This is a genomic window from Actinoplanes sp. NPDC023714 (assembly GCF_040639855.1).
Taxonomy (GTDB): Bacteria; Actinomycetota; Actinomycetes; order Mycobacteriales; family Micromonosporaceae; genus Actinoplanes.
Genome location: NZ_JBFAAR010000001.1, coordinates 1,216,367 through 1,442,768 on the forward strand (window position 1 = coordinate 1,216,367; position 226,402 = coordinate 1,442,768).

At 71.7% G+C, this 226,402-nt stretch carries 201 protein-coding genes and 3 pseudogenes (2 of these 204 cut by a window edge); 100 read left to right on the forward strand and 104 right to left on the reverse strand.

Translation table 11 applies throughout. The features are described 5' to 3' along the window. Positions 1-986, forward strand: the 3' portion of a protein-coding gene (locus tag AB0G10_RS05760; protein ID WP_360917017.1) for a GH1 family beta-glucosidase. The gene continues 382 nt to the left of window position 1, outside the view; the window shows 986 of its 1,368 coding nt (coding positions 383-1,368); its start codon lies beyond the left edge, outside the window; it ends in the stop codon at positions 984-986. A 70-nt stretch (positions 987-1,056) separates the two neighbouring features. On the opposite strand, the gene AB0G10_RS05765 is transcribed toward AB0G10_RS05760, so the two are convergent. Beyond that, entirely contained in the window at positions 1,057-4,107 is a 3,051-nt protein-coding gene (locus AB0G10_RS05765; protein ID WP_360917020.1) for a glycoside hydrolase family 9 protein, read from the reverse strand. 217 nt (positions 4,108-4,324) lie between these two features. Between AB0G10_RS05765 and AB0G10_RS05770 the strand changes: the two genes are divergently transcribed. The 3 genes from AB0G10_RS05770 to AB0G10_RS05780 all read left to right on the forward strand — a co-directional run bounded on the left by AB0G10_RS05770 (position 4,325) and on the right by AB0G10_RS05780 (position 8,748). Continuing rightward, positions 4,325-4,657 carry a DoxX family protein gene (locus AB0G10_RS05770; RefSeq protein WP_360917023.1) on the forward strand — a complete coding sequence of 111 codons (333 nt, stop codon included), beginning with the start codon at positions 4,325-4,327 and terminating at the stop codon, positions 4,655-4,657. A 2-nt stretch (positions 4,658-4,659) separates the two neighbouring features. After that, positions 4,660-5,559, forward strand: coding sequence for an RNA polymerase sigma factor SigJ (gene sigJ, locus AB0G10_RS05775; RefSeq protein WP_360917026.1), 900 nt, complete (start codon positions 4,660-4,662; stop codon positions 5,557-5,559). A gap of 174 nt (positions 5,560-5,733) precedes the next feature. Further along, complete coding sequence (locus AB0G10_RS05780) at positions 5,734-8,748, forward strand: BTAD domain-containing putative transcriptional regulator (protein WP_360917029.1); 3,015 nt, start codon at positions 5,734-5,736, stop codon at positions 8,746-8,748. 661 nt (positions 8,749-9,409) lie between these two features. Here the strand turns inward: AB0G10_RS05780 and AB0G10_RS05785 are convergent. Together AB0G10_RS05785 and AB0G10_RS05790 are read right to left on the reverse strand one after the other, a co-directional pair. Further along, entirely contained in the window at positions 9,410-9,889 is a 480-nt protein-coding gene (locus AB0G10_RS05785; RefSeq protein ID WP_360917032.1) for a hypothetical protein, read from the reverse strand. Continuing rightward, positions 9,886-13,494 carry a TIR domain-containing protein gene (locus AB0G10_RS05790; RefSeq protein ID WP_360917035.1) on the reverse strand — a complete coding sequence of 1,203 codons (3,609 nt, stop codon included), beginning with the start codon at positions 13,492-13,494 and terminating at the stop codon, positions 9,886-9,888. Before AB0G10_RS05790 ends, AB0G10_RS05785 begins: the two co-directional genes overlap by 4 nt. Before the next feature lie 180 nt (positions 13,495-13,674). Here AB0G10_RS05790 and AB0G10_RS05795 point away from each other — a divergent pair, with 180 nt between their 5' ends. Continuing rightward, entirely contained in the window at positions 13,675-16,359 is a 2,685-nt protein-coding gene (locus tag AB0G10_RS05795) for a carbohydrate binding domain-containing protein (protein ID WP_360917037.1), read from the forward strand. A gap of 58 nt (positions 16,360-16,417) precedes the next feature. On the opposite strand, the gene AB0G10_RS05800 is transcribed toward AB0G10_RS05795, so the two are convergent. The 3 genes from AB0G10_RS05800 to AB0G10_RS05810 form a co-directional block, all read right to left on the reverse strand. Beyond that, positions 16,418-17,425, reverse strand: a complete 1,008-nt coding sequence (locus tag AB0G10_RS05800; protein WP_360917040.1) for a DUF916 domain-containing protein — start codon at positions 17,423-17,425, stop codon at positions 16,418-16,420. Positions 17,426-17,484: 59 nt separating this feature from the next. Continuing rightward, positions 17,485-19,434, reverse strand: coding sequence for an FN3 domain-containing metallophosphoesterase family protein (locus AB0G10_RS05805; protein ID WP_360917043.1), 1,950 nt, complete (start codon positions 19,432-19,434; stop codon positions 17,485-17,487). Positions 19,435-19,554: 120 nt separating this feature from the next. After that, a complete protein-coding gene (locus AB0G10_RS05810; protein WP_360917046.1) occupies positions 19,555-20,727 on the reverse strand; it encodes a HupE/UreJ family protein in 1,173 nt (390 codons plus the stop codon). A gap of 114 nt (positions 20,728-20,841) precedes the next feature. On the opposite strand from AB0G10_RS05810, the gene AB0G10_RS05815 reads away from it, so the two are divergent. The 3 genes from AB0G10_RS05815 (at position 20,842) to AB0G10_RS05825 (ending at position 22,515) form a co-directional block, all read left to right on the forward strand. Then, positions 20,842-21,495: a hypothetical protein gene (locus AB0G10_RS05815; protein WP_360917049.1), complete on the forward strand. Its 654-nt coding sequence runs from the start codon at positions 20,842-20,844 to the stop codon at positions 21,493-21,495. A gap of 103 nt (positions 21,496-21,598) precedes the next feature. After that, positions 21,599-22,096: a flavin reductase family protein gene (locus AB0G10_RS05820; protein ID WP_360917052.1), complete on the forward strand. Its 498-nt coding sequence runs from the start codon at positions 21,599-21,601 to the stop codon at positions 22,094-22,096. 77 nt (positions 22,097-22,173) lie between these two features. After that, positions 22,174-22,515, forward strand: a complete 342-nt coding sequence (locus AB0G10_RS05825; RefSeq protein ID WP_360917969.1) for a hypothetical protein — start codon at positions 22,174-22,176, stop codon at positions 22,513-22,515. Positions 22,516-22,546: 31 nt separating this feature from the next. On the opposite strand, the gene AB0G10_RS05830 is transcribed toward AB0G10_RS05825, so the two are convergent. Further along, on the reverse strand, positions 22,547-23,206 hold the full coding sequence (locus AB0G10_RS05830) for a TetR family transcriptional regulator (RefSeq protein WP_360917055.1): 660 nt from the start codon (positions 23,204-23,206) through the stop codon (positions 22,547-22,549). 76 nt (positions 23,207-23,282) lie between these two features. Between AB0G10_RS05830 and AB0G10_RS05835 the strand changes: the two genes are divergently transcribed. After that, positions 23,283-24,716: a DHA2 family efflux MFS transporter permease subunit gene (locus AB0G10_RS05835; protein WP_360917058.1), complete on the forward strand. Its 1,434-nt coding sequence runs from the start codon at positions 23,283-23,285 to the stop codon at positions 24,714-24,716. 30 nt (positions 24,717-24,746) lie between these two features. On the opposite strand, the gene AB0G10_RS05840 is transcribed toward AB0G10_RS05835, so the two are convergent. Next, positions 24,747-25,514 carry a nicotinamide mononucleotide transporter family protein gene (locus tag AB0G10_RS05840; RefSeq protein ID WP_360917061.1) on the reverse strand — a complete coding sequence of 256 codons (768 nt, stop codon included), beginning with the start codon at positions 25,512-25,514 and terminating at the stop codon, positions 24,747-24,749. A gap of 21 nt (positions 25,515-25,535) precedes the next feature. Here AB0G10_RS05840 and AB0G10_RS05845 point away from each other — a divergent pair, with 21 nt between their 5' ends. The 4 genes from AB0G10_RS05845 to AB0G10_RS05860 are packed head-to-tail and all read left to right on the forward strand — an operon-like array spanning position 25,536 to position 33,169. Beyond that, positions 25,536-26,528, forward strand: coding sequence for a magnesium transporter CorA family protein (locus AB0G10_RS05845; RefSeq protein ID WP_360917064.1), 993 nt, complete (start codon positions 25,536-25,538; stop codon positions 26,526-26,528). Positions 26,529-26,571: 43 nt separating this feature from the next. Next, positions 26,572-29,541, forward strand: a complete 2,970-nt coding sequence (locus AB0G10_RS05850) for an FtsX-like permease family protein (protein WP_360917067.1) — start codon at positions 26,572-26,574, stop codon at positions 29,539-29,541. Then, positions 29,538-32,522 (forward strand): FtsX-like permease family protein, encoded by a 2,985-nt coding sequence (locus AB0G10_RS05855; protein WP_360917070.1) that lies wholly within the window; start codon positions 29,538-29,540, stop codon positions 32,520-32,522. Before AB0G10_RS05850 ends, AB0G10_RS05855 begins: the two co-directional genes overlap by 4 nt. Next, entirely contained in the window at positions 32,519-33,169 is a 651-nt protein-coding gene (locus AB0G10_RS05860) for an ATP-binding cassette domain-containing protein (protein ID WP_360917073.1), read from the forward strand. Before AB0G10_RS05855 ends, AB0G10_RS05860 begins: the two co-directional genes overlap by 4 nt. Here the strand turns inward: AB0G10_RS05860 and AB0G10_RS05865 are convergent. Next, a complete protein-coding gene (locus AB0G10_RS05865; protein WP_360917079.1) occupies positions 33,153-34,001 on the reverse strand; it encodes an ATP-binding cassette domain-containing protein in 849 nt (282 codons plus the stop codon). The genes AB0G10_RS05860 and AB0G10_RS05865 overlap by 17 nt on opposite strands. A gap of 139 nt (positions 34,002-34,140) precedes the next feature. Between AB0G10_RS05865 and AB0G10_RS05870 the strand changes: the two genes are divergently transcribed. The 3 genes from AB0G10_RS05870 (at position 34,141) to AB0G10_RS05880 (ending at position 38,959) form a co-directional block, all read left to right on the forward strand. Next, positions 34,141-35,079: a ribose-phosphate pyrophosphokinase gene (locus AB0G10_RS05870; protein ID WP_360917082.1), complete on the forward strand. Its 939-nt coding sequence runs from the start codon at positions 34,141-34,143 to the stop codon at positions 35,077-35,079. A gap of 61 nt (positions 35,080-35,140) precedes the next feature. Beyond that, entirely contained in the window at positions 35,141-37,180 is a 2,040-nt protein-coding gene (locus AB0G10_RS05875; protein ID WP_360917085.1) for a response regulator, read from the forward strand. A gap of 93 nt (positions 37,181-37,273) precedes the next feature. Then, positions 37,274-38,959, forward strand: coding sequence for a serine/threonine-protein kinase (locus AB0G10_RS05880; RefSeq protein WP_360917088.1), 1,686 nt, complete (start codon positions 37,274-37,276; stop codon positions 38,957-38,959). Positions 38,960-38,992: 33 nt separating this feature from the next. Here the strand turns inward: AB0G10_RS05880 and AB0G10_RS05885 are convergent, their stop codons facing one another. Beyond that, positions 38,993-39,274: a PLDc N-terminal domain-containing protein gene (locus AB0G10_RS05885; protein ID WP_360917092.1), complete on the reverse strand. Its 282-nt coding sequence runs from the start codon at positions 39,272-39,274 to the stop codon at positions 38,993-38,995. Positions 39,275-39,376: 102 nt separating this feature from the next. Further along, positions 39,377-40,156, reverse strand: coding sequence for an SGNH/GDSL hydrolase family protein (locus tag AB0G10_RS05890; RefSeq protein WP_360917095.1), 780 nt, complete (start codon positions 40,154-40,156; stop codon positions 39,377-39,379). A gap of 241 nt (positions 40,157-40,397) precedes the next feature. On the opposite strand from AB0G10_RS05890, the gene AB0G10_RS05895 reads away from it, so the two are divergent. Continuing rightward, positions 40,398-40,772 carry a hypothetical protein gene (locus AB0G10_RS05895; RefSeq protein ID WP_360917098.1) on the forward strand — a complete coding sequence of 125 codons (375 nt, stop codon included), beginning with the start codon at positions 40,398-40,400 and terminating at the stop codon, positions 40,770-40,772. Between the two features lie 455 nt (positions 40,773-41,227). Here the strand turns inward: AB0G10_RS05895 and AB0G10_RS05900 are convergent, their stop codons facing one another. After that, a complete protein-coding gene (locus AB0G10_RS05900) occupies positions 41,228-42,238 on the reverse strand; it encodes a LacI family DNA-binding transcriptional regulator (protein ID WP_360917101.1) in 1,011 nt (336 codons plus the stop codon). 133 nt (positions 42,239-42,371) lie between these two features. Between AB0G10_RS05900 and AB0G10_RS05905 the strand changes: the two genes are divergently transcribed. The 7 genes from AB0G10_RS05905 to AB0G10_RS05935 all read left to right on the forward strand — a co-directional run bounded on the left by AB0G10_RS05905 (position 42,372) and on the right by AB0G10_RS05935 (position 50,187). After that, a complete protein-coding gene (locus AB0G10_RS05905) occupies positions 42,372-44,339 on the forward strand; it encodes a beta-galactosidase (protein ID WP_360917104.1) in 1,968 nt (655 codons plus the stop codon). Next, entirely contained in the window at positions 44,332-45,201 is an 870-nt protein-coding gene (locus tag AB0G10_RS05910; RefSeq protein WP_360917107.1) for a sugar ABC transporter permease, read from the forward strand. Before AB0G10_RS05905 ends, AB0G10_RS05910 begins: the two co-directional genes overlap by 8 nt. After that, the gene (locus AB0G10_RS05915) at positions 45,198-46,022 is read left to right on the forward strand and encodes a carbohydrate ABC transporter permease (RefSeq protein ID WP_360917110.1); all 825 of its coding nucleotides are present in this window, start codon (positions 45,198-45,200) and stop codon (positions 46,020-46,022) included. The genes AB0G10_RS05910 and AB0G10_RS05915 overlap by 4 nt, the downstream gene beginning before the upstream one ends. 83 nt (positions 46,023-46,105) lie before the next feature. After that, the gene (locus AB0G10_RS05920) at positions 46,106-47,386 is read left to right on the forward strand and encodes an extracellular solute-binding protein (protein WP_360917113.1); all 1,281 of its coding nucleotides are present in this window, start codon (positions 46,106-46,108) and stop codon (positions 47,384-47,386) included. Next, entirely contained in the window at positions 47,383-49,461 is a 2,079-nt protein-coding gene (locus AB0G10_RS05925) for an alpha-galactosidase (protein ID WP_360917115.1), read from the forward strand. Before AB0G10_RS05920 ends, AB0G10_RS05925 begins: the two co-directional genes overlap by 4 nt. A gap of 19 nt (positions 49,462-49,480) precedes the next feature. Then, complete coding sequence (locus tag AB0G10_RS05930) at positions 49,481-49,876, forward strand: type II toxin-antitoxin system RelE/ParE family toxin (protein ID WP_360917118.1); 396 nt, start codon at positions 49,481-49,483, stop codon at positions 49,874-49,876. Continuing rightward, the gene (locus AB0G10_RS05935) at positions 49,873-50,187 is read left to right on the forward strand and encodes a helix-turn-helix transcriptional regulator (protein ID WP_360917121.1); all 315 of its coding nucleotides are present in this window, start codon (positions 49,873-49,875) and stop codon (positions 50,185-50,187) included. Before AB0G10_RS05930 ends, AB0G10_RS05935 begins: the two co-directional genes overlap by 4 nt. Before the next feature lie 72 nt (positions 50,188-50,259). Here AB0G10_RS05935 and AB0G10_RS05940 read toward each other — a convergent pair whose 3' ends face one another. The 7 genes from AB0G10_RS05940 to AB0G10_RS05970 all read right to left on the reverse strand — a co-directional run bounded on the left by AB0G10_RS05940 (position 50,260) and on the right by AB0G10_RS05970 (position 54,771). Next, complete coding sequence (locus AB0G10_RS05940; RefSeq protein WP_360917970.1) at positions 50,260-50,508, reverse strand: DUF6510 family protein; 249 nt, start codon at positions 50,506-50,508, stop codon at positions 50,260-50,262. A 22-nt stretch (positions 50,509-50,530) separates the two neighbouring features. Continuing rightward, positions 50,531-50,884, reverse strand: a complete 354-nt coding sequence (locus AB0G10_RS05945) for a hypothetical protein (RefSeq protein ID WP_360917124.1) — start codon at positions 50,882-50,884, stop codon at positions 50,531-50,533. Next, complete coding sequence (locus AB0G10_RS05950) at positions 50,881-51,342, reverse strand: hypothetical protein (RefSeq protein WP_360917127.1); 462 nt, start codon at positions 51,340-51,342, stop codon at positions 50,881-50,883. Before AB0G10_RS05950 ends, AB0G10_RS05945 begins: the two co-directional genes overlap by 4 nt. 41 nt (positions 51,343-51,383) lie before the next feature. Then, positions 51,384-51,647, reverse strand: a complete 264-nt coding sequence (locus AB0G10_RS05955) for a DUF6510 family protein (protein WP_360917130.1) — start codon at positions 51,645-51,647, stop codon at positions 51,384-51,386. Positions 51,648-51,762: 115 nt separating this feature from the next. Beyond that, a complete protein-coding gene (locus AB0G10_RS05960) occupies positions 51,763-52,488 on the reverse strand; it encodes a ferredoxin reductase (protein ID WP_360917133.1) in 726 nt (241 codons plus the stop codon). 9 nt (positions 52,489-52,497) lie between these two features. Beyond that, positions 52,498-53,097 carry a sulfite oxidase-like oxidoreductase gene (locus tag AB0G10_RS05965; RefSeq protein WP_360917136.1) on the reverse strand — a complete coding sequence of 200 codons (600 nt, stop codon included), beginning with the start codon at positions 53,095-53,097 and terminating at the stop codon, positions 52,498-52,500. 36 nt (positions 53,098-53,133) lie between these two features. Further along, a complete protein-coding gene (locus AB0G10_RS05970) occupies positions 53,134-54,771 on the reverse strand; it encodes a S8 family peptidase (protein WP_360917139.1) in 1,638 nt (545 codons plus the stop codon). Positions 54,772-54,895: 124 nt separating this feature from the next. On the opposite strand from AB0G10_RS05970, the gene AB0G10_RS05975 reads away from it, so the two are divergent. From AB0G10_RS05975 to AB0G10_RS05985, 3 genes are all read left to right on the forward strand, one after another. Next, the gene (locus tag AB0G10_RS05975) at positions 54,896-55,330 is read left to right on the forward strand and encodes a nitroreductase family deazaflavin-dependent oxidoreductase (RefSeq protein WP_360917142.1); all 435 of its coding nucleotides are present in this window, start codon (positions 54,896-54,898) and stop codon (positions 55,328-55,330) included. Positions 55,331-55,418: 88 nt separating this feature from the next. After that, positions 55,419-55,937, forward strand: coding sequence for a SigE family RNA polymerase sigma factor (locus AB0G10_RS05980; protein WP_360917145.1), 519 nt, complete (start codon positions 55,419-55,421; stop codon positions 55,935-55,937). Continuing rightward, a complete protein-coding gene (locus AB0G10_RS05985; RefSeq protein WP_360917149.1) occupies positions 55,934-57,130 on the forward strand; it encodes a hypothetical protein in 1,197 nt (398 codons plus the stop codon). Before AB0G10_RS05980 ends, AB0G10_RS05985 begins: the two co-directional genes overlap by 4 nt. Before the next feature lie 140 nt (positions 57,131-57,270). On the opposite strand, the gene AB0G10_RS05990 is transcribed toward AB0G10_RS05985, so the two are convergent. The 5 genes from AB0G10_RS05990 to AB0G10_RS06010 form a co-directional block, all read right to left on the reverse strand. Then, positions 57,271-57,564 (reverse strand): DUF1540 domain-containing protein, encoded by a 294-nt coding sequence (locus tag AB0G10_RS05990; RefSeq protein ID WP_360426075.1) that lies wholly within the window; start codon positions 57,562-57,564, stop codon positions 57,271-57,273. A gap of 174 nt (positions 57,565-57,738) precedes the next feature. Beyond that, complete coding sequence (locus tag AB0G10_RS05995; protein ID WP_360917152.1) at positions 57,739-58,941, reverse strand: adenylosuccinate synthetase; 1,203 nt, start codon at positions 58,939-58,941, stop codon at positions 57,739-57,741. 74 nt (positions 58,942-59,015) lie between these two features. Then, positions 59,016-59,975 carry a hypothetical protein gene (locus AB0G10_RS06000; RefSeq protein WP_360917155.1) on the reverse strand — a complete coding sequence of 320 codons (960 nt, stop codon included), beginning with the start codon at positions 59,973-59,975 and terminating at the stop codon, positions 59,016-59,018. Between the two features lie 11 nt (positions 59,976-59,986). Beyond that, positions 59,987-60,901, reverse strand: a complete 915-nt coding sequence (locus AB0G10_RS06005) for a molecular chaperone DnaJ (RefSeq protein ID WP_360917158.1) — start codon at positions 60,899-60,901, stop codon at positions 59,987-59,989. Continuing rightward, complete coding sequence (locus tag AB0G10_RS06010; protein WP_360917161.1) at positions 60,898-61,650, reverse strand: NUDIX domain-containing protein; 753 nt, start codon at positions 61,648-61,650, stop codon at positions 60,898-60,900. The genes AB0G10_RS06005 and AB0G10_RS06010 overlap by 4 nt, the downstream gene beginning before the upstream one ends. Positions 61,651-62,021: 371 nt before the next feature. Between AB0G10_RS06010 and AB0G10_RS06015 the strand changes: the two genes are divergently transcribed. Then, on the forward strand, positions 62,022-64,523 hold the full coding sequence (locus AB0G10_RS06015) for an IPT/TIG domain-containing protein (RefSeq protein WP_360917164.1): 2,502 nt from the start codon (positions 62,022-62,024) through the stop codon (positions 64,521-64,523). Between the two features lie 83 nt (positions 64,524-64,606). On the opposite strand, the gene AB0G10_RS06020 is transcribed toward AB0G10_RS06015, so the two are convergent. Further along, entirely contained in the window at positions 64,607-65,368 is a 762-nt protein-coding gene (locus tag AB0G10_RS06020; protein WP_360917167.1) for a hypothetical protein, read from the reverse strand. Positions 65,369-65,569: 201 nt separating this feature from the next. Between AB0G10_RS06020 and AB0G10_RS06025 the strand changes: the two genes are divergently transcribed. After that, the gene (locus tag AB0G10_RS06025) at positions 65,570-67,699 is read left to right on the forward strand and encodes a S8 family peptidase (protein WP_360917170.1); all 2,130 of its coding nucleotides are present in this window, start codon (positions 65,570-65,572) and stop codon (positions 67,697-67,699) included. Positions 67,700-67,789: 90 nt separating this feature from the next. Here AB0G10_RS06025 and AB0G10_RS06030 read toward each other — a convergent pair whose 3' ends face one another. Beyond that, on the reverse strand, positions 67,790-68,521 hold the full coding sequence (locus AB0G10_RS06030) for a hypothetical protein (RefSeq protein ID WP_360917173.1): 732 nt from the start codon (positions 68,519-68,521) through the stop codon (positions 67,790-67,792). 298 nt (positions 68,522-68,819) lie between these two features. On the opposite strand from AB0G10_RS06030, the gene AB0G10_RS06035 reads away from it, so the two are divergent. Next, the gene (locus AB0G10_RS06035; RefSeq protein ID WP_360917175.1) at positions 68,820-69,059 is read left to right on the forward strand and encodes a hypothetical protein; all 240 of its coding nucleotides are present in this window, start codon (positions 68,820-68,822) and stop codon (positions 69,057-69,059) included. Positions 69,060-69,421: 362 nt separating this feature from the next. Here the strand turns inward: AB0G10_RS06035 and AB0G10_RS06040 are convergent, their stop codons facing one another. The 5 genes from AB0G10_RS06040 to AB0G10_RS06060 are packed head-to-tail and all read right to left on the reverse strand — an operon-like array spanning position 69,422 to position 77,581. Next, positions 69,422-70,300, reverse strand: a complete 879-nt coding sequence (locus AB0G10_RS06040; RefSeq protein ID WP_360917178.1) for a class I SAM-dependent methyltransferase — start codon at positions 70,298-70,300, stop codon at positions 69,422-69,424. A 14-nt stretch (positions 70,301-70,314) separates the two neighbouring features. Then, positions 70,315-71,463, reverse strand: a complete 1,149-nt coding sequence (locus AB0G10_RS06045) for a VWA domain-containing protein (protein WP_360917181.1) — start codon at positions 71,461-71,463, stop codon at positions 70,315-70,317. Positions 71,464-71,509: 46 nt separating this feature from the next. Further along, a complete protein-coding gene (locus AB0G10_RS06050; protein ID WP_360917184.1) occupies positions 71,510-73,672 on the reverse strand; it encodes a DUF5682 family protein in 2,163 nt (720 codons plus the stop codon). Further along, positions 73,665-74,726: an AAA family ATPase gene (locus tag AB0G10_RS06055; protein ID WP_360917187.1), complete on the reverse strand. Its 1,062-nt coding sequence runs from the start codon at positions 74,724-74,726 to the stop codon at positions 73,665-73,667. The genes AB0G10_RS06050 and AB0G10_RS06055 overlap by 8 nt, the downstream gene beginning before the upstream one ends. Further along, entirely contained in the window at positions 74,723-77,581 is a 2,859-nt protein-coding gene (locus AB0G10_RS06060) for an SWIM zinc finger family protein (protein ID WP_360917190.1), read from the reverse strand. The genes AB0G10_RS06055 and AB0G10_RS06060 overlap by 4 nt, the downstream gene beginning before the upstream one ends. 52 nt (positions 77,582-77,633) lie before the next feature. Between AB0G10_RS06060 and AB0G10_RS06065 the strand changes: the two genes are divergently transcribed. Next, positions 77,634-78,278, forward strand: coding sequence for an NAD(P)H-binding protein (locus AB0G10_RS06065; RefSeq protein ID WP_360917193.1), 645 nt, complete (start codon positions 77,634-77,636; stop codon positions 78,276-78,278). 28 nt (positions 78,279-78,306) lie between these two features. Further along, positions 78,307-78,864: a Uma2 family endonuclease gene (locus AB0G10_RS06070; RefSeq protein WP_360917196.1), complete on the forward strand. Its 558-nt coding sequence runs from the start codon at positions 78,307-78,309 to the stop codon at positions 78,862-78,864. A gap of 7 nt (positions 78,865-78,871) precedes the next feature. Here AB0G10_RS06070 and AB0G10_RS06075 read toward each other — a convergent pair whose 3' ends face one another. Continuing rightward, positions 78,872-79,831, reverse strand: a complete 960-nt coding sequence (locus AB0G10_RS06075; RefSeq protein WP_360917199.1) for a glutathione S-transferase C-terminal domain-containing protein — start codon at positions 79,829-79,831, stop codon at positions 78,872-78,874. 190 nt (positions 79,832-80,021) lie between these two features. Between AB0G10_RS06075 and AB0G10_RS06080 the strand changes: the two genes are divergently transcribed. Genes AB0G10_RS06080 through AB0G10_RS06090 form a run of 3 tightly spaced genes read left to right on the forward strand, consistent with a single transcriptional unit; the run spans position 80,022 to position 82,621 of the window. Beyond that, positions 80,022-80,717, forward strand: coding sequence for a response regulator transcription factor (locus AB0G10_RS06080; RefSeq protein WP_360917202.1), 696 nt, complete (start codon positions 80,022-80,024; stop codon positions 80,715-80,717). Further along, positions 80,710-82,065, forward strand: a complete 1,356-nt coding sequence (locus AB0G10_RS06085; RefSeq protein WP_360917205.1) for a histidine kinase dimerization/phospho-acceptor domain-containing protein — start codon at positions 80,710-80,712, stop codon at positions 82,063-82,065. The genes AB0G10_RS06080 and AB0G10_RS06085 overlap by 8 nt, the downstream gene beginning before the upstream one ends. A gap of 34 nt (positions 82,066-82,099) precedes the next feature. Beyond that, positions 82,100-82,621 (forward strand): hypothetical protein, encoded by a 522-nt coding sequence (locus tag AB0G10_RS06090; protein WP_360917207.1) that lies wholly within the window; start codon positions 82,100-82,102, stop codon positions 82,619-82,621. Between the two features lie 82 nt (positions 82,622-82,703). Here AB0G10_RS06090 and AB0G10_RS06095 read toward each other — a convergent pair whose 3' ends face one another. Next, positions 82,704-83,474: a DUF5995 family protein gene (locus tag AB0G10_RS06095; protein ID WP_360917210.1), complete on the reverse strand. Its 771-nt coding sequence runs from the start codon at positions 83,472-83,474 to the stop codon at positions 82,704-82,706. 176 nt (positions 83,475-83,650) lie between these two features. Then, positions 83,651-86,470 carry an AAA family ATPase gene (locus AB0G10_RS06100; RefSeq protein WP_360917213.1) on the reverse strand — a complete coding sequence of 940 codons (2,820 nt, stop codon included), beginning with the start codon at positions 86,468-86,470 and terminating at the stop codon, positions 83,651-83,653. 177 nt (positions 86,471-86,647) lie between these two features. Here AB0G10_RS06100 and AB0G10_RS06105 point away from each other — a divergent pair, with 177 nt between their 5' ends. From AB0G10_RS06105 to AB0G10_RS06115, 3 genes are all read left to right on the forward strand, one after another. Continuing rightward, complete coding sequence (locus AB0G10_RS06105) at positions 86,648-87,256, forward strand: adenylate/guanylate cyclase domain-containing protein (protein WP_360917216.1); 609 nt, start codon at positions 86,648-86,650, stop codon at positions 87,254-87,256. A 116-nt stretch (positions 87,257-87,372) separates the two neighbouring features. Then, positions 87,373-89,430 (forward strand): DNA topoisomerase IV subunit B, encoded by a 2,058-nt coding sequence (locus AB0G10_RS06110; RefSeq protein ID WP_360917219.1) that lies wholly within the window; start codon positions 87,373-87,375, stop codon positions 89,428-89,430. 13 nt (positions 89,431-89,443) lie between these two features. After that, a complete protein-coding gene (locus tag AB0G10_RS06115; RefSeq protein WP_360917221.1) occupies positions 89,444-91,963 on the forward strand; it encodes a DNA topoisomerase IV subunit A in 2,520 nt (839 codons plus the stop codon). Between the two features lie 118 nt (positions 91,964-92,081). Here AB0G10_RS06115 and AB0G10_RS06120 read toward each other — a convergent pair whose 3' ends face one another. From AB0G10_RS06120 to AB0G10_RS06170, 11 genes are all read right to left on the reverse strand, one after another. Beyond that, positions 92,082-93,062: an aldo/keto reductase gene (locus tag AB0G10_RS06120; protein ID WP_360917224.1), complete on the reverse strand. Its 981-nt coding sequence runs from the start codon at positions 93,060-93,062 to the stop codon at positions 92,082-92,084. A 141-nt stretch (positions 93,063-93,203) separates the two neighbouring features. After that, the gene (locus tag AB0G10_RS06125) at positions 93,204-93,404 is read right to left on the reverse strand and encodes a hypothetical protein (protein WP_360917227.1); all 201 of its coding nucleotides are present in this window, start codon (positions 93,402-93,404) and stop codon (positions 93,204-93,206) included. Positions 93,405-93,449: 45 nt separating this feature from the next. Further along, a complete protein-coding gene (locus tag AB0G10_RS06130; protein WP_360917230.1) occupies positions 93,450-94,277 on the reverse strand; it encodes a class I SAM-dependent methyltransferase in 828 nt (275 codons plus the stop codon). After that, positions 94,274-95,590, reverse strand: coding sequence for a GH1 family beta-glucosidase (locus tag AB0G10_RS06135; RefSeq protein ID WP_360917233.1), 1,317 nt, complete (start codon positions 95,588-95,590; stop codon positions 94,274-94,276). Before AB0G10_RS06135 ends, AB0G10_RS06130 begins: the two co-directional genes overlap by 4 nt. 58 nt (positions 95,591-95,648) lie before the next feature. Continuing rightward, positions 95,649-96,644 (reverse strand): ABC transporter ATP-binding protein, encoded by a 996-nt coding sequence (locus tag AB0G10_RS06140; protein WP_360917236.1) that lies wholly within the window; start codon positions 96,642-96,644, stop codon positions 95,649-95,651. Continuing rightward, positions 96,641-97,708: an ABC transporter permease gene (locus tag AB0G10_RS06145; RefSeq protein WP_360917239.1), complete on the reverse strand. Its 1,068-nt coding sequence runs from the start codon at positions 97,706-97,708 to the stop codon at positions 96,641-96,643. The genes AB0G10_RS06140 and AB0G10_RS06145 overlap by 4 nt, the downstream gene beginning before the upstream one ends. Positions 97,709-97,711: 3 nt before the next feature. Continuing rightward, positions 97,712-98,692, reverse strand: a complete 981-nt coding sequence (locus AB0G10_RS06150) for an ABC transporter permease (RefSeq protein ID WP_360917242.1) — start codon at positions 98,690-98,692, stop codon at positions 97,712-97,714. After that, a complete protein-coding gene (locus AB0G10_RS06155; RefSeq protein ID WP_360917245.1) occupies positions 98,689-99,735 on the reverse strand; it encodes an ABC transporter ATP-binding protein in 1,047 nt (348 codons plus the stop codon). The genes AB0G10_RS06150 and AB0G10_RS06155 overlap by 4 nt, the downstream gene beginning before the upstream one ends. Positions 99,736-99,798: 63 nt before the next feature. Then, complete coding sequence (locus tag AB0G10_RS06160; protein WP_360917248.1) at positions 99,799-101,487, reverse strand: ABC transporter substrate-binding protein; 1,689 nt, start codon at positions 101,485-101,487, stop codon at positions 99,799-99,801. A gap of 100 nt (positions 101,488-101,587) precedes the next feature. Next, on the reverse strand, positions 101,588-102,592 hold the full coding sequence (locus AB0G10_RS06165; protein ID WP_360917251.1) for a LacI family DNA-binding transcriptional regulator: 1,005 nt from the start codon (positions 102,590-102,592) through the stop codon (positions 101,588-101,590). A gap of 141 nt (positions 102,593-102,733) precedes the next feature. Further along, positions 102,734-103,579 (reverse strand): NAD-dependent protein deacetylase, encoded by an 846-nt coding sequence (locus AB0G10_RS06170; RefSeq protein ID WP_360917254.1) that lies wholly within the window; start codon positions 103,577-103,579, stop codon positions 102,734-102,736. A 137-nt stretch (positions 103,580-103,716) separates the two neighbouring features. Between AB0G10_RS06170 and AB0G10_RS06175 the strand changes: the two genes are divergently transcribed. Beyond that, a complete protein-coding gene (locus tag AB0G10_RS06175; protein ID WP_360917257.1) occupies positions 103,717-104,418 on the forward strand; it encodes a hypothetical protein in 702 nt (233 codons plus the stop codon). Positions 104,419-104,565: 147 nt separating this feature from the next. Continuing rightward, complete coding sequence (locus AB0G10_RS06180; protein WP_360917971.1) at positions 104,566-105,564, forward strand: phosphatase domain-containing protein; 999 nt, start codon at positions 104,566-104,568, stop codon at positions 105,562-105,564. A gap of 10 nt (positions 105,565-105,574) precedes the next feature. Here the strand turns inward: AB0G10_RS06180 and AB0G10_RS06185 are convergent, their stop codons facing one another. Beyond that, positions 105,575-105,745, reverse strand: a complete 171-nt coding sequence (locus tag AB0G10_RS06185; protein ID WP_360917260.1) for a hypothetical protein — start codon at positions 105,743-105,745, stop codon at positions 105,575-105,577. Positions 105,746-105,762: 17 nt separating this feature from the next. Between AB0G10_RS06185 and AB0G10_RS06190 the strand changes: the two genes are divergently transcribed. Then, positions 105,763-106,419 carry a hypothetical protein gene (locus AB0G10_RS06190; protein ID WP_360917263.1) on the forward strand — a complete coding sequence of 219 codons (657 nt, stop codon included), beginning with the start codon at positions 105,763-105,765 and terminating at the stop codon, positions 106,417-106,419. Between the two features lie 498 nt (positions 106,420-106,917). On the opposite strand, the gene AB0G10_RS06195 is transcribed toward AB0G10_RS06190, so the two are convergent. Continuing rightward, the gene (locus AB0G10_RS06195; RefSeq protein ID WP_360917266.1) at positions 106,918-108,555 is read right to left on the reverse strand and encodes a DEAD/DEAH box helicase; all 1,638 of its coding nucleotides are present in this window, start codon (positions 108,553-108,555) and stop codon (positions 106,918-106,920) included. A 247-nt stretch (positions 108,556-108,802) separates the two neighbouring features. Here AB0G10_RS06195 and AB0G10_RS06200 point away from each other — a divergent pair, with 247 nt between their 5' ends. Further along, positions 108,803-109,660 carry a sigma-70 family RNA polymerase sigma factor gene (locus AB0G10_RS06200; RefSeq protein WP_360917269.1) on the forward strand — a complete coding sequence of 286 codons (858 nt, stop codon included), beginning with the start codon at positions 108,803-108,805 and terminating at the stop codon, positions 109,658-109,660. An 80-nt stretch (positions 109,661-109,740) separates the two neighbouring features. Here the strand turns inward: AB0G10_RS06200 and AB0G10_RS06205 are convergent, their stop codons facing one another. After that, positions 109,741-110,256, reverse strand: coding sequence for a hypothetical protein (locus AB0G10_RS06205; RefSeq protein WP_360917272.1), 516 nt, complete (start codon positions 110,254-110,256; stop codon positions 109,741-109,743). 164 nt (positions 110,257-110,420) lie between these two features. On the opposite strand from AB0G10_RS06205, the gene AB0G10_RS06210 reads away from it, so the two are divergent. Continuing rightward, the gene (locus AB0G10_RS06210; RefSeq protein WP_360917275.1) at positions 110,421-112,751 is read left to right on the forward strand and encodes an AAA family ATPase; all 2,331 of its coding nucleotides are present in this window, start codon (positions 110,421-110,423) and stop codon (positions 112,749-112,751) included. Between the two features lie 377 nt (positions 112,752-113,128). On the opposite strand, the gene AB0G10_RS06215 is transcribed toward AB0G10_RS06210, so the two are convergent. Further along, positions 113,129-113,629, reverse strand: coding sequence for a DUF456 domain-containing protein (locus tag AB0G10_RS06215; RefSeq protein ID WP_360917278.1), 501 nt, complete (start codon positions 113,627-113,629; stop codon positions 113,129-113,131). A gap of 191 nt (positions 113,630-113,820) precedes the next feature. Here AB0G10_RS06215 and AB0G10_RS06220 point away from each other — a divergent pair, with 191 nt between their 5' ends. Then, positions 113,821-114,735 carry a FliA/WhiG family RNA polymerase sigma factor gene (locus AB0G10_RS06220; protein ID WP_360917281.1) on the forward strand — a complete coding sequence of 305 codons (915 nt, stop codon included), beginning with the start codon at positions 113,821-113,823 and terminating at the stop codon, positions 114,733-114,735. A gap of 77 nt (positions 114,736-114,812) precedes the next feature. On the opposite strand, the gene AB0G10_RS06225 is transcribed toward AB0G10_RS06220, so the two are convergent. Both AB0G10_RS06225 and AB0G10_RS06230 read right to left on the reverse strand, forming a co-directional pair. Further along, entirely contained in the window at positions 114,813-116,042 is a 1,230-nt protein-coding gene (locus AB0G10_RS06225; protein WP_360917285.1) for a serine hydrolase, read from the reverse strand. Next, entirely contained in the window at positions 116,033-116,464 is a 432-nt protein-coding gene (locus tag AB0G10_RS06230) for a hypothetical protein (protein WP_360917288.1), read from the reverse strand. The genes AB0G10_RS06225 and AB0G10_RS06230 overlap by 10 nt, the downstream gene beginning before the upstream one ends. A 189-nt stretch (positions 116,465-116,653) precedes the next feature. On the opposite strand from AB0G10_RS06230, the gene AB0G10_RS06235 reads away from it, so the two are divergent. Further along, positions 116,654-117,004 carry an Lsr2 family protein gene (locus AB0G10_RS06235; RefSeq protein ID WP_360917291.1) on the forward strand — a complete coding sequence of 117 codons (351 nt, stop codon included), beginning with the start codon at positions 116,654-116,656 and terminating at the stop codon, positions 117,002-117,004. Between the two features lie 135 nt (positions 117,005-117,139). On the opposite strand, the gene AB0G10_RS06240 is transcribed toward AB0G10_RS06235, so the two are convergent. From AB0G10_RS06240 to AB0G10_RS06255, 4 genes are all read right to left on the reverse strand, one after another. After that, the gene (locus tag AB0G10_RS06240) at positions 117,140-118,012 is read right to left on the reverse strand and encodes an LLM class flavin-dependent oxidoreductase (RefSeq protein WP_360917294.1); all 873 of its coding nucleotides are present in this window, start codon (positions 118,010-118,012) and stop codon (positions 117,140-117,142) included. A gap of 10 nt (positions 118,013-118,022) precedes the next feature. After that, on the reverse strand, positions 118,023-118,484 hold the full coding sequence (locus tag AB0G10_RS06245) for a MarR family transcriptional regulator (protein WP_360917297.1): 462 nt from the start codon (positions 118,482-118,484) through the stop codon (positions 118,023-118,025). Between the two features lie 75 nt (positions 118,485-118,559). Next, entirely contained in the window at positions 118,560-119,675 is a 1,116-nt protein-coding gene (locus AB0G10_RS06250) for a PP2C family protein-serine/threonine phosphatase (RefSeq protein ID WP_360917972.1), read from the reverse strand. Positions 119,676-119,839: 164 nt separating this feature from the next. Next, on the reverse strand, positions 119,840-120,238 hold the full coding sequence (locus tag AB0G10_RS06255; RefSeq protein ID WP_360917300.1) for an ATP-binding protein: 399 nt from the start codon (positions 120,236-120,238) through the stop codon (positions 119,840-119,842). Between the two features lie 131 nt (positions 120,239-120,369). On the opposite strand from AB0G10_RS06255, the gene AB0G10_RS06260 reads away from it, so the two are divergent. Further along, entirely contained in the window at positions 120,370-122,235 is a 1,866-nt protein-coding gene (locus AB0G10_RS06260) for a sigma-70 family RNA polymerase sigma factor (RefSeq protein ID WP_360917303.1), read from the forward strand. 9 nt (positions 122,236-122,244) lie between these two features. After that, positions 122,245-123,243, forward strand: a complete 999-nt coding sequence (gene fgd / locus AB0G10_RS06265) for a glucose-6-phosphate dehydrogenase (coenzyme-F420) (RefSeq protein ID WP_360917306.1) — start codon at positions 122,245-122,247, stop codon at positions 123,241-123,243. Between the two features lie 254 nt (positions 123,244-123,497). Here the strand turns inward: fgd and AB0G10_RS06270 are convergent, their stop codons facing one another. Then, entirely contained in the window at positions 123,498-124,694 is a 1,197-nt protein-coding gene (locus tag AB0G10_RS06270) for a hypothetical protein (RefSeq protein ID WP_360917309.1), read from the reverse strand. A gap of 181 nt (positions 124,695-124,875) precedes the next feature. On the opposite strand from AB0G10_RS06270, the gene AB0G10_RS06275 reads away from it, so the two are divergent. From AB0G10_RS06275 to AB0G10_RS06290, 4 genes are all read left to right on the forward strand, one after another. Then, on the forward strand, positions 124,876-125,562 hold the full coding sequence (locus AB0G10_RS06275) for an HAD family phosphatase (RefSeq protein ID WP_360917312.1): 687 nt from the start codon (positions 124,876-124,878) through the stop codon (positions 125,560-125,562). A 66-nt stretch (positions 125,563-125,628) separates the two neighbouring features. Next, on the forward strand, positions 125,629-127,290 hold the full coding sequence (locus AB0G10_RS06280) for a sodium:solute symporter family protein (RefSeq protein WP_360917973.1): 1,662 nt from the start codon (positions 125,629-125,631) through the stop codon (positions 127,288-127,290). Positions 127,291-127,298: 8 nt separating this feature from the next. Further along, complete coding sequence (locus tag AB0G10_RS06285; protein ID WP_360917315.1) at positions 127,299-127,529, forward strand: hypothetical protein; 231 nt, start codon at positions 127,299-127,301, stop codon at positions 127,527-127,529. Between the two features lie 89 nt (positions 127,530-127,618). Then, complete coding sequence (locus AB0G10_RS06290; protein ID WP_360917318.1) at positions 127,619-127,867, forward strand: hypothetical protein; 249 nt, start codon at positions 127,619-127,621, stop codon at positions 127,865-127,867. A gap of 3 nt (positions 127,868-127,870) precedes the next feature. On the opposite strand, the gene AB0G10_RS06295 is transcribed toward AB0G10_RS06290, so the two are convergent. Then, positions 127,871-128,971, reverse strand: a complete 1,101-nt coding sequence (locus AB0G10_RS06295; RefSeq protein ID WP_360917321.1) for a PQQ-dependent sugar dehydrogenase — start codon at positions 128,969-128,971, stop codon at positions 127,871-127,873. Between the two features lie 175 nt (positions 128,972-129,146). On the opposite strand from AB0G10_RS06295, the gene AB0G10_RS06300 reads away from it, so the two are divergent. Further along, complete coding sequence (locus tag AB0G10_RS06300; protein WP_360917324.1) at positions 129,147-130,577, forward strand: alpha/beta hydrolase; 1,431 nt, start codon at positions 129,147-129,149, stop codon at positions 130,575-130,577. Between the two features lie 82 nt (positions 130,578-130,659). Beyond that, entirely contained in the window at positions 130,660-132,450 is a 1,791-nt protein-coding gene (ggt, locus tag AB0G10_RS06305) for a gamma-glutamyltransferase (protein WP_360917327.1), read from the forward strand. Between the two features lie 121 nt (positions 132,451-132,571). On the opposite strand, the gene AB0G10_RS06310 is transcribed toward ggt, so the two are convergent. Next, a complete protein-coding gene (locus AB0G10_RS06310; protein WP_360917330.1) occupies positions 132,572-132,910 on the reverse strand; it encodes a hypothetical protein in 339 nt (112 codons plus the stop codon). Between the two features lie 393 nt (positions 132,911-133,303). On the opposite strand from AB0G10_RS06310, the gene AB0G10_RS06315 reads away from it, so the two are divergent. Continuing rightward, complete coding sequence (locus AB0G10_RS06315; RefSeq protein WP_360917333.1) at positions 133,304-133,489, forward strand: hypothetical protein; 186 nt, start codon at positions 133,304-133,306, stop codon at positions 133,487-133,489. A 9-nt stretch (positions 133,490-133,498) separates the two neighbouring features. On the opposite strand, the gene AB0G10_RS06320 is transcribed toward AB0G10_RS06315, so the two are convergent. From AB0G10_RS06320 to AB0G10_RS06345, 6 genes are all read right to left on the reverse strand, one after another. After that, positions 133,499-135,487 carry an ATP-binding protein gene (locus AB0G10_RS06320; protein ID WP_360917336.1) on the reverse strand — a complete coding sequence of 663 codons (1,989 nt, stop codon included), beginning with the start codon at positions 135,485-135,487 and terminating at the stop codon, positions 133,499-133,501. A 380-nt stretch (positions 135,488-135,867) separates the two neighbouring features. Then, on the reverse strand, positions 135,868-136,536 hold the full coding sequence (gene trmB, locus AB0G10_RS06325) for a tRNA (guanosine(46)-N7)-methyltransferase TrmB (RefSeq protein ID WP_360917340.1): 669 nt from the start codon (positions 136,534-136,536) through the stop codon (positions 135,868-135,870). A gap of 22 nt (positions 136,537-136,558) precedes the next feature. Further along, positions 136,559-137,560 (reverse strand): hypothetical protein, encoded by a 1,002-nt coding sequence (locus AB0G10_RS06330; protein WP_360917343.1) that lies wholly within the window; start codon positions 137,558-137,560, stop codon positions 136,559-136,561. A 250-nt stretch (positions 137,561-137,810) separates the two neighbouring features. After that, a complete protein-coding gene (locus AB0G10_RS06335) occupies positions 137,811-138,764 on the reverse strand; it encodes an EamA family transporter (protein WP_360917346.1) in 954 nt (317 codons plus the stop codon). 647 nt (positions 138,765-139,411) lie between these two features. After that, positions 139,412-140,080: a hypothetical protein gene (locus AB0G10_RS06340; RefSeq protein ID WP_360917974.1), complete on the reverse strand. Its 669-nt coding sequence runs from the start codon at positions 140,078-140,080 to the stop codon at positions 139,412-139,414. Positions 140,081-140,247: 167 nt separating this feature from the next. After that, a complete protein-coding gene (locus AB0G10_RS06345) occupies positions 140,248-141,150 on the reverse strand; it encodes a PAC2 family protein (RefSeq protein WP_360917349.1) in 903 nt (300 codons plus the stop codon). A 197-nt stretch (positions 141,151-141,347) separates the two neighbouring features. On the opposite strand from AB0G10_RS06345, the gene AB0G10_RS06350 reads away from it, so the two are divergent. From AB0G10_RS06350 to AB0G10_RS06365, 4 genes are read left to right on the forward strand one after another with little or no spacing between them, the layout of a single operon-like run. Further along, positions 141,348-141,953, forward strand: a complete 606-nt coding sequence (locus AB0G10_RS06350; protein WP_360917975.1) for an EcsC family protein — start codon at positions 141,348-141,350, stop codon at positions 141,951-141,953. A gap of 32 nt (positions 141,954-141,985) precedes the next feature. Further along, positions 141,986-142,564, forward strand: coding sequence for a fibronectin type III domain-containing protein (locus tag AB0G10_RS06355; protein ID WP_360917352.1), 579 nt, complete (start codon positions 141,986-141,988; stop codon positions 142,562-142,564). A 34-nt stretch (positions 142,565-142,598) separates the two neighbouring features. Then, positions 142,599-144,173, forward strand: a complete 1,575-nt coding sequence (locus tag AB0G10_RS06360) for a Na+/H+ antiporter (RefSeq protein WP_360917355.1) — start codon at positions 142,599-142,601, stop codon at positions 144,171-144,173. Then, positions 144,170-144,433 carry a UBP-type zinc finger domain-containing protein gene (locus AB0G10_RS06365; protein WP_360917358.1) on the forward strand — a complete coding sequence of 88 codons (264 nt, stop codon included), beginning with the start codon at positions 144,170-144,172 and terminating at the stop codon, positions 144,431-144,433. Before AB0G10_RS06360 ends, AB0G10_RS06365 begins: the two co-directional genes overlap by 4 nt. A 1-nt stretch (position 144,434) precedes the next feature. On the opposite strand, the gene AB0G10_RS06370 is transcribed toward AB0G10_RS06365, so the two are convergent. Further along, positions 144,435-145,913 (reverse strand): cation:proton antiporter, encoded by a 1,479-nt coding sequence (locus tag AB0G10_RS06370; protein WP_360917361.1) that lies wholly within the window; start codon positions 145,911-145,913, stop codon positions 144,435-144,437. A gap of 7 nt (positions 145,914-145,920) precedes the next feature. Beyond that, the gene (locus AB0G10_RS06375; protein ID WP_360917363.1) at positions 145,921-146,148 is read right to left on the reverse strand and encodes a potassium transporter TrkA; all 228 of its coding nucleotides are present in this window, start codon (positions 146,146-146,148) and stop codon (positions 145,921-145,923) included. 40 nt (positions 146,149-146,188) lie between these two features. Here AB0G10_RS06375 and AB0G10_RS06380 point away from each other — a divergent pair, with 40 nt between their 5' ends. Continuing rightward, the gene (locus AB0G10_RS06380; protein WP_360917366.1) at positions 146,189-147,100 is read left to right on the forward strand and encodes a ketopantoate reductase family protein; all 912 of its coding nucleotides are present in this window, start codon (positions 146,189-146,191) and stop codon (positions 147,098-147,100) included. 4 nt (positions 147,101-147,104) lie between these two features. Here the strand turns inward: AB0G10_RS06380 and AB0G10_RS06385 are convergent, their stop codons facing one another. Further along, positions 147,105-148,331 (reverse strand): glycosyltransferase family 4 protein, encoded by a 1,227-nt coding sequence (locus tag AB0G10_RS06385; protein ID WP_360917369.1) that lies wholly within the window; start codon positions 148,329-148,331, stop codon positions 147,105-147,107. Further along, positions 148,328-150,166, reverse strand: a complete 1,839-nt coding sequence (locus AB0G10_RS06390; protein ID WP_360917371.1) for a glycogen debranching enzyme N-terminal domain-containing protein — start codon at positions 150,164-150,166, stop codon at positions 148,328-148,330. Before AB0G10_RS06390 ends, AB0G10_RS06385 begins: the two co-directional genes overlap by 4 nt. A 205-nt stretch (positions 150,167-150,371) precedes the next feature. Between AB0G10_RS06390 and glgX the strand changes: the two genes are divergently transcribed. The 8 genes from glgX (at position 150,372) to AB0G10_RS06430 (ending at position 162,065) form a co-directional block, all read left to right on the forward strand. Continuing rightward, positions 150,372-152,483 (forward strand): glycogen debranching protein GlgX, encoded by a 2,112-nt coding sequence (gene glgX / locus AB0G10_RS06395; RefSeq protein ID WP_360917374.1) that lies wholly within the window; start codon positions 150,372-150,374, stop codon positions 152,481-152,483. Further along, positions 152,483-154,756, forward strand: a complete 2,274-nt coding sequence (gene treY, locus AB0G10_RS06400) for a malto-oligosyltrehalose synthase (protein ID WP_360917377.1) — start codon at positions 152,483-152,485, stop codon at positions 154,754-154,756. The genes glgX and treY overlap by 1 nt, the downstream gene beginning before the upstream one ends. Then, complete coding sequence (treZ, locus tag AB0G10_RS06405) at positions 154,753-156,474, forward strand: malto-oligosyltrehalose trehalohydrolase (RefSeq protein ID WP_360917380.1); 1,722 nt, start codon at positions 154,753-154,755, stop codon at positions 156,472-156,474. The genes treY and treZ overlap by 4 nt, the downstream gene beginning before the upstream one ends. Beyond that, positions 156,471-156,692 carry a membrane protein insertion efficiency factor YidD gene (gene yidD, locus AB0G10_RS06410; protein ID WP_360917383.1) on the forward strand — a complete coding sequence of 74 codons (222 nt, stop codon included), beginning with the start codon at positions 156,471-156,473 and terminating at the stop codon, positions 156,690-156,692. Before treZ ends, yidD begins: the two co-directional genes overlap by 4 nt. A 24-nt stretch (positions 156,693-156,716) precedes the next feature. Continuing rightward, positions 156,717-157,859: a transporter substrate-binding domain-containing protein gene (locus tag AB0G10_RS06415; protein ID WP_360917386.1), complete on the forward strand. Its 1,143-nt coding sequence runs from the start codon at positions 156,717-156,719 to the stop codon at positions 157,857-157,859. Next, complete coding sequence (locus tag AB0G10_RS06420) at positions 157,856-158,896, forward strand: hypothetical protein (RefSeq protein WP_360917389.1); 1,041 nt, start codon at positions 157,856-157,858, stop codon at positions 158,894-158,896. The genes AB0G10_RS06415 and AB0G10_RS06420 overlap by 4 nt, the downstream gene beginning before the upstream one ends. An 81-nt stretch (positions 158,897-158,977) precedes the next feature. Next, positions 158,978-159,700, forward strand: coding sequence for a protein phosphatase 2C domain-containing protein (locus AB0G10_RS06425; protein WP_360917392.1), 723 nt, complete (start codon positions 158,978-158,980; stop codon positions 159,698-159,700). Between the two features lie 70 nt (positions 159,701-159,770). Then, positions 159,771-162,065, forward strand: a complete 2,295-nt coding sequence (locus tag AB0G10_RS06430) for an EAL domain-containing protein (protein ID WP_360917395.1) — start codon at positions 159,771-159,773, stop codon at positions 162,063-162,065. Between the two features lie 19 nt (positions 162,066-162,084). On the opposite strand, the gene hrpB is transcribed toward AB0G10_RS06430, so the two are convergent. Beyond that, the gene (gene hrpB, locus AB0G10_RS06435) at positions 162,085-164,625 is read right to left on the reverse strand and encodes an ATP-dependent helicase HrpB (protein ID WP_360917976.1); all 2,541 of its coding nucleotides are present in this window, start codon (positions 164,623-164,625) and stop codon (positions 162,085-162,087) included. A 112-nt stretch (positions 164,626-164,737) separates the two neighbouring features. Between hrpB and uraD the strand changes: the two genes are divergently transcribed. The 6 genes and pseudogenes from uraD to AB0G10_RS06465 all read left to right on the forward strand — a co-directional run bounded on the left by uraD (position 164,738) and on the right by AB0G10_RS06465 (position 170,527). Further along, positions 164,738-165,229 (forward strand): 2-oxo-4-hydroxy-4-carboxy-5-ureidoimidazoline decarboxylase, encoded by a 492-nt coding sequence (uraD, locus tag AB0G10_RS06440; protein ID WP_360917398.1) that lies wholly within the window; start codon positions 164,738-164,740, stop codon positions 165,227-165,229. Continuing rightward, complete coding sequence (uraH, locus tag AB0G10_RS06445; protein WP_360917401.1) at positions 165,219-165,578, forward strand: hydroxyisourate hydrolase; 360 nt, start codon at positions 165,219-165,221, stop codon at positions 165,576-165,578. Before uraD ends, uraH begins: the two co-directional genes overlap by 11 nt. Before the next feature lie 13 nt (positions 165,579-165,591). Further along, complete coding sequence (gene pucL, locus AB0G10_RS06450; RefSeq protein ID WP_360917977.1) at positions 165,592-166,443, forward strand: factor-independent urate hydroxylase; 852 nt, start codon at positions 165,592-165,594, stop codon at positions 166,441-166,443. Further along, positions 166,440-167,783, forward strand: a complete 1,344-nt coding sequence (locus tag AB0G10_RS06455) for an 8-oxoguanine deaminase (protein ID WP_360917404.1) — start codon at positions 166,440-166,442, stop codon at positions 167,781-167,783. Before pucL ends, AB0G10_RS06455 begins: the two co-directional genes overlap by 4 nt. Before the next feature lie 47 nt (positions 167,784-167,830). Beyond that, positions 167,831-169,381 (forward strand): annotated as a pseudogene (gene aceB / locus AB0G10_RS06460) (malate synthase A); the annotation flags it as partial. A gap of 39 nt (positions 169,382-169,420) precedes the next feature. Then, on the forward strand, positions 169,421-170,527 hold the full coding sequence (locus AB0G10_RS06465) for an aldolase/citrate lyase family protein (RefSeq protein WP_360917407.1): 1,107 nt from the start codon (positions 169,421-169,423) through the stop codon (positions 170,525-170,527). Positions 170,528-170,777: 250 nt separating this feature from the next. Here the strand turns inward: AB0G10_RS06465 and AB0G10_RS06470 are convergent, their stop codons facing one another. Continuing rightward, entirely contained in the window at positions 170,778-171,473 is a 696-nt protein-coding gene (locus AB0G10_RS06470; protein ID WP_360917410.1) for a hypothetical protein, read from the reverse strand. A 363-nt stretch (positions 171,474-171,836) separates the two neighbouring features. Beyond that, positions 171,837-172,262, reverse strand: coding sequence for a glutaredoxin domain-containing protein (locus tag AB0G10_RS06475; protein ID WP_360917413.1), 426 nt, complete (start codon positions 172,260-172,262; stop codon positions 171,837-171,839). A gap of 68 nt (positions 172,263-172,330) precedes the next feature. Between AB0G10_RS06475 and allB the strand changes: the two genes are divergently transcribed. The 5 genes from allB to AB0G10_RS06500 are packed head-to-tail and all read left to right on the forward strand — an operon-like array spanning position 172,331 to position 177,486. Continuing rightward, entirely contained in the window at positions 172,331-173,650 is a 1,320-nt protein-coding gene (allB, locus tag AB0G10_RS06480; protein ID WP_360917416.1) for an allantoinase AllB, read from the forward strand. Next, positions 173,650-174,633 carry an allantoicase gene (gene alc / locus AB0G10_RS06485; protein ID WP_360917419.1) on the forward strand — a complete coding sequence of 328 codons (984 nt, stop codon included), beginning with the start codon at positions 173,650-173,652 and terminating at the stop codon, positions 174,631-174,633. Before allB ends, alc begins: the two co-directional genes overlap by 1 nt. 43 nt (positions 174,634-174,676) lie before the next feature. Continuing rightward, a complete protein-coding gene (locus tag AB0G10_RS06490; protein WP_360917422.1) occupies positions 174,677-175,798 on the forward strand; it encodes a phosphotransferase in 1,122 nt (373 codons plus the stop codon). 17 nt (positions 175,799-175,815) lie between these two features. Continuing rightward, positions 175,816-176,880: a methyltransferase domain-containing protein gene (locus AB0G10_RS06495; protein WP_360917425.1), complete on the forward strand. Its 1,065-nt coding sequence runs from the start codon at positions 175,816-175,818 to the stop codon at positions 176,878-176,880. 9 nt (positions 176,881-176,889) lie between these two features. After that, positions 176,890-177,486 (forward strand): GNAT family N-acetyltransferase, encoded by a 597-nt coding sequence (locus tag AB0G10_RS06500; RefSeq protein ID WP_360917428.1) that lies wholly within the window; start codon positions 176,890-176,892, stop codon positions 177,484-177,486. Positions 177,487-177,568: 82 nt separating this feature from the next. On the opposite strand, the gene AB0G10_RS06505 is transcribed toward AB0G10_RS06500, so the two are convergent. Then, positions 177,569-179,146 carry a phospholipase D-like domain-containing protein gene (locus tag AB0G10_RS06505; RefSeq protein WP_360917978.1) on the reverse strand — a complete coding sequence of 526 codons (1,578 nt, stop codon included), beginning with the start codon at positions 179,144-179,146 and terminating at the stop codon, positions 177,569-177,571. Positions 179,147-179,245: 99 nt separating this feature from the next. Here AB0G10_RS06505 and AB0G10_RS06510 point away from each other — a divergent pair, with 99 nt between their 5' ends. Continuing rightward, positions 179,246-179,374 (forward strand): hypothetical protein, encoded by a 129-nt coding sequence (locus tag AB0G10_RS06510; protein ID WP_360917430.1) that lies wholly within the window; start codon positions 179,246-179,248, stop codon positions 179,372-179,374. 15 nt (positions 179,375-179,389) lie between these two features. Here the strand turns inward: AB0G10_RS06510 and AB0G10_RS06515 are convergent, their stop codons facing one another. Both AB0G10_RS06515 and AB0G10_RS06520 read right to left on the reverse strand, forming a co-directional pair. Then, complete coding sequence (locus tag AB0G10_RS06515; RefSeq protein WP_360917432.1) at positions 179,390-180,337, reverse strand: pirin family protein; 948 nt, start codon at positions 180,335-180,337, stop codon at positions 179,390-179,392. Between the two features lie 3 nt (positions 180,338-180,340). Beyond that, a complete protein-coding gene (locus AB0G10_RS06520) occupies positions 180,341-180,781 on the reverse strand; it encodes a MarR family transcriptional regulator (RefSeq protein ID WP_360917434.1) in 441 nt (146 codons plus the stop codon). A gap of 113 nt (positions 180,782-180,894) precedes the next feature. Here AB0G10_RS06520 and AB0G10_RS06525 point away from each other — a divergent pair, with 113 nt between their 5' ends. Next, positions 180,895-181,359 carry a GNAT family N-acetyltransferase gene (locus tag AB0G10_RS06525; RefSeq protein ID WP_360917436.1) on the forward strand — a complete coding sequence of 155 codons (465 nt, stop codon included), beginning with the start codon at positions 180,895-180,897 and terminating at the stop codon, positions 181,357-181,359. A 470-nt stretch (positions 181,360-181,829) separates the two neighbouring features. Here the strand turns inward: AB0G10_RS06525 and AB0G10_RS06530 are convergent. From AB0G10_RS06530 to AB0G10_RS06565, 8 genes and pseudogenes are all read right to left on the reverse strand, one after another. Continuing rightward, a pseudogene (locus AB0G10_RS06530) lies at positions 181,830-182,189 on the reverse strand (Clp protease N-terminal domain-containing protein); the annotation flags it as partial. A gap of 60 nt (positions 182,190-182,249) precedes the next feature. Beyond that, positions 182,250-182,441 (reverse strand): annotated as a pseudogene (locus AB0G10_RS06535) (Clp protease N-terminal domain-containing protein); the annotation flags it as partial. Beyond that, positions 182,442-182,678 carry a helix-turn-helix domain-containing protein gene (locus tag AB0G10_RS06540; RefSeq protein ID WP_111649511.1) on the reverse strand — a complete coding sequence of 79 codons (237 nt, stop codon included), beginning with the start codon at positions 182,676-182,678 and terminating at the stop codon, positions 182,442-182,444. 100 nt (positions 182,679-182,778) lie between these two features. Next, positions 182,779-182,973, reverse strand: a complete 195-nt coding sequence (locus AB0G10_RS06545) for a DUF3072 domain-containing protein (protein ID WP_360917438.1) — start codon at positions 182,971-182,973, stop codon at positions 182,779-182,781. A gap of 55 nt (positions 182,974-183,028) precedes the next feature. Next, positions 183,029-183,745: a VOC family protein gene (locus AB0G10_RS06550; RefSeq protein ID WP_360917440.1), complete on the reverse strand. Its 717-nt coding sequence runs from the start codon at positions 183,743-183,745 to the stop codon at positions 183,029-183,031. A 144-nt stretch (positions 183,746-183,889) separates the two neighbouring features. After that, entirely contained in the window at positions 183,890-185,134 is a 1,245-nt protein-coding gene (locus AB0G10_RS06555) for a cation:proton antiporter (protein ID WP_360917443.1), read from the reverse strand. Beyond that, on the reverse strand, positions 185,134-185,799 hold the full coding sequence (locus tag AB0G10_RS06560) for an HAD family hydrolase (RefSeq protein WP_360917446.1): 666 nt from the start codon (positions 185,797-185,799) through the stop codon (positions 185,134-185,136). Before AB0G10_RS06560 ends, AB0G10_RS06555 begins: the two co-directional genes overlap by 1 nt. Next, positions 185,796-187,955 (reverse strand): SpoIIE family protein phosphatase, encoded by a 2,160-nt coding sequence (locus AB0G10_RS06565; protein ID WP_360917449.1) that lies wholly within the window; start codon positions 187,953-187,955, stop codon positions 185,796-185,798. The genes AB0G10_RS06560 and AB0G10_RS06565 overlap by 4 nt, the downstream gene beginning before the upstream one ends. A 174-nt stretch (positions 187,956-188,129) precedes the next feature. Between AB0G10_RS06565 and AB0G10_RS06570 the strand changes: the two genes are divergently transcribed. After that, complete coding sequence (locus AB0G10_RS06570) at positions 188,130-189,611, forward strand: hypothetical protein (protein WP_360917452.1); 1,482 nt, start codon at positions 188,130-188,132, stop codon at positions 189,609-189,611. 159 nt (positions 189,612-189,770) lie between these two features. On the opposite strand, the gene AB0G10_RS06575 is transcribed toward AB0G10_RS06570, so the two are convergent. After that, on the reverse strand, positions 189,771-190,127 hold the full coding sequence (locus tag AB0G10_RS06575) for a DUF6401 family natural product biosynthesis protein (protein WP_360917455.1): 357 nt from the start codon (positions 190,125-190,127) through the stop codon (positions 189,771-189,773). A gap of 104 nt (positions 190,128-190,231) precedes the next feature. Here AB0G10_RS06575 and AB0G10_RS06580 point away from each other — a divergent pair, with 104 nt between their 5' ends. Then, complete coding sequence (locus AB0G10_RS06580) at positions 190,232-190,681, forward strand: hypothetical protein (protein ID WP_360917458.1); 450 nt, start codon at positions 190,232-190,234, stop codon at positions 190,679-190,681. Here the strand turns inward: AB0G10_RS06580 and AB0G10_RS06585 are convergent. Continuing rightward, positions 190,669-190,830, reverse strand: coding sequence for a hypothetical protein (locus AB0G10_RS06585; protein ID WP_360917461.1), 162 nt, complete (start codon positions 190,828-190,830; stop codon positions 190,669-190,671). The two genes, AB0G10_RS06580 and AB0G10_RS06585, sit on opposite strands and share 13 nt — an antisense overlap. Positions 190,831-191,035: 205 nt before the next feature. Between AB0G10_RS06585 and AB0G10_RS06590 the strand changes: the two genes are divergently transcribed. After that, complete coding sequence (locus tag AB0G10_RS06590) at positions 191,036-191,749, forward strand: hypothetical protein (protein ID WP_360917464.1); 714 nt, start codon at positions 191,036-191,038, stop codon at positions 191,747-191,749. Positions 191,750-191,753: 4 nt separating this feature from the next. Here AB0G10_RS06590 and AB0G10_RS06595 read toward each other — a convergent pair whose 3' ends face one another. Continuing rightward, the gene (locus AB0G10_RS06595; protein ID WP_360917467.1) at positions 191,754-191,939 is read right to left on the reverse strand and encodes a hypothetical protein; all 186 of its coding nucleotides are present in this window, start codon (positions 191,937-191,939) and stop codon (positions 191,754-191,756) included. A gap of 78 nt (positions 191,940-192,017) precedes the next feature. After that, entirely contained in the window at positions 192,018-192,482 is a 465-nt protein-coding gene (locus AB0G10_RS06600) for an SRPBCC family protein (protein ID WP_360917470.1), read from the reverse strand. Between the two features lie 94 nt (positions 192,483-192,576). On the opposite strand from AB0G10_RS06600, the gene AB0G10_RS06605 reads away from it, so the two are divergent. Then, positions 192,577-194,172, forward strand: coding sequence for an NAD(P)/FAD-dependent oxidoreductase (locus tag AB0G10_RS06605; protein WP_360917473.1), 1,596 nt, complete (start codon positions 192,577-192,579; stop codon positions 194,170-194,172). Positions 194,173-194,178: 6 nt separating this feature from the next. Here the strand turns inward: AB0G10_RS06605 and AB0G10_RS06610 are convergent, their stop codons facing one another. Then, the gene (locus AB0G10_RS06610) at positions 194,179-194,367 is read right to left on the reverse strand and encodes a hypothetical protein (RefSeq protein WP_360917476.1); all 189 of its coding nucleotides are present in this window, start codon (positions 194,365-194,367) and stop codon (positions 194,179-194,181) included. Between the two features lie 392 nt (positions 194,368-194,759). Between AB0G10_RS06610 and AB0G10_RS06615 the strand changes: the two genes are divergently transcribed. Both AB0G10_RS06615 and AB0G10_RS06620 read left to right on the forward strand, forming a co-directional pair. After that, complete coding sequence (locus AB0G10_RS06615; RefSeq protein ID WP_360917478.1) at positions 194,760-194,906, forward strand: hypothetical protein; 147 nt, start codon at positions 194,760-194,762, stop codon at positions 194,904-194,906. A 21-nt stretch (positions 194,907-194,927) separates the two neighbouring features. Further along, complete coding sequence (locus tag AB0G10_RS06620; RefSeq protein WP_360917481.1) at positions 194,928-195,824, forward strand: helix-turn-helix transcriptional regulator; 897 nt, start codon at positions 194,928-194,930, stop codon at positions 195,822-195,824. Position 195,825: 1 nt separating this feature from the next. On the opposite strand, the gene AB0G10_RS06625 is transcribed toward AB0G10_RS06620, so the two are convergent. Then, positions 195,826-196,257, reverse strand: a complete 432-nt coding sequence (locus AB0G10_RS06625; protein ID WP_360917484.1) for an SRPBCC family protein — start codon at positions 196,255-196,257, stop codon at positions 195,826-195,828. 157 nt (positions 196,258-196,414) lie between these two features. On the opposite strand from AB0G10_RS06625, the gene AB0G10_RS06630 reads away from it, so the two are divergent. From AB0G10_RS06630 to AB0G10_RS06655, 6 genes are all read left to right on the forward strand, one after another. Then, positions 196,415-197,611: a glycosyltransferase gene (locus AB0G10_RS06630; protein ID WP_360917487.1), complete on the forward strand. Its 1,197-nt coding sequence runs from the start codon at positions 196,415-196,417 to the stop codon at positions 197,609-197,611. Between the two features lie 82 nt (positions 197,612-197,693). After that, the gene (locus tag AB0G10_RS06635; protein WP_360917490.1) at positions 197,694-198,608 is read left to right on the forward strand and encodes an ABC transporter ATP-binding protein; all 915 of its coding nucleotides are present in this window, start codon (positions 197,694-197,696) and stop codon (positions 198,606-198,608) included. Further along, complete coding sequence (locus AB0G10_RS06640; RefSeq protein WP_360917492.1) at positions 198,605-199,345, forward strand: ABC transporter permease; 741 nt, start codon at positions 198,605-198,607, stop codon at positions 199,343-199,345. Before AB0G10_RS06635 ends, AB0G10_RS06640 begins: the two co-directional genes overlap by 4 nt. A 6-nt stretch (positions 199,346-199,351) precedes the next feature. After that, on the forward strand, positions 199,352-200,623 hold the full coding sequence (locus AB0G10_RS06645; RefSeq protein ID WP_360917495.1) for a sensor histidine kinase: 1,272 nt from the start codon (positions 199,352-199,354) through the stop codon (positions 200,621-200,623). Further along, positions 200,620-201,249, forward strand: coding sequence for a response regulator transcription factor (locus AB0G10_RS06650; protein WP_360917498.1), 630 nt, complete (start codon positions 200,620-200,622; stop codon positions 201,247-201,249). The genes AB0G10_RS06645 and AB0G10_RS06650 overlap by 4 nt, the downstream gene beginning before the upstream one ends. 39 nt (positions 201,250-201,288) lie before the next feature. Continuing rightward, on the forward strand, positions 201,289-201,870 hold the full coding sequence (locus AB0G10_RS06655) for a hypothetical protein (protein WP_360917501.1): 582 nt from the start codon (positions 201,289-201,291) through the stop codon (positions 201,868-201,870). Here AB0G10_RS06655 and AB0G10_RS06660 read toward each other — a convergent pair. Together AB0G10_RS06660 and AB0G10_RS06665 are read right to left on the reverse strand one after the other, a co-directional pair. After that, positions 201,858-202,256: a VOC family protein gene (locus AB0G10_RS06660; protein ID WP_360917504.1), complete on the reverse strand. Its 399-nt coding sequence runs from the start codon at positions 202,254-202,256 to the stop codon at positions 201,858-201,860. The two genes, AB0G10_RS06655 and AB0G10_RS06660, sit on opposite strands and share 13 nt — an antisense overlap. Beyond that, a complete protein-coding gene (locus AB0G10_RS06665) occupies positions 202,219-203,094 on the reverse strand; it encodes a helix-turn-helix domain-containing protein (protein WP_360917507.1) in 876 nt (291 codons plus the stop codon). Before AB0G10_RS06665 ends, AB0G10_RS06660 begins: the two co-directional genes overlap by 38 nt. 29 nt (positions 203,095-203,123) lie before the next feature. Between AB0G10_RS06665 and AB0G10_RS06670 the strand changes: the two genes are divergently transcribed. After that, on the forward strand, positions 203,124-204,320 hold the full coding sequence (locus AB0G10_RS06670; protein ID WP_360917510.1) for an FAD-dependent monooxygenase: 1,197 nt from the start codon (positions 203,124-203,126) through the stop codon (positions 204,318-204,320). Between the two features lie 332 nt (positions 204,321-204,652). Here AB0G10_RS06670 and AB0G10_RS06675 read toward each other — a convergent pair whose 3' ends face one another. The 3 genes from AB0G10_RS06675 to AB0G10_RS06685 are packed head-to-tail and all read right to left on the reverse strand — an operon-like array spanning position 204,653 to position 208,406. After that, positions 204,653-205,156: a hypothetical protein gene (locus AB0G10_RS06675; RefSeq protein ID WP_360917513.1), complete on the reverse strand. Its 504-nt coding sequence runs from the start codon at positions 205,154-205,156 to the stop codon at positions 204,653-204,655. Positions 205,157-205,198: 42 nt separating this feature from the next. Continuing rightward, on the reverse strand, positions 205,199-205,864 hold the full coding sequence (locus AB0G10_RS06680; RefSeq protein ID WP_360917516.1) for an MBL fold metallo-hydrolase: 666 nt from the start codon (positions 205,862-205,864) through the stop codon (positions 205,199-205,201). Beyond that, the gene (locus tag AB0G10_RS06685; protein ID WP_360917519.1) at positions 205,857-208,406 is read right to left on the reverse strand and encodes an AAA family ATPase; all 2,550 of its coding nucleotides are present in this window, start codon (positions 208,404-208,406) and stop codon (positions 205,857-205,859) included. The genes AB0G10_RS06680 and AB0G10_RS06685 overlap by 8 nt, the downstream gene beginning before the upstream one ends. A gap of 76 nt (positions 208,407-208,482) precedes the next feature. Between AB0G10_RS06685 and AB0G10_RS06690 the strand changes: the two genes are divergently transcribed. Then, on the forward strand, positions 208,483-209,523 hold the full coding sequence (locus tag AB0G10_RS06690; protein ID WP_360917522.1) for a class I SAM-dependent methyltransferase: 1,041 nt from the start codon (positions 208,483-208,485) through the stop codon (positions 209,521-209,523). Between the two features lie 159 nt (positions 209,524-209,682). Here the strand turns inward: AB0G10_RS06690 and AB0G10_RS06695 are convergent, their stop codons facing one another. The 7 genes from AB0G10_RS06695 to AB0G10_RS06725 are packed head-to-tail and all read right to left on the reverse strand — an operon-like array spanning position 209,683 to position 217,269. Then, positions 209,683-211,752, reverse strand: coding sequence for a PQQ-dependent sugar dehydrogenase (locus tag AB0G10_RS06695; RefSeq protein WP_360917525.1), 2,070 nt, complete (start codon positions 211,750-211,752; stop codon positions 209,683-209,685). 3 nt (positions 211,753-211,755) lie between these two features. After that, a complete protein-coding gene (locus AB0G10_RS06700; protein ID WP_360917528.1) occupies positions 211,756-212,700 on the reverse strand; it encodes a LamG-like jellyroll fold domain-containing protein in 945 nt (314 codons plus the stop codon). Positions 212,701-212,710: 10 nt separating this feature from the next. Next, a complete protein-coding gene (locus AB0G10_RS06705; protein WP_360917530.1) occupies positions 212,711-213,460 on the reverse strand; it encodes an ABC transporter ATP-binding protein in 750 nt (249 codons plus the stop codon). Then, positions 213,450-214,184 carry an ABC transporter ATP-binding protein gene (locus tag AB0G10_RS06710; RefSeq protein ID WP_360917533.1) on the reverse strand — a complete coding sequence of 245 codons (735 nt, stop codon included), beginning with the start codon at positions 214,182-214,184 and terminating at the stop codon, positions 213,450-213,452. The genes AB0G10_RS06705 and AB0G10_RS06710 overlap by 11 nt, the downstream gene beginning before the upstream one ends. Continuing rightward, positions 214,181-215,218, reverse strand: a complete 1,038-nt coding sequence (locus AB0G10_RS06715; protein WP_360917536.1) for a branched-chain amino acid ABC transporter permease — start codon at positions 215,216-215,218, stop codon at positions 214,181-214,183. Before AB0G10_RS06715 ends, AB0G10_RS06710 begins: the two co-directional genes overlap by 4 nt. Next, positions 215,202-216,089 carry a branched-chain amino acid ABC transporter permease gene (locus AB0G10_RS06720; protein ID WP_360917539.1) on the reverse strand — a complete coding sequence of 296 codons (888 nt, stop codon included), beginning with the start codon at positions 216,087-216,089 and terminating at the stop codon, positions 215,202-215,204. Before AB0G10_RS06720 ends, AB0G10_RS06715 begins: the two co-directional genes overlap by 17 nt. A gap of 7 nt (positions 216,090-216,096) precedes the next feature. Then, positions 216,097-217,269 carry an amino acid ABC transporter substrate-binding protein gene (locus AB0G10_RS06725; RefSeq protein ID WP_360917542.1) on the reverse strand — a complete coding sequence of 391 codons (1,173 nt, stop codon included), beginning with the start codon at positions 217,267-217,269 and terminating at the stop codon, positions 216,097-216,099. A 154-nt stretch (positions 217,270-217,423) separates the two neighbouring features. Here AB0G10_RS06725 and AB0G10_RS06730 point away from each other — a divergent pair, with 154 nt between their 5' ends. Continuing rightward, positions 217,424-218,479 carry a LacI family DNA-binding transcriptional regulator gene (locus AB0G10_RS06730; protein WP_360917545.1) on the forward strand — a complete coding sequence of 352 codons (1,056 nt, stop codon included), beginning with the start codon at positions 217,424-217,426 and terminating at the stop codon, positions 218,477-218,479. A gap of 451 nt (positions 218,480-218,930) precedes the next feature. Here the strand turns inward: AB0G10_RS06730 and AB0G10_RS06735 are convergent, their stop codons facing one another. From AB0G10_RS06735 to AB0G10_RS06745, 3 genes are read right to left on the reverse strand one after another with little or no spacing between them, the layout of a single operon-like run. Beyond that, complete coding sequence (locus AB0G10_RS06735; RefSeq protein WP_360917548.1) at positions 218,931-220,568, reverse strand: RecQ family ATP-dependent DNA helicase; 1,638 nt, start codon at positions 220,566-220,568, stop codon at positions 218,931-218,933. Further along, a complete protein-coding gene (locus AB0G10_RS06740) occupies positions 220,565-221,515 on the reverse strand; it encodes a TIGR03557 family F420-dependent LLM class oxidoreductase (protein ID WP_360917551.1) in 951 nt (316 codons plus the stop codon). Before AB0G10_RS06740 ends, AB0G10_RS06735 begins: the two co-directional genes overlap by 4 nt. 16 nt (positions 221,516-221,531) lie before the next feature. Continuing rightward, on the reverse strand, positions 221,532-221,660 hold the full coding sequence (locus tag AB0G10_RS06745) for a hypothetical protein (RefSeq protein ID WP_360844976.1): 129 nt from the start codon (positions 221,658-221,660) through the stop codon (positions 221,532-221,534). 138 nt (positions 221,661-221,798) lie between these two features. On the opposite strand from AB0G10_RS06745, the gene AB0G10_RS06750 reads away from it, so the two are divergent. Continuing rightward, the gene (locus AB0G10_RS06750) at positions 221,799-223,385 is read left to right on the forward strand and encodes a glycoside hydrolase family 3 N-terminal domain-containing protein (protein WP_360917554.1); all 1,587 of its coding nucleotides are present in this window, start codon (positions 221,799-221,801) and stop codon (positions 223,383-223,385) included. On the opposite strand, the gene AB0G10_RS06755 is transcribed toward AB0G10_RS06750, so the two are convergent. Further along, on the reverse strand, positions 223,386-223,673 hold the full coding sequence (locus AB0G10_RS06755; protein WP_360917557.1) for a GNAT family N-acetyltransferase: 288 nt from the start codon (positions 223,671-223,673) through the stop codon (positions 223,386-223,388). A gap of 53 nt (positions 223,674-223,726) precedes the next feature. On the opposite strand from AB0G10_RS06755, the gene AB0G10_RS06760 reads away from it, so the two are divergent. The 4 genes from AB0G10_RS06760 to AB0G10_RS06775 all read left to right on the forward strand — a co-directional run. Then, positions 223,727-224,047 carry a hypothetical protein gene (locus AB0G10_RS06760; protein ID WP_360917560.1) on the forward strand — a complete coding sequence of 107 codons (321 nt, stop codon included), beginning with the start codon at positions 223,727-223,729 and terminating at the stop codon, positions 224,045-224,047. A 61-nt stretch (positions 224,048-224,108) separates the two neighbouring features. Beyond that, positions 224,109-224,930, forward strand: a complete 822-nt coding sequence (locus AB0G10_RS06765; RefSeq protein ID WP_360917563.1) for a DUF1206 domain-containing protein — start codon at positions 224,109-224,111, stop codon at positions 224,928-224,930. A gap of 122 nt (positions 224,931-225,052) precedes the next feature. Further along, entirely contained in the window at positions 225,053-226,234 is a 1,182-nt protein-coding gene (locus tag AB0G10_RS06770; protein ID WP_360917566.1) for a mechanosensitive ion channel domain-containing protein, read from the forward strand. Between the two features lie 108 nt (positions 226,235-226,342). Then, on the forward strand, positions 226,343-226,402 hold the beginning of the coding sequence (locus AB0G10_RS06775; RefSeq protein WP_360917569.1) for a phage holin family protein. 375 nt of this gene lie beyond the right edge of the window; only the first 60 of its 435 coding nucleotides appear in the window; the start codon lies at positions 226,343-226,345; its stop codon lies off the right edge, out of view.

Genomic DNA, 226,402 nt, shown 5'->3' on the forward strand with positions numbered 1-226,402 from the left:
CGCAGGCGCTCGAGGACCGGGGTGGGTGGCGGGTGCGGGACACGGCGGAGCGCTTCGCCGAGTACGCAGCCGTGGCCGCCGGACGGCTCGGTGACCGGGTGCGTGACTGGATCACGCTCAACGAGCCGTACTGCTCGTCGATCGTCGGCTACGCCGAGGGCCGGCACGCCCCGGGCGCGACCGAGGGCCACGGCGCACTCGCGGCCGCGCACCACCTGCTGGTCGGGCACGGGCTGGCGGTCGCTGCGGTCCGGGCCGCCTGCCCGGGCGCCCGGGTGGGCATCACGCTCAACCTGTCCCCGGCCGTGCCGGCGACCGGCACCGAGGCGGACCGGGAAGCCGCGCGGCGAATGGACCTGCTGGTCAACCGGCAGTTCACCGATCCGGTGCTGGGTGGCACCTACCCGGAGGGGTTCGACCGGCTCTACGCCGGGGTGAGCGACCTGTCGTTCCGGCGTGCCGGCGATCTCGAGCTCATCGGCGCCCCGCTGGACTTCCTCGGCGTGAACTACTACTACCGGATCCACGCCGCCGCGGCCCCGTACGAGCAGGCCGACCCGGGGCTGCGCACCGCCTGTGACATCGGTGTACGGTCCGTGCCGCGCGAGGGGGTGCCGGTCACCGACCTCGGCTGGCCGATCGAGCCGCGGGGCCTGACCGACACGCTGACCGGTCTGGCCGGCCGTTTCCCGGGCCTGCCCCCGATCTACGTCACCGAGAACGGCGTCGCCGAGGTGCGGGAGGATCTTGGCGCGGACCCGGACCGCATCCGTTTCATCGCCACGCACGTGACCGCCGCCGCCGAGGCCGGGGTGGACCTGCGCGGCTACTTCTACTGGTCCCTCATCGACAACTTCGAGTGGGCCCGGGGGTACGGTCCCCGCTTCGGCCTGGCGCACGTGGACTATCCGACCGGGAACCGCACACCACGCGCCAGCTACCACTGGCTGCGGGACCAGCTGGCCCGGCAGCGGGCCACCATGTGACGACGCGGGCGTCCCGGATGCCGGCCCGGTCGTGAGCAACCGGGCCGGCATCGGTTGACGACGGCCGCTGTCAGGACAGTGCGCAGGCCGTCCCGTTGAGGGTGACCAGCTCCGGCGCCGGGTTCGGGCCGCCCGGCGTGGTGGCGTTGAAGCCGAAGTACACCGTCGCCCCGGGCTGGATGCGCCGGTTCGTGGCGGTGTTCCGGGCCGTCACCGTGGCACCGGACTGTGCGGCGTCGGCCGACCACGCCTCGCGGAGGCGCTGGCCGCCGAGGAAGGCGAAGCGCACCGCCCAGCCGTCGACGGTCGTGGTGCCGGTGTTGGTGACCGCCAGTTGCGCGGTGAACCCGGTCCGGTCCGCCCAGTCGCCGTAGTTGCTGTAGACGGCCCGGCAGGAGACGGCCGGGGCCGGCGCACCCTTCTCCTGGTCGGCCAGGAACGACGCGACCCAGGCCAGGGCGGAGTTCCAGTTGATGGCGACCTCGTTGGTCGCGTACGACTCGATGTCGTCGACGTAGCAGAACATCGGCTTGCACCCGGTGAGCAGATCCTTCGCGAACGGGTCGTCCAGGCCGGCGTTCGCGCCACCGGCCAGCGATCCGGCCGGCGGATGCGGCAGCCGGGCGTCCTTCTGGTGGGCGAAGATCCGGCTGTGCTGGTTCTGCGACGCCTTCTCGCCCCAGCCGGTGACGTACGACTGGTTCAGCGCGTTGCGGCCGAAGATGTAGTCGACGCCCTGCACCGCTCCGTCGCGGTACTTCGCCGTGCCGGTCAGGTCGAACGCGGTCGCCAGCACCTGGACGTTGTTCAGGATGTTGCTGTTGGCGCCCCAGAAGTAGCTGCCCGCGTCGCCCGGCATCGGCAGCCCGTACGCCTGGGCCCGCAGGGTGGTGAGGTAGCCGTCCGCGGCGGTCACCACCGACTGGCGGATCCGCTGCCGGTCGGCGGCCGGCAGCGCGCTGGGCACCGTGGCCAGGTCGAGCCGGCCCAGCGCCGCGGTGCTGCCCCAGCCGAAGCCGGTGGCGGCGAAGACGTCGCCGGTGTGGTGCCGGGACGCGGTGACGTCGGCCAGGAACGCGGCCTCGCCGGTGGTCAGGTAGAGCTCGGCGGCGGCCCAGTAGAACTCGTCGGAGACGTCGTCGTCGCCGTACCCGCCACCGCCGCCGCCCAGGTCCTGCGCCGGTTTCGCGGGGTTGGCCTTCGCCGCGGCGTACGCGGTGCGGGCGGCGGTGAGGCAGCGGGCCGCGAACGCCGCGTCGTACGGCGCGAACAGCCGCGCGCACTGGGCCGCGGTGGCCGCCAGGTTCAGCGTGGCCGCCGTCGACGGCGGGTGGAGCTCGCGCTGCTCGGGGTCGTCCTGGGGCTGCATCGGGATGCCGGTCCAGTTGGCGTCGTGCATCTTGTGGTGGGCCATCCCGGCGAACGGCCGGCCGGCCGGCACCTGCATGCGCATCAGGAACTCGAGCTCCCAGCGGGCCTCGTCGAGGATGTCGGGCACCTGGTTGCCCCGCTCGGGCACCCGCAGCGTGCTGTCGGCGAGCCCGGCGCCGTGTGCGGCGGTGACCGCGGTCTTGGTGCGCTCGAAGGTGCTCATCAGCTGCTGCACGGCGATGCCGCCGTTGACCACGTACTTGCCGTGGTCGCCGGCGTCGTACCAGCCGCCGCGCACGTCCAGCCGGTAGTCGCAGGAGCCGGCCCGGCAGGGCACGTCGGTGTCGCCCTTGTTCGGGGCGACGCCCAGGTGGCCGGCCGGTCGGGCGTACCGGTCGCCGACCAGGTCGCCGTCGATCGCGATGCCGCTGCGCTGAATGTAGAAGAACTGCAGGGCGTCCGAGCGCAGCTGCCGGTAGACGGCACCGGAGATGTCGAACGGGTGGCTGGTCTGCCCGTCGGCGACGAGCGTGTAGCCGGTTCCCGCCGTGGTGTAGGCGGAGAAGTCGATGGTGTGCACGTTCTGGCCCGACGCGGCGTCCACTCCGCGCGGCGTGGTGCGGCCCGACGCGGCCACGTCACCTGCGGCGTTCTCGAGCCGCCAGTCCAGTGCCGCGGTGGCCTCGGTGACCAGAGTCGCGTTCTTCGGTCCGCCCGGCAGGTAGCCCACCTGGTTGACCCGGACCCGGGGCCCGGTCTCCGGCACGTACGGCGGTTCCGCCTCGCCGCCGATCAGCGACACGTTGTCCAGGCACAGCCGGTACTCCGTGGTCGCGCCGCCGACCTGGAAGGCGACCTGGCCCGCGGTGGTGTCCTCGGGAGCGGTGAACGTGTACTCCAGGTGCTGCCGGGTCGGGGTCAGCGCGACGTCGCGGCTCAGATATGACGTGTACGGCTCGGCGCCGAGCTGGACGGCTGCCCGTACGGTGGCACCCGGGGTGGCCGTGGCGTCGAACGACAGCGTGTACGACGATCCGGCCGTCAAGGTCACGTTGTTCTGCCCGATGCCGGCATCCCAGGGATTCGGCAGCCCGGCGGGCACGGTGGCGCACAGCTGTCCGTCGTCGACCCCGGTCGCCGTGGTGCCGTAGGAGTACCAGCCCGCGGTGCCGTCGGCGAAGTCGCCGTTCTCCAGTTGCTCCTGGCCGGCCGGCGGGGCGGCGGCGTCACTGGTCAGCGAGACGTCGTCCAGGCAGAAGCGGAACGCGTCGGCGCTGCCGCCGAGCTGGAACGTCAGCGTGCCGTTGGACGAGTCCAGGTCGGCATTGAAGGCGTACACGAAGGTCTGCGCCTCGGTGGTCAGCGCAACCGTCCGGGACAGCGCCGTGGTGTACGGCGCCTCGTTGAGCTGCACGTTGGCCCGGACGCTCACCGGAACACTGGCCCGGGCGCGGAAGCTCAGCTCGTAGGCGGCGCCGTCGACCAGCGGGATGTCGTTGTGGCCGAGGCTGACGTCCCAGGCGTTGGTGGTGCCGCCGGCGACCTCGGCGCAGAGCTCTCCGCCGGCCGCGGACAGCGGCGCGTTGTCGGTGGACCACCAGCCGGTCGTCCCCGTCGTGAAGTCGCCGTTGGGGATGTGCTGCGTCGGTTCCGCCGCGGCTGGTTGTGCCGTCAAGGACGTCAGCAGCAGCGTGGCCGCCGCAGCGCTCGCGGCCAGCACGGTGAGCCGCCCGCGTGGGGATGAAGTCACGGAGATTCCTTCCAAACGTCGCAGAACGGGGGACGGGCAGCTGGGAGCGCTCCCACAACGCTCATCGTCACCGCTGGGCGGGGGTGAGTCAATCGACCCGCGTGGATTGCTGTGCAGAAGGCCGTGAGCGCGGGCCGTGACGGCCGTCACTGCGCTTCACGTCCGGAATGGCAGCCTCGTCTGAGGGTCGTCATCCGGAAACGTGGAGGGATCGCCCATGTACGTCGTCGTCACCGTCGTTGCCGCGCTGTGGGTCGGGTTCTCGGCCGTGTCCGTGTTCCTCGGCGCCAGGTGGGTCGTCGAGCCGCTGGCCGCCTACGGTGTGCCGCGGTCCTGGTGGGTGTGGCTGGGGACGGCCAAGGCGCTGGGCGCGGCGGGGCTGCTGGCCGGTCTCCTCGTACCCATGATCGGGGTCGTGGCCGGGATCGGTCTGATCCTGTATTTCCTCGGTGCTGTGATCACTGTGCTGCGGGCCCGCGCGTGGGGGCATGTGGTGTTCCCGCTGCTCTACCTGACGCCCGTGGCCGTCGTGCTGAGCCTGGGGGCCTGACCGTGGACGACGGCCGGGAGTTCGAGGCGCGGCGGGGCCTGCTGTTCTCGGTGGCCTATCGGATCCTCGGATCGGCCGCCGACGCCGAGGACACCGTGCAGGACGCCTGGCTGCGCTGGTCGGCCGCGGACCGGTCGGAGGTCGCCGAGCCGGAGGCCTACCTGATCCGGATCGTGTCGAACCTGGCCCTCGACCGGCTGCGGTCGGCCCGGGCGCGCCGGGAGACCTACATCGGACCTTGGCTGCCCGAGCCGATCTTGACAGAGAGCGACGCCGACTCCGTGTCGATGGCTCTCCTGGTCGTGCTCGAGTCGCTGACCCCGCTCGAGCGCGCGGTCTTCGTCCTCAAGGAGGTCTTCGGTTTCGCTCACGCCGAGATCGGTGACGCCGTCGGAAGATCAGAGGCAACGGTACGGCAGGCAGCGCTGCGCGCCCGGGAACACGTGCGGGCCCGGCGTCCCCGGTTCCCCGCCGATCGGCGCCGGCAGCGGGCGGTCACCGAGCGCTTCCTCGCCGCGGCGACCGGGGGTGACCTCAGCACGCTGATGGAACTGCTCGCGCCGGACGTGACGGTGTGGACCGACGGCGGTGGCAAGGTCCGCCAGGCGACCCGCCCGGTCGCCGGCGCGGCCCGGGTGGCGGCCTGGTTCGCGACCCTCGGCGACCAGCCCTACCAGGGTGTCGCGCTCGCCGACATGACGGTGGAGTTCGCCGAGCTCAACGGCGGGCCGGCGATCGTCTTCCGGGGCGCCGGGCGGGTGATCGGCACGATGAGCCTCGACCTCGGCGAGGACGGCCGGATCGTCGCGATCCACAACGTGGCCAACCCGGACAAGCTGCGGGCGGTGAGCGCCGGGACGGTCTTCCCGATCTCGCAGGGCAGGTCACCCGCGCCGTGGTAGCACTGTGGCGTCCCGATTCCCCCGTAACGCTGCCGCGTAAACCGGGCGAGAGCGACCTGCCCCCTGCGATGACGTCAATGCTCGCCTTCGGACCTTGTACGAAGCATGGGAGACTCGTAACGGTCCTTGTGGATTTCTTGAATCCGCTGGTGGCGACGATGCGACGGAGGTCAGTTGGCGGCGGAGTTCGGTGTGCTCGGCGCGGTGGAGGCCCGGATCGGGGGCCGGCCCGCCGATCTCGGGCATGCCCGGCAGCGGTCGGTGCTGAGTGTCCTGCTGGTGGAGGCGGGCCGTCCGGTCACCGTGGACCAGCTGGTCGACCGGGTCTGGGGCGAGCAGGTTCCGCAGCGGGCCACCGGCGCGCTCTACAGCTATCTGTCCCGGCTGCGGCGTGCCGTCGCCGGCGCGGACGGGGTGGAGATCCGGCGGGAGCCGGGCGGCTACGCGCTCACCGCGGATTCGCAGACGGTCGACCTGCACCGCTTCCGGCGGCTGGTGACGCAGGCGCGCGCGGCCGGCGCCGACCGGGTGGCCGCCGGCCTGCTGGAGCAGGCGCTGGAGCTGTGGCGGGGGGAGCCGTTCGCCGGACTGGACACGGCCTGGCTCGGTGCGGTCCGCCGTACCCTGCTCGGTGAGCGGCTCGCCGCCGAGCTCGACCGCAACGACGTGCTGCTCCGGCTGGGCCGGCACGGCGAGCTGCTGCCGGCGCTGTCCGCGGCCGCCGAGGAGCATCCACTGGACGAGCGGCTGGCCGGTCAGGCGATGCTGGCGCTCTACCGGTGCGGCCGGCAGGCCGACGCCGACGAGCGGTACCGGCGGATCCGGCGCCGGCTCGCCGACGAGCTGGGCAGCGATCCGGGGGCGGCGCTGCGGCGGCTGCACGAGCGGATCCTGGCCGCCGACCCGGCCTTGAATCCGCAGGCAGAGGTGCCTGTGCCGGTCCTCGACGAGGCCGTGGAGGAGCCGGCCGACGGCCGGGTCGTCCCGGCGCAGCTGCCGGCCGACGTGCGCGCGTTCACCGGGCGCACCGGGGAGCTCGCCGCGCTGGACCGCCTCCTCGCGCCGCCCGGCCCCGGCGAGCCGCCGCTGACCGTCGCGCTGCTCTCCGGTACGGCCGGGGTCGGCAAGTCCGCGCTGGCCGTGCGCTGGGCGCACCACGTCCGGCAGCAGTTCCCCGACGGCCAGCTCTACGTGAACCTGCGTGGCTACGACGCCGAGCAGCCGGTCGCCGTGGCGGATGCGCTCGCCGGATTCCTGACCGCTCTGGGGGTACGAGGACCGGAGATCCCGCCGGGCACCGACGAACGCGCCGGCCGGTACCGGTCCGAGCTCACCGGCCGGCGGATGCTGATCCTGCTGGACAACGCGTCCTCGGTGGACCAGGTGCGCCCGCTGCTGCCCGGCACCGGCTCCTGCCTCGTGCTGATCACCAGCCGGGACTCGCTGCCCGGCATGGTGGCGGTGCACGGCGCCGAGCGGGTCAACCTCGACCTGCTGCCGCCGCCGGACGCGATCGGGCTGCTCCGCAAGCTGATCGGCGACCGGGTGGACCGGGAGCCGGCCGCCGCCGGGCAGCTCGCGGCGGCCTGTGCCCGGCTGCCGCTGGCCCTGCGGATCGCCGCCGAGCTGGCCGCCGAACGCGCCGACGTGCCGCTCGCCGACCTCGTCGCCGAGCTGGGCGACCACCAGATGCGGCTCGACCTGCTGGACGCGGGCGGCGACCCCCGGGCCGAGGTCCGGGCGGTCTTCTCCTGGTCGTATCAGAACCTCCCGGACGGCGCGGCCCGCACCTTCCGCCTGCTCGGCCTGCACCCGGGCGAGACCGCCCACGTCGACGCCGTGGCCGCGCTGATCGGTTCCTCCCCGGCCGGCGCGGATCTGGGGGAGGCCCGGCGGCTGCTCGGGGTGCTGACCCGGGCGAGCCTGGTCCAGGCCGGTCCGGGCGGCCGGTACGGGATGCACGACCTGCTCCGCGCGTACGCCGCCGAGCTGGCCGCCGACCACGACCCCGAGCCGGCGCGGCGGGACGCCCTGACCCGGCTGTTCGACCACTACCTCACCGGCTCGGAGGCGGCGATGGCGACGCTGTACGGCGGCGCCGCGGGGGACGCCGGCGCGGCGCGGGCCTGGATCGAGGCGGAGCGGGCCAACCTCGCGGCGGTCGGCACGTACGGCGCCGCGCACGGCTGGCACCGGCACACCATCGCGCTGGCCGAGACGCTGTTCCGGCACCTCGACGCGGCCGGCCCGGTCGGCGAGGCCGCGACCGTCACCGCCGCGGCGGTGTCCGCGGCCCGCGCCCTCGGCGACCGCGACGCGGAGGCGCGGGCCCTCTCCGACCTGGGCCGGCTGCACCGCCGGCAGGGCCGGTTGCACGAGGCCGCCACGACCTACCGGCGGGCGCTGGCCCTCTACGCCGACCTCGGCGACCGCGCGGCCGAGGCCCTGGTGCTGCGCAACCTCGGCAGCGTCGACTGGCGGCTGGGCGACTACCGGCAGGCGGCCGGCCACTACCGGCAGGCGTGGGCCCTGCATCGCGACCTGTCCGACGACGCCGGTCAGGCCGACGCCCTGGTCCGCCTCGGCCTGGTGGACGCCCGCCTCGGCGACGAACCGCAGGCGGCGCAACGTTTCGCGGCGGCCCTGGACCTGTACGCCGCCCTCGGCGACCACTTCAGCGAGGCGTACGTGATGTCCCTGCTGGCCCGTACCGGCGACGCCGACCCGGACCGCGCCGCCGACCACCTCGAGCGGAGCCTCGCCACGGTCCGGAGCAGCGGCGACCGCACGGCCGAGGCCTACGCGCTCACCGACCTGGCCGGCGTCCAGACCCGCCGCGGCCGGCTCACCGAGGCGGCCGTCCACCTGCGCCGCGCGCTCGTCCTGCTGCGGCGCATCGGCGACCGGGCCAGCGAGGCCGAGGCCCTCAACGACCTGGGCCAGGCGCTGCGGGCGGCAGGCGACGCGGCCGGGGCGCGGAGCCAGCACGGCCAGGCGCTCACCCTGGCCGAGGAGATCGGCGATCGGTACGAGCAGGCCCGCGCCCACGACGGCCTCGCCCTCGCCTGGCAGGACACCGGCGACCGCCGCCGCTCCGGCCAGCACCGGGACCAGGCCCGCCACCTCTTCGCCGACCTGGAGGTGCCGGCCCCGGCCGCCGACCTCCCACCAGCCCCCACCCGCCGCTAACCAAGCCCCGCCGCAGTCCCCACCCCACCCGCCCACCCACCCACTCGCTCCCGCCCCGCCCTGCCCTGCCCTGCCCTGCCTTGCCCTGCGCGGATCTTGGACGCGTGACCACCGGAATCGGTGGTCGATCCTCCAAGATCTCGGAGAGCCGCCGACCTTGAACGATGTCCCACCGCCGCTGCCGCGATCTTGGACGATCGCCCGCCGCTCGGCGGATCTTGAACGCGTGACAACCGCATTCGGTGGTCGATCGTCCAAGATCTTGGAAAGCTGCCGATCTTGGACGATCGCTTGCCGCGGCTGCCGCGATCTTGGACGGTTGGTCACCCTCGGGCAGATCTTGAACGCGTGACCGCCGGAATGGGTGGTCGATCGTCCAAGATCTCGGAGAGCTGCCGATCTTGGACGATTGCTCGCCGCGGCTGCCGCGATCTTGGACGGTTGGTCACCCTCGGGCAGATCTTGAACGCGTGACCGCCGGAATGGGTGGTTAATCGTTCAAGATCCGGGGGTTGGGGGCGGTGCGGGAGCCGGGAGCTGGGGGCTGGGAGCGCTGCGGGAGTGGGGAGCGGTGTGGGAGCCGGGAGTTGGGGGCGTTGTGCGGGAGGCGTGGGGCTTTGAGGGGGGCGGGAACTGGTTGGGTGGCGGGAACTGGTCGTGGTCAGTCGCGGGTTGCGCCCGCCAGCCAGAGGACGGTCACCGGGCGGTTTCTGGCCCGGGCGTAGGCGACCACGTCGGCGGTTCCGCCCAGGCCGCGCGACGGCAGGCCGTCCCAGACCGCGAACAGGTGGTCGCAGCGGTCCACCAGGATCTGGCCAGCCTCCAGGAAACCCTGCTCGCAGGGGTCGCCGTAGGGGAGGGTGACCACCGAGGAGGCCGCCCGCACGTACGACTCGAAGCGCTCGCGGCCGCCCTCGGCCACCAGCGACGCCCCGTAGTCGGCGCAGGGCAGCACCGCTTCGAGGGCGCCGCCGGCCGCGAGCACGCAGGCGGCGAACAGCTGGTCGGCGCCGTCGGCGAGGCTGGACACCCCGACCAGGCCGGCGGCCGGGGGCAGCACCCGCCGCCAGTGCGCGACCACGTGCTCGGCGACCTCCGAGGGGAGGGACCGGTGGCCGGTGACGCCGAATCGCAGGCTCAACAGGTGGCCCGGTACGGAAGTTCCGGAACGTACCGGGCCCACTCCTCGGCGGTGAGCCCGCGGCCGCTGACCGCGCAGGCGTTCCCGGCCGGGTCGGCGGCGAGATCCGGCGGCACGGTGATGTCCCAGAGCGTGACGTTCTTCGTGGGCAGGCCGTAGGTGCCGCCGGCCGCGAGGGTGCGCCCGTCGGGGCTGAGGTCAGTGCTGAAGCTCTGCATGTCCGGGCTCTTGATCATCCCGTACCTGATGGGGGTGCTCATGTCGGCGACATCCCAGAGGATCATGGCGTTGTCCAGGCCGGCGGTCGTCAGGGTACGCCCGTCCGGGCTGAACGACGCCCACAGGGCATAGCCGCTGTGCCCGGTCAGGTTGGCGATCTGGCGCGCCTGGTACGGATCGGACACGTCCCAGATCTTGATGGTCCCGTTGTCGGTGGTGGCGGCGGCCAGGGTGCGCCCGTCGGCGGTGAACTCCAGCGAGTTCGCGTGGTAGTTCGAGTAGTCCGACATCGGGATCGAGGTGTACCGCACCGGCGCCGCGCGGTCGGTCACGTCCCACAGCGACACGTTCGAGCCCTCGCCGACGGCCATGGTCCGCCCGTCCGGCGAGAACGCGATCGACGACATCATGTCGCGCAGGCCGAGCTCGGTGAGCTTGACCGGCTTCGACCGGTCGGTGAGGTCCCACAGCGACGTCTTCCCGGTGGAGTGGCCGATCGCCAGGGTGCGCGCGTCGGCGCTGAGGGCCATCGCCCACACCGGCTCGCCCGGGTCGGTGAAGGTGGACAGCGGCACCGGCTCGGCCGGCCGGGCCATGTCGAGCAGGGTCACCGTCCGGTCCGCGCCGAGGACCACGAGGGTACGGCCGTCGTCGCTGAGCCCCATCCCGTCGATGATCCCGGTGTGCAGCTTCAGGCCGTCCCGCCGGACCGGGTTCGCCGGGTCGGCCAGGTCCCACAGCACGCCGGTGCCGGCCTTGCCGCCGGCGATCAGCCAGCTGTTGTCCGGCGCGAAGGCGAGCCCGAGGACCCGGCCGGGGAACGGGCCGGGCATCGTCGCGATCGGCGACCTCGTGTACCGGCCCCGGCTGTACCAGAGGGTCGCGGTCCGGCGGTCGCCGGCCGTGGTCAGCGTCCGCGAGTCCGGGCTGAAGGCCATCGCCCGGACCGGGCCGCCGCGGGTGGCGAGCGAGGCGATCTGGGCCAGGAACGTCGGCCACTCGTTGTGGTAGTCGAAGCTCCAGATCGAGGTGAGGCCGTCCGAGTCGCCCCAGGCCAGCATGTCCCCGTCCGGGCTGAAGGCGAGCGTGCTCAGCGAGGTGCCGCCCTTCGCGACCCGCATGGACGCGCCCTGCTGCGGGTCGGCCGGATCGGTCAGATCCCAGAGGTAGAGGTAGCCGGAGGGGCCCATGGCGGCCACGATCGGAAGCTCCGGGTGGAACGCGATCTCGGCGTCCACCACCTTGTCGCCCCAGCCGACGTCGACGGTGGACCGCTGTACCGGCGCCGACCGGTCGGTCAGGTCCCAGACGGTGACGGCGTCGCCGCTGGCCAGCGCGGTCTTCCCGTCCGGGCCGAAGAGCAGCGGGTACGCCTTCGGCACCGTGGACAGCACCGCCGGTTCCGCGCCGGCGACGTCCCAGAGCACGGTGTCCCGGGCGGTGGTGCCGGTGGCGACGGTCCGCCCGTCCGGGCTGAACGTCACGGACGTGATCCCGGCGGGGGCGGTCAGCGTGGCCGTGCGGACCGGGTGGGCGGGGTCGGTGACGTTCCACAGCGCGGCGACCGGGCTTCCGTCGTACACGGCAAGGGTCTTCCCGTCCCGGGAGGCCGTGAGGGAAGCGGGCTCGCCGGGCGGAAGCTGGGCGAGCCGGACCGGATCGGCCGGGTCGGACGTGTCCCAGAGCGACACCGTCCCGCCGTCGCCCGTGGTGGCGAGCGCCTGCCCGGCCAGGGCCGCGACCTCGTCCACGTCAGCGAGCGAACCGGCGTAGCTGGTCGACATGGCGAGGTGGCTGAGCTGCTCGCGGGTCTGCGGGTCGTCGTGCACGCTCTGCGCCGCGACGCCCAGCATGAGTGCCTTCCTCGGGTCGCCGCCGATCATGGCGCGTGCCCGGTCCATCAGCCGGAGGTTGACCGCGACGCGCTGCTGCAGCTCGGCGGCCTGGCGCTGGCGCTCGGCCTCCTCGGCCGCCTTCCGGGCCAGCTCCTCCTGCCGCTTGCGCTCCGCCTCGGCCTGGCGGGCCAGCTCCCGGTGCTGCTCGGCGATCCGCTCCTGCTCCCGGGCCCGGGCGGTCGCCTGGTTCGCCAGCTCCTCCTGCCGCCGGGCGTTCGCCGCCTGCCGGTCGGCCTCGGCCTTCTGCTGCTCGGCCGCCGCCTTCTGCCGTTCCGCCTCCGCCTTCTGCTGCTCGGCCGCCGCTTTCTGCCGCTCGGCCTCCGCCTTCTGCCGCTCGGCCTCCGCGGACGCCTTCTCCGCTTCCTCCTGTGCCTTGACCGCCTCCGCCACGGCCGCGGTGGCCTCCGCCAGGGCTTTCACGGCCTCCGCTTCGGCGGCCGAAGCCTCCGCGGAAGCCGCCGCGGCCGCGTCCCGGTAGCGGCGAGCGTTCTTCTTCGCCGCCTCGGCGTCGTCCCGGTAGCGCGCCGCGTCGTCCTGCTCCCGCTTCGCCTCGGCGGAGGCCTCCTCGGCCAGCGCCTGCTGGAGCTCCGCCTCGTCGGCGGCGCTCCGGGCCAGGCCCTGCTGCCGCGCGGCCTCGGCCGTGGCGTCCTCGGCGAGCGCCTGCTTCTCCCGGGCGAGCCGCTCCTGCCGGCCGGTCTCGGCCGTCGCCACCTGGGCCCGGGCCTCCTGCTCGCGGGCGTTCCGCTGCTGGCGGTGCGACTCCGCGGTGGCGCGCTCGGCGGTGTCCCGCTGCTCCGACGCGAGCCGCTGCTGGAGCTGCGCCTCGGAGGCCGCGACCTCGGCCCGCTCGGCGTTGCGGACCGCCACGGCGCCGGTCACCGACGCGACCACGGTCAGGATCACCAGCATCGCCGCGGCGACGGCCGAGAGCCGGCGCGCCCGCCGGTGCTGCCGGACGTCCTCGCCCTCGAGCTCGTCCTTGCTCACCCCGTGCATCGGGGCGGCGAGCTGCGCGATCGAGTCGCGGAATCGGATGTGCTGGAGGCTCAGGTGCAGGTCGTCGCGAGCCCACCGCAGGTCCAGGTAGAGCGGCTCCTCGGCGAACACCCCGCGCAGCGCGTCCGGCACCGACGTGGAGTCGGGGGTGAAGTCCCGGGCGTCCGGGTCCCACTGCCACTCGCCGTCGGTCACCACCGGCAGGATCCGGTCCGGCGACTTGGTGGCGAGCCAGTGCTCGATCTCCCGGTTCACCCAGGGTGAGCCGGCCGCCTCGGGGGAGGCGAGCAGCACGAAGTGCTTCGAGCCGTCCATCGCCTCCTGGATCGAGGTCCACAGCTTGGGCGTCACCGCCAGGCCGGTCTGGTCCCGGAAGATCCAGAGCGCCCGGCGCCGGTGCCACGGCTTCGCCAGCCGGTGCAGTCCTCGCTGGACAGCGGGCGCGAGCCGGCCGTCGGCGGCGTGGCTGTAGGAGATGAATCCATCGAACTGCATGACTTTCCCAGCGGTCGGCGTGATCGGCGGGGACAGATTCTCGCACGGATCGGCGGGCGTCTTTTTCCGGTGACCGAGCAAGCACTTCCAAAGAGTGCAAGAAGTTGCTAGCTTGCGTTCCAATGTGAACGCACGATTACGCCCGTCCCTCCCCTGAAACACGACGACGGAGGCTCCGCCGTGCCCGAAAAAAACCGAAAAATCCCCAAATTTCTCAGCATCTTCGCCGCAATCCCCGTACTACTAGCTCTCTTTCCGCCTCTGGCAGCTCTTGCAGCCAACTCGCTGACCGTCTACTACCAGCCACCGGCCTCATGGACCGCCGTCAACATCCACTATGCGCCCACCGGCGGATCCTGGACGACGGCACCGGGCGTCGCCATGACGGCCGGCGGCTGTGCCGGCTGGTTCAAGAAGGAGATCGACCTCGGTAGCGCGGCCGGGGCGCGGCTCACCTTCAACAACGGCTCCGGCACCTGGGACAACAACGCCGGCAACGACTACCCGGTGGGGACCGGCGTCGTGTCGATCGCCGGTGGCACGGTCGGCTCGGCGGTGCCCTGCGGCACCACGAACACCGCGTCGATCTACTACCGGACGAGCTGGGCCGCCACCCACCTGCACTGGGCCCCGGCCGGCGGCGCCTGGACGACCGCGCCCGGCGTCGCCATGAACGAGCCGGCCTGTGCCGGATGGGCGCTGAAGACGGTCAGCCTGGGCAGCGCGAGCGCGTTGCAGGCGACGTTCAACAACGGCTCCGGGACCTGGGACAACAACTCGGGGAACAATTACCGGGTCGGCGCGGGCGTGACGACGGTGAGCGGGGGAGTGGTGACCGGCAACGCGCCATCACCGTGCACCACTTCTTCGCCGTCGCCCAGCCCTTCGGTCTCGGCCGGCCCGACCCCGACCCCGCCGACCACCACGACGCCTCCCACGACCGGGGAGATGCTCGGCGGCGACCCCCGCAAGGACAGCATCTACTTCGTGCTGACCGCCCGCTTTTACGACGGCGACAGCGCCAACAACCGGGGCGGCAACCAGCACGTCAAGTCCGGCAACGCCGCGAACGGCGATCCGATGTTCCGGGGCGACTTCAAGGGCCTGGTCGACAAGCTCGACTACATCAAGGCGCTCGGCTTCTCCGCCCTCTGGATCACACCGGTCGTGCTGAACCGGTCGGATTACGACTACCACGGCTACCACGGCTGGGACTTCTACGAGGTGGACCCGCGGCTCGAGTCGGACGGCGCCTCCTATCAGGACCTCATCGACTCGGCGCACGCCAAGGGCCTGAAGATCTACCAGGACGTGGTCTTCAACCACAGCTCCCGGTGGGGCGCGAAGGGCCTGTTCGTCCCGACCGTCTACGGCGTCCGGGACAGCCAGTGGAGCTGGTACTACAGCGAGAAGGTGGCGGGCAAGGAATACGACCCGCTGGAAGACAGCGCCTACAACGGCGACCTGTGGAGCAGCACCGCGCCGGCCGGCAACACCTGCCCGAACTACGGCACGCCGACCGGTGGGAAGAGCGCCGAAGGCTACACGGTCTATAACTGCCAGTGGCCGTCACCGACCGCCAAGATGTTCCCGGCCGACAAGTTCCACCAGTGCTGGATCGGCAACTGGGAGGGCGAGGACGCGCGATCCTGCTGGCTGCACGAGGACCTCGCGGACTTCAACACCGAGAACGCGACGGTGCAGGACTACCTGCTCGGGGCGTACAAGAAGTACATCGACATGGGTGTCGACGGTTTCCGGGTCGACACCGCCGTACACATCCCGCGTGTCACCTGGAACCGGAAGTTCCTGCCGGCGCTGCAGGCGCATCTCACCGCGAAGTACGGCGCCGCGAAGGCGGCGGACTTCTACATCTTCGGTGAGGTCGCCGCGTTCGTGAACGACAAGTGGAACCGCGGCTCGGTCAACCACTCGGCGCAGTTCTACACCTGGAAGGAGCGGAAGGAGTACTCCGCGGACGACGTGAAGGCGGCCCTCGAGCAGTTCGACTACGAGAACAACCAGGGTACGGGGAATCAGCCGACCAGCACGAACGCGTTCCTGTCGGGCAACACGTACCACGCGCCGGACCACAGCCGGTTCTCCGGCATGAACATCATCGACATGCGGATGCACATGAACTTCGGTGATGCGTCGAACGCGTTCTCCAACGGCAAGGACTCCGACGACTCGGTGAACGACGCCACCTACAACACGGTCTACGTCGACTCGCACGACTACGGCCCGAACAAGTCGTCGGTCCGGTACGCCGGCGGCACCGACGCCTGGGCCGAGAACATGTCGCTCATGTGGACGTTCCGCGGCATCCCGACGCTCTACTACGGCTCGGAGATCGAGTTCAAGGCCGGCCAGAAGATCGACTGCGGCCCGACCTGCCCGCTCGAGACGACCGGCCGGGCCTACTACGGCTCGCACCTGGCCGGCACCGTCACGGCGAGCGACTTCGGCACTGTCGCCTCGGCCAGCGGAACCGTCGCCACGACGCTGTCCCAGCCGCTGGTCAAGCACCTGCAGCGGCTCAACCGGATCCGCCGCGCGGTGCCGGCTCTGCAGATGGGCCAGTACTCGACCGAGGGGGTCAGCGGCGGCATGGCCTACAAGCGCCGGTACACCGCGGGCGGCGTCGACAGCTTCGCGCTCATCACGGTGTCCGGCGGAGCGACCTTCTCCGGCATCCCGAACGGCACCTACGTCGACGCGGTCACCGGCGACACCCGGACCGTCTCGAACGGATCGCTCACGATCAGCCTCAACCAGAAGGGCAACCTGCGCGTCTACGTGCTCTCGCAGCCGGGCAATCCCGCGCCCGGCAAGGTCGGCACGGACACCGCCTACCTGAAGTAGCCCGCCTTTCCCCGATCTTGATGATTCCCGCGGGTCATCAAGATCGGGGAGAGCTCTCTCAGACCTTGGCGCGGAGCGCCTCCTCGACGGCCTCACGCACCCGCTCGTCCTCGCGCTGCCTGCGCTTGGCGCGCCGCTTCCGGCTCACCACCACGATTGAGATCAAGAGCCCGATGAGTACGAGGGCCAGCAGCGTCAACGGCCACGGGAGCGCCCACACCCGGGCGGTGGCGGTCACCGGGTCGAGCGAGGTGGTCGAGCCGGACGCGTCGGTGAGCAGTGGCGTGAGGGTGGCGGTGGCGGCCAGGAGCACGGCCGGCGGGACGTTCCGGATCGGCACGGTGACCGCCCACGATTCGCCGGGCAGCAGCTCCGGCGGCGAGTCGACGGTCCCGGCGTCGGTGCGCAGCCGGCCGAACGGGCCGGCGATCGACACCTCCTGGCGGGCCGACTCGACGGCGTTGCCGGTGTTCCGGATCGTGTAGGTCACCGTGGCGTCGCCGGTGGCGAGCGAGCCCCGGTAGGAGACGTCGAGGTCCTCGATGGCGAGGGCGGGCACCAGATCGCCGCCGACCCGCAGCTTGATCTTCACGCCGAGGCGGCGCTCGACGTTCACCGACTCCTGCGCGGAGGTGCCGGTCAGCGAGGTGACGATGCCGCCGACGTAGTCGCCGGGCGTCGCGTTCGCCGGTACCTCCACGGCGAACGGCACCTGCGCCTCCCTACCGGCCGGGATGGTGACCTCCGGCGAGCCGGCCCGGACCCACGCGCCGATCGCGACCGACTTCTTGTCCCCGGTGAGCAGGTCCAGCCGGCCCTCGCCGGTCGTGTACCCGTCGGCGGCGTACACCTTCAGCGTGAGCGGCGCCGTGCCGTGGTTCGCCACGACGAGCGCGTCCTGTGCCGAGGTGCCCGGGTTGACGGCGTAGGTGTAGCTCGGCCGGTCGGCGCCATAGCTGTTCGACGCGGTCCGGACCGTCCAGCTGACGTCACCGCCGGCGGCGAGGGCGGGCGTACCCGGGACGAGGGCCGCGAGGACGGCCGTCAGGGCGAGTGCGATGCGCATCGGAAATCCTTAGAAGAAGGCCCGGGGAAGGCGGCGAAGCCGCCCTCCCCGGGAGCCGATCAGCTGCTCAGCGCAGTGATCGTGAGGGTGGTGCGGTAGTTGCCCTTCGCGACGTCGGCCGGGATCTTCAGGTCCAGGTCCGCGCCGAGGCGGGCGGTGCCACGGGGGTGGCCCTGCTCCGCCGAGCCGAGGCCCCGCGAGATCGAGAGGCCCTTGCCGCCGGTGCCGAAGCCCGAGTCGACCCCCGCGCCGGCCTTGGCGCCCGCGCCGGCGTCCGCGACGTACGGGTACCAGCCCAGGTACGAGCCGGAGAACGACTTGTCGGCGTCCTTGAAATCGCCCACGCTGGCCGAGAGCGACCACGGCGAGAGCGAGCGGCGGGAGTCCGACACCTTGATCGGGTTGATCTTGCCGGCGGCGGCGAAGTAGTCGCCGTCCTTCTCGGTCGCGGTGCCGAGGTCGACCAGGCCGTTGTAGCCGTCGATCGTCCAGCCGAACTCGCCCGGCTTCGCGTTCGGGACGTTGACCTGGATGTCCTGGTTGTCGCCGTGGTACGGGTGAACCGTCACCCTGTCCACGACCGAGCCGACGCCCTGGGTCTCGGCGGAGTTGGAGCAGGAGCTGCCCAGCTCGACCGAGGCGTTCGGGGCGGCGCAGGTGCCGGAGCGGATGTTCTCGACGACGAGCTTGTCGCTGCGCACGCCGACCTTGACGTAGGAGCGGACGTGCTCCTGGTTCTGCACCGAGCTGTACCAGTACTCGTTCGGCTTCAGCGGGTCCGGCCCGTTGGTGCCGCTCGCGTCCGGCTTGGTGATGTCGTAGTACTTCGAGCCGGAGGCCGAGTTGGCGGTCACGTAGAGCACGCCGCCGGGGCCGGCGAACACGTCCTCGGCGCCGGGCTTCTCGGCCGCGTTCGCCTTCTCGCCGTTCTTGATCAGGTAGCTGCGGGCGTAGACGTGGTCGTGGCCCTGCAGCACCAGGTCGACGCCGAGGTCCGAGAAGGTCTTCGGGAAGTCGTTCCGGCGGACCTTCGCGTCCGAGTCCTTGGCGTGCGCGGCGGCCGAGTAGATCGAGTGGTGGTAGACCAGGACGGTCCACTTCGCCTCGCCACCGTGCTGCTTCACCACGTCGGTCACGTACCGGACGTGGGCCGCGTCGCCGCCGCCACCCTGCGAGGTGGCGTAGCTGTTGCTGTTCAGGTCGATGAACAGGGTGTCCTTGTAGATGTACCAGTAGTCGCCGCCGGACGTGTTCGACGTCGGGTTGCCGTTCGAGTAGTACGCGGCCGACCGGTCGGTGTTCGGCGTGTACAGGTGCTGCTCGTACGCCTTGCCGCCGACGTCGTGGTTGCCGATGGTGGCGGCCCACGGGTACTGGCGCAGCTTGTCGGAGGCCAGGAAGGCGCTCCACTGCGCCTCGGTGTTGGCCGTCTCGACCTGGTCGCCGCCGGAGACCAGGATCTCCGCGTCCGGGTTGGCCTTCAGCGACACGTCGAGGGTGTCGACCCAGCCGGCCTGGTCCTTGGCGAGGTTGCCGGACGCGCCGATCTGCGGGTCACCGTAGAACAGGAAGTCGTAGTCGCCCTCGAAGTCCCGGGTCTTGAAGGCGTACGCGGCCGACCAGCCGTCCGCCGCGGAGCCCACCCGGTACGAGTACGCGGTGTTCTCCTCGAGCCCGGTGATCGTGGCGTGCCGGTTGTAGCCGCCGCTCGTGGCGATGTTGGCGGCGCCGGTCGCGGCGAAGGTCACGGCGGTCGCCGGGAACTCGCCGTTCACCAGGTCGGCGGTGGCCGCGACCTGGACCTGCTGGGCGGTGTCGGCCGAGGAGTACCAGTTCACGATCCGCTGGGTCTCGTTGGCGCCGACGCCGAGGACGATGCTGCTCAGTGAGACCGGGTCGGCGGCGAAGGCCGGGCCGGCCAGTCCGCTGCCGAGGGCCACGGCCACTCCGAGGACCGCGGCCGTGGCGCCGGCGGCGGCACGGTTGCGGCGGGACAGATGGGTTCTCATCGGTGTCCGTTCCTTGCTTGATGAGAGAGAAACGCTTCCCAGTGGGAAAGAACAGGAAGCGCGGATCAAGCTCGTCCTGCCTCGTGAATCACCGGTTAACAAGATCAAGATCGCGGGTGCTCAGGAGCCGAAGATCCGCTGGAAGAACCAGATGAGCCCCATCACAGCGACCCCGGCGCAGAGCAGGCCGGTCACCCAGTGACCGGTTTTCGCCGACTTGCGCCGCAGCAGCGCGAGGGCCGGGAAGACCAGCAGGACGAGCCCGATCTGCACCGACTCGATGCCGGCGTTGAAGACCAGCAGCGACCAGAGCAGCGTCCAGGACCAGGCCTCGTCGATGCCGAGCGCGCCGGCGAAGCCGAGGCCGTGCACCAGGCCGAAGAGGAAGACCACGGCGAGCCGTCCCCAGCCGGCGCCGGCGCCCGGCTCCGAGGGCCGGCGGAGCTGGACCAGATGCCATCCGGCCACCACCGCGATCGACAGCGCGATGATCGGCTCGACGATCGCGGCCGGCACCGCGACCAGGCCGAGCGCGGCCAGCACGAACGTGACCGAGTGCGCGACCGTGAACGCGGTCGCGGCCAGCACGATCTCGCGCAGCCGCCGGGAGCCGGCGATCAGCGCCAGCAGGAACAGGATGTGGTCGATGCCGAAGAGCAGGTGCTCGGCGCCGAGCACGAAGAACTCGCCGAACCGCTGCTGCCAGGTCTGCGCCGTGGAGAACACCGGGTTGCCGGAGTCGAGCGCGGCGCTGCCGTCCCGGCCGTCGATCTCGTAGGTCACGATCGTCTTCGTGTCCCGCACGTACGTCTCGGCGTCCGGGAAGAGGCCGCTGCGGATCTCGTGCTCGCCGTCGCGCGCGGCGCACCGCCAATCGAGGACGAGGGTCGTGTACGGGACGCCTTCCCTCGTACCCATGGTGAACGGCCCGGTGGCCGACGGCGCGCAAGCCTCCCCGCCCGCCGCGACCGAGAAACGCTCGGTGACGTAACCGACCGCCGCGTCGGCGTGCGCGTTCAGCGCCGCCGCCTGCCCGTCCGCGTCACCGGCCTCGAAGGCCGCGTTGCCCTCCTGGAAGAGCCCGTCGTCGTGGCGGTAGTCGGCCGCCGAGACGACGAACAGGTCGTATTCGAGCTCGAGCGCGGTCCGGACGTGGCCGCTGTCGTCGCCCGCCCGCACGTCGGCGTAGACGGTCGAGTTGAACCCGTGGGCGAGGGCGGGGGTCGCTGCGCTCGTCAGAGCGGCGAGGGTGAAACCGAGAATCGCGAGGATACGGCGTAGATGGAGTGGCACGGCGGGACACGCTGCACCCGTCGGGTTAACAAGATCAAGATAGTTGGCGAACCGATGACGACAAGATGATCTCGGCAGCTCATTCCCGGTGTGCCGGCGTGTATCAAAGGAGCCGTGTTCCGCCCGCTTGCCGCTCTCCTCGCCGCTTCCCTGCTCCTCGCCGGCTGCTCCGGCGCCGACGACTGGTCCGGTGAGAGGCCCGCTCCGATCCCGATCGGCGCCCTCGGCGCCGGCTTCGTCGACCCGTCCGCGCCGCCCGCCCCCGAGGCGACGATCACGCCGAGCCCCGGCTCCTGGGACGGCGTGCATCCGCCCGAGGGATACCGCGTGGTGCTGCTCACCGTGGGCTCGGACGCGCCGACCCGGGCCGTCGTGACGGCCGTCGAGGAGTGGGCCGAGGCCGAGGAGGTGTCGCTGCGCACCGTCACGGCCGACCCGGCGAAACCGGTCGACGCCATCGTCGAGGCCATGAACCTGAAGCCGGACGTCGTGGTCAGCGCCGGCGACGGTCTCGTCGACCCGCTCGCCCTGGTCACCCCGAACCACCTCGACCAGCAGTTCCTCGTGGTCGGCGCGGAGCTCGCCGAGCCGACCGGCAACGTCACGGCGGTCGAGTGGGCCGGCGCCGGCTACCGCGGCGAGGGCCTCGGATCGTCGACCAGCTACGACCCGGCGTCGTTCACGGCCGAGCGCTGCGCCCGGGCCATCCGCGCCGGCGCCGCGGCCGTCCTGCACCGGGTCGTCGGGATCGTCCTGCTGATCGGCTGACGCGCCGGGGTCACCGTGAGGTACATCCCTGTACCGCCCGCCGGGTTTTGCGGGGAAAGGTCACCCCGCTTAGCCTCGAGTCAGCGGAACAGGAGCACCCCTCATGACCATGCGCTCGGCGCTCGAACCACACCGGCTGCGGCGGGTCTTCGGGTCCTTCCCGACCGGTGTGACGGCCGTCGCCGCCCTGATCGACGGGGTGCCCGCCGGTCTGGCCGCCAACTCGTTCGTCTCGGTCTCGCTCGACCCGCCGATGGTCTCGGTCTGCGTGGCGCACACCTCGACGACCTGGCCGGTGCTGCGCCGGGCCGCGCGGCTCGGGGTCAGCGTGCTGGGCGTGCACCAGGAGGACGCCGGCCGGCAGCTGAGCGCCCGCAGCGGCGACCGCTTCGCCGCCCTGGACTGGCGGGCCGGCGACGACGGCGCGGTCTTCCTGGACGGTTCGAGCGCCTGGCTGGACTGCAGCATCGAGCAGGAGATCCCGGCCGGCGACCACGACATCGTGCTGCTGCGCGTGCACGACCTGGACGCCGACCCGGCCGTGGCGCCGCTGGTGTTCCACGGCAGCAGGTACCGCCGCCTGCACCCGCACGCCGACTGAGGCGGTTCTCTATATTGATCCGCGTGAGATTCACTCCGCGGACCGCCGCCGGCTGGACGATCGCCGTCTTCGGCGCGATGGCCGCCCTGTTCGGCCTGGTCGGCGTCTTCTCGCCGGAGACGGTGCTGGCCGCCGCCGGCTTCGACGCCGCCCCGCCGAACTCCACCCGCGTCTTCGCCACCGCCTCGTCCGTGGCGTCGCTCAACATGGGCGTCTACTACCTGGTCGCCGCGGCCACCGAGTGGCGCCCGTTCTTCCGCTTCACGGTCCCGTTCCGGCTGCTCACCTTCACCGTCTTCAGCCTGCTGGTGCTGATGGAGGTGGCGCCCGGAGCATTCCTCGGGGTCGCTCTCTGGGAGGGCGCCGGCGCGGTGGCGACCGGCCTGGCCCTCGCCTACGACGCCCGCCGCCGCAGCTGACCGCCCGGCCGGGGCCGGCCGGCCGCCGGGTTCAGCGGGCGGCGGCCATCGCCTCGACGCCGGCGATGACCAGGTCGACGCAGAAGGCGTAGTAGTGGTCGAGGTCGGGCTCGGCGGTGAACGACGCCGCGTACTCGATCATCTTGGGGTATTTGTCGGCCGGTAGCAGGGACATCTCGAGCTGCTTCTTCCGCCGCCACTCGGCCGTCTGCGCGTCCGGCGTGCCCGGCGGGCATCCCGGCTGGCCGGAGACCAGGCCCATCGCCGAGTTCAGCAGGTGCATGGCGATCCAGTAGCCCTCCTCGACGGTGAAACCCGCGTCGGTGAGCAGGGCCAGCGTGTCGTTGGTGGCCCGGGTGAAGCTCTCCGCCCGGGTCTTGTCGACGGCGTGCAGCAGGACGGGCAGCGACGGGTGCGCGCGCATCACGTTCACGACGGTCTCGAAGACGACGCGGAGCCGTTTCTGCCACGGATCCCCGGCGTCGGGGTCGGCGCGGACGTCGGACAGTACGTGGTCGACGACGCCGAGCAGCAGCTCGTCCTTGTTCTTGAAGTGCCAGTACAGCGCCATCGGCGTGACGCTCAGCTCCTTGGCGAGCCGGCGGATCGTGACCGCCTCCAGGCCCTCCTCGTCGGCGAGGCGCAGCGCCCGCTCGGCCACCGCCGCCTTGGTCAGTCGATCACCCGTCACTTGACAACTGTACAACGTACGAGTCTCATGTACGAGGTACATGTACGTTGTACATGGACGCCGTATAGGGGGAGCGATGAATCGACGTTGGTGGGCGCTCGTAGCGGTGGCGCTCGGAACCTTCATGACGTATCTGGACAACAACGTCGTCAACGTGGCGTTGCCGAGCATCCAGCGGGATCTCGGGCTGAGCATCGCCGGGCTGGAGTGGATCACCAGCTCGTACATCCTGGTCTTCGCCGGCCTGCTGCTGGCCGGCGGCCGCATCGCGGACGTGCTCGGCACCCGCCTCGCGTTCCTGGCCGGCCTCGGGATCTTCACGGTCGCCTCGGTCGCGGCCGGCCTCGCCGACTCGCAGGGGTTGCTGATCGGCGCCCGGGCGGTGCAGGGCGTCGGCGCCGCGCTGCTCGCGCCGGCCTCGCTCGCGCTGCTCCAGCAGCTGTTCCCGGACCCGAAGGAGCGCGGCACCGCGATCGGCGTCTGGGGTGGCGTCGGCGCGCTCGCGCTGGCGGTCGGCCCGTTCACCGGCGGCGTGCTGAGCGAGCACGTCTCATGGGGCTGGATCTTCCTGATCAACCTGCCGATCGGCGTGGCGACGCTGCTGCTCACGCTCGTCAGCGTGCCGGCCTCACATGATCAGAAGCGGACGAGCGGAGTGCTGAGCGCCCTGCGCCGGCTGGACCCGGCCGGCCTGGTCACGTCGTCACTCGCGCTCTTCGCCCTGACGTACGCATTGATCGAAGGCGATGCGGAGGGCTGGACCTCCCCGCTCATCCTCGGGTCGTTCGGGGTCGCCGCCGCGGCGGCGATCGCCTTCCTCGTGGTGCAGAGCAGGAACCCCGACTCGATGGTCGAGCTCGCCTTCTTCCGCTCCCGGATGTTCACCGGCGGGCTGCTGGCGATGGGCCTGTGGGCGTTCGGCGTGTTCGGCATCTACTTCTACATGGCCATCTACCTGCAGAACGTGCTCGGCTTCTCGCCCACCGGCGCCGGCGCCGCGTTCGTCCCGATGGCGATCATCACGGCCGTCGGGGCGGTTCTCGCGCCGCGGTTCGAGGCGCGCTTCGGCGTGGCCCGGGTGACCGCTTTCGGTCTGGCGGTGATGGCCGCCGCGATCGCCGGCATCGCACAGTACGGCGAGGGCACCACCTACGGCGACCTGCTGCCCTGGTTCGCGCTCTACGGCGTCGGCGGCGGCCTGCTGATCCCGCTCAGCACCGTCGTGGTGGACGCGCTGCCGGCCGGGCGCGCCGGGATCGCTTCCGGCATGCTCAACGTCTCGCGCGAGGTGTTCGGCCTGCTCGGCGTCACGGTGCTCGGCGCCATCCTGACCAACCGGGCGAACGCCGCCGAGGGCGCGGAGCTGCACCGGTTCCTGGAGGGCTACCGGTTCTCCCTCGTCGTCGCGGCGGCTCTGGTCGCGGTCGGCGTGCCGGTGAGCCTGTGGATGCTGCGCCGCGGCCGGAGGGTGGCCCCGGCGGAGGAGCCGCGCGTGCTCGAGACCGTTTAGCCGTGCCGGTCCTCTCTCGATCTTGTGGATTCACGCAGGAGCGTGGCTGCGGGGTTCCACAAGATCGGGAGAGCCGGGGGAGCCGGGGGAGCCGGGGGAGCCGGGGGAGCCCGGAGAGCTGGGAGAGCCGGTGCGGGAGATCCGGAGCCAGACGAAGAAGCCCCAGATCACGAAGGCCGCGTAGACGCCGTAGAGGACCGCCGACGGGTAGTAGCCGAAGTGGATCAGCTCGGGGACGCCGACCAGGTCGACGGCGATCCAGCAGAGCCAGAACTCGACCCAGCCGCGGGCCATCGCGTACGTCGCGAGCATCGAGCCCACGAAGATCCACGAGTCGGCGAGGTAGTACCACCAGGGGACCGGGAAGCCGGCGCCGATCTCGCGGAACACCAGGAAGCAGACGCCCACGGCGGCGAGCGCGAGCGGGATGAAGATCATCCGTTGCCGGTGGCCGGCCCAGCGCGGGGTGACCGCGGCGCCGTGGTCGCGGCGCCGGTTGCGCTGCCAGGCGCACCAGCCGTAGACGCTCGTGGCGAGGAAGAAGACCTGCCGGGCGGCCTGGCCGTAGAGCGGGGTGCCCTGGTCGTTGCCGACCGCCTGGCCCAGGAAGACGGTGAGGAGCAGCAGGTTGCCGACGATGCCGACCGGCCACGCCCAGGCGTTGCGGCGCAGCCCGAACAGCGCCGAGCCGAGGCCGAAGGCGTTGCCGACGATCTCACGCCAGTAGATGGCCTGGTCGGCGGTCACCTGCCACTTGGCGTGGTAGAACGTGCTCAAGAGGTCATCGATCCAGGCCACAGCTGATCCTACTGTGGTGCGGTGAGCGAGACACCCACCCGAACCCGGCTCTATGCGCACGGTCACGTCGTCGCGGCCGGCTTCCCGGCCGCCGAGACCGCGGCCCGGCTCCGCGAGGACCCGGACGCGGTCGCCTGGATCGACATGCTCGACCCGGACCAGGCCGACCTGGAGGCGCTGGCCGGCGACTTCCGCCTGCACCCGCTCGCCGTCGAGGACGCGTTGCACGAGCACGAGCGCCCCAAGCTCGACCACTACGAGCATCACCTGTTCATGAACGTCTACGGCGTCCGCCTGGACATCGCCGGGACCGACGTGCGGGCGCGGAAGACCGAGATCAGCGCGTTCGTCACCGACCGCGCGCTGATCACCGTGCACAAGTCGCCCGGCGACCTGGACCGGCTGGTCGAGCGCTGGGACGCCGACCCCGACCTGGCCGCGGCCGGCGGCCTCGACTTCCTGGTCTACGGCCTGCTCGACACGGTCGTGGACAGTCAGCAGGCGGCGGTGCAGACCCTCGACGAGGCGATGGACCGCGCCGAGGACGGCCTGCTCGAGGAGGGTGGCGCGCCGCGTCCGGTCCGGCTCTTCGGATTCGCGCTGCGCAAGGCGCTCTCCGCGCTGCGCCGGGCGGTCGCCCCGATGCCCGACGTGGTGCGCCGGGCCGCCGGGGCGGAGATCGGGCGGGCCGGCGACAAGCTGCATCCCTACTACCGGGACGTCGAGGACCACGCCCAGCAGACCGCCGAGCTGATCGAGCACTCGCTGACCCGGATCAACGAGCTGCTCGACGCCGACCTGGCCGAGCAGAGCAACGTGCTCAACGAGGTCACCCGCAAGCTCGCCGCCTGGGCCGCGATCATCGCGGTGCCGACCGCGCTGACCGGCTACTTCGGTCAGAACGTGCCCTATCCCGGGTACGAGCGGTGGTGGGGCTTCCTGGTGAGCACCGCCCTCATCGTGATCTCGGCGGCCGGCCTCTGGGTCTTCCTGAGAAAACGCGGGTGGCTCTAGGTATGTGAGCTGTGTAACGTCCCCGGCGAAGCGGGGGTGTTCGATGTTCATGCTCGTCATCGGCGCGGTCCGGGCCCGGACCGCTCAGGCGTTGACGATTCTGCTGCTCGCCGCCCTGGCGACGGCCGTGGCGGTGGCCGGCCCGTGGTACGCGTTCGCCGCCGCGGGCCGCGCCGCCGAGGCCGACCTGGGCGCGGCGCGGCCCGCCGAGCGGATCGTCTCGGTGCGGGCCGGCGCCGACACCCAGGGCCTCGCCGAGGAGGCGTTCACCCGCTTCGCCTCCGACGTGCGGGGCCGGCTGCCGGCCGAGTTCGGTGAACCGGTCGTGGGGCTCACCGTCCCGCTCAGCATCCGGGAGGGCTCGGCGTCCACGGCCATGGCGGTCGCGCACCGGGAGGAGTTCTGCGCGAACGTACGCCTCGACGGCCCGTGCCCGGAGCGCCGGGGCGAGGCGGCGATCAGCCAGGAGGCGGCGCAGCGGCTCGGGGTGAAGGCCGGTGACCGGATCTCGCTGACCAGCTCGGTCACGAACCGGCCGCTGGTCCTGCGGGTGGTCGCGCTCTACGCGGTGACCGGCCTCTCCGGGTCGTACTGGGCCGGCGAGATGTTCCAGACCCGGACCGGCATCGACCCGGCGTTCACCGTGCTGGAGACGTTCGAGGAGCGTCCGCTGTGGAACGCCTCGATGGTGTACGACGTGGACCTGCCGGCCGGGCTGCTCCGCGGCGACGGCGGCTACGACCTGGCCGGGGTGCTCACGGCCCTGGACACCCGGCTCACCGCCTCCCGGTTCCGGATGCAGACGAGCGTGCGGCCGCTGCTCGAGACCGTCGCCCGGGACCGGGCCACGATCCTGAGCGGGGTTCGGTCGGCCGGGGTGCAGACGCTGATCCTCACCTGGTTCGCGGTGGGCCTGGCCGGCTGGTACACGCTGCGCGACCGCCGCAACGACACGGCCCTCATGAAGCTGCGCGGCGTCGGCCGGTTCCGGATGCTGCGGCTCGCCTGGGGCCAGCACCTGGTGCCGCTGCTGGCCGGGGCGGTGGTCGGCGTGCCGGCCGGATACCTGCTGGCCCGGCTGCTGGCCGGGCCGGTCCCGGTGCTCCCGGACCGGGAGACCGCGTTGAGCCAGAGTGTCGTGGCGGTGTCCGCCGTCGTGCTCGGCAGCCTCGCCGTGCTGGCCGCGGTCGAGGCCGCGATGCTGGGCCGGCCGGTCGCGGCCCTGCTGCGGAGCGCCGCGCCGGGCCGGGGCGACTGGCGTGCCGCGCTGGCCGACCTGGTCCTGCTCGCGATCGCCGGAGCGGCCGTCTACCAGGCCCGCAGCGGCGGACCGGCGGAAGGGCTGGCCGTGGTCGCGCCGGCGCTGGTGGCCCTCGCGCTCGGCCTGCTCCTGGCCCGGGTGCTGCGGCGGGTGGCCGGCCGGGCCGGTGCCGTGGCGCTGCGTACCGGCCGCCTGCGGCTCGGCCTGGCCGGTCTCCAGTTCTCCCGGGCGCCCGGCGCCGACCGCGTGTTCGCGCTGGTCGTGGTCGCGGTGGCGCTCTTCGTGACGGCGGCCGGCGGCTGGCAGGCCGACCGGGTGGCCCGCGCCGAGCGCAGCGCCGCCGAGCTCGGCGCGACCCGGGTGCTCACCGTCGACGCGCTCAACCGGACCGCGCTGCTGCACGCGGTGCGCACCGCCGACCCGGGCGGCCGGGAGGCGATGGCCGTGGTCCGCAACCGCAACGACGACGACCTGGAAATCCTCGAGGTGGACAGCGACCGGCTCGCCGCGGTGGCGCTGTGGCGCCCGGAGTACGGCACGCCGTCCCCGGTGCGGCCGCCCGGCGCGGCATCGGTGATCACGGCGGACCGGGTGACCGCCGAGGTCCGGCGCGACGGCCCGGCGCCGGTCCGGCTCGGCCTGCTGCTCCAGCACGAGGCGACCGGTGAGCTGGTCACCGCGGCGTTCGGCGTACTCGGCGCGGGCGAGAAGACCGTGTCCGCCGCGGTGCCGGCCTGCGCCACCGCGCCGGGCTGCCGGATCGTGCGGTGGGAGCTCACCACTCCGCCGGACAGCACCGGCCGGACCAAGGCGCCGCCGCGCGGCTCGGCCGTGACCGTCCGGGCGCTGGCCCCGGTGGACGCCGCGATCCTCGGCGACGTGTCCCGGTGGCGGCCCGGCACCGACGGCGCGAACCTCAACATCGCCACGGCCGGCGGCGCTCTGCGGATCTCCGCCGACGAGAACACCACCGGGCTGAAGCTGGCCGGCACGGCCGTCTACGCGGCCGACACCCCGACGCCGCTGCCGGTCGTGCTGGCCGGCCCGGCGCCGGACCCGTGGCGCTACAACGACCGGCTGCTCAAGTCCTACGGGCCGGCCGTGCCGGTGCGGATCGCCGCGGTCGTGCCCGGCCTGCCGGCGGTCGGCCAGGACGGCGTGCTCGCCGACCTGGACACGATGCGCCGGCTGGCCGCCGAGACCGACGCGGGCGGCGAGTTCCAGGTGTGGCTCACCGCCGGCGCCCGGCCGGATCTGGTCGCCGACCTGACCGCGGCCGGCCTCACCGTCGTCGGCGACCAGACGGTGACCGGCCGCTCGGCCTGGCTCGGCTCCCAGGGCCCGGCCGCCGTGGTCCGGTTCGCGCTGCTCAACGCCGTGGCCGTGCTGCTGCTCGCGGCCGCCGTGGTCGCGGTGGCGGCCACCGTGGACAACCGGGCGCTCGGCGCGCAGCTCACCGCGCTGCGGGCGCAGGGCCTCCCGGTGCGCACCGCCGTCTCGACCGCGTACGCCGGCACGGCCGCGCTGCTCGTGGCCGGGCTCGGCACCGGGCTGCTCGCCGCGGTCCTGGCCGTCCCGCTGACCGGTAGCTCGCTGCCGCCGTTCGCGGACGGCTGGCGGGTGCTGGCGCCGCCCGACCCGCTGACCCCGGCCGTGCTCACGGCCGCCACCGGGATGGCGCTGGCCGTGCTCGGCCTGACCGGCCTCCTCGCGGTCGCCCCGCTGATGCGGAAGCTGGTGCGCGCCCGATGATCTCCGTGGTCCTCGCGATGATCTGGTCCCGCCGCGGCCAGGCCGTCACCCTCGCCCTGCTGGCGATGCTCGCTGTCGCCTCGGCCGTGGCCGCGCCGGCCTACCTGCTCGCGGTGGAGCGGGCGGTGGCGCAGGGACAGGTCGAGACGGCCGACATCGACGAACTGCGGCTCCAGATGCGGGCCGTCAACGACGCCGCGACCGCTGCACAAAGCGGCGAGGTCGTCGACATCGGATCGGCGGGCGCCGCGCTCAAGGCCATGACCGGGTTCTCCTACGTCTACTCGGAGGAGATGCCGGCGGTCGGCATCGAGCCGACCGACCTGTACGCCTCGCGGCTCGTCTTCCGCCAGGACGTCTGCGACCACCTGGTGCTGGTGGCCGGGCGGTGCGTCGCGGGCGAGGGCGACGTGCTGCTCGGCGCGGAGAGCGCGGATCGGCTGGAGCTGCGGCCCGGCGACGCGATCGAGCTGGCGGCCGCCCAGATCAACGGCGACACCAAGCCGGCGACCTGGAAGGCGGGCGCCGAGCCCAAGACGTTCACGGTCGCCGGCACGTACGAGGTGCCGGACCGCGCGGACATCTACTGGGGAACGCACGGCTACTTCATCAGCGGCCCCTTCATCGGCCCGGGCGAGCCGGTGTTCACCACGAAGACCACGCTCGCCGCGATGCAGCGGACCACCTCGGTCGAGGCGATCGACGGCATCGCCGAGCCGGGCACGCTCGACATCGACCGGCTCGACCGGGTCCGCGCCGACCTGGCCGGGCTGGAGAGCGTCACCGACGCGGTCTCCGGCCTCAGCCTGGACACCGGCATCCCGCGGCTGTTCGACCGGATCGAGAGCGGGCGGGCCGAGGCGCGGCTGCTCGTCCCGGTGCTGACCGTCCCGCTCGTGCTGCTGGCCTGCTTCAGCATCTACCTGACCGTGGGACACGGCGCCGAGGGCCGCCGCGACGAGATCGCCGTGGTGGCGCTGCGCGGCGCCCGGTGGTGGACCCGCTGGTGGCTGGCGACCGGCGAGAGCATGGCGGCGGTGCTGGCCGGCGCGGTGGCCGGCTGCGTGGCCGGGCAGCTGCTGGTGAACGCGGTGGCCGCCACCGTCTTCCCGGGCGCCGGGTCGGCGGCCACCCTCGCCTCGCTGCGCTACGCCCCGGCGGCCACCATGGTCGCCCTGGCCGCGGCCCTGCTGGCCCAGCGCGGGCCGCTGCTGAGCCCGGTCTCGGCGCTGCTCCAGCGCACCGGGCGGGGCAGGCGGCCGATCCCGGTGATCGAGGCGATCGTGCTGGTCCTGGCCGTGGTCGCGGGCGTGCAGCTCTACCTCTCCGACGGTTCGCTGGACGGCCTCGGCACGGTCGCGCCCGCCCTGATCATGCTGGCCCTCGCCCTGCTCGCGGCGCGTGCCGTGCTCCCGCTGGTCAGCCGGTACGCCGGCGGCGCCCTGAACCGGGGGCGGCTCGGGGCCGGCCTGGCCGGGCTCCAGCTGTCCCGCCGGCCCGGCGCCGGCCGGCTGTTCGCGCTGCTCGCGGCCGCCGCGGCGGTGGCCGGGTACGCCACCTGCGCGGTGGACACGGCGGCGCAGGGCCGGGAGGTGGAGGCACGGCTCGGCACCGGCGCCGACCGGGTGCTCACGGTCCAGGCCGTGCCCCGGCGCCGGCTGCTCGACGCGGTGCGCGCGGCCGACCCGGACGGGCGGTTCGCGATGGCCGTGGCGGAGCTGCCGAGCGGCGGAAGCGCCGGCGTACCCGGGCTGGCTCTTGATTCTGAACGTCTCGCGGCGGTGGCGTCGTGGACCGGGGACGGGCCCGGCCCGGCGGAGGTGGCGGCGAGGCTGCGGGCCGATGTGCCGGAGCGGCCGTCCTTCCGGAGCTCGGAGATCGTGGCCGGCGTGACGCTCACCGGCCTCGCTCCGGACCGGCGGCTGCGGCTCGGCATCGCGGTGTCCTCGCGGGAGGGGCTCGGCGAGACGGTCGTCGAGATCGGGGTGCTGAAGAACGGCGCGCACACCTACCGGCAGCCGTTGTCGCTCTGCGCGAAGGGCTGCTGGGTCAACGGCATCGGGGTGTCCGGGCTGGGTAAGGCGACCGAGACGACCGGCACCGTGGAGATCACCGGCCTGAGCGGCATTCCGCTCGGCGGGAGCTGGTGGGCGTCCCAGAACGCCCGGGTCTCCGCGGCGGACTCCCTGGTCATCGAGGCCGCCGTGCGCGCCGCGCCGTCCGGGACCGCCTGGGTCCGGCCGCCCGCGACACCCCGGCCGCTGCCGCTGGCCCGGGCCGGTGGCGGGCCGCCCGGCGCGGTGATGACCAGCCTCGGCGGTGACCCGGTGCCGATCGTCCCGGTCGCCGATCTGCCGGTCGTGCCGCGGGCCGGGCGCAACGCCGTGCTGGTCGACCTGGAACTCGCCGACCGTCTTGCGGTGGACGGCTACGCGGCCCAGGCGCCGCAGGTGTGGCTCGGCCCGGCCGCCCCCGCCGACGTGCTGCAGCGCCTGGGCGACCAGGGGCTCGTGGTGACCGGTGACACCGGCGCGGCGCAGGTCCGGGAGCGGCTGGACCGGCAGGGGCCGGCGCTGGCGCTGACCTTCCACATCCTGGCCGCCGTGCTCGCCACGCTGCTCGGGGCGGGCGCGCTGGTGCTGACCATCGTGGTGGACCGGGACCGGCGGGCCGGCGACCTGTCCGCGCTGCGGGCCCAGGGCCTGCCGTCCCGGGTGGCCGGCCGGGCGACGTTCTGGACCTATCCGGTGCTGGTCGGGTTCGCCGTGCTGGTGGGCCTGCTGGTCGGCGCCGGGGCGTGGTGGCTGACCGGCTGGGCGCTGCCGCTGGCCGGGCTCACCCCGCCGGACCTGCCGATGCCGGCGGCGCCACGGCCCGGGGTGCTGCTCGCGGTGGCCGGGGCGGTGCTGCTGGTGAACGTCGTGGTGGCCCTGATCGGCGGCCGTGACCTGCGGAGAAGAACGGAGAAGGGGCTCTCATGACGACGTTGACCGTGGAGGCGGCGGACTTCGGGTACGGCGGCGGCAGTCCCGTGCTGACCGCTGTGACCGTGACGGCCCACCCCGGTGAGCTGCTCGCCGTCACCGGGACCTCCGGCGCCGGCAAGACCACCCTGCTCAGCGCCATGGCCGGGATGCTCGCCCCGCGAACCGGCACGGTGGCCGCCGACGGGACGCCGCTCGGCGACCGGGACCGGGCCGTCGCCCGGGGCGTCGTGCTGATCCCGCAGGAGAACGGCCTCGCCGCGATCCTCACGGCCGCCGAAAACATCGCGGTCGCGGTGATCGCGACCGGCGGCTCCCCGGCCGACGCCCGGCGGCGCACCGCCGAGTCCCTGGAGGCGCTCGGGCTCTCCGGCCAGGCGAACCAGCTCATCGACGAGCTCTCCGGCGGCCAGCAGCAGCGCACCGCGATCGCCCGCGGGCTGGCGCTGCGCGGCGAGGTGCTGCTCGCCGACGAGGTGACCAGCGAGCTGGACGCGGCGAACCGGCAGAAGGTGATCGAGCTGCTCCGGGCCGAGGCGGCCCGCGGGGCGGCGGTGGTGCTGGCGACCCACGACCCGGAGACGGCGGCGGCCTGCGACCGCGAGCTGCACCTGGCCGACGGGTCCGCTACCTGGGTTCGCTGAGCTCCGTGCCGCCGGGCACCAGGGTGACCTCGCCGTCGACGCTCTGCACCGTGAACAGCGTCCCGGGCGGGTAGGAGCCGAGCACGTCCGGCGGCAGTTGCACGGTCCCGTCCCCGGCGACTACCGCGAAGTCCTGCCCGTCCCGGCCCTCCGCGCCGACCCGGCCGTCCCGGATCGTCACGGCCCGGCCGAGCCGCGCGCCCACCTCGTTGTCGTGGGTGACCACCACGATCGTGGTGTGCCGCTCCTGATTCACCGTTTCGAGGGCGTCCAGCACCTCGTCGCGGCCGGCCGTGTCGAGCCGGCTGGTCGGCTCGTCGACGAGCAGCAGCCCCGGACCGGCCGCGACGCCGACCGCGAGGGCGGCCCGCTGACGTCCGCCCGGGGTCAGGTCGGCGAGCCGGCGGCGGCCCTGGCCGGGAAGCCCGACCAGGTCGAGGATGCGGTCGGGGTCGTCGAGCTGGATGCCCCGGGTGTGCGCGGCCCGCCGCTGGGCGAGCCAGATGTTGCGGTGCAGCGACGCGTACGGAAGAAGGTTCCGCGCCGCGCCCTGGAGCACCACCCCGATCTCGGTGCCGCGCAGCCGGGAGACCTCGCCGTCGGAGAGCTTGCCCATGTCGTAGGTGCCGATGTTGATCCGCCCGGCGGAGGGGCGCATCAGCCCGGCGAGCAGCGCGATCAGCGTCGACTTGCCCGACCCGGACGGCCCGACCAGCGCGAGCGTCTCGCCCGGGGCGATGGAGAGATCGACACCGGCGAGCGCGACCACGTCGCCGGCCTCGGCACGATAGATGTGCACCACCCGGCGGCAGGCCACGGCCAGTCCGTTCATGTCGCCCAAACTAATCGGCGTCCGCCACTGTGAGCAATCTTCAACCTGGCATCGGGCCCGAGGCCGCCGGGCCGTCGTCCGGCGCCGGCGCGCGAGGCCCTCGCCACGTTGAAGAAGGCTCAGTGAATAGGGTGTCCCCGTGCGCGACATCGCCGTCTTCACCGGATCCGCTCATCCCGAACTGGCCGCCGAGATCTGTTACCACCTCGGGGTGCCGCTCATGCCGACCCGGATCTCCCGGTTCGCCAACGACTGCATCGAGGTGCAGCTCCAGGGCAACTGCCGGGAACGGGACGTGTTCCTGATCCAGCCGCTCTCCCCGCCGACCCAGGAGCACCTCGCGGAGCTCCTCTTCATGATCGACGCTGCCCGCGGCGCGTCGGCCGGCCGGATCACCGTGGTCCTGCCGCACTACGCCTACGCCCGGAGTGACAAGAAGGACGAGCCCCGCATCTCGATCGGCGGCCGGCTCGTGGCCGACCTGCTCACCACGGCCGGCGCCGACCGGGTGCTGGCCATGACCCTGCACTCGCCGCAGGTGCACGGCTTCTTCAAGATCCCCGTCGACCACCTGCACGCGCTGCGCGAGCTGGCGAACCACTTCCGCCGTTACAACCTGGACAACGCCGTCGTGGTCTCGCCGGACCTCGGCAACGCCAAGGAGGCGGCCGCGTTCGCCCGGATGCTCGGCATCGAGGTGGCGGCCGGCGCGAAGCAGCGGTACGCCGACGACAAGGTGGTGATCAGCTCGGTGATCGGCGAGGTCGCCGACCGGGACGTCATCGTGCTGGACGACGAGATCGCGAAGGGCAGCACGGTCTTCGAGCTGCTGGCCCGGCTCCGCGAGCGCAACGTCCGCAGCGTACGGGTGGCCTGCACGCACGGGCTCTTCGCGGCGAACGCGGTGCAGCGGCTCTCCGAGGAGAAGGAGATCGAGGAGATCGTCTGCACCAACACGGTGCCGATCCCGGAGGCGAACCGCACCGACAAGCTGACGATCCTGTCGGTGGCGCCGGCCCTGGCCGAGGCGATGCGCCGCATCCACAACGGCGAATCGGTGAGTGCGCTTTTCGGCTGAGAATTCACTGAATCGGCCGCGCGACCGAGGTCTAACGCGAATCATGACCCACATGGGTGTCATGGCTTACCCCCTCCGGTACGCGCTCGCCGACCTCGCCCTGGCTCTCAGCCGAGCCGGGGCCGACCCGGCAGAGGTCAGTTCCACGGCCGCCCGCGCCGCCGCCGACATGATCGGTGACGGCGCGGGCGTCCAACTGCTCCGCGACGACGGCCGGTACGAGGAGATCTCGTACCACCACCTCGACGACGAGCGCTCCGGCCCGCTGGCCCGCGCCCTGGACCGGGCCGGTGACACGCCGGACGACGAGTACTCCACCACCCTGGCGGCGAGCCGGCGCCCGATCGTGCTGGCCGGCGAGAACGCGGCGGCGCTCGGGAACCCCGAGGACGGCATCACCGCGGCGATCCTCTGCCCGGTGATCGTGGACAACACCTACGCGGGTTTCCTGATCCTGACCCGGCACACGGCCGACGCCCTCTATTCGACGCCCGAGGTGGAGCTGGCCCGGGACATCGCCGGCGAGGTCTCGCTGGCGGTCTCGGCGGCCCGGGCGCAGGAGCGGCTGCGCGCCGCCGAGGAGCGGTACCACCGGGTCCTCGAGACGATCCCGGAGGGCGTGCTCCAGCTCGACCCGGACGGCGTGGCGACGTACGCGAACGAGCCGATCGGCGTGGTCCTCGGCATGCCCCGCGCCGAGCTGATCGGCGTCTCGCTGCGCGGCTTCCTCGACAACGTCGGGCAGAAGGAGCTGGACCGCCGGATCGCCGAGTGCAAGACCGGCCGGTCCACGGTCGGCGCCACCCGGCTCATGCGGGCCGACGGCTCCCGCCGAAGCGTACGGATCAGCATGATGCCGGTCCGCGACGACCACGGCGAGTTCGCCGGCGTGCTCTGCATGATCACCGACACGACCGACCACATCGACGCCCGCGGCCTCAAGCGCCAGCTCGACCACCTGCGCCGGCTGGACAGCCTCGGCCAGCTGATCGGCGGCCTGTCGCACGACTTCAACAACCTGATGACAGTGGTGGCCGGCTCGGCCGACATGATCCTGACCGGGACCGAGGAGGACTCGCCGGCGCACCAGCTCGCGAAGGACATCCTGGACGCCGTCGCGACCGGCCGGACCCTCACCCACCAGCTGCTCGCGTTCGGCCGCAGCGAGGGCAACCGTCCCGAGGTCATCCCGATCCCGGACCTGCTCACCGACGTGCAGTCGCTGTTCAGCCGTACCCTCGGCGAGCGGATCGGCCTGGACCTGACGTTCGGCCCGGACGTCTGGCCGGTCAAGGCCGAGCGCGGCCCGCTGGAGCAGGCGCTGGTGAACCTGGCCGCGAACGCCCGGGACGCCATGCTGCACGGCGGCATGGTCCGGGTCACCGCCACCAACGAGGTGGTCGAGCCGGGTCAGCTGGCCGCCGAGAACGGCCCGGCCGGCAAGGTGGTGCACCTGGTGGTCACCGACACCGGCACCGGCATGGAGGAGGAGGTCCGCAGGCGGGCCCTCGAGCCGTTCTTCACGACCCGGCCGACCGCGGCCGGCCTGGGACTGGCGACCACGGCGGGCATCGTGACGAACCTCGGTGGCCACATCGAGCTGGAGTCGCAGCCGCGGATGGGCACGACCGTGCACCTCTATCTGCCCGCCGCCGAGGAGCGCAAGCAGCCGGAGGGCGAGGGGCGGACCAAGCAGGCGGTGATCGGCCGGGTCCTGATCGTCGAGGACCAGCCGGACGTGGCCCAGCTCGTGCAGCGGCTCATCGCGCCGGCCGGGTACGAGATCGCGGTCGCCACCGACGCGCTCATGGCGGTCACCCAGGTGGCGTCCGGGGCGCGGCCGGACCTGCTGATCACCGACGTGGTGATGCCGACGATGACCGGTCCGGAGCTGGCGAGCGCGCTGCGCACGCACCAGCCCGACCTGCCGGTGCTCTACATGTCCGGCTACTCGGCCGCCTCGCTCGGGCCGCAGCTGCACCTCGACGACAACAGCATGCTGCTGGAGAAGCCGTTCACGCGGTCGACGCTGCTCGGCGCGATCCGGTCGCTCTGTGGACCGCAACCCATCCGGCAGAACGAGGCCCCGCCGCCGCAGTGACGGAATTCCGCCCACACGGGTGCCGGAGCTTGCAAGATTCGGAGGGCAAATCGCATCATTCCGGGGCATTGCCGTCGTCGGAAGGACCCCGGAGTGACGAACGACCCCGGAGAGGATCCCACGGGCAGCAGCTCCGATGTGCCACTGGCCGGGCGGTGTGTCGGCAAATCGTACGTTCTGGTCAAACCGATCGGGCAGGGCGCCACCGGAACGGTGTGGCGCGGCGAGGACCGCTCCACCGGCGAACCGGTCGCGATCAAGCTGCTGCACGACAGCCTGCTGCGGCAGCCGCGGCTGGTCACCCGGTTCGTCCAGGAGCGGACGATCCTGCAGATGCTGCGGCACCGCCACGTCGTACGGGTCCGTGACCTGTTCAGCGTGGGGGAGACCCTCGGCCTCGTGATGGACCTGGTGGCCGGCGGCAACCTCCGCGACCACCTGCACCGGCGCGGGACCGTGCCGCCCGCCGAGGCGGTCCGGCTCGCCGGGCAGGTGGCGTCCGCGCTCGCCGAGGCGCACAGCCTCGGGATCATCCACCGTGATCTGAAGCCGGACAACATCCTGCTGCGGGACGAGGACGACAAGCTGGAGACGCGGCTCACCGACTTCGGCATCGCCCGGATCCTGAACCTGCCGAGCATGACCACGCCGAACGCGGTCGTCGGCACGCCGCACTACATGGCGCCCGAGGCGTTCCACGGCGTCACACCGAGCCCGGCCACCGACGTCTACGCGCTCGGGGTGCTGCTCTACGAGCTGGTCAGCGGGCATCCGCCGTACCGCAGCGACTCGATACCCGAGCTCATGCGCCTGCACGCCGAGGGCCAGCCGGAGCGCCGCCCGGGCATACCCGACCCGCTCTGGCGGATCATCACGATGTGCCTGGCCGGCAAGCCGCGGAACCGCCCGAGCGCCGCCGACCTCGTCACCGACCTCTCCTTCCTCGCCCGCAACCTGCACGACGCGCCGGCGCTGTCCCGGCCCGGCGCCCCGCCCGAGGACGACTCCCTCGAATTCCACCCGGTGCCCGTGCCGCGCCGCCCGCCGTTCCGGAACAACGCCGCGCCGGCGAACCGCTGGTCCCGGCACGGGGCGTTCGTGGTCGCCGTCGTGGTGGCCGGGACCATGCTCGCGTCGGGCGCCGCGACGACGGCGTGGCACATGAGCCGTTCCGGGGACGCGCCCGCGATGGTCGTCGCCCCCTCGGCGCAGGTCCCTGTCGCTTCGGCGGCGCCCTCCCGCACACCGGTGGCCCGCAAGATCACTGCCCGGCCTTCGCCGCCGGTCAAGGCCGCGAGGGGCGTCGCGCACGCCGAGGCCAAGCCCAAGGCGAGGGTACGGTCCTCCGCACCGTCCCCACGACCGTCCCCGCCCCGGGGCGGGGCGCTGATCCCGTTGCCGGAGGGGAAGGCGCAGGGCCGCTGGCAGTGCTCGCCCCGGCTCGTGTTCGACCTGCGGACGCGTACCCCGCTCGGGCCGCGGCCCTGCCACCAGCTCGGCAGCGACATCCAGTTCCAGGCCGCGCTGACCGCCCCGGCCGGCGGTCGCGGGCGGATCGAGGTGGCGCTCCGGGACACCCGCACCGGCCGTACCGTGGCCGGCCCGCGTACCTGCGACGACCTGTCGTTCGGCCGCCGCTCGACGACGCAGGAGTGCGGTCCGCTGGTGGCCGAGCCGCGCCGGGGCCGCCGGTACGCCGTGGTGATGACGTTCCGCTACGTCCGCGGCGACGGCCGGACCGCGACGAGCACGACGACGGGCCGCCCCTTCAGCTGGTGACGCCTGGTCAGGGGTTGCGGATCGACTCGGCTCTCAGAGGTTGCGGATCGACTCGGCCAGCCGCTTCACGAACTCGGGGTCGTCCTCGGGGCCGACCGGCCCGGCCTGAAGCACGTGGACGTCCCGGGGCGAGGTGGCCTTGCCGGCCCGGAACCAGGCGACCGCGCCGGCGACCGGGCAGAGCAGGATCAGCACGACCCAGGCGCCGCGCGGGAACGACCGCAGCCGTCCCCGGCCGGTCAGCAGGCAGTCGATCAGAGCGACCACGCTGAGCGCGACGACGACGAGGAAGAGCAGCGTGTTCAGGCGGGCCATGGAGCAGAATCCTGGCAACCTCCGGAGGCCGTGACGGTCCCCGGAGGTTGTCCGTGGGTAGCAGTGGCTCAGTCGGCGCCTTGGTTCAGTCGGCGCCTTGGTTCAGGAGGCGCTTCCGGTGAATGCGGGCAGGTATCCGTACGCATAGCCGTTGGTGTTGGGGTGATAGCTGTTCTGCGGCGGGATCACGGTGAGCCCGTTCAGGTAGGGCCGCGACGAGCAGGCGCCGTGCCCGGTGAACTCGTCACGCACCTCGGAGTAGACGAACCCGGCCGCCTCGGCCCGACTCTTGATCATTTCATCGAGGGCGACCGCGCCGCTGTTGATCGACCGGCGCTTGGCGAGGCTCATCTCGCAGATCACCGTCGAGGTGTCGAAGATCAATGGGTACGACAGGACGACCACGCGCGCGCCCGGCGCCTTGGCCTTGATCGCGTTGTACGCCGCGTCCAGCTTTCCGGGCAGGGTGTTCGCGACGTACGTCTTGCCCGACGCCACCTTCGCGGCGCACGCCGAGTCGCTCGAGGTGAGACAGGTGATGACGGTCGGCGCGAAGCCGGCGTCGTTGCCGCCGATCGTGATGCTGATCAGGTCGGCGCCGCTTTTCATGGCCGGGACCTGGGTCTTCACGATGTCGTCGGTGACGGCGCCGCCGCACGCCAGGAACTGGAAGGACGTCGGCGAGTTCTGCGCGGCCCACTTGGCCGCGTAGCTGTTGTTGCTGCGCAGGCACGTGCCGGACTGCCCGGGCGCGCCGACGCCGGACGAGTAGGAGTCGCCGAGGGCGACATAGTCGACGGACGCCGCCTGGGCGGGGGCGGCGAGGGCGAGGCTCAACAGGGCCGACGAGATCGCAGTGGCGAGGACGGGTGCCATTCTCATCGAAGGCCTCCAATATCCGCGTGGGGATTCAGGGGCCGAAGCGCTTCGGTTACCGAACAGTAAGTCAAGGTCTCGCGAAAAGGAATCCAGTGACATTCGTGTTACGAGGTAGTAACATGCGTCGATGTGACCAGGGGTTATGGCCGCCAGTCATGTTACATGCGCCGTGCGTGATTCCCGGCCGTCCCCGGTCGAGGGGATCTTCAGCGTGTCTTCAGATCCGCGGGCTACGGTTTCGTTCATGGAAGAGAACCGGGCCCGCCGCATGGTCCAGACACTGCGGGACCGCAACGTCTTCGCCCACGTCCGGCTGCCCCGCGCCGGCGGCTCCGGCTACGGCATCCGCGTCGTCCTCGCCGACGGCCGCGAGGCCGAGTGGGAGGCCGGCGCCGCGGGGCTCCAGGCCCAGGTGATGCGCAACGGCGTCCTGGTCGGCTTCGTCGAGTCGATTCCCGGCTCCGACCAGTTCACCGAGGCCCAGACGATCGAAGCGATAGCGGCGACCGATTATGACCGCCCGATAGGCCGCTCCGCCCCGGCCGCCAACCGCCGCCCGGTCCCGCCCCCGCCGCCCCCCAGCCTCGCCGACCGCCTGCGTTCCAGCTTCCGAGGCTGACGCCACCCGCGCGCCCCTCGGCCCCTGCAGCCGGGTTCGTCCGGCTGTACCTCATGGCTGCGACACGCCGGCCGCGACAGCCATAGCGTGCAGCCGGGTTCGTCCGGCTGTATCTCATGGCTGCGACACGCCGGCCGCGACAGCCATAGCGTGCAGCCGCCCTCCGGAACGCGCGCAACGGCATGGCTCACGGGCGGGCCGCGCCACGGCCGTGACCAGCGACGGGCGACGAGTGGCGCTACGGCCTGGTGTCGCGCGGGCCTCGCCTGGGGATCAGGCCGTGACTAGCGGCAGGCGGCGAGTGGCGCTACGGCCTGGTGTCGCGCGGGCCCCCGTCTGGGGATCAGGCCGCGACCAGCGACGGGCGGCGAGTGGCGCCACGGCCTGGTGTCGCGCGGCCCCTACCTGGGAATCCAGCCCGGCCCAGGCACCAAGCTCAGACCCCGCGCCGCGGGTCAGGCCGAGTCCCGCCAGACGATCGGCGTGGGCAACAGCTGCCCGCCCTGCTCCACCTGCTCCCCGCGCAGCTGCCGCAGAACCAGCTGAGCCGCCACCGTCCCCAGCTCCTTGGCCGGCTGATGCACCGTCGACAACTGCGGCTGGCACCGGACCGCCCACGTGCTGTCGTCGAAACCGACCACGCCGACATCTCCGGGGACGCTCCGGCCCGCCTCGCGGAGCGCTTCGAGAGCGCCCGCCGCTATGGCGTCCGAGGCCGCGAAGACGCCGTCGATGGCGGGGTCGCGTTCGAGCAGGAGACGCATGCCTTTCACGCCGGAACCGTAGTCGTAGTGCGGCACATCGGCGACGAGGGCGGCGTCGAACGACGTACCCAAAGCGGTTTTGAAACCGGTCAATCGGTCTATTCCGGAATCCCGGTCCAGCGCCGCCGCGATCATGCCGATGCGGCGGCGGCCGGCTTCGACGAGGCGGGACGTGATGGCGGAGGCGGAGCTGATGTTGTCTATCCCGACGAAGGGGATGCTGTCGCTCAGATCGGGTGGATGGCCCACGAAAGCCGCCGGAAGGCCGAGGCCGGAGATTACCTTGATGATCGGGTCCCGGGTCCGGGCCGACACGACGATGGCGCCGTCGACGAAGCCCCCGCTGAGGTACCGGGCGACCCGCTCGGTGTCCCGGGCGGACTCCACCACCAGGCTGACCATCTGGTGGTCGGCGAGGGAGAGCGCGGCGTTGGCGCCGAGCATGATCGAGCCGATGTTCGGGTCGTCGAGGAAGAGCGAATGCGGCTCCAGTGCGACGAAGGCGACCGCCTGCGAGCGGCGCATCTTCAGCGTGCGGGCGGCGTTGTTCGGCACGTAGCCGACCTCGAGGATGGCGGCCTCGATCGCCGCGCGTGCCTCGGCGGAGACGTATCCGCCGTTCAGCACGCGGCTCACGGTGCCGCGGGAAACGCCGGCGGCCGCAGCGATGTCGTGGACCGTGGCGCGCTTCTGAGGCCGCATGCGATCAATGTAGCGCCGCAGCTATTGACCGAGTGCCAGGCCAGTCCTACTGTGTGCACGTTCACACATCCGTAACGGACCCTTAGGTCCGCGGAAATGTGTGCACGTGCACACACCTGTGACCAGGAGTTTTATGTTCAAGCGGATACCCGGGATCAGCCTCGGCTGTGACTACAACCCGGAGCAGTGGTCGCCCGACGTCTGGCGTGAGGACGTCGCGCTGATGCGTCAGGCCGGCGTCGACCTGGTGGCCGTCAACATCTTCGGCTGGTCGAACCTGGAACCGAGCCCCGGCCGGTACCACTTCGACGACCTCGACGAGGTCATCGGCCTGCTGCACGACAACGGCATCAAGGTCAACCTCGGCACCGGCACCAGCTCGCCGCCGCCGTGGCTGAGCACGCTGCACCCGGAGATCCTGCCGGCCGCGGCCGACGGGACGATCCGCTTCCCGGGCGGCCGGCAGGCCTGGTGCCCCAGCTCGCCGATTTTCCGGGAGAAGGCGTTCGCGCTGGTCGAGCAGGTCGCCCAGCGGTACGGCGACCACCCGGCCGTGGCGCTCTGGCACGTCTCCAACGAGCTGGGCTGCCACAACGCGCTCTGCTACTGCGAGGCGAGCGCCGAGGCGTTCCGGGGCTGGCTGCGCGAGCGCTACCGCAAGATCGAGACGCTGAACGAGGCCTGGGGCACGTCGTTCTGGAGCCAGCGCTACGGCGACTGGTCCGAGGTGCAGCCGCCGCGGCTCGCGCTGTCGCTGCGCAACCCGGCCCAGATCGTCGACTTCCACCGGTTCAGCTCCGACGAGCTGCTGAACTACTACCGGGGCGAGGCGGAGATCCTGCGCCGCCACTCGGACGTCGAGGTCACCACGAACTTCATGGTCACCGCCCACATCCGCAACCTCGACTACTGGTCCTGGGCGCCGGAGATGGACGTCGTGGCGAACGACCACTACCTCGACCACCGCCTCGGCGACCCGGTCGCGGAGCTGTCCTTCGCCGCCGACCTGACCCGCGGCCTGGCCGGCGGCCGGCCGTGGATGCTCATGGAGCAGGCGGCCGGCGCGGTCAACTGGCAGCCGCACAACCTCACCAAGGCGCCCGGCGAGATGCTCCGCAACTCGCTCACCCACGTGGCCCGCGGCGCCGACTCGCTCTGCTTCTTCCAGTGGCGGGCGTCGGCCCAGGGCGCCGAGAAGTTCCACTCGGCCCTGCTGCCGCACGCCGGCACCGACACGGTCGCCTGGCGGGAGGTGCTGCGCCTCTCCGAGACCCTGGACCGGATCGGCGAGGTGGCCGGCACCGTCGTCGAGTCGGACGTCGCGCTGCTGTTCAGCTGGGAGTCCTGGTGGGCGGCCGAGGGCGAGGCCCGGCCGTCGCAGGCGGTGACCTACCTCGACCAGGTGCACCGCGCCCACCGCGCGCTGCGCGAGCTGGGCGTCACGGTCGACATCGTCGCGCCGGATGCCGATGTGGAGAAGTACAAGCTCGTCGTCATCCCGTGCCTCTACATGATCAGCGATGAAGCGGCCGAGAACATGAACCACTATGTCGGAAATGGCGGCAGCGTCCTGGTCACCTTCTTCTCCGGGATCGTCGACGAGCGGGACCGGATCCGGCTCGGCGGCTACCCGGGGGCGTTCAAGGACGTGCTCGGCATCCACGGCGAGGAGTTCGCGCCGCTCAAGCCCGGCCACGAGGTGAGCCTCAGCAACGGCGCGAACGGCACGCTCTGGACCGAGCGCCTGCGCACCACGACGGCTCAGGTGATCGCGACCTACGTCGACGGCCCGCTGCCCGGCGTTCCGGCTATCACCCGGAACGGCAAGGCCTGGTACGCCGCGACCGAGCTCGACCCGCGAGGCCTGCGGGAACTCGTCCGCAGTGTCGTGCGGGAGGCCGGTGTGACGCCGGCCGGCCCGGAGTCGAACGGCGACGTCGAGGTGGTCCGGCGCACCGGCGAGAAATGCTCGTACCTCTTCGTGATCAACCACGGGACGACAAGAGTGGATATTTCCGGTTATGACCTCGTGTCCGGAACGACGGTGAGCCACGTCGGCCCCGGCCAGACAGCGGTGATCAGGGAGGAGCGGAATGACTAGGAAGCGGCCCCTCGGCGCACTGCTCTTCTTCATCCTCCCGTTCGGCCTGCTCTTCGCGGCCTTCTACCTCGCCCCGATCCTGTACGCGATCAAGCAGTCGCTCTACAAGGTCGAGCGCACCGGCACGTTCGGCCCGGCCCGCGAGGTCTTCGGCGGGCTGGACCAGTACCTGCGCGTCTTCGAGAACGGCCCGTTCTGGGAGTCGATCGGCCGGGTGCTGCTCTTCGGCGTCGTCCAGGTCCCGGTCATGCTCGGCCTGGCCCTGGTCCTGGCGCTGCTGCTGGACTCCGGCCTGGTCCGCGGGCGGCGGTTCTTCCGGCTCGCCTTCTTCGTCCCGTACGCGGTGCCCGGCGTGGTCGCGGCGATCATGTGGGGCTTCCTCTACTCGCCGAACCTGTCGCCGTTCCAGAGCATCACGAGCGCCTGGGACCTGCTCAGCGCCGACCTCGTGCTCTGGGCCATGGCGAACGTCGTGACCTGGGTCTACGTCGGCTACAACATGCTGATCATCTACTCCTCGCTGCTGGCGATCCCGCAGGAGGTGTACGAGGCCGCGAAGCTCGACGGCGCCGGCGCGATCCGCACCGCGATCTCCATCAAGATCCCGCTGGTGATGCCGGCGATCGTGCTGACCACCGTCTTCTCGATCATCGGAACGCTCCAGCTGCTCGCCGAGCCGGCCGTGTTCCGGACCTTCAGCTCCGCGGTGACCAGCACCTACACCCCGAACCTGACGGTCTACTCGACCTCCTCGATCCCGAACTTCAACCTGGCGGCGGCGTTCTCGGTGGTCCTCGCGCTCGCCACCTGCGTGCTCTCCTTCGCCTTCCTCAAGGTGACCCAGCGTGGAGGCGACAAGTGAAGAAGAGCCTTCCCATGCTGGTCATGGGCGCCTGCACCCTCTACTTCCTGGTCCCGATCTGGTGGCTGCTGGTCGCGGCGTCGAAGTCGCGCGGCGAGTTCAGCAGCACGAACCCACTGTGGTTCGCCGACTTCAAGCTGATCGACAACCTCGGTGAGCTGTTCTCGTACCGGGACGGGGTCTTCCTCCGCTGGCTCGGCAACAGCGTCGTCTACACCGGCGGCGCGGCCCTGCTCGGCACGGTGCTCGCCGCGATGTGCGGCTACGCGCTGGCGAAGTACCGCTTCCCGGGCCGGGAGGCGATCTTCAACGTGGTGCTGAGCGGCGTCCTGGTGCCGGCCACCGCGCTCGCCCTGCCGCTCTTCCTGATCTTCAGCCAGTTCAATGCGACGAACACCTTCTGGTCGGTCTTCCTGCCGAGCCTGGTCAACCCGTTCGGCGTCTACCTGGCCCGGATCTACGCGACCGCGAGCGTGCCGGACGAGCTGCTCGAAGCGGCCCGGCTGGACGGCTCCGGCGAGGTCCGCACGTTCTTCACGGTCAGCGCGAAGCTGATGTTCCCGGCCCTCGTGACGATCTTCCTGTTCCACTTCGTCGCGGTCTGGAACAACTTCCTGCTCCCGCTGATCATGCTCGGCAACGAGCGGCTCTTCCCGGTCACTCTCGGCCTCTACACCTGGAACACCCAGGTCAACCAGCACCCCGAGCTCCGGATGCTGGTGCTGACCGGCGCGCTCGTCTCGATCGTCCCGCTGGTGATCGCCTTCCTGCTTCTCCAGCGCTTCTGGCGCAACGGCCTCGGCTCGGGCGCCATCAAGTAACAAACCCCTCTCACCCATCCGGAAAGCGAGAAACGACGATGAAGAAGCGCTTTCTCGGCGTTGTGCTGACCTCAGCACTTGCCTTGACTGCCTGTTCCTCCGGCGGCGACGACGAAGCCACCACGGCCGCCGGCGCCGCGAGCTGCGCACCCTCGTCCGGCCCGGTCACCCTGAACTACACCACCTGGATCCCCGGGATCGAGAACGTGGTGAAGGTCTGGAACGACGCCAACCCGAACATCCAGGTCAAGGTGCAGACCGGCCCGAACGGCAACGGCGGCACCTACCAGAACTTCTTCAACCAGCTGAAGGCCGGCAACGCGCCCGACCTCGGTCACATCGAGTACGACGCGCTGCCCAGCTTCCGGGTGCAGGACGGCCTGGAGAACCTGGCCGGCTGCAGCGAGGTCACCGCCGCGAAGGACCAGTTCGTGGACTGGACCTGGGGCCAGGTCACCTTCGGTGAGGAGAACTCGGTCTACGGCATCCCGCAGGACGCCGGCCCGATGGCCCTCTTCTACCGCAAGGACCTGTTCGAGAAGAACAACATCCCGGTGCCGGCCACCTGGGAGGAGTACGCCGCCGCGGCCGAGAAGGTGAAGGCGGCCGGTGGCTACATCACCAACTTCTCGCAGAGCGACATCAACCAGTTCGCGGGTCTGGCCTGGCAGGCCGGCGGCCGCTGGTTCGCCAACGACGGCTCCAAGTGGACCGTCAGCATGACCGACGCGAAGACCACCGAGGTCGCGAACTACTGGCAGGGCCTGATCGACAAGAAGCTGGTCTCGGCGGTGCCGCCGTGGACCACCGAGTGGGACAACGCCTACAACACCAGCAAGGCGTGGACGTGGGTGTCCGCGGTGTGGGGCGCCAACTCGATCATGTCGGGCGCGCCGGACACCTCCGGCAAGTGGGCGGTCGCCCCGATGCCGCAGTGGACCTCCGGCGCGAACGTGGCCGGCAACTGGGGCGGCTCGGCCACCGCTGTCTTCAAGGGCTCGAAGCACCCGTACGAGGCGGCCAAGTTCGCTCTCTGGCTGAACACCTCCGAGGAGGCGCTGACCCTGCTCAACAAGGAGGCGCAGCTCTACCCGGCGACCAAGGCCGGCGCGTCGCTCCCGGCCCTGAAGCAGGGAGTGGACTTCTACGGCGGCCAGGCGATCTACGATGTGTTCGCGCAGGCCTCCACCCAGGTCGCCGCCGACTTCGTCTGGGGACCGACGATGACCTCCACCTACGCCTCGGCGTCGGACGGCTTCAAGGCCGCCGTCTCCGGTAGCGGCACGCTGACCGACGCGCTGACGAAGGCTCAGCAGACCACCATCGAGAACCTGAAGTCCCAGTCGATCCCGGTCGCCGAGTGACCGTGCTCCACCTGCGCTCCGCGGGCGTCAGCCTCGTGCTCGACGCCCGCGGTGCCGTTCCCGCGATCCTGCACTGGGGCTCCGACCTGGGCGAACTCGGCGACGCCACGCTGACCGCGATGGCCGAGGCCGCTGTTCCGGCCGTTCCGCCCAGCTCGGTCGACGTACCCTTGCGCTTCTCTCTCCTGCCCGGACCCGCGGAGGGCTGGAGTGGAAGGCCTTCCCTGGAAGGCCACCGGCAGGGCGTTCCGGCGCCGGCTTTCCGCCTGGTCGAGGTTCAAGATCAAAATCCGAGTGCGATCGTACGGGCGGAGAGCACGGATACGACGCTGGAGCTGACCACGGAGCTGGAGCTGTCAGCGCAGGGGGTGCTCCGCGTGCGGCACCGGCTGGAGAACCGCGGCGACACCGACTTCGACCTGGCCGGCCTCGGCGTCCAGCTCCCGATCCCGGAGGACGCGGCCGAACTCCTCGACTTCACCGGCCTGTGGGCGCACGAGCGGCAACCCCAGCGCGCGCCGCTGCGGCACGGCGTCTGGAGCCGGGAGAGCCGGCACGGCCGTCCCGGGCACGACGACGCGTTCCTGCTGATGGCCGGCGAGCCCGGGTTCGGTTTCCGGCGCGGCCGGGTCTGGGCCGTGCACCTGGCGTGGAGCGGCGACAAGTCGATCTGGGCGGAGCGCTCGGCCCTCGGCCCCGGCGCGCTCGGCGGTGGCGAACTGCTCGCCCCCGGCGAGGTCCGGCTCGCGCCCGGCCTCTCCTACGAGACGCCCTGGCTGGTGGCGGCGTTCTCGGAGACCGGCATCGACGGCCTCTCCGACCGCCTGCACCCGTGGATCCGCTCGCTGTCGCCGGTGCGGCTGCCGCGCCCGGTTGTCCTGAACACCTGGGAGGCGGTCTACTTCGACCACGACCTCGCGGTGCTGAACGACCTCGTCGACGCGGCCTCCGCGGCCGGCGTCGAGCGTTTCGTGCTGGACGACGGCTGGTTCACCGGCCGCCGCGACGACAGGCGCGCCCTCGGCGACTGGACCGTCGACCCGGCGGTCTGGCCGGACGGCCTGCACCCCCTGATCTCCCGGGTGACCGCGGCCGGCATGGAGTTCGGCCTCTGGGTCGAACCCGAGATGATCAGCCTGGACTCCGATCTGGCGCGCGCCCACCCGTCCTGGATCCTGGGCGGCCCGGACGCGCTGACCTGGCGCTGGCAGCGGGTCCTCGACCTGAGCGTGCCGGCCGCCTTCGACCACGTGCGCGATCGCCTGTCCGCGCTGCTCACCGAATATCCGATCGCCTTCCTCAAGTGGGACCACAACCGGGATCTGCTGACTGCCGGCGCCGCGCACCGGCAGACCCGCGCCCTCTACCGGCTCCTCGGCACCCTGCGCGCCCGGTTCCCGCACGTGGAGATCGAGAGCTGCGCCTCCGGCGGCGCCCGGATCGACCTGGGCATCCTCGAACTGGTCGACCGGTTCTGGACCTCGGACACCAACGACCCGCTGGACCGGCAGAGCATCCAGCGCTGGACCGGCGTCCTGATCCCGCCGGAATACCTGGGCGGTCACCTCGGCGACGCCACGGCGCACGTCACCGGCCGTTCCTCGGCGCTCGGCCTCCGGCTGGCCACGGCCCTGTTCGGCAGCGCCGGCATCGAATGGAACCTGACGAAGGCCTCACCCGCCGAGCACGCCCTGATCGCCGAATGGGTAGCGCTCCACAAGCGCCTGCGTCCCCTGCTGCACACCGGCCGCGTCGTCCGCGCCGACGCCCCCGACCCGGCCCTCCACCTCCACGGCGTCGTGGCCCAGGACCGTTCCGCGGCGGTCTACGCCCTGGTGGCGACGGGTTCCCCGCGAGCCGCCCTACCCCCGCCGATGCGCCTGCCCGGCCTCGACCCGGACCGCCTCTACACGGTCCGCCCGCTCGGCACCCCGCCGAAGGTCGTCCAGGACGCCCCACCCGCCTGGCTCACCGCCGGTGCGGCGAAGCTGCCGGGCCGGGTGCTGTCGGAGGTGGGGCTGCCGGTGCCCTTGCTGGCGCCGGAGCAGGCTCTTCTCCTGGAGGTCAATGTTTAGTCGGAGCTATAGTCGGACAATGTCACCGGACGCGCCCCGCCGTTGGTCCATCAGGACCACGGCTGACGTGCGGTCCTGGTTGAGGGAGCTGCGCCAGTCGGATCCGGAGGTCTTCCGATCGGTGAACGTCGCTATCGAGATGCTCGCCGAAATCGGCCCCGGGCTGGGTCGCCCGATGGTCGACACCTTGCAGGGGTCGAGCATCGGTAACCTCAAGGAGTTGCGGCCGCGCTCGGGCCGGGACGTCGCGATCAGGGTGCTGTTCGTCTTCGACCCGTGGTCGCAGGCGGTCCTGCTGGTGGCCGGAAACAAGGCCGGCAACTGGGACCGGTGGTACAAGACGGCGATCCCGATCGCCGAGGGCGCTTACGAGACCTGGCTGGCCGGAGAGCGAAAGCGGAGGGAGGACTCGTGAGCGAGTTCCACGATTGGGAAGACCTCCGTGCGGAGCTGCACGACGGGGATGATGAGGCCCTGGCCGCGGAACGGGCGAGGACCGAGGCCTGGATCAGCGCGTACCACCTCGCCGAGGAACGCAAGCGGCTGGGATTGACACAACGGCAGGTCGCTGAGCTGATGGGTGTCTCGCCCGGGCGCGTGAGCCAGATCGAGAACGGGGACCTCGACGCCAACGAGGTTGCGACGTTGAGCCGCTACGCGCGGGCGTTGGGAGCACGGATGCGCATCATCTTCGACTACGGGAATGACCTCCGGCAGATCGCCTGACAGCGTCTGCCGGTCATGGCTTGAGTTCCAGATGCGGTCGATCGCCTGCTGACTCAGGTCTCGGATGTTGGGTCAGGAATCCAGGGGAATCTCCAGGCGGGTGGCGCCGGTCAGGCAGAGGAAGACCCGGTCCGGGGTGCGGACCAGGCGCAGGATCACGTCGGTGCAGTTCGGGCAGCGGTCCACCAGGCCCGGCGCCGGCTCCCAGACGCGCAGGGTGGCGACCGGGCCGGAGTGGTTGCAGCCGGCGCAGGTGAAGACGGCGCCGGTCATGTCGGCGGCAACGACCTCCGCCAGATCGCCTGAAATTGCCGCGGGGATCGGTCGTCGGGCCGATCTTCGTTCACTCGGTGGCTTTCGGGTGGCCCGTGCCGGCCAGCTTCAGCCAGCAGGTACGGGTGTCGTGGTCGACGAGGTACCAGATGCGCCCGCCGCCGGTTACTTCGTACTGCCACTGGGGTAGGGACCTGCCGCCGTGGGTGTCGGTGGAGAGGCTGCCTTTGAGCTGGTGGTGACGGGGTGTCGCCGGGTTGGGGCACGGGTTGCTCTCCAGCGTCCGGTAAGCAGTGCGCATGTTCGCGGCGGCCACCCGGCACAGCTCCTCCCAGCCCTTGGCGGCGTCACCGGTGGCGAACTTGAGCGTGTATCCATCCGGTGGTGGAGGCGGCGCCGCCCGGTCTCCCCGTTTCGGAGTCATGGGCGTGGCACCACACCGAAGTCACCCGCCGGCCGGCTGGTCAAGGCCTGATGCAGCTCGGGATCGGCATGGATCTCGGCGGTGTGCCGCCACTCCACCAGCAGTTGAGAGATCGCGGCGGTGTTGCCCATCGCGGCGGCAGCCTCGGCGACGGCGACGAAGTCGGCCGCGAACTTGTCGAGGTCGTGCTCCGGAAGGAACCGCACCCACGGGAGGGCCGTGGGCAGCAGACCGCGGACCAACTCGGGATTCTGCCGGCTCAGCGCGGCCAGCAGACGCGTCGTGATGTCGACGACCTGACCCTCCGCCTCGGCGCGGTCGGCGGACATCAGCACGAGGTCGGCCGCGTCACGCCGGCGCAGCCGCACGGCCCGGGCTCGGAATGCGCGCTCGGCGGTCTCGGCCGGCTGGCGCAGCAGTTCCGAGAACGGGACTGAGTCGAGTGGGGCAGCAGTCACGAGACAACACTACGTCACGGTCGAGCCCTACTTCAACACTACTATTGAAGTCCGGCCAGGGGGATCTCCAGGCGGGTGGCGCCGGTCAGGCAGAGGAAGACCCGGTCCGGGGTGCGGACCAGGCGCAGGATCACGTCGGTGCAGTTCGGGCAGCGGCCCACCAGGCCCGGCGCCGGCTCCCAGACGCGCAGGGTGGCGACCGGGCCGGCGTGGTGGCAGCCGGCGCAGGTGAAGACGGCGCCGGTCATGTCGGCGGCGAAGACGTCGCTCAGGTCGCCGGCCAGCGCGTTGCCGTCGAGCTCCATCAGGCGCCTCCGTAAAGGTCGAGCTCCATCAGGCGTCTCCGTAAAGGTCGAGCTCCATCAGGCGTCTCCGTAAAGGTCGAGCTCCATCAGGCGTCTCCGTAAAGGTCGAGCTCCATCAGGCGCCCCCGAATCGTTCGGTGCGGATCAGCTTGGGGTCGTGGCCGAGTGCCACCAGGATGTCGGCGGCCGTCTCGACGAAGCCGGTCGGGCCGCAGACGTAGCAGTCCGGCTGGAAGTCGGGCGGCCAGCCGTGCGAGTTGACGGTGGCGACGTCGATGCGCTTCGGGGTGCCGGCCCCCTCGGGAGCCTTGCGGGTGTAGACGAAGTGGACGTCGAGGCCGGGATCCTCCCGTACCCGAAGGCGCAGCTCATCGGCGTAAGCGGCATCTTCCGGCGTGCGCACCGAATAGATCAGCCGGAACGGCTGGCGCCCGCGAGCCAGGCCTCGGGCCCGGATCATGGACATCAGCGGCACGATGCCGGAGCCGCCCGCGATGAGCAGCACCGGCGCGGTCCGATCCGGGCGCCAGACGAACCAGCCGCCGACCGGCCCGCGCAGCTCGATCTTGTCGCCGGGCTCGACCACGTCGGTGAGGTACGGCGACACCTCACCGTCCTCGAGCCGCTGGACGGTGATCTCCAGGGAGCCGGGCCAGGCCGAGGCGATCGAGTAGGAGCGCTGCGCCGTGTAGCCGTCCTCGGCGGTGAGCCGGACGTCGATGTGCTGGCCGGCCAGGTGGCCGGGCCAGTCCGGGACGTCGAGCACCAGGGTGCGCGCCGAGCCGGTCTCCCAGCGGGCCGAGGAGACGGTGGCGACGCGCCAGCTGATCCGGTTCTTCATGGGGACGCGTCAGTCTCCCTGGTAGCGCTGCTCACGCCACGGATCGCCGTACATGTGGTAGCCGCCGGCCTCCCAGAAGCCCGGCTCGTCCTCGTTGATCATCTGGAGGCCGTTCACCCACTTCGCCGACTTCCAGAAGTAGAGGTGCGGTACGAGCAGCCGGGCCGGCCCGCCGTGCTCGGGGTGCAGCGGCTCGCCGTCGAACTCGTACACGATCCAGGCCTTGCCGTCGAGCAGGTCGTCGAGCGGCACGTTCGTGGTGTAGCCGCCGTAGCTGTGCGCCATCGTGTAGTCGGCGGCCGACTCGACGTCCTCGAAGAGGGTGTCGAGGGAGACGCCCTTCCACGTGGTGCCGAGCTTCGACCACTTGGTCACGCAGTGGATGTCGACGGTGAACTCCTCGGCCGGAAGGGCGGTGAACTCCTTCCAGTCCCAGGTGTGCTTCTCGCCGGTCTCGGTGGCGATGGTGAACTTCCACCTGTCCAGCGGGACGCGCGGGGTCGGCCCGGCGGAGAGCACCGGGAAGTCGTGGGTGAGGTACTGACCGGGCGGCAGGCCGGGCAGCGACTCACGCCGCCGCCCGCCGAAGCCGCGGGAGATGATGCCCATGGCCAGAAGTAAACCGCACTCACGTCCCGGAGGGGGTCAGGCCTTGACCGTGCCGCTGGTCACGCCCGCCACCGACTTGGTGCCGGCGACCACGACGCGATACTTCGCGCCGCCGGCCAGGCCGGAGACCTTGCGGGTCGCGATCGTCGAGTACGTCTTCACGGTCTTCCACCTACCGCCCTGGTAGCGCTGCACCGACATCTTCTGGCCGGACGCGCCGGCCACCTTCACGGTGAGCACGCCCTTCTTGCTGCGCACCGCGGTGACCTTGGCCTTCACCGTGTAGGTGGCGGTCGCCGCGGCGGCCGAGAAGTCGCCGGTCGAGGGGAGGAAGAGCCGGACCTTGTACGAGGCGGCCGCGGTCCGCACCGCCGTGTACGTGCCGGTCGAGGTGGTCTTCACGGCGCCGCACTTCCACGCGCCGCCGGCCACCGAGAAGCACGCCGACACGGAGGCGTTCGCCAGCGCCTTGCCGCCCGAGGTGGCCTTGAACGTGGTGCTCGTCCTCGTCCCGTACGTGACGGTGCGCGCGCCGACGTTGGCCGTGACGAACTGCCCGGCGGCGGCGAGCGCGGCCGCGGCGTCGACCCGGCCGTAGCCGTAGTCGTTGTCGAACCCGGCCTTGCCGAGGTCCACCGCCGACGACTTGAGGACCTGCTCGATCGCGTACGGGGTGAGCGACGGCTGGTACGCCTCCAGCAGCGCGGCGATCCCGGCCACCTGCGGCGCCGCCATCGAGGTGCCGCTCATCGCGACGTAGTCGCCGCCGGTCAGCGCGGTCGGGTAGGTGCTCACGATCGCGCTGCCGGGCGCGGCCACGTCGACGTAGCTGCCGGAGTTGGAGAACGACGCGTACCGGTCGGCGGAGTCGGTCGCGGCGACCGCGATGACGCCGGCGTCGGCGGCCGGGTAGCTGGTCGGGTTGCCGTCCTGCCGCTCGTTGCCGGCGGCCGCCACGACGGTGACGCCGGAGTTCCGGGCATAGGTGACCGCGTCGGAGAGCGCCGCGAGCTTCGCGGTCGAGCCGATCGACATGTTGATCACGTTGGCGCCGTGGTCGGCGGCCCAGACCACGGCCTCGGCCACGTCGGACATGTAGCCGCTGCCGGTGGAGTCGAAGACCCGGATCGGCAGGATCTTCGCGTCCGGCGCGACACCGGAGACGCCGACGCCGTTGCCGGTGACCGCGCCGATGATGCCGGCCACGTGCGTGCCGTGCCCGTTGCCGTCGGTGGTGCCGCCGGCCATGCCCTTGAGCACGTCGTACCCGGTCAGCACCTTGCCGGCCAGGTCCGGGTGGCGGGCGTCCACCCCGGTGTCGATCACCGCGACGGTCACCCCGGCGCCGGTGGACTTCGACCAGGCCGACGTCGCCTTGACCTTGCCGAGGCCCCACTGCTGGGAACGGAGAGGGTCCGAGCCCTGTACCCGGACCGGCACGTCGAGCTGCGCGTTCGGGACCTCGGCGAGCAGCTCGGCGGCCTCGGCGCGGTCGGTCGCCTCGTGCACGGTCACGACCGGGCGGCCCAGCGCGTCGACGGTCGTGCCGACCACGCGCGCGGGCTGCGCCTCGGTGACGGTGGCGGGCACGCCCGCGTAGGAGATGCCGGGCGCCGCGAACGCTGCCAGGCCGGCCGTCAGGGAGATGACCAGGCTGCCGGTGAGGAACCGCACGTGGTTGTCGCCTTCCGCTCTCGCTCCGTCCGGCCTTCTGGCCGGCACATGACCCACGGTCCGGTGCGGGGGGAGCGTCGCGGGGAGCGGCGGGGTGCGATCGGGGAGTTGTAGGGTCGGGATCATGCCGTTGACGGGTGAGTACCTGCCCAGCACCTCTGACTGGGCTCGCAATCAGGCCGAGAAGTACGAGGCGACGAATGGCGCCGAGGCCAACGACATCCAGGGAATGCCGATCATCGTCCTGAGCACCATCGGGGCGAAGACCGGCGCGCTGCGCAAGACCCCGCTCATGCGGGTCGAGCACGAGGGGGAGTACGCGGTCGTCGGCTCCCTCGGCGGAGCGCCGAAGAACCCGGTCTGGGTCTACAACATCCGCAAGAACCCGCACGTCGAGTTGCAGGACGGCGAGGCCAAGCACGACTACGTGGCCCGCGAGCTCTCCGGGGAGGAGCGGGAGCTGTGGTGGGAGCGGTCGGTGGCCGCCTACCCGCCGTACGCCGACTACCAGACCAAGACCGATCGCCTCATCCCGGTCTTCCTCCTGACCCGCCGGTAAGACCCTCCAAGTCCGGCCGCGATCCTCCGCGGCCGGACTTCTTCCCGTGTGCAACCTTCCCGGCGTCCGGGCGCGACAGTAGAGCGTGATGGGAAAGCCGGAGTGGGAACGGGAGTACGTCGAGTACGTGAGCGGGCGCCTGCCGCGCCTGCACCGTGCGGCGTATCTCCTCTGCGCGGACACCTTCCAGGCCGACGACATCGTCCAGGCCACGCTCGCCTCGCTCTATCTGGGATGGCGGCGGGCCGTCCGGGCCGACAACCTCGATGCGTACGTCCACCGCATCCTGGTGAGGCGTTACCTCGATGAACGGCGCCGGCCGTGGGCGCGGGTCCTGCTCGGCGACCGGGTGCCGGAGACGCCGATCGAAGCCGGCCCGGGGTACGAGGAACGCGATTCGCTGATGACCGCCCTGCGCGCGCTGCCGAAGGGGCAGCGCGCCGTCATCGTGCTGCGGTACTTCAGCGACCTGTCGGTCGAAGCGACCGCCGAGGCCCTCGGGTGCTCGGCCGGCAACGTGAAGAGTCAGTGCTCGCGGGGCCTGACCGCGCTGCGCGTGACCTTGGGTGAGACGACGACTCTCGGAGGAACGGGGTGGCAGGCGTGAGTGACGAGCGGAGGCTGCGGGAGGGCCTGGAGGCGATCGCCGTGCCCGCGACCAGGATCCGGGTGGAGGCGGTGCTGCCGGCCGCCCGCAAGCAGCGGTTCCGGCGCAACGCGGCCCGGACGGCGGCCGGCGCGGCGCTCGCCGTCGGCGTGCTGGTCGCGGTCCCGGCGGTCCTGCTGCGGCCGAGCGCGGCCACGCCGTTGCCGGCTCAGCGCCCCTCGAGCAGCCCGTCGCCGTCGCCCGCGGCGGTGGCCTGCCGGATGACGAAGCTGCCGTTCCCGGAGGGCCTCGACAACGCGGTCGCCGAGGGTGTCGACCCGACCGGCCGGTACGTCGTCGGCAACGGCACCGAGGGTCAGGACTTCCGGCCGGTGCTCTGGACCGGCGGCCGGGCCGTCGCGCTCCCGCTGAACGCCGACTCGGTGCAGGCCACCGCCGTGAACGCGGCGGGCGTCGTCGTCGGCCTCGCCACCCGGGACAACAGGGACACCGTCTTCCGTTTCGCCGGCGGCCGGTACACCGAGCTGAAGCTGCCGAAGGGCCGGTGGCACCCGTACCCGGAACCGGCGATCAACGCGGCCGGCGACGTGGTGATCAACGCCGAGCCGCAGGGCAACAGCGGCGGCGAGGGCGTCATCGCGCTGCTCTGGCCGGCCGGCTCGACCGACGCGGTGCGGCTGCCGCTGCCGGAGGGCGCCCACGTCGTGGACATCCTCGACGACGGCCGGATGGCGGGCGGCATCTACCAGGACGGTTCGGCCCACACCCCGTACGTCTGGGACCGGCAGGGCAGGGGCCAGAAGCTCCGGGTGCCGTCCGGGCACACCGGAACGGCGTACGCGATCAGCGGCGACTGGGTGACCGGCGGCATCTGGGAGCCCGGCTCGGCGGCGCTCTGGAACCTGCGCACCGGCGACCTGACCCAGACGAAGGGCGACCAGAACCCCGGCATGTCCGTCAACGCCTCCGGCTGGCTCACCGACGGCGAAGGCCAGGTGATCCGCAACGGCAAGGCCACCCGGATGCCCTCTGGCGGCGGTCGGAAGGTCGCCTACGCCAACGACATCTCCGACACCGGCCTGGTGGTGGGCCACGTCGTCGACGAACGCACCGACGCCGAGGGGCAGGAACTCCGGGACGCCGGCGGCACGATCCCGAAGGCCCCGCAGTTCCCGGCCACCTGGCAGTGCTGACCTTCCACTGAACCGAGATGCTCAGGATCGCCTCGGACATGGAGGGTTAGCAATACGCTGCGTTACGTATTCATCGGTACGACGGACGAAGCAGGCCCGCCACCGCAGAGGTGGCGGGCCCGTCTCGAGGCGGATCGGCGTCAGGCGCGCGCGTAGGTGAGGCAGTCGGCCTTGTCGGCGGAGGCGCCGACGGTGATGGCCGGGGCGCGGCACTCGAGGTTCTCGTTGTAGGTGCAGTCGGCCCGCTTGCAGGCGCCGACCTGGGCGGTGGCGACGCCCATGCCGCCCTTCTCGCCGGAACCGATGAAGGTGTCGCACTCGGCGGTCTGCAGGCTGCCGATGGTGATCGCGAACGCCGTACAGCCGTCGTGGTTGTAGCCGCATTCGGCGACCGTGCAGGTCTGGACACGCGGCATGTTCATCATCTGCGTCATGGTTTCGACTCCCCTGTTCGTCAATGGCCTCGGAAGAGACCATAACCCCGATCGCGGAGACTATTCCAGTCAACAAATGATGTTGCCGTAAAAGGTTCATTACATTAGGTAAGGCAAGCCTCATTCTATTTAGGTAAGCCTTGCCTACGGCTCTGAGCTGGGCATGTTTGCCGCCTACCTGGCCAGGGTAGCAATTCTTTTGTCGCTGGAGAGAGGGCCGTGGGATTCGATCTCGACGGGTGCGCCCAGCAATTCAGAAATATCCTCCAGGAAGCTCTCAGGCCGATACAGCGTCGCCGGCGACGTCTTCTCCAGCCTTTCCCCCAGCCGTTCCTGATATGTCAGATCGTGATCGGGGCCGGGCTCGATGCGATCCCACACCTCGCCGTCCGTGCGGTAGGCGGTGCACACCTTCAGCTCCGGGCAGCGCTCCGGCACGTCGAGGTGGGTGACCGCGAGCGCGTCCACGCCGCCGGCGACCTCGACGGCGTAGCGGTGGGCCACCGCGTCGAAGTGGCCGGTCCGGAACGCGCCCTGCCACTCGTCGCGGCCGTTGTGCGCCTCCGGCAGGTCGAGCTCCGGCGCCTCGGTGACGAACGGGCCGGCGCCGTGCCGGGTCGTGTAGGTGCGGACCACGCCGAGCCGGCGGAACGACGGGCAGAGTGCGGCGACGTTGGCGAACGTCGTGGTCGACCAGGTCGTGTACGGGTGCCAGCCGCGCCACTCGTCGAGGAGCACGCCCTGGGCGCCCTCGAAGACGCACGGGCCCTCGCGGAGCAGCCGGTCGGTGTGCTCGCCGCCGACGATCCGGACCGCTTCGCCGAAGGCGGTGAACGCCTCGACGACGTCGTCCACCGAGATATCGGATATGCCGAGACGTTCTGCCAGCGCTGTCAGCTTGGATCTCAGAACGGCGGGCGCCAGCACGTCCGCCACCCGCGGCGCGTCGGCGTGCTTCAGCGCGTACATCTGGGTCTCGCCCACGCCCATCCCGCACGAACCGTGCCTCGCCGCACCTCGCGCAACCTCCCGCCGCCGATTCGCGGCGCGATGCCACGGAGTGGCGAGCAGCGCGTCCGCATCCACGGTGAGCAGGTGAAACGGGTTCCCCAGAGATCGGGCCTCGGAGGCCAGCGCGAGCGGGTCGACGATCATGAAGCGGGTCAGGTGGGTCGGGACGCCGCGCAGGGTGCCCGACCCGAACTGGGCGAACGTGTGGTGCCTGCCGCCCTCGGTGATCACGTTGTGGGCCGCTTGGGCGCCGCCGTTGAATCGCAAGACCGCTCTGGTACGCGTGTTGGCGCACAGCGCATCGACGACGGTGCCCTTGCCGGCGTCCCCGTAACCGAGATCGACGACGGCGACGTGATCATTCACAGCCGCTGATTCCCGCCCGGGCCGCCGCTGATCATTCACAGCCGCTGATTCCCGCCCGGGCCGCCGCTGATCATTCACAGCCGCTGATTCCCGCCCGGGCCGCCGCTGATCTGGAACTGCTCGCCGCGCACCACGGCGGTCCGCTGCAGCGGCGCCAGCGCCCGGCCGACCGAGCTGCCCGCCCCCGACCCGACGTCCGCGAGGTCGGCGATGCCCTCGTCGAGGTCGATGGCGTCCTCGCCGAGGCCGACCGTCAGCGCGATCGTCTCGCAGACCGCGTCCAGGTCGTCGAGCTCCAGCACGTTCTGGCCGAGCAGCTCGCGCCAGCGGGCCAGCACCTCCCGGTCGCCGCCCCAGCCGGCCGCGGTCGGCAGGATGTAGAAGACCTCGTACTTGCGGCGCAGCTCGTCGAGGATCTCCTCGATCGGGATCGGCTGCTTGATCGTGTCGCCGATGACGGCCTGCACCTCGCGCGGCTTGACCCGCGGGTACGGCATCTCGTCGCCGATGATGAAGAGGTAGCCGCGGCGACCGCGATTGACCATCGAGTCGAGGATCGTGTGCCGGGCCATGAAATAGAGGGCGAGCTCGTACGACTCGTGCTTCTGGCCGCCGCCGCCACCCTCCAGGTAGATCCGGGAGAGGTGTTCGTCCATCCGGTTGTCCGACTCGAACTGGCCGACCTGCAGCGGCGCCCGATCACAGGTCGCGTCGCCGATGGCGCCGAACATGATCTGCGGGTCGACCGCGTAGTTCTTCCGGGTCAGCAGTCCGAGCAGCTGGGGGAGCTTGGTCTGGAGAACGCGTGGCACGGTGCCCATCGAGCCGGTCACGTCGAAGAGGACGGCGATCGGCGTGCTGAACGGGTGCTCCTCCGAGTCGCGGGACTCGCGCATGAAGACGCCGTTCGGGTCGAGGTCGGGGTGGGCGTGCCGGGCGCCGCTGTCGCTGTAGTCGAAGGCGCTCTTGCCGGTGGCGGCGCGGTAGTTGGCCGCGGCGGTGTAGACGTCGGTGGACCAGTGTCCGCTTCCCATCACATGCTCCTTCAGTTCCGGTAGTTCTCGGGGATCAGCTCGTCGAATTCACCCAGCAGCTCCCAGGCGTCCTGGGGGCGCATCCGCGGGGCGGCGTAGCCGCAGCCCGCGGCGAACCGCCGCAGCGGCTCGGGCATTCGGGACGGGCCGATGACCCTCGTCATCAAGCCGGTCGCCATGTAGATGTCGGTGGCGGGGCTCGCGGTCCTGTCGTGAAGCACCTCCGGCGGATAGGCCGCCTCGCTTGCCTTCACTATCGCCCTCGGTCGATGACCGGCATAGCACCAGTCGAGGAGCACGAGACCGCGTCGCTCCGGGTGGATCAGGATGTGGCTCTCCAGGACGGCGCCGTGGATCACGCCGGCGCGGTGCGCCCAGCCGAGCCCGATCAGCAGCCGGCGCCAGATCCAGACGGCGTCCTCCAGCGTCAGCCGCCCGGCCTGATCAAGCCGGAGCATGCCGCGCTGTCGCTCCAGGACGTTCACCCGCCGGCGACGTTTTTCCTGGTCCTCGTGGAGGTAGCTGTTGATCAGGCGGGGCGCGTAGTTCTTGAACCGCGGATCCGCGCGCGTCTGGAGTGCGGTCAGCGCCTCGGCCTCGGCCTCCATGAGGTCGTTGTCCGCCGGGTTGCGCGGGACCTTCAGGAGGGCGGCGCCGTCGGCGAAGATCTCGGCGATGTCGCCACTCGCGAAGACCGGCTTGGGCTGATAAGTCGTGGTTTTCTGATAGAGGGCGGAAAGCTTGGCGAAGGCCTCCGTCGCGGTTGCGCGCCGTCGCGCGCCGGCGGCATCCGGGTGGACGATCTTGGCCCATTCCCGGTACGTGCGTTCCTGCAGATCCTGGGCTGTGCGGGCCCGGGTGATCCGCGCGACCGCGTCCTCGAACGTCATCCTGTGCAGGCGCTCGGCCCCCACCAGCGTGCTCATCGGACCCGGTCCTCGCGGGTGGGCCGGAGCAGCGCCGGGTGCAGCAGCCGCGCGTCGCCGGCCCGGTAGAGCTTCGCCTTCGGACCGCCACGTTCGCCCCCTCGCGACGTGGTGGTCCCGGTGCTCTCCACGAAGCCCGGCACGGACAGCACCTTGCGGTGGAAGTTGCCGGCGTGCAGATCCTCGCCCCAGACGCTCGCGTAGACCTGGCGCAGCTCGCCGACCGTGAACTCCTCGTTGACGAACGCGGTCGCGAGAGGTGTGTACTCCAGCTTCGACCGGGCCCGCTCCAGCCCGTCGGCCAGCACGGCGTCGTGGTCGAACGCCAGATCCTTCGCCTCGTCGACCGGAACCCAGAACGCCCGCGCCGCGTCGCTGCCGGCCGTCGGCTCGGGCAGGCTCGGCGCGAACGCGAGGTAGGCGACCGACACGACCCGCATCCGGGGATCACGGCCCGGGTCGCCGTACGTCTTCAGCTGTTCCAGATGGACCCGGTCCAGGTCGCCGTGCCCGGGTTCGAGCCCGGTCTCCTCGGCGAGCTCCCGCTTCGCCGCCTCGTCGAGCGTCTCCTCCTTGACGAAGCCGCCGGGAAGGGCCCGGTGCCCGGCGTAGGGCTGGGCGCCGCGCTCGACGAGCAGGACGCACAGCTTGCCGTCCCGGATCGTCAGGGCGACCACATCCACGGTGACCGCCAGTGCCGGATATCTCCGGGGGTCATAGCCCGCCAGAAAGCTCTCCTGGTCCTCCACGGTCGCCTCCCGCGTTGTTCTCGCCCTGAGTCTTACTCGATCTGAGAACAAGTTAGCGCGGGGTGTGGCGGGTTGTCAACGTCGATGATTACGGTCGGACAAAAAGGGCCATTCACTTATCTTTATCAGTCTAGACAATTCCGGGTTTAACCGGCGATACGCTCCCTTGCGAGATGGCCCTGCGCCGCGAAGGCCGCACGGGCCCTACCCATCCCTAGACGTGGTCCCTGGGACCCGTAGGAGGACCTCGCATGCGCAAGTCCCTAGCAACAACCCGGCGGAGGTGGATCTATGCCGGGACTGCGTCGGTCACCGCGGCCGCCGCAGCCGTGGTGGGTGTGGCCACACCCGCCTATGCCGCAGCATCTGCCGTGACTCCGTCGACGACGCCTCCTGGTAGCACGGTCACCATCACCGACGCCGACAACCCGCTGACCGCTGGGACGGCGGTCGGCATGATCGTCGTGGGTAGCGCACAGTGCCCCAGCGGGGGTTACGTACTGGGCTCGAACACGGCCGTCACCCCGACCCGGATCGACGACGGCAAGGTCACGTTCCCCATTCCCGGGACGCTCGTCCGCGGTACGTACAGCCTGTGTGTCTACGCGACCAACGCGAGCAGCACGAACCCGGTGCTCATGGAGGCGGACGTCGTTCTCAACAGCGCCGCCTCGCCGACCGCCGGCCCTGCGTCCGGCACGATGACGCTCAGCGCGCCGAACGCATTCGGTAACGCCACCACGCTCGGCACCTACTTCTCGACCAGTGCCTGCGGCGGGACGTACTCGACGACCAATGTCACGCCCGCCTCGACCACGAAGAGGGACGCCGACACCGCGACCCTCACGGTCCCGAGCGGCGCGTCCCTGAACAGCTCCGCGCCGTTCGCGCGTGCGTTCAACGTCTGCACGTACAGCAGTGCGACGGCCGGCAGCGGCACGCTGCTGACGTCCGGCACCTACACCGTCGCGCCGACGATCACGCTGACGCCCACGAGCGGCGCCGCGGGCGGTGGCAACACGCTGAACGTCACCGTTCCCACCGCGAACCCGATCATCACGCTCGCGACGATGCAGTACGCGGGCTTCGCCCCGTCCACGACGGGTTGCCCGACCTCGTACACGGGCATCGACGCGACGCGTCAGACCACCATCACGAGGACGACCAGCACGACGGCCAACACGGCCGGCACGACCACTGTTCCGCAGGGTGTGGGTGGCCCGAACGGCACCCAGTTCGCGTTCTGCCTCTACAGCTCCAACTCGGGTGACAACCTCATCGGTTCGAGCACCGTTTCGGCCTACACCGTGCAGCTGGCGAGCTCGACGCTCAACCAGACCACGGGCGGCGGTGGCGGCTCCGGCACGGTTCTGACGCTGTCGTCGAACAACGCCAACGCCTTCCCGGTCGGCAGCTCGCCGAAGGCGGTCTTCGTCCCGCAGGCGACGACCACCGCGGCGACCTGCCCGGCGACGTACTCGACCGTCGCGGTGGCCAACTCGTCGGCGGCCGCCGACACCCGGCGACTAACGAACACGAAGGCCTCGGTCTCCCTGCCCGCCAGCGGCGCCGCCGTCACCAAGGCGCTCGGCCCCGCGTACAGCGTCTGCGTCTACAGCTCCGACGCGATCACGGACCCGTACGGCAAGCTGGTCGCCAACGCGACCTACACCGTCGTCGACGTGCCGAAGCTGACCAACGTGACGCCCGTCTCCGGCCCGCCCGGCGGTGGCAACACCATCACCATCACCGGTACCGCTCTGCCGGAGACCCTGACCGGCACGACGATCAGCATCGGTGGGGTCAACGTCCCGAACGCGGACATCAACCTCATCGGTGCCACCAGCATCGCGGTGAAGGCCCCGCCGCACGCCATGGGCGCCGTCAACGTGGTCCTCACCAGCACGAACGGTACCGACACGCTGGTTGGCGGTTACACCTACGTCAACAGCCTCAACGTCGGACCGAACACCGCGCCGAACACCGGCTCGGTCTCGCTCGACATCTTCGGCACCAACTTCAAGACCGACTACGACTTCGCCAGCCCGACTGAGCTGACCAAGTCGCACGTCTACCTCGTCAGCGGCTCGTACAACGGTGGTGCGACGACCGTGAACTCGGCCACCGCCCGTAACAACCCGAACGTTCTCGCCGACTGCGCCAGTGTTCTGGTCATCGACGACACCGAGCTGGTCTGCACCATGGACCTCACTCAGACGCTGACGGTGGCCGGTACGCAGGCTGCGGCCAGCGCCGCTCGTACCGTCACCCTGTCCGGCACGATCGCCGCCGGCACGTCGGTGATCACCGCGCCGACGAACGCCGCCGCTCCGTTCACCAAGGCCGACGTCGGCAAGCGGGTCGCCGAGCCGGGTGGCACCTTCGTCGAGATCCAGGACGGCACCACCATCCTGGAGGTCGTCAACGGCACGACTGCGGTTCTCTCCAAGCCGACCAACACCGGCACCACTCCGGCGATCACGACTGTGCTGATCGGTTCCGCCCACGGCGCCTCCGGCACCGCGGTCGGTGGCACGGCGCCGGGCGGCGCCATCACCGTGACGGCCGAGTCGAAGGGCACCACGCTCACCGCGGCCACCGGCACCTTCACCACGGCGGACATCGGCCGGCTGGTGACCGGAACCAACATCTCCGCCAACACCTACGTCGTCGGCGTGAACGGCACCGGCTCGATGATCACCCTGTCGAAGCAGGTCGGCAGCACCGCGCCGACCGCCGCGACGCTGACGTCGAGCAGCGCCGTCCCGCCCGGCGCGTACAACATCGTGCTGGTCAGCAACGCCGCTCCTGGCGGAACGACCAACAACACCTCGGTGTCGAGCGGTTCGACCTTCACGGTCGCCCCGTTCTGATCCACCATCAACTGAATAGCTTTTAACGCAACGGCCCGGAGCATCCGCTCCGGGCCGTTGTGTGTGCGACGCGAAATGAGGCGTCAGAGGGTCTTCCAGCGCTCGCTGAGCTCCTTCACGCTCTCCGCCTTCGACGGCTTCTCGTCCATGTCGATGGCGATCGTGACGACGCTCTTCTCCTTCGACGTGCGCCAGCACATCAGCATCGTCGGCCGGATCTTCGGCTTCGGGTTGTTGGTGAACTTGAAGTTCTGCGTGCACCGGGCCTGCCCGACCTTCTCGCCGTCGTCGGCGGCCCAGAGCAGCTCCCGCTGCCCGCTCAGGTCGTGCTTCGCGGTGATCACCCGCAGGGTCTTGCCCTCCTTGGCCGACCCCTCGTCCTTCACGTCGACCGGGCCGCTGGGCAGGCCAGACTTGGCGGTGATGCCGTGCTGGACCGGGAATCCGTCCTTCGCCGCCTTCGCCCGCGCCTCCTTGATCTGCTCCTCGACCGACTTGCTGGCCGAAGCCGACGCCGACGGCGCGACGGAGGCCGACGGAGAGGCGGCGGATGCTGCCGAGGCGGCGTCGGCCGAGGCGGAAGCGGCCGCGGATGCCGGCGCCGAGGCGGATGGGTCGCTGGCGGAGACGGCGGGCGCGGCCGGCGCCATCGCCGTCACGTCCCTCGTCTCGGTCCCGTCGTCGGCGATGATCCAGGCCGTGGTCGCGTAGGCGGCCGTGCCCAGCACTGCTGCGGCGCCCGCCACGGCGGCGACCGTCCGGGCCCGTCCGCGGCGAGGGCGGAGACGAGCCTGCGGTGCGCGGTAGCCGTCGTCGCCGGGCTCGCGGTCGTGATCTGTCGTCATGCTCTCTTGCCCCTTGGTTTTCGGCTGTCGGACTGCCGGAATACGGCAGACCCCGAAACCCCATGCTTTCAACCCAGCGGACATAACGGGTCAAATCCAGCGATGAAGACCTGAGAGTTTGTTGGGCACGGATGCGAAGCAACCCGCCCGCACCCCGGGGGCCACCGTGCGTCGACCCGGGCCCGCCCATTCTCGATCCCGATGACGCGACGTGAGGGGACGACGAGGATGAAGGTTCAGCTGCGTAGGTACGCCGCCGGGGCGGTCGCCGCCGGCGCGCTCGCCGCTGTCGGTGCCGTCGCCCTGCCGATCGGCAGCCACGAGTGGCAGCCGGTCACGTACGGACTGAGTGCGAGCCCGGCGGAGATCGTGCCGGCCACCGTGACGGCGGAGCAGCCGGCCCGGATCGTCAGCACGACGATCGACGAGGACGGCCGTCCGGTCGTCACCGTGACCGAGGCGACCACCAAGGCCGACGCCGTACGGAAGGTGGAGCAAGCGCAGGAGGCCGAGAACGCCGTCGGTGTCGAGATCGACGCCCCGGTGCACGCGCTCGGCATCCCGACCGGCACCGACCCGTACCGGGGCCAGCAGTGGGACTTCGCCAAGATGAGCGTGGCGAACGCCTGGCAGCGGTCGACCGGCGCCGGCGTCACCGTCGCGGTGATCGACACCGGGGTGGACGCGAGTCACCCGGACCTCGCGGCCAACGTGCTCAGCGGCTACGACGCCATCGCGAACCAGGCCGGGACCAGCACCGACGAGAACGGGCACGGCACCCACGTGGCCGGCACGATCGCGGCCGTCACCGGCAACGGGGTGGGCGTCTCCGCGGTCGCCCCGGACGTGAAGATCCTGCCGATCAAGGCGCTCGGCGCGGACGGCAGCGGATACATGTCGGACACCGCCGAGGGCATCGTCTGGGCCGCCGACCACGGCGCCCAGGTGATCAACATGTCGCTGGGCTCGCCCACGAAGGTCGCCGCCGTCACCAACGCGATCGCGTACGCCCGGAGCCGGGGCGTGACCGTCGTGGCCGCCGCCGGCAACGACCGCGCCAAGGGCAGCCCCACCAACTACCCGGCCGCCGACGAGGGCGTCATCGCGGTCGCCGCGACCGACTCCGCCGACCGGTACGCGTCCTACTCGAACGCCGGCGCCTACGTGGACGTGGCCGCGCCCGGCAGCAACATCATCAGCACCTACCCGACCGCGCTCGGCGCGCAGTACCAGGGCATGAACGGCACCTCGATGGCGACGCCGCACGTCGCCGCGGTGGCCGCGCTGCTGAAGAGCTTCGCGTCGGCGCTGACCCCGGACCAGATCGAGTCGGCGCTGGAGTCGTCCGCCGTGGACCTCGGCACGGCCGGCTTCGACAACGACTTCGGCAACGGCCGGATCGACGCGGCCGCGGCACTCGCCGCCGTCGCCGCGACCACCGCGCCGACGACCGCCCCGACCACCGCCCCGGCGACCGTCCCCGTCACGACGGCCCCCACCACGACGGCGCCGACCGCGGCCCCCACCACGACGGCCCCCACCACCGCACCGACCACGACGGCCCCCACCACCGCACCGACCACGACGGTCCCGACCAGCGCGCCGACGACCGCGCCGACGACGGTCCCGACCACCGTGCCCACCACGAAGGCCCCGACCGCCGCGCCCACCACGAAGGCGCCGACGACCGCCCCGACCACGGCCCCCAGCCCGACCAAGACCGCCACGCCGGCCCCGACCAAGACCACGAGCCCGGCCCCGACGAAGACCACCCCGGCTCCGACCAAGACGATCACCAAGGTCACTCCGGTGATCAGCACGAGCGTCAGCACCCGCGAGGTCCCCTACGGCACCTCGACGGTCACCACGTTCACCGTGAAGGCGGCCGGGAAGCCGTACGCCGCCCAGTCGGTCTCGGTCTGCGTGTCCACCTCGGGCGGCCCGTTCGCCTGCACGTCGACGAGGACCACGACGGCCGGCACGGTGGCGGTCTCCCGTAAGGCGACCGCGGCCTACCAGGTCTACCTCAAGGTGCCCGGCACCGCGACGGTCAACGAGGCCACCTCGGCCACGGCGACCTACAAGGTCAAGGTGAAGGCGACGGTCGCCCGCGCCGGCAAGGGCGCCATGCTGGTGACCCTGAACGGTCACGCGCGTCAGACCGTCCAGGTCCAGCAGTACGCCTCCGGCACCTGGCGCAAGGTCGGCACCTACACCGCCACCGCGGCCAAGACCACGGTGAAGGGCCTGGCCGCCGGCAAGCGGTACCGCGTGGTCGTCCTCGGAACGACGTCCCTCGTCGGCGTCACGAGCGCGACCATCACCGCCTGACGCTCGCCGCCCTCATCGCTCCTCCAGATCTTGAACGCCCCACCACCTCCCGAGGCGGAGAAGCGTCCAAGATCCGCATAGGGGGCGCGATCAGCCTAGTCGCGCCCACTCCTTGCCGATGATCTCGACACTCGAGGCCGTCGGCGGATCACCGGAGGGGACCACCGCCATCGTCACGACACTGCGGGCCTCCGAGGTGCGCCAGCAGAGCAGCAGAGTCGGGCGGGCACTCTCCGGAACGCCGGCTGCCACCCGTACCTTTGTGGTGCATTTGACCCCTTGGCCTGCGGGCTTGCCTCGATCCGCAGCCAGTTGGAGATCCTTCTCGCCGGTCAGATCCCGGGGCGCCGACACGATGCGGATCGTGCCGTTCTCCAGCAGTTCGGTGCGTTCCGTGACCGGTCCCGCATCCGCGGTCGCCGCCTTGACCTTGCCCTCCGCAGCGCCTTCCGCGGCCGCGGAGGCTTGCGCCTCCGCGCTTTCGCTCGGCGAAGGGGAAGGCGCGGGGCTGGTCTCGATGGCATCCGCCGGCTTCGTCGCCTTTTTCGATGTACGGGTGACCGAAGGCTCGGCGTCGACGGATGGTGAGGCCGGCGCCGAGTCGGTCAGCGGGGCGAGCGCCGCGGGTTCCGGCAGACTCGGCTGATCGGCGCTGTTCAGCTGGAGCGCGAGAAACCCGCCACCGGCGAGCACCGCCGCGGCGCCGGTGATCCCCACGACGGCCTGCTTGCGCCGCCGGTTGCGCCGTTCCGGGGTGTCGGCCGTGACCGAGGCGTACAGTCCGCCACCCTCGACGTTCTCCTGCTCTTCGTTGGCGGTCATGTCACCGTCCTCCCGTTGGTGAGCGAATCTCCATGCTCCCAAAGATGCGGACGAATCAGCCGCAAAACGGCTAGATCTCCCATTTCGGATCGCAGGGGTGTCGGATCGTGGTCAGGGCCGGCGAATCCCCAGGTGAAGCGGGTTCACCGGAAGGGGGATGCGGTTGACCCCGTACCGGCGCGCCCCGCAAGGTGTGGAGAACACGGGTGCGATGGCGGGCGGACCCGGATGCGCTCCTTCATGCCCGCGTCCGGGGGAGGAGGGCCCTGATGTTCCGCACCGGGCTCCGGGGCCGGCCATGCCGGTGAACGACGAGTTCGCGACGATCGGTGAGCACGTCCCGGCCCGGCCGTCCTGGGAGTGCGAGTCCTGCCGCCGTCCGTGGCCGTGCGAGCCCGCCCGCGAACGTCTGACCCGCAAGAACGGCCGCGTCGAACTAGCCGTGCTGATGTGGGACTACCTCGAGGAGGCAGCCCGCGACATGCCACAATCCCCGGCTTCCGAGCTTTTCGACCGCTTCCTCCGCTGGACCAGCTGACGAGCCCCCGCCCACCCGCCGTGACCCCGGCGCCGCCTGCCCGCACCCCACCCACCCGCACCCCCGCCCCGCCGCGCCCCGCCGCGCCGCGCCGCGCCGCGCCTCGCCGCGCCCCGCCTCGCCCCGCCGCGCCCCGCGGCGCCTCGCCTCGCCGCGTCCCGCCTCGCCCCGCGGCGCCCCGCCTCGCCTCGCCTCGCCTCGCCTCGCTGCGATCTTGGCGAGTTCGGGTCGGAATGGCGGGCGCAGCGCTCCAAGATCGCGGCGGCGGGAGGCGAGGCGGAGCGCGGCGGTGGGAGGGCTGGCGGAGCGCGGTGGCGGGAGGGCTGGCGGCGAGCCGCGGCGGGGGAGGGCGGCCGGTGGGGTCAGCGGAGGGCGGCCACTGCGGCGTCGGTTCCGCCTCGCCAGATCACGCCGGCCTCCTGGAAGCCGCCGTCCAGCAGGGCGCGCACGTGCCAGCTCGCCGGGGGTGTCCACTCGTCGCCGTGTTCGCGGGCCGGATAGATGCGTTCGCGCTCGACGGCCTTCGGCGCCAGCTGCTCGTCGGCGGCGGCGCGGGCCCACCACTCGGGCCAGGACGTGGAGGCGCCGGCGGCGTACCGGGCCTCCCGCTCGGCCCGCGCGTGATCACGCAGCTGGACCGACAGCGAGGGCAGGCCCTCCTCGGGCATGTGGTCGGCGTTGGCGAACACGCCGCCCGGGCGCAGCACCTCGCGGATCTCGGCGTAGAGCGCGCTCACCCGCTCGGCCGGCAGCCAGTGCAGGGCGGTCGCGGTCAGTACCGCGTCGAAGCCGTCGTGCGGCAGCTTCGTACGCCACGCCGGGTCGCCGAGGTCGGCGTCCACGATGGTGGCGCGCTCGCCGAAGTGCCGCAGCGACGACTCGGCGATCGTCAGCAGTACCGGGTCCTGGTCAAGGACGGTGACCCGGGCGCCGGGGAAGCGGGCGAGCGTCCGCAGGCTGATCGAACCGGTCCCGCCGGCGAGGTCGAGCAGCCGCGGACCGTCGCTGGCTGAGGAGCCGTCAGCCGAGGAGCCGCCGCCCGACGACGAGCCGCCCGACGACGAGCCGCCCGACGACGAGCCGCCCGACGACGAGCCGCCCGAGGAGGAAGGCGAGAAGCCCACCGCCGCCACGGCGTCGAGCATCGCCGCGAAGCGGTGCTCGCGGTCGGGCAGGAACGCCTCCTGCTGGCGGTCCCAGGACTCCTGCCACACGGACGGGTTCTTCAGGTAAGCACTCATACCCCCTACGCTAGTTACTCGGATGCCGCGAAGGCCATCAGATCCCGCCTCTCGATCGCGGCCGCCATGAGATCGGGGAAGACGTCGGGCGTGCAGGCGAAGGCCGGCACCCCGAGCGCCGCGAGCGCGGCCGCGTTCTCGTGGTCGTAGGAGGGCGCGCCCTCGTCGGAGAGCGCGAGCAGCACCACGACCTGCACGCCCGCCGCCTTCATCTCGGCGACCCGGCGCAGCATCTCCTCCCGGACGCCACCCTCGTAGAGGTCGCTGATCAGCACGAAGACGCTGTCCCGGGGCCGGGTGATCAGCTGTTGCGAGTACGTGATGGCCCGGTTGATGTCGGTGCCGCCGCCGAGCTGGGTGCCGAACAGCACCTCGACCGGATCACTCAGCAGCGACGTCAGGTCCACTACCGACGTGTCGAAGACGACGAGCGACGTGGACAGGGACCGCATCGACGCGAGGACGGCCGCGAACACCCCGGAGAACACGACCGAGGCGGCCATCGACCCGGACTGGTCGACGCAGAGAACGACGTCCCGCTGCACGGCGGTGGTACGACGGCCGTACCCGATCAGTCGCTCCGGGATCACGGTGCGGTGCTCGGCCTGGTAGTGCTTGAGGTTGGCGCGGATGGTCCGGTCCCAGTCGATGTCGGTGTGCCGGGGCCGGGTGATCCGGGCGGCGCGGTTCAGGGCGCCGGAGACGGCCGAGAGGGTCTGCTGGGTGATCCGGCGTTCCAGCTGCTCGACGACGGTGCGGACGACCTCGCGGGCGGCCTCCTTGGTGGCGTCCGGCATGACCCGGTTGAGCGAGAGCAGGGTGCCGACCAGGTTCACGTCGGGCTCGACCGCGGCGAGCATCTCGGGTTCGAGCAGCAGCCGGGTGAGGTCGAGCCGCTCGATCGCGTCGGACTGCATGACCTGCACGACGGTGCTCGGGAAGTATTCCCGGATGTCGCCGAGCCAGCGCGCCACCTTCGGCGCCGAGCTGCCCAGGCCGGCGGATCGCTTCCCCGAGGAGCCCTCACCCGCGGCGTCGCCGTCGTAGAGGGCCGCCATCGCCGCGTCCATGGCGGCGTCCTGGCCGGCGGCCGCCTTGCCGAGCGACTCGTCGGCCGCCCCACCGAGGACGAGACGCCACCGCCGTTCCCGTTCCGTGCTCATCGGACCTCCCAGGATCGCCGGGTCTCCAGTCCACCCGTGGAAACGCTCATCGGACCTCCAGATCGCGCCCCAGCAGCGACGAGAGCACCGGCAGCACCGCGGCCGCCCGCTCCCGATCGACAACGGTCACCCCGGCCGCGACCGAGCCCGGCCCGCGCGCGATCCGCTCGCCGACGGCCCGCCGCTCACCCGCGTCGAACCCGCCGAACGTCCGCCTCAGCAGGGGCAGCACGTCCGCGAACGAATCCGAAGGGATGTCCGCGAGCCACTCGTCCACCAGCGACAGCAGCGCCTCGTCGTGAACGAGCAGCAGCCCGCCCCCGGCCAGGAACCCCTCGACCCAGGCCGCGCCGTGCGCCGGCGGACTCCCCGTGGTCAGCGGCAGCCGCAGCCGGCGCCGCACCTCCGCGCCGTCGAGCCGGCCGGCGTCGAGCAGCAGCCGGGTGAGCCGGCCGGCCGGAAGCCCGTGCAGGCCGGGCCGCGCGGCCAGGGACGCGATCGTGGCGAGCCAGAGTTCGCGCAGCCGTTCGTCGTCGAGCAGCCCGACCGCCTGATGCACCGCGTCCATGCCGTCGCGCAGCTCGGCGGCCGCCTCGTCGGAAAGGGATCCGGCGGCCGCGGGGAGTCCGGCGCAGATCCGCCCGAGCAGTCCCGCCGTGACGGCTTCCAACCCCGAGACATCGGTACGCCGGACGTCCCCGTACCGCAGCGTCCGCGCGAGCGCCGGCAGCGCCGCCATCAGGTGGTGGACGTCGGCGTCGAGCGCGGCCCGCGTGTCCAGAGCGGCCAGGACCTGCGGATATGCCTCCCCGAGGTCGGCGAGCAGGCAGATCTCGACGAGCTCGGTCACATCGCCGAGTGTGGTCGCGGTGGCGGCCCGCCGGACGACCCGGGCCGTCGCGGCCGCCGCCACCGTGGTGCCCCACATGCCGCCCTCGACGAGCCGGACCGCGAACTCCGGCTGCCACCGGATCCGCCACTCCTCCCGGAACGTGCCGGTGCCGCGCCGCCCCGGCGTGCGCTCGCCCCACGGCAGGTCCAGCGTCCGCAGCCGGTGCAGCAGCCGGCTGCGCCGCAGATCGATCTCGCGCCGCAGGTCGAGCTCGAGCGCGCGCTCGGACGGCTCCGGCTTGAGCCGGACGGCGCGCTGCTGGGCGGCGAGGTCGCGGGCCAGCGGTACGGCGGGCATGTCGTCGGGCACCGAGCCGAGCCGTTCCCCGACGACGAGCCTGCGGGCGATCAGCTCGGTCCGCAGCGGTTCGCCGTCGCACATCACCGCCTCGGCCGCCTCGGTGACCTCGGCCAGCCCGGCGAGCGGCCGGCCGCGCAGCGTGGCGAGGGCCTCGGCGAGCCGGGTCGCCTCGATGACGTGCGCCGACGAGGTGGGCACGCCTTCGGACCGCAGCACCCGGGCCGCGTCGACGAGCCAGCGCGGCACCACCTCGCCGGCCGCGGTGAACAGATGGTGGTACCAGCCGGGGGAGCGCACGCCCGCGCCGTACCCGGACCACGACGCCAGCCGGCCGTACGTCCACGGCACCCAGGTGAACGCCACCTTCGTCTTCTTCCGGCCCTTGAGCAGCGCCGTGTCGTCCTTGACCGGGACCTTGCGGGCCAGCGCCGGCACGTGCCACGCCCCGCAGACCACCGCGATCTCCTCGTGCCGCCGCCGCTCCTCGCGCAGCACCTGTCGCATGTAAGCCTCGCGGACCAGGTCGCGCGGGTCCTCCTCGGCGCTGTCCCGGATCGCGGTCATCGCTTCCTCGATCGCCGCGAAGACCGGCACACCGCGATGCTCGACGACGTCCTCCCACCAGCGTTCCGGGTCGTCGTATCCGGCGGCGGCCGCCAGTTCCCCGATCGGGTCGACCGGCCTTCCCACCCGCTCCTCACGATCGAAGGATTGGGCGTACGGAAGATCGAAGAACCGCACCCGGACACCGTTCCGCACCGCCCAGCCGATCGCCTGCCACTCCGGCGAGAACACGGCGAACGGCCAGAACGCGGCCTTTCCGGGATCGTCGACCGCGTAGCCGAGCAGCGCCACCGGCGGCCGCAGACCCCCGTCCGCGGCCCAGCGCACCAGCTCGTCCGCCTCCGGAGGGCCCTCGATGAGCACCACCTCGGGACGCTGCCGCTCGAGTTCGCGCACCACGGCCCGGGCCGAACCCGGCCCGTGATGGCGGATCCCGTAGAGCCTCTCAGGCATCGCGGGCGGCCCGGTAGAAGTCGAGCCAGTCGCTGCGCTCGCGGACGACGGTCTCCAGGTATTCGCGCCACACCGTCCCGTCCGAGACCGGATCCTTGATCACCGCGCCGACGATCCCGGCCGCCACGTCGTGCGGGTGCAGGGTGCCGTCGCCGAAGTGCGCGGCCAGCGCCATCCCGTTGGTGATCACCGAGATCGCCTCGGCCGTGGAGAGTGAGCCGGTCGGCGTCTTCAGCTTGGTGCGCCCGTCCTCGGTCATCCCGCTCCGCAGCTCCCGGAAGATCGTGACGACCCGGCGGATCTCGTCGAGCGCCTCCGGCACCTCGGGCAGCTCCAGCGACCGGCCCAGCTGCGCCACCCGCCGCGCGACGATCTCCACCTCGTCGTCGGCGCTGGCCGGGACCGGCAGCACCACCGTGTTGAACCGCCGCCGCAGCGCGCTGGAGAGCTCGTTGACGCCGCGGTCCCGGTCGTTCGCCGTGGCGATCAGGTTGAACCCGCGCTCGGCCTGCACCTCGGTGTTCAGCTCGGGGATCGGCAGCGTCTTCTCGGAGAGGATCGTGATGAGCGCGTCCTGCACGTCGGACGGCACCCGGGTCAGCTCCTCGAGCCGGACGATCGACCCGGTGCGCATGGCCCGCATGACCGGGCTCGGCACGAGCGCCGCGTCGGTGGGTCCGTCGGCGAGCAGGCGGGCGTAGTTCCACCCGTACCTGATGGCTTCCTCCGCAGTGCCGGCGGTGCCCTGCACGAGCAGCGTGGAATCGCCGGAGACGGCCGCGGCGAGATGCTCGGACACCCAGGTCTTCGCGGTGCCGGGCACGCCGAGCAGCAGCAGGGCCCGGTCGGTCGCCAGCGTCGCGACGGCCACCTCGATGAGCCGGCGCGGTCCCACGTACTTCGGGGTGATCTTCGCTCCGTCGCCGAGCAGGTAGGTCACCACGGCGTGCGGGGAGAGCCGCCAGCCGGGCGGCCGGGGCCGCTCGTCGGTGGCCGCGAGCAGGGCCAGCTCCTCGGAGTACTGATCCTCGGCGTGCGGTCGCAGTGCGGTCACTGGAGCTCCTGAAACATCTCGTGGCGGAAGGTGAGGGTGCGGGCGAGGTCGGCCACCGGCCTCACCCGCGACGGATCGAGGGACTGGTCCAGCTCGGCGGCGAGGCGCCCGGCCAGATCCGCATAGCCCGGCGGCATGGCCAGCGCCGCGGTCCGGCACAGCTCTCCGAGCTGCCAGGTGTGCCGATCGGTACGGGCCCGGGCCGCGATCGTCTCGAGCACGGCGACCGCGAGATGGTCCGGCCACGGTCCAGGATGCAGCCCGAGCAGCCGGTGCGCGGCGCCGTCCTCGGCCCGCAGCGCCTCGGCCGCGAGCCGCGCCAGCTGCCCGGCCGGCAGAACGAGGTGGAGATCCCACCGCACCGACTCCCGCAGCGCCCCGCCGTCGGCCGCGAGCAGCGCCATCGCCCACCCGGCGTCGCGCTGGACGATGGCGGCCTTGGCCCACCCGTGCAGCAGAGGCGTGGCCCAGTCGTGGGCCCGCCCGAGCCGGACCCACTCACCAGGCTCGTGCCCGCCCGCCGCTTCGCCGCCTTCGGCGCCCGCATCGGGGCCGGGCTCGGCGCCTGCCGTCCAGGTGTGCAGGGGCGTGCCGGCGAGGACCTCCTCCAGCAGCCACGCGCCGGGGCCCACACCACGGGCCGGGGCGGCGGCGACACCGTCGCGGCGGAGGGCGGGGTCGAGCTCCTCGGGCGGTTCGACGACGAGGCGCCGGCCGTCGTAGTGGACCGCCCGGCGCGCGCGGGCGGCCATCCGCCCGCCGAGGGCGGCGCCGGGCAGCACGCGCAACAGGTCGAGCGCGGCCTCGCGGACCTCCTTGCGCCGGTCGTCGAGGGCCTTCTCCAGCAGCGGTTCGTCGTGGAGGGAGAGCCCGGTCGCGAGCGTGCCGAGGAACCGGGCGCGATCCTCCGACGTCTCCCGGTCCCAGGTGCTCGCCAGCAGCTCGCGGGCCCGGCCGGGATCGGACCGGCGCAGCGCCACCAGCAGGCCGAGCCGCACGCTGCCCCCGCCGGTGTGCCACTCGGCGTCGCCGGCCCCGGACGCCGTGATCCGCCCCGGGACCGCCTCGTCGAGCAGCCACCGCCAGTCGGCCCGCTGCCCGGCCAGCCATGCCCCGCGCGCGCCCGCGACCTGGGCCGTCGAGCCGCGGATGCCGGTGTTGCGCCGCCCGGCGTCGAGCAGCGCCGGCAGCAGCGAGGGCCGGACCACCCCGCCCCGGGCCGCCGCGGCGGCCAGCCACTGCGCGAGAAGCTCCTGCTCGAGGTGTCCGCCGCCGGGCGCGCCACCGCCGAGGATCCGCGCGAGCCGCACCGAGGCCGCGACCGGCAGCGGCGCCGGCATCTCCCCGGGCGCGGCCGGCACCGCTTCCCGCCCGCCGACCGGCTCGACCCCGGCCCGCCGGCAGGTCAGGGCGATGGCCGCGGCCTCCAGCAACTCCGCCGCCGCGCTCACCCCACCGTCCGGATCAGGCGGGCCGACCGCGATGCTCACCGAGCCGGCCGCCACCGAGCCGCCCGCCCACGGCCGCCGGGCGGTCCCGACCAGCGCGGCGGCCAGCAACTCGGGCGGGAGCTCCGGCTCACGGCGGGCTCCCGGGTCGGGGACGGGCGGGGCGGCCGGCACGAACTCGTCGTCGATCCAGGCGGCGAGCGGGCGCAGGCCGGCCGGGGACCACTCGGCGGCCACCGTGGCGGGACGGCCGCCCGCCGCGGCGAGCAGCCACCACGGCTCGCGGTGGCCCGGGGCGAGGGGGAGCGCCGCGCCGTCCTCGTCGATCAGGTGGCCGTCACCCACGCGGGCGTGGCCGAGGAGCATCGGTCCGTCGTACCGGAAAGGGTCTGCGGCAATGAGCCCCGACAAGCGGGAGAGGGCCGCCCGGATCGACCCGGCGCCGGACGGCGAGCCGAAGGGCTCGGCGGCCGAGTGACGCTCGGCGACGAGGGCGCGCAGCGGCGCGGCGCCCGGGTAGAAGCAGAGGTCGCCGCGGAACTCGGTGCCCGGGAGCAGATCGCTCACCAGTGGCTGGCCGGGCGCCGCGAACGCGAGGACCAGCGCGAACCGGCCGGACTCGGAGCCGTGCAGCCAGGTGCGGCGGGTCGTGAGCGCGCCGTCGTCGGCCTCGACCTGGCCGAGGACCTGCCAGCGGTCGGTGAGGCGGGGGCCGGCGAGGACCTCGTCGGCGGAGGTGGGGAAGCCGATCCGGGAGCGGACCGTGGCGGCCAGGGACGGGCCGAGCCGGTCGAGGCGGGCGTGGCCGTCGGCGAGCAGGCGCAGCAGGGCGAGCTCGCCGAGGACGCGGTCGGCCCAGTGCGGCCCGATGCCGGCGACGCCGGAGAGCCGGCGGACCATCGCCGCCGCGCCGGGGGCCTGGGCGTCGACGAGCCGGGCCGCCATCGACTCGAACTCCCGCCGGCCGGACCGGGCGAAACCGGCCAAACCCTGCGAGACCTGGTCGTCGAGCCAGCGCCGCAGCTCGGCCATGCCGCCGGCGACGCGCTCGGCCCGCTCCTGGGCGCGTCTCGCGGCGGCCACCGGATCGGGCGGGCCGGACCGGGCCGGGCGGGAGCGGGCGGCCTGCCACTTCAGCACGAACTCGGGAGCCGGATCCTCGCCGACCCACCGCAGCAGCAGGGCCAGCGCGTGCTTGCAGGGGATCTTGCGGCTCGGGCAGGAGCATTTGAACGCCGGCCCGGCCAGGTCGACCGCCACCTCGTAACCCCGGCAGACGCCCCAGACGATGTCGCCGAGCCGCCCGGACGAGGAGATCTGCCCGGTGACGCCCCGCGCGTTACGCAGCGAAGCGGCGTCGGGTGCGAGAGCCTCGACCTGGGCGGTTGACCATCGTTGGTTCGGCACGATGAGACCCTAGGCCCGGGGTACGACGTTTTGGCAGCGCTGAGGAGCGGGCATGCGGGTGATTGTTTTCGGGGCGACCGGGATGGTGGGCCAGGGTGTCCTGCGGGAGTCCCTGCTCGCGCCGGACGTGACCGGCGTGCTGGCGGTGACGCGTACCCCGACGGGCGTGCGCCACCCGAAGCTCGAGGAGGTCACCCTCGCCGACTTCGCCGACCTGTCCCCGATCGAGGAGGCGCTTGAGGGGTACGACGCCTGCTTCTACTGCCTCGGCGTCTCCTCGCTGGGCATGGACGAGGCGTCGTACACCCGGATCTCCTACGACTACCCGGTGGCCGCGGCCCGCGCCCTCGCCGCCCGGAATCCGGGGACGACCTTCGTCTACGTCTCCGGCGCGGGCACCGACGCGAACAGCCGGATCAAGTGGGCCCGGGTGAAGGGCCGCACCGAGAACGAGATCATGGGCATCTTCGAGAACGGCTACGCCTTCCGTCCCGGCTTCATCCAGCCCACCCACGGCGCCCGTTCGAAGACCGGCTGGTACAACACCGCGTACGCGCTCACCGCCCCGCTCGTGCCGCTCCTCCGCCGGATCGCGCCCGGCCACGTCACCACCACCGACGCGATCGGCCGGGCCATGCTGCGCGCGGCCCGTACCGGCTTCCCGCGCCGCGTCGTCACGAACGCGGACATGCACTGATCCGCGCCCGGCCTCGTAGGATGACCGGATGAGCGCGGAGAGCGTCGGCATGCACATGCCCGCCGTGGTGACGCTCGACGATCTGGCGGCCATGAACGCCTCGGATCGGAACGGTCACCGATACGAGACCAGTCCCGAGGGAGTGCTGTCCGTCATGCCGCCCGCCGACTCGGAGCACGCGCAGATCGCCAGCCGTCTCTTCGCCTGGCTCATCCTGGCGGGCTGGCCGGCCGACCAGGTGCTCCAGGTCGCCGGCATCCGCGTGCCCGGGCCGGGACGTGACGGGGGCCGCATCCCCGACATCAGTGTGTGGCAGCAGCCGCCGCCCCGCGGTGTCTGGCTGGCCGTCACCGGGCTCCTGCTGGTGATCGAGATCGTCTCGCCGGGCTCGGAGGCGATGGACGAGGTCACCAAACGCCGCGAATACGCCTCGGCGGGAATTCCCCGCTACTGGGTCGTCGACCGGGACGAGGCCCAGACCGTGACGGTGTACCAGCTCGCCGCTCCGGGCGCCTACACCGAGCGCGCGAGGATGCCGCTCGCCTGGTTGCTGCGGACCGATCCGGGAGACCAACTCGGCGCCTGAGACGAGGTCACGCCGGGGGAGTGCCGTCGCCGAAGGGGCGGCCGCCCAGCGCTTCCCGGCCGTGCGGCTCGAGCCAGCCGCGCGGGTCGGGGCCGAGGGGGACGATGCCGGTCGGGTTGATGTCCCGGTGGACCTCGTAGTAGTGCCGCTTGATGTGGGTGAAGTCGATGGTGTCGCCGAAGCCGGGCGTCTGGAAGAGGTCGCGCGCGTACGCCCACAGCACCGGCATCTCGGTCAGCTTCGACCGGTTGCACTTGAAGTGGCCGTGGTAGACCGCGTCGAAGCGGGCGAGGGTCGTGAACAGCCGGACGTCGGCCTCGGTGATGGTGTCCCCGACCAGGTAGCGCTGCCCGGCCAGCCGGTCGGAGAGCCAGTCGAGGCGGTCGAAGAGCCGCACGTACGCCTTCTCGTACGCCTCCTGCGACCCGGCGAACCCGGCGCGGTAGACGCCGTTGTTGACGTCGGCGAAGACGACCTCGTTCACCGAATCGATCTCGGCGCGCAGCGAGGAGGGGTAGAGCGAGGGCGCCCCGGGGCGGTGGAACGCCGTCCACTCCAGCGACAGGTCGACGGTGATCTGCGCGAAGTCGTTCGTCACCACCTGGCCGGTCGGGACGTCGACGACGGCGGGCACGGTGATGCCCTTGTCGTAGTCCGGGTACCGCTTGAGGAACGCCTCCTGGAGCCGTTCGATGCCGAGCACCGGGTCGCGGCCGCCCGGGTCCAGGTCGAAGGTCCAGCTCCGGGAGTCGTGGGTCGGCCCGGCGACCCCCATCGAGAGGACGTCCTCGAGGCCGAGCAGCCGGCGTACGATGATCGCCCGGTTGGCCCAGGGGCAGGCGCGGCTCACCACCAGCCGATATCGTCCCGGCTCGACCGGGTATCCGTCGCGGCCGTCCGCGGTGATCCGGGTCGAGATGTAGCGCTGGTCGCGGGTGAACTCACCCGACTCGTCCGCATAGCCCATGTCTCGTTCATACCCGCCGGGGGGCGAGGCATCCCCCCGTGTGCGACGCCTCGCCCGGTTCCGGTGCGCACGCTCGTCTTTATAGCACGGAAGGGAGAGCGCTTTCCGGACACGCTGTCCGTGCCGTGGGAGCGTTCCCGCGGCGACCTTTACCTTCCTCGTACACCGCCCGGTGCGCACCGGCGGCATCATGGACGCCGTGGAAGCGACGGGCAGGGGGCTCGTCCTCGTGGTCGAGGACGAGCGGCCGATCGCCGACCTGGTCCGGCTCTATCTGCGCCGGGAGGGCTTCGGCGTGCAGGTGGAGCACGACGGCGTGGCCGGGCTCGCCGCCGCCCGCCGGTTGCGGCCGGTCGCGTGCGTGCTCGACATCGCCCTGCCCGGCATGGACGGCACCGAGATCTGCCGGCGGTTGCGGGCCGACGACGACTGGACCCCGGTCGTCTTCCTCACCGCGCGGGACGACGAGGTCGATCGGATCGTCGGTCTGGAGCTGGGCGGCGACGACTACGTGACCAAGCCGTTCAGTCCCCGCGAGCTGGTGACGCGGGTCAAGGCGCTGCTGCGCCGCGCGGCCGTTTCGTCAGGAGCGGCGATCGTACGGGGGACCGGACCGCTCCGCCTCGACCTCGAACGCCGGTCGGCGACCGTCGACGGGCGGTCGCTCACCCTGACCGCGACCGAGTTCGACCTGCTGGCCCACCTGCTCGGCCGTCCCGGTCGCGTCTTCACCCGGGAGGAGCTGCTCGCCGCGGTCTGGGGATACGCCTCGGCGGCCGGCACCCGGACCGTGGACGTGCACGTGGCGCAGGTGCGGGCCAAGCTCGGCGCCGCCGCCCCGCTGATCAGGACGGTCCGCGGGGTCGGGTACACCGCCGATGCGTGACTTCTTCCGGACGCTCACCGGCCGCGCCGTGCTGGTCACCGCCGCCACCGCGGTGATCGCCGTGATCGTCACGTCGCTGGTGGCGGTGCCGGTGGCGGTCCGTTCGGTGAACCTGCAGAGCCGCGCCGAGCTGATGGCGAAGACCGCGCTGGCCGAGGAGCTCCTCGCCGACGAGCGGCCGGCCGCCCGGGCCCGGATCGCCGAGCGGCTGCGCCGGGACGACATCGAGATCTACCTGATCCGCCGGGGCGCGCCGGACCGCGGCGGCCTGCCCGAGCGGGTGGTGACCGCGGTGGCCGGCGGCGACCTGGTGGACACCCGGGCCATGCTGGACGGCCGTCCCGTCTTCATCGCCGGCCGCCCGCTGACCGGCCGGGACGCCGGGGTCGTGCTCACCCAGCGGGCCTCCACCGGCACGGCGGCCCGGGTGTTCGGCAGCGTCTGGGTGGCGTTGCTGGCCGGCCTGCTCGGCGGCGTGGTCGCCGGGGCGCTGCTGGCCCGGTTCGTGACCCGGCCGATCGAGCGGGCCGCGGCGGCGGCCGGCCGGCTCGCCGCGGGCGACCGCACCGTGCGGATCTCCCGGCGCGGCCCGGCCGAGGCGGCCCGGCTCGCCGACGCGATCAACCAGCTGGCCGAGGCGCTGCGGACCAGCGAGGGGCGCGAGCGCGACTTCCTGCTCTCGGTCTCGCACGAGCTGCGCACCCCGCTCACCACGATCCGCGGGTACGCCGAGGCGCTCGCCGACCGGGTGATCGAGGCGGACGGCGCGGCCGAGGCCGGCAGCACCATGCTCGCCGAGGCCGACCGGCTCGACCGGCTCGTCTCCGACCTGCTCGTGCTGGCCCGGCTGGAGGCGGCCGACCTGCCGCTCGACGTGACCGCTGTGGACCTGACCGCGCTGGTGCGCGAGGCCGGTCAGGCGTGGCGGTCCCGCTGCGGCGCGGACGGGCCGGCCCTGGCGGTCGAGCTGCCGGACGCCGCGGTCGTCGTGGAGACCGACCCGGGACGGATCCGGCAGGTGGTCGACGGGCTCTGCGAGAACGCGCTGCGGGTGCTGCCGGCCGGGGCGCCGCTCGTGCTCGCGGTCCGCGCCGGGGACCACGAGGGCGTCGTCGAGGTGCGCGACGGCGGGCCCGGGCTCACCGACGACGACCTGGCCGTGGCCTTCCATCGGGGTGAGCTGAACCGGCGGTACCGGGACGTCCGGGCGGTCGGCAGCGGCCTCGGGCTCGCGCTCGCGGCGCGGCTGGTCGGGCGGCTCGGCGGGCGGATCACGGCCGGCCACGCCCCGGAGGGCGGTGCCGTGTTCACGGTGGAGCTTCCTTACCGAACCCGAACATCGGGTTGACGCCGTCCGGGTGGAAGGCCGCCACAGTGGGGCTATGACACGTACCCCGAAGCTCTTGATCCTCGGCACTGCCCTGGCCCTGGCCGTGACCGGATGTGCCCAGCCCGCGCCCCCGCCGGACCAGGCCGTGGCGGCGACCGGCCCCGAGACCGCCGACTTCGAGACCGCCGACTTCGAGACCGTCGCCCTCGAGGCGGCGGGGTTCGCCACCGACGTCCCGCCGTCGGCGTCGCCCGCCGGGAAGCAGCCGCGGCCGCGCGCGATCCGCAAGCTGCTCCGCAAGAACACCCTGCACGGCGAGGTGGTGGTGCAGGGGAAGGAGGGTGAGCGCACGATCGTGGTGCAGCGCGGCGAGGTGACAGCGGCCGGCGACGACGGATTCACCGTGCGATCCACCGACGGCTTCGAGCAGAAGTGGTCCTACGGCGACCCGGTCCGGATCGTGCGGGACCGGAAGAAGGCCGAGCGGGACGCGGTCACCGACGGCGCGAAGGTCGCGGTGGGCGGGGTCCGCGACGGGGAGTCCGTCGCGGCCCGCCTGGTGGTCCTGCAGTAATCCGGAACCCTGCCCCCAGGGGCCCTGATCACTGCAGGAAGCCGCATCACTGCAGGAAGCCGCATCACTGCAGGAAGCCGCATCACTGCAGGAAGTCAGCGAACGGGGAGAGCAGCAGCTTGCCGAGGCCGGTGGCGGTGCCGTCGAGGCGGCGGCGGTGCTTGTCCAGCGCGATCATGTCGTGCCGGATCGACCAGATCTTCTGGGCGTTGCGCCAGGCGACGTTGCGGGTGTACTCCACCATCTCGCCCTGCCACCAGTCGTCCAGGTCGCCGTTCATCGTGTCGATGAGCAGCTGCCACCGGTCGAGGTACCCGCGGCGCAGACCCGGGATCTCCTCGTTGAAGATGTCGTTGACCTGGAGGTAGTCGTGGTGCTGGTCGCTGCCGTCGATCGGGTCGGTGCCCAGGTGGTCGAACGTGGTGACCAGCGCGAACGGCAGGTCGAAGTTGATGTGGGCGTTGACGCCGGCGACGGCGGACGGCAGCGGGCGGGCGTCCGGTCCGGGGACGCGGCCGAAGAGCCCCGCCCACACGCCCGGGCACGCCGGGCTGCCGTCGGTCCAGTAGCGCAGCGCGTCGAAGTAGCGCGCCGCGAACTCGACGTCGAGCCGGGACAGGAACGCCGGGTCCTTGAACCTGCCGGCGTAGAGCCGCTCCAGCACGTTCTCGGTGATCGTCAGGTAGAGCTGGTTGAAGTCGGCGAGCGGGTTGCTGTTCATCAGCGGTGGCACCCGGCACAGGACTTCCTGCAGCTTCGTCAGCTGATCGACCACTCCGGGCACGTCGTCGGGGTGCCGTTTGAGCAGGTCGGACATCTCCTGCTGGACGGGGCCCCAGATGGGTTGGGTCATTTTCGGATCCTCCACGGGTATTGCAGAACTGCGGAGGGCCCCCAGCACCACCCGGCGGTTGTGCCGCCGGGTGGTGCTCCCCCGTGTGGTCCACCCTTCCATCGGATGACCCCGGGGGGATCGGTAGAACTACGTATTCCGCGTACGTATGTCACGGCGGGATAACGATCCCCTGGTCAGGCCGCCGTCAGATAGACACGACTGGCCTGGACCCGCGTGCGTACCTGCAGTTTGTCGAAGATGTGGCCCAGGTGGACGCCGACGGTCCGCTCGCTGATGAACAGCCGCTCGCCGATCTCCCGGTTGGTGAGGCCCTCGGCCACCGCGGCCAGCACCTCCCGCTCCCGGCTGGTCAGCAGCGCGAGCTCGTCGACCGGCTGGACCGGCACCGTCATCGGCACGGTCGGCAGGTCGTCGGCGAGCGGCACCCGGAACCGGTGGGCGATCCCGACGATCTCGGCGGCGAACGGGCGGGCGCCCATCGCGGTCGCGGTGGCGTACGCCTCACGTAATCCGGTGATGGCGGCGGCCCGCCGGACCCTGCGCTGCAGGGCCGCCTCGGCGTGCCGCAGGCGCGCGTAGGCGGCCGGGTACGGCTGCTGGCGCCGGTCCCAGATCGCGGCGGCCCGGGCCCACGGCGCCGGGTCGTGGCGGCCCTCGATCCGGCTCAGCTCGGCGGCGCAGAGGTCGAGGTAGGCGTCGATGATGGCGCGGGCGGCCGGTCCGGCGTTGTCGGCGTTCGACGCCATCCGGTCGCGGACCATCAGCAGCCGGCGGATCGCGCCCTGGTCGACCGGCTTGCCCGCGACGTGCGCCTCGGCCTCGGCGCGCAGGCCGTGCCAGGCCAGCACGCCGAGCAGGACCAGGTCGTCGGAGCGGGTCTCGGTGATGCCGCGCTGCACCGCGGCCCGGGCGTCGGCGTGCTCGCTCAGCCACATGGCGAGGCCGGCCCGCAGCGTCAGCATCGGCAGGATGTGCCGGGCGCCCCCGCCGCCGGCCAGCAGCGTGGCTGCCGCGTCCAGGTCACGGCCGGCGTCGTCGAGGTCGCCGTACCCGACCAGGAGCCGGCAGCGGGCGAGCAGCAGCTCGACCGCCTCGGCCCCGGACGGGCGGTGCCGCATGGCCGCCTCGAGCACCGCGTCGGCCTCGGTCCACTGACCGATGCGGAACAGGCCGTTCGCCGCGATGGCGAGCAGCCGGCTCTGGTGGGTGCGGCCGCCGCCGAGCGTGGAGAGCCGCTCCGCGCCGCGCCGGGCCACCAGCACGCCCTCCTCGATCGAGTTGAGCGGGCCGGTGAGCAGCTCGGCGAGGTGCAGGTAGGCGACGCCGAGGTCGTCCGGGTGCCCGGAGCGCTCGGCGATCTCGACGGCGTGCCGGATGACGGCGAGGCCGGCGTCCGGGTCCTCCCGGAAGGCGGCGCTGAAGCCGAGCGCGGCGCTGGCCCGGACCAGGTCGGCGGTGGTGCCGTTGACGGCGGCCAGCTCCAGGGCCTCGCGGGCGCGCTCGTGGGCGTCGGCGTAGCGGGCCAGCTGGACCAGCAGCTCGGCGAGGAACGCGGCGGCCGAGGCGCGCAGCTGCGGTGTGCAGTCCGGCGCGGCCAGGGCCAGTTCGTACTCGCTCTCGGCGTGCGTGAACCGGCCCGCCGCCGCGAGGTAGCGCGCCCGGCGCAGGTGGATCGCGCCCCGGCCGGGGGCGTCCGTGCGGCCGGCCAGCTCCTCCAGGCGGGACAGCGCCAGCAGGTGCTCGCCGCACTGGTGGGCCGACTCGGCCGCGTCGCCGAGCAGGCCGGTGCGCTCCGGGTCGTCCTCGGCGACCAGCTGCAGGGCGATGGTCCAGTAGCGGTGCGCCTCGGCGAAGCCGTAGAGGGCCTCGGCGGACCGGGCGGCGGCCACCACCGGAGGCAGGGCCCGCGACGGTTCGCCGGCGCGCTGCCAGTGGTGGGCGAGCCGGGCGTGGTCGGGCTCGCCGGGCTCCGCCTCGAGCGCTTCGGCGTACCGCCGGTGCAGGGCGGTGGCCTCGGCGGGCAGCACCTCCTGCTCCAGGATCTCGGCGACCAGGCGGTGGCGGAGCCGGTAGCCGTCGCCGTCGCTGGCCACGAACCGGTGCGCCACGGCGGCCCGGACCGCCTCGATGAGCTGGTCCTCGGGGAGCGGCACCACCTTGGACAGCACCGCGTGGCCGACCGGCTCGACCCCGGCGGCCAGCGCGTGCACCACCTGGTGTGCGTTGGCCGGCAGCTCGTCCACCCTGGTCAGGAAGATCTCGCGGAGCGTGTCGGAGAGCTCGATCCGGCCGTCGCGCAGGTCGCGGGAGAGCTCCTCGGCCACGAACGGGTTGCCGCCGCTGCGCTTGAAGACCCGGTCGGCGTCCTCGGCCGCGATGCCGTCGCCGACGATCGCGCTGACCAGCTCGCGGGTCTGGTCCTGGTTGAGCGGGGCGAGGTCGACCACCCGCACCGAGCGCAGCCGGCGCAGCTCGGCGAGGACCCGGCGCAGCGGGTGGGTGCCGTGCAGGGCCTCGGCCCGGATCGCGGCGAGCACCGAGATGCGCACGTCGCCGAGGCCGGCGAGCAGGTAGAGCAGCAGCTGGCGGGTCGAGCGGTCGGCCCACTGCAGATCGTCGAGGACGAGCAGGAGCTGCTGGTCGCCGGCGATCGCGCGCAGGTCGTGGGAGACCCGGTCGAGCAGCGCGCCGGCGTCGCCCGGGGCGGTGGCGGTCACCGGCAGGCCGCCGTCGTGCCGGCGCAGGGCCTGCAGGACCGGGTGCAGCGGGGAGGCGTCGCCGATGTCCAGACAGGTCCCGGAGAGCACGGCGAAGCCCGACCCGCGCAGGGCGTCGGCGGTCTCGCGCAGCAGCCGGCTCTTGCCGACCCCGCTCTCCCCGGTCACGAACACAGCGGCTGTGCCACCCGGGCCGACGTTGCGCAGGTTGGACTGAATCTCGGTCAGCGTGCCGGTGCGCCCGACAAGCGGCCCGTCGTCCCCCTGGCTGGCCATGACCGGCAGCCTAATGCGAATCGGCGTATCACGTTGTCGTCGGTTCGGACTGTTCTGCGTCACAAAAATGACGAACGCCGATGCTGTCAGAGATACGTCGTTCTGCGGATCCGCGCCGTGGCCGGGGCTGGCACCGTACTCCCGGTCAACGCAGTGATCTGGGGGAGCGTGAGACGAATGACCACCATCACCATGGCCGAGCAGGAGCGGCGCCAGAACGTCACCGTGCTGTTCATCGACATCGTGGGCTTCACCACTCTTGTCGACCGGCTCGACTGCGCGGAGGTCCGCGCGCTCCAGCGCGACTACTTCGCGACGGTGTCCGGAGTGGTGCGGGCGTGCGGCGGCATCGTCGAGAAGTACGTCGGCGACGCGGTGATGGCGGTGTTCGGCGCCGGCGACGGCGAATTCGGCCCGGAGGCGGCCGCCGCGGCCGTCCGGGCGGGCCTGTCGGTCCAGGAGGCGTTGAGGGGGCGCCTCCTGGCCGGCAGGTTCCCGGTCCGGACCCGGGTGGGTCTCGCGACCGGCGAGGTGATCGTCGATCCGATGGCGGCCTTCGACGGCGGCTACGCCATGATCAGCGGCAGCGTGGTCACCACGGCGTCCCGGCTGCAGTCCTACGCGCCGCACGACACCGTCGTGGTCTGCTCGGCCACCCGGGACGTGACGGACACGCTGATCGCCTATCAGGAGCTTCCGCCGGTGTCGGTGCCCGGCAAGCCGTACCCTCTTGATCTGTTCCGCGCGCTCCAGCCGCAGGTTGTTTCGGTTTTTGCCCCGGTTTAAGCCGATTTAGGCCACGGTGTGGTTGAGACCTGCCTCGCCTGGGGCAGAAGTGTCGTAGGCGCCGGGTAGGCTCGCGCCGTCTTGACCACCCATGGCCGATCGGGAGTAACCGCCTCGTGACCGCACAGCCAGAGACCTTGTACGGGGCTGACGACCTCACGCACCTCGAAGGGCTGGATGCTGTCCGCAAACGCCCGGGTATGTACATCGGGTCGACGGACAGCCGGGGCATCAACCACCTCGCCAACGAGATCATCGACAACTGCACCGACGAGGGTGTGGCGGAGTTCGCCACCAAGATCGCGGTGACCCTGCACTCGGACGGCTCGGTGCAGGTCGACGACGACGGCCGCGGCATCCCGACCGACGTGCACGCGAAATCCGGCCTCTCCGGCGTCGAGCTCGTGCTCACCCGGCTGCACGCCGGCGGCAAGTTCGGCGGCTCGGGCTACAAGACGTCCGGCGGTCTGCACGGCGTCGGCGCCTCCGCGGTCAACGCGCTCTCGCTGCGCTTCGACGTGACGGTGAAGCGCGACGGCAAGGTCCACGAGATCTCGTTCCAGCGCGGCGTGCCGGGCGTCTTCGACGGCCCCGGCCCCGACGCGGCCTTCAGCCGCGAGCCCGGCCTGCGGGTGGTGCGGCGGATGAAGCGCGGCGAGCCCACGGGTACGTCGATCCGCTACTGGTACGACTCCCGCTACTTCGAGACCGGCGCCGCGCTGGACGTCGAGGCCGTCCGCACCAAGCTGCGCAACACCGCCTTCCTCGTCCCCGGCGTGCAATACACGCTGTTCGACGCGACGGCCGAGGAGCCGGCCACCGAGACCTTCCACTACCCCAACGGGCTCGTCGACATGGTCGAGTTCCTCACCCCGTCGGGTGACAAGCCGGTCTCCGGCATCCTCATGGTGACCGGTGAGGGGACCTACAAGGAGAACGCCGCCGACGCCAACGGCGTGATGCAGTCGAACGTGGTCCGGCACGCCCAGATCGAGGTGGCGTTCCGCTGGGGCACCGGCTACGAGCGCACCGTCGAGTGCTTCACCAACACGATCCGCAACGTGCACGGCGGCACCCACCGCAAGGGCTTCGAGCGGGCGCTGGTGCGCTCGCTCACCGAGGCGATCCGCAACACCCGCGGCCTGCTCAAGCCCAAGGAGGAGCCGCCGGTCCTGGACGACCTGCTGGAGGGCATGACCGCGGTCATCCACGTGCGGGTGCCCGAGCCGCAGTTCACCTCGCAGACCAAGGACGAGCTGTCCACGGCCGGCGTCACCCGGGTCATGCAGGGGCTCGTCGAGGCGTACGTCAAGGAGTGGATCGACAACCGGAAGACCAAGTCGGAAGCGCGCACGGTCCTCCAGAAGATCGTCGACGCGGCGCGCGTGCGCCTCACGCAGAAGCAGCAGAAGGACGCGGCCCGGCGCAAGACCGCGCTCGAGGGCGCCTCGATGCCGGCCAAGCTGGTCGACTGCCGGGCCATCGGCATCGACCGCTCCGAGCTGTTCATCGTGGAGGGCGACTCGGCCCTCGGCACCGCCCGGATGGCCCGCAGCTCGGAATACCAGGCCCTGCTCCCGATCCGCGGCAAGATCCTCAACGTCCAGAAGGCGAGCCTCCAGCAGGTGCTCGACAACGCCGAGTGCTCGGCGATCGTGCAGGTGCTCGGGGCCGGCTCGGGGCGCACCTTCGAGATCGGGCAGATGCGCTACGGCCGCGTCATGATCATGGCGGACGCCGACGTCGACGGCTCGCACATCCGTACGCTGCTCATCACGCTCTTCGCGAAGTACATGCGACCGGTGATCGAGCACGGCCGGCTCTTCGCCGCGATGCCGCCGCTGCACAAGGTGGTCACCAAGGGCCGCAACGCCGAGACGCTCTACACCTACACCCAGCAGGAGATGGAGAGCACCGTCAGCCGGATCGAGCGCGACGGCCGCCAGGTGCAGAAACCCGTCCCGCGGTTCAAGGGCCTCGGCGAGATGGACGCCGACGAGCTCTGGGAGACCACGATGAACCCGGCGGCGCGGACCGTCCGGCGGATCACCATCGAGGACGCCGAGCGCGCCGAAGCCACCCTCGAGCTGCTCATGGGTGAGCGCGTCGAACCCCGGAAGAACTGGTTGATCGAGGCCGCCGGCCGGATCGACCAAGAGACGATCGACGCCTGAGAGGGTTCTGGAGATGGCACGCCGCAAGAACGAGAACCGCGTCGACCTGTCCGCCTTCGACCAGCCGGGCGCCCGGGTCATCGACAACCCGCTGACCACCGAGGTCGAAGACTCCTACCTGGAATACGCCTACTCCGTCATCCACTCCCGGGCGCTGCCCGACGCGCGGGACGGCCTCAAGCCGGTCCACCGGCGGATCCTGTGGTCGATGTCGGAGCAGAACCACCGCCCCGACCGGCCCTACGTGAAGTCGGCCCGGGTGGTCGGCGACGTGATGGGTAAATACCATCCGCACGGCGACGTCGCGATCTACGACGCCCTGGTCCGGCTCGCCCAGGACTTCTCGCTCAACACGCCGCTCATCGACGGCCACGGCAACTTCGGCTCGCCCGACGACGGCCCGGCCGCCGCGCGATACACCGAGGCCCGGATGTCGCGCGAGGCGATGCTGCTGGTCGGCGAGCTCGGCGAGGGCACCGTCGACTTCAAGCCCACCTACGACGGCTCCGAGCAGGAGCCCAAGGTGCTGCCCGCGGCCTTCCCGAACCTGCTGGTCAACGGCACGTCCGGGATCGCGGTCGGGATGGCGACCAACATGATCCCGCACAACCTCGGCGAGGTCGTGGCGGCCGCCCGGCACCTGATCACCCACCCGGAGGCCGACCTCGACGCGCTGATGCGCTTCGTGCCCGGCCCCGACCTGCCGACCGGCGGGCAGCTGCTCGGCCTCGACGAGGTGCGCCGGGCCTACGAGACCGGCCGCGGCGTGGTGCGCATCCGGGCCCGGGCGCAGACCGGCCTGCTCGAGGGCGGCCGCGGCCGCCAGGCGATCACGGTGACCGAGCTGCCCTACGGCGTCGGCGCCGAGAAGATCATCGAGGCGATCACCGACGAGGTGAAGGGCAAGCTGATCACCTCGGGCCCGCGGCGCGGCCAGCGCCAGGCGGCCCGGCTCGTCGGCATCTCCGACGTGAAGGACCTGACCGACCGCGAGCACGGCACCCGGCTCGTCATCGAGTGCAAGGTCGGCGTCAACCCGCAGGCGCTGCTCGCCGACCTCTACCGCCTGACCCCGCTGGAGAGCTCGTTCGGCATCAACAACCTGGTGCTCGTCGACGGTCAGCCGCGCACCCTCGGGCTCAAGGCGCTGCTCGAGGTGTTCGTCCAGCACCGCTACGACGTGGTCACGCGCCGGACCACGTTCCGCCGCACCAAGCGCGAGGACCGGCTCCACCTCGTCGACGGCCTGCTCATCGCCCTGATCGACATCGACCGCGTGGTCGCGCTGATCCGGGCGAGCGACGACGCGGCCGCCGCGAAGGCCGGCCTCATGAGCGAGTTCGGGCTCTCCGAGATCCAGGCGACGTACATCCTGGACACCCCGCTGCGCCGGCTCACCCGGTTCGACCGGATCGAGCTGGAGACCGAGCAGGAGCGCCTCCGCAACGAGATCGCCGAGCTGTCCCGCATCCTCGACAACGAGGACGTCCTCAAGCAGGTCGTCTCGGACGAGCTCGCCGAGGTGGCCACCGAGTTCGGCCGGCCGCGGCACACCACCCTCATCGACGGCGACCTCAAGGAGGTGCTCGCCGCGTCGGTGCCGGCCGGGCCGCTCGAGGTGGCCGACGACCCGTGCCAGGTGATCCTCTCCGCCACCGGGCTGATCGCGCGGACGGCGGCGGAGAGCGAGGAGAGCACCGAGGCGCGCAAGCGCAGCGGCCGGGTCAAGCACGACGCGGTCCGCGCGGTGATCCACTCGACGGCCCGCGGCCGCATCCTGCTGATCACCAACCGGGGCCGGGCGTTCAAGACCGACGTGCTGACCCTGCCGGTGCTGCCCGAGCAGTCCGGGACCGTCTCGCTGCGCGGCGGCATGTCCGCCTCCGAGCTGGTGCCGCTGCACAAGGGCGAGAAGGTCGTGGGTCTCGCGCCACTGGCCGCGGGCGACTCGCCCGGCCTCGCCATGGGCACGAAGCACGGCATCGTGAAGGTGTGCGCCCCGGAGTGGCCGGTCCGCTCCGACGAGTTCGAGGTGATCACGCTGAAGGAGGGCGACGAGGTCCTCCAGGCCACCTGGCTGGTCGACGGGGCCGAGGCGCTCGTCTTCGTCACCTCCGACGCGTCGCTGCTGCGCTTCCCGGCGAAACTGGTGCGGCCGCAGGGCCTCAAGGGCGGCGGCATGGCCGGCGTCAACCTGGCCGCCGAGGCCGTGGTGCTGTCGTTCAACGCGGTGAACACGGCCGACACCGAGCACGGTGAGCCGATGGTCGTGACGTCGACCGGGACCCAGGTGAAGCTGACGCCGTTCGCGTCGTACCCGGCCAAGGGGCGGGCCACCGGCGGGGTGCGGGCGCAGCGGTTCCTCAAGGGGGAGACGCAGCTGGTCGTGGCGTGGGTCGGTCCGCGGCCGGTCGGTGCCTCTGCCACTGGTGATCCGGTGGAGTTGCCGGAGCCGGATTCCCGTCGTGACGGGTCCGGGACCGCCGTCATCATGGGGCCGCAGCTCATCGGGCACCTGATCGAGAGGGACTGACGCGCTGCCGGGGCGGTTTTGGGGCGCTCTCTGGGCGGTTTTGGGGCGGGGATGGCCCACTCCGGGCGGTCAGGCTTGATCCCTGCGTGGGCCATCCCCGCCCCAAAACCTTGCCTGGTCACCCTTGGGTGCGGCGGGATCCCGGCAGTGCGTGGATTGCCGTGAGGACCTCTGCGGGGAGGGGGCCCTCGGCCTCTGCCTGGAGGCATTCGGTGAGTTCTCGGCGGTTCTTCACGCCCAGGATGACGCTGGAGACGCCGGGGACCGAGAGGGCGTAACGGTGGGCCAGGACGGCTGCTGAGGTGCCCAGGTCTGCTGCCAGCTTGCGGAATGGGGCGGCTTCGGCGAAGTCCTTTGCCGCCGGGTGGGTGGGTGGCAGGTTGCGGTCCAGGTTGTCGGTAAGGGAGCCTGCTGCTACTGCTCGGATGGCCAGGATCGGGATGCCGTGGGCGCTGGCCACGTCGATCAGCTCGTCGTTGCGCGGGGCGACATCCGGATAAATCCACATGTCGCCGTTCATGTCTAGTGGGTTGACGATGATCTGGGCGGCGTCCGGGCGCGGGGATGACTGGAGGGCGTCCAAGGTGGTCTGCGGGTGTCCTACGGCGGTGATGCCCCAGGCGCGGATCTTGCCGGTCTCGCGCAGGTGCTCGAAGGCGGGGATCACGGCGTCGCGGTAGGAGTCCCAGTGGATCGTGCCGGCCGCGGAGGCGGAGCCGTCGCGGGGGAGCAGCTGGGTGTGCAGCAGGAAGAGGTCCAGGTGGTCGCGGCCGAGGCGGGTGAGGCTGCCCTCGAGGCTGCGGCCGATCAGGCCGGCGAAGTCGCCGCCCGGCGGGACGTCGTGGACCTGGACCTTCGAGGTGACCTGCGCGTCCGGGTGGGAGGACGAGCGCAGCGCGTCACCGATCACCCGCTCGGCCTCGTAGTCGTCGCCGTAGGAGGGGGCCACGTCCAGCATCGTGATGCCGGCGTCGAGGGCGGCGTGCACGGTCGCCACCGCCTCGCCGCGGTCGGTGCTTCCCCAGACGCCGCCGAGGCCGCCGCCGCCGAGGGTGAGCGCGCTGATCTGTCCGAGCCTGCCGAAGTCTCTGCGTTCCATGACGTCGACGCTAGGAGCTGGAGCGCGCTCCAGGACAAGCCACAACAACCCACAAACCACGACCCCTCCCGATCTTGTTGATCCGCACAGGGACGGGGCGTCCCGAATCAACAAGATCGAGAGGGGGGAGTGGAGAGCTTTCTACTTGCTGGGCTCGGGAATGTCGCAGGTGATCTTCGGGTTCACGCCCATCCAGTTGAGCGGACCCGCGATCGTGGTGATGATGACGGTGCCCGCCTCGGCGCAGCTCGCGTCGCCGGTGTCCTTGAAGTAGCCTCGCTGGAACGCGGCGACGACGCCGAGTGCCAGCCAGATGACGATTATGACCGCGCCGATCCGCATCGGGGACCTCCTCTACCGGGGATGCGCGGCAGATACCCCGCCGGGTCAGTCCGCTAAACGGCGCGCCTGCAGGGTGTAGGTGTGCGGCAGGCGCTCCGGGCGGTCGATGAGCTGATATTCGCCTCCGCCGATCGGGCGCATGTCGCGCTCCAGGGCGTTCCACGGCACCGACTGATGCTCCTCGAGTCCGGTGAGGACCAGCCCGGCCTCGAGGACCGCCGTGACGATCTCGCCGAGCCCGTGGTTCCACTCGTGCGTCACGGTGTGCTGGAACTCGTGGTCGGTCGACACGTAGGTGCCGGCCTCGTCCCAGATCTGCGGCTCGGCGTGCTCGAAGTACGGCGTCGCGAGCGCGAGCAGGCCGTCGGTGCGCTCGTAGTCGAGCGACCAGAGGACGGGGTGGCCCTCCCGGATGAAGAGCCGGCCGCCCGGGGCGAGCAGCGACGCGACGGTCCGCGCCCACCGCTTGATGTCGGGCAGCCAGCCGAGCGCGCCGACCCCGGTGTAGACCAGGTCGAACCCGCCGTCCAGGACGTCCCTGGCGGCGTACACGTCACTCTCCACGAAGGAGATCGAGGCGCCCGCCCGCTCGGCGACCACCCGGGCCTGCTCCAGGGAGGCGCCGGAGAAGTCGAGGCCGGTCATGGTGGCGCCGAGCCGCGACAGCGAGACCGTGTCGGTGCCGATGTGGCACTGCAGGTGCACGCCGCGCAGCCCGGCGATGTCACCGAGGCGGGGCCGGTCGAAGCGGACGACGTCGCTCAGGAACGACGGGTCGTTCGCGAAGTCCTCGACGTGGTAGTCGGGCGACGCGGCGTGGGGTGCAGCGCGCTCGTCCCAGTTCGCGCGGTTCACGTCGAGGTAGTCGGTCATGCGCCGGAGCGTACGCGGTCCCGGAACCAGAGCGCGCTCCTTTTCGGCGTGCGCACCTGGGTCTCGTAGTCGACGTGCACGAGGCCGAACCGCTTCGCGTAGCCCTCGGCCCACTCGAAGTTGTCCATCAGCGACCAGGTGAAGTATCCGCGCACGTCGGCGCCGGCGGCCCGGGCCGCGAGGACCGCGTCGACGTGCGCCGCGAGGTACGCGGTCCGCTCCGGGTCGTCGACGAATCCGGTGGCGTCCGGCACGTCGTCGTAGACCGCGCCGTTCTCGGTCACGGCGAGCGGGATCCCGTAGTCGTCGTGCAGCCGCTTCAGCAGGACGGTGAACCGGTCCGGGGTGATCGGCCAGTTCAGGGCGGTACGCGGGACGTCGGGGTAGATCTCCCGCACCACGGGCAGGCCCGCGGCGTCGGTGGTGTTGCCGTCCGCGTCGTACCCGGAGAAGTCCTGCCCGAAATAGAAGTTGACGCCCAGAATGTCGATCGGCGCCGAAATGATCTCCAGGTCGCCGTCCCGGATCGGCAGCGCGAAGCCGCGGGCGGCCAGATGTTCCAGCACGTCGTCGGGGTAGGCGCCACGGGCGATCGGGTCGAGGAAGATCCGGGTGCCCATCCCGTCGGCGAGGCGGGCGGCGGCGATGTCGACCGGATCGCCGGACGCCGGTGTCGCCGTCCCGATGTTGAGAGCCGGCCCGACGACGTTCCCTTCCCGGCGCAGCGAGGAAGCGACCAGCCCGTGCCCCAGCAGCAGGTGGTGCGTCGCGTCGATCGCCGCCCCGAAGTCCTTGCGGCCCGGCGCGTGCACCCCGTGCTCGTAGCCGAGGTAGGCCACGCACCACGGCTCGTTGACCGTCCCCCAGTTGCGCACCCGATCCTGCAGGCGGTCGGCGACCAGCCCCGAGTACTCGGCGAACCGGTACGCCGTGTCCCGGTTCGTCCACCCGCCGCGATCCTCCAGCTCCTGCGGCAGATCCCAGTGGTAGAGCGTCAGCCAGGGGTCGACCCCGGCCGCCAGCAACTCGTCCACGAGCCGGTCGTAGAAGTCGAGGCCCGCTCGGTTCGCCGGGCCGCGGCCGTGCGGCTGCACCCGGGTCCAGGAGACCGAGAACCGGTAGGCGTCCACCCCGAGGCTCTTGATCAGCTGAACGTCGTCCGGCATCCGGTGGTAGTGGTCGCACGCCACGTCACCGGTCTCGCCGACCACGTCCCGGGCGAAGGTGTCCCAGATGGACGGCGTGCGCCCGTCCTCGGCGGCGGCGCCCTCGATCTGGTAGGCCGAGGTGGCCACTCCCCACGTAAATGTCACGAAATTTCCCCATGAAATAGTGGAGGCCGGTCCCGACGGCAGGGGACCGGCCTCCGGCTTAGGCGACCGGGTGCAACCAGCAGGCCACGGTTCGCGTGGCGGCGTCCGGCGTTCCGGGAGCACCCAGCACCGGGATGTTGTCGGCGCACGGGTCGAACGCCTTCGGGCACCGGGGGTGGAACGAGCACCCGCTCGGCATGCCCTTGAGGTCGGGCGGCGATCCGGGGATGCCGGTGAGCTCGCGGCGCGGTCCGCGCAGCGCGGGGAAGGATCCGAGCAACCCCGCCGAGTACGGGTGCAGAGCGTCCCGGTAGATCGACGCCGCCGGCGCCTCCTCGACGATCCGGCCGCCGTACATGATCGCGATCCGGTTCGAGAACTCGACCAGCAGCGACAGGTCGTGCGTGATGAAGATGACCGAGAAGCCGAGCCGTTCCCGCAGCTCGATGAGCTGGCCGAGGATCTGCCGCTGCATCACCACGTCGAGCGCCGTGGTCGGCTCGTCCATGATCACGACCTGCGGCTGGAGGATCAGCGCCATGCCGATCATGACGCGCTGCCGCATGCCGCCGGAGAGCTGGTGCGGGTACGCGTCCATCCGGTCGGCCGCGATCCCGACGAGCTTGAGCATCTCCCGGGCCCGGGCGTTGCGGCTGTGCTCGCTCATCGTCGGGTCGTGCGCCTTGAGCACGTCGGTGAGCTGCGTGGAGATCTTGTGCACCGGGTTGAGCGAGTTCATCGCGCCCTGGAACACGATCGCCGTCTCGTTCCACCGGAACTGCCGCAGCCGGCTGTCCGAGAGCCCGAGCACGTCGTACGCCTCGCCCTCGGCCGGGTGGTAGATCACCTGACCGCCGGTGATCACACCGGGAGGGGGGAGGAGCCGGGTCATCCCGTACGCCAGGGTCGACTTGCCCGAGCCGCTCTCGCCGGCCAGACCGAGCACCTCGCCGCGGTGCAGGGTGAGGTTCACGTCGCGGACGGCGCGGACCGCCTGGTCGCCGAGGCCGTACTCGACGTTGAGGTTGCGGATCTCGAGAACGGGCTCGCTCACGGCGCGACCTCCTTCCGGATGACGGGGGTGACGGGCGTCTTCGACGCGTGCGTGTGCGGCTCGGCCGAGTTGTTCAGCACCGGCGTGAAGCCGATCCGCATCCGCACGGTGCGGCCCGAGACGGTCTTGAGCTTGGTCTTGCCCATGCTGCGCAGGCGCGGGCTGACGAACTCGTCGATCCCGAAGTTGATCAGTGACAGGGCGGTGCCGAGGAACGCGATGGCGAGACCGGCCGGGATGAACCACCACCAGGCGTTCTGGGCGAGCGCCTGCTGGCCCTGCGCCCAGAACAGGATGGTTCCCCAGTTCCAGGTGCTGGCCGAGGTGACGCCGATGAAGGCCAGGGTGATCTCGGAGAGCACCGCGAAGATGACCGTGCCGACGAAGCCGGAGGCGATCACGGCGGTCAGGTTCGGCAGCAGCTCGAAGCCGATGACCCGCCAGGTCCGCTCGCCGGTGGCCCGGGACGCCTCGACGAAGTCGCGCCGGCGCAGCGAGAGCGTCTGCGCCCGCAGCACCCGGGCGTTCCAGGACCACGAGGTGAGGCCGATGACCAGGGCGATCAGCCAGTCCTCGGCGCTCTCCAGGGTGGACGTGATGATGATGATGAGCGGTAGGGCCGGGATCACCAGGAAGACGTTGGAGAGGGCGGAGAGGACCTCGTCCGTCCGGCCGCCGACGTACCCGGCGGTCACCCCGATGATGACCGAGAGCACGGTCGCCACGATGCCGGCGAAGAAGCCGACGAAGATGACGCTGCGGGTGCCGACCAGCAGCTGGCTGAACACGTCCTGGCCCAGGTGGGTGGTGCCCAGCCAGTGGTCCCCGGACGGCGGCTGGACCAGCTGGTCGCCGCGCGCGCTCGGGTCGTAGGGCGCGATCCACGGGCCGATCACCGCGAACAGCAGGTAGAAGCCGAGGACGATCAGGCCGGCCGCCGCCTTCTTGTTGGCGACGAACCGGAAGCGCTGCCGCTTGACCTTGGCCGGCTTCGCGGCGTCGGGCTGGGCCATCGCGCCCTGTTCCGGGATGACCTGCTCGATGCTGGAGGTGGGGATCGTCATCGCTCAGCCCTCCTTACGGGTGCGCGGGTCCAGGAGCAGGTACGCGATGTCCGCCAGCAGGTTCGCGACGAGCACCGAGATCGTGATGATCAGGAAGACGCCCTGCATGAGCGGGTAGTCGGACGCGCCGAGCGCCTGGAAGAGCTGGAAGCCGATGCCCGGGTAGGAGAAGACGATCTCCACGAGCAGCGTGCCGCCGACGATGAAGCCGAGCGAGAGCGCGAAGCCGGAGACGTTCGGCAGCAGCGCGTTGCGCGCCGCGTAGCTCATCGCGACCCGGCGGTCGGAGAGGCCCTTCGCGTGCGCCACGGTGATGTAGTCCTCCGAGGAGACCGTCACCATCATGTTGCGCATGCTCAGGATCCAGCCGCTGACCGACGAGATCAGGATGGTCAGCGCGGGCAGCAGGCTGTGCTGGATGGCGCTCGGGATGAAGTACTGGTCCCAGGCCGGCACCAGGCCGCTGTCGAAGCCGCCGGAGGACGGGAAGAAGCTGTCCGGCCCGGTGAGCAGGTAGATCGCGATGATGCCGAGCCAGAAGTACGGCACCGAGGAGAGGAACGTGGTGACCGGCAGCAGGCCGTCGGCCCACGAGCCGCGCCGCCAGCCGGCCAGGACGCCGAGGCCGGTGCCGAGGAAGAAGCTGATCACCGTGGTGATGCCGACCAGCAGCAGCGTCCAGGGCAGCGAATTGGAGATGATCTCGGAGACCGGGGTGGGGAAGAACGTGAACGACAGCCCCAGGTCGCCGGAGAACAGCTGCTTCCAGTAGCTGATGTACTCCTGCCAGATGCTCGCGTCCTTGTCGAGTCCGAACAGGACGTACATCGAGTCGATGGCCTGGCTGCTGAGCTGACCCTGGTACTTGGTGATCAGGGCCTGGACCGGGTCGCCGGGGATCATCCGGGGGATGAGGAAGTTCAGCGTGATCGCGGCCCACGCGGTGAAGAGGTAGAAGGCGAGGCGCTGCAGGAAGTACTTCACGACGCGACCTCGTTCTTGTCGTACAGCCAGCACGCGGCCCAGTGGCCGGGCTTGTCGCCGATCTCGAGGCGCACCGGGAGGTCGGTCGAGCAGCGCGGCATCGCGACCGGGCAGCGCGGGTGGAAGCGGCATCCGGTCGGCGGGTGGATGAGGCTCGGCGGCTCGCCGTTCCCGCGCTCCTCGGCGCCGGCTTCGGCGGCGCCGGCGAGGCGGTCCGGGTCCGGGGCGCTTTCGATCAAAAGCCTGGTGTACGGGTGGGCCGGCGACTGCGTGACGGTCTCCGAGTCGCCGCCCTCCACCATCCGGCCCGCGTACATGACCATCGTCTCGTCGGCGAAGTAGCGCGCCGAGGCGATGTCGTGGGTGATGTAGAGGATCGCCAGGTTGAGGCGCTCCTTGAGATCCCGGAGCAGGTTCAGCACGCCGAGGCGGATCGAGACGTCCAGCATCGACACCGGCTCGTCGGCGAGCAGGGCCTCGGGCTGGGCGCCGAGCGCGCGGGCGATCGCGACGCGCTGCCGCTGGCCGCCGGAGAGCTCGTGCGGGAACTTGTCGAGGTAGCGCTCGGGCGGCGTGAGCGAGACCCGCTCCAGCAGCTGGTGCAGCGCGCCGTCGAGGTCCTCCCCGGCGTTGCCGTGGATCTTCAGCGACCGCTCGAGGTGGTACCGGATGGTGTGCACCGGGTTCAGCGACGCGAACGGGTCCTGGAAGATCATCTGGACCTGGGCGCAGTACCGGCGGAACGCCGAGCCCGACTTGACCATCGTCGTCTCGCCGTGCAGCCGGATGTCGCCGCCGGTCCGGGGATAGAGCTGTGCGAGCAGCCGCGCCACGGTGGACTTGCCCGAGCCCGACTCGCCCACGAGGGCCACGACCTGGCCGCGGCGGAGCGTGAGGTTCACATCGTCGACGGCGTGAACCGCGTCGTGCCGGTTGGAGAAGAGGTCACGCAGCCGCCGGCGGACGGGGAAGTGCTTGGTCAGGCCGATCGCCTCGAGCACCACCTCGCCGGCCGGCGCCTTCGCGTCCGGGATCGACGTCATGCCGTTTCCTTCGTACATGCTTCAGGCGGGCGCCCCGGCCGGAACCGGGGCGCCCGCGTGCGATCAGGAGTTGGCGGGCTGAAGCTTCAGGACGACCTGGAGAGCGGCGGCCTGCGTGGGCTGGGCCGGCGCGTACGAGTCCGCGTCGGTGGGCCAGCCGACCCAGTTCTTGGTGCTGTACGCGGCGCCGACGTTGTCCGAGCCGACCGGCAGCATCGGGGCCTGCTCCACGAAGATCTTCTGGATCGTGGCGAGCGCGGTCTTGCGGGCCGCGTCGTCGGTCGCGTTCGAGTACGCCTTGAGCGCGGCGGTCGCCTCCGGGCTGTCGAAGCGGCCGAAGTTGCCCTGCTGGGCGGCGGTGCCGATGGGCTTCATCAGGTCGCCGTCCATGACGGTCTGGTAGATGTCGAACGGCGTCGAGCCACCGTTGGTCCACCGCATGGTGGCCTCGAAGTCGCCCTTCTGGACGTTCGCGTCCCAGACGTTCTGGTTCGGCTTCTCGACGGTGGCCTCGATGCCGATCTCGGCGAGGTTGCTCTTGATGATCTCGAGCGAGGTCTGGTAGTCGGACCACGGCGCCGGGTCGGTCAGCTTGATGGTGACCGGCTTGCCGGACTTGTCCTTGAGGACGTTGCCGTCGAGCTTGTAGCCGGACTGGGTGAGCAGGGCCTTGGCGCCCTCGACGTCGACCGAGAAGGTCTTGCCCTGGTACTCGTCGGCGATGTAGGCGTCACCGGCGCCCTCCGGGAGACCGGTGACGCTCTTGATCTCCGGGTGGAAGTAGCTCGCCTCGGCCTGGACGAAGATGTCGTTCCGGTTGATCACCATGTTCATGGCGCGGCGCAGGGCCGGGTCGTCGAACGGCTTCTTCGTGGTGTTGATGTAGAGGCCGTGGATGCCGAGCACGCCGGGCGCCCAGACCTTGTAGTGCTCCGGGTCCTTGGAGACGAAGGTCTGCTCGTAGTTCGGGATGAAGACGAAGCTCCACTCCGCCTGGCCGCTCGCAAGGGCCGTGGCCTGCGCGTTGTTGTCGGCGTAGGAGGTGTAGCGCAGCTCCTTCACCTTCGGCGCGGTGCCCCAGTAACCGCTCTCTCGAGCGGTGAGGATCGTCGCCTGCTGGGAGAACGACTTCAAGGTGTAGGGACCGCTGCCGACCGGGTTCTTGAACGCGTCGGTCGCCGGGTCGGAGATCGTCTCCCAGATGTGCTTCGGCACGATCGGGGTCTGGCCGATGACCTTGTGGTGCGTGGTGAACTGCGACGTCTTGAACGTCATCTTCACCTTGTTGCCGTCCGCCGTGATCTGGTCGTACGGGATGGCGAAGAGGTTGAGCGCCTCGTTGCTCTTGATCAGGTTGTGGGTGTAGACCACGTCCTCGGCGGTCAGCGGCTTGCCGTCGGACCAGGTCACGCCGTCCCGGATCACCAGGTCGACGGTCTTGTAGTCCGGCGACCACTTGATCTCGCTGGCCAGCCACGGGGTCAGCGGGTCGGCCGGCTTCGTGTTGTTCCACTGGCCGAGCGGCTCGTAGATCATCCAGCGGTACCCGAGCGAGGCGGCGGCCGAGGTCTGGACGAACGGGTTGTTGCTCTCGGTCACCGTGCCGTTGGGCATACCGATCGAGAGGAAGTCGACCTGCTTGCCGTTCGACGCGTTCTTGTTGTTCTCGTTCGGCGAGTCGCCGCACGCGGTGAGACCGCCCGTGGCGAGCACGCCCGCCAGGGCGACCGCGAACAGTTTCCTTCTCTGCATCGCAATAACTCCTCGGGATTTCAAATGCGGGGTGAGAGGGGTGAAGGGCGTAGCTGTTCCCCGGCCGTCATAGCGGCCGGTAGATGGGGTTCTCGTCGGATCAGGTCCGGGTGGACTTCCGGACCGTGAAGGTCGCCGGGATTATGGTCGGCCGGTTCGGGAGGGGCGCTCCTTCGAAATGGGCGAGCAGCGTACGGGCCGCCGCCTCACCCATCTCCCGCAGAGGCTGGTGGACCGTGCTGAGGGCGGGCTTCGCGTGCGCCGCCATCGGGATGTCGTCGAAACCGACCACGGCGACGTCCTCGGGCACGCTCCGGCCGCTCTCCTGGACCGCCTGCATGGCGCCGAAGGCGGAGAGGTCGTTGTGGCAGAAGACCGCGTCGAACTCCATGCCGGACTCGATCGCGCGCTTGACGTTGTCGGTGCCGGAGCCGACCTTGAAGTCGCCGAGCATGATCCGGTCGGGCGAGATCGGGTGGCCGGCGTCGGCGTAGACCGAGACGAAGCCGTCGGTGCGCTGCTGGGTGCAGCCGAAGCGGGACGGCCCGGTGATCACGAGCGGCTTGTGGCGCCCGATCTCGATCAGGTGCTTGGCCGCGTCGGCGGCGCCGGTGTGGTTGGTCGTGCCGACGGTCGGGATCGTGCCGCCGGAGATCTGGTCGCGGTCGTCGATGAGCACCACCGGCAGCCCCCGGTTGTGCAGGGTGGCGATGTAGTCGAGGGTGCCCTCGGGCTCGATGACCAGCAGGCCGTCGAAGGACTTGGCGGCCACCTGGGCGGCGAACTGGCGCATCGAGTCGTCGCCGCGGTTGCAGGTGAAGAGCAGCAGGCCGTAGTGCTCCGCCTCGAGCACGTCGACCGCGCCCTGCAGCACCTCGCCCATCCAGGGCCAGGTGAGCGAGGGCACCAGCATGCCGACCACCCGGGTGCGCCCGCGGGCGAGGTTGACCGCGCGGGCGCTGGGGACGTAGCCCATCTCCTCGATCACCGCGCGGACCCGCGCGGCGGTCGTCTCGTCGAGCTCGCCCTTGCCGTTCAGCACCCGGGAGACCGTGGTCTTGCTGACCTTGGCCCGGGCCGCCACATCGGCGATCGTGATCGGCACTACGTCCCTCCGGGATGTTCCAGGGTGTTGCCAGGGGGTTTCGGAACCGGTTTCGGTACCGGTTCCGGCAGTCAACCCCAGTGAGGGCCGTCACGTCAACGGGGCGTGAGATCTATTTAGGTTTCGAGACGGTAACTGTGTTTAGAAATCGGCCGCCGTCGGTGTCCGGCCCAGGTTCGGGAGCACCACGCCGAGCGGGGCGTCGATCACCATGTCGGCGTACGGCTCGCCGCGGGTCACGCCCCGGTTCACGATCGCCACCCGGATGCCCTCCTTCACGGCGCGCAGCACGAACCGCCGGCCCGACATCACGGTCAGCGAGGAGCCGAGGACGAGCAGCGTGCGGGCCGAGCCGACCAGCTCGAACGCGCGGGTGACCCGGCCGGCCGGCACGGTCTCGCCGAAGTACACGACGTCCGGTTTGAGAACCCCGCCACAGGTACGGCAGTCCACCACCGCGAACCCGGTCAGCTCGGCGTCGTCGAGCTCCACGTCGCCGTCCGGGTTGATCGCGGTGGCGACCGCCGCGAAGCCCGGGTTCGCCAGGTCGAGCCGGCGCCCGAGCTCGGCGCGCGGGGTGAGCTCGCCACAGCCGAGACAGACGATCCGGGCCAGGTTGCCGTGCAGCTCCACCACGTCCCGGGCGCCGGCGGCCTGGTGCAGGCCGTCCACGTTCTGCGTGATCACGCCGTTGAGCAGGCCGGACTCCTGCCAGCGGGCGACCGCCCGGTGGCCGTCGTTGGGCAGCGCCCCGCCGATCGTGCGCCAGCCGAGGTGGCTGCGCGCCCAGTACCGCCGCCGGGCGATCGGGTCACCGGTGAAGGTCTGATAGGTCATCGGCGAGCCACGCCGGGCCGAGCCGGACGGGCCCCGGTAGTCCGGGATCCCGGAGTCGGTCGAGAGGCCCGCGCCGCTCAGCACGGTGACGCCGCCCTCGGCGATCCACTCGTCCAGCCGCGTCACCTGCTCCACCACCTGTAGGTCCATGACATCCATGGTCCCTCGCCGGAATGACCGCGCGTGCCATCCGTACGGGTGGCCGTGACCGGAATGACCCGTGTGCGCCGACCGGCCCTCCGATAGGTTGAACGAGCAGGTCACGGGCCTTCTTTGGGGGTGTTCGCATGGATTCCGCTCTACAGGGCTTTCTGAAGGCTGTGCCGCAGGCCACCGCGATCTGGTTGACGATCCTGCTCCTGCTCGCCGTCGCGATCGTGAGCTCGCGGCTGCCCCGGCTGCGCAAGCCCGCCGAACCGGCGCCGGACGAGAATCCGTACGCCGCCGAGATCGAGGGGGCCGTCGCCGAGGCGTCCGCGGCCGCCGAGCGCCGGCGCGCCGAGTGGGTGGCCGCGCAGGAGGCGGTCGACGCCGCCTGGACCGCGTACGAGGAGGCCGAGACGGCGGCCCGGCGGATCGGGGCGGCCACCGCGTTCCCGCTGATGAGCCGCCGCCGCAAGCCGGGCGAGAACGCCGACCGGCAGCGCTACCTGCACCGTGCCGCCACCGAGCTGTGCCGTACCCAGGACCTGTCGATCGGGCAGCTGAACGACGTCTTCGCGCACCGCGGCTGGAACCCGCGGCTGCACCCGGTCCAGCAGGAGGCGGTGCTGCACGGGGCCGTCCGGGCGCATCGGCTCGAGGCGTACCGAAAAGCTGTTGCTCTTGAACAGGCCGCGTGGCGCGGCGCGGAAGCGGCCGCGGAAACCCTGCGTGACCTGCGCGCCGAAGCCGCCGCGGCCCGGTTGCGCGGACCCGCCGACGAGGCCGCCGACCAGCAGTGGTGGTCCGAACAGTGGACGGGAGCCGAACTGCCGGCCGCCGCCTGACGTCCACCCTGGACCGCCTGCCCGTTCCCGCTCGGCCACTCAGGCCGCCCAGGTAACGTGAGCGCCGGGCGGTCTTGGGGTAAGGAGGCGATGGTGACGGTAACTCCCACGGGCGGCGGATCCCCGGGTCGCACGCCCACACCCCGGATGCACCGGGCCGCCCTCATCGAAGACGCGATCCACGAGATCATCGAGCGCCGGCTGGTCGGCCGCGGCTGGAAGCCGTACATCACGGCCTACACCGGCTACGGCGCCCCCGGCTGGGCCCGCGTGATGGGCCGGGTCCTGCTGGCCCGCCCCGGCCCGGTCAGCAAGCGCCGGGAGAAGGTCCGCGGCTGGCGCAGCTTCACCACCACCCCGGCCAGCGGGGCCGTGGTCCGGATCGAGCTCGGCGGCACGGTGACCGAGACCCGGTCGGACCGCAGCGGATACGTGGACTGCAAGGTCAAGGGCGACCTCGAGCCCGGCTGGGGCACCGCCCGGATGTCCACCGAGGGCGCCGCCCCGATCGACGCGCCGATCCGGGTGCTCGACCCGGCCGTGAAGTTCGGCGTCATCTCCGACATCGACGACACGGTCATGGTCACCACCCTGCCGCGCCCGCTGCTCGCCGCGTGGAACACGTTCGTGCTCGACGAGCACGCGCGTACCGCGGTCCCCGGCATGGCGGTCCTCTACGAGCGCCTGGTCAACGCGCACCCCGGCGCCCCGGTGGTCTACCTCTCCACCGGCGCGTGGAACGTCGCGCCCACCCTGACCCGCTTCCTGAGCCGGCACCTCTACCCGGCCGGCCCGATCCTGCTGACCGACTGGGGTCCCACCCCGGACCGCTGGTTCCGCAGCGGCCAGGAACACAAGCGCAAGTCGCTGGCCCGGCTCGCCGAGGAGTTCCCGAACGTCCGGTGGCTGCTCATCGGCGACGACGGTCAGCACGACCAGGAGATCTACTCCGAGTTCGCCCGGGCCCACCCGGAGAACGTGGCGGCCGTCGCGATCCGCCGGCTCTCGCCCACCCAGGCGGTGCTGGCCGGCGCGATCCCCGGACCGGACACCGCCGAGGTGGTGCCGTCCGGCGGCAAGACGTGGTTCTCCGCCCCGGACGGCGCCGGCCTCTGGTCCCTGCTGCGCGACACCGACGTGGTGTGACCGGCTTGGATCAGTCCGCGGCCTTCTCGGCCGGTTCCACCTCGCTGACCCGTTCGTGCAGCTTCTGCCTGATCTCGTCCGGGGTGTACGCTCGCCGCCGCCGCTCGGCCCGGGCGATCACCACGCCCGTCGCCGCGACGCCCGCCAGCCCTGCAAGTCCCGCTACCTTCCACCAACGCATCAGCTGAGGATAGACACGTGGTTGCCGAACTCAGCCTCGACGAGGCCATCGACCTGACGCGTACGGGTGACATCTGGATCTTTCGCGGGCGCTCCGGCCCGGATCGTGCCATCCAGACGCTCACCAACAGCCCGGTGAACCACGTCGGCATGTCCCTGGTGATCGACGACATGCCGCCGCTGATGTGGCACGCCGAGCTGGGCAGATCCCTCCCCGACATGTGGTCCGGCAACTTCCAGCGCGGCGTGCAGCTGCACGACCTGCGGGACGCCGTCACGGTCTGGGCCCGGCGCTACGGCCAGCGCGGCTACCTGCGCCAGCTCGACCCCGGCGCCACCCGGGAGATGGAGGACCAGGCCCTCAAGACCGTGGCCCGGCTCGACGGCACGCCGTTCCCGTCCACCTCGCAGCTCGCCTTCCGCTGGGCGCGCGGCCGGGTCCCGCAGATCCGGCTGCCGTGGCAGAAGGGCGGCGGCCAGGTCAGCGAGGCGACGCTGGAGAAGGCGTACTGCGCCGAGGTGGTCGCGGTGACCTATGAGGACATGGGCCTGCTGCCGCGAGGCCGCAAGGCCAACTGGTACGACCCGGGCCGCTTCTGGTCGGGTGACGAGCTGGAGCTCTGCCCCGGCTTCACCCTGGGGGACGAGATCTCGGTCAGCGTGCCGGAGGCCTGACGGTTTCGTCGTACCCCCGGCGCCGTCGCCCTGCTGACCGGCGAGGTCGGCATCGGCAAGAGCGCCGTGGTCGAGGAGGCGTCTCCCGCGCCACGGCGCCACGTTCAGACCGGCCGCGTCGACCCGGGTGCGGGCGCGCCCGCCTTCTGGCCCTGGCTGCGCCTCCTCGACACGGCAGGTGACACTCCTGCCCGCCCCGACCGACTGCCCCGCTGGACACCGGGACGCCCGTCCCCGCGCTCGGCCCTCCTCCGCGCGCGCCGGGCGGGCGGTGATCGGGATGTGCCGTGGGCTGCGGCCGGTGTCGGTCGGCTGTTGTGTATGGCTGTGGGGAGCGCCCTCCGGAGCAATGAGCTGCAGCCGGGCTGAGGTGGCTGTACGGGAGGGCGACAAATCGGGCGCCGAAACAGCTCTGAAGCTCAGCCGGGCAAGCGCGGCCGGGCTTCGGAGCTGTGAATCGTGCGCCGGGATCAGCGAGCCGGAATTGGTGAGCCTGGGTCAGCGAGCCGAGCGGCGCGGGTTGGAGCGGGCTGAGAAGGCCGCCGCTCCTCCCGAGGAGGCGGGGCGCTGCTGCGGCGTACCCGATCGCGGAGCGGAACCACGCGCCTGGCCGGACCCGCGCGATGAGCTCGCGCCCCGCGCCTGGCCGGCGTTGTGCGCCTGACCGGAACGCGCCTGTCCAGCACGCGCCTGCCCAGCACGCGCCTGTCCCGAACGGCCCTGTCCCGAGCGGTTCTTGCCCGTGCCACCGTCCTGCACTGCGGAAGAAGCCGCGGAAGAAGCCGCGGAAGAAGCAGCAGCCGGAGACGAACCCGAAGAGCGTGAGCCGCCGTCAGCAGCAGGCCGCCGCCCCCGACCACCGCGACGCCGGCGCGACTGCCCACCACGGGACTCGTCATCCGCATCCGAAACGGACGCGGTAGACGACGACGCGGAGGCGGACAGCGCGGCACTGATCGAATCCGGCGACTGGAACGTCCGCTCACCGGGAGCGAGCGTGGCGAGCAGCACATCCCCGGGCCGGGTCCGGTGCGTGACCGGGCGGATGCCCGCCTTCCGGGCGAGGTCCCGCACGTCCGCCTGCTGATCGTCGGTCATCAGCGTGATGACGGTGCCCCGCGCGCCGGCCCGGGCGGTACGACCCGAGCGGTGCAGGTAGGCCTTGTGCTCGACCGGCGGATCGGCGTGCACGACCAGGGTCACGTCGTCGACGTGGATGCCGCGGGCCGCGATGTCGGTGGCGACGAGCGTCCCGGCGGTGCCGTCGGAGAACGCGGACAAGTTGCGGTTGCGGGCGTTCTGCGCGAGGTTGCCGTGCAGTTCGACGGCGGGGACGCCGGCCGCGTTGAGCTGGCGGGTGAGGACCTTGGCACGGCGCTTCGTGCGGGTGAAGACGACCGAGCGGCCGGGTGCGGCGAGGAGTTCGACGAGGACGCCGAAGCGGTCGTCGTGCTGCACGTGCAGGACGTGGTGGTCCATCTCGACCGGCGCCTGCGCGGCCGCGTCCACGGCGTGCGTGACCGGCGAGCGCATGAAGCGCTGCACCAGCACGTCGACGCCGTTGTCCAGAGTGGCCGAGAAGAGCAGGCGCTGCCCGCCGGCCGGGGTCTGGGACAGCAGCCGCCGGACGACCGGGAGGAAGCCCAGGTCGGCCATGTGGTCGGCCTCGTCCAGAACGGTGATCTCCACATCGTCCAGGGCGGCGTGGCCGTTGCGGATGTGGTCGTCGAGGCGGCCCGGGCAGGCCACCAGCACGTCGACTCCCGCTTTCAGCGCCTTGATCTGCGGGTTCGCTCCGACACCCCCGAAGACCACCAGGGTACGAAGACCAGCCGCGTCGGCGAGCGGCCGCAGCGTGGCTTCGATCTGGGTGGCGAGTTCGCGGGTGGGCGCCAGGATCAGCGCGCGGGGCCGGCCGGCCCGGGGCTTGCGGGCGGACGCCGCGAGCCGCGCCACCACGGGGATGACGAACGCGTACGTCTTGCCGGAGCCGGTGCGCCCGCGGCCGAGCACGTCGCGCCCGGCGAGGGTGTCGGGCAGGGTGGCGGCCTGGATCGGGAACGGCGTGGTGATGCCGAGGTCGGTGAGCGCCGTGTCGAGGGCGGCGGGCACGCCGAGCTCGGTGAAGGTCGTCATGAAGTGGTGAACTCCAACGTCGTCGAGGGTCGTCCTGCCCGGCGCGGCGCGATGTTCCCGGCCGCGGCGCGTGGTGGTCGATCCGAGGGCGGCCTGGGAAAAGTCCGCAGGCCACTTCCGATCATTGTACCGGCCACGGTCCGCAACCGGTTCGCACCCGAGGGCGAACCGCGTCGCACTCAACAGGCCCGATCTTTCTCCTCAGCGCCGGATCACCCCACCCGGCCTGCGAACGAGGAGACCCCTGATGACCGGTGAGGCACCTGCTACGGAGAGGCGTGGCGAAGACATCGTGCGGAAGAACATGCCCCTCGTCGGGCATCTGGTCCGGGAGATGCTGACCCGGGTCCCCTCCCACGTGAACCGCGACGACCTGCTCTCCGCCGGGTACGCGGCCCTGGTGGCGGCGGCCCGCGGCTTCGACCCGGAGCGCGGCGTCCCGTTCCCCCGGTTCGCCGCGACCCGGATCCGCGGCGCGCTCGTGGACGAGCTGCGCGGCCTCGACTGGGCCAGCCGGTCGGTGCGGCAGCGGGCCCGCCGCACCGACGCGGCGCGGGAGGAGCTGATGGCCGAGCTGGGCCGGACGCCCACCGCCGCCGAGGTGGCGGAGCGGCTCGGCTGCACGGTCGAGGACATCGAGTCGGCCGAGGACGACGTGCACCGCGCGACCGTGTTCAGCCTGCAGGGCTTCGCCACGGCGACGGCTGACGACATCGTCACCGAGCCGGGCGCCGGGCCGGAGGAGATGCTGCTGCGCCGGGAGCGGCTCGGCTACCTGCGCAACGCCGTCGACGTGCTGCCGGAGCGGCTGCGCGTGGTGGTGGAGGGCTACTTCTTCCAGGAGCGGCCGATGGCGCAGATCGCGGCCGAGCTCGGGGTCAGCGAGTCACGGGTGTCACAGTTGCGGGCCGAGGCGCTGGTGCTGCTGCGCGACGGGCTCAACACACACCTGGAGCCGTCCCTCGCGGCGCAGAACCCGGCGAAGGAGGGCTGCGTGGCCCGGCGGCGGGCGGCGTACTACGACAGGATCGCGACGCGCGGCACGCTGCGTACGCGTCTGGAGATGACGAGCCCCGAGGGCCTGCCGGTGGGCAGCGCCGCCTGAACCCTCATAAAGCTGCCCGAAGAGGCTTCATGAAAGGGGCCCGCCGCGGTTCGCGGCGGGCCCCGCACCAATCCCGGGGATCAGGCGTTCGCGCAGGTGCCGGCCTTCTTCTGCGCCGCGATCGCCTTCGCCGCGCCGAGCTTGTAGAGCGCGAGGCCCTCCTTGGCCGGCTCCAGCTTCCAGGCGTCCTTCTCGTAGACCATCGTGTAGGACTGCGCCGCGACGAGCTGCTTCGCGATCACGATGGCCTTGTCGGTGCCCTCCATGCGGGCGCTGGTCAGCTGGATCGCGAGGCCCTTGCGGGAGCAGGCCTCGTTCAACTTGATGTAGTCGTCCTTGCTGATCGCCTGCTTGCCGGCGCTGGTGTAGAGCTCCCACGCGCCGGCGAAGTCCCCGCCGCTGAACCGATCGAACACGGTCTGCGCGGCCGCCTTCGCGCCGTCGACCGTCTTCGGCTCGGGCCCGCTGGCGGCCGCGGCGGCGGCGTTGCCGGCGGCCTCGTCGGAGTCGGAGGAGCAGGCGGAGGTGATACCGAGCACGGAGACCGCGGCGAGGGCCACGGCGGCGAAGCGGGAGTACGGGTGGTTGAAGTCCATGACCCGTTAATGGACCGCGGCCGCTGGACGTGACGCCCCGGCGTGTCGATGACGGATTGCGGACACTGCGGGCCCAACCCGTAACCCGCCGGGCATCGGCTAGTCTGGTCGTTTGCCGAATGAAAGCAAAAATGGCAACCAATGAATTGGTTGCCAGCGCCGGAATGATAGCACGAAAAGGGGCGACTTTGTCAAGCTCGGACGCCGTGACACGGGACGAGTTCGATTCCGAACAGGCGTACTTGACCACGCTCTACGCCCGGCTGGATCAACTGCGTGAGCAGGCCGACAGCCGGTTGCGCGCGATCCTGCTGGAGGCCGGTGGCACCCCGCAGGGCCGGGCCCAGCGTGAGGCGACTCGCAGCCATTACGCCGAACAACTCGCGCAGTTCAATTCCGTCGAGAACGGCCTGTGTTTCGGTCGTCTCGACTTCTCCGCGGACAACCCGAGATATATCGGCCGTCTCGGCCTCTTCGCCGAAGATCGTGATCGTGATCCGCTGCTCGTCGACTGGCGGGCGCCCGCGGCCCGGCCGTTCTACCTCGCCACCGCGGTGAGCCCGGACGGCGTGACCCGCCGCCGCCACCTGCGGACCCGGGGCCGGGTGCTCACCGGCGTCGACGACGAGGTCCTCGACATCGAGGCGGGCGACGGCACCGGCCGGGAGGACGTGACCGGCGAGGCGGCGCTGCTCTCGGCGCTCACCGCGAACCGCACCGGCCGGATGCGCGACATCGTCGAGACCATCCAGGCCGAGCAGGACGAGGTGATCCGGTCCGGCCTGCCCGGCGTGCTCGTGGTGCAGGGCGGCCCGGGCACCGGCAAGACCGCGGTGGCGCTGCACCGGGCGGCGTATTTGCTCTACACGTACCGCGAGCAGCTGACCCGGTCGGGCGTGCTGATCCTCGGGCCGAACACCACGTTCCTGCGCTACATCTCACAGGTGCTGCCGTCGCTGGCCGAGACCGGTGTGCTGCTCGCCACGCTCGGCGACATGTTCCCCGGCGTCCGGGCCCGGGCCGCCGAGCGGCCGGCCACCTCGGCGCTCAAGGGCACTCTGCACATGCTCGACGTCCTGGAGAACGCGGTCGCCGACCGGCAGACCGTGCCGGACGAGTTCGCCGAGGTCGACCACGACGGCTACCCGATCCGCATCGAGCGGGCCGTGCTCGAGGACGCCCGGGCCACCGCCCGCCGCTCCGGCCGCCCGCACAACGTGGCCCGGCAGATCTTCGTGACCGAGGCGATCCACGCGCTGTCGCTGCAGATCGCCGAGCGGATCGGCGCCGACCCGCTCGGCGGCGACAACCTGCTCTCCGAGGCCGACCTGGCCGAGACCCGCCGCGAGTTGCGCGAGGATATCGACGTACAGAAAGCGCTCTTCGATTTCTGGCCCGTCCTGACGCCGCGCCAGGTGCTGCGCGATCTGCTCTCCGACGACGACCGCCTGGAGTCGGCCGGATGCACGCCGGAGGAGCGGGCGCTGCTGCTCCGCGACCGGGATGCCGGGTGGGCGCCCGCCGACGTGCCGCTGCTGGACGAGCTCGCCGAGCTCCTCGGCGTCGACGACACGCTCAAGGTCCGCGAACAGCAGCGCCAGCGGAAGGCCGCGATCGAATACGCCGAGGGCGTCCTGGAGATCGTCGAGGGCTCCCGGTCGCTCGACTTCGAGGACGAGGGCGCCGAGCGCGACGAGGTGCTGTCGGCGCTCGACGTGGTCGACGCGAGCGCGTTCGTCGAACGGCACGAGGTGATCGACACCCGGACCGCTGCCGAGCGCGCCGCCGCCGACCGCACCTGGGTCTTCGGCCACGTGATCGTCGACGAGGCGCAGGAGCTGTCGCCGATGGCGTGGCGCCTGCTGATGCGCCGCTGCCCGAGCCGGTCGATGACGGTGGTCGGCGACGTCGCCCAGACCTCCGAGCTGGCCGGCACCACCGGCTGGGAGCAGGTCTTCGAACCCTACGTCGCGCAGCGCTGGCGCCTGGTCGAGCTGACCGTCAACTACCGCACGCCCGCCGAGGTGATGGCGGTGGCGGCCGACGTCCTGGCCGCCGTCGACCCGGCCCTGCGGCCACCCCGCTCGGTCCGCTCGGCCGGCGTGACGCCGTGGGCGCGCCGGGTGCCGCCACGCACTCTCGCCGAGGAGCTTATTGCGGACGTACGGAAGGAAGCCGCCCTCATCGAAGAAGGCCGTCTCGGCGTTCTGGTGCCGGAGTCGCTCGAGGCCCCACTCGGCGAGGCGCTGGTGGCCGCGGTCCCGGGCGCGGCCGTGGGGGAGCAGCCCGACCTGCTCAACCACGTCGTGCTGATGACGGTCCGGCAGGCGAAGGGCCTGGAGTTCGACTCGGTGCTGGTGATCGAGCCGGGCGAGATCATCGCGGAGAGCCCGCGGGGTCTGTCCGACCTCTACGTGGCGGTGACCCGGGCGACCCGCCGCCTCGGAATCCTCTCCACCACCGAGCTGCCGCAGGTGCTCTCCAGCCTCGCCTGACCCGTCCCGCCCCGCCCGCACCCGCCCGAGCCCGCCCGCACCCGCCCGCGCCCTCCCTCCCCGCGATCTTGTGAATTCGCGCAGCCCCGTGCCCGCGCCAATTCACAAGATCGCGAAGGGCCGCCCCTCCGGCCCCCTGCTCCCCGCGATCTTGTGGATTGGCGCGGCACCGTCCCTGCGCAGATTCACAAGATCGCGGAGGTCGGCCGTCCGGCCCCCTGTTCCCCGCGATCTTGTGGATTGGCGCGGCACCGTCCCTGCGCAGATTCACAAGATCGCGGAGGTCGGCCGTCCGGCCCCCCGCTCCTCGCGATCTTGTGAATTCGCGCAGCCCCGTCCCTGCGCCATTTCACAAGATCGCGAAGAGAGGGCGACGATCAAGCCAGGAACAACCCGATCACCCAGATCACCGCGATCGCCAGCGCCGACGCCAGCTCCACCAGCAGCGACAACCCGACCGCCGCGATCGCCGACCGCGTCGACGGCCAGGCCCGCTCCGAGCCGAGCCGGTTCATCTCGACGAGCCAGATGCCGAGCACGAATCCGAGCACCAGGCCGACCACCGGCACCACGAAGAACCCGATGAGGCCGAGCACCCCGCCGGCCAGCAGCGCCGAGTTCGGCACGCCGGTGCTCTTCAGCTTCTTCCCGGGCCAGAGGAACTTGATCACCAGCCCGCCCGCGGCGATCACCGTGACGACCGCGAGGACCGCCCAGCGCACGCTCGCGCTGCCGCCGCCCAGGAACGCCCAGAGCAGCACGCCGGTCCAGCTCATCAGCAGCCCGGGCAGCATCGGCAGCAGCACGCCGATCGCGCCGAGAGCGATCAGCAGGCCGGAGATGAGGGTGACGGCCGAACTCGTGTCGCTCAGATCCATGCGGCACAGGGTAGAACCCTCAAGCCGCCCTCCCCGCCGCCGATAGCTGGACAACGCCGCGGCGGGCCCTCACGACAAACAAGGGAACAACCGGCACGCAACCGTGAGTGACCCGGTCATGCACCCTCCGCTCGCGAATCTTTCTCCTGTCAGCCGGTGCCGCAAGGCGCCGACAACACGGGGGAGACGACTTGACCAGCAACGTTGCGATCGCTGCCGACCTTGCCGCCACCACCACCGCGGTCCTCACCGCCCGGGAGCAGGAGGAGCTGATCCGCACCCACATGCCGCTCGTCGGCCACCTGGTGCGTGACATGCTGAGCCGGATCCCGAACCACATCCACCGCGACGACCTGACCAGCGCCGGCCTGCACGCCCTGGTCACCGCGGCCCGCAGCTGGGACCCGGAGCGCGGTGTCCCGTTCAACCGGTTCGCCGGCACCCGCATCCGCGGCGCGCTCCTCGACGAGCTGCGCTCGCTGGACTGGGCGACCCGCTCGGTGCGGTCGAAGGCCCGCAACACCGACACGACCCGCCAGGAGCTCACCACCACGCTGGGCCGTACGCCCACCCCGGAGGAGCTGGCCCAGGCGCTCGGCACCACCACGACCGACCTGCACCAGACCGACACCGACGTGCAGCGCGCCACCGTGCTGTCGCTGCAGGGCTTCACCACGAGCAGCGCCGACGACCTGGTCACCGAGCGTGCCCCGGGCCCGGAGGAGATGCTGCTGCGCCGTGAGCAGATCGGCTACCTGCACCACGCGATCGCGTCGCTGCCGGACCGCCTGCAGACCGTCGTGACCGAGTACTTCCTGCGTGAGCGCCCGATGGCCGACATCGCCGCCGACCTGGGCGTCACCGAGTCGCGGGTCTCGCAGCTGCGCGCCGAGGCGCTGTCCCTGCTCAAGGACGGCCTCAACACCCACCTCAACCCGGAGCTCGCGCCGGTCCCGGACAACCCGGAGAGCATCGTGGCCCGCCGCCGCGCCACCTACTACGCCAACATCGGCAACAACACGAGCCTCCGCAGCCGCCTCGCCATGACCAACGCCCACGGTCACACCCAGGTCGGCCGAGGCCTCGCGACGGCCCCGGCCGCATAACCCACCCTCAGCGAAGGGGCTCGGCGTCACTGCGACGCCGAGCCCCTTTCTTTCGTACGAGGAAAGCCGCCGGAGGCTCAGCGGCGGCTGAGGCGGCGCTTGCGGCGCTGGGTGAGCAGAAGGAGCAGCGGGGCGAGGGCCAGCAGGACCGCCACCGCCAGGGCGGCCGCCACCGAGAGGCCGCGCGGCGCGCCGGTCTGCGCGGTCGGCACCGTCTCGTCGGTGGCCGGGGCCGCTTCCGCCTCGGCCTCGGGCTCCGGTTCGCGCTGGGCCGCGGCGACCTCCTCGGGCGTGACCAGGGTGCCGACCGAGGTGCCCTTCGGCTGCGCGAAGCCCCAGTCCAGCAGCGAGGCGCCCTGTTCCCAGCCGCGCTGCGGGCGGGCCTCGGCGCCGAGCAGGGTGACGACCAGGCGCCGGCCGCCGCGTTCGGCCGCGCCGACGTAGCTGTGCCGGGCCAGCGTCGTGAAGCCGGTCTTGCCGCCCAGCGCCCCGTCGTAGTTGTAGATCAGCTTGTTCTCGTTCTGGAACTGGAAGCCGCCCGCCTTCGGCTTCTTCTGTGCCGGCATCTGCGCCGACCGGGTCAGCGCGTACCTACGGAAGTCGGCGTTGCCGAAGCACACCCGGGCGATCAGGGCCAGGTCGTACGCGCTGGTGAACTGCCCCTTGCCGTCCAGGCCGGACGGCGTGACGGCGTGCGTCTGGTACGCGCCCAGCGACGCGGCCAGGTCGTTCATCCCGTCCACGGTCTTGGCGACGCCGTCGGCGCCCCCGCCGCCGGCCATCCGGGCCAGGGCGTTCGCGGCGTCGTTGCCGGAGTTGAGCAGCAGCCCGAGCCAGAGCGTCGAGACCGGGTACTTACCGCCGACCACGAGGCCCACGGCCGAGCTGCCCGGCTCGATGTCGAGGTCGCCGCGGACGATGGTGACCTGCTGTTTCGGGTCGAGGTCGTCGATCGCGGTGGCGGCCAGGAGCATCTTCTGCACGCTGGCCGGCGTCTGGTGCACGTGCGGCCCGCAGGCGCCGAGCACCTCGCCGGTGTCCAGGTCGGCGACCATCCAGGTGGTCGCGGTCACGGCCGGCGGGCTCTTCGCGCCGTCCGGGACGATCAGGCCGTGCGTGGCGAGGTCCTCCCCGCCGACGACCATCTGCTCGGCGTTCTCGGCGGGCGGGACGGGCCGCGGCGGCGCGCTCGGCTTGGCGATCCTCGGCTTGGGGCAGGGGATGTCAGCCCGCGCGGCCGCCGATGCGGGGACGGGCGTGACGAGGAGCAGGGTGGCGCCGAGGGCCGCAACGATCTTCACGGCCAACGGGTCCCCGCCTCCAGACGCCGGTCGAGCAGTTCCTTCAACGGGATGGGCTGCCCGTCGCCGCCGCCCGCGCCCACGACGAGCCGGGGCCGGCTGGGGGACAGGTCGGCGCCGGCGAACCGGGCGCGCAGCGACGGCGGGACGGTGAGGATGTAGTACTCCCCGTCGTCGCCGACCGCGATGGAGCGGTCCGACCGCAGATACCAACCACGCACATGGGTGGAGTACGTGGATCGGCCGTCCAGGGTTCGGGCGTTCAGCGAATGTGGATCGAGACCACGTTCGGCGGCCCGCTGCACGAAGCCGTCGAGCAGCGCGGCGGCCTGCCGTGCCTCCGCCGCGCGGTCCGCCTCGAGGGCAGCCGCACGACCGGCCACGGCCTGCCTCTGCTGCTCCCGCCAGGCGACCTGCTCGTCCCGCATGGGGCAGACCCTAACGCGAGAGCCGGGGCCCGGGTCAACCCGGGCTTTCTCGCCGATTCGGCGCTATTACCGGGCCGCTATTCGGTAAAGAAGTGGAAAAAGAATTGCCGGATGGCGGTGGGGAGTTGCGCCATGTGCCGCTCGCGGGCGAGACTGGGCGCGGTTGATTAATTTCTCTCGGGAGTCGTTATGGCGCGGCAGGTAATCACCACCCTGATCGACGATCTGGACGGCAAGAAGGCGGATCGGACGGTCGAGTTCAGTCTCGATGGCGTCAGCTACACGATCGACCTTTCCGAGGCCAATGCCGGAAAGCTGCGCAAGGCGCTGGACCCGTACATCTCGGCGGGCACGCGCCTGGGCCGCACCACGACCGGGCGCATCGGTTCGCGGGCGGTGGCACCGGCGCGCACCGCCGGTTCGCGCGACGAGAACCGCTTGATCCGCGAGTGGGCGATCCGGAACGGGCACAAAATCTCCGAGCGGGGCCGCATTCCGCAGGAGGTTAGCAACGCCTACCGGGCGGCGAACGGCCGCTGATTCACCCCTGTCTCGCTGTGCCGGGGCGCGCCACCGGCACAGCAAGAGGGAGAAGCACGACGCACGGCATCCGTGAGAAATCCCACTCCACGTCCGAATTGGACATGAAGTGCCCGGAAAAGTCGTCGCTGAAAATCAGCTGTGACGGATGCGGGGAAGCTCCGCGGCGACCGCTTCGAGCACCTTCTCGTCGCCGGCATACCAGCTCGACTCGCGCGGCCAATGCGTGATCACATCGGTGAATCCGAGTTCCCGCGCCCGCCCGGCCGCGTCGACGAAGGCGTCCACGCTGCTCAATGAGTAAAGCGGCGACGTGTCCAGGTTCAGATAGCGGTCGACCGTGCGGCCGGTCTGCTGCACGGTCTCCTCGAACCGGTCCCGGATCCGGCGGACCGAGGCCCACCACGCGTCGGCGGTCTCCAGGTAGGCGTCGCCGGTGGTGACCCAACCGTCGCCGTACGCCGCGGCGAGCCGCATCGCCCGGGGCCCGTTCGCGGCCACCACGAACGGCGGGCGCGGCGTCTGCACCGGGCCGGGGATGCTGCGGGCGTCGACCGCCGAGTAGTACGAGCCCGACCACGTCGTCGACGGGTTGCGCAGGATCGTGTCGAACAGCTCGAGGAACTCGGTGAAGCGGTCGACCCGCTCGCGCGGGGTCAGTTCGGGCGTGCCGAGGACCGCCGAGTCGAAGCCGACGCCGCCGGCGCCGAGCCCGAGGATCAGCCGGCCGCCGGAGATGTCGTCGATCGCCAGCGACTCCCGGGCGAAGTGCACCGGGTGCCGGAAGTTCGGCGACGCCACGTACGTCCCCAGCCGGATCCGCGTGGTCACCGAGGCCGCGGCGGTCAGCGTCGGCACCGCGTCGAACCACGGGCCGTCGGCCAGGTCGCGCCAGCCGAGGTGGTCGTACGTCCAGGCGTGGTCGAAGCCGTACTCCTCGGCGAGCTGCCAGCGGCCGCGAGCTTCGGACCAGCGCTGGTCGGGGAGGATGACGATGCCGATACGCACGGGGAACAGCCTAGGCCGTGCGCAGCCCGCCGTCCGACGCGGCCTGGGGCGCGGCCGCCGTCTCGAACGCCTGGAGCGCCTTCAGCAGATCCTGGCGGGCCGCCGCCGGCATCCGGTCGAGCACCTCGGCGAGCGCAAGCCGCCGCCGCTCCCGCAGATCGGAGAGCAGCCGCCGGGCGGCCGGGGTGAGCAGCAGCCGGACCTCCCGGCGGTCCCGGGGGTCGGCGACCCGGCGCAGCAGGCCGGTCGCCTCGAGCCGGTCACAGAGCCGGCTGGCCGAGGAGGGGACCACGTCGAGGGCCTCGGCGAGGCGGCTCATGTTGGTGTGCCGGTTGCCGGCCACGATCGCGAGCACCCGCAGCTGGGCGGGCGGAACGGTGGGGTTCTGGGCCAGCCGGGCGCCTTCGAGCACGGCCGTCAGCGCCTCGACCGACGACTCGACGGCCGCGGCTAGCTCAGTGGCGCGTTCCATGCCGATCCCCGGTTGCTCCAGACGCGGACACGTAAGTCTGCACCCGTACCCTGAGTGACGCCGATCGAACCGGGGTCAGTGCCGCCAGTCGAGACAGACTGTCACGGCGTCGTCCTCCGGTTCGGCACCGGCGTGGTACTCACGCAGACCCCTCATCACGGTACCGACTGCGTCGGTGGCCCGCTGCAACCGTGTCCCGCGAATCGCGCTGAGCAGCGCCGATTCCCCGAACGGGGCGCGGCCGCCGGGCACCGCGGCGTGCACGCCGTCGCTCACCACGAGCATCCGGTCGCCCGGTTCGAGCCGGAACCGCTGGATCTCGTAGTGCGCCTCCGGGAACATCCCGAACGGCAGCTGCTGCTCCAGGTTGACCGGCTCGACCTCGCCGTTGCGGGCGATCATGCAGCGCGGCGAGCCGGCGTCGACGGCGGCCACGTGCCCGCCGACGAGGTCGATCTCGAGCAGCAGGGTGGCGACGTGCGCGGCGCCGGCCCGGCGGGCGTGCACCGCGTCGGAGGCGAGCTCGGCCTGCTCGACGATGTCGGCGCCGCACCGGCGGGCGTTGCGCATGGCGTTCACCGCGACGGTGGTGAGGAGCGCGGCCTCCATGCCGTCGCCGAAGCCGTTGAGCACCGTGAGGGTGAGCCGGTCACCGTCGAGGGCCCAGTCGAAGTGGTCGCCGCGGACGTCGTACGCCGGCTCCAGCTGCCCTGCCACGAGGAACCTCTCGTCGCCGAGGGAGCGGCCGGGCAGCAGCTCCCACTGGAGCTCGGCGGCCATGGTGAGGCGGGCCTGGCGCTGGGACCGCCGGTAGCGGTCGGTGCTCGTGTCGGCGGCCCGCAACGCGACGGCCAGCTCGTCGGCGGCGGCGTGCAACTGCTCGGCGAGTTCGGACTCGGGGCGGGCCGGGAGGTCGAGGCGCAGCACGCCGAGCCGCTCACCCCAGCAGTTCAGCGGGAGGTGCATCCGGGCCGAGCCGTCCGCCGCGGTGCTGACCGAGGTCTGCTGGCTGCCGAGGCAGCGCAGCGCGGCGGGGTCGGGGCCGTCCTGCCCGAGCAGCGGGCACAGCCCGGTCATCATCAGGTCCGCGAGGAACACCTCGATCGGCTCGGCGCCGAAGTGGCGGCGCAGGTGATCGGCCGCCGTCTCGGGAAGACGATCGGGCGGCGCGGAACGCAGCAGGACACCCATGGGGACCGGTTGGTCGGACAACTCCACACTCTCCTCTCCACACGAAACCACGAGAACCACGAGAACCACGAGAACCGCGCGAGGCCGCGAGCCCGTTATTTGTTATACGGCAAGCAAAATGGCGCCGGACAGGCCAGTGGCCCGTCCGGCGTCGCGAGGATGGTTCAGGCGAAGGACTTCTCGAAGTGGATGAGACTCCCGGAACGGGCACTCGACTGCATCCGCACGTTCTCGCCGAGCGCTCTGATCAGGAAGAGACCACGCCCCCGCTCGCTCGCGGCGTTCGGGGACTCGTCGCCCGCCGCGGCCGGATCGAACCCGGACCCCTCGTCGACCACGTCGATCGAGCAGCGGTCCTGGCCCACGTCGAGGCGAACCTCGAAGTTCTCCGCACCGGTGGCGTGCTTGACGACGTTGGCACACGCCTCGGTGAGCGCGATCTCCAGATCGGTGCCGGCTTGACGATCCACGCGCAGGATCGTCAACGCGCAGCGCAACAGTCGGCGCACCGCGGGAACGCTGTCCACCTCTCGCGGCAGATTGAGCCGGACCGACATACGCATGCGCCTTCTGTGCCCGATCAGCCCGGCGGCTAACCACCGCCCTCGAACCTGTTCCCCGATTCGTGTTATCCATGGTCCCCGCGCCCGTCTCCCTTTCCAGGTGACGACGTGTACCCAGGAGAGGCGGACCCATGGCTCGACAACCCGGCATCGCGACGGTGATCGCCGCCCGCGCGGGCGACCCGGCCGCGGTCGACCGGCTCGTGGCCGGTTACCTGCCGCTGGTCTACACCATCGTGGGCCGGGCCCTGGAGGGTCACGCCGACGTCGACGACGTGGTGCAGGAAGTCATGATCCGGGTGCTGCGCAACCTCGGTGAGCTGCGCGAACCCGAGTCGTTCCGGTCCTGGCTCGTGGCGATCACGGTCCGCCAGGTGCGTGAGCGGTTCCGCGGCCGGCACCACGCGCCGGACGAGCTCCTCGACGACGACCTGCGCGATCCGGGCGCCGACTTCACCGATCTCGCGATCACCCGGCTCGAGCTCTCCGGGCAGCGCCGGGAGACCGCCGAGGCGACCCGCTGGCTCGACGAGGAGAACCGGGAACTGCTCTCGCTCTGGTGGCTGGAGGCCTCCGGCGAGCTCACCCGGGACGAGATCGTCGACGCGACGGGCGTCGGCCGCCAGCATGCCGCCGTCCGCATCCAGCGCATGAAACTGCAGCTGGAGACGGCTCGCGCGGTGGTCCGGGCGCTGCACCGCACACCGCGCTGCCCCGATCTCGAGACGGTCCTGACCGGCTGGGACGGCCGCCCCGGCCCGCTCTGGCGCAAGCGGATCGCGCGGCACACCCGGGAGTGCCGCCTCTGCGGCTTCGCCTGGCACGACCTCATCGCCGCCGAGCGGCTTCTGGCGGGCATGGCCTTGGTGCCTCTGCCGCCGGCTTTCCTGACGAGCCTTCCGGGTACGGGCGGAGCCGCCGCTCTCACCGGCTCCGCCGGAACCACCACCTCCACGGCGACCGCGGCGAAGGCCGTACCGGCGAAGCTGCTCGGCTCGGTGGCGCAGAAGGTGCTGGCCGGCGCGCTCACGGCCGGAGCCGTCGCGGGCGGCGGCGCCTACGTGGTGTCCCAGCAGTCCCCGGACCCGGCGCCGCAGGCCGCCGTCGCCGCCTTCACCTCGCCCTCGCCGTCCGCCGCCGGCTCGCCGTCCCCCTCACTGTCACCGGCGGCGTCACCGTCGGCCTCGCCCTCCGCTCCTCCCTCGGCCTCCCCGTCCGGCAAGCCGTCCCGGAAACCGGCCGTGGTGGCCACCGCCGTGGCCTCGGCCAAGAAGGGCGCCGCGGTCTGGAAGTTCACCGGCGCGAAGGCGGCGATCAAGGACGTCGGCGCGTCCTGGTACTACGACTGGGCGCCCAGCGACGACGACGTGCCCGGCCCGGCCGGCGTCGAGTTCGTCCCGATGATCTGGGGTGCCGCGAACGTCACCGACGCCACCCTCAAGCAGGCGAAGTCCGAGGGCGACGACTGGCTGCTCGGCTTCAACGAGCCCGACCTCGCCGAGCAGTCGAACATGTCGGTCGAGGCCGCCCTGGACGCCTGGCCTTCGCTCGAGGCGACCGGCATGAAGCTGGTCAGCCCGGCTGTCGCGTTCGGCGGCGACACGAAGGACGGCTGGCTGGACCGCTTCATGACCGGCGCCTCGGCGCGCGGGCTGAGGGTCGACGCGATCGCCCTGCACTGGTACGGCTCGGACTTCAGCAAGGCCTCGGTGAACCAGTTCCTCGGCTACATCGACGCCGTCCACGAGCGCTACGGCAAGCCGATCTGGATCACCGAGTTCGGCCTGATCGATTTCGGTGGCTCGCCGCGCTATCCGAGCGACGCCCAGAAGGTCGCCTTCATCGAGGGCGCGACGGCCGGCCTGGAGAAGCGGTCGTTCGTCCAGCGGTACGCCTGGTTCGGCCTCCCCGCCGTCGGCGACAGCGTGGACTTCGGCCTCTACAAAGATGGGAAGACCCCGACCGAGGCGGGCAAGGCCTACCGCGCAGCGGGATAGTCTCGGTTCATGATTCGGTTCGGGTACAAGGCGTCGGCCGAGCAGTTCGCACCGTCTGAGCTGCTCAAATACGGAATTCTGGCGGAGGAGCTGGGCTTCGACTCGGTGTTCGTCAGCGACCACCTCCAGCCGTGGCGGCACGACGGCGGCCACGCCCCGGCAGCACTGCCGTGGCTGGGCGCGCTCGCCGCTCGTACCGAAAAGGTCTTGATCGGAACCAGCGTGCTCACGCCCACCTTCCGCTATCACCCCGCGGTGGTCGCGCAGGCCTTCGCCACGCTGGGATGCCTGGCCCCGGGACGCGCCATCCTCGGCGTCGGATCCGGCGAATCGCTCAACGAGGTCCTGCTCGGCACGCAGTGGCCGGACGGCAAGGAGCGCTTCGCCCGGCTCAAGGAGGCGGTCCTGCTGATCCAGAAGCTCTGGGCGGAGGACCGGGTGACGTACGAGGGGCAGTTCTACCGAACCGAGAACGCCACCATCTACGACAAGCCCTCCACCCCGGTCCCGATCTACATCGGCGCCTCCGGCCCGGCCGCGACCCGGCTGGCCGGCCGGATCGCCGACGGCTTCATCACGACCAGCGGCAAGGGGCACGGCCTCTACACCGACACGCTGCTCCCCGCCGTCGGCGAGGGCGCCGCCAAGGCCGGCCGGAAGATCGACGACCTGGACCTGCTCATCGAAGTGAAGGTCTCCTTCGACGACGACCTGGACCGGGCCCGCAACGACACCCACTACTGGGGCGCGCTGGCCCTCTCCCCGGAGGAGAAGACCGGCGTCGAGGACCCGGTCGAGATGCAGCGCCTCGCCGACGCCCTCCCGGTCGAGCGCACCGCCACCCGCTGGATCGTCTCCTCCGACCCGGAGGAGCACGCCGCGAAGGTCACCGAATACCTCGACATGGGCTTCAAGCACCTGGTCTTCCACGCGCCCGGCCCCGACCAGGAGCGTTTCCTCCGCCTCTACTCCCAGGAGATCCTGCCCCGCCTCCGCAACCGTTCCTGACCCTTCTCCCGCCCCGCCCTCTCCCGCGCTCCCTTCGCCCGCGCCCCCTTTGGCCGATCTTGTGAATCTGTGCGGGAGCGGGGCTGCACCGATCAACAAGATCGCCCGCTTTTGGTCGATCTTGTGGTTCTGTGCGGGAACGGGGCTGCACCGATCAACAAGATCGCCCGCTTTTGGTCGATCTTGTGGTTCTGTGCGGGAACGGGGCTGCACCGATCAACAAGATCGGGAATGGGAGGGGCGTGGGGCGCGGGTCAGACCGAGCGGAGGTGGTTGGTGCGGCGAGGGGAAGGGGTCGTCGCCTCGCCGTTGATGACCCGGAGGTTGGGGCGGGTCGGGGTGGTCTGGTCGCGCCAGCGGCGGCGGGAGGGGTTGGCGGCCGGGTCGAGCCGGGGCTTCCCCCAGCCGCGGCCCGCGAACGGCGTCTCGACTCGGCGGTCCTGGCTCGCGAACGGCGTCTCGGCTCGGCGGTCGTGGGCCGCGCTGGTCCGGGCGCGTTCGGTGTTGCGGCGCTCGGTACGGCGGCGCTCGACGAACCCGGGCTCGCCGGGACGGTTCAGGTTGGCGGCCGGGGCGGTGCGGTGCTGGTTGAAGGCGGGCCAGCTTGTGCCGGGCGAGGTCGCGGCGGGCTGATTCACGACGGGACGATTTGCGGCGGGCGGGGACTGCGCGCCGGCGGCCTGGAGACGGGCTGCTCTGAAGTCGGCTGCTGCGGCTGCGGCCTGGGCGGTGGTGGATCTGGCTGTGGTGTGCGGAGTGTCGAGCAGAGGGGCGGCCGCCGCCCGGACGCGGCCGGTCATCACGACGATGCTGTCCTGGGTGGGCTCGGTCGCGGCGCGCCGGGCGGCGGACCACTCGCCGAGCAGGGCGCCGAGCACCGGGAGCAGGGGAGTGGCGGGGCGGCGCGCGCGGGGCGTGGCGGCCACTTCGGCGCCGTTCAGGCCCGCCGCGGCGGTACGGACGGCCAGCAGCGGCTCGATCTCCGGACCGTCGCCGCGGATCGGGTCGAGGCCGGCCACCCGGGGGAGGCCGAGGCGCCCGGCGTCGGCGCGGCGGAAGGCGCGGAGGCCGTGGCCCGGGTCGGTGGGCCGGCAGCCGAACAGGACCCGCAGGAACCACAGCACGACGAGGTCGGCCAGGCCGGCGCGGCGGGTGAGGTAGCGCGAGCCGTGCACCACGTCGGCGCCCGACTCGAGGGCGTCCAGCAGGCGCGGTACCCCTGAGGGATCGGCCGAGGCGGGCAGCGTGACGATGACGTCGCCGGTGGCGGCCTCGACCCCGCAGGCGATCGCGTTCCCGACGCCGCTGCGGGTCTGCCGGATGGCCCGCACCGCACCCGCGGGCACGCCGGGAAGGTCGTCGCCGCGGCCCACCACCACGATCACCTCGTGCACCGGCGGCAGGGCGGCGAGCAGCGCGGGCAGTCCCGACGGAGCGTGAGGCACCACCACGCTCACGGACGGTGACGGGGGTCGGTGACTCGGCGGAACTGGCATGGTGCGGCTGCTCCCGGCTCGGCTGCGGTGCTGTGCCGAAGCTACCCGCCGGCAACGATGTGGCAACCGGGCCTAACGGCTGATAGTGATCAACTGCCCGGACCGAACCGGACCGGGGGCGTCACTCTCCGTACAGATGAAAGGGCTGCCCGGTAAGGTGACCGTTGTGAATAGCATCAAGGCGGTCGTCTTCGACCTGGACGGCGTGATCATCGACACCGAGGAGGTCTGGGAGGAGGTCCGGCGCGGCTATGTGGCCGAGTTCGGGCGTGAGTTCCTGCCGGACAGCCAGGACCGGATGATGGGGATGAGCACCGGCGAGTGGTCGGCCCACCTGGCCGACGAGGTGGGTGTGCCGCGGACCGCCGAGGAGGTGGCCGCCGACGTGCTCGGCCGGATGGCGGAGCGCTACAGGGAGGCGCTGCCGCTGATCCCCGGCTCGGTCGAGGTGGTCCGTGATCTGCGGAAGAGCTACCGCCTCGCGCTGGCGAGCTCGTCCGCCCGCATCCTGATCGACCAGGTGCTGGAGACGGCCGGGATCACCGACGCTTTCGAGGTGACGCTCTCCACCGAGGAGGTGCCGCGCGGCAAGCCGGCCCCGGACGTCTACCTCACCGCCGTACAGAAACTGGGTCTGACCCCGGGGGAGTGCGCGGCGATCGAGGACTCGAGCAACGGTCTGCGGTCGGCGGCGGCAGCGGGCCTCGCCGTGATCGCGGTGCCGCACGGTGTCTACCCGCCGGCCGCCGACGCGCTGGCCGGGGCGCGGGTCGCGGTGACCCGGATCGGCGAGATCACCACGGAGATGATCACCACGCTGTGAGTTTCGTGTGAAAATTCTTCGATACGGGAATGCACGGGTCCGACCGATGGAGGTGGGCCCGTGCAACTGGCCGCAGAAGGTCTTCGACTCGATGTGGACATCGTCGATTACCTGATTCTCGCTATCTACTTCGTCACGGTGCTCGGGGTCGGATTCGCCGCCCGCCGTGCGATCAAGAGCAGTTCCGACTTCTTCCTCTCCGGGCGGTCGATGCCCGCCTGGGTCACCGGTCTGGCCTTCGTCTCGGCCAACCTGGGCGCCCTGGAGATCATCGGCATGGCGGCGAACGGGGCCGAGTACGGCCTGATGACGCTGCACTACTACTGGATCGGCGCGGTGCCGGCCATGGTGTTCCTCGGCATCGTGATGATGCCGTTCTACTACGGGTCGAAGGTCCGCAGCGTCCCCGAGTTCCTGCGGCGCCGCTTCAACCGGCCGACCCACCTCTTCAACGCGCTCAGCTTCGCCCTGGCACAGATGCTGATCGCCGGCGTCAACCTGTACGCCCTCGCGCTCATCCTGCAGGCCCTCCTCGGCTGGCCGCTCTGGATGTCGATCGTCATCGGCGCGGCGATCGTGCTGATCTACATCACGCTCGGCGGCCTCTCCTCGGCGATCTACAACGAGGTGCTCCAGTTCTTCGTGATCCTGGCCGGCCTCATCCCGCTCACCGTCGTCGGCCTGGTGAAGGTCGGCGGCTGGAACGGCCTCGTCGAGAAGGTGCAGGCCAGTCCGCTCGGTGAGGCGGGGCTGAACACCTGGTCGGACACGGCCGGCACCGGCAACCCGCTCGGCGCCAACTGGATCGGCATCATCTTCGGCCTCGGCTTCGTGCTCTCCTTCGGCTACTGGACCACCAACTTCGCCGAGGTGCAGCGCGCGCTCAGCGCCAAGGACATGAACGCGGCCCGGCGTACGCCGATCATCGGCGCGTTCCCGAAGCTGCTCATCCCGGTCGTCACCGTCGTACCCGGCCTGATCGCCCTGGTCACCATCCAGGGCCTCGGCGCCGACTCGGGCGACTACGTCTACAACAACGCGATCCCGCTGCTCATGCGCGACCTGCTGCCGAACGGCGTGCTCGGCGTCGCGGTGACCGGTCTGGTCGCCTCGTTCATGGCCGGCATGGCCGCCAACGTCAGCGGCTTCAACACCGTCTTCACGTACGACATCTGGCAGACGTACATCAAGAAGGACCGGGACGACGCGCACTACATCCGGGTGGGCCGGATCGCCACGATCGGCGGCATCGTCGTCGGCATCGGCACGGCGTTCATCGCGGCCGGCTTCTCCAACATCATGAACTACATCCAGGCGCTGTTCTCGCTCTTCAACGCGCCGCTGTTCGCCACGTTCATCGTCGGCATGTTCTGGAAGCGGATGTCGGCCTGGGCCGGTTTCTGGTCGCTGCTGCTCGGCACCCTCGCCTCGCTGACGCTCTACCTGGGCCACCTGGCCGACGTCTTCAAGTTCAACTCCGACCTGGAGGAGAGCTTCTGGGGCGCCGGCGCCGCGTTCGTGACGGCCGTCATCGTCGCGATCGTGGTCACCAAGTTCACGCCGTCGAAGCCGGAGAACGAGCTGCGCGGGCTGGTCTACGGCCTGGCCGGCGACTCCACCTCGGCGGAGACGATCGTCGCGGGCGACAAGGTCTGGTGGCGTAACCCGGTCCTGCTCGGCGGGATCGCCGTGCTGCTGGCCGTCCTCCTCTACATCCCCGTCTGGTAGGAGCCGACATGAAACTGTTCGACGTCCGCAGCGTGATCGGCTGGATGTTCGTCGTCTACGGCGTCATCGTGACGGCGCTCGGCATCTTCGACAGCCCGGCCGAGATCGAGAAGGCGGAGGGCGTCCGGATCAACCTCTGGATGGGCCTCGCCATGCTCGCCCTCGGCCTCGGGATGCTGCTCTGGCTGCGGTTGAATCCGCCCAAACCGCTCCCGGAAGAGTCAGACCAGAAGGACTGATTGCCGGGTCGTTGGAGAGCGGTTGCGGTTCCGGTGCACAGGGTCCTCATATCTTCAACCCAGGTACCTGTGCATCCGATAACCGGGGCATGAACGCCCTCACCGCTCTCAGCGGCCTCTCCGTAGGAGGCCGCCGCGACCCCGGCTGGCAGGTCCAGCTCCGCGTCGACTACGTCGTCAACCAGGTCATGCAGACCCACCGCGGTCAGTCCGAGGACACCATCAAGCAGGCCATCCAGGATGGGCTGCGGGTCTACGGCGTGGTGCCCAACAAACGCCAGATCAGCCAGTACGCGCAAGCCATCTCGGCCCTGCCGCAACTGCCCCCGAGCCGGTAACGATCATCGCCCGGGAGCAGCAGGGAATCGCAGGATCCGGTCGTCGCCGTCGCGCTGGTCGCCGCGGCCGTCGGTGTTCGATGTGGTCAGCCACAGCGAACCGTCGGGGGCCACGGCGACCGTCCGCAACCGCCCGTACTCGCCGGTGAGCTCGGCCTCGGTCGAGCCACCGCCGAGCGGGACCGTCCAGAGCCGTTCCCCGCGCAGCGCCGCGACGTAGAGCGTGTCGCCGGCGACCGCCGCGCCGCTCGGCGAGGCCTCGTCGGTGGTCCACTGCACGATCGGGTCGGTGAACCTGTCGTCCCCGCCCCGGCCCTCGACCTCGGGCCAGCCGTAGTTCTTCCCCTTCTCGATGATGTTGACCTCGTCGTACTCGTTCTGCCCGAACTCGATCCCGTACATCCGCCCCTGGTCGTCCCAGGCCAGCCCCTGAACGTTCCGATGTCCCAGCGTCCAGACCGGTGACCCCTCCCTCGGGTTGCCGGGCGCCGGGTCGCCCTCCGGGGTGAGCCGCAGGATCTTGCCGCTCGGATCGTCGCCGTCCTGCGAGCGTGACTCCTCGCTCGCGTCGCCGGTGCCGACGTAGAGCATGTCGTCCGGCCCGAACGCGATCCGCCCGCCGTTGTGCCGCGACCCCTTCGTGATGCCGTCGAAGATCACTTCCGGCGTCTTCTCCTCGCCGGCCTTGAACCGGACGATCCGGTTGTCGTCCGCGCCGGTGAAGTACGCGTAGATCCAGTCGTCCCGGAGCGCCAGCCCGAGCAGGCCGCCCTCGCCGCCCGCGTCCACGCCGGGGACGGTGTAGATCTCGCGGGGCTCGCTGCCGGGCCGCACCTCGAGGATCCGCCCGCTGTCCCGCTCGGAGACCAGCGCGGTGCCGTCCTCCCGGAACGCGAGCCCCCAGGGGACGCCGATGCCGGTGGCGACGGTTTCCGGAGCCGAAAAATCCGGATTTATTGCGACAGTTTTAGCACTGCTGCCGGACACCGCCGGCACCGGTTGCACCGTCGGCGGCGTCCCTCCTCCGCTCTCCGTCGAGCAGGCGGTCAGCAGGGCCGCGCCGGTCGCGGCGAGGGTCAGGCGGGTGGTCCGGATCGCATCCATCCGCCAACGTTGCCACGTTCGGAGCACCACCGGCTCGTCGAGGGCGTTCCCGCTTGTGCTAAAAGTGGTTTTTGCCCGATTAGTTCGGAGACAGGTCTTGCGAGCGGGATTCCAAAGACCACGACGGTCGGTCACGGCCGCGATCATCACCCTCACAACCTTTCTTTCGTACGGGGTGAGCCCGGCCCGAGCCGAGACGGCGCTCGGCGTACCACCCCTCGGCAGATACTCCAATGCCGCGACGATCGACTGGCAGCCCTGCCCGGAGGACGCCGCCGCGCAGTGCGGGACCATGCGCGTCCCGGCCGACTGGACCCAGCCCTACGGCCCGTCGATCGAGCTGACCCTGGCCCGCCGGAAGGCCGGCGACCCGAAGCAGCGGATCGGCGTCCTCATGGTCAACCCGGGCGGCCCGGGCGCCTCGGCCGTGAACCAGGCCCTCGACACCGAATACTTCGGCAGCGAGGTGGAACGCCGCTTCGACATCGTCGGCATCGACCCGCGCGGGGTCGGCCGCAGCGCCCCGATCCTCTGCGCCCAGGACGTGGTCGACGCGAAGCCGTCCCCGCTCGTCGCCGACGAGCAGGAGTTCGGCCGGCTCACCGACTACAACCGGAAGCTCGCCGAGGACTGCGCGTCCCGCAGCGGGCCGGTCTTCCGCCAGGCCGGCACCGGGAACGTGGTCCGCGACATGGAGGCGGTCCGGATCGCCCTCGGCGAGCAGAGGATCAGCTTCTACGGCGCCTCGTACGGATCACTGATCGGCCAGATGTACGCCGAGCGCTACCCGGCCCGGCTGCGGGCCCTCGTGCTGGACAGCGTCATGGACCACAGCGCCGACGTGAACGCGTTCGTCGGCCGGACCGCCGAGTCGGCCCAGGACTCGTTCGACCAGTTCGTCGCCTGGTGCGCCCGGGACAGCCAGTGCGCGCTGCGCGGCCGGGACATCAAGGCCATCTGGGGCGAGCTCGTCGAGCGGGCCCGGGCCGGCACCCTCCAGGATCCGTACGACCCGCCGTCCAAGCTGCGCGTCTGGGAGCTGATCTCGGCGGCGTTCAGCGCGTTCTACGACCCGCAGTGGTACTCCTTCGCCTTCTACCTGAAGGCCGCGTACGAGCCCACGCCGGCGGCCCGGCGCGCCCTGCCCGATCTCGACCTCACCCCGCACAGCTTCCCGGCCGTGATGTGCCGGGACTGGTCGCTGCCGGTCGGCGGCTGGGCCGGGTACCGCGCCATGCTCGGCCGGCTGGCCGTCGCCGCCCCGCAGATGCTCGCCTCGCCGCTCGCGCTCACCGCCGTCTCCGGCTGCGCCGGCTGGCCCGACCCGGTCGCCGACCCGCAGCGGCCGATCCCGCCCGCGACCGTGCCGGTGCTCGTCGTCAACGCGCGGCACGACCCGGCCACCGCGTACGCCTGGGCGAAGAGCGTGACGGGGCAGCTCGGCCCGAAGGCGCGGCTGCTCACCTACGACGGGTGGGGTCACGTCGCCTACGGGCACAGCGACTGCGTGTCCGCGGCGGCCGACCGCTATCTGACCACCCTCGCCCTGCCGGCCGCGGGCGCGACCTGCCCACCGGTCGCCCCGGTTCCCTACGGCGTCGGCTGATCTCGTCCCCTGCGGTTGTGCCCCGCCGTGATCCCCGGTAGGCAGGGAATCGACAACCGACACTGTCCTGACTGGAGGGCCGATGCGGTTCCTGCCCGCGCTCACAGCGCTTTCCCTGACCACACTCGGCGTCGCGGTCGCGGCGCCACCGGCATCGGCGGGCGGTGCCCCCTCAGGCCCGACCGCCATCGGGTACGGCGGCGCCGTCGCCACGGTCGACCCCACCGCCACCGCGGTCGGCCTCGACGTGCTGCGCCACGGCGGCAACGCGGTCGACGCCGCGATCGCCGCGGCGGCCACCCTCGGCGTGACCGAGCCGTTCTCGGCCGGGATCGGCGGCGGCGGCTTCTTCGTCTACTACGACGCGAAGCGCCGCAGCGTCTCCACCATCGACGGGCGGGAGACCGGCCCGGCCACGATGACCGAGAAGCACTTCATCGACCCGGCGGACGGGTTGCCGTACGACTTCGCCGAGGCACGGGTCAGCGGGCTCTCGGTCGGCGCGCCCGGCACCCTCGCCACCTGGGAGTCGGCCGCCCGCAGGTGGGGCACCCGGTCGCTCGCGGCCGGCCTGAAACCCGCCGCCGCGGTGGCCGAGCGCGGCTTCCCGGTCGACGCGACCTTCCGCCAGCAGGTCGCCGACAACGCGGCCGCGTTCGGCCAGTTCGACTCGACCCGGGAGATCTACCTGCCCGGGGGCGCGCCGCCCGCGGTCGGCTCCACGCTGCGGAATCCGGACCTCGCCGCGACGTACCGGCTGATCGCCCGCAAGGGCACCGACGTCTTCTACCGGGGAGCCGTCGCCGAGGACCTGGTGGAGACGGTCCAGAACCCGCCGGTGGCGGACGATCCCACGGGAGTGTGGGCGTACCCGATCAGGCCTGGCACCCTCACCAAGGGTGACCTGGCCCGCTATCGTCTCCGATTCCCCGCGCCGACCCGCTCGGACTACGAGAACCTGACGATCTACGGGATGAACACCCCCTCGTCGGGTGGCGTCGCGGTCAGCGAGGCCCTGAACGTCATCGAGAAGGGCCTGCCCGCGTCCGCCACCACGATCGACAAGCTGCACTACTACCTGGAGGCGTCGGCGCTCTCCTTCGCCGACCGCAACCGGTACGTCGGGGCCGACACCCCGCAGCGGACGGTCCAGCGCCTGATCTCGGACCGGTGGGCCGGCCAGCGGGCCTGCCGGATCGACCCGGCGGAGGCGCTGGTCAAGCCGGTCCCGCCCGGTGACCTCGCCGCCACCGGCTGCACCCCGGCCACCGTCGGCGGACCCACCGAGCAGGGGCAGAGCACCACGAACCTGACCGTCGCCGACCGCTGGGGCAACATCGTCGAATACACCTTCACGATCGAGCAGACCGGCGGCAACGCCATGGTCGTGCCCGGCCGCGGCTTCCTGCTCAACAACGAGCTGACCGACTTCAACTTCGCGCCCACCCAGGGCACCGCGCCCGACCCGAACCTGCCCGGCCCCGGCAAGCGGCCGCGCAGCTCGATGTCGCCGACCATCGTCCTGAAGGACGGCAAGCCGTTCCTCGCCCTCGGCTCACCCGGCGGCGCCACCATCATCACGACCGTCCTGCAGATTCTCCTCAACCGCGTCGAGCTGGGCATGACCCTCCCCGAGGCGATGGCGGCCCCGCGCGCCTCCCAGCGCAACACCGCCGGGATCCAGGCCGAGACCGCATTCCGTACGCGGTACGGCCCCGCCCTGACCGAGCGCGGCCACACCTTCGGGCCCGATGTGGCCGAGCTCGGAGCCGCCACCGCCATCGAATTCACCAGGGGCGGAGGCCTCATCGCCGCCGCCGAACCCGCCCGCCGGGGCGGCGGAGCAGCGGCGGTGGTCCACCAGCGCCGCTGAGAAGTCTTCGCACCGCGGTTCGCCGGCCGCCGTCCCGACCACCCGGGCGTGACGGAGTTCTGTCCGGCGAGCTCCCGGAGTTGCGGGAGCTCGCCGGACGCCACGCGAAACCGTCGCCGGCTCAGCCGACCGGGTACGCGGCGAACACCCGTTCCCGTTCGCGGCGTGCGGCCCTGGCCGGGTCGGACTGGTCGTCGTGGGGGCGGTACTGCGTCAGTGACTCGTAGAAGCCGCTGCTCGGCAGGCCGTTCCGGCCCGCGTTGACGACCAGCACCGGCAGCAGCACGCCCTTCTCGGCCCAGGAGCGCTCGGTCACGGCGATCAGCGTGTCGATCATCGCGGGGCCGCGGACCGGGAGGCCCGGGACCATCGCGCTCAGGCCGGAGTACGTCACGACGGCCCGCTCCCGAGCCTTGCGCACCAGGATGTCGTAGGTCGCCGCGACCACCTCGGGTCTCATCGCTGCCCCTCCGTCCCCTGAGCGCGGGCCCCACAGCGTGCGGTGGCTCGCGGTGGTGATCGCTTCGGACTCTGCGCCGGTGCGCTTACCGGCAGAGTCAGGGTCCCGGAGTGGTGGGGTGATATCAAGCTTCGCCAGAGGGCGATGCCGCTCGCCAGGAGTGGTCGCAGTCCGTTAGCCTGCAAGTGCAGAGGGGAGTATTCCCACTCGGCGTTCTCGTCAACACGGAGCGGCACCCTTGTGGAAGGGCCCTCCCGGGGACGTCGGCCCAGTTCAACTGGGCGGAAGAGACCTCGGCTACTGACCCATGCGGTCGAGCCGAGGTGCCTCTTCCACATCCCTGTCCCAGGGGAAGGCCTCGGCTCGATCGCCGTCGTGGCGAGGAGCCTTGCTGTGGAACTCATCTCGTGGGACGTTGCCATCCCTCTCATCGCCGTCGCCATTCCCGCCGGCGCGCGCGGGGTGGCTGTTCTGGCGACCTCCATGGTCGCGACGTTCGCGCGGAAACCGGAGCGGCGGCTGGCGGCCCGGCGCGCTCTTGCGCTCCTACTGGGCCGCCGGCGCGAGGAGGAGGACTGACGCCGGGCGTCAGCGGACTTCGAGTGGCAGGCGGATCAGGACGGTGGTTCCCGAGTCGCCGCCGGTCAGTTCGACGCTTCCCTGGTGTTTCTCGACCACCGCTCGGCTCAGGGTCAGGCCCAGGCCACTGCCGGGGATGGCACGTTCGTTGGCCCGGCTCGTGCGGTAGTGGCCGGTGAACAGCTGTTCGCGCTCGGCTCGGGGGATGTCGCCCGCCGCGTCGGAGACGGAGAGCTCGGCGGCCCGGCCGGTGCTGCGCAGGGCCACCGAGACGTGGCCGCCGTCGGGGCTGTAGCGGACCGCCATGCCGAGCAGGTTCTGCACGATGTGGCGCATGCGGTCCTTGTCGCACGGGACGATCAGCTCGGCGGGCAGGTCGGCGTCGATGACGACGGGTTCGCCGTCGATGGCGAGGCGGGTGCGGTCGACGACGTCGCGGACCACGGCGGCCAGGTCGATGGGGGTACGCCGGACGTCGGCGTGCCCGGCGTCCAGGGCGGACAGCTCCAGCAGCTCGTTGATGATCTCCCGGAGCTGGGTGGTGTTCCGCTCCACCACCTTGATGAGGCGGGGGCCGTCCCGGACCAGGGTGGCCTCGTCGGCCTCGCGGAGCAGCTCGGTGTACGCGCTGATGGACGTGAGCGGGGTGCGCATCTCGTGGCCGATCAGGGCCAGGTATTCGTTCTTGCTCCGGGTCAGCTGCAGCTGGAGGTCCTCGACGCGGCGGCGTTCGACGAACTGGCCCAGGTGGGCGGCGATCCCGGACATCAGGGCGAGAAGTTCGTCCTCCGGGTCCTCGACGGCGTCGGCGAAGACGGTGAGCACCCCGATCGGGCCGGCGCCGTCGTGCACCGGGATGGCGAGGGCCGTGTGCAGGCGGTCGGCGGAGGTGTCCGGGGAGATGAGGCTCTGCGGCCGGCCCACGTCACGGATCCACAGCGGCTTGTCGACCTGCCAGGCCCGGCCGGCGAGACCCTGGCCGTACGCGAGCCGGTCCGGCACCGGGATGTCGGCGGGCCAGCCGGGAGCGCTCCAGCGGGCGGCCGCGCGGACCGTGCCCTCCTCGACCAGCCACAGCTCGGCGTGCACCCAGTCCAGCGCGCCGACGATCGCCTCCAGCACCCGCGGGCCGGCCGCCTCGATGCTCGGCGCCTCCGCCAGCGCCGTCGTGACGGCCAGCTCGCAGCTGCGGAACTTCTCGGCGCGGCGCTGCCGGGTGACGTCCTGAACGGCCTGCACGGCGCCGAGCACCCGGCCGTCGACGCCGTGGATCGGCTGCGCGTCCATGACGTAGTAGTGGGTGCGCCGGCTGCGCCCGTGCAGGGCGAGCGGCTCGTCCCGGATCACCTCGCCGCGCAGCGCCCGGACCAGGCCCAGGTCGTCGCGGGTCAGCGGGGTGCCGGTGGCGTCGGTGAGGCCGGGCGTCGTCTCGGTGCCGAAGACGTTCTCGCCCCAGAGCCGCATCCGCTCGTTGACGAACGCGATCCGGCCGGTGGCGTCGCAGGCCACCACGCCGTCGTGCAGGCTGTCCAGCACCGCGTCGAGGAACCGGTGCTGCTGTTCCAGCTCGTACCGGGCGATCTGCTCGCCGATCAGCAGCGTCGCCACCTCGGACGCCTCGGAGACGGCCGCGATCTGCTCGGGGGTCCACGGGCGGGGGCTGTGGTCATACGCGTAGCAGACCCCGAGGACCGCGCCGGCCCGGTCGTGCACGGGGCAGCCGAGGTAGGCGCCGCCGGTGCGCCGGAGCAGGCCGTCCGGGATCCGCGGGTCGTGCTGGGCGTCGTCCACGACCAGGGTGGCGCCGGAGCCGACCACGAGGCCGCCGAGCGAGGAGTCGAGGCTGCTCTCGGCGACGACCTCCCAGTCGGCGGAGACGCCCCAGCTGCCGTAGAGGCGCAGCCGGGAGTCCTCGACGAACTGGATGCAGGCGCTCGGGGCGTGCGCCGCCCGGGCCACCAGGGCGGCCAGCTGGTCGGCGGATCCGGAAGTGAGCACGCCGCGGTGCAGGGAGGGGCCGGCCGCTGAGGCTTCGGCCAATACGTCCCGCAGCGAGCCGGTCCGGCGAGCCGGATGTGCGGCAGCCGCCGGCGAGCTGAGCCCGTCGGCGGCTGACCCCCCGTGAGGTGCGGCCGGGCGTGCGAGAGTCGCGGCCTCTGCCGCACCGGTCCCGTCGGACCGCCCGGCGTCGATGCCGGCGTCATCTCGCCGCATGGCTGACCTCCAGCCTCCAGCCTAGAGGCCTTAAAGGGCTAAAAGGGGCAAAACCGAGGGCGGCCGGTGCCTGCGGCATCCCAAGCCGCCGGACGGGCGGGATCGTGGCCGTCGTGGGCCGCGCCCGCCGGCCCCGCCGCGTGTGGATCCGTGGTCGTGGGGAGTCAGCTACGTTCGTACCGAAGATCTGCGATAGGGCGACCAGCGGCGGCCCCGCGCCTCTCGAACTTGGTCTTGGGCCGCCGGTGTTCCCGATCGGTGCGGTGAAGGCCCGGATCGGCGTCGAGGGTCTCCGCCATCGCGGCCGCATAGTCCGGCCAGTCCGTGGCGCAGTGCAGCACGCCGCCCGGACGCAGGCGATCACGGATCAGGGCGACGTTCGACGGCTGGATCAGGCGGCGCTTGTGGTGGCGCGCCTTCGGCCACGGATCGGGGAAGAAGACGTGCACCGCGTCGAGCGCTCCCGGCGCGATCCGGTGCACCAGCTGCATGGCGTCGCCGTGAGCGATCCGGACATTCGTCAGGTTCCGCTCACGGGCGAGTGCCAGCAGGTTGCCGATGCCGGGCGTGTGCACCTCGACACCGAGATAGTCGCGTCCCGGGTCTGCCTCGGCCATCTCGGCCGTCGCATCGCCCATGCCAAAACCGATTTCGAGTACGACCGGAGCACCGCGACCGAACAATTCCGTCAGATCCAGAGCACTCCGGTCGCCGTCGACGACGGTGAAGCCGAAAGTCGGCCAGAGAGCGGTGTGCGCGTCATGGTGGCGTGCGCTCATCCGTCCCCGGCGAGGGTGGAATGTGCGGATGGGCCGGATGTCAGTCTCAGTCATGGCGGCCCCATGGTAGTTCGTCCTAACGCATCATCGGCTGGACGCTCGGCTGCGAACCCGACTTGAACGGGGTGCGCAGGCCGTTCGCGAGACCGACCACCGTCACCCACGCGGTGCCGGCCTTCTCGCTGGTGAGCACGGCCCGCCCGGCGTCGACGTAGTCAAGCTCACGGTCCATCGCGTTGCCGATCGTGCGGGTCGCGCCGGTGATCGCGTCGTACTCCACGAGGTGCACCGGCTTGCTCTCGTCCGCCGTCTCACCCTCCTGGAAAGCCGTGAACGCCAGCTTCGCGCCGTCCGAACGCCAGCTCGGGACCACCGCGAAACCGCTGTTCTGTACGCCGCCACCACCATAGGCGGCCACCGTCTTCTCACCACCGGTCGTCACGTCGCCGAGGCTCAGGCACGCGTCATAGATCGACTCGCAGTTGCCGCCGCGGAAGGCGAGCTGCTTGCCGTCCGGGGACCAGGCGACCGCGTTGTCCGACTTGAGCTCCTTCTGGACGCTCTTCGCCGCCTCCGCCTCGGCCGGCAGGGCCTCGGTCTTGCAGTCGCTCGGGAACATCACCTGGGGTGTGGCCGCTCCGGTGGCCTTGATCTTGAAGACGCCGGGGCCGCCGGTGCAGGACAGCGAGGAGAACGCGATCCACTTGCCGTCCGGGGACCACGAGGGCCCGGCCGCCGGGCGGGTGGTGAGGCGGCGCTGGTTCGAGCCGTCCGCGTTCATGGTCCAGAGCTGGCCCCTGTTCAGGTACGCGATCTGCCTGCCGTTCGGCGACCAGCGCGGACGGGCCGCGGTGCCGCCGGTGGTGAGGCGCTTCTCGGTGGTGCCCTTGCTGGTGTAGACGTCGCCACCGCGTACGTAGGCGACCAGGCTCGGCAGGTTCGCCTGGGTTGCGGCCTGGCTCGTGGCCTTTGCCTGGGTCGTCGCGGGTGTTGCCTGGGCCGCTCCCGCTGCCGGGTTGCAGACCGCGCAGCAGATGCCCGCCGTCGCCGCTACCGCTACCTGACCGAAGTTCTTCATGGCCGAACGCCCCCCGAAGTTCTGCCCTACTTTGCGCTTGCACCAGGAAGCATCGTCGCAACCGGCTGGCTGCTGAGCGGGAACCACGCGGATACCAGAAAAATCACGGCTGATCGGGTTATGTCGGGTTGGTCCTTACGGTTGAGGGGTGGGCCGGCGCCCTCCGGTGCGGCCGGCTCGGACTGGCTGTACGGGAGGGCTGGGTTGGCGCCCGATTTGTCGCTCTGTGGTGCAGCTGGGCTTCGCGGGCTCAGGTTCGGGCGTCGGCGTCGGCATCGGCTTCGGCTTGGGGCTGCTTGGTGGGGGCGGTGGGTTCGGCGCGCAGGTAGAGCGTTGCCACCGCGCCCAGGAGCAGAGCGCCGCCGGCGATCGTGGTGGCGCCGAGCGGCTCGTCGATCAACAGGACGGCCAGGAGGGCTGCCGTGAGCGGTTCGAGCAGGGTGACGACGGCGGCGACGCTGCCGGTGGTGTGGCGCAGGCCGGTGTAGAAGAGGGCGTACGCCAGGGCCGTCGTGATCGCGCCGGCGTAGACGAGCAGCGCCACCGGCTTCAGCTCCGGGGTGAAGGCGAGTCCCTCGGCCGCCGCGATCGGCAGCAGGGTGAGGGTGCCGATGGCGCAGGACAGCGTGGTGAGGATGAGCGGTTCGACGCCCTGGGTGGTGTGCCGGCTCAGGGCGGTGGAGGCGGCGTACACGATCCCGGAACCGACCGCCGCGAGCAGCCCGAGCCCGGCCGCGGCCAACCCGGGTCCGGCCGTCGCGCCGGCGATCAGGACGAGACCGGCGATCGCCGCGGCCGACGCGGCCAGGGCCGCGGTGCCGGGCCGCTGCCGGGTACGGGCCGTCTCCCACGCGCTGAGCAGCACCGGCGCGATGCCGAGGCTCACCACCGTGGCGATGCTGACGCCGCCGAGACGGACCGCCACGAAGTACAGCGCCTGGTACGCGGCGAGCCCGGCCCCGGCCAGCGTGATCGCCAGCGGCGCGCTACGGAAGGCCGCGACGATCCGCCGCCGGGCCGGGAACCCGAGCAGCAGCATGACGATGGCCGCGAACAGCAGCCGATAGAACCCGATCGCCACGGCGCCGAGGCCGGTCCCCTCGGCGACGACCTGGACGACCACGCCGGCCGTACCCCAGAGGATGCCGGCGGCGGACAGTTGCAGAAGTGCCAGGCGTGCGCCGGCAGCAGAAGAAGAGAACACGGGTGCGCTCCGGAAGAGAGAAGTGAGTCGGTGTCGGCAGGCACCGGAGCGCAGCGATGAACGACCGTCCGAGCAGTGCCCGGACGGCGGGGGCGGGCGCTCCGGTCAGGAGCGCGGCGGGCCGAGGTTGCCGAGATCGAGGGAAAGACTCACGCGCGCAGCGTAGCGGACGAGGGCCGGGGGTTGTCGCGCCGTGATGCCGTGATGGGCGCAACAGCCGGCCGAGGAGCGCGCCCGCCTCCGCGACATCTCAACCACCGCGACGTGTTGAGTTCGGGCGTGATCCGGACCACAACTCAACACGCGACGTCTCGACGACCGCGGCGTGTTGAGTTCGGGCGCGATCCGGACCACAACTCAACACGCGACGTCTCGACGACCGCGGCGTGTTGAGTTCAGGCGCGATCCGGACCACAACTCAACACGCAACGGCACGACCACCGCGGCGTGTTGAGTTCGGGCGTGATCCGCACCTCAACTCAACACGCGACGGCACGACCACCGCGGCGTGTTGAGTTCGGGCGCGATCCGCACCTCAACTCAACACGCGACGGCAATGTGAACACGCGGGGCGGGACGCAAGGGGGCGCCCCCAGCGTGACGGGCAGTTCACGCCGGGGGCGCCGTGGTGGGGAGGGTCAGGGAGGTCAGGCCGCTGCCTGGGTGGCCGTCGCCGACCACATCGCGGTGAAGGCGGCCGCCTCGCCGGCCAGCCAGCTTTCGACGTAGGCCGGCTGGGCCGCCGTGTCGAGACGGTGGGTGGCGCCGCGGCGGACGTCGACCAGGACCGGCTCGGCGTTGGGCAGGATCTGGTCCATGTGGCTCGCCATCAGGTGCAGCATGGCGGTCACCGCCTCGGTGCTCGGCGGCTCCTCGTCGAAGTGGAGGCGGACGGCCTCGCGGCGCCCGTCGTCGAAGCGCAGGCCGAAATGCGGGTTGATCTTCACGGCGAGCGGGCCGACCGTGGCGATGGCGTCGCGGGTCTGCGCGAGGTTGACCTTCTCCGGGTCGCCGAGGGACGCGAGGTAGGCCCGGGCGCCGCCGCGCAGTGTCGAGTAGAGCGGCTTCCACCGGTCTTTCACCAGCCCGACGACGCCGTCGAGGTAGGTCCCGCCGGTGCGGAACGCGATGTCGGCCTTCAAGGCCTTCACCAATTGGCCGTGCGGGTTGAAGCCGGACCGGCGCTCCCGCTGCTTGCGCAGGCCGCCCACGAACGTGGCCTTGGCCGGGCCGGTGCGGGAAACGTACCGCGTGAAGCCGAGCATCGTGGCGTAGGGAGGGATCACGGGCACAGGGTTGGTCGAGAGCGTGGACATGGTCACGTCGGTCTCCTCACTAGCGCTGCCCGGCGTCCGAAAACCACCGAAGATCAGCAGCTCAGGCCCCCTCTTTCGTACATACATACTAATCGACGGGTACGACATTCCCAACGCGAAAACGGCGCCACCCGGAGGGGGTGACGCCGTTCTCACGAGACGGAGGGCTATTCGTCCCGGCTCTGTTCGGCGAGGAAGCGCTCCAGCTCGGCGCCCAGCTCCTCGGCCGTCGGGAGGGGGGTGTCGGTGCCGGCCAGGAGGTTGCCCTGGCGGCCCCGGACGAAGGCGTCGTACTGCGCCTCGAGCGAGGTGACCAGCCGGCCGGCCTGCTCGTCGTCGGCGATCTGCTTGTCGACCTCTTCGCGGACCAGGGTCGCCGATTCGCGCAGGCCGCCGGTGGGCAGGGCCAGGCCGGTGGAGGCGGAGACCGAATCGAGGAGGAGCTCGGCGGCGGCCGGGTAGCCGGTCTGGGCCAGGTAGTGCGGGACGTGGGCGGCGTAGCCGAGCGCGTCGTGCCCGTTCTGGCCGAGGCGGAACTCGAGGAGGTTGCCGACACTGGCCGGCACCTGGACCCGCTGCAGCCAGGACTCGTGGTCGCCGAGGAGCTTCTTGTCGGTCGCGTGCGCGGTGACCCCGACCGGCCGGGTGTGCGGGACGGCCATCGGGATCGCGTTGAGGCCGACGGTCACCCGTACACCCAAGGTTTTGATCAATTGGGTCGTCGCGGCGATGAAGCGCTCCCACTGCAGATCCGGCTCCGGGCCCGCCAGCAGCAGGAACTTGGTGCCGAGCTGGTCGGTCACCAGGTGCAGCGCGAGAACCGGGTCCTCGTAGCTCTCGAAGTGGTCGGCCACGAAGATCATCGGGGGGCGGCGGGATCGGTAGTCGAGGAGCTGGTCCAGGTCGAAGGTCGCGACGACCTCGCTCTCCAGGTTCTCCAGCATGTGGTCCCGGGCCAACTGGATCGCACTGCCGGCGTCGACGAACCCGGTGAGCGCCTGGATGAGCACCGGGCTGTCCAGGACCGGCAGCTCACCGGTCACCTCGTAGAGCCCGTGTGGGTCGAGCACGCTGCGGTCCTCCTCGCGAGTGGGTAACCGTTGGCAACACCGGAAGAGGCTGGCGCATTCCGGCTTCACGCATTGTTACTCATGGCACAGATAGGGCACGTGCATGGACCACGCACACTGAGGTGCCCGACCCCCGCGGAGGAACTGTGAGTCAGGTTCTGGAGAACACGGCGCCACCGAGCACGCTCTGGGCGCGGATGAAGGCCGACCCCCAGTACGCGCCCGAGCACCTCGCCCTGGAGGCGGTGCGGCGGCTCGGCCCGGAGGCCGCGCGCTGGACCGCCCGGATGCGCGCCGAACGCCCGGAAGCCGGCCCCGACGAGCTGGCCGCTCTCGCGATCAAGCGGTTCACCAACCAGGCCCGGCTCTCCGGCGCGGTGTCCGGTGCGGCCGGGCTGCCCGGCGCCGTGATCGACGTGGGCGTGCTGTCCTGGACGCAGGCGCGGATGGTGCTGCACGTGGCGGCCGCCTACGGCCACGACCCGGAGGGGCCGGAGCGCGCCACCGAGCTGCTGATCCTGCAGCGCGTGCACAAGTACGCCGAGTCCGCCCGCGCGGCGCTGGGTGTCGCGGCCGGCCGGGAGCACGCGAGCCGCGTCTTCACCGGCGCGTCCGGCGCGCCGATGGCGCGCGTCCTGGTCACCCTGGGCGTTCGACTCGCGCAGATGGCGGGCGTACGGGCCGCCAAGCGCGTCGTCGTCAAGGTGATCCCGCTCGGCGGCATGGTCCTGGGCACCTGGGCCAACTCGGTGGCGACGAAGGATCTGGCGAAACGGGCGCGGGAGCGGTACCGGAAGGGCTAAGCATTCGGCGGCCCGGCCCGAATCAACCTGACGTGAAGGCTGCCCTCCTGCTCTCCGCTGTCGCGCTCCCGCTGCTGGTCGCCGGGTGCTCGTCGGCGCCCACGGCGTCGACGCCCGCCGACAACAGCGGCGCCGACTGGATCAGCGTGAACGCCGGCCGGGCGACCCCGTCGCCGGTCACCCGGTACGGCACCGCGTCGCCCACGCCGGAGCTGACCCTGCCGACGCTGAACAGCGGTTCGCCGCCGGCCCCGGCCGCGAGCCCGACCTGCACCCCGGCCCCGCGCGGTGCCGGCGTGATCAACGGGCTGGACGTGGTGCCCGGCCGGACCAGCGCCGTGGTGACCTTCTACAACCCGGGCGGCAGCGACATCGTCGACTACAAGCTGACCGCCGCGAACCAGGACCTCCAGCCCGGCCAGCAGCAGGACGTGGGCTGGACCACCGTCACCCCGACCGGCTGCGGCGACCTGAGCGCGAGCGTCACCGGGCTGACTCCGGGCACGAACTACGTCTTCTCGGTCGATGTCCGGCGCAGGCACGTGACGTCCCAGGAGGGCACCTACACCAGGACGGTCGCACGTTCGGGAGTGGTGAGCACCACGTCCTGAGCCGTTCGGCGGGGCAGTCTCTAAGCTTCCCCGCATGGAAGCCATCGTCGACGTGGTCGTGCTCGTAGCGATCTCCGTGGTCGGCGCCGCGCTGGCCCGCCGCCTCGGCTTCGTGGCGCCGCTGGTGCTGCTCGTCGCCGGCCTCGCCTTCTCGTACGTGCCGGGCTTCCCGGAGGCGCACCTCGAGCCGGAGCTGGTCCTCATCGGGATCCTGCCGCCGCTGCTCTACGTCGCCGCCCTGCAGACCTCGGTGCCGGCGTTCCGCCACGCGCTGCGGCCGATCCTGCTGCTCGCCGTCGGCCTCGTGGTGCTGACCGCCATGGTGATCGGGTTCCTGGTCCACATGCTGCTGCCCGAGGTCCCGCTCGCCGCCTGCGTGGCGCTCGGCGCGATCGTCGCCCCGCCGGACGCGGTCTCCGCGACCGCGATCGCGCGGCGGGTCGGGCTGCCCCGGCGGGTGGTCACCATCCTCGAGGGCGAGAGCCTGCTCAACGACGCGACCGCGCTGGTCCTGGTCCGGGTGGCCGCGGGCGCGCTGGGCGGCGCCGCGGTCGGGTTCGCCGAGATCGCCGGCGAGGTCGTGCTGAAGGCGGGCGGCGGCCTCGCGATCGGCTTCGTCTTCGCGGTCGGCGCGGCCTGGCTGCACCGCCGGATCCAGGACGCGCTGCTGGAGGACGCGGTGGCGCTGCTCACCCCGTTCGTCGTGGTGATCGTCGCCGAGAAGATCCACGCGTCCAGCGTGGTGGCCGTCGTGATCACCGGCCTCTACCTGGGTCACCGGATGCCGTACCTGCTCTCGGCCACCTCCCGGCTGCAGATGGACGCGGTCTGGCGTCTCGTGAACTTCCTCCTGGAGGGCGTGGTCTTCCTGCTGGTCGGCCTCCAACTGCGGGCCGTGGTGGGCGGCATCGAGACCGACATGCGTACGACCCTGCAGGTCACCGCCGTGGTCTTCGCGGCGCTCGTGCTGATCCGGTTCGCCTGGATGTACCCGGCGACCTACCTGGCCCGGCTGGTGCCGAGGATCCGCAACCGGGAGGAGCGCCCGCGCCCGGCGGTGCCGACCGTGATCGCCTGGGCCGGCATGCGCGGCGTCGTGACCCTCGCGGCCGCGCAGACGCTGCCCGAGCCCGGCGTGGACGGGGTGCCGGAGTACCCGCGCGAGCTGTTCGTCTTCGTGGCCTTCGCGATCATCGTGCTGACCCTGCTGGTGCAGGGCGCGACCCTGCCGGCCCTGGCCCGGATCCTGAAGGTCCGCGAGGACAACAGCACCCAGGACGCGCTCTCCGAGGCCGGCGTGCAGCACACCGCGAGCCGGGCCGCCCTCGAGGCGCTCGACGCGCACGCGAACGGCGCGCCGCCGGCCGTGGTGGAGCGGCTGCGCGGCCTCATGGAGAGCCGGTCCAACAACGCGTGGGAGCGTCTCGGCAGTCAGGACCAGGAGACGCCGTCGGCGGCGTACGGCCGGCTGCGGCGCGAGATGATCAAAGCCGAGCGGCACGTCTTCAAGATCGCCCGGAACGAGGGGCGGATCCCGGAGGAGGTGCTGGTGCGCGCCCAGCGCGAGCTCGATCTGGAAGAGTCCCAGCTGCAACGGAGTGAGCATTGACCTGTGAGCACCTGAAGGAAGCCGGCGACCCGGCGCCCCTCGCGCCCTACGAGGGAGGTTGCCCGGAGTGCGTGCACGACGGTCTCCACGACTGGGTGCACCTGCGGGTCTGCCTGTCCTGCGGATACGTCGGATGCTGCGACTCCTCCCCGCGGCGGCACATGTCGCGCCACCACGAGGAGCAGGACCACCCGGTGATGCGGTCGTACGAGCCGGGGGAGTCCTGGCGCTGGTGCTACGTCGACCAGCAACTGGGCTGATTCAGCTGCGGTTCGAGCCGGCCGGCTCGCGGATCAGCGTGCCGTCGGCGTAGCAGTACTCCCATCCGTCGCCGTCCTGCAGCGACCGGATGATCGGATGCCCGGTGTCGGCGAAGTGCGCGTCCGCGTGCTTGTTGACCGAGTCGTTGCAGCAGCCCACCTCGCCGCAGGTGAGGCACATCCGGAGCTGCACCCACGTGTCGCCGGACTCCACGCACTGCGGGCAGACGTCGGTGTCGGTCTCGGTGATGTGGATCCGGTCCATGTGGGTGCAGGCCGTGCTGATCGTCTCCTCCCGCACGTATCGCCACCGGTCGTGCAGGAGACGGTCCGGCAGGAACCGGGCGAGCATCCGCGAGTTCGCCGCCAGGATCGGCGCGAGCACCGCGAGGATCAGCACGTAGAGCGCGATGAACGGGCCGATCCGCTCGTCCAGGCCGGCGCTCAGCGCCAGCGTCGCGAGGATCAGCGAGAACTCGCCGCGGCCCAGCACGGTGAGCCCGACGTTGGCGGCGCCGCGCTGGTTCAAGCCGAACAGCCGGGCGGTGATCAGGCCGGCCGTGACGTTGGTGAGCACCGTGATGCCGACCGCGATCAGCACCGGGACGGCCACCGAGCCGATCGCGCCGACGTCGATGCTCATGCCGAACGCCACGAAGAAGATCGCGGCGAAGACGTCCCGCAGCGGCAGCACCAGGCGTTCGGCGCGCTCCTTCACCGAGGTGCGGGCCACCACCAGGCCGATCATCAGCGCGCCGATCGCGTCCGAGACGCCGACCTCGGCGGAGAGCCCGGCGACCAGCACGACCAGGCCGACCATCAGGACCGCCAGCAGCTCGTCCTCGTTGCTGTCGATCACCTTGCCGATCAGCCGGGCGCCCCAGCGGGCGATCGCGAAGAGCAGGACCAGGTAGCCGAAGCTGATGCCGATCCGCAGGGCCAGCTCGCCGGCCGAGTCGGCGCCGGACAGGATCGGCGTGAGCAGGGCCAGGTAGAGGGCGAGGAACAGGTCCTCGATCACGATGATGCCGAGGATGAGCGGGGTCTCGGCGTTGGCGAGCCGGCGCAGCTCGATGAGCAGCTTCGTGGCGATCGCCGACGACGAGATGCCGACCGCCCCGGCGATCACGAACGCCTCGGAGGTGCCCCAGCCGAGCGCGAACCCGAGGCCCAGGCCCGCCCCGATGTTGATGCCGATGTACGCCCCGGCGGCCGCGAACAGCCGCTTGCCGCTGCCGAGGACCTGCTCGACCGGGAACTCCACGCCGAGGTGGAAGAGGAGCAGCACCAGCCCGAGCAGGGCCAGCATGTCGAGGTCCTCGGGGTGCTCGAAGAGCGTGGGACCGGGGGTGAACGGGCCGAGCAGGATGCCGGCGAGCATGAAGAACGGGACGGTCGGCAGCCGGAAGCGGCGTCCGAGGCGGGCGAGCAGGCCGGCCGCCAGGATCAGCGCGCCGAGGCCGATGAGGTTCGCGTGCACCGGCGGCCTAGTCGGTGAAGAACGTGCCGGCCAGGACGGCCCCGACCTTGCGGGCCTGTTCCTCGGTCAGCTCCAGCACGGCGGTGGGATCGTCCCCGCTGGTCTCGAAGACGTAGAGGTGCCGCTTGCCGTCCCTGGACGCCACGATGGACACCCGCTGGCCGCCGCTGCCGAGCGCGATGTCGTACCGGGTGCCGACCCCCGGGAGCTCTTGAATGTGAACGCCTTTACCCATGGGCCGGGATCCTACGGGCCGATGCTGAAAGATGGTGCGGGTGCGAATCCTGATCGCGGGGGCCGGCGCGACCGGCGGATACTTCGGCGGCCGGCTGCTCGAGGCCGGCCGGGACGTGACGTTCCTGGTCCGCCCGGCGCGGGCGGCGCTGCTGGCGGAGCGCGGGCTGCGGATCCTCGGCCCGGAGGGGGAGACGACGCTCACGCCGCGGACCGTCACGGCGGACGACCCCGGCGGCCCCTACGACCTGATCCTGGTGGCGGTGAAGAGCTACGGGCTGGAGCGGGTGCTCGCCGATCTCGCGCCGGCGGCCGGCCCGGACACCGTGGTCGTCCCGCTGCTGAACGGGATGCGGCACGTCGGCGCGCTGACCGGGCGGTTCGGCCCGCGGCAGGTCTGGGGTGGCGTCTGCATGATCCACGCGACCCTGAACGACGACGGCGACGTGGTGCGGATGACCGGCCTGCACCGGCTCGCGTTCGGCCCGCTCACCGCCGAGCCGGACGATCGGCTCGACGCGGTGACCGCGGCGCTGACCGGCGCGGGCTTCGACTCCCGGCCGTCGTCCCGGATCGTCGCCGAGATGTGGGAGAAGTGGGTGCTGCTCGCCTCGCTGGGCGCGGCCACCACGCTGATGCGCGCCTCGATCGGGGAGATCAACGCGGCCCCGGGCGGGCGCCGGCTCACTGCCGCGGTGGCGGCCGAGGCGGTGGCCGCGGCCACCGCTGCGGGGTACGAACCCCGCCCGCGCGCCCGGGAGATCCTCGAAGCGCAGATGTCCACCGGCGAGCGCACGACGTCCTCGATGTACCGGGACCTGGTCGCGGGCCGCCCGGTGGAGGCCGAGGCGATCCTCGGCGACCTCGTCCGGGAGGCCGCCGGGCGCGGTGTGCCGGCGCCGCTGCTGGAGGCCGCGTACACCGGCCTCTCCATCTACACGGCGAGCCGCTGACCCTTCAGAGCGTGGCGTGCCGGGTGGCCGGGACGTGGCCGAGCAGGCTCTCCGCCTCCCGGGCGACCTGCTGGGCGTCGGCGGCCCGGGCGTGCTCGTAGACGTCCACGGTCCGCGCCGCGATCGACGGCCAGTTGAAGTCGTCGACGACGCGCAGACGGGCCCGCAGCGCCATCGACCGGGCGTGGTCGCGGTCGGCCAGCACCGCGCCGACCGCCGTGGCGATGGCCCCCGGGTCGCCGGGCGGGAAGGTCACCCCGGTCACCCCGTCGTCGACGATCTCGGCGAGGCCGCCGGTGGCCGCCACGGCGACCGGCGTCCCGGCGGCGGCCGCCTCGAGCGCCACCATCCCGAACGGCTCGTAGATGCTCGGCACGACGTAGCAGTCCGAGGCGCCCATCAGCGCGGTCAGCTCGTGGCCGCCGAGGAACCCCGCGAAGGTCACGCCGGGCGGGGCCATCTCTTCGAGATCCCTCCGGTACGGGCCGTCGCCCGCGACGACGACGCGCAGCGAGGGGAACCGCTCGCGCAGCGCCGGCACGGCCGCGAGCAGGTTCTGCACGCCCTTCTCGTAGACCAGCCGCCCGGCGAAGCTGATCAGCGGGCCGTCGCCGGCGTACCGGGCCCGGGCCGCCTCGACCGCCCGGGGCCGGGCCCGCCAGCGCAGCGCGTCGACGCCGTTGAAGACCACGTCGGAGCGGCCGGCGGGCACCTCGAAGAGGCGGCCGACCTCGCGCTTCATGTACGCCGAGCAGACGATCACCCGGACCGCGGCGTCGCAGAGCCAGCGCTCGATGCCGTCGATGGCCCGGTTGTGGGGAGCCGGCAGCCAGCCCTGGTGCCGGCCCGACTCGGTGGCGTGGATGGTGGCGACCAGCGGGACGTCCAGGTGGTCGCGGAGGGTCACCGCGGCGTGCGCGACCAGCCAGTCGTGGGCGTGCACCACGTCGTAGCGCCCGGTGCGGGCGGCGCGCAGGGCGGCCCGGGTGAGCGTGTGGTTGAAGGTGAGGGCCCAGTTCAGCATGTCCGCGCCGGGCGCCGGGTCGTCCGGCGCGCGGATCACCCGGACGCCCTCGGTGTACTCCTCGGCCAGCGCGCCCGGCACGTGCCGGGTCACCACCGTCACCTCGTGCCCGGACGCGGCCAGCGTGGTGGCGAGCGCGTGCACGTGCCGGCCCAGCCCGCCGACCAGCAGCGGCGGGTACTCCCACGACAGCATCAGGATGTTCATTCCAGCCCTCCCCGTACGCGCAGCATCTCGGCCACCGGCCTCGCGGCGAACGGGCAGCCGGCGGCCCGATGAGGCGGTTCGCCGTCCGCCCGCTCGCTGATCGATCCGACACCCCACTCGGCGAGGTGCGCCTCCAGGCCGGTGAGCAAGCCCTCGACCGGGCGGCCGGTGGCCCGGCAGGCGTCCGCGTACGGGCCGATCAGCCAGGGCAGCACCGCGCCGTCGGCGGGGCCCCCGGCCGGATCGCCGCGGTAGCCGTACTCGTTCTCGGCGAGCGTGCGCAGGCCCAGCGGGGTGAGCAGGGCCGACCCGATGGCGCGGACCGCCGCGCCGTCCTGGCCGCGCATCGGGCCGTGCGGCAGCGACCAGGCGAGCAACTGGTTCGGCCGCAGCGAGGGGTCGTCGGTGTGCGCGCCGGCGCCGAGCGGGTAGGTCGCGGGCGGGCCCTCGACCACGTCGTGCAGCCAGCCCTCCGGCGCCGGGAAGGCGGCCAGGAAGGAGGTGCGGGCGCGGGCGTGCCGGGCGCGGGGCTCGCCGTCGTCGTATCCGCCCTCGGTGAGCAGGTCGCCCATCGCGGCGAGCGCGTTCACCCAGAGGGCGTTGACGTCGACCGGCTTGCCGAGCTGACGGTCGTCGGGGGTGAAGCCGGCGCCGGCCCGCAGCAGGCCGTCGGCCGGGTCCAGGGCGAGCGGCCCGGGCCCGCTCAGGCGCTGCCGCATGAGCCGGCCGAGCGGCGCCGCGAGCTCGGCGGCGAGGTCGCTGTCCCCGGTCCGGGTGACGTGCCGGTCCACCGCGTGCACCAGCCACAGCGAGGCGTCCGGGGAGCCGGCCGCGCCGGCCGCGGTACGGGTGCGGGCCACCAGCAGCTCCCGCCCCTCCTCGGCCCGGCCGGTGTCCAGGAACAGCCCCTCGTAGGCGGCCATCGTGGCGGCCAGGTCCCGTCCCAGCAGCGGATATCCGGCGACGACGTCCGGGCCGTCCGCGGCGCGGATCACGAACTTGTCGGCGGCGAGCGCGAGGCTCTCCCCGTACCCCTCGGCCTTGGCGGCGGTGACCAGGCGATGAGCGCGCTCGCGCTCCGCGGCCAGGACCACCGGCGGAGGTGGCGGCTCCTCCGCGAGGTCACCCGCCCACGCCGAGATCTCCAGGGACTCGCCCGGCGCGGCCCGGCGGCAGAACGTCCCGGCCAGCCAGAGGTCCTCGACCGCGCCGTCCTCGCGGGTGCGTACGCCGTAGTGCCAGACGCCGGCCGGCTGCCAGCCCGGACCGGTCAGCCGGTACGCGCCCGCCACGATCGCGCCACCGGCGGCCGGGACCGTCGTGATCGGCGGGCCCCCGGCGTGCCGCGAGGCGTGCGCGTCCCGCCAGGTGCACATCGCGGAGGCGGCCAGGGTGACCGGCGCGGGGGCCGCGACCACCCGGTCCCGGACCGCGAGCGAAGGATGCCCGTGCCGCAGGGCCAGCTCCCGCTCGATCACCACGTCGCCGATCCGCCACCGCCAGCGCGGCAGCCCCCGGTCGAGGGTGAAGCTCTCCAGGTGCCGGTGGCCGCCCGGGGCGACCGCGCCGGACTCCCACTCGTGGGTGGCGAGCGCCACCTTCGCGCCCGAGGGGAGGGTGACGGTGAGGTCGAGACAGGCCAGGGCGGCCCACCGGGTGCCGTGATCGTCAACGGTCAGCAGCGTGTGCTCGCGGCGGGTGCGCAGACCGCTCACCGTGCCGCTCGCGTAACCCCCGAGACCGTCGGCCAGCAGCCATTCCCTCCCCGCGCCGGCTTCCGGGGAGAGCGTGCCGCAGATCTGCGGCCCGAAGGTGAAGTGATCATTCTGCGGCACGTCGCCACAATGCTCGTTTTCCCGCCCGGCAAACCCCCGGACGGTGAGATATCACCCGCGAACCGGACAGTCGGGCCTTCCGAGGCACCCCGGTCCGCGAGAATCGAGGCGGACACGATCGGCGGCAGGATTAGCCCATCCGGTTGGTGGGCATGACAGCCCGGCGCCGGTCGCGATGACGGCACCGAGGGGTAGGAGCACCGACATGCAGGTTTGGCCTGGTCACCGGTATCCGCTGGGAGCCACGTACGACGGGACGGGCACGAACTTCGCGATCTTCTCCGAGGTGGCCGAGGCGGTCGAGCTCTGCCTCTTCGACGCCTCGGGCAACGAGCGGAAGGTCCAGCTGCACGAGCAGGACGCGTTCGTCTGGCACGCGTACCTGCCCGGCGTGGAGCCCGGTCAGCGGTACGGCTACCGGGTGTACGGCCCGTACGAGCCGCACCGGGGACTGCGGTGCAACCCGCACAAGCTGCTGCTCGACCCCTACGCGCGGGCCGTCGACTCGGACATCACGTGGCACCCGTCGATGTACGCGTACGACTTCGCGAACCCGGACCAGATGTCGGATCTGGACTCGGCGCCGTACATGCCGAAGGGCGTCGTCGTGAACCCCTACTTCGACTGGGGCAACGACCGGCGGCCGGACATCCCGTACCACCACTCGGTGATCTACGAGACGCACGTGAAGGGCCTGACCCAGCGGCACCCGGAGATCCCCCGGGACATGCGCGGGACGTACTCGGCCATAGGGCATCCGGCGATCATCGAGCACCTCAAGGGCCTCGGCGTGACCGCCGTCGAGCTGATGCCGGTGCACCAGTTCGTGCACGACAACCGCCTCGACGACCTCGGGCTGCGCAACTACTGGGGTTACAACACCCTGAGCTTCTTCGCGCCGTACCACGGCTACTCCTCGACCGGCACGCTCGGTCAGCAGACCCAGGAGTTCCGCGGCATGGTGAAGGCGCTGCACGCGGCCGGCATGGAGGTCATCCTCGACGTGGTCTACAACCACACGGCCGAGGGCAACCATCTCGGGCCGACGCTCTCCCTCAAGGGCATCGACAACCGTACGTACTACCGGCTCGTCGACGACCAGCCGCAGTTCTACATGGACTACACCGGCACCGGGAACAGCCTCAACGTCCGCAGCCCGCAGAGCCTCCAGCTGATCATGGACTCGCTGCGGTACTGGGTCACCGAGATGCACGTCGACGGCTTCCGCTTCGACCTCGCCTCGACCCTGGCCCGCGAGTTCTACGACGTGGACCGGCTCTCCACCTTCTTCGAGGTGGTGCAGCAGGACCCGATCGTCGGCCAGGTGAAGCTGATCGCCGAGCCGTGGGACGTCGGGCCGGGCGGGTACCAGGTCGGCAACTTCCCGCCGAACTGGACCGAGTGGAACGGCAAGTACCGGGACACCGTCCGCGACTTCTGGCGCGGCGAGCCGGCCACCCTCGCCGAGTTCGCCTCCCGGATCACCGGGTCGGCCGACCTCTACCAGGACGACGGCCGCAAGCCCTTCCACTCGATCAACTTCGTGACCGCGCACGACGGGTTCACCCTCAACGACCTGGTCACCTACAACGACAAGCACAACGAGGCCAACGGCGAGGAGAACCGGGACGGCGAGAGCCACAACCGGTCCTGGAACTGCGGCATCGAGGGCCCGACCGACGACGCGAAGGTGCTTCAGCTGCGGGCCCGCCAGCGCCGCAACTTCCTGGCCACGCTGATGCTCAGCCAGGGCGTGCCGATGATCTCGCACGGCGACGAGCTGGGCCGCACCCAGCAGGGCAACAACAACGCGTACTGCCAGGACGACGAGATCAGCTGGATCGACTGGGAGAACGCCGACGAGCAGCTGCTCGAGTTCGCCCGCAAGCTGACCGCGTTCCGCCACCGGCACCAGGTGTTCCAGCGCCGCCGGTTCTTCACCGGCCTGCCGGTGACCGCGCGCGGCGGCGGCGACCCGCTGCCCGACCTGGAGTGGTTCACCCCGGACGGCCGGCAGATGGCCGGCGACGACTGGGGCAACGACTTCGGCCGGGCCGTGGCGCTCTTCGTCAACGGCGAGGGCATCCGCGAGCGCGGCCAGTACGGCCAGCGGCACGTGGACAGCTCGTTCCTGCTCTTCTTCAACGCGCACGACGCGCCGCTCGAGTTCACCACGCCTCCCGCGGAGTACGGGGAGAAGTGGGAGAAGGTCATCGAAACCGCCGAGCCGGATCCCGATCACCCGTCCGTCGTCGAGGCCGGACATTCGATCTGGGTCCCGGACCGATCCCTCATCGTGCTCGACAGGACGGTGTAATGCCTACGCGCCCGAGCAGTACCTACCGAGTCCAGGTCCGACCCGACTTCCCGCTGCCGGCCACCGCCGAGATCGCCGACTACATCGCCGATCTCGGGGTGAGCCACCTCTACTCGGCGCCGCTGCTCACCTCGGCGCCCGGTTCCGAACACGGCTACGACGTGGTGGACCACTCGCAGGTCAACCCGGCGCTCGGTGGTGCCGACGGGCTGCTCACGCTGCACCGCGCGCTCCAGGAGGCTGGTCTCGGGCTGGTCGCCGACATCGTCCCGAACCACGCCGGCGTCGCCGTTCCGCATGCGAATCCGACGTGGTGGGATGTCCTTAAGAACGGGCAGAAATCCTCTTTTTCGCATTTTTACGACATCGACTGGACGCGCGGCCGGCTGATGATCCCGGTGCTGGCCGACAGCCCGACAGCGCTTGATGACCTCCGCGTCGAAGAGGGCGAACTGCGCTACTTCGACAATCGCTACCCGATCGCCGACGGCACCGGCGAGGGCACGCCCCGCGAGGTGCACGACCGGCAGCACTACGAGCTGGTCAACTGGACCAGGGGCGACAAGGAGCTGAACTACCGCCGGTTCTTCGCGATCGTCGAGCTGGCCGCGCTGCGCGTCGAGGACCCGGAGGTCTTCGAGGCCACCCACGCCGAGATCCTGCGCTGGTACCGCGAGGGCCTGATCCAGGGCATCCGGGTCGACCACCCGGACGGCCTGCGTGACCCGGCCGGCTACTTCGACAGGCTGCGCGAATCCGCCCCGGACGCCTGGCTCGTGGTCGAGAAGATCCTCGAGCCGGGGGAGAAGCTGCCGGCCTGGCCGGTCGCCGGCACCACCGGCTACGACGCGATGGCCGACGTGAACGGCGTCTTCGTGGACTCCGGCACCGAGGCGTTCTTCGACACCCTCGACCACCACCTGAGCGGCGCCGTCACCTCCTGGCAGGACCTGGTGCACCGGACCAAGCTCACGGTCGCCACCACCCTGCTCGCCACCGAGCTGTCCCGCCTGGCCCGGCTCGTCCCCGAGGTGGAGAACGCCGAGCGAGCCCTCGCCGAGCTGGCCGCCTGCTTCCCGGTCTACCGGTCCTACCTGCCGGCCGGCTCCCGGCACCTGGCGCAGGCCCGGGCCGAGGCGGGCCGGCGCAACCCGCAGCTGATCGGCGTGCTGGACCGGCTCACCGCGCGGCTGCGGGTGCCCGGCGACGAGCTGGCGATCCGGTTCCAGCAGTTCACCGGCGCGGTCATGGCGAAGGGCGTGGAGGACACCGCGTTCTACCGCTGGACCCGGTTCGTGGCCCGCAACGAGGTCGGCAACGACCCCACCCGGTTCGGCGTGACGCCGGACGAGTTCCACGACGCGGCCGAGCAGCGCCAGCTGGAGTGGCCCGATTCGATGACCTCGCTCGCCACCCACGACACCAAGCGCGGCGAGGACGTCCGGGCCCGGCTCGCGGTCCTCTCCGAGGTGCCCGGCGACTGGACCGAGGTGGTGCGCCGGTGGGTCCGGGTCGCTCCGCTCCCCGACCCGTCGCTGGCCCATCTGATCTGGCAGGTCGCGGTGGGTGCGTGGCCGATCTCGCGGGAGAGACTGCATGCGTACGCCGTGAAGGCCGCGCGCGAATCGGGAGCGTCCACGACCTGGCAGCGCCCGGACGAGACGTTCGAGGCGGCCCTGCGCCGGATGGTCGACCGGATCTACGACGACCCGGCCCTGCACCGCGAGATCGGCGACTTCGCGGCGTCGATCGCGCCGCCCGGCTGGTCCAACTCGCTCGGGCAGAAGGTGGTCCAGCTCACCATGCCCGGCGTGCCCGACGTCTACCAGGGCACCGAGCTCTGGGACCACTCGCTCGTCGACCCGGACAACCGGCGGCCCGTCGACTTCGCCGAGCGGCGCGAGCTGCTCGGCCGGATCGACGACGGCTGGCTGCCGCCGGTGGACCAGACCGGCGCCGCGAAGCTGCTGGTCACCAGCCGGATCCTGCGGCTGCGGCGGCAGCGCCCGGAGCTGTTCACCGGGTACCGGCCGGTCTTCGCCGACGGCCGGGTCGGCGAGCACGTGCTCGCCTTCGACCGCGGCGGCGCGGTGGCGGTGGCGACCCGGCTGCCGGTCGGATTGTCACGCCACGGCGGCTGGCACGACACGACGCTGTCACTCGACGGCCACAGTTGGACGGAAGTGTTCACGAATACCAGTTACGGTGGCAATCGCCTGGCAGTCGCCGAGCTTCTGCACACCTATCCCGTCGCGCTCCTGGTGAAAGAATGACTGTCTTCGAGGTCTGGGCTCCCGAGAAAAACGTCCGGCTCGTCGTCGACGGCCGGGAACACGAGATGGAATCCGGCGACGGCGGCTGGTGGCGGCTCGAGCTGCCCTCCGGCACCGACTACGGCTTCCTCCTCCCCGATCAGGACAGGCCGCTGCCCGACCCGCGGTCGCCGTGGCAGCCGGACGGCGTGCACGGCCTGAGCCGGGTCTACGACCACGACGCCTTCGCCTGGACCGACCAGGGGTGGACCGGCCGGCAGCTGCCCGGCTCGGTCCTCTACGAGCTGCACATCGGCACGTTCACCCCGGAGGGCACGTTCGACGCCGCCATCGCGAAGCTGGACCACCTCGTCGACCTCGGCGTCGACCTGGTCGAGCTGCTCCCGGTGAACGCGTTCAACGGCACCTACAACTGGGGCTACGACGGCGTCTGCTGGTACGCACCCCATGAGGCGTACGGCGGCCCGGACGGGCTCAAGCGGTTCGTCGACGCGGCCCACGCGAAGGGCCTCGGCGTGGTCCTCGACGTGGTCTACAACCACTTCGGCCCGAGCGGGGCGTACGCGCCGATGTTCGGCCCGTACCTGTCGGCCGGCAGCAACACCTGGGGCAGCTCGCTGAACCTGGACGGCCCCGACTCGGACACCGTGCGGCGCTACATCGCCGACAGCGTGCTGATGTGGCTGCGTGACTACCACGTGGACGGGCTGCGGCTCGACGCCGTGCACGCGCTGCACGACGAGGGCGCGGTGCACCTGCTGGAACAGCTCGCCGCCGAGGTGGAGAAGCTCTCCGCGCACCTGCGCCGGCCGCTCACCCTGATCGCCGAGTCGGACCTCAACGACGCCAAGCTGATCACCCCGCGCGAGGCCGGCGGCTACGGCCTGCACGCCCAGTGGGACGACGACGTGCACCACGCCCTGCACGCGCTGCTGACCGGCGAGCGGCAGGGCTACTACGGCGACTTCGGGTCGCTGGACTGCCTGCGTACGGTGCTCGAAGGGGCCTTCTTCCACGCCGGCACCTGGTCCAGCTTCCGCGGCCGGCGGCACGGCCGGCCGATCGACCGGCAGCGCACCGCGGGGCACCGGTTCGTCGCGTTCCTGCAGAACCACGACCAGATCGGCAACCGCGCGATCGGCGACCGGCTCACCGCGACCCTCTCGCCGGGCCTGCTCAAGGTCGGCGCGACGCTGCTGCTCACCTCCCCGTTCACGCCGATGCTCTTCATGGGCGAGGAGTGGGCGGCGAGCAGCCCGTGGCAGTTCTTCACGAGCCACCCGGAGCCGGAGCTGGCCGCCGCCGTGCAGACCGGCCGGCGCCGCGAGTTCGCCCGGCACGGCTGGGACGAGGCCGACGTGCCGGACCCGCAGGACCCGGCCACCTTCGAGCGCTCCAAGCTGGACTGGTCCGAGCCGGAGAAGCCGGGCCACGCCGAGATCCTGGAGCTCTACAAGCGGCTGATCGCGCTGCGCCGCGGCGTGCCCGACCTCACCGACCCGTGGCTGAGCGACGTCGAGGCCTGGCACGGCGACCGGCACGTGGTGATCCGCCGCGGGTCGTCCGTGGTGGCCGCGAACCTGGCCGGCGTCGAGCAGACCGTCAGCGTCCGCTCGCCGGTCCGGTCGGTGCTGCTCGCCACCGAGCCGGGCGTGGTCGTCCAGCGGGACCGGCTCGTGCTGCCGGCGGAGAGCGCCGTCGTAGCCTCGGTGCGGTGACGTCCTGGGGTGTGCGGGCCGCGACGCGGTCGATAAGGCTCTACCGGCTGATCTCGCCGCGCCTGCCCACCCGATGCCGGTACACGCCCACCTGCAGCGCCTATGCGCTGACGGCGATCGAGCGGCACGGCCTGCGGACCGGCCTGCGCCTCACCCTGCGCAGGCTGGCCCGCTGCGGCCCGCGGGTCCCGTTCGGTACCTCGGACCCCGTTCCGTGACATCGGTGTAGCACCATGTCCCGCATGGTCGAGCGGGACGACAGAGACACCGGGCCGCGGGTACGCCGGTTCCGGCAGTGGACGCCGCCGGATCTGCCGTGGCTGCGCCGCCGGATCATGCCGCCGCCGGACGTGACGCCCGAGGAGATCGCCTCCCGGGACATCGCCGAGCAGGAGATCTTCGAGGAGGCGATCGAGGAGGTCCAGCTCCGCTCGGTCGCCGACTGGGAATACCGCTTCCGCGCCTGGCGGCTCGCCGGGCTCGGCCTGCTGCTCGTGCTCGTCCTCGCGGTGACGATGAGCCGGCTGCTGGTCGGCGGCCCGCCGTCGGTCACCGAGCTGCGCGAGCAGGCCGGGGTGGACACCTGGACCACGCTGAACATCGGCGTGAAGGACGACCAGTACGGGGTCGCCTTCCACAACCCGGATGGCAAGTGGGCCGGCTTCGACATCGACATCGCCCTGATGGTCGCCGAGGATCTCGGTTTCCGCCGGGACGACGTCCGGTTCTACGGCCTGGAGAGCGAGGACCGGGCCCGGATGCAGGCGATCGACGCGAAGGGCAACCCGGTGCCGGTCCAGCTCGTGATCGCCAGCTACAGCGTCACCGAGGAACGCAAGGCTTCCGGTGTGCACTTCTCGGCGCCCTATCTGCACACCGAGCAGTCGGTGATCACACTGAAGGGTCACTCCTCCGTCTCCGCCCTGCAGGACCTCACCGGCAAGCGGGTCTGCACCCTCTCGACCTCGACGAGCCAGTCCGCGCTGGACGACGTGGAGGCGATCGTGACCCGCAAGAACCGCGTCCGGGAGTGCTTCGCCGAGCTCGACGCCGGCAAGGTCGACGCGATCAGCACCGATGCGGCGATCCTGGCCGGATGGAAGCACAAGTTTCCAGGAAAATACACGCATTGGGACCTCGGCCTCGAGAAGGTCGAGCGGTGGGGTGTCAACGTCGGCGACAACCCGGCCCTGGAGACGCTCGTCAACCTGACCCTCTACCGTTCGTACGCCGACCCCGCCGACGACCGGTGGGAGCGGGCCTACCAGGAGCACCTCCAGTCCGAGATCGACCTGGACGAGCCGGTACCGATCGCCGAGGGCATGCAGCCCCGCGTGGAACGGCCGGACGTGCGGCACCTGCCGTGGGAGGACCCGCTCGGATGACCTCCTCCGACATCTCGACCGGCGCGGTCTCGAAGGAGCGGCACGGCGCCCGCCCCCGCTACCGCGCCGAGTTCAACTGGCTGCTCGCCGTCCTGCCCGGTTTCCCGCTGCTGCTGCTCGTGCTCCGGCTCTGGTACCTGAGCCGGCAGGACATGGCCACCATGCTGCTGCTCGTGCAGTACATCAACCCACTCGGCATGCTCGGCGCGCTCTTCATCACGCTGAGCTGGACCATCCCGGCGGCCATCCTGGTGGTCCGGGTGCTCGGCGGGATCCTGCTGGTCAGCGTCCCGGGGCACGCCGGCACGTCGTACCTCGCGGTGGCCGCCCTGCGGATGCCCGGGTGGGTCGTCGCGATCGCTGCGATCATCGCGGCCTTCACCTGGCAGATGCAGCTCCTGCCGCTGCTCGCCATGCTCGTCACGGCGATCCTCGGGCTGACCGCGGCGCAGAGCATCCAGGGCGAGAGGGCGCTGATGCTCTGGATCACCATCGGCGTGCCGGTGGTGACCGGGATCCTGGTGTGGATCTTCGTCTGGCCGGGCGTCGTCGAGGCCGTGCGGGCCGGCATGTGGTCCACGGCCGCCCTGCTCGCCCTGCCGCCGCTGTTCGGGCCGGTGCTCACCGGGCCGGTACCGGCCAAGTGGGCGCGGATGGCGACGTACTGGCCGGCGATCGGCGCGGCGTTCGCGCTGCCGTTCGTGGTCGGCGTGGTCTTCCTGCGCGCCCCGGTGCTGCCGGACAGCGCCGTCGAGGTCGGCGCCGAGGGCGAGCCGGTCACCGTCGTCCGCGGACAGCTGATCTCGGTGGACGACAACTCCACCACGATGCTGGAGCCGGACGGCGAGGTGACGTTCATCCCCAACGGACAGGTGCGGTCCCGGGCGCTCTGCCCGGACACCGCGCCGCCGTCGTACAGCGGCGTGACGGTCCGCGGCTGGCCCGCCGAGGCCTCGGCACTCCGGTGGATCGCACCGACACGCACCGTGACCGAAGTCGATCCCCGATGCCTCGGACGTGCCCTTGATCCGGGCTGAGTGTATTTTCGACAACGACATGTGCGACATGCCGCCCACCACGTGCAGACAGCTTGGCATCGACCTGGCAGGCTGCACGCCATGACCTTGCACCTCCGGTGGGCGGCCGTCACCGACCAAGGACACGTCCGGAGCAACAACGAGGACTGTCACTACGCGGGTGACAACCTCCTCGTGGTTTGCGACGGCATGGGCGGGATGGCCGCCGGCGACCTCGCCAGCCGGCTCGCCGTCGAAGCCATGGTCTCGCTCGACGCGCCTATCCCCACCGACAACCAGATGGACGCGCTGCACCGCGCGCTCGAAGTGGCGAACGGCCGGATCGCCGAGCAGGTGGCCGCCGACCCCGCTCTGCAGGGGATGGGCACCACGCTCACGGCCGTGCTCTTCAACGGCGAGCGGGCGGCGATGGCCCACGTCGGCGACTCCCGGGCATACCTGCTGCGCGACGGCCGGCTCAACCAGCTCACCAAGGACGACACGTACGTCCAGATGCTCATCGACCAGGGCCTGCTCAAGCCCGAGGAGGCGGCCGGCCACCCGCGCCGGGCCGTCGTGACCCGGGTGCTGCAGGGCGAGCCGGTGACCCCCGCGTACGTCATCGTGGAGCCGCAGGCCGGGGACCGCTGGCTGCTCTGCAGCGACGGCCTCACCGGCGTGGTCAACGACCCGACGCTGGAGCAGGAGCTGCGCACCTCGCCCGACCCGAAGACGTGCTCCGAGCGCCTCGTCGACCTCGCGCTGCGCGGCGGCGGCCCGGACAATGTCACGGTGGTCGTAGCGGACGTGACCACCGGAGACTGACCAGGTATTTTACTCCGGCCGCTTACCTTGTATTCCGCGGCCGGAAAGAATCTGGTGGTGATTCGGGGCCGTGGCCGTTCTCGGTGACCTGCTGCAGCTCGGCGTCGGCCTCGCCGCCGCCGCCGTCTGCCTGCACGCGACCCGGGGCCGGACCGGCATCCCGCGCCGCTGGCGGTTCCTCGCCGCCGGTGGCCTGCTGGTCTGGTCGCTCACCCGGCTCGCCGGACTGCTCACCGACCCGCCGCAGGTGGTCACCGACGCCGGCTTCCTGGTGCTGCCGCTCTGCATGCTGATCGGGCTGCTGGCCGCCGCGCACACCCGGCCCCGCCCGGTGCCGACCTCGCCGCGCCGCGACCAGATCGCCCTGGTCATCGACAGCGTGCTGATCACCGGCTCGGTGCTGGCGCTGCTCTGGTCGGTCGTGCCCGATCTGGTCGAGCCGCGCCTGGTGGCCTACCCGGTCGTCGACCTGGTCCTGCTCACCATGGTGATGCTGCTGCTGACCACCCGGCCGGACTCGCCGTCCGGCCGGCGCCCGCTCGCCCTGATCGGGGTGGCGCTGATCGCCTTCGGCACCGCCGACACGCTCCGGCTGCTCGACGCCGGACCGGGCTGGGCGGCGACCGCCGGGCACCTGATCGGGCCGGCCTTCATCGCGCTCGCGGCGCTCAGCCCGGCCCGGGTCCCGCTGGACCGGCCGGTCACGGCGCTGCTCGTGCACGACCGGCTGCACCTGCTCGTGCCGTACGGGCCGGTGGTGGTGGCCGGGGTGGTGCTGATGGCGCGCACCATCGCCGGTCAGCCGCTCACCGCGTTCCAGGCCTACCTCGGCTGGCTCGGGCTCGCCCTGGTGGTCACCCGGCAGATGCTCACCATCATGGACAACACCGTGCTGCTCGACCGGATCGCCGACACCCAGCAGCGGTTGCACCACCTGGCGTACCACGACCCGCTGACCGGGCTGCCGAACCGGGCGCTCTTCCGGGAACGCCTCGGCCTCGCCCTGGAGGCGCACCAGAGCCGGGGCGCGCCGGTCGCGGTCCTCTTCGCCGACCTCGACGACTTCAAGCTCATCAACGACACGTTCGGGCACGCCATGGGGGACCGGGTGCTCACCGCCGTGGGCGAGCGGATGCGGTCCTGCGTACGGTCCCAGGACCTGGTGGCCCGGCTCGGCGGCGACGAGTTCGCGGTGGTGCTCGGCTACGGCGTCGTCCCGGCGCCGCGGCGGCACCGCAGCCGGTTCCGTCCCCGCCGGTACGTGCTCTCCGCCGCCGGGGTGCGCGTCTACGACGGCCTGGACCGGCGGGCCGCGGCCGGGCGGGCGACGGCCGAGCTGCCGTACCCGGTGTGGGTGGCCGAGGCGGAGGCGATCGGGCAGCGGATGCTCGCCACGCTGCGCGAGCCGTACCTGATCGACGGCCGGTCGGTGGGCGTCGGCGTGAGCGTCGGCCTGGTCGCCGCCGAACCGGGCGACCACCTCTCGGCCGACATCCTGCTGCGCCGCGCCGACGCCGCCATGTACGCGGTGAAGCGCCGCGGCAAGGGCGCCCTCGTCACCTATGCCGGGCCGCGCGACAACGCGCCGCACGCCGATCTGCCGCAGCTGCTCGCCGGCGCGCTCGCCGAGGGCGGCAGCCCCGCCGCGGCCGGCTTCGAGGTGCACTACCAGCCGATCGTCCGGCTCGCCGACGCCGCGACCGTGGCGGTGGAGGCGCTGGCCCGCTGGACCGACCCGGTCGCCGGCCCGGTCCACCCGGACGTCTTCGTCACGATGGCCGAGCGCACCGGCCTGGTCGCGGCGATCGACGACTTCGTGCTCGACCAGGCGTGCGCCGACGCGGCCCGGCTCGAGTCGCTCTACGGCCGCCCGATCGACCTGCACGTCAACGTCTCGGCCGGCCGCCTCGGCCAGCACGGCCTGCGCGCGGCCGTCGCGGCGGCGCTGGAACGCCACGGCGTACCCCCGGCCCGCCTCGTCGTGGAGGTCACCGAGACCCTCCGCATACCCGACCTGCCCCGCGCCGCCGCCGTGCTGGAATCGCTGCGCGACCTCGGCGTACGGATCGCCCTGGACGACTTCGGCAGCGGCTACAACGCTTTGGCCCAGCTCCACGCCATGCCCGTCGACATCGTGAAGCTCGACTCGACCCTCACCGACGTGGACGCCTCGCCGGAGCGGGCCGGCGCCCTGTGCCGCTCGGTGCTCGCCATCTGCGCGGAACTGGGCATCGCGGTGGTGGCCGAGGGCCTCGAGACGCGGGAGCGGGCCTCCGGCATGGCGGCGCTCGGCTGCCCCCTCGGCCAGGGGTATCTGTTCGGCCCGCCCGCGCCCCTGACCCGCCTCATCCCGACGGCCACCTGACCCCGGGTTCGCGGCGGCTTCAGCGGGAACGCGGGTTGGCGCGCTTCGTCGGGGTGGCCGTGGTCGGGTCCTCGGGCCACGGGTGGCGCGGATAGCGGCCCCTCAGCTCGGCCCGTACCTGCGGGAACCCCTGCGCCCAGAACGACCGCAGATCGCCGGTGACGGCCACCGGGCGGCCGGCCGGGGAGAGCAGGTGCAGCAGTACCGGCACCCGGCCGTCGGCCAGCCGTGGGGCGTCCTGCCAGCCGAACGCCTCCTGCACCTTCACGGCCAGCACCGGCGCGGCCGGGTCGGTGTAGTCGACGCGCACGTTCGAGCCGCTCGGGACGGGCAGGCGTTCCGGGGCCACCTCGTCCAGCCGTCCCGCCACCGACCAGGGGAGCAGGCGGCGCAGGGAGTGGGCGACGTCCAGCTTGGCCAGGTCGGCGCGGCGGCGGGCCTTCGACAGGTCGAGCCAGTCGGCGGCGAGCAGCGCCTCGTCGGAGACGTCCGGCCACGGGTCGCCGAGGGCGGCGTGCGCGAAGGCGAGCCGGCCGCGCAGCTCCTCGGCGTTGCGGGTCCAGGTGAGCAGCGACAGCCCCTCCGCGCGCAGGCCGGTGAGCAGCGCGTCGTGCAGCAGGGCCGGGTCCGGGTCGGTGATCCGTACGCTGGACAGCGTGATCGCGCCGAGCCTCCGCACCCGCCGGGCCACCACGTCGCCGTCGATCCAGCCGATCTCGGCGCCGTCGCTGAGCAGGGTGGCCGCCACCTGACACGCGGTCTCCTCGTCGAGGGGCGCGGCGCTGCGGATGCGTGCGGTGCGCGATCCGGCCGCACGCTCCGCGGCGGCCACCGCCAGCCAGGGCGTTCCGGCAAGCTGGGTGCCGCCTGGCAGCTCCGCGGCGGTTCCGCCGGCCATGAGGTACGAGGAACCGCCCCGCTCCCGGGCCTTCGCGACCCGTTCCGGGTACGCCAGCCCCACGACGAGTCCCGCCGCGAGGTCGTCGGGAATCCGCTCCCCGCCGATCGAATGCTCGTTCGCGGAAGAGAGGGAGACCGCGGAGCCGCCGGTCCGGGAGGCGGCAGCCGTGCCTGCGGCGGCCGGGGACGGGGGCGTCGGCGGGGGTGGGAGGGCGGCGCGGAGGCGGCGTACCTCGGTGGTGAAGGCCTTGTCGCCGGAAGCTCGCGCCCTCCTCCAGAGGGTGACCACGTCGTCGCCTCCGGAGAGGGTGTCGTCGAGGACGGCGACGATCTCGGCGGCCCGCTGCGCCCCGACCAGCGCGGCGCCGTCGAGGAGGGCCCGGGCCAGGCGGGGGTGCAGGCCGGCGTCGGCGAGGGCGCGGCCGCGGGCGGTGACGCGGCCGTCGTCGCCCACCGCGCCGAGGTCGTGCAGGGTCGACCGGGCGGCCTTGAGGGCGCCCGCGGGCGGCTGGTCGGGGAGGGCCAGGCCGCTGCCGTCGGGGTGGCCCCAGAGGGCGAGGTCGAGGGCGAAACCGGTCAGGTCGGCGGCGGCGATCTCCGGCTCGGGCTGGGCCGGGAGGCGGTCGTGGAGGGCCTGGGGCCAGCAGCGGTAGACGCGGCCCGGCGCCTCCCGGCCGGCCCGGCCGGCTCGCTGTTCGGCGGAGGCGCGGGAGACCGCGACGGTGGCCAGGGCGCCGAGGCCGCGGGAGTGGTCCATCCGCGGCACCCGGCTCAGGCCGGCGTCGACCACGGCGCGCACGCCCGGCACGGTGAGGCTGCTCTCGGCGATCGCGGTGGCGAGCACGACGCGCCGGCCGGCGCCGGGGCGCAGCGCCGCGTCCTGGGCGGAACCGGACTGGCGGCCGTGCAGGGTGACCACGTCGACGCCCGGCAGCCGGCGGGCCACCGCCTCGATCTCGCGGGCGCCCGGCAGGAACACCAGGACGTCGCCGTCCCCCTCGGCGAGGGCCCGCCGGGTCGTGGCCGCCACGTGGTCGAGCAGCCGCGGATCGACGCGCAGGCCGAGCGGCGGGGTGATCCGGCCCGGCGGCGGATCCCAGATCACCGCGACCGGATACGTACGCGCGTGAGCCGTCAGCACCGGCGCCTCCAGGATCGCGGCGAGCCGGTCGGCGTCGGCGGTCGCCGAGGTGGCGAGCAGCCGCAGGTCGGGGCGGAGCGCGGCGCGGACCTCGGTCAGGAAGGCGAGGGCCAGGTCGGAGTCGAGGTGCCGCTCGTGGCACTCGTCGAGCATGACGGCGTCCACCCCGGCCAGCTCCGGGTCGTGCTGGAGCCGCCGGACCAGCAGACCGGTCGTCACCACCTCGACCACGGTGTCCCGGGAGACGCGCCGATCGCCGCGCACCGCGTAGCCGACCCGTCCGCCGGCGCGCTCACCGAGCAGCGAGGCCATCCGGTGCGCCGCCGCCCGAGCCGCCACCCTCCGTGGCTCGGCCACGATGACCCGGCCCTTCTCCGAGGCCAGGGCCAGGGGTACGAGGGTGGTCTTGCCGGTTCCGGGCGGGGCGACGAGGACGGCCGCTCCCGCCTCGTCGAGCGTCCGGGTGACCGACGGCAGGACGGGCCGGACCGGGAGCTCGGGCAGGGCGTCGGGCGAGATCAGCACGGGCCGGGTTCCGTTCGTGTTTCGTGGCAGTGTGTCTGTTAATTCTTGCGTCCGCCCGTCCTTCCGGCGGACTCCGCCTGCTTCACTGATCAACATTGAGGAGGGGGTGACGGTGGAGACCTTCACGGCACCGGCGGCCGGGGACCTGCTGGCCTGCCTGGCGGCGCCGGCCTGGGCCGAGGCGATCACGGCCGGCGGCCCGTACCGGGATCGCGCCGCGCTGCTCGCCGCCGCGGACGCGGCCGCCCGCGCGCTCCGCTGGGGCGACGTGCTGCTCGGGCTCGCGGCGCACCCGCGGATCGGCGAGCGCGCGGCCGGCGCGTCGAAGGAGGCGGCGTGGTCGCGGGCCGAGCAGCTGGCCGCGGCCCAGTCGGCCGACGACACCACGAGGTCCGAGCTGATCCGGGTGAACGAGCTCTACGAGGCGAAGTTCGGGCACGTCTTCCTGATCTTCGCGAGCGGCCGGTCGCAGGCGGAGATCCTCGACGTGGCGCGGGCCCGGCTGGAGAACGACGAGGAGACCGAGCGGGCGATCGTGGCCGACGAGCTGCGCAAGATCGCGCTGCTGCGACTCGAGCGGGTGCTCGATGCCCTCTGACGGCATGGCGGCCGAGTTCCACGCGCGGATCTCGACGCACATCCTGGACACCGTCAGCGGCGAGCCGGCCCGGGACGTCTACGTGCGGCTGGAGCGCCGCGACTCGGACGGCTGGTCCACCGTCGGCGAGGGGCGGACCGACGAGGACGGCCGGTTCCGCTTCCAGGTGCCGGTGCGCGACTGGCAGGCCGGCGGGTACCGCCTCTTCTTCTACGTGGAGCCCTACCTCGGCGGGGACTGCTTCTTCCCGGAGATCACCGTCGCCTTCCACGTCCACGACCCGGACCGCCACTACCACGTGCCGCTGCTGCTGAGCCGGTACGGCTACACCACCTACCGAGGGAGCTGACCCGTTGGCGATCGTGCTCGGACCCAACCGATACGGCAAGGCGGAGACCCGGCTCGTCCGGGTGTCCCGCGACGGCGACACCCACGGCCTCGTGGACCTCAACGTCAGCATCGCCCTCGCCGGCGACCTGGAGGCCACCCACGCCACCGGCGACAACGCCGCGGTGCTGCCGACCGACACGATGAAGAACACCGTGTACGCGTTCGCGAAGGAGCACGGGGTCGGCGAGCCGGAGGACTTCGCGCTGCTGCTGGCCGGGTGGTTCGTCGGGTCGCAGGACCAGGTGGACCGGGCCACCGTCTCGATCGAGTCGTTCGCCTGGGACCGGCTGGGGCCGCACTCGTTCGCGCGGCGCGGCGACTGCACGCGCACCACCACGGTGACGGTCACCGCGACCACGACGCAGGTCGTCTCCGGGTTGACCGGGCTGGTGCTGCTGAACACGACCGACTCGGAGTTCCACGGGTTCGTCCGGGACGGGTACACGACGCTGCCGGAGACCACCGACCGGATCCTGGCGACGGCCGTGGACGCGAAGTGGCGGCACTCCGGCGACACCGGGGACTTCGGTCAATCGTACGAAAAAGCGGTTGAAGCTCTTAAAAGCGGATTTGTCGGGACCTATAGCTTTTCCCTGCAACAGACGCTCATGGCGATGGGCAGCCGGGTCCTCACCGAGCGGCCGGAGATCGCGGAGGTGCGGCTCGCGCTGCCGAACAAGCACCACTACCTCGTGGACCTGTCGCCCTTCGATCTCACCAACGAGAACGAGGTGTTCATCGCGGGGGACCGGCCCTACGGGCTGATCGAGGGGTCCGTCGTGCGGGACGACGCGCCGGCCGCGACCGCGGAGTGGTGGCTGTGATCGTCATCGAGAACGTCACGGTGGCGACGGTGGACGCCACCGACACGGTCCACGCGAACGGTCACGTGGTGGTCGGGGACGACGGCCGGATCGCTGCGGTGGGTGCCGGCGTTTATCCGGAAAAATCCGGGCGAATCATCGACGGCGCGGGCTGTCTGATCACCCCGGGACTCGTCAACACCCACCATCACCTCTACCAGTGGGCGACCCGCGGCCTGGCCCTCGACGAGACGCTGTTCGGCTGGCTCACCACGCTCTACCCGATCTGGGGCCGGCTGGACGCCGAGATCGTCGGCGCGGCCGCCGGGGCCGGGCTCGGCTGGCTCGCGCTCTCCGGCTGTACCACGTCGATGGACCACCACTACGTCTTCCCGCGCGACGGCGGCGACGTGCTGGAGGCCGAGATCCAGGCGGCCCGGAAGATCGGCCTGCGGTTCCACCCGACCCGCGGCTCGATGGACCTCAGCCGCAAGGACGGCGGGCTGCCGCCGGACCACGTCGTCGAGGAGACCGACGAGGCGCTGGCCGCCACCGAGGCCGCGATCGACCGCTGGCACGACCCGTCCCCGGACGCCATGCTCCAGATCGCGGTGGCGCCCTGCTCGCCGTTCTCGGTGACGACCCGCCTCATGGAGGAGGCCGCGGTGCTGGCCCGCCGCAAAGGTGTCCGGCTGCACACCCACCTCGCCGAGACCGACGACGAGGAGGAGTTCTGCCGGAAGCGGTTCGGCTGCACGCCCGTCGAGTACGCGGAACGCGTGGGCTGGCTCGGCGACGACGTGTGGCTGGCCCACGGCGTGCACCTGGACGACGCCGCGATCGCGAAGCTCGGCGCGACCGGCACCGGGGTGGCGCACTGCCCGAGCTCCAACGCGCGCCTCGGCGCCGGCATGGCCCGGGTCCGCGAGCTGATCGACAGCCGGGTGCCGGTCGGGCTCGGGGTGGACGGCGCGGCCTCGCAGGAGATGTCGCACCTCGGCGCCGAGCTGCGGCAGGCGCTCTACACCGCGCGGATGCGGGGCGGCCCGGCCGCCATGACCGCGCGGGAGGCGCTGCGGCTCGGCACCGTGGGCGGCGCCCGCTGTCTCGGCAGGCAGGACGATCTCGGCTCGATCGAAGTGGGAAAACTCGCAGATCTGGTGCTCTGGCGGCTCGACGGGCTCGGCCACGAGGGCATCGACGACCGGGTGGCGGCGCTGGTCTTCGGGCCGCCCGCGACCGTGGAGCTGGCCCTTGTCGGCGGCCGGCCGGTGGTGGAGCGTGGGGAGCTGGTGAACGCCTCCGAGGCCGATCTGACGCGGGAAGCCCGGCGGGCACATCGACGGCTGGTGCGTGAATAATGCTCGATTACCGTACGGGGGAGTAACCACACCGAGAGGAACCGTCAACGATGACCGAGATCCTGTCCGATGAGGCCGTGGCGTTCGTCGCCGATCTGAACCGGCGCTTCCGCCCTCGCCGCGACGAGCTCCTCGAGGCCCGGGCCGCCCGCCGTGCGGAGATCGCGGCCGGGGCGAGCCTCGGCTTCCTCGCGGAGACGGCGGACATCCGCGCCGCCGAGTGGACGGCGCCGCCCGCGCCGGCCGACCTCCAGGACCGGCGCGTCGAGATCACCGGGCCGACCGAGCGCAAGATGACGATCAACGCGCTCAACTCGGGGGCCAAGGTGTGGCTGGCCGACCTCGAGGACGCCAACACCCCGCACTGGTCCAACGTGGTCGACGGTCAGCAGAACCTGTACGACGCGATCCGCCGCACCATCTCCCTCGCGACCGACAAGAAGGAGTACTCGCTCAACGGCGGCCCCTACCCCACGATCGTGATGCGTCCGCGCGGCTGGCACCTCGACGAGCGGCACCTCCCGGTCGACGGTTCACCGGCCGTCGGCGCCCTCGTCGACTTCGGCCTCTACTTCTTCCACAACGCGGCCGAGCTGCTGGCGCGGGACAGCGGCCCGTACTTCTACCTGCCGAAGATGGAGTCGCACAAAGAGGCCGAGCTCTGGAACGACGTCTTCACGTACGCCCAGGAGAAGCTCGGCATCCCGGTCGGCACCATCCGCGCCACCGTGCTGATCGAGACGATCCCGGCGGCGTTCGAGATGGAGGAGATCCTCTACGCGCTCCGGCCGCACATCAGCGGCCTCAACGCCGGCCGCTGGGACTACCTGTTCAGCATCATCAAGTACTTCCGGGACAACCCGAACATGATCCTGCCGGACCGGGCGGCCGTCACGATGACCGCGCCGTTCATGCGGGCCTACTCCGAGCTGCTCGTCGCCACCTGCCACCGCCGGGGCGCGTTCGCGATGGGCGGCATGGCCGCGTTCATCCCGAGCCGCCGCGACGAGGAGGTCAACAAGGTCGCGCTGACCAAGGTCCGGGAGGACAAGGAGCGGGAGGCCGGCGACGGCTTCGACGGCTCCTGGGTGGCCCACCCCGACCTCGTGCCGGTCTGCCGGGAGATCTTCGACCGGGTGCTCGGCGACCGGCCCAACCAGCTCGACAAGCAGCGCCCCGACGTCGCCGTCTCGGCGCACGACCTGCTGAACGTCGCCGCCCTGGACGCCCCGGTCACGGCGGCCGGTCTGCGCAACAACGTCAACGTGGCGCTGCAGTACCTGGAAGCGTGGCTGCGCGGCAACGGCGCGGTCGGCATCCACAACCTGATGGAGGACGCGGCGACCGCGGAGATCTCGCGCTCCCAGGTGTGGCAGTGGATCCACAACGGGGTGCGCCTCGAGGACGGCACGCTGATCACGGCCGAACTCGTCGGCCGGATCGAGGACGAGGAGCTCGCCGCGATCCGTGAGTCGATCGGCGACGCCGCGTGGACGGCCGGCCGCTACGACGACGCCCGCAAGCTCTTCGAGCGGGTCGCGCTGGCCGACGACTTCGCCGACTTCCTCACCAGCGCGGCCTACGACTCGATCGACTGAGGGGTCTCCATGCGCCTGTCCGATTCTGACTATTCCGATATGGACCGGCGCCTGGCCGCCCACGACGCGTTCCTCCGGGACCGGTACCCGGGGGAACGCGCCGGTCGGCAGCCCATCCACACCGTCTACATCCCGGCCGACCGGCTCCGCGACTATCCCGAGTGGGGTGCGCTGGCGTTGCGGGCCATGGACGAACACGACTTCCCGTGGCCGGATCCGACCATTCGTACGAAACTCGGGTCCGAACCGATCGAGGACCTGCGCGTCGACTTCGAGGACGGCTACGGCGTCCGCGACGACGACCAGGAGGACGCCGCGGTCAAGGGCGCCGCCACGATCCTCGCCTCCGGCCCGAGACCGCCGTTCCTCGGCATCCGGATCAAGTCGCTGGAGGCCGCCACCCGCCGCCGCGCGCTGCGCACACTCGACCTCTTCCTCGACTCCTACCAGGGCCTCTTCACCGTCACGCTGCCCAAGGTCAGCGGTACCGACCAGGTCCGTGCGATGGTCGCCCTCTGCGAGAAGATCGAGCAACTGTACGGTCTGAGCGCCGGCGCCCTGACGTTCGAGGTCCAGGTCGAACTGCCCTCCGCCGTGCTGGCGGCCGACGGGACCGCCACCGTCGCCCGCCTCATCACGGCCGCCGACGGCCGGTGCACCGGCCTGCACTACGGGACGTACGACTACAGCGCCGCGGCCGGAGTGGCCGCCGCGTACCAGTCGATGGAGCACCCGGCCGCCGACCACGCGAAGGCCGTGATGCAGGCCGCCGCCGCGCAGACCGGGGTGCGCCTCTCCGACGGCTCGACGAACGTCCTCCCGGTCGGCTCGGACGCCGAGGTCCGCTCCGCCTGGGAACTGCACCACCGCCTCGTCCGGCGATCCCTGGAACGCGGCTTCTACCAGGGCTGGGACCTGCATCCGACGCAGCTGCCGAGCCGGTACGCGGCCACCTACCGGTTCTTCCGCGAAGGCCGCGACGTGGCAGTGGCCCGGCTCGAACGCTATCTGCGCCGCCAGGAGAGCGGCATCGCCGACGAGCCGGCGACGGCGCGGGCACTGGCCGGCTACCTGCTGCGGGGCCTCGACTGCGGAGCGCTGCAGGACGCGGGTCTCCCCCGAGACGAGTTGTCCGCCCTGACCTGACCGTGACGCCCCGCGTGTTGAGTTGGGGTTTGGATTGCGCCCCAACTCAACACGCAAGCGCCGGTGCCCCTTCGTGTGTTGAGTTGGGGTCTGGTTTGCGCCGGAACTCAACACGCGGGTGGGGGCACGCCTTTACGTGTTGAGTTGGGGTTTGGTTTGCGCCGGAACTCAACACGCGGGTGGGGGCACGCCTTCGCGTGTTGAGTTGGGGTTTGGATTGCGCCGGAACTCAACACGCGAAGTGGGCGGGTCAGGGGCGGCGGCGCAGGAAGATCTGGCGCATCGCCAGGGCGAGGGCCGCCATGACGACGACGATCGTGAGGCTGCCGACGACGCGCGAGGAACCCGGCTCGGCGAACCAGTCGGGGATGACGCTGACCAGCGCCACCGGGTCGAAGACGATCAGCCCGAAGACGGTCACGACGGCCACCGCGAGGACGCCCACGGTCACGCTCAGTACGGTCAGGCGGGTGTCCCACTGGCTCGCGGACCCGGGTTCGGCGGCTTCGGTGGCGGCCAGATCCAGGTCCGCCGTGGGCTCCGCGTCGACGGCGGCCTCGTCGGCGGCTTCAGCGGCGGACTCGGCCTCGGACACGGTCTCGGACTCGGACTCGGACACGGTCTCGGACACGGTCTCGGACTCGGCCTCGGACACGGTCTCGGACACGGTCTCGGACTCGGCCTCGGACACGGTCTCGGTCCCTGCCGCGGGCTCCTCGTCGGCCTCCGCTGCGGGGACCGCCTCGGCGGGCTCGTCCACCGGCTGCGGCTCGGGCTCGTCCTCGGCTTCCGGAAGAGATTCCTCGGCCGCCGGCGCCGCCACATCTGCTGAGGCGGGCACTTCGGCTACGGCTTCCTCGGTCTTGGCGGCGGGCTCCTCGGTTGCGGGTGCCTCGGTTGCGGGCTCGGCCACCGCCGCTTCGGGCTCTTTGTTCTCGATCGTCACGTAGACCCCCGTCTCTTGATCGTGAGGTCGGACAATAACGCATGCCGAAAACCTCGTGGGTTCGAACGATCGGGGGCGCTGCCGAGTACTACCTGTCGCCGACGAACCATGCGGGGAGGAATCCGGTGCGGTACATCTCATCCAAGCCATCACGGTCCGAGCACGTCTGGCAGCGTCCATCGTGGAGGTGCCGGGCCTGCGACCGGGCCTGGCCCTGCGCCCCCGCGCGGGCTCATCTCACCGACGGCGCCGACCGGGTGTCGCTCGCCATGTACATGTGGGGCAACCTCGATCAGGCCATGACCGACCTGCCGCGGCGCACGCCGGCCGAGCTGTTCGACAGGTTCCTGGGCTGGACCCAGGTCAGGAAGCCGCCGCGATCCGGTCCCGGAGCCACGACGGGTCCGGGTTCACGAAGCCCTCGCCGGCGATCACCACGGTCGGGACGGTCTCGTCACCACCAGTGATCGCGCGGACGGCCGCGGCGCCCTCCGGGTCCTGCCAGATGTCGACCCAGTGCAGGCGGGCGGCCTCCGGGCCGAGGCGGGCGCGCAGGCGCAGGCAGTACGGGCATCCCGGTCGCCAGTAGACGACCGGCCGGCCGTCCCGGCCCGCGTCGGCGGCACGCTCCGGACGTGGGAAGACCCGCGGCGAGACGGCGACCGCGAGGCCGAGGAAGAGCAGCAGGAACAGGGCGGCGCCCCACGAGGAGCCGTCACTCACCTTGGCGGCGGCAATGAGCACACCGCAGAGGGCCGACAGGATGGACAGCCGCCACCGACGCAACATGGAGCGGGACGTTATCACCGCTACCGCGAGTAACAGAAGGCGAAACAAACCCCGTCTAGGGTCTGGACATGGCTGATCTGGTGGTGCGGTCCCGGCGGGTGCTGACCGCCGAGGGCGAGCGGGCGGCGGCCGTCGCGGTCGAGGGCGGGCGGATCGTGGCGGTCGAGCCCTACGACGCGGCGCTGCCCGGCGCCGAGGACGTCGATCTCGGCGACACGGCTCTGCTGCCCGGTCTCGTGGACACCCACGTGCACGTCAACGAGCCGGGCCGGACCGAGTGGGAGGGCTTCGCCTCGGCCACCCGGGCCGCCGCGGCCGGCGGCGTCACCACGATCATCGACATGCCGCTGAACAGCCTGCCGCCGACCGTGGACGCCGCGGCGCTCGCGGTGAAGCGGGCGGCGGCCGCCGGCCAGTGCCACGTCGACGTCGGTTTCTGGGGCGGCGCGATCCCGGGCAACGCCGCCGACCTGCCGGAACTTCACACCGCCGGGGTCTTCGGCTTCAAGGCGTTCCTGGCCGACTCCGGGGTTCCCGAGTTCCCGCCGGTCGACGCCGGGCAGCTGGCCGAGGCCATGGACGCGGTGGACGCGCTCTTCGTGGTGCACGCCGAGGACCCGGAGCACCTGCGGGAGGCGGCCAGCTCCGCCGCGTACGCCGATTTTCTGGCCTCCCGCCCGGCCGGCGCCGAGCACGCCGCGGTGGCCACCGCCGTCGCGGTGGCCCGGAGGGCGGGCCGCCGCGTGCACATCCTGCATCTCTCGGCGGCGTCGGCGCTCCCGCTGATCGCCGCGGCCAGGGCGGAGGGCGTACGGGTGACGGCCGAGACCTGCCCGCACTACCTCACCCTGGAGGCGGGGCGGATCCCGGACGGCGCGACCGAGTTCAAGTGCTGCCCGCCGATCCGGGACCGGGCGAACGCCGACCGGCTGTGGGAGGCGCTCGCCGCCGGCCTCATCACGTGCGTGGTGAGCGACCACTCGCCGTGCACCCCCGAGCTGAAGCGGCGGGACACCGGCGACTTCGCGGCGGCGTGGGGCGGGATCGCGTCGGTGCAACTGGGCCTGCCGGTGATCTGGACGGCGGCCCGCGAACGCGGACACACCCTCGCCGACGTGGTGGAATGGATGGCACGCCGGCCCGCCGACCTGGCCGGGCTGCGGCGGAAGGGGCGGATCGCGGTCGGCGCCGACGCCGACCTCGTGGCATTCGAGCCGGACGAGGAGTTCACGGTCGACCCCCACGCTCTCCATCACCGGAACCCGGTCACCCCGTACGCGGGCCGGGTCTTGACGGGTGTGGTCCGCACGACCTGGCTGCGCGGCAGCAGGGTGACGGGCGACCGGCCTCGCGGCCGTTTTCTGCAGCGGAACGCAGGGGGGATCTGATGGACGAGTTCACCGGCCTGCCGGACCTGGCGTCGCGGGCCTTCGGCGGCGGTGTCGTGTTCGCCAACGACGAGTTCTTCGCCGCGGCGGACCACCTGGTCCTGCCGGCGCCCCCGGGACACGCGCCGAGGACGTTCGACCACAAGGGACAGGTCTACGACGGGTGGGAGACGCGCCGGCGGCGCGAGGCCGGCCACGACGTCGCGGTGGTCCGGCTCGGCGCTGCCGGCGTCGTGCACGGCGTCGACGTCGACACCGCGTTCTTCACCGGCAACTACCCGCCGTTCGCCTCGGTCGAGGCCGCCTCGCTCGCCGGGCATCCCGGCCCGGACGAGCTGGCGGCCGCCGCGTGGACCGAGATCGTGCCACGCTCGGCGCTGAAGGGCGACAGCCACAACCTCTTCGCCGTCACCGACCGGCGGCGCTGGACCCACGTCCGGCTGCGGATCTTCCCGGACGGCGGGGTGGCCCGGCTGCGCGTGCACGGCGTGGTGATCCCCGACCCGGCGCTGCTGCCGAAGACCTTCGACGTGGCCGCGGCGCAGTACGGCGCCACCGTCGTGGACTGCAGCGACATGTTCTACGGCAACCCGCAGCGGATGCTGATGCCCGGTCTCGCGCAGAACATGGGCGACGGCTGGGAGACGTCCCGGCGCCGCGACGACGGCAACGACTGGGTCGTCGTGAAGCTGGCGGCCCCGGCCGTGCTGCGCTTCGCCGACCTGGACACCAGCCACTTCAAGGGCAACGCGCCCGGTGCGGCCCGGCTCACCGGCCGGGACGAGCGGACCGGTTCCGGCGAGTGGGTGGAACTGCTGCCGCGGGTGGCGCTGCGCCCGGACACCCCGCACCGGTTCCGGCTCGGGACGGCGCCGGAGGTGACCCACGTGCGGCTCGACATCTTCCCGGACGGCGGCATGGCCCGGCTGCGCCTGCTGGGCCGCGCCTCCCGGGCCTATCTGCGCAGCCGCCTGCATCCCTAGAAACTCGCCTGCCAGGAAGCCCGAAAACCGCGAGAATGCCCGAGTGAACCGCACCGTCTCGCTGGTCCTGACCGATCCGCAGGGCATCCTCCTGGGCGCCCTGCCGCCGTTCGACGTCGTCACCCCGTGGTGGCAGGAGGTGGCGGAGGTGGTCGCGAAGGCCGGTCCCGACGTCACCGTGCTGCGCCTGTTGCACGCCGATCGATCCAGGCCGCCCGGCGGGCACGTGACCTATCTGGCCTCCTGTGACCCGTCGGTCGAGCGGACTCTGGTGCCCATCCCGTTCGACGACGCGCCGCATCCGCTGCGGGCCCCCTATGCCGAGGCCGGAGGCCCGGAGGCGTCGCTGGCCTGGGCCGCCGGCGCTCTCGACCGGATCGGCCTGACCGGTACGACCGCCGTCCAGCAGCGCACCTGGAACCTCTCCGCGCTCTGGCGGTTCGACCTGCCGGACGGCGCCCCGGCGGCCTGGCTCAAGCAGGTGCCGCCGTTCTTCGCGCACGAGCCGGAGGTGCTGCGCCTGGTCGACGCCGTGTCGCCGGGTCTCGTGCCCTACGTGCTGGCGGCCGGCGAGCAGGGCAGGACGCTGCTCGCGCACGTGCCGGGCGAGGATCGGTACGGGGCGGGGCCGTCCCTCTGCGCCGAGGTCGTCGCCGCGTTCCAGCCGGTGCAGGCGCAGCTCGCGGGTAAGGTCACCGGGCTGCCCGACCACCGGATCGACGTGGACGAGATCGTTTCCGTCGCAAAGCCTCACTTAAGCGAAATTCCGGGTTTGTCGGACTTGCTGGAAGCGCTCCCGGACCGGCTCGCCGCCGTCGACGAGTGCGGACTCCCGGACACCCTGATCCACGGCGATCTCCACCCCGGCAACGTCCGGACCCGCGGCGACGACCTGGTCATCGTCGACTGGGGCGACTCCGGGATCGGCAACCCGGCCTTCGACATCATGCGGCTCACCGACGACCCGGACGTGATGCGCGACTGGGCCGCCCGCTGGCCGGGCTGCGACGGGCTGCGGGCCGTCGAGCTGCTGCGCCCGGTCGCCGAGCTGCGGGCCGCCGCGGCGTACGCCGGGTTCGTCGCGCACATCGAGCCGTCCGAATGGCCGTACCACGCCGCGGACGTGCCGGATCGGCTCCGCGCGGCGGTGGAAGCGGCCGCCTGAGACGTACCGTGTCAGGCATGGAGGACGCCCGCCGGCACTACCTCGACCTGATCCGCCAGGACGGTGTGCGGCTCTCCCCGCCGCTGGCCCGGGCGTTCGCCGCGGTCCCGCGCGAGGTCTTCGTGCCGGACGGGTTCCACCGCCGGGACGGGAGCCGGGTGCTGCCCGCCGACCCCGAGTTCCTGCGCTCGGTCTACAGCAACGACGTGCTGGTCACGAAGCTCAACGGCCGGCAGCCGATCAGCTCCTCGAGCCAGCCGTCGCTGATGGCGATCATGCTGGAGGCGCTCGACGTGCGGCCCGGCCAGCGGGTCCTCGAGATCGGCGCGGGCACCGGATACAACGCCGCGCTGCTGGCCACCCTCGGCGCCGAGGTCACCACGGTGGACGTGCAGGAGGACGTCGCGGATCGGGCGCGCGCGGCCCTGGCCCGGGCCGAGATCACCGGGGTACGGGTCGAAGCCGCCGACGGATACACCGGGGGACCGGCCGGCCGCTACGACCGGATCATCGTGACCGTCGGGGTGGCCGGCATCTCGCCGTTCTGGATCGAGCGGCTGCTGCCCGGCGGCCGGGTGATCGCGCCCGTCGAGCACGCCGGCATGCACCCGGTCCTCGCCGCCGACCCGTCGGGCGCGGTGTCGGTGATCTGCCCGGCCGGGTTCATGAGCGCGGCCGGCCCGCTCGGCGCCCGGCACGACGGCAGCCACCCGCCACCGCCGGCCGGCCCGCTCACCGGCCTCGACCCGGCGGCACCGGCCCGCTGGGGTGCGCCGCTGGAGGCCCTCGCCTACCGCGATCTGTGGTTCGCGGCCGGGGCGTGGCACCGGCGCGTCACCTACGCCTCGGTGCCCGGCCGGGAGCAGAGCCTGCTCGCCGTGCTGTCCGGCGGCGACCGGTACGCCGCCGTGGTCCTGCCGGACGGCGAGGTGCTCGCGTCCTCGGACCACTGCGCGGCCGTGGCGCTCGCCCTCTCCGATCGGTGGTGGTCGCTCGGCCGGCCGCCGATGAGCGCGTGGCGGGCGACATTGGCGCAGGCCGGGCCGCTGCTCGTGCCCCGCGCCTGGAAGCTGGGCCTCTAGACTGCGGAGATGGACATCGCTGTCGTGCCCGCGCACAAGGCGAGCTGGCCGGATCTGCAGGCGATCTTCGGTACGCGTGGTGAGCCGGCCCGATGCCAGTGCCAGTGGTTCAAGATCACGGCCGCCGAGTGGGGCTCGGTCCCGCCTCCGGAACGGGCCCGGCGGCTGCACGAGCAGACGAACTGCGGCGACGAGTCGGCGGACGGGACGAGCGGGCTGGTGGCGTACGCCGACGGCGAGCCGGCCGGGTGGTGTGCCGTCGAACCGCGGACGGTCTATCCCCGGCTGTCGACCGCGCGGGTCCCGTGGGCCGGGCGGGACGAGAGCCGTACCGACTCCGGGGTCTGGGCGGTGACCTGCTTCGTCACCCGCACCGGGTTCCGGCGGCGCGGGGTGAGCCGGGCGCTGGTGGCCGCGGCCGTCGGGTTCGCCCGGTCCCGGGGCGCCCGCGCGCTGGAGGGCTATCCCATGGTGGTCCGCCCCGGCCAGGAGTTCAGCTGGGGCGAGCTCTACGTGGGCAGCCGGAAGATCTTCGAGGAGGCGGGCTTCGCCGAGGTGAGCCATCCGACGCCGCGGCGCGTGGTGATGCGAATGGATTTTTCGTGACTTGCCGCTTTCTTGAGGCTTGCCTCTTTCTTGAGGCTTGTCGCTTTCTTGAGGCTTGTCGCTTTTTTGCGGCGAGACCTGTTCACCAGGATCCCGCCCGCCGGTCCCGCCAGGGACGGCCGTCCGGGTCGTAGACGAGGCGGTACGCCGGCACCGCCCACAGCCGCTGGTGCCACGGCAGCCGCTCGGTCTCGTGCGGCACGAGCCGGCCCGGCGGGCGCTCGCCCGTCCGGCCGTCGAGATGCCACTGCCGCAGCCGGTCGGCCGCCTCGCTCGCGGCGCGCACCGCGTCCAGCGGGTCGACCAGGCCCTCGTCGTCCTTCCGGTCCAGGTGCTCGCGCAGCAGAGACAGCCGCAGGTCGCGGGGGAACCGCCGGGCGCCGTCGCCGAGCCCGGCCGGGTCGGCGGGCTCCCGCTCGTCCCGCTCGCCGTCGAGGACCGCGCAGCTCAGCTCGCTGTCGTGGGTCCACGAGCGACGGTTGAAGTTGTCGCTGCCGATGCTGCACCACACGTCGTCGATGACGCACACCTTGGCGTGCACGTAGATCGGGGTGTCCGCGTGGTTCTCCAGGTCGAAGACGTGCACCCGGTCGCCGCCGGCCCGGCGGCACAGCTCGATCGCCTTCTCCCGGCCGACCTGGTTCGGCGGCAGGGCGAACTTCCCGTCGACGTCCGGGTGGCGGGGGACCACGGCTATCAGGTGCAGGTCCGGGTTCTCCCGCATCGCCTCGGCGAAGAGCTGGGCCACCTCCTCGGACCAGAGGTACTGGTCCTCCAGGTAGATCAGCCGGCGGGCCCGCTTGATGGCCTTGGTGTAGCCGCGCGCGATCGACCGCTCGCCGAGCCGGGCGAACGAGTAGGCCGGGCGCATGGCCGGGTACGTCCGCAGCACCTGCACGGTCATGTCGCCGGCGGGCGGCGGGTCCGGCGGCTGCGGCGGGAGCCGGTCCGGCGTCATGTCCTCGTGCTTCAGCATGTCGGTCGCCGTGGAGATGGGACCGTGCTGATCCAGCGGCGCCGGGTCGCTCCACCGCTCCCGGAAGCTGAGGTCGAGCGTCCCCACGACCGGGCCCTTCAACATCAGCTGCACGTCGTGCCAGGGCGGGTTCGGGCCGTACGCCTTCGCCATCCGCACGGCCTGCCGGTCGCCGTGGTGAGCCTCGTCGTCGCGGCGGCTGTGGCACAGGTCGATGCCGCCGGCGAACGCGACGTCGAGCTCGGGACGACCGGGGTGCCGCAGGATCACCAGCTTCTGGTGGTGCGAGCCGCCCCGGCGTACCCGCTGGTCGAGCAGCACCTCACCGCCGGCCGCCTCGATGTCGTCGCTGAGCGTGCGGTTCTCCTCCTCGCTGTACGCGAGCTTGTCCACATGGGAGCGCCAGAGCAGACCCTTGACGACCACACCGCGCTTCGCGGCGGCCGCGAAGAGCTCGGCGATCGTCGGGCCGCCGTCGCGTACCCGCTCGTCCGGGTCGCCGCGCCAGTCGGTGAAGAAGAGGTGATCACCGGCTTCGAGCGCCTCGACCTCGGTCGCCAACCGATCGAAGTACCTTTGCCCGTGAATTAGTGCTTCGGCCGTGTTTCCCGTGTTCCATGTGGGTATGGAGGTGTCCGGGTTGCCGCGTTCGGCAGCGGAGAGAAGCCATTCCCGCAACGACACAGCAATCCCTTCGAGGTCGACGACGCCCTCACCGTAAGCCTCCCGACCGCCGGCCGCACCCGGAGCGGCGACCCCCATCCTGGTGGAGGAAAAGATCACATGAGCGCCGAGCCGCTGGCCACCACGACCGCCCCCGAGACCGCCGAGTCCGCCGAGAAGGGACTGCTGATCGCGGTTCTGCTGCTGGTCGTCCTGGGCACGACCGCGATGCTCCTGATGGCCGCCTGATCCGGGCCGCTCGTTTCAGGCCGTGTGGGGCATCCGGGTCGCCGGGATAACGCCCAGCCGGCCCTTCTGATAGTCCTCGAAGGCCTGCTTGAGCTCCGCCTTCGTATTCATCACGAACGGGCCGTAGTGCGCGATCGGCTCGCGGATCGGGCGCCCGCCCATGATGAAGAGGTCCATCTCGGTCTTCGCCTCGACACGGATCGCGTCACCGGGTCCGTGCGTCGCGAGCTGACCGAGATGGATCGGCCGCAGATCGGTGCCGGCCCAGCCCTCGCCGGACAGCGTGTAGACCAGAGCGTTGAAGTCGGGCTGCCACGGCAGGTCGAGGCGGGCGCCCGGCTGCATCGTGACGTGGGCCAGGTTGATCGGCGTGAAGGTGGACCCGGGGCCGACGTTGCCGACGATCTCCCCGGCGATCACGCGGATCAGCGCGCCACCGTCCGGAGTGGTCACCAATGCCGCCTTTTTTCCGGAAATATCCTGATACTTGGGGTCCATCATCTTCGCGGCCCTGGGCAGGTTCACCCAGAGCTGCAGCCCGTGGAAGAGTCCGCCACTCATCACCAGCTGCTCGGGCGGCGCCTCGATGTGCAGAATCCCCGACGCGGCGGTCATCCACTGGGTGTCCCCGTTGGTGATCGAACCGCCGCTGCCGAGCGAGTCCTGGTGGTCCATGATCCCGTCGATCATGTAGGTGACCGTCTCGAACCCGCGGTGCGGATGCCACGGTGTGCCCTTCGGCTCGCCCGGCGCGTAGTCCACCTCGCCCATCTGGTCCAGGTGGATGAAGGGATCGAGTTCGGTCAGCGGCACGCCGGCGAAGGCCCGCCGCACCGGGAAGCCCTCCCCTTCGTACCCTTGAGGCGCGGTCGTGAGGCGGCGCACGGGACGGAAATCGGTCATCGGGTCGATCCGCGGCAGGCGCGGGAGGACGAGGACGTCGTCGACGGTGACAGCAGGCATGGCTCAGCCCTTCCTGATCTTTGCGAACACGCGGCCGATCACGGCCAGTTCCTCGTCGTCGAGATGGTCGATGAAGCTCTCCCGGACGGTGGCGAGATGCGCCGGCGCGGCCTCCCGCAGCGTCCGCAGCCCCTCGTCGGTCAGCACGGCCTCCTGACCGCGGCCGTCGTCGGGGCAACTCTCCTTCTTCACCAGACCGCGTTTGATCATCGAAGTGATCTGATAGGTGATGCGGCTCGGCGACAGCACGAGCCGGTTCGCGAGCTCGCCCATCCGGATCCGCCGCCCGGGCGCGTCGGCGAGCACGACGAGGACGTGATAATCGTTCATGCTGAGCCCGGTCGTCGCGCGCAACTCGTCCTCCAGGCGAGTGTGCAGCGCCCACGAGCTCTCGAGGAAGGTGCGCCAGTGATCCAACTGAACGCCGCTGAGCGGTTCGGCCATGCCGCCGAGCCTACTCTTTAAAATCTGAAACATCAAAATTTGTACGACGTGAGTCTCGTGGCCCGGCGCGAAAACCCATGGAGCGTCTTGTGGCCACTGGTTAGCGTCGGGCCGTGAAGATCCGCCAAGCGACACCCGACGACGCCGCCGAACTCATCCGCCTCCGGGCCGTGATGCTCCAGAGTTTCCCCCGCCCGGACTGGAACGACGACTGGCGCGAGCCGTCCCGGCAGATCCTGGTCCGGCGCCTGGCCGAACCGATGCCGACCATGGCAGCCTTCGTGGTGGACCACCCGGACGGCCCGGGCCTGGCCGCCTGCGCCCTCGGCACCATCGAGGAGCGGCTCGGCCACCCGAACGGCCCCGACGGCCTCGCCGGCTACGTCTTCAGCGTCGCCACCGACCCCGACCAGCGCCGCCGCGGCTACTCCCGGGCCTGCATGACGGCGCTGCTCGACTGGTTCCGCGCCCGCGGCGTCAACAAGGTGGATTTGCGGGCCTCGGAGGACGGCGAACCCCTCTACGAGTCACTCGGTTTCCGCCGCACCCCCGACCCCGCGATGCGCCTCTCCCTCTAGCGCCCCCGCCGCCCGCGCCCAACCGGCGTGCCGGCCGCCCAGCCGGCGCGTCCGCCGCCCGTGCGCTAACCCGCCGGCGTGCCCGCCGTCCGTGCGCTAACCCGCCGGCGTGCCCGCCGTCCGCGCCCAGGTGCCGTGCCGGCCGTCGGCGCCCAGGCGGCGTGCCCGCGGCCCGCATGCATGCTCGCGTCCGCTCTCGCCGCCCGTCTCTCTCGCGTGCCCCCGCCCCGCCAGCGCGCCGCCCCTTGCCGCGATCTTGTTGATTGGGGGCGCCCCGTTCCCGCGCAGATCAACAAGATCGCGGAGGGAGGGCGGCCGGCATGCTGCCGACGGCGTGCGGCCGACGGTGCGCCCACTCCTTGCCGCGATCTTGTTGATTGGGTGCGCCCCGTTTTCGCACAGATCAACAAGATCGCGGAGGGAGGGCGGCGGGCGGCGGGCGTGCGGCGTGCGGTGAGCGGCGGGTGGCCTCAGGCGGCTCTGGTGTTCAGGGAGTCGGTCAGGTCGGCCCGGAGCCGTTCGAAGTCGACGCCGAGTTCGCTCAGGGCGAGCGCCGCTAGCCCCTGGCCCTCGCGCAGGATGCCGAGCAGGATGTGTTCCCGCGCGATGTAGCCGTGCTTGAGCCGCAGCGCCTCCCGCAGCGACAGTTCCAGCACCTTCTTGGCGCGCGGCGAGAACGGGATGTGCCCGCTGCCGGCGTAGAAACGGCCGAAGACGCCTTTCTTCTTCGGCGCGGGGTGGGGCAGGCGCAGCGAGCCGGCCCCGAAGTTCTCCTCGATCGCGGCGCGGACCGCCTCGAGGTCGATGCCGATGGCCTTGAGCGCGGCCGCGTCCTCGGCGTCCCGGTCGGCGGCCGCCGCGGCGGTATCGCTGTGGTCGCCGACGTGCCGGATCACGGCTTCGCGCACCCTGCGGCGGTCGGCGCCGGCCTCGCGGAGCACCGTGGCGACCGCGCTCTGCTCGTCGCCGGTGAGCGCGAGCAGCAGGTGCTCGGTGCCGATGGGGGAGTGGCCCAGTTCGCGGGCCTGCTCCTGGGCGCCGATGACGGCGGCGCGGGCGCCCTTCGTGAATCGCTCGAACATCTAGCCCTCCCGTGGGTCCTGCATCGGCATGAGCCGGGCGTGCTTCTTGTGTACGCCCTGGCGGGTCACCTCGAGTGCGTCGGCGATCTCCTGCCAGGACCAGCCCTTGGCGCGGGCGTTGGCGACCTGGAGGTGCTCGAGGCCCTCCAGGAGGCGGCGGAGCGCCACCACCGCGCGCAGGCCGACGCGGGGGTCGGCGCTGCCGGCGGCGGCGGCCAGGTCGGTCGCTTCGGTCATGCTGTCAACGTACGTTGACACGGGCCGTCTGTCAACCGAAGTTGACGAGCGGGGCACGAAAAAGGCCGGCCCCGATCGGGGCCGGCCTAGCTACGGGGTCTCAGCGGCCCCGGCCGGTCTTCTCCTGCAGCTCGTCGATCTTGACGGAGGCCTCGGCCTTGGTGAGGCCGTCCGGCACTTCCTCGTGCGCCTCGGACGCGAGCGTGTTCAGGTACGACTCCTGCGCCCCGGTCGCCGGCTCCTCGCCGGTCGTCCAGTCCGCGGGGTCCTTGATGGCGTTCGTCTGGTCGGACATGACGCCGTCCCTCCGGGTAGTGGTGTCGAACGTCTGTACCACTACCCGGGGAAGGTCACTCCCATGCAGGGAGATTGCCCAGCGACACGGTCAGCTCGACCGGGTGGTGCACCGGGGCCGCCACGGTGAACCGGGCGCCCCACGGGTCCCGCAGCTCGGCGAAGGCGCTCAGGCCCGCCTCGGCCGGCTCGGAGATGACCGCGCCGCCCAGCCGCTCGCAGTGGTCGGCCGCCTCCTGGATGTCGTGCACCTGGAACGCGGCGCGCCACCAGGCCCCGCGGTAGCCGGCCGCCAGCCCGGCGATCGCGTCGTGCCCGTGGTTGAGCCACTCGCCGGTGCCGAACTCGTGGCGCAGCAGCCAGCCGAACGCGGAGCCGTAGAACCGGGCCGCGCTGCTCGGGTCGTCGGTGATGAGTTCCGGCCACGACATGGTGCCCGGCTCGTCGCGGGCCTGGGCCCCGGCGAAGTCGGCCGGCTCCCAGAGGCCGAGCAGCGCGCCGGCCGGGTCGGCGACGATCGCGCGACGGCCGCCGTGCGCCTCGGCCGGGCCGTTCACGCACAGCCCGCCGGAGAGGGCGACCTGCTCGAGGGTCTCCTCGAGCTCGGGAGCGCTCAGGTGGGTGAGCCAGCCGTCGGGCCGCTCCGGCGTGCTGCGCGTGAGCCCCGCCACGGCGCGCCCGCCCAGCTTGAACCGATCACCCGCAGACTCCCAGCCGAACAACTCTCCGTAGAACTCCGCAGCGCGTGCGGGGTCCGCACTCGCCAGTTCCACCCAGCAAGGTGTCAAGGGTGCATAGCCTCTGATCCGCATGAGCCGCTCCATGGTGGACATCCCCAGTCAGTTGAGCACTCTACGGCACTGAATACGCTTCGTCACTACCGGACGGTTCATTGTCCGGTTTAGAACAGAAAAGTATTACCTAGCGTGAGCGCTCGCGTGATCCAGGTGACGCATCACGGGTGTTGCGGCCATTCCGTGCAGGATCACGGAGACGACGACCACGAATGCGGCGGTGGCCCACAGCAGATCGGCGCTCGGGAAATTCGCGTGTGTCATCGCATACGCTAAGTAATAAAACGTACCGATGCCACGGATCCCGAACGCCGCGATCACCCAGTGTTCCGCGGTGGTGCCCGGAGCGCCTCGCAGGGAGGCGAAAGCGGCCAGCGGACGGACCAGGAAGATCAGTACGAGACCCGCGAGAGCGGCCTGCCAGGTGAGCGGAGCGAGCAGTCCGCCCACCACCGCGCCGCCGAGCAGGAGCAGCAGCAGAACGGTGAGGAGCCGCTCGGTCTGCTCGGCGAAGTCGTGCAGCACCTGGTGGTATTCGTGCGAACGCTCGGCCGCCCGGATCGCCCGCGCCGCCACGAAGACGGCCAGGAAGCCGTATCCACCGGCGACCTCGACCACCCCGTACGCCAAAAAGGTGGCAGCAAGAGCGAGAAAGCCCTCGGAGTGGCGCGCGAGGCGAAGCGCATCGCGCTTCGCGCGGAAGAAGAGCTTGCCGAGCAGCCAGCCGATCAGCGCGCCCCCGGCCAGGCCGACGATGCCCTTGTAGAGCACGTCCTTCAGCACCCACTCGGCGAGCCAGCCGGACGGGTGCAGGCCGTGCGTCGCGATCGCGATGGCGGCGTAGACGAACGGGAACGCGAGGCCGTCGTTGAGGCCGGCCTCCGAGGTCAGGGCGAACCGGACCTCGTCCTCGGAGTCCTCCTCGTCGGTCGGCTCGCCGACCTGGACGTCGGAGGCGAGCACCGGGTCGGTCGGCGCCATCGCGGCGCCGAGCAGCAGCGCGGACGCCGGCACGAGACCGGCCCACCACCAGCCGAGCAGCGCGGTCGCGGCGATCGTGATCGGCATCGCGATGATGAGCAGGCGTCCGGTCGACGCCCAGCGGCGGCGCCCGAACGGCCGGTCGATCTTCAGGCCGGCGCCCATCAGCGCGACGATCACGCCGATCTCGGTGAGGTGCTCGGTCAGCTTGGCGAAGTGGATCGGATCGGCCTCGGGCAGGCCCAGCGGCAGGCCGAAGACGATCACGCCGAGTGCCAGGAAGGCGATCGGCATGGAGAGCGGGCGGCGCTCCAGGACGCGGGGGAGGATACCGGCGAGCAGGGCGCCCACCCCGATCAGGGCGAACACCACATCGGACAGTTGCATCAGTGGATCTTGGCAATCGGGGAGGCGTCGAGGTCGGCGAGGAGGGCCGCCGGGTTTTCGTACGTCGTGACCGCGCCCGCGTCGAGCAACTCCGCCGAGCTCGTCCCGCCACAGGTCAGGCCGATGCAGGGGATGTCCAGCTGCCTCGAGGCCTGCACATCCCAGATCGAGTCGCCGATGAACACGGCCCGCGCCGGGTCGACGTCCGACTGCGCGAGCGCGGCCTCCAGGATGTCCGGCGCCGGCTTGCTCTCCTCGGCGTCGGCCGACGAGGTGGCCGCCGCGATCACGTCGTTGGCGCCCAGGACCTCGCGCAGCTTGCCGAGCTCCGCCGCCTTGGCCGAGGACGCGAGCACGACGGCGAGGTCACGGCCGGCCACCGCCCGGACCAGGTCCTCGGCGCCCGGCAGCTGCCGGAGGCGCTCCCACCAGGCGCCGTAGAGCACGTCGTGCGCGGTGCCCATGGCCTCGTCCTCCGAGCGGTCCCGATCCTCTCCCAGCAGGTGGTCGAGCAGCTTGTCGGAGCCCATGCCGATGCCCCGGTGGATGGCGGCCATCGGTACGTCGTGGTCGTGCTGGCGCAGCGCCTCCCACCAGGAGACGGCGTGCAGGTACGTGGTGTCGATCAAAGTGCCGTCGACGTCGAACAGAACTCCGGGCCTCATGCCCTCGCATTACCCGGCAGCAACATCTCGAACCAGACCGTTGATCCCCGGACCGTCGGGTCGGTGCCCCACGAGTCGCTCAGGTCCTCGATCAGCCCGAGACCGCGGCCGCGGCTGGCCAGCGCGTCGGCCCGGGCCCGGATGACGCTGCCCCGCGTCCCGGTGTCGGCCACCGAGACGAGCAGGCGCTCCGCGTTCAGGTCGATGTGCACCTGCGCCGGGGTGCCGGCGTGCAGGAGGGCGTTCGTGGTGAGCTCGCTCGTGCAGAGGATCGCCGCGCCGATCACCGGCTCCGGCACCGACCACTCGCGCAACCGCGTCGACATCCACTGGCGTACGCGGCTCGGCCCGGTCGGCTCGGCCGGCACCTGCATGGTCGCCGACCGGCTCATCGCCAGCGCGTGCTCGACCGCGAGCACCGCCACGTCGTCGTCGGTGGTGCCCTCGACCGCCGCGGTGGCGAGCGAGCACATGTTGCGCGGATCGCCACTCGCCGAGCCGGCGGCCGCCGCGACCAGCGCGTCCAGTCCGTCGTTGAGCGGACGGCCGCGGCGCTCCACCACGCCGTCGCTGTACATCAGGATGGTGTCGCCCGGCTCCAGCCGCACCGAACCGGTCTGCCAGCGCCCGCCCAGCCCGAGCGGCGCGCCCGGCGGCACCTTCACCAGCTCGGCGGTGGCGTGCTCGCCGGCCAGGCCGGCCCGGCGCAGCACCGGCGGCGGATGGCCCGCGCTGGCCAGCGTGATCGTCCCGTCCGCGGGGTCGAGGACCCCGTAGACGACGGTCACGAAGATCTCCTCGTTGCGCGACTCGGCGCCGAGCGAGCCGACCAGCCGGTCCAGCCCGGCGAGCACGCTCGGCGGCGCCGGATCGGTCAGCGCCAGCGCCCGCAGCGCCGCCCGGACCTGGCCCATCACCGCGGCGGCCCGCACGTCGTGCCCGGCGACGTCGCCGAGCACCATCGCGAGCCGGCCGTCGGCCAGCCGGAACGCGTCGTAGAAGTCGCCGCCCGCCGCGTTGCCGTCGACGCCGACGTCGTAGCGCGCCGCGATCCGGAACGTGTCGAGCTCGGGCAGGTGCTCCGGAAGCATGCTGCGCTGCAGCAGCTGGGCCGTGCCGTGCTGGGCCTCGAAGCGCCGCGCGCGCTCGGCGGCCTGCGCCACCAGCTCGGCGGCGGCCTTGAGCAGGGCCCGCTCGGCGGGCAGCCAGTTGTGCGCCCGGGTGAAGCCGACCGTGAGGGCGCCGCGCAGCGACGGCGCGCGCAGCGGCAGCGCGGCGAGCGCGCGGACCCGGCGCTCGTGCCGGTCGGTCGCCACCTCGCGCAGCGGCTCGCCGTCGGCCACGAACGTCGCCCGGCCACTCTCCGCGGCGGCCACCAGCGGCGCTTGCGGGTCGGCGCCGACGCGCCGCCAGACCGGGGGCAGCCGCTCGTCCGCCTCGTCGAGCATCTCGCCGCGGATGCGCCGCACATAGCGGTAGGCCAGGCCGTCGTCCACCGCCAGCACGCAGTGGTCAAGATCAAAAGAGGCCATTGCGTACGAGAGGACGACGCGTGTCACGTCGTCGATGGTGAGTGCGCCAGCCAGCCGGGCCGTCAGGTCGCCGAGGCTCTGCAGCCGGTGGATCACCTGGGTCGTCTCGGCGGCGACGGTGAGCACGCCGGCGACCGTGCCGCGGGAGTCGCGGACGACCGAGTGGCCCTGCGTGTAGAAGGCGGGCTCGGTGCCGCCCGGCTGGACCGGGACCTGGCTCTCCGGCTCCAGGACGGCGCGGCCGGTGCGCTGCACCTGCGCGATCACGTCACCCACGCCGTGCCGGGTCCAGGCCTCGCCGAACGCCTCCGGGGCGGGTTTGCCCAGGGCCGCCGGGTGCAGGTCGTCGAGCACGTCGGCGTAGGCGTCGTTGTAGACCGTGAGGCACTCCGCGCCGAGCGTCAGCATCATCGGCACCGGGGACGCGAGCACCAGCTCGACGGCGGCCCGGACCGCGGGGTCCCAGCGCGTGATCGGACCCAGTGAGGTGCCCGACCAGTCGTGGGCGTGCACCAGCGCCGTGCAGCCCCGGCCGGTGTGCTGAGCCCCGGCCCCCTGCACGGGCAGCGTTGAGATCGCTGCCGGGCGAACTCCGCCCGAGCCGATCGCTCCCGAGCCGACCATGCAGAAAGCCTATCCCGTGTGGTCCGTTTGTACGATGCTGCACCGTACGACCGTCCGATTCTTGACTCGATCGCAGGGTGCGATTCAGAGATCTTCCACTCATCGCAGGGAGCGTTTTCGTCGGAGGTCTGTGGTACTCGTGGTGCGTGAGGCGCTGCTGACGGAGGAGGCCGGATGACCGGAGACGGGTTGAGCCGCGGGCTGAGCGACATGTGGCGGTCGGTGGTGCTGTTCCTGCCATACGCGCTGGCCTTCGTCGCCATTCTGATCGTCGGCTACCTGCTGGCGCGCCTGGCGCGGACGGTCGTCCGCAAGGCGCTGCGCCGGACCGGCTTCGACCGCGCGGTCCAGCGCGGCCCGGCCGGCCGCCTCTTCCGCGGCGAGACCGCGCTCAGCCCGTCCGAGCTGTGCGCGCGGCTCGCCTTCTGGCTGGTGCTGCTGATCGCGCTGCAGCTGGCGGCCGGGCTGGGCGGCCCCAACCCGGCGAGCGAGCTGCTCAACGACCTGATCTCCTGGCTGCCCCAGGTCTTCGTGGCGGTCGTCATCGTGGTCGTCGCGGCCGCCGTGGCCGGCGCCGCACACGACCTGATCGTCGCCGCGCTCGGCGGCCTCGGCTACGCGCGCGTGCTGGCCAAGGCGGTCGCCGCGGTGATCGTGACGCTGGGCGTCATCGCCGGCCTCGACCAGGTGGGCATCGCCACGTCGGTGACCCGCCCGCTGCTCATCACGATCCTCGCCACGGTCGCCGGCGTCATCGTGGTGGGCGTCGGCGGCGGCCTGATCCGCCCCATGCAGCAGCGTTGGGAGGGCTGGCTCGACCGCGCCGCCACCGAGTCGGCGGCGATCCGCGAGCAGGCCCGCGCCTATGCCGACGAGCAGGCCCGCAAGGCCGCCGAAGAGGAGGCGCGCCGGGCCGAGGAGGCAAGGCTGGCCGAGGAGGCCCGCCTCGCGGAGGAGGCGCGCAAGGCTGAGGAGGCTCGCAAGGCCGAGGAGGCCCGCAAGGCGGAGGAGGCCCGCAAGGCGGAGGAGGCCCGCAAGGCCGAGGAGGCCCGCAAGGCCGAGGAAGCCCGCAAGGCGGAGGAGGCTCGTCGCGCGGAAGAGGCGCGCCAGGCTGAGGAGGCTCGTCGCGCCGAGGAGGCCCGCAAAGCTGAGGAGGCTCGTCGCGCTGAGGAAGCCCGTCGTGCCGAAGAGGCTCGCAAGGCGGAAGAGGCGCGCAAGGCCGAGGATGACCGCCGGGCCGCGGAGGCTCGCCGTGAGCGGGAGCGCCGGGTCGAGGAGGAACGCCGGGAGTGGGAAGGGCGGTCGGCGGCCGGGGATCTGTCCGGGGACGACACGCAGGTGATTCCGCTGCCGCGGGACGATCGGCCGCACCTGATTCCGGGGTTCGACAGCTACGACGACGATCGGGCGGACGAGTCCGCGCCGCCGGTGATCCGGGAGACCGAGGTGTTCTCGCGGGCACGCCCCGGCTCCGGTGACACGACAGTGGTGACCCAGGGGCCGGACGACGACGAGCCCACGGTGGTCGGGCTGCCGGCCGCCGACTCGACGGTGGTGATCGAGGAGACCGGCGAGGGGGAGCGTACCCAGGTCGTCTCGCTGCCCGGCTCGGACGACGACGAGGTGACCGAACCGCTGGACAAGGGGAAGAAATGACTCGGGGCCGGCCCTCGGGGGAGGGCCGGCCCTGTGAATGGTCGGATTCGGTGAGTGCTACCGGCCGCGGTCTGGCCGTGCGGTCAACAGGTCGGGTGGTCGGTGGCTGAGGCTTGGCGCGGGCCGCGGATCAGCGCGGGCCGAGGCGCGGGCCGAGGGTCAGCGCTGGGGCGGGAGGGTCCGGGCCAGGGTGCAGACCGCGAGGAGGCGGCGGAGGACCCAGTCGTCGCCGGTCCAGTCGATCTCGCCCTCGGGGGCCTGCCAGCCGTGCTGGAAGGCGGCGTCGCGGACGCCCTCGGCGTAGGCGGCGAGCAGGATCGCGGTGAGCGGGCGGGCGTCGGCGGAGAGGCTGTCCCGGACGCCGGCGGCGTGCTGGTCGATCACCGACAGGAAGCCGGGGTTGTTCTGCGCGAACGCGAGGCCGCTCACGCCGACGGCGGCGGTGAGGTCGGCGAGCGACGCGTTGGCGGAGCGCTGGGCGGAACGGGCGGCGGCGTTGCTGAACAGGCCATTCATGAGAAGAAACGTTAAGGAGCCTCGGGTTTCGAACGGTTCCCCGATCCGGTGCAGGTCGGTTGAAGTCGCCGCGACGGGGAAAGGAGGCTGGCGGGAGGAGAGGGATGACGACCGAAACTGATAAGCCGGACGAACAGCATCGGCGGCCGGCCGGACTCGACGACACGACGGTTCAGGCGCTGGGGAAGCTCAGCGAGGCTCTGGAGACCGTCGAGCGGGTACGCGGCCACCTCTACTCGATGCATCAGCTGACCGGCACCGCCGACTTCATGCTCGACGAGGCCGTGTCGCTCTTCATGCAGGCCGGGCACACCGAGACCGCCGAGCGCATCCAGCGGGAGCTGATCGGCCGCAACGTCATCCCGGGCCACTGGACGTTCCAGATCGTCGAGGCCTACGACGACGGGTACTACACCGAGTTCCGCGAGGTGGAGCGGGACGCCCGGGAGAAGCTCGCCCAGGGCCGCCGGCACCTCTACGAGGCGGAACTCAAGGAGCAGCGGCGAACCCGGGGGAGGACGTGGCACGAGGCGCGACCCGGTTACTCCGCGTAGTCGACAGGCTTGGGGCGGCGACGCTGGGCGTCGTCCGCGATGATCACGGTGGCGACCAGCATGGCCACGACGACCGCGAAGAACCAGGAGGCGTCGTCGATCAGCTTGGCAGCGAGCGGGGCCTGGAACGCGGCGAGCAGAAAGCCCACCCAGGCGACACGACGCTGACGATCAGACAGAAATCCGGCAACTCGCACCCGGACAGTCTTACTCGATCAGGACGGTTCGCCGTCACCCGTTCGGCCGATTCTGCGTTGTCCGATGGTGCCCCCCGCCTTGCGCCGCCGCCGCTCAAGCGCGCTCCTGCCGAGCCTTTCCTTGCTGGCCGGAGCCGTTCTCGTGACCTCGTGCACCGTGAATCCCCCGCCCCCGCCCCCGTCGCGGATCGCCGACCCCAAGACCATCGCGCCGTCCGCGCCGCCGACCGGCCGGCCGGTGCCGGTGGTCGCCGGGCCGCTGCAGGACCGGACCGGCGCCTGGCTCACGGTCGGGGACGCGGCGAGCCGGGTACGCGTCGCGTTCGCCCCGCTGCCGGGCCAGCTCTACCGGATCACGACCGCCCCGGACGCCGGCGTGGCCCCGGTGGTGTTCTGCCGCGGCGGCCGGGTCGTGGTCCGGCTGCGCGTCACCGACGGTGATGGGCTGGACGAGCTGCGCATCGTGCTGAACCAGGACGTGCGCTGGGACATCCGGCTGCCCGCCGGCGCCGGGGAGCAGCAGCTGAATCTGCGGCGGGGCCGGGTGAACCGGGTGGTCCTCGGCGCGTCCGGGCTGGCCGAGCTGTCGCTGCCGGACCCGGTCGGCACGGTGCCGGTCACGTTCACCGGCGGGGTGGGTGCGGCAGTGGTGACGGCCTCGACCGGGGCGCCGTTCCGGATCCGGTTCGACCAGGGGGCCGGCTCGGTGGTGACGCCGTGGACGGCGAACAACGGGACCCCGGCCGGCACCGTGCTGCGGGAGCCGGGCTATCGCAGGGCCGCCGACCGGTACGCGATCCGGGTCCGATCGGGCCTGGGCGACATGACCCTGCGACGCCGGGACCGCGGTGATCGAAAAGATCCGCGATAGCGGCTCAGTGCGGGCCGGTGTGACCGGTCGTGCTCGGCCGCGTTCCGGTGTCCGGGACCTCTTGACCGCTGTCGTTGTCGCTCGGGTCGTTCTGGCCGTCGGTGTCCCAGGAGGCCATCGCCCGGTTCAGCTCGTCGAGCGGCAACTTCTCCTCGTCGCGCCAGGCGCCGGTTTCCTTGTGATCAGTCATGGCAGTCGGTTACCCGTACCCCCGAAAGCGAAACGACCGCCCGGAGGCGGTCGTCCCAAGCTCGCGCAAACGCTGGATCTAGATCCCCGGGCGGTCCACCTGGCCGCGCCAGGCACCGGTCTCGATGCCGCCGCGGCTCTCGATGAACTCCTTGAAGCGGTGCAGGTCGCCCTTGACCCGGCGGTCGACGACGCCGAGCTTGTCACCGGCCGTCTCGACGAAGCCCTGCGGGTCGAAGTCCATCTGGACGGTGACCCGGGTGTGGGTGTCGTCGATGCGGTGGAAGGTGACCACGCCGGCCTGCTTCTCACCGTCGGTCGAGTGCCACGCGACGCGCTCGTCGGGCAGCTGCTCGGTGATCTCCGCGTCGAACTCGCGCTTCACCCCGGCGATCTCGGTCTTCCAGTGGGTGTGCGTGTCGTCGAGCTGGCGGATCTCGCTGACGCCCTCCATGAACCGCGGGAAGTCCTCGAACTGGGTCCACTGGTTGTAGGCGGTGCGTACCGGCACGTTGACGTCAACGGACTCGGTAACGGTGCTCACGAGGTTCTCCCTTCAATCGCTTGGTGATCGAGGTGCCCGGGGGCGGGCCGGCTAAACGCTGTTTGTTCCGGCCGCTCGTGGGTAGCGTGCCGCTGTGGAGACCGTGGATGCGATTGTCGTCGGCGCCGGGCACAACGGCCTGGTCGCCGCGAACCTGCTCGCCGACGCCGGCTGGTCGGTGCTCGTGCTGGAGGCCACCCCGAACCCGGGCGGGGCGGTGCGATCCGGGTTCGTGACCGCGCCCGGATACCTCTCCGACCTGTTCAGTTCGTTCTATCCGCTGGGCTTCGCGTCGCCGGTGATGAAGGGCCTGCGCCTCGGCGAGCAGGGCCTGCGCTGGACGCACGCGCCGGACGTGCTCACCCACCTGCTGCCGGACGGCCGCGCCGCCACGATGAACCGGGACATCCGGCGCACCATGGAGTCGATGGAGCAGTTCGCCCCGGGCGACGGCGAGCGCTGGCTCACCGCCTACCAGGACTGGCAATCCGTCTCCGGCCGGATGCTCGACACGCTCTTCACCCCCTTCCCGCCCGTGACTCAAGGCCTCGGCCTGGTGCGTGACCTGCGCATCAGCGGCGCCTTGCGCCTTGCGCGGCGCCTTCTTCTCTCGGTACGGGAACTCGGCGCCGAACTGTTCCGCGGCGAGGGGGCGACCCTCGCCATGGCCGGCTGTGCCCTTCACACGGATCTCTCCCCGGAACAGGCCGGGAGTGGGGTGTACGGGTGGCTGCTCGCGATGCTGGGGCAGGAGTTCGGCTGGCCGGTGCCGGTGGGCGGGGCTCAGGAGATCACATCCGCGCTGGTGAAGCGTCTCGGCGACCGGGGGCGGATCGTCTACGAGGCCCCGGTGAGCCGGATCCTGGTGGCGCGTGGCCGGGCCGTGGGGGCGCGCACCGCCGACGGCCGGGACTGGCGGGCCCGGCGCGCGGTGATCGCCGACGTACCCGCCCCCGCTCTCTTCCTCGATCTTGTGGGCGAACGATGGTTGCCTCCGCGCCTCGTGGAGGATCTCGCGCACTTCCGCTGGGACGGCGCCACCCTCAAGGTCGACTGGGCGGTGCGCACGAAGATCCCGTGGAAGAACCCGGCCGCGGCCGGCGCCGGCACCATCCACCTCGGCGCCGACCTGAACGACCTCAGCCGCTACGCCGCCCACCTGGCCGTCGACGAACTGCCGCCGAACCCGTTCCTGCTGCTCGGCCAGATGACCACCGCCGACCCGTCGCACTCCCCGGAGGGTACCGAGTCGGTATGGGCCTACACGCACCTGCCGCACCGCCAGTCCTGGACGGACGACGAGATCAGCGGCCACGTCGAGCGCATGGAAGCGGTGATCGAGGAGCAGGCGCCCGGCTTCCTGAGCCGCGTCGAGGGCCGCAACATCTTCTCCCCGGCGATCCTCGAGAAGGAGAACCCGTCCCTGGTCGGCGGCGCCCTCGGCGGCGGCACCTCGGCCGCGTTCCAGCAGCTCTTCCTGCGCCCCATCCCCGGCCTGGGCCGCTCCGACACCCCTGTCGACCGCCTCTTCCTGGGCAGCGCCTCCGCCCACCCCGGCGGCGGCGTGCACGGCGCACCCGGCGCCAACGCGGCGAAGGCGGCGCTCGCGCGCGACCGTGCCCTGACCGGAGACCTCTATCGAGCAGCGATCAACGGAGCCCACCGCGCCGTCTACGGCTCGTCGAGCTGAGGACGATCAGATCCCGGCCGCCATGGCGATGACGACCAGCGCCAGGGCCGCGAGCAGAGCGATCATGATGACCGCCACCGCGGCTGCCACGCGTAAGAGCGCACCCATCGGCACGAGGACGCGTTTGACCATGTGCAGCGCGAGCAGAAGGCAGGCCGCGACGGCAATGTAGATCATGTTCTGGTGCGGTGACATGACGGACCCCCTGAAGTGGGACGGCATGACACCCGGCCGGGTGAAGTGCGAGTCGAAGCTCGCACTCCGAGAATGCAAGGCACGCGAGATCCAGTGCAATGCATGTGCAAGGAGCGCAAAAGTAGACGGTCGTCGAAATGACCTGCTAGATGGCATCCCGACAGGTTCAGGATTGCCATATGGCGACAAGGCTATTGCATATGGCTCGACGCCCGATAGCGTCCTGCAGTAAGCGGACGTCGGCTTGCTGCAATATTGCATGTCAGCGTGATCATCTGTGACAATCTTGCGCCATGACGAATGATGAGAAAACAGGAAATGTCGGACATAATTCTTCGGGTTTGGAATTAGTCATGCTGGCCGGCACGTGCACCACGGGCACGTGCCCCACGGTGTATACGACCAATCGCGGCACCCTCGTGGTCCAGGGATACACCGTGAGCGCCGAGAACGCCCATGTGGATCTTCCGGTCGGTGAGCAGCTCGTCGAGATTCCGATCGAGCTCCTGGCCGACGCGGTTCGCGCTCAGCAGTCGTAGGACCAGCGAAGGGAGCCGGGCTTGGCAGATCGAGGTCGCGAGCCCGGCACATCCGGCCCGGAGACGACCCACCCGGTCGGCGACGTCCTGCGGGAGCGCCGCAGGTCGCTGCGACTGACCGGCAAGCAACTGGCCGAACTGGCCGGGATGACGCCGTCGAAGGTGTCCCGTGTCGAGACCGGCCGCACCGGCGTCACGCCGGCCGACGTCCGGCGGCTGGCGGAAGCGCTCCGGATGTCGGAATCCGAGATCGACGAGCTGGCGCAGCACGCGGGAGCGACCCGGCCGGCCACCGAGCCGATGGAGCAATGGGGTACCCGATCCGGTGGCCTGACCCGTCGGCAGGCGGAGGTGGCCGAGGCGGAACAGGCCGCCCGCGAGATCAGCATCTTTCAGCCCGCGGTCGTGCCCGGGCTACTGCAGACCAGCGGATACGCCGAGGCCGTGATGCGCCCGCGGCGCCGGCCGGGCAACGAGCCGGAGTCCGAGACCGCCGAGGCGGACCTGATCGACGCGGTCGCGGCCCGGGTGCGCCGTCAGCGGATCCTGAAGATCCCGGACAAGCGGTTCCGATTCATCATGACCGAGTCGACGCTGAGCAACCGGCTCGGCTCCCCGGAGGACATGGTCGCCCAGGTGCGCCGGATCCGGGAGATCGCGCGGTTGCCGAACGTCTCGATCGCGATCATCCCGGCCGACGCGGCGCTCGCCCGGGCGCCGATGAACGGCTTCGAGCTGCTCGACGACGAGTGGGTGATGATGGACCTCTTCAACACCTCGCTCAGATCGCAGGTGATCTCCGACATCCAGCTCTACCAGGACGTGTTCGAGGGGTTCGCCGAGGTGGCGGAGACCGCCATCGAGCCGTTCCTGGACCGCTACGCGGCCGTCTATCTGTCCCGGGCGGCCTCCCACTGATCTATCGCTGGCGTTCGGCTATGTCGGCCAGGCGGCGCAGGGACTCGATGTTGCGGCGATGCAGGATCAGATCGTTGAGTTTGTTGCGGATGAAGAGGAGCGGGCCCGCCTCGAAATCCTCCTCGATCACGACCCGGGTGGCCGCCCCACCCGAGACCGGCTCGAGGCGGATGGCGACCACGGCCGCGCCGAGGGGCCACAGGCCCGCGTTCAGGCGCAGCTCGCGGCCGGGCGTGCAGGAGAGCACGGTCGACGAGTCGTGCAGGGAGAGCGGCCACGGGCCGGCCTTGTGATGCAGTTTCGAGCCCGGCTTCGGCCAGGCCTCGTCGACGTCACGGATATGTACGGTGCCGACCACCCAGTCGCTGTAGCTCCAGCCGTCGGCCAGGACGGCGAAGACCCGATCGGGTGGGGCCTGAACGGTACGCGCCACGATTGCCACGGCGTCGGAAGTACCCTGCTCGCGGCCCTTGTAACGATCGGGCGATGTTTACGTATGGGCCGCCCGGGCAATCCCGGACCCGTAATCCAAGCCGCCCTTTTTCCGGTCGCCTCGTGCGCCGAAGATCATGTCCGCTGGAGGAGCCACGGTGCGCATCGCGATGATCTCCGAGCACGCCAGCCCGCTGGGTGCGGGCAGCCGGCACGCCCACGTCGCCGAGCTGTCCGGCGCCCTCGCCGAGCTCGGCCACGACGTCCGCGTCTACACCCGGCGCACCGATCCGGAGGTCGCCGAGGTGGTGATCACCCCGGACGGTGTCCGCGTCGTGCACATCGTCGCCGGACCGGCCCAGCCGATCCCGCCCGATCTGCTGCTGCCGCACATGGGCGAGTTCGCCCGGGTGCTCGGCGAGCAGTGGGCCGGCAGCTGGGTGCCGGACGTCGTGCACGCCCACTTCTGGACCAGCGGTCTCGCCGCGGTCACGGCGGCGCGCCAGATCGGCGTGCCGGTGGTGCAGTCCTTCCACGAACTGGCCGCCCTCGGCGACGCGCCGAAGGACACGCGAGGTCCGTCGCGGTCCGGCTACGAGCGCGCGCTCGGCCGGGCGGTGGACCGGGTGGTGGCACAGACCCAGGACGAGGTACGAGGACTCGTGCGCATCGGTGTGCCCCGCGCGAACCTGACGATCGTCCCGGCCGGCGTGAACAGCGGCCGGTTCACCCCGGACGGCCCGGCCGTCCAGCGGGATCCGGAACGCCCCCGCATCCTGTCCGTCGGCCGGCTGGTCGAACGGAAGGGCTTCGGCGACGTCATCGAGGCGATGCGCTACGTCCCCGGCGCCGAGGTGGTGGTGGTCGGCGGCCCGCCGGCCGAGCAGCTGCCCGCCGACCCGGGCGCCAAGGTCCTGCGGGCCATGGCCGAGCAGTTCAAGGTCGCCGACCGGTTCAGGCTCGTCGGCTCGGTCGCGCACCAGGACATGCCGAACTGGTACCGCTCCGCCGACGTGCTGGTGGCCGCGCCCTGGCAGGACGAGGAGAACCTCGAGCACGAGGCGCTGGAGGCGATGGCCTGCGGCGTCCCGATCGTCGGCACCGCGGTCGGCGCCCTCAACGAGACGGTGGTGGACGGGCTGACCGGCGACCTGGTCCCGGCCCGCGACCCGCGCGCCCTCGGCGGCGCGCTGCGCAGGCTGATCAACGACAAGGTGCGGCGGTTCACCTACGCCACGGCGGCCCTCGACCGGGCCCGGCAGGCGTACTCGTGGCGCCGCGTCGCCAGCCAGGTGGGCTCGGTGTACTCGAGCCTGCGGCGCACACCGGCGGAGAGCACCGAGGCGGTGGCGTAGGAGGGCATCAACCGATCGGTTGACCGCAGGCGTCGCTCGCCGGTCGATTCGGGCACCCACGCACATCGATGATGCTGGGTGCATGACAGTCATCGAGGTGAAGAACCTCAGCAAACGGTACGGGGACACCGTAGCTGTCCGAGACGTGTCGTTCGCTGTGGAACCCGGCGAGATCTTCGGCATCCTGGGCCCGAACGGGGCCGGCAAGACCACCACGGTGGAGTGCATCGCGGGGCTGCGCGTCCCCGACTCCGGCACGATCACCGTGCTCGGCCGCGAGCCGCGCGACCGCTCGCTGCGCGCCCAGGTCGGCGTCCAGCTCCAGGAGAGTGAGCTCCAGGAGAAGCTGACCGTCCGCGAGGCGCTGGAGCTCTACAGTTCCTTCTATTCCGACCCGGCCGACTGGCGGCGGCTCGCCGGCGACCTGGGCCTCGACGAGAAGTTGAACACGCTCTTCGGCAAGCTGTCCGGCGGCCAGAAGCAGCGCCTCTCGATCGCCCTCGCGCTGATCGGCAACCCGAAGATCGCGATCCTGGACGAGCTGACCACCGGCCTCGACCCGCAGGCCCGCCGGGACACCTGGGAGCTCATCTCCGGCGTCCGCGACCGCGGTGTCACGCTGCTGCTGGTCACCCACTTCATGGAGGAGGCCGAGCGCCTCTGCGACCGGCTCGCGGTGATCGACCACGGTGAGGTCGTCGCGCTGAACACCCCGGCCGGCCTGGTCGAGCAGACCGCCACCGAGGACCAGACGATCCGGTTCCGGCCGTCCGCCCCGATCGCGGACGAGCTGCTGACCGGCCTGCCCGAGGTGAGCCGGGTCAGCCGGCAGGGCGACCGGATCGAGGTCACCGGCACCGGCAACCTGCTGCACGCGGTCACCTCGGTGCTCGCCGTCAACGGCATCGTCGCGGTCGAGCTGCGCCTCGAACAGGCCACCCTCGACGACGCCTTCGTCCGCCTGACCGGCCGCGCCGGGGAGGAGCACCCGTCATGAACGTCTTCATGAAGCTCGTCGCCACCGAGTTCCGCACCGCTTTCCGCGAGCCGGTCTACCTCTTCTTCGCGGCGCTCTTCCCGGTCGTCCTGATCGCGATCCTCGGCGCCGTCCCCTCCTTCCGGGAACCCTCGGCCGATCTCGGCGGCCTGCGGGTGGTCGACGTCTACGCCGGCATCGTGATCGCGCTGAGCGTCGCGATGATCGGGTTGCAGGGCATGCCGACGGTCCTCGCGAACTACCGGGAGAAGGGCATCCTGCGACGGCTCGCCACCACGCCGGTCCGGCCGGTCGCGCTGCTCGGCGCCCAGCTCGTGTTCTCCGCGATCACCGTGGTGTTCTCCTCGGTCCTGGTGTTCGCGGTGGCCGGGATCGCCTACGGCGTACCGCTCCCGGAGTCGCCGATCGCCTTCCTGCTCGCGGTGGTGCTGGCCGTGGCCGGGGTGTTCGCGGTCGGCCTGGTGATCGCGGCGCTGGCGCCGAGCGGCAAGGCGGCGAACGCGATCGGCCTGATCCTGTTCTTCCCGCTGATGTTCCTGGCCGGCCTCTACGCGCCCCGCGAGGTGATGCCGGACGTCGTGCAGACCATCGCCGACTACACGCCGCTCGCGGCCGGGGAGCGCCTCATGCACGAGGCGATGACGGGACACTGGCCGAACCTGCTCTCGGTTACCGTGCTCGTGGGATACCTGCTCGTCTTCGGCGCCGCGGCGGCGAAGTTCTTCAAGTGGGAGTGATGACGGATGCTGGCCGCGGAGGTGCAGGAGGGCTCGTCGACGACGCGGGGCGCGTGGCTGCTCTGGCTGCCCTTCGCCACCCTCGCGGTCTCGGTCCTGCTCGTCCTCGCCGCCGGTGACGCGCTCCAGCCGTCGCCGGACTTCGGCACGATGCTGCCGGCCGTCGCCGCGACCGCGGCCTGGATGGCGTTCTTCGTGAACCTCCATCCGCAGTGGAACGACCGCCGCGGCATCATGCTCTTCTTCCTGATCGGGATGCTCGGCTGGTACGCGCTCCTGGTCTGGATGAGCCCGCTGTTCGGCTTCTTCACCTGGACCGGCTACCTCTTCATCGGGTACGCGCTGGACGGCCTCTGGCGGCTCGTCGCCGTGGTCCCGGTGGCGGCGACCGCCGGGCTCTCCCAGGTCGGCGGCCTGCCCACGCTCTCCGCCGAGGGCGGGTACATCTTCTGGGCATTCGCCGTCCTGATCAACGTGCTGATCGCCGGGGTGATGTTCTATGTGGAGATCCAGACCGAGAAGAACTCGGTGAAGCGCGCCCGGATGATCGTGGAGCTGGCCGACACGAACCGGAAGCTCGAGGCGGCGCTGCGGGAGAACGCGGGCCTGCACGCCCAGCTGCTCGTCCAGGCCCGGGAGGCCGGCGTGCTGGACGAGCGGCAGCGGATGGCCGGCGAGATCCACGACGTGCTGGCGCAGGGCCTCACCGGCATCGTCACCCAGCTCGAGGCGGCCGACGCGGCCGCGGCCCGGCCCGCCGACCACGGCCGGCACCTGGAGACCGCGAAGCGGCTGGCCCGGGAGAGCCTCGCCGAGGCGCGCCGCTCGGTGCAGGCGCTGCGGCCGCAGCAGCTGGTCGGCACCGCCCTGCCGGAAGCCCTGGCCGAGGTGGTGGAGACCTGGTCGGAGCGGTCCGGCGTGAAGGCCGAGCTGGTCACCACGGGTACGCCACAACGGCTGCTCCCCGAGATCGAGACGACCCTGCTCCGGACCGCGCAGGAGGGCCTCGCGAACGTGGCCCGGCACGCGGCGGCCCGGCGGGTCGGCCTCACCCTCTCCTACATGGAGGACGTGGTCACCCTGGACGTGCGCGACGACGGCGCCGGCTTCGACCCGGAGCGGCCGCGGCCGGCCGGCGGCAACGGCGGGTACGGCCTGCAGGCGATGCGGGAACGCCTCACCCGGATCGCCGGCCGCCTGGAGATCGAGTCCGAACCGGGCGGCGGCACCGCGATCTCCGCCTGCGTGCCGGCCGTCGTGATGGGCGCGGCCGCGTGATCGGGCTGCTCATCGTCGACGACCATCCGGTGGTCCGGGACGGCCTGCGCGGCATGTTCGCCGGCGACCACCGGTTCACCGTGCTGGGCGAGGCCGGGGACGGCCGGGAGGCGCTCGCCGTGGCCGGCGCGGTCAGCCCCGACGTGGTCCTGCTCGATTTGCGGATGCCGGTCATGGACGGCGTCACCACGATCCGGGAGCTGAAGGCGGCCGGCTCGGCCGCGCGGGTGCTGGTGCTCACCACGTACGACACGGACAGCGACGTGCTGCCGGCGATCCGCGCGGGCGCGACCGGCTACCTGCTTAAGGACACCCCGCGCGAGGATCTGTTCCGGGCCGTCGTGGCGGCGCACCGGGGCGAGTCGGTGCTCTCCCCGGCGATCGCCGGACGGCTCATGGGCGAGCTCCGGTCACCGGCCAAGGAGCCGCTCAGCCAGCGCGAGCTCGAAGTGCTCACGCTGATCTCGCAGGGGTGCACGAACCGGGAGACCGCGGGACGGCTCTTCATCAGCGAGGCGACGGTCAAGACCCACCTGCTTCATGCGTACGCGAAACTCGGTGTCCGCGATCGGGCGTCCGCGGTGGCCGCCGCCTTCGAGCGGGGACTCCTCGGCCGGGATCAATAGTGGTGCAACCTCGCGCCGGGCTGTGGGGTGTAGACGAGTATGCGAACACCTGAGGACTTCGACGCGTTCTCCGCGGCCTTCGGGATCCGCGCCCATGGCAGGCACCGCCGGTCCCGCCGCCGGGCCGCCGCCGCGGGATCGGCCGCGGCCCTCATCGTCGCGGTGGCCGCCGGATCGGTGCTGCTGTCCCGACCGGAGCGGACGACGCCGGTCGGCGCCGCGCCCTCCGGGGATCCGGCGCCGGCCTGCGCGGTTCCGGCGGACACCGAGATCCCGGCGTCGACCGGCGAGGTGAAGGTGCGGGTTCTGGCCGGGGCAGGCGGGGAGGCCCTGGCCCGGGATCTGCGCGGCCGCGGGTTCGACGCCGCCGCCGGCGAGCCGAGCACGGCGAGGCCGGCCCGGGAGGTCGCGACGATCCACGTCGGTCCGGCCGCGGCCGGCCGGGGCACCCTGATCAACGCGTACCTGCTCGCCCAGGCCACGATCGTCGTCGACCCCACCCGGACCGACGACGTGGTGGACCTGGCGATCGGCCCGCGATTCCAGCAGTTCGCCACCCCGACCGAGGTGAACCAGGCGCTCGCGCACCTGACCTCGGTGGAGGTCCCCTACGCCTGCTGAGTCGTGCGGGGCTCGCCCCGGTAGGTGCCGAAACTCCACAGATTGCCCTCCGGGTCGCGGGCCGTGAAGTCCCGCGACCCGTAGTCGGTGTCGAACGGCTTCTTCAGGATCTCGGCGCCGGCCGCGGCGGCCCGCTCGTGCAGGGCGTCGACGTCGTCGGTCACGACGTAGGCGCCGAACGTCCCGGGCGTCAGCTTCCAGACCGAGTCCGGTTTCCCCGAGCCGAGCATGATGCCGCCGCCGAGCGGCCAGTCCAGCTGGGCGTGGTCCACCTGGTCGCCGGAGCCGTACACGACGGTCTCCTCGAAACCGAACGCGTCCACCAGGAATCGGATGAGTGCGCGGGCGTCATGCGCCTGCAGGGTCGGCCATACGAAAGTCGTCATGGGGTTCATCGTCGCCGCCGAACACCGGCTGGGCTTGGACGAAACCGAACTCGTCGGCCAGCCACCGGCTCGGCGAGCAGCCGGCGAACGCCCGGAACTCGCGGACCATGTGCGACTGGTCGGCGTAGCCGTGCGCGGCCGCGACGTCGGCGAGCCGCACACCCGGCCGGACCGCCCGGCGCGCCCGGTCGAAGCGGGCCACCCGGGACGCCTCCTTCGGACGCAACCCGAGCTCGGCGCGGAATCTGCCGGTGAGGTGACGGCCACTCCACCCGATCTCCTCGGCGAGCGCGGCTATCGGCACGTCGTGCCGGACCAGGCGACGGTAGGCGTACCCGATCGGGTCTGCAGAGTGACCGTCGCGCAGAAGCGCGACCAAGGCGGTGTCCAGGGCCGCGAAGCGGGCCGGCCAATCGGGCGCCGCCGCCAGACGCTCGCGGATCTCGTGGATGAGCGGATCGCCGAGCACCGCCGACGCGTCCACGTCGAGGTTCGCCAGCTCGGCGGCGGGCAGGCCGAACAGCGCGCGGCACCCGGCCGGCGAGACGGCCACCTGCACGCCGGACTGACGGCCGTCGTGGGTGATCAGCGCGGGCGCCAGGTGCAGCCCGCCGATCAGCGCCGCGAACGTGCCCGGACGCTGCCGCGGATCCGGATGAGCCGCCACCACGAGAGGCTCGTCGATCGTGAAGATCAGGGTCAGGTACGGGGACGGCAGCCCGCGGTGACGCGCCGGCGGCACACCACGCTGGCGGTAGCCGGAGTAGAGCCCGGCATAGGGCCGCAGCGCCGGGGCGGGACGGGCCTGCACGTATTCGTCGACCACGTGTTCCTCCACTCCCGGATTGTCGTGCGAGGATCGGGTTCATGTCACGAGCCGTGGTGATCGGGGCGGGGATCGGCGGGCTGACCGCGGGGATCGCGCTGCGGCGCCGCGGCTGGGACGTCACCGTCCTGGAACGCGCCCCCACGCTCGAGGTGGTCGGCGCCGGGCTCGCCGTCGCCCCGAACGCGCTGCGGGTCCTCGACGCGCTCGGCGTCGGCGATCGCGTCCGCTCCCAGTCGGCGTTGCAGGGTACCGCCGGGATCCGCCGGCCGGACGGGAGCTGGATCACCCGTACCGACGCCGGTCGAGCCCGGGCCCGCTTCGGCGATGACGTCATCGTGATGCACCGTGCCATGCTCGTCGACGCGCTGGTGGCCGCTCTCCCGCCGGAAGCGCTCCGCCTCGGCCTGGCGGCCTCGGACGTCGATCCGGAGAGCGGGTCGGTGGTCACGGCCGAGGGGACGCTTGCGGCTGATCTGGTGGTCGCGGCCGATGGACTGCGATCATCCGTACGGGGGAAGCTGCTCCCCGGCTTCCCCGGGCCCGTCCACACCGGAGTCACCAGCTGGCGGATCGTCGTGTCGCACCCGGGCGGAACGCTGGAGATCGCGGAGAGCTGGGGTGGCGGCAAGGTCTTCGGGATCGCGGAACTGGGCGATGGACGGGTCTACTGCTATGCGACAGCGCCCGCTCCGGCCGGGGCCACGGCGGCCGGTTCGGCCGGGGCTACGGCGGCTGCTCCGGTTGGGGGCACGGCGGCTGGTTCGGCCGGGGGCGCGGCGGCCGGTTCGGCCGGCGAGAAGGCTGAGCTGCTGCGGCACTTCGCGGGGTGGCACGACCCGATCCCGGCGCTGATCCGTTCCGCGCCGGAGGTGACCCGGACCGACATCCGCTGCCTCGACGAGCCGCTGCCCACCCTGCACTCCGGGAAGGTGGCGCTGCTCGGCGACGCCGCGCACGCCATGACGCCGAACCTCGGTCAGGGCGCGTGCCAGGCGATCGAGGACGCGGCGGTGCTGGCGGCTTCGGTTCCCGACTTGTCGCGATATACGGCCTCAAGGCTCCCGCGCGTCACGATGGTGGCGAAGGAGTCCCGGCGCATCGGCCGCCTCGCCGGCCTCGACAACCCGCTCGCCGAGTGGGCGCGCAACACGGCGATGTCACTGGCCGGCCGGCTCGGCCCCGACCTGATCCTGCGCCAGATGGACCCGGTCATGAACTGGCGCCCACCCACCTGACCCCTGACACCCACGCCCGTCCCCGCTCCCGCCGGCTGGCCCGTCCCCGCCGACCGGGCTGTACTGCAGGGCGACAATTCGGGCGTGGGGGCTGCCGTGGTGTGCGGCCGCGGTGGGTGGCTGTACTGCAGGGCGACAATTCGGGCGTGGGGCTGCCGTGGTGTGCGGCCGCGGTGGGTGGCTGTACTGCAGGGCGACAATTCGGGCGCGGAGGCAGCCGTGGCGTGCAGCCGCGGTGGGTGGCTGTACTACAGGGCGACAAATCGGGCGCGGAGGGAGCGCTGGCGTACAGCCGGGTTGGGGGATGTACGCCAGCGCGCTGTGAAATGGGGTCAGCCTGCCAGGATTTTGGCCAGGTCGTCGCGGAAGGAGCGCTCGCTCTCGGTGATGGACTCGGCGCCGATGCCCAGCACGCCGCCGGAGGAGGCGGCTCCCACCACCTCGTCGGCGATCTCGACGAGCCAGTGCTTGTAGGTCTCGGCGTCGGCGGCCGAGGCCTTCACGGCGAGGAGTGCGGCGGCCTCGGCGGCCCGGGCCAGGACGTCGGCGGCGTAGCCGGCCGGGTCGCTCGGCTCGATCACCGGAGGTTCCTCGCCGAGTTCGGGGTCGCCGGCTTCGATCACGGCGGCTGCGGCGGCGGCCGCGACGAGCGGGCTCGCCGAGGCGCGGGCGTCCGAGATGCGGTCCAGGCCGGCGGCGACCTCGGCACGGGTCTTGCGGGCGCTGTCGGGGGTGGCGGCGCTCGCCGCGGTGAGCACCGACTGCGGCAGGCCGGCGATCAGCCCCCACTCGGCGTCGGTGAATCCCAGCTGGGCGTAGAGCGGTTCGTCCGTCACGCGAGGGTCCTTTCCCTTGGTCGACAGATTCTTACCTACCCGCTACAGCGCCGCGCGGAACGCCTCCACGGCGCGCCCGGTCACGGCCCTTCCGTGGCCGAAGACGGCGTGCGTGAACTGCTCGCCGGCCAGCCGTTTCAGGCTCTCCCGGGCCTCGGCCGGGTCGGCGGTCACCGGGCCGGGCGGCGGGCCGACCTTGCCGCCCCGGCTGCCGGCCGCGTCGCCGGCGAAGAGGATGCCGCCGTCCCGGTCCAGCAGGAAGGAGAGGTGGCCGCGGGTGTGCCCGGGCGTGTGCAGCGCGGTGAACCCGGGCAGCGGCTCGGCGCCGTCGCCGACGAGCTGGTCGAGTTTCGTCGGCTCGACCGTGCCGATGAGGCGGCTCACCAGCTTGCCGAGCACGCCCGCGGGCGGGGCCGCCGGGAACGCGCCGGTGATGTGCGGGGCGTCGGCGGCGTGCGCGACCAGGCGGGCGCCGCTGCGCCGTTTCACCTCGGCCAGGCTGCCGACGTGGTCGGGGTGGTGGTGGGTGACCAGCACGGTACGCACCTCGCCGAGGCTGCGCCGGATTCCGTGCAGGGCCCGCTCGATCGCCGGCGCGCGGCCGGGCAGCCCGGTGTCGATCAGGACCAGGCCGTCGTCGGTGACCACGAGGTGCACGTTCACGTAGCCCAGGCGGATCTCGAACACGCCGTCGATGACTTCACGCACCCGACGATTCTGGCAGGCCGCCGATCTCCCTCGCCCGGGAGACCGCGTCGTGGCGGTTGCGGGCGCCCAGCTTCACCAGGATGGCCGCCACGTGCGCGTCCACGGTCCGGGTGGACAGGACCAGCCTCGCCGCGATCTCCGGGTTGGTCAGGCCGGCGGCGAGCAGGCGCAGCACCTCGGCCTGCCGGCCGGTGAGCCCGGCGATGTTGCCGCGGGTGGCCGGGGCCGGGCCGCGCGGGATGCGGGCCACGCCGAGCCCCCGGAGGCGGGACCGGAGCCTGCGGGCCACCGGCGCGGCGCTGATGCCGTCCAGGATGCGGATCGCGGCGAGCAGGTCCGCGGGTTCGCCGCTGTCGCCGAGAGCGACGGCCTCGTCGTAGTGGCAGCCGGACCGTCTCGCGCGGCGGGCGAGGTCATGCGCGGTGGGCTTCCCGGCGTACAGGGAAGGGGGAAGCGGAACCGGAACGCCCAGCCGGACCAGCCACGTGCCGAAGGCCGCGAGGCGGCGGCCGCCCTCGGCGGCGAGACGCTCGCGATAGGTGGGCGCCAGCCGCTCGCCGACCGCGGGATCGTCACGCAACCAGGCCGCCTCGGCCATCGCGGCGCCTGCCGGGCCGATGCGCTGCGCCTCGCCGATGCCGCGGGCGATCTCCCAGGCCTCCTCGATCCGCCCCTCACCGCCGGGCAGGCCGCGGCGGATTCGCAGCAGGCCCCGCACCACGAGAGCGGGAGTGCGCATCATCGCGGGCGCGCCCTCCTCCCAGCGGGCGTGGCGTTCCGCGTCGTCCCACTCGCAGCGCTGCAGGTGCACGACCGAGCGGGTGATGTGCTGATAGCGGAGGAAACCCAGCACTTCGGTACGTTCCGCGAACGCCATCCCGGCGTCGAGGAGCGCGCTCGCCTCGTCCAGCCGCAGGTCGTCGATGAGATGCCAGGCGGCGTTCACGTAGGCGCGGCAGGCGTGGTCGTCCTCGCCGGCCTCGAGCGCCACCCGCAGGCTCTCCTCGAGCATCCGCCGGCCGCGGGCGGCGTCACCGAGATCCCAGTAGGCGTAGCCGACGTTGTTGATCGCGTGCGACAGCACCGCGGGGTCGGCCGCGAGCGCGATCGCCCGCTCGCCGGTGCGGATCGCCTCGGCGCTCTCGCCGCCGAGGGCGTGCAGCTGGGAGGCGTTGCTGAGACCGTACGCCAGCGCGGCCGGGTCACCGGCGTCCTCGAGGACCGCCACCGCTTCGACGGCGGCCTTCTCGGCCGGCGGGCGGACCCCCGCGTACCAGTGGAACCGGGACAGCCGGCGCAGCGCCAGGCCCAGCGCCACCCGGTCCGGCAGCGCGCGCCGGAGCCCGACCGCCTCGCGCTGCGCGGTCACCGCGGGCTCGTCCCGGCCCAGCATGTACGACTCCTCGGCGTACTCCTCCAGCAGATCCGCCCGCTCGGCCGGCGGGAACGCGGACCGGTGCTCCAGCACGGTCCGGTAGTGGGCGGCCGCCTCCCGGTGCGAGCCCGCCTTCGCCGCCTCGCGGGCCGCGGCCGGCGCGTACTGCACGATCAGCTCGGTGGCGCCGGCCTCGGTCGCGTGGTGCACGACCCGGGACAGGTCGGCGTCGCCGAACTCCAGCAGCGCGGCCAGCACGGCCCGGTTCGCGGCGATCCGGCGGGACGCGGTCAGCCCGGCCGCCACGGCCCGGCGCATCAGCTCGTGCCGGAACGCCACCCGGGCCGGCGTCACCGACAGCATGCCGCGCTGCTCGGCCGGGGCCAGGGCGTCGAGGCCGCCCGGGACGACGCGTTCCACCAGGGCGGCGTCCACCGCGGACGGAATGACGCTGAGCAGGCCGAGCGCGGTGCGGCAGGGGCCGTCGAGGGTCTGCAGGCGGGCGTGGACGGCCTCGGTCACGGTGGCCGGGACGGCATCGACGTCGCCCGCCCCGAGTACCTCCGTGACGAAGAACGGGTTGCCGTCGGTGATCGCGAAGATCTCGGTCGCCTTGTCCTTGGCGAGCTTCCCGACGGCCTCCAGGGAGAGCCGGGCCAGCGGCAGGCGGCGCACCGGTTTCGCCATGCCGATCAGGCCGTGCAGCGGATGGCCCGCGTCGATCTCGTCGTCCCGGTACGTCCCGACCAGCACGACCGGCAGCGTGGCGATGCGGCGCACCAGGAACCGCAGCACGTCGAGCGTCGCCTCGTCGGCCCAGTGCAGGTCCTCGACGACCAGCACGGTCGGGTGGCCCGGCCAGTCCAGCTCGGTGCGTACCGCCTCGAACACCCGCGTGCGGTCGCCGCCGTTCAGCGCCTCGGTCAGCGCCGTGCCCACCTTGCCGACCAGGTCGCGCAGCGGGCCGAGCACCCGCGGGGTGGCCAGGTCGTCGCAGTAGCCGACCAGCAGCCGGCCCTCGGCCGGCAGCACCGAGCGGACCGCCGACACCACCGTGGACTTGCCGATCCCCGCCTCGCCGGTGACCAGCACGACCGAGCCCCGGCCGTCCCGGGCCTGCCGGGCGGCGGCGCCCAGCTCGGCGAGTTCACGCTCGCGTTCCAGCACTTCTAGGTAGATCCCTCCTCCGTCTTAGGTAGTGCACACCGATTCCCGGCCGCGGCGACACCCGTAGAACGGATTCATGACAGTTGACGAGCAGAAACTCATGGAATTCGTGCACCGATTCGTCGGCGATCTCGGCGCCACGATGGCGGCCGGCGGGATCGTCGTCGGCGACCGGCTCGGCCTCTACAAGGCCCTCTCGACGGCGCCGGCCCTGCCTCAAGAGCTCGCCGAGCGGACCGGGACGGCGCCCCGCTACGTCGAGGAGTGGCTGCGCGGGCAGGCCGCCGGCGGGTACGTCGAGTACGACCCCTCGACCGGCCACTACTCGATGACCCCGGAGCAGACGTTCGCGCTCACCGACCCGGACGGCCCGATCTTCGCGCCCGGCGCGTTCCAGCTGGCCCTCGGCGCGCTGCGGGCCTCGCAACGCGTCACCACGGCCTTCAAGACCGGTGAGGGCATCGGCTGGCACGAGCACGACGAGGACGTGTTCAGCGGCTGCGAACGCTTCTTCCGGCCGGCGTACAGCGCCAACCTGGTCACCGCGTGGATCCCGGCGCTCGACGGCGCCGAGGAGAAACTGCGGTCCGGCGCCCGGGTCGCCGACGTGGGCTGCGGTCACGGGGCGTCGACCGAGCTGATGGCACGGGCGTACCCGAACTCGTCCTTCACCGGCTCGGATCTGCACGCCGGGTCGATCGAGCACGCCCGCAAGCGCTCCCTCGCCGCCGTCAGCTTCGAGGTGGCCGGCGCGCAGACCTTCGGCGGGGGACCGTACGACCTGGTCACCACGTTCGACGCGCTGCACGACATGGGCGACCCGCTGGGTGCGGCCCGGCACGTCCTCGGCGAGCTGAAATCGGACGGCAGCTGGCTGATCGTCGAGCCGGCGGCCGGCGCCACGGTCGCCGACAACCTGAACCCGGTGGGGCGGGCCTACTACGCGTTCTCCGCCTTCCTGTGCGTGCCGAGCGCGCTCTCCCAGGAGGGCGGCTACTCGCTCGGCGCCCAGGCCGGCGAGGAACCCATCCGCCGTCTCGTCACCGACGCCGGTTTCACCCGCTTCCGGCGGGTGGGGGAGACGCCTTTCAACATCGCGTACGAGGCGAAGCCGTAACTCGAGCCACGTGGTCGGCCGGCCGTCGGGGGAGTGGCCGGCCGCTCCCCGTCCTCTCCCCCTCCCTCCGCCGATCCCGTGAGGCTGTGCGGCACCGTTGCTGCGGAGCTTCACAAGATCGGCATGAGGGGCGGGCGGGGACGGGGAGGGGCGGGCGATCTACGACGCGGGGGTGCCGGTCGCGGTGAAGTGGCGGGCTCGGCCGATGTTGTCGAAGGAGCCGAAGCCGACGCGGCCGGAGGCGAAGGTCTTGTCGACCGCCGTCATGATCGGGTCGCGGTCGCCGTCGACGTAGACGGCGATCTCGCCGGTGGCCGGCAGGTGCTTGACCTTGACGTCGTGCCAGGCGGTGTCCGTGATCGCCGGGTTGGCGCCGCGGGACCGGCCGTTCCACTGGTAGTCGATCCGCTCGCGATCGGCGTCGTTGACCTTGAAGATGCCGTTGTGCGGGTAGATCGTGTTATCGCTGGAGAGGTGCGCGTAGTAGAACTGCGTCGGTGACCGGTAGCCGAACACGATGATCACGTCGCGGTTCGAGACGTCGACCGGGGTGTCCAGCCTGACCTCGGCCTTCACCTCCACGCTGGAGAACGCCGGGCCCTTGGTCAGCACCGCGTACTCGAACGGCCGCCGCGGCGCGCCCGGGTCGGTCCCGGCCTCGGCCAGGATGATCTCCTTGCCGGTGAACTGCCACTTCGCCGGCGTGACGGGCGCCCAGTGGGACGCGATCGCCTTGCCGTCCACCCGGTGGTGTCCCACCGAGCCGGCCGCGAAGGTCTTCGTACCGGTCACCTTCCACACCTTGCCGTTCGCCTTGGCCAGGATGTAGAGCTCGCCCCGGTTGTCGGTGCCGAACCGCAGGTCGACCCGCTCCGGGTTGCCGGGCGCGCCGGGGGAGGAGAGCTGCTGCATGCGGACCGACTCGCCGGCGGCGTTGAAGAGGTGCAGGCGGTGGATCGTGGCGGGCGGGCCGCCGCGCTTCATCTCGCTGGTCTCGGTGTAGAAGACGGTGCCCGCGACCAGGTCGCCGAAGACGTACTTGCCGCGCAGCGCCGGGATCCGGGTGCCGCGATAGACGAATCCGCCGGCCACCGCGACGCCGACGTCGTCGGTGCAGTTCCAGCCGGGCGCCGGGTTGTGGTCGTAGACGGCGACCGGGTAGTCGTAGCCGTTCTCGGCGTCGTTCTCGGGAAGCGGGTAGAGCCGGTCGCAGACGTTGGTGGCGGCCCGGTCGAAGACCAGGTAGCCCTCGCGCTCGCTCCAGCCCGCGTTGTCGCCCCTGCGGACCTCGTAGATCGCCTCGGTCGACTTCTCGCCGATGTGGCCGAGGTACATCCGGCCGGTCTGCCGGTCCCAGCTGAACCGGTGCGGGTCGCGGAAACCGTAGGCCCAGATCTCGCCGAGCGCGCCGGCCTGGCCGACGAACGGGTTGTCGGCCGGGATGCCGTACTTGCCGTTCGCCGAGTTGTTCCCGGCCGGGTCGATCCGGATCAGCTTGCCGTGCGGGATCGCGAGGTTCTGCGGGTCGGTGGTGCGCACGCCGATGCCGCCGTCACCGACGGCCAGGTAGAGCTTGCCGTACTCGGCCGAACCACGACGCGCGGTCGGGTTGAAGTTGATCTCCTGGATGCCGTGGATCTGGCCGGCGAAGCCGATCCGGAGGATCTCCCGCCGGGTGCCGGCGAACGTGTCGGCGGCCGGGTCGGTCGCCTTCCACTCGTTGATCACACCGTGGAAGAGCGTGGTCCCCGACTGCTGGAAGTCCGGCACCGCCGTGGTGAGCGTGGCCTGCTCGGTGTGGATCGTGTAGAAGAGGCCGTTGGACTTGAAGTCCGGGTGGAAGGTCACGTACCCGAAGCCCTGGCCGAGACCGCGGCCGGAGAAGAACTGCGGCGCGAAGGTGGCGGCCACGTCCAGGTAGACGTGCGGCACCCCGTCCTTGACCAGGTAGAGGTTGCCGTTCAGGTCGGGCACGGCGCGCCGGCCCGAGCCGTCCGGCAGTTCCATGATCGTGTTGATCCGGGCGTGCCGCATGAGGCGCGGGTCGGTCGGCGCCGGCGTCGGGTTGGACTGCGGGAACTGGGCGTATTCCTCGAGAACGAGACCGAGGCGGGAGGCGACCGGTTCGACCGGAACCGGGTCGTCGATCGGCTCGGCGGCGGCCATGGCCTGGCTCGGTATGAACAATGTGGACAGAATGAGCAGGATGGGAAGGATGTAGCGGCGCATGAGTTACCCCCGGCTTCTCATGTAGCGGTACTGGTTCGCGACGTCCCGGGCCGACAGCGAGCGGTCCAGGAACATGAGCGCGTCCATCCGGCAGTCACACGGGTTGCGCTCGACGGTGTTCTGCGGGAAGCTCCCGCCGATCTTGATGCCGCGCGGGTCGGTGGCCGTGGTGACGAACGGCCCCCCGGGACCGCCGACCTGCCACGGGTCGCCGGTCACGGTGTAGAAGCCCTCGACCGGTACGCCGTTGCGGTACAGCGCCATGGTCCCGGCGTTGAAGTCGAAGGTCGCGGCGATGTGCACCCACTGGTCCTTGGGCAGCAGGGTCTTCCAGTCGGCGCTCGCCGCGAACGTCTGCGAGGCGCCGCCGTCCAGCCGCCGGCCGAGGGCGACGAGACGCAGGGTGCCCTGGACGTCGATCAGTTCGAGCAGGGCGCGGACCGCGTGCCCGTCGGAGTCGCCGGTCAGCACGCCGGCCAGGCCGATCGCGTTGAACCGGTCGTCCGGGGCCGGCGTGACGGTGTTCGGGGCCGGCCCGTCCATCGAGCGCTTGAACCAGCCCATCACCGTGGTGCCGCCCACAGCGTTGAAGGCGCGCAGCGTACGCACCCCGGTCGGCGAGTAGACGCCGGCCTTCCAGTCGTCGTTGCCGGCGGCGTCCGGCGTGACCTGCTTGGTCTGGAGCGCCCGGCGGCTGCCCGGATACGCGGAGTCGGGCACCCGCTGTGCGGCGCCGCCGTTGATCAGTTCGATCTCCGTGCCGGACCGGCCCAGGTCCCGTTCGAGGGCCGGGTCGTCGGGCATCGGATGGTCGAAGTCGTAGAAGGCGATCAGATCGGAGCGGAGGGAGGGATGGACGTCACGCGGGCCTGGATCCCCCGCGTTGACCGGTGTTCCGAGTGTCGCTACCAGCGCGGCGGCGACGGCGACTCCTAGGGCTCGTCTCATGGACGACCTTTCAGATCTTCGGACGGACTTCCGGCTCGGCGGGACGGCCGCCGAGGTAGAGCTCCCCGAGCTGTGGATCGGCCAGTAGTTCCGCGGCAGGCCCGGAGATGTGCACGCGCCCGAGGTCGAGCACGCACCCGAGGTCGGCGGTCTCCAGCGCGCGGCGGGCGTTCTGCTCGACGAGCAGCACCGCCGTGCCGGCGTCGCGCATCCGCACGACCTGTTCGAACACCGTGCCGGTCGCCTTCGGGTCGAGACCCATCGACGGCTCGTCCAGCAGGACGACCTTCGGGTCGACCATGAGCGACCGGGCGAACTCCACCTGTTTCTGCTGCCCGCCGGAGAGCAGACCGGCGAGCGATCCCCAGCGGTCGGCGACCACCGGGAAGACCTCTTTCACGAACGCCACGCGCTCGGCGATGCGTCCCTTGTCCTTGATCGAGTACGCGCCGAGCAGCACGTTCTCCTCGACGGTCATCTCGCGGAAGACGCTGTGCCCCTGCAGGACCAGCGACACCCCGGCGGCAAGCATGGCCTGCGGCCCGCGGCCGGTGACCTCCTCGCCGCCCACGAGCACTTTTCCTTCGCGCGGCTTGAGCAGGCCGCCGGCCACCTTCAGCACTGTCGACTTGCCGGCGCCGTTCGGGCCGACCAGGCAGACGATCTTCCCGGCCGGCACCTCGACGCTGAAGCCGCGGAGCACCGGCGCCGCACGGCCGTAGCCGGCGACGATGTCGACGAGGGAGAGTTCAGACGCCAAGGTATGCCCCCAGGACTTTCTCGTCGGTGCGGATGACCGAGGGCGGTCCCTCAGCGATCGGCCGGCCCCTGTCGAAGACCACGATGTGGTCGCTGATGCTCATGACCAGGTCCATGTTGTGTTCGACGATCACGAAGGTGCGGCCCTCCGCGTTCAGCTCGCGGACCAGCACGCCGATCCGGTCGAGCAGCGCCGGGTTGACCCCGCCGGCCGGCTCGTCGAGCAGCACCGTCGCGGGCTCGGCCATCAGCACGCCGGCCAGTTCGAGGAGCTTCTGCTGGCCCCAGGACATGTCCCGGGCCTCGTTGCCGGCCAGGTGCTCGATGCCGAGCCGGGTCAGCCAGCTCATGGCCCGCTCGATCTCGGTGCGGCGCCGTGCGCCGCGCAGGCCACCGAGAAGACCACCCGGGGGTACGGCGGCCAGCACGTTCTCCAGGGCCGTCATCCGCGGGAAGGTCCGGCAGAGCTGGAACGTGCGGCCCAGTCCGTGCCGGGCGATCCGGTGCGGCGCCTTCCCGGTGATGTCCTTGCCGTCGTACGTCACCGAGCCGCTGTCCGGTTTGATCATCCCGGTCACGCAGTTGAAGAAGGTGGTCTTGCCCGAGCCGTTCGGCCCGATCAGCGCGTTCACCTTGCCGTGCTGGAACGTCACCGAGGCGCCGTCGATGGCGGTCACGCCGCCGAACGCCTTGCGCAGGTCGGTCGTGGACAGTGAGGTGCTCATCGCGCCGCCCCGTTCGCTTCGGTGAGCCGCTGTTCGCGCAACTCGGCCGCGGTGACCTCGCGGATCGACGACCGCTGCGTGCGATCGAAGCGTTTCAGCAGGTCGCCGATGGCCGGCAGGATGCCGTCCGGCATGAAGAGCACCACGAGCGCGAGCAGCAGGCCGGTCGCGACCAGGTGCAGCGGGGTGTCGCCGTACTCGACCTTGAAGTATTCCAGCGCGACGCCCACGATGATCGCGCCGGTCACCGGCCCGAACAGCTGCCGCACCCCGCCGAGCAGCGCCATCAGCACCAGGTAGGAGCCGGTGAGGATGGAGAACTGGAAGACCGGGTCGAGGTCGCCGAACCAGAGCGCGTACATCCCACCGGCCAGGGCGGTGAACCCCGCGGAAACGACGAAGACGATCAATTTGTACGAGAAGGTGGCCGTCCCCAGCGCCTCCGCTTTGTCCTCGTCCTCGCGGATCGACTTGAGGCCGAGCCCGAACCGGGAGCGGTCGATCAGCCACCAGGCCAGCAGCGCCACCGCGAGCAGCGCCGCGAACAGGTAGTAGAAGACCCGATGGTGCTCGGGACGACTCAGGTCGAAGGGCCGGGGTACGACCAGGCCGCGCGACCCGCCGGTGACCGAGGCCCAGCTCTGGAAGACCAGCAGCAGGATCAGCACCAGCGAGATCGAAACGATCACGAAGCTTGCCCCTCGTACCCTCAAGGCGGCGAAGCCGATCGGAACCGCGAGCAATGCAACCAGCCCGGCCCCCACGAAGAGGGCGAGGAAGGGCGGAAGCCCGCCCTTCGCCACCAGCAGACCGGTGCCGTACGCGCCCAGGCCGGCCAGCGCGCCGTGCCCGAGCGAGATGTACCCGGTGAAGCCGCCCACGAAGTTCCACGAGGTGGAGAGCACCGCGTAGTTGAGCACCAGCACGCCGGCCGAGAGGATGTACGGGTTCGGCGCGAGGCTCGGGAAGGCGAGGATCGCCACCGCGAGCAGGACGACCGCCGAGATCTTGAGAACTCTAGAAGCGTTGAGCAAGGCGGCCTCCGAAGAATCCCTGTGGCCGGATCGCCAGGGTGGCGAAGAGCGCGACGTAGAAGACCGTCTGCGCCCAGGTGGTGCCGAGCGGGATCTGCAGCAGGCTCTGCGCCATCCCGAGCACCAGCGCCGCCATGGCCGCGCCCGGCACGCTGCCCAGCCCGCCGACCACGATGATCGCCATGAGCGGGCCGATCCAGTGCCAGTGCAACGAGGGGTAGATGGTGGTGTCCAGCGACAGCGCGGTGCCGCCGATCGCCGCGGTGGCCAGCCCGATGCCGAAGCCGAAGCCGGCCACCCTGTCGGTGTCGATGCCCAGCAGCCGGGCGGCGTCCCGGTGCTGGATGGTCGCGCGCAGCGCCCAGCCGAAGCGGGTCTTCTTCATCAGCAGGTAGAGCGCGCTGAGCGCGACCACGGCGAGGACGAACGCGATCAGCTTGACCACCGCGATCCGCGCGCCGAACACCTCGATGCTGGCCGAGCCGTACCCGAGGTTGATGCGCCGCTGCGTGCCGGTGAACGCGTAGCCGAGCAGCCCCTCGATGAGCAGCGCGATGGCGAACGTCAGCAGCACCGACATCATGGTCAGGGTGGCCGGCCGTAACCGGGTCAGCAGGAGCCGCTGCAGTCCGACGCCGGCGCCGAAGAAGAGCGGAACCGTGACGATCATCGAGAGCAGCGGGTCGATGCCGGCCTGTTCGTGCAGGTACCAGGCCAGGTAGGCGGCGAGGATGAGGAACGCCGAGTGGGCGATCATCACCACCCGCATGATGCCGAAGTAGAGGGTCAGCCCCGAGGCGAGCAGGGCGTAGAGACCGCCCAGCAGCAGACCCAGGAGAACGCTCTGGAACAGCAGCGCACCGGATGGCATCAGCGCATCACCACGCCGGCTTCGGGTAGAGGAACTCGGCCTCCTTGACGTCCTCCGGCAACACGATCTTGATGTCGCCGCCGACCCACTGCTGGATCATGTGCGCGCCCTTCGGCTTGCCGGTCTCGTCCCAGGACAGCGGCCCGACCACGGTGTCCACCGTGTTGGCCCGCACCCAGTCCACGAGCTTCTGCTGGCACTCGCCCTGCTCGGCGCAGCCCACCGCGGTCACCGCGGCGGCCACCACCTCGCCGGTCGTGTAGCCGTTGGCCTGGTCCTCCTCGGGGGCCTTGCCGAACTGCGCCGTGTACTTCTCGACGAACTCCTTGTTCGACGGGTACTGCGCGTCCTGGCTGTAGCCGGTCGGGGAGAGCACGCCCTCGGTCTTGTTGCCGATCGCCGAGGCGAACTCCGGGTTCGTCGGCGCGGTCGAGAACGCCGCCAGCTTCGGCTGGTAGCCGAGCTGCTGAAGGGCCACGATCAGGTTCACGCCGTCCTGGTACTGCGAGCCGCCGACCAGCACGTCCGCCTTGGAGTCGGCGATCTTGGCAGCGATGCCGCTGAAGTCGGTGGTGTTCGGCGGGTACACCTCGTTCACCACGGTCTTGACGCCGCCGGCCTCCAGCTTCTCCTTGAGGCCGTACGCCGTGCCCTGCGCGAACGGGTCGTCCATGGCCGCGTAGGCGGCGGTCTTCGGGCGCTGGTCGGCGGGCATCGCCAGGATCTTCTCGGCGAGGTGGTTGTAGTGGTCGTTCGCCACCGCCGGGGCCGCGTAGAAGAGGTTCTTGAACCCCTGCTCGAAGACCTCCTTCGCGGCGCCGGCCGGCTCGACGAAGAGCATGTCGTACTCCTCGGCGACGCGGGCCGAGGGCACCACGAGACGGGTCGAGAACGGGCCGAAGACGAGGTCGACCTCGTCCTTGCCGATCAGTTGCTCGTAGTCGGCGACGACCCGGTCCGCATTGGACTGGTCGTCGAGGATCTTCAGTTCCACCGGGCGCCCGAGCAGGCCGCCCTTGTCGTTGACGATCTTTGCCCAGGCTTCGTAGCCCTGCTGGACACCCTTGCCGGGCTCGGAGAAGTCGCCGGTGAGGGGCAGTGACACACCGATCACGATCGGGTCGTCACCGCCGCCGGTCTCCTCGCCGCCCGAGGAGCAGGCGCCGAGTGTCAAAATCATGGTCGCAGCCAGGGCATATGCGGAGAGTCGTGCGCGGGAAGAAGTGGTCGGCATCCTCGGACGTCCCTTCGGGCCGAGTACGAAAGCGCTTCCGTAAGCGCTTGCGTACTCTATGCTGTGACATCAATCACGGGCAATAGCTTGGGAGTTAACGATGCCGAAACCGGGCCCCGGGCTGCGCCTCATCGACGTCGCCCAACGGGCGGGAGTCTCGCTGGCCACGGCCTCGCGGGCACTCGCCGGACGCGAGGGCGTCAGCGAGGAGGTCGCCAATCGTGTCCGCCGGGTGTCGGCCGAGCTCGGGTACGTCGCGAACCCGTACGCGCGGACCCTGGCCGGCGGATCCAGCTCCACCGTGGGCCTGATCGTGCACCAGGTCGACGACCCGTACTTCTCCGAGATCGCCGGGGGCGTCATCCAGCTCGCCGGCGAGCAGGGCCTGCTCGTGCAGATCTGCCACTCCGGCCGGGACCCCGAACACGAACTGCGGCAGATCCGGAACCTGATCGCCCAGCGGGTCGGGATCATCATCGTGGCCGGCTCCGGGTACGGCGACCCGCGGATGGAGGCCGAAGCCCGCACGGTGCTGGCCGGATACCAGCACGCCGGCGGCCGGGTCGCGGTGATCGGCCGGCACGCGCTCGGCGCCGACGCGGTACTGCCCGACAACGAGGCCGGCGGCCGGGCGCTCGGCACTCATCTGCTCGACCTCGGCCATCGTAGGATCGCCCTGGTCAGCGGCACCCCCGAGCTGAACACCGTGATCGACCGGATGGCCGGGGTGGCGGCGGCGCTGCGGTCCGCCGGCCTCTCCCTCGACGACATGCCGGTCGTGCACACCGACTTCGTCCGCGAGGGCGGCCGGATCGCCACCGAGAAGATCCTCGCCGAGCACCCGGACGTCACGGCGATCATCGCGCTCAACGACGCCATGGCGATGGGCGTGCTCGCCGTGCTGCGCGAGCGGGGCATCCCGGTGCCGGAGCGGATGTCGGTGGTCGGCTTCGACGACGTCTCGGTCGCCGGCGACCTCGCGCCCAGCCTCACCACTATCCGCCTGCCGATGACCGACATGGGCCGGATGGCCCTCGAACTGGCCCTGAAGCCGACGGCCAGCCGCCCGCGCAGGAGGGCGACCGGCCAGCAACTGATCATCCGGGACTCGACGGGCCCGGCGCCGGCTTCGCGCAGCACGGCGCATGGATCGTGACCCGCATCCTCGTGCCGCAGGCGGAGGTCTCGACTGTCGAGCGTGTAGCCGTCCGCGGTTCTGGCCCGGATGATCTGCCGCGCAGGTTCGTCCAGTGCTCCCGGACGGCGTCGTAGGTCGCGACCCGGCTGTCGTCCCCGTTCACCTCCCGATCTTGTTGATCTGGCCCGACCCGTCCCTGCGGCATTTCACAAGATCGCGGCGGGCAGGCGGGCAGGCGACGGCGGACTCCCGCTTACCGCGATCTTGATGAATGGCGCAGTGCCGTTGCTGTGCAGATCAACAAGATCGCGGCAGGCAGGCAGGCAGGCAGGCAGGCAGGCAGGCAGGCAGGCAGGGGCGGCGGGCCTCCGTTTGCCGCGATCTTGATGAATGGCGCAGCACCGTTGCTGTGCAGATGAACAAGATCGCGGCGGGCGTGGGCGGCGGGGACATCATCGATGAGTTGCTCTCAGGCGGCTTCCAGCAGTTTCTGCTCGACCACTACCGGGACCGAGAGGGTCTTGTAGCCGACCGTGTCGAAGAGGACGGTCATCCGCTCCTCCTCGTAGTTCATGACCATGCCGGTGCCCCACTCGCCGTGGCGGACCTGGCTGTGCACCGGGAAGGGGCCCTCCTCCTCCGCGGCGTCGACTTCGGCGGCGCTGCCGTCGGCGCAGTTGTCGCAGTGGCCGCAGGGGCGCTTCAGGTCCTCGCCGAAGTAGGCGAGCAGCGTCTCGGTGCGGCACTGCCGGGATTGTGCGAAGGCGCGCATCATGTCAGTTCGCGAGCGGAGGATCGCCTGCTGGCGTTCGTACGCCGCAATCGCGGCCTCGGCCGCGACGGCCGGAAGGGGCGCACGCGGCGGGACCGACAGCTTGTTGCCCGCCTTCGTGTGCACCGCTCCCACCTGCTCCAGCAGTCCCAGCAACTGCCCGATCTTGCGGGGTCCCAGGCCGGTCGCCTTCTGCAGGGCGGTCTTCGTCTGCGGTCCCTTGTGGAGTTCGGCGGCGAGCGCCGTCAGCTCCTCGAGATCCGGTGAGCCGCCGCTGAAGAAGCGCTGCAGGGCCTCGTCCTCGGCCCGCCAGAGCAGCACGGCACGGCCCGGCTCGCCGTCCCGGCCGGCCCGCCCGATCTCCTGGAAGTAGCTGTCCGGCGAGTCCGGCAGGGCCACGTGCGCCACCCAGCGGATGTTCGGCTTGTCGATGCCCATGCCGAACGCCGACGTCGCGACCATGATGTCGATCTTGTCGGCGGTGAAGTCCTGGTGCCGCTGCTCGCGGAGGCCCGCGGCCATGCCGCCGTGGTAGAACTCGGCGCCGTAGCCGGCCTCGGTGAGCCGTTCGGCGAGTTCCTCGGCGCTGCGCCGGGTCGGCACGTAGATGATCCCCGGGCGCTGCTCGGCGTCCAGCATCGCGGTCAGCCGGCGCCAGCGGTACGCCTCGTCCGGGCAGTACGCCACCTCGAGGAACAGGTTGCGGCGGTCCAGGCCGGACACGTGGATCTCGGGGTCCTTCAGCCGCAGGCGCTCGATGATGTCCTCGCGGACCGGCGGCGACGCGGTCGCGGTGAGCGCCAGGATCGGCGGCCGGCCGATCTGCTTGATCATGTCACCGAGGGCGAGGTAGTCCGGCCGGAAGTCGTGGCCCCAGGCCGAGATGCAGTGCGCCTCGTCGACCGCGACCAGGCCGGGCTTGAGCGCGCGCACCTCGGCGAGCCGTTCCGGGTCGCTGAGCTGCTCCGGCGTGATGAACAGGAACTCGGCCCGGCCGGTCCGGATCTCCTCGATCGCCTCGCGCTGCTGGGCCGGCGTCTCGGCGGAGCTGACCCGGACCGCGCGGGTCTTCGGGTCGTCGCGCTCGTTGAGCGCGGCGATCTGGTCCTGCTGCAGCGCGAGCAGCGGGGAGATCACCACGGTCGGGCCGGGCAGCAGCACGGCCGGGATCTGGTAGATCGCCGACTTGCCGGCGCCGGTCGGCAGGACGACCAGCGCGTCCTTGCGGCGCAGCACCGCGCGCATCGGCTTGAACTGCCCCGGCCGCAGCGACGGCCATCCGAAGTGGTTGCGGGCGACCTTGCGCAGCCGGGGCCCGTAGATCGGGAGCTTCATCCGAGCTTCGGCAGGATCTGCGAGGCGTACATGTCGAAGAGGCCCTGGTAGTGCGGGCCGGTGTTGCCGACGTAGATCTCGTCGAAGCCGGCGTCGGCGTACTTGCGGATCATCTCGAGGTGGGCCTCGGGGTCGTTGCCGCAGACGAACGCGTCGTCCATCATCTCCGCGGTGACCAGCTGCGACGCCTGCTCGAAGTGCTTCGGCGAGGGCAGCACCTGGGAGAGCTCGCCGGGCACGCCGGCGTTGGGCCACTTCTCGTAGGCGAGCAGCCGGCCCTCGTCGGTGCTCCCGGCGAAGGCGGCCTTGAACGCGCCCTGGGCCGGCTTGCTGCCGCCCCCGGTCTCCCGGAACCTGCTGACCAGGTCGCCGTCCGGCATGACGCTCACGTAGCCGTCGCCGATCCGGCCGGCCACCTCGGTCGCCTTCGGCCCGAAACCGGAGATGTGGATCTCGACGGGCTTGTCCGGGAGCGTGTAGATCCGGGCGTTCTCGACGGTGTAGTGCTTGCCGTGGTGCGAATAGGTGCCGCCCTGCCAGAGGCCCCGCATGATCTCGACGGCCTCCTCCAGCATCTCGAGGCGGACCTCCTCCTCGGGCCAGGCGTCGCCGAAGATGTGCTCGTTGAGGGCTTCGCCGGTGCCGATCCCGAGCCGGAAGCGACCGCCGGTCAGCACCGCGCTGGTGGCGGCGGCCTGGGCGATCACGGCCGGGTGGATGCGTACGGTCGGGCAGGTCACCGCCGTAGTGATCTCCAGATTCGTGGCCTGGCTGAGCGCCCCGATCATGGACCAGACGAAGGGGCTCTGACCCTGGGCGTCGACCCACGGGTGGTAGTGGTCGGAGATCCACAGGCTCTGGAAACCGGCGCGCTCCGCGCCCTTGGCCTGCTCGATCAGCTGGGCGGGCGAGTACTCCTCGCTCGACAGGAAGTATCCGATGCGCATGCGCCGCCCGTTACCCCTATTTGCCCCCGAACATGCGGCGGATGGCCCAGAGCAGGAACAGGACGGCGAGAGCGACGCCCAGAAGACGGACCGCATGGATCTCGGACCAGTCGACGCCGGTCGCCGCGAGGGGGGTGTACGGCACCCCGTGAGTTTACCGGGACGGTGCCACAGCTAATAGAAAGGTTTGTTGACTAATCTGGGATCGAGTGTGAGCATGGGTCCCCGGACAGGGAGAACGTTCACATAGACGTTCGTGAATGCATCGGAGGTACGGGGGCGCATGTCCATTCACGGCGAATTGCCGGAACTCGCCGCTGCTGTCCTGCAGCCGGGATTTGTCGGCACGTCCGCTCCGGACTGGGTCCGCCGCTGGCTCGGCAACGGGCTGGGCGGTGTCGCCCTCTTCGCCCGCAACGTCGAGTCGCCGGCCCAGGTGGCCGCGCTCACCGCGCAGCTGCGCGCCGAGCAGCCCGACGTGATCGTGGCGATCGACGAGGAGGCCGGTGACGTCACCCGGTTCGAGTCGCGGCTCGGCAGCTCCCGCCCGGGCAACCTGGCCCTCGGCGCGATCGACGACGCGGACCTGACCGAGGCGGTCGCCCGGGACCTGGGCCGCGACCTGGCCGACGCCGGCATCACCCTCGACTACGCGCCGGACGCGGACGTCAACAACAACCCGGCCAACCCGGTCATCGGCGTCCGCGCGTTCGGCGCCGAGCCGCAGCTCGCCGCCCGGCACGCCGCCGCCTTCATCCGCGGCCTCCAGGAGTCCGGGGTGGCCGCCTGCGCCAAGCACTTCCCGGGGCACGGCGACACCAGCGTCGACTCGCACCACGACGTGCCGCTGATCGCCCGGAGCCGGGCCGAGCTCGACGAGGTCGAGCTGGTGCCGTTCCGCGCGGCGATCGCGGCCGGGGCGAAGTCGGTGATGACCGGCCACCTGCTGGTCCCCGCGTACGACGACGAGCTGCCGGCCACGCTGAGCCGGCGTATCCTCACCGGCCTGCTCCGCGAGGAGCTGGGCTTCGACGGCCTGATCGTCACCGACGGCATCGAGATGCAGGGCGTGCGCCGCCGCTACGGCCTGACCGGGGCCGCGGTCCGCGCGCTCGCGGCCGGCGTCGACGCCATCTGCGTCGGCGGCGACCACGCCGACGAGCAGACCGCGATCGAGCTGCGCGACGCGATCGTGGCGGCGGTCCGCAGCGGCGAACTGCCCGAGGAGCGGCTGCGCGACGCGGTGGCCCGGGTCCGCGCCCTGGCCGCCTGGACCACCGGCAGGCAGACCGAGACCGGCGCCCGCGCCATCGCCGACGCCGCGGCCCAGCCCGGGGTGGCCGCGCTCGCGGCGCCCGCGAACCGCGGCTCGGCGGTCGGCTTCGCGGCGGCCCGCCGGGCCATCAAGGTGACCGTCGCGGACGGTGGCCCGTCGCTGCCCGTGGCGAGCGCGCCGCACGTCGTGGAGTTCGCCCCGCCGCGGAACATCGCGATCGGCAGCGAGACGCCGTGGGGCCTGGGCACGCCGCTCGCCGACCTGCTGCCCGGCACCACGTCGCACCGGGTGACCGCGGACGACCTGGCCGGCCTCGCCGACCGGGCCGGCGCGGTGCTGGCCGGGGCCGGCGACCGCCCGCTCGTGCTGGTGGTCCGCGACGTGCACCGGCACCCGTGGATCGCCGAGACCCTCACCGCGGTCCTGGCCGTCCGCCCGGACGCGATCGTGGTGGAGATGGGCATCCCGGTCGCGGTGGCCGGCGGCGTGCACATCGCCACCCACGGCGCCACCCGGGCGCTGGGCCGGGCCGCCGCCGAGCTCATCGCCGGCGTCGACGTCACCGAGCCCGCTCCGGAGCCGGTGGCCGCCTGATCAGCCCTTCGAGACCAGATCCGCGTATTCGGGGTGCTCGCCGATGTACTTGGCGAAGAACGGGCAGGACGGCACGACCCGGCCACCCCGCTCGCGGATCTGGTCGAGGGTCTGCCGGGCCAGCTCGCTGGCGAGGCCGCGGCCCTGCATCTCGGGGGCGGTCTCGGTGTGCAGGATGATCAGCACGTCGCCGCGGGTGTGGTAGGCGGCCAGGGCGCCCACCTCGCCGTCGACCAGCAGCTCGAATCGTCGGGCGGCGGGATTGTCGCGTACCTCGTAGTCGCTCACCCGGCCAGCTTAGGGTTGCACGGTCCCCGTACCGTGAAAGGGTGTTGATCTTTATGCCTCGCCGCCGTCTCGCCGCCGCCGCCGCGTCCGCCGCCCTCGGTCTGAGCCTTCTGACCGGGTGCAGCAGCGACAACGTCGACTGCAGCCTCGACGAGTGCACCGTGACCATCGCGCGGGAGACCAACGCCAGCGCCAGCGTCCTCGGTGTGGAGGCGAAGTTCATCAGCGCCGACCAGAACACCGTGACCCTGGAGGTCGCCGGCGAGCAGATCTCGCTGACCAAGGGCCAGCAGGCCGTCGAGGTCGGTGGCCTGCAGGTCTCGCTCGACAGCGTGACCAGCGACGAGGTGCAGGTCCAGATCGCGCGCCAGTAGCACGATCGCGCCATTCGCACGGCGGGTTTGACGGAAGTCGCTCCCCGGGAAATCAGGGGGCATGTCCTCCACGACCTCGAACGTCAAATACCACGCATCGCGTGCCGCTGAGAGCAAGCCCCTGGAGTACCTCGCCCGGGGAGGCTTCATCGGGTACGGAATCATCCACCTGCTCTTCGCCTGGATCGCGCTGCAGGTGGCCTTCGGTGGCTCCGGACAGGAAAGTGACCAGTCCGGAGCCCTCCAGGAGCTGGCCGGTCACTCCTACGGCAAGACGCTGCTCATCGTGATCGCCGTCGGCCTGGTGGCGATGGCGATCTGGCAGGCCTTCGAGGCGGCCATCGGCGAGAGCGGCGAGCAGAACCGCACCGCCATGTTCGAGCGGGTGCTCTCCGGGGTGCGCGCGGTGCTCTACGGCTATCTCGCCTGGATGGCCGTGAAGGTGATCCAGGGCGCGAACGCCTCGATGGGCGACAACTACGAGAGCAAGACGTCCGGTCTGATGAGCTCGTCGGGCGGCCGCTGGCTGGTCGGCCTGATCGGTCTCGTGGTGCTCGGCATCGGCGTCGGGATGGCCTACTACGGCCTCAAGCGCAAGTTCGTGAAGCACCTGAACACCGGCCAGATGGGCCAGTCCCGTGAGTCGATCATCAAGCTGGGCATGGCGGGCTACACCTCCAAGGGCGTCGCGTACGGCATCGCCGGCCTGCTCGTGGTGATCGCGGCGGTCAACTACGACCCGGAGAAGGCGCGCGGCCTCGACGCCGCCCTGAAGACCCTCGCCGGTTACTCGTGGGGCGTCTGGCTGCTCGCGCTGATCGCGGCCGGCATCGCGGCGTTCGGTGTCTACTGCATCGCGCAGGCGAAGTACCGCAAGATCTAGAAGCAACGGCCTGGGCGGCAGATGTGAGCAATGTCTGACATCTGCCGTCTTCAGTGTGCGGACAGCCTCCCGGGGCAAACTAGGGCGCTGGCACAGAACCCTACGTGGGAGGGAAAAGGTCAGTGTCCAGCGTTCTGACCGCCGTCATCGCCGTGGTCATCGCGGCGACGGTGACGATCGTGATCGACGAGATCGTGCACAAAGTGGTCCGCCGGGTGGGCCGGCGCAACGCGCTCGCCGCGGATCTCGCCCTGAAGGTCCGGCGCCCGTTCCTGGTGACGACGGTGCTGGTGGCGATCCAGCAGGCGATCCGGGTCTTCGCCGGCGACTTCCCGTTCCGGGCCGGCGTCATGCACGCCCTGGTCCTGCTCTGCATCGCCTCCTCGGCCTGGCTGGTCGCCAAGATCCTGCTGGTCTGTGAGGACGTCGCGCTCGCGAAGTGGCGCACCGACGTCCCGGACAACCGGAGGCGCCGCCGGATCAAGACCCAGGTCGTGATGCTCCGCCGGGTCACGGTCGCGGCGATGGTGGTGATCTGCTTCGGCATCATGCTCATGACGTTCCCGGGCATCCGGGCCCTCGGTGCCAGCCTGCTCGCCTCGGCCGGCCTGGTCAGCGTCGTCGCGGCGCTCGCCGCCCAGAGCACCCTCGGCAACGTCTTCGCCGGCATCCAGCTCGCGTTCAGCGACGCGATCCGGGTCGACGACGTCGTCGTGGTCGAGCAGGAGTGGGGCCGGATCGAGGAGATCACCCTGACCGTGGTCGTCGTGCAGATCTGGGACGACCGGCGGCTCATCCTGCCGACGTCCTACTTCACCACCAAGCCGTTCCAGAACTGGACGCGCACCGGCTCGGCGGTCCTCGGCACGGCCGAGCTCGACGTGGACTGGTCGACGCCGATCGAGCCGCTGCGCGCCGAGCTCCAGCGGGTCTGCGAGGGGTCGGACCTCTGGGACCAGCGGGTCTGCGTGCTCCAGGTGACCCAGGCGACCGAGGGCATGATCCGGCTGCGCGCGCTGGTCAGCGCGAACGACGCCGGCGCGCTCTGGGACCTGCGCTGCATCGTGCGCGAGCGGCTGGTCGCGTTCATCTGGGAGCACCAGCGCGACGCGCTGCCCCGGGTGCGCGCCGAGATGCGCCAGGGCGAGGTGCCCACGCCGGCCCGCCGCGGCACGGCCCGCGTCTACGGCCCCGCCATGGACCACACCTCGGAGCAGGCGCGGGTCTTCAGCGGCGGCGACGACGGCGACACGAGGGGCATCGTCTTCGGCGGACCGGACCCCGCGGTGGTGTCGCGTAGCTGACCGGACTTCTTGCCGGTTACCGCGAGGATTGAGGCGGTCGTGATCAGGGCATACCCCGATCACACGGAAAGGGGGGACACGATGGCCGATGTCTTGAACGGTACGCCGATGCCCGCTCAGTCCTTGCCGCAGGCTTCCCGGCCGCTCACCGAGCAGTCCACCTCCGAG

What these genes read in the sequence shown, in the direction of transcription:
- AB0G10_RS05770 (WP_360917023.1), top strand. Translation starts at nt 4,325, where the DNA reads ATGTACGTCGTCGTCACCGTCGTTGCCGCGCTGTGGGTCGGGTTCTCG.
- AB0G10_RS05790 (WP_360917035.1), bottom strand. Translation starts at nt 13,494, where the DNA reads ATGCAGTTCGATGGATTCATCTCCTACAGCCACGCCGCCGACGGCCGG.
- AB0G10_RS05800 (WP_360917040.1), bottom strand. Translation starts at nt 17,425, where the DNA reads ATGCGCATCGCACTCGCCCTGACGGCCGTCCTCGCGGCCCTCGTCCCG.
- AB0G10_RS05805 (WP_360917043.1), bottom strand. Translation starts at nt 19,434, where the DNA reads ATGAGAACCCATCTGTCCCGCCGCAACCGTGCCGCCGCCGGCGCCACG.
- AB0G10_RS05820 (WP_360917052.1), top strand. Translation starts at nt 21,599, where the DNA reads ATGACCATGCGCTCGGCGCTCGAACCACACCGGCTGCGGCGGGTCTTC.
- AB0G10_RS05825 (WP_360917969.1), top strand. Translation starts at nt 22,174, where the DNA reads ATGGCCGCCCTGTTCGGCCTGGTCGGCGTCTTCTCGCCGGAGACGGTG.
- AB0G10_RS05835 (WP_360917058.1), top strand. Translation starts at nt 23,283, where the DNA reads ATGAATCGACGTTGGTGGGCGCTCGTAGCGGTGGCGCTCGGAACCTTC.
- AB0G10_RS05850 (WP_360917067.1), top strand. Translation starts at nt 26,572, where the DNA reads ATGTTCATGCTCGTCATCGGCGCGGTCCGGGCCCGGACCGCTCAGGCG.
- AB0G10_RS05855 (WP_360917070.1), top strand. Translation starts at nt 29,538, where the DNA reads ATGATCTCCGTGGTCCTCGCGATGATCTGGTCCCGCCGCGGCCAGGCC.
- AB0G10_RS05860 (WP_360917073.1), top strand. Translation starts at nt 32,519, where the DNA reads ATGACGACGTTGACCGTGGAGGCGGCGGACTTCGGGTACGGCGGCGGC.
- AB0G10_RS05865 (WP_360917079.1), bottom strand. Translation starts at nt 34,001, where the DNA reads ATGAACGGACTGGCCGTGGCCTGCCGCCGGGTGGTGCACATCTATCGT.
- AB0G10_RS05875 (WP_360917085.1), top strand. Translation starts at nt 35,141, where the DNA reads ATGGCTTACCCCCTCCGGTACGCGCTCGCCGACCTCGCCCTGGCTCTC.
- AB0G10_RS05885 (WP_360917092.1), bottom strand. Translation starts at nt 39,274, where the DNA reads ATGGCCCGCCTGAACACGCTGCTCTTCCTCGTCGTCGTCGCGCTCAGC.
- AB0G10_RS05890 (WP_360917095.1), bottom strand. Translation starts at nt 40,156, where the DNA reads ATGAGAATGGCACCCGTCCTCGCCACTGCGATCTCGTCGGCCCTGTTG.
- AB0G10_RS05895 (WP_360917098.1), top strand. Translation starts at nt 40,398, where the DNA reads ATGGAAGAGAACCGGGCCCGCCGCATGGTCCAGACACTGCGGGACCGC.
- AB0G10_RS05900 (WP_360917101.1), bottom strand. Translation starts at nt 42,238, where the DNA reads ATGCGGCCTCAGAAGCGCGCCACGGTCCACGACATCGCTGCGGCCGCC.
- AB0G10_RS05905 (WP_360917104.1), top strand. Translation starts at nt 42,372, where the DNA reads ATGTTCAAGCGGATACCCGGGATCAGCCTCGGCTGTGACTACAACCCG.
- AB0G10_RS05910 (WP_360917107.1), top strand. Translation starts at nt 44,332, where the DNA reads ATGACTAGGAAGCGGCCCCTCGGCGCACTGCTCTTCTTCATCCTCCCG.
- AB0G10_RS05930 (WP_360917118.1), top strand. Translation starts at nt 49,481, where the DNA reads ATGTCACCGGACGCGCCCCGCCGTTGGTCCATCAGGACCACGGCTGAC.
- AB0G10_RS05945 (WP_360917124.1), bottom strand. Translation starts at nt 50,884, where the DNA reads ATGACTCCGAAACGGGGAGACCGGGCGGCGCCGCCTCCACCACCGGAT.
- AB0G10_RS05955 (WP_360917130.1), bottom strand. Translation starts at nt 51,647, where the DNA reads ATGGAGCTCGACGGCAACGCGCTGGCCGGCGACCTGAGCGACGTCTTC.
- AB0G10_RS05960 (WP_360917133.1), bottom strand. Translation starts at nt 52,488, where the DNA reads ATGAAGAACCGGATCAGCTGGCGCGTCGCCACCGTCTCCTCGGCCCGC.
- AB0G10_RS05965 (WP_360917136.1), bottom strand. Translation starts at nt 53,097, where the DNA reads ATGGGCATCATCTCCCGCGGCTTCGGCGGGCGGCGGCGTGAGTCGCTG.
- AB0G10_RS05975 (WP_360917142.1), top strand. Translation starts at nt 54,896, where the DNA reads ATGCCGTTGACGGGTGAGTACCTGCCCAGCACCTCTGACTGGGCTCGC.
- AB0G10_RS05980 (WP_360917145.1), top strand. Translation starts at nt 55,419, where the DNA reads ATGGGAAAGCCGGAGTGGGAACGGGAGTACGTCGAGTACGTGAGCGGG.
- AB0G10_RS05990 (WP_360426075.1), bottom strand. Translation starts at nt 57,564, where the DNA reads ATGACGCAGATGATGAACATGCCGCGTGTCCAGACCTGCACGGTCGCC.
- AB0G10_RS06000 (WP_360917155.1), bottom strand. Translation starts at nt 59,975, where the DNA reads ATGGGAAGCGGACACTGGTCCACCGACGTCTACACCGCCGCGGCCAAC.
- AB0G10_RS06005 (WP_360917158.1), bottom strand. Translation starts at nt 60,901, where the DNA reads ATGAGCACGCTGGTGGGGGCCGAGCGCCTGCACAGGATGACGTTCGAG.
- AB0G10_RS06020 (WP_360917167.1), bottom strand. Translation starts at nt 65,368, where the DNA reads ATGACGACAGATCACGACCGCGAGCCCGGCGACGACGGCTACCGCGCA.
- AB0G10_RS06025 (WP_360917170.1), top strand. Translation starts at nt 65,570, where the DNA reads ATGACGCGACGTGAGGGGACGACGAGGATGAAGGTTCAGCTGCGTAGG.
- AB0G10_RS06030 (WP_360917173.1), bottom strand. Translation starts at nt 68,521, where the DNA reads ATGACCGCCAACGAAGAGCAGGAGAACGTCGAGGGTGGCGGACTGTAC.
- AB0G10_RS06035 (WP_360917175.1), top strand. Translation starts at nt 68,820, where the DNA reads ATGCCGGTGAACGACGAGTTCGCGACGATCGGTGAGCACGTCCCGGCC.
- AB0G10_RS06040 (WP_360917178.1), bottom strand. Translation starts at nt 70,300, where the DNA reads ATGAGTGCTTACCTGAAGAACCCGTCCGTGTGGCAGGAGTCCTGGGAC.
- AB0G10_RS06045 (WP_360917181.1), bottom strand. Translation starts at nt 71,463, where the DNA reads ATGAGCACGGAACGGGAACGGCGGTGGCGTCTCGTCCTCGGTGGGGCG.
- AB0G10_RS06050 (WP_360917184.1), bottom strand. Translation starts at nt 73,672, where the DNA reads ATGCCTGAGAGGCTCTACGGGATCCGCCATCACGGGCCGGGTTCGGCC.
- AB0G10_RS06065 (WP_360917193.1), top strand. Translation starts at nt 77,634, where the DNA reads ATGCGGGTGATTGTTTTCGGGGCGACCGGGATGGTGGGCCAGGGTGTC.
- AB0G10_RS06070 (WP_360917196.1), top strand. Translation starts at nt 78,307, where the DNA reads ATGAGCGCGGAGAGCGTCGGCATGCACATGCCCGCCGTGGTGACGCTC.
- AB0G10_RS06075 (WP_360917199.1), bottom strand. Translation starts at nt 79,831, where the DNA reads ATGGGCTATGCGGACGAGTCGGGTGAGTTCACCCGCGACCAGCGCTAC.
- AB0G10_RS06080 (WP_360917202.1), top strand. Translation starts at nt 80,022, where the DNA reads ATGGACGCCGTGGAAGCGACGGGCAGGGGGCTCGTCCTCGTGGTCGAG.
- AB0G10_RS06085 (WP_360917205.1), top strand. Translation starts at nt 80,710, where the DNA reads ATGCGTGACTTCTTCCGGACGCTCACCGGCCGCGCCGTGCTGGTCACC.
- AB0G10_RS06090 (WP_360917207.1), top strand. Translation starts at nt 82,100, where the DNA reads ATGACACGTACCCCGAAGCTCTTGATCCTCGGCACTGCCCTGGCCCTG.
- AB0G10_RS06095 (WP_360917210.1), bottom strand. Translation starts at nt 83,474, where the DNA reads ATGACCCAACCCATCTGGGGCCCCGTCCAGCAGGAGATGTCCGACCTG.
- AB0G10_RS06100 (WP_360917213.1), bottom strand. Translation starts at nt 86,470, where the DNA reads ATGGCCAGCCAGGGGGACGACGGGCCGCTTGTCGGGCGCACCGGCACG.
- AB0G10_RS06105 (WP_360917216.1), top strand. Translation starts at nt 86,648, where the DNA reads ATGACCACCATCACCATGGCCGAGCAGGAGCGGCGCCAGAACGTCACC.
- AB0G10_RS06115 (WP_360917221.1), top strand. Translation starts at nt 89,444, where the DNA reads ATGGCACGCCGCAAGAACGAGAACCGCGTCGACCTGTCCGCCTTCGAC.
- AB0G10_RS06120 (WP_360917224.1), bottom strand. Translation starts at nt 93,062, where the DNA reads ATGGAACGCAGAGACTTCGGCAGGCTCGGACAGATCAGCGCGCTCACC.
- AB0G10_RS06125 (WP_360917227.1), bottom strand. Translation starts at nt 93,404, where the DNA reads ATGCGGATCGGCGCGGTCATAATCGTCATCTGGCTGGCACTCGGCGTC.
- AB0G10_RS06130 (WP_360917230.1), bottom strand. Translation starts at nt 94,277, where the DNA reads ATGACCGACTACCTCGACGTGAACCGCGCGAACTGGGACGAGCGCGCT.
- AB0G10_RS06145 (WP_360917239.1), bottom strand. Translation starts at nt 97,708, where the DNA reads ATGACGATCCCCACCTCCAGCATCGAGCAGGTCATCCCGGAACAGGGC.
- AB0G10_RS06155 (WP_360917245.1), bottom strand. Translation starts at nt 99,735, where the DNA reads ATGACGTCGATCCCGGACGCGAAGGCGCCGGCCGGCGAGGTGGTGCTC.
- AB0G10_RS06160 (WP_360917248.1), bottom strand. Translation starts at nt 101,487, where the DNA reads ATGCAGAGAAGGAAACTGTTCGCGGTCGCCCTGGCGGGCGTGCTCGCC.
- AB0G10_RS06170 (WP_360917254.1), bottom strand. Translation starts at nt 103,579, where the DNA reads ATGGACCTACAGGTGGTGGAGCAGGTGACGCGGCTGGACGAGTGGATC.
- AB0G10_RS06175 (WP_360917257.1), top strand. Translation starts at nt 103,717, where the DNA reads ATGGATTCCGCTCTACAGGGCTTTCTGAAGGCTGTGCCGCAGGCCACC.
- AB0G10_RS06180 (WP_360917971.1), top strand. Translation starts at nt 104,566, where the DNA reads ATGCACCGGGCCGCCCTCATCGAAGACGCGATCCACGAGATCATCGAG.
- AB0G10_RS06185 (WP_360917260.1), bottom strand. Translation starts at nt 105,745, where the DNA reads ATGCGTTGGTGGAAGGTAGCGGGACTTGCAGGGCTGGCGGGCGTCGCG.
- AB0G10_RS06195 (WP_360917266.1), bottom strand. Translation starts at nt 108,555, where the DNA reads ATGACGACCTTCACCGAGCTCGGCGTGCCCGCCGCCCTCGACACGGCG.
- AB0G10_RS06200 (WP_360917269.1), top strand. Translation starts at nt 108,803, where the DNA reads ATGACCGGTGAGGCACCTGCTACGGAGAGGCGTGGCGAAGACATCGTG.
- AB0G10_RS06205 (WP_360917272.1), bottom strand. Translation starts at nt 110,256, where the DNA reads ATGGACTTCAACCACCCGTACTCCCGCTTCGCCGCCGTGGCCCTCGCC.
- AB0G10_RS06210 (WP_360917275.1), top strand. Translation starts at nt 110,421, where the DNA reads ATGATAGCACGAAAAGGGGCGACTTTGTCAAGCTCGGACGCCGTGACA.
- AB0G10_RS06215 (WP_360917278.1), bottom strand. Translation starts at nt 113,629, where the DNA reads ATGGATCTGAGCGACACGAGTTCGGCCGTCACCCTCATCTCCGGCCTG.
- AB0G10_RS06230 (WP_360917288.1), bottom strand. Translation starts at nt 116,464, where the DNA reads ATGCGGGACGAGCAGGTCGCCTGGCGGGAGCAGCAGAGGCAGGCCGTG.
- AB0G10_RS06235 (WP_360917291.1), top strand. Translation starts at nt 116,654, where the DNA reads ATGGCGCGGCAGGTAATCACCACCCTGATCGACGATCTGGACGGCAAG.
- AB0G10_RS06245 (WP_360917297.1), bottom strand. Translation starts at nt 118,484, where the DNA reads ATGGAACGCGCCACTGAGCTAGCCGCGGCCGTCGAGTCGTCGGTCGAG.
- AB0G10_RS06250 (WP_360917972.1), bottom strand. Translation starts at nt 119,675, where the DNA reads ATGGGTGTCCTGCTGCGTTCCGCGCCGCCCGATCGTCTTCCCGAGACG.
- AB0G10_RS06255 (WP_360917300.1), bottom strand. Translation starts at nt 120,238, where the DNA reads ATGCGTATGTCGGTCCGGCTCAATCTGCCGCGAGAGGTGGACAGCGTT.
- AB0G10_RS06260 (WP_360917303.1), top strand. Translation starts at nt 120,370, where the DNA reads ATGGCTCGACAACCCGGCATCGCGACGGTGATCGCCGCCCGCGCGGGC.
- fgd (WP_360917306.1), top strand. Translation starts at nt 122,245, where the DNA reads ATGATTCGGTTCGGGTACAAGGCGTCGGCCGAGCAGTTCGCACCGTCT.
- AB0G10_RS06275 (WP_360917312.1), top strand. Translation starts at nt 124,876, where the DNA reads ATGAAAGGGCTGCCCGGTAAGGTGACCGTTGTGAATAGCATCAAGGCG.
- AB0G10_RS06285 (WP_360917315.1), top strand. Translation starts at nt 127,299, where the DNA reads ATGAAACTGTTCGACGTCCGCAGCGTGATCGGCTGGATGTTCGTCGTC.
- AB0G10_RS06290 (WP_360917318.1), top strand. Translation starts at nt 127,619, where the DNA reads ATGAACGCCCTCACCGCTCTCAGCGGCCTCTCCGTAGGAGGCCGCCGC.
- AB0G10_RS06295 (WP_360917321.1), bottom strand. Translation starts at nt 128,971, where the DNA reads ATGGATGCGATCCGGACCACCCGCCTGACCCTCGCCGCGACCGGCGCG.
- ggt (WP_360917327.1), top strand. Translation starts at nt 130,660, where the DNA reads ATGCGGTTCCTGCCCGCGCTCACAGCGCTTTCCCTGACCACACTCGGC.
- AB0G10_RS06310 (WP_360917330.1), bottom strand. Translation starts at nt 132,910, where the DNA reads ATGAGACCCGAGGTGGTCGCGGCGACCTACGACATCCTGGTGCGCAAG.
- trmB (WP_360917340.1), bottom strand. Translation starts at nt 136,536, where the DNA reads ATGACTGAGACTGACATCCGGCCCATCCGCACATTCCACCCTCGCCGG.
- AB0G10_RS06330 (WP_360917343.1), bottom strand. Translation starts at nt 137,560, where the DNA reads ATGAAGAACTTCGGTCAGGTAGCGGTAGCGGCGACGGCGGGCATCTGC.
- AB0G10_RS06340 (WP_360917974.1), bottom strand. Translation starts at nt 140,080, where the DNA reads ATGTCCACGCTCTCGACCAACCCTGTGCCCGTGATCCCTCCCTACGCC.
- AB0G10_RS06350 (WP_360917975.1), top strand. Translation starts at nt 141,348, where the DNA reads ATGAAGGCCGACCCCCAGTACGCGCCCGAGCACCTCGCCCTGGAGGCG.
- AB0G10_RS06360 (WP_360917355.1), top strand. Translation starts at nt 142,599, where the DNA reads ATGGAAGCCATCGTCGACGTGGTCGTGCTCGTAGCGATCTCCGTGGTC.
- AB0G10_RS06375 (WP_360917363.1), bottom strand. Translation starts at nt 146,148, where the DNA reads ATGGGTAAAGGCGTTCACATTCAAGAGCTCCCGGGGGTCGGCACCCGG.
- AB0G10_RS06385 (WP_360917369.1), bottom strand. Translation starts at nt 148,331, where the DNA reads ATGAACATCCTGATGCTGTCGTGGGAGTACCCGCCGCTGCTGGTCGGC.
- glgX (WP_360917374.1), top strand. Translation starts at nt 150,372, where the DNA reads ATGCAGGTTTGGCCTGGTCACCGGTATCCGCTGGGAGCCACGTACGAC.
- treY (WP_360917377.1), top strand. Translation starts at nt 152,483, where the DNA reads ATGCCTACGCGCCCGAGCAGTACCTACCGAGTCCAGGTCCGACCCGAC.
- treZ (WP_360917380.1), top strand. Translation starts at nt 154,753, where the DNA reads ATGACTGTCTTCGAGGTCTGGGCTCCCGAGAAAAACGTCCGGCTCGTC.
- AB0G10_RS06415 (WP_360917386.1), top strand. Translation starts at nt 156,717, where the DNA reads ATGGTCGAGCGGGACGACAGAGACACCGGGCCGCGGGTACGCCGGTTC.
- AB0G10_RS06420 (WP_360917389.1), top strand. Translation starts at nt 157,856, where the DNA reads ATGACCTCCTCCGACATCTCGACCGGCGCGGTCTCGAAGGAGCGGCAC.
- AB0G10_RS06425 (WP_360917392.1), top strand. Translation starts at nt 158,978, where the DNA reads ATGACCTTGCACCTCCGGTGGGCGGCCGTCACCGACCAAGGACACGTC.
- uraH (WP_360917401.1), top strand. Translation starts at nt 165,219, where the DNA reads ATGCCCTCTGACGGCATGGCGGCCGAGTTCCACGCGCGGATCTCGACG.
- AB0G10_RS06465 (WP_360917407.1), top strand. Translation starts at nt 169,421, where the DNA reads ATGGACCGGCGCCTGGCCGCCCACGACGCGTTCCTCCGGGACCGGTAC.
- AB0G10_RS06475 (WP_360917413.1), bottom strand. Translation starts at nt 172,262, where the DNA reads ATGTTGCGTCGGTGGCGGCTGTCCATCCTGTCGGCCCTCTGCGGTGTG.
- allB (WP_360917416.1), top strand. Translation starts at nt 172,331, where the DNA reads ATGGCTGATCTGGTGGTGCGGTCCCGGCGGGTGCTGACCGCCGAGGGC.
- alc (WP_360917419.1), top strand. Translation starts at nt 173,650, where the DNA reads ATGGACGAGTTCACCGGCCTGCCGGACCTGGCGTCGCGGGCCTTCGGC.
- AB0G10_RS06495 (WP_360917425.1), top strand. Translation starts at nt 175,816, where the DNA reads ATGGAGGACGCCCGCCGGCACTACCTCGACCTGATCCGCCAGGACGGT.
- AB0G10_RS06500 (WP_360917428.1), top strand. Translation starts at nt 176,890, where the DNA reads ATGGACATCGCTGTCGTGCCCGCGCACAAGGCGAGCTGGCCGGATCTG.
- AB0G10_RS06510 (WP_360917430.1), top strand. Translation starts at nt 179,246, where the DNA reads ATGAGCGCCGAGCCGCTGGCCACCACGACCGCCCCCGAGACCGCCGAG.
- AB0G10_RS06515 (WP_360917432.1), bottom strand. Translation starts at nt 180,337, where the DNA reads ATGCCTGCTGTCACCGTCGACGACGTCCTCGTCCTCCCGCGCCTGCCG.
- AB0G10_RS06520 (WP_360917434.1), bottom strand. Translation starts at nt 180,781, where the DNA reads ATGGCCGAACCGCTCAGCGGCGTTCAGTTGGATCACTGGCGCACCTTC.
- AB0G10_RS06540 (WP_111649511.1), bottom strand. Translation starts at nt 182,678, where the DNA reads ATGACCGAAGCGACCGACCTGGCCGCCGCCGCCGGCAGCGCCGACCCC.
- AB0G10_RS06545 (WP_360917438.1), bottom strand. Translation starts at nt 182,973, where the DNA reads ATGTCCGACCAGACGAACGCCATCAAGGACCCCGCGGACTGGACGACC.
- AB0G10_RS06555 (WP_360917443.1), bottom strand. Translation starts at nt 185,134, where the DNA reads ATGCAACTGTCCGATGTGGTGTTCGCCCTGATCGGGGTGGGCGCCCTG.
- AB0G10_RS06560 (WP_360917446.1), bottom strand. Translation starts at nt 185,799, where the DNA reads ATGAGGCCCGGAGTTCTGTTCGACGTCGACGGCACTTTGATCGACACC.
- AB0G10_RS06565 (WP_360917449.1), bottom strand. Translation starts at nt 187,955, where the DNA reads ATGGTCGGCTCGGGAGCGATCGGCTCGGGCGGAGTTCGCCCGGCAGCG.
- AB0G10_RS06570 (WP_360917452.1), top strand. Translation starts at nt 188,130, where the DNA reads ATGACCGGAGACGGGTTGAGCCGCGGGCTGAGCGACATGTGGCGGTCG.
- AB0G10_RS06575 (WP_360917455.1), bottom strand. Translation starts at nt 190,127, where the DNA reads ATGAATGGCCTGTTCAGCAACGCCGCCGCCCGTTCCGCCCAGCGCTCC.
- AB0G10_RS06580 (WP_360917458.1), top strand. Translation starts at nt 190,232, where the DNA reads ATGACGACCGAAACTGATAAGCCGGACGAACAGCATCGGCGGCCGGCC.
- AB0G10_RS06595 (WP_360917467.1), bottom strand. Translation starts at nt 191,939, where the DNA reads ATGACTGATCACAAGGAAACCGGCGCCTGGCGCGACGAGGAGAAGTTG.
- AB0G10_RS06610 (WP_360917476.1), bottom strand. Translation starts at nt 194,367, where the DNA reads ATGTCACCGCACCAGAACATGATCTACATTGCCGTCGCGGCCTGCCTT.
- AB0G10_RS06635 (WP_360917490.1), top strand. Translation starts at nt 197,694, where the DNA reads ATGACAGTCATCGAGGTGAAGAACCTCAGCAAACGGTACGGGGACACC.
- AB0G10_RS06640 (WP_360917492.1), top strand. Translation starts at nt 198,605, where the DNA reads ATGAACGTCTTCATGAAGCTCGTCGCCACCGAGTTCCGCACCGCTTTC.
- AB0G10_RS06645 (WP_360917495.1), top strand. Translation starts at nt 199,352, where the DNA reads ATGCTGGCCGCGGAGGTGCAGGAGGGCTCGTCGACGACGCGGGGCGCG.
- AB0G10_RS06655 (WP_360917501.1), top strand. Translation starts at nt 201,289, where the DNA reads ATGCGAACACCTGAGGACTTCGACGCGTTCTCCGCGGCCTTCGGGATC.
- AB0G10_RS06660 (WP_360917504.1), bottom strand. Translation starts at nt 202,256, where the DNA reads ATGACGACTTTCGTATGGCCGACCCTGCAGGCGCATGACGCCCGCGCA.
- AB0G10_RS06670 (WP_360917510.1), top strand. Translation starts at nt 203,124, where the DNA reads ATGTCACGAGCCGTGGTGATCGGGGCGGGGATCGGCGGGCTGACCGCG.
- AB0G10_RS06690 (WP_360917522.1), top strand. Translation starts at nt 208,483, where the DNA reads ATGACAGTTGACGAGCAGAAACTCATGGAATTCGTGCACCGATTCGTC.
- AB0G10_RS06695 (WP_360917525.1), bottom strand. Translation starts at nt 211,752, where the DNA reads ATGCGCCGCTACATCCTTCCCATCCTGCTCATTCTGTCCACATTGTTC.
- AB0G10_RS06700 (WP_360917528.1), bottom strand. Translation starts at nt 212,700, where the DNA reads ATGAGACGAGCCCTAGGAGTCGCCGTCGCCGCCGCGCTGGTAGCGACA.
- AB0G10_RS06710 (WP_360917533.1), bottom strand. Translation starts at nt 214,184, where the DNA reads ATGAGCACCTCACTGTCCACGACCGACCTGCGCAAGGCGTTCGGCGGC.
- AB0G10_RS06720 (WP_360917539.1), bottom strand. Translation starts at nt 216,089, where the DNA reads ATGCCATCCGGTGCGCTGCTGTTCCAGAGCGTTCTCCTGGGTCTGCTG.
- AB0G10_RS06725 (WP_360917542.1), bottom strand. Translation starts at nt 217,269, where the DNA reads ATGATTTTGACACTCGGCGCCTGCTCCTCGGGCGGCGAGGAGACCGGC.
- AB0G10_RS06730 (WP_360917545.1), top strand. Translation starts at nt 217,424, where the DNA reads ATGCCGAAACCGGGCCCCGGGCTGCGCCTCATCGACGTCGCCCAACGG.
- AB0G10_RS06735 (WP_360917548.1), bottom strand. Translation starts at nt 220,568, where the DNA reads ATGAAGCTCCCGATCTACGGGCCCCGGCTGCGCAAGGTCGCCCGCAAC.
- AB0G10_RS06740 (WP_360917551.1), bottom strand. Translation starts at nt 221,515, where the DNA reads ATGCGCATCGGATACTTCCTGTCGAGCGAGGAGTACTCGCCCGCCCAG.
- AB0G10_RS06750 (WP_360917554.1), top strand. Translation starts at nt 221,799, where the DNA reads ATGTCCATTCACGGCGAATTGCCGGAACTCGCCGCTGCTGTCCTGCAG.
- AB0G10_RS06760 (WP_360917560.1), top strand. Translation starts at nt 223,727, where the DNA reads ATGCCTCGCCGCCGTCTCGCCGCCGCCGCCGCGTCCGCCGCCCTCGGT.
- AB0G10_RS06765 (WP_360917563.1), top strand. Translation starts at nt 224,109, where the DNA reads ATGTCCTCCACGACCTCGAACGTCAAATACCACGCATCGCGTGCCGCT.